The organism is Streptomyces sp. NPDC048269, assembly GCF_040652395.1.
Classification (GTDB): domain Bacteria; phylum Actinomycetota; class Actinomycetes; order Streptomycetales; family Streptomycetaceae; genus Streptomyces.
Genome location: NZ_JBEZLW010000002.1, coordinates 225,255 through 402,961 on the forward strand (window position 1 = coordinate 225,255; position 177,707 = coordinate 402,961).

General features: G+C 72.1%; 160 protein-coding genes, 2 tRNA genes, 3 pseudogenes and 2 riboswitches (1 of these 167 only partly in view). Of the genes and pseudogenes, 59 read left to right on the forward strand and 106 right to left on the reverse strand.

Annotated elements, in window-relative coordinates:
* Nucleotide 1 carries a 1-nt sliver of a nitronate monooxygenase gene (locus AB0D48_RS03160; RefSeq protein ID WP_362390169.1) on the forward strand. It extends 1,073 nt beyond the left edge of the window, so a 1-nt sliver of its 1,074-nt coding sequence is all that appears in the window; its start codon lies beyond the left edge, outside the window; its stop codon straddles the left edge of the window (only 1 of its three bases is visible, at nucleotide 1).
* Nucleotides 2-31: 30 nt separating this feature from the next.
* A complete protein-coding gene (locus AB0D48_RS03165; protein WP_362390171.1) occupies nucleotides 32-979 on the forward strand; it encodes a tyrosine-protein phosphatase in 948 nt (315 codons plus the stop codon).
* Between the two features lie 70 nt (nucleotides 980-1,049).
* On the opposite strand, the gene AB0D48_RS03170 is transcribed toward AB0D48_RS03165, so the two are convergent.
* Together AB0D48_RS03170 and AB0D48_RS03175 are read right to left on the reverse strand one after the other, a co-directional pair.
* A complete protein-coding gene (locus AB0D48_RS03170) occupies nucleotides 1,050-2,723 on the reverse strand; it encodes a DEAD/DEAH box helicase (protein ID WP_362390173.1) in 1,674 nt (557 codons plus the stop codon).
* 100 nt (nucleotides 2,724-2,823) lie between these two features.
* Entirely contained in the window at nucleotides 2,824-3,030 is a 207-nt protein-coding gene (locus tag AB0D48_RS03175; protein ID WP_030707191.1) for a cold-shock protein, read from the reverse strand.
* Between the two features lie 304 nt (nucleotides 3,031-3,334).
* Here AB0D48_RS03175 and AB0D48_RS03180 point away from each other — a divergent pair, with 304 nt between their 5' ends.
* Nucleotides 3,335-3,976 (forward strand): SIMPL domain-containing protein, encoded by a 642-nt coding sequence (locus tag AB0D48_RS03180; RefSeq protein ID WP_362390175.1) that lies wholly within the window; start codon nucleotides 3,335-3,337, stop codon nucleotides 3,974-3,976.
* A gap of 83 nt (nucleotides 3,977-4,059) precedes the next feature.
* On the opposite strand, the gene AB0D48_RS03185 is transcribed toward AB0D48_RS03180, so the two are convergent.
* Genes AB0D48_RS03185 through AB0D48_RS03195 form a run of 3 tightly spaced genes read right to left on the reverse strand, consistent with a single transcriptional unit; the run spans nucleotide 4,060 to nucleotide 6,698 of the window.
* Nucleotides 4,060-5,217, reverse strand: coding sequence for an acetyl-CoA C-acetyltransferase (locus tag AB0D48_RS03185; protein ID WP_362390177.1), 1,158 nt, complete (start codon nucleotides 5,215-5,217; stop codon nucleotides 4,060-4,062).
* 20 nt (nucleotides 5,218-5,237) lie between these two features.
* On the reverse strand, nucleotides 5,238-5,900 hold the full coding sequence (locus AB0D48_RS03190) for a TetR family transcriptional regulator (RefSeq protein WP_362390179.1): 663 nt from the start codon (nucleotides 5,898-5,900) through the stop codon (nucleotides 5,238-5,240).
* A gap of 15 nt (nucleotides 5,901-5,915) precedes the next feature.
* Entirely contained in the window at nucleotides 5,916-6,698 is a 783-nt protein-coding gene (locus tag AB0D48_RS03195) for an SDR family oxidoreductase (RefSeq protein ID WP_362390181.1), read from the reverse strand.
* An 86-nt stretch (nucleotides 6,699-6,784) separates the two neighbouring features.
* On the opposite strand from AB0D48_RS03195, the gene AB0D48_RS03200 reads away from it, so the two are divergent.
* A complete protein-coding gene (locus AB0D48_RS03200) occupies nucleotides 6,785-7,930 on the forward strand; it encodes an acyl-CoA dehydrogenase family protein (protein ID WP_362390183.1) in 1,146 nt (381 codons plus the stop codon).
* Nucleotides 7,930-8,919, forward strand: coding sequence for an acyl-CoA dehydrogenase family protein (locus AB0D48_RS03205; RefSeq protein WP_362390185.1), 990 nt, complete (start codon nucleotides 7,930-7,932; stop codon nucleotides 8,917-8,919). Before AB0D48_RS03200 ends, AB0D48_RS03205 begins: the two co-directional genes overlap by 1 nt.
* A gap of 71 nt (nucleotides 8,920-8,990) precedes the next feature.
* Here the strand turns inward: AB0D48_RS03205 and AB0D48_RS03210 are convergent, their stop codons facing one another.
* Nucleotides 8,991-9,779 carry a class I SAM-dependent methyltransferase gene (locus AB0D48_RS03210; protein ID WP_362390187.1) on the reverse strand — a complete coding sequence of 263 codons (789 nt, stop codon included), beginning with the start codon at nucleotides 9,777-9,779 and terminating at the stop codon, nucleotides 8,991-8,993.
* A 149-nt stretch (nucleotides 9,780-9,928) separates the two neighbouring features.
* Between AB0D48_RS03210 and AB0D48_RS03215 the strand changes: the two genes are divergently transcribed.
* On the forward strand, nucleotides 9,929-10,378 hold the full coding sequence (locus AB0D48_RS03215) for a hypothetical protein (RefSeq protein ID WP_362390189.1): 450 nt from the start codon (nucleotides 9,929-9,931) through the stop codon (nucleotides 10,376-10,378).
* Here AB0D48_RS03215 and AB0D48_RS03220 read toward each other — a convergent pair.
* Complete coding sequence (locus AB0D48_RS03220; protein WP_362390191.1) at nucleotides 10,371-10,718, reverse strand: hypothetical protein; 348 nt, start codon at nucleotides 10,716-10,718, stop codon at nucleotides 10,371-10,373. The two genes, AB0D48_RS03215 and AB0D48_RS03220, sit on opposite strands and share 8 nt — an antisense overlap.
* A 43-nt stretch (nucleotides 10,719-10,761) precedes the next feature.
* Entirely contained in the window at nucleotides 10,762-11,310 is a 549-nt protein-coding gene (locus AB0D48_RS03225; protein WP_362390193.1) for a hypothetical protein, read from the reverse strand.
* 44 nt (nucleotides 11,311-11,354) lie between these two features.
* Between AB0D48_RS03225 and AB0D48_RS03230 the strand changes: the two genes are divergently transcribed.
* Nucleotides 11,355-11,425, forward strand: a tRNA-Ser gene (locus AB0D48_RS03230).
* Between the two features lie 37 nt (nucleotides 11,426-11,462).
* On the opposite strand, the gene AB0D48_RS03235 is transcribed toward AB0D48_RS03230, so the two are convergent.
* A complete protein-coding gene (locus AB0D48_RS03235; RefSeq protein ID WP_362390195.1) occupies nucleotides 11,463-12,194 on the reverse strand; it encodes a glucose 1-dehydrogenase in 732 nt (243 codons plus the stop codon).
* A 99-nt stretch (nucleotides 12,195-12,293) separates the two neighbouring features.
* On the opposite strand from AB0D48_RS03235, the gene AB0D48_RS03240 reads away from it, so the two are divergent.
* Genes AB0D48_RS03240 through AB0D48_RS03250 form a run of 3 tightly spaced genes read left to right on the forward strand, consistent with a single transcriptional unit; the run spans nucleotide 12,294 to nucleotide 14,264 of the window.
* Complete coding sequence (locus AB0D48_RS03240; protein ID WP_362390197.1) at nucleotides 12,294-12,932, forward strand: PadR family transcriptional regulator; 639 nt, start codon at nucleotides 12,294-12,296, stop codon at nucleotides 12,930-12,932.
* Between the two features lie 33 nt (nucleotides 12,933-12,965).
* Nucleotides 12,966-13,694, forward strand: a complete 729-nt coding sequence (locus AB0D48_RS03245; protein ID WP_362390199.1) for a VWA domain-containing protein — start codon at nucleotides 12,966-12,968, stop codon at nucleotides 13,692-13,694.
* Between the two features lie 36 nt (nucleotides 13,695-13,730).
* Nucleotides 13,731-14,264, forward strand: coding sequence for a pyridoxamine 5'-phosphate oxidase family protein (locus tag AB0D48_RS03250; RefSeq protein WP_362390201.1), 534 nt, complete (start codon nucleotides 13,731-13,733; stop codon nucleotides 14,262-14,264).
* Here AB0D48_RS03250 and AB0D48_RS03255 read toward each other — a convergent pair.
* Nucleotides 14,257-15,573, reverse strand: a complete 1,317-nt coding sequence (locus AB0D48_RS03255) for a DUF1906 domain-containing protein (RefSeq protein WP_362390203.1) — start codon at nucleotides 15,571-15,573, stop codon at nucleotides 14,257-14,259. The genes AB0D48_RS03250 and AB0D48_RS03255 overlap by 8 nt on opposite strands.
* Nucleotides 15,574-15,652: 79 nt before the next feature.
* Complete coding sequence (locus AB0D48_RS03260; protein WP_362390205.1) at nucleotides 15,653-16,447, reverse strand: hypothetical protein; 795 nt, start codon at nucleotides 16,445-16,447, stop codon at nucleotides 15,653-15,655.
* A gap of 67 nt (nucleotides 16,448-16,514) precedes the next feature.
* Here AB0D48_RS03260 and AB0D48_RS03265 point away from each other — a divergent pair.
* A pseudogene (locus tag AB0D48_RS03265) lies at nucleotides 16,515-16,870 on the forward strand (helix-turn-helix domain-containing protein); the annotation flags it as partial.
* On the opposite strand, the gene AB0D48_RS03270 reads toward AB0D48_RS03265, so the two are convergent.
* Nucleotides 16,825-17,265 (reverse strand): GNAT family N-acetyltransferase, encoded by a 441-nt coding sequence (locus AB0D48_RS03270; protein WP_362390207.1) that lies wholly within the window; start codon nucleotides 17,263-17,265, stop codon nucleotides 16,825-16,827. The pseudogene AB0D48_RS03265 and the gene AB0D48_RS03270 overlap by 46 nt on opposite strands.
* A gap of 40 nt (nucleotides 17,266-17,305) precedes the next feature.
* On the reverse strand, nucleotides 17,306-17,461 hold the full coding sequence (locus AB0D48_RS03275; RefSeq protein WP_362390503.1) for a hypothetical protein: 156 nt from the start codon (nucleotides 17,459-17,461) through the stop codon (nucleotides 17,306-17,308).
* 351 nt (nucleotides 17,462-17,812) lie between these two features.
* Here AB0D48_RS03275 and AB0D48_RS03280 point away from each other — a divergent pair.
* Nucleotides 17,813-17,932: pseudogene (locus tag AB0D48_RS03280) on the forward strand (GntR family transcriptional regulator); the annotation flags it as partial.
* 171 nt (nucleotides 17,933-18,103) lie between these two features.
* Here the strand turns inward: AB0D48_RS03280 and AB0D48_RS03285 are convergent.
* From AB0D48_RS03285 to AB0D48_RS03295, 3 genes are all read right to left on the reverse strand, one after another.
* A complete protein-coding gene (locus tag AB0D48_RS03285) occupies nucleotides 18,104-19,564 on the reverse strand; it encodes a glutamate synthase subunit beta (protein ID WP_362390209.1) in 1,461 nt (486 codons plus the stop codon).
* Nucleotides 19,557-24,098 carry a glutamate synthase large subunit gene (gene gltB / locus AB0D48_RS03290; RefSeq protein WP_362390465.1) on the reverse strand — a complete coding sequence of 1,514 codons (4,542 nt, stop codon included), beginning with the start codon at nucleotides 24,096-24,098 and terminating at the stop codon, nucleotides 19,557-19,559. Before gltB ends, AB0D48_RS03285 begins: the two co-directional genes overlap by 8 nt.
* Nucleotides 24,099-24,484: 386 nt before the next feature.
* The gene (locus AB0D48_RS03295) at nucleotides 24,485-25,216 is read right to left on the reverse strand and encodes a VIT1/CCC1 transporter family protein (protein ID WP_362390211.1); all 732 of its coding nucleotides are present in this window, start codon (nucleotides 25,214-25,216) and stop codon (nucleotides 24,485-24,487) included.
* Between the two features lie 246 nt (nucleotides 25,217-25,462).
* Between AB0D48_RS03295 and AB0D48_RS03300 the strand changes: the two genes are divergently transcribed.
* The 7 genes from AB0D48_RS03300 (at nucleotide 25,463) to AB0D48_RS03330 (ending at nucleotide 35,736) form a co-directional block, all read left to right on the forward strand.
* Nucleotides 25,463-26,449: an ADP-ribosylglycohydrolase family protein gene (locus AB0D48_RS03300; RefSeq protein ID WP_362390213.1), complete on the forward strand. Its 987-nt coding sequence runs from the start codon at nucleotides 25,463-25,465 to the stop codon at nucleotides 26,447-26,449.
* A gap of 1,061 nt (nucleotides 26,450-27,510) precedes the next feature.
* Nucleotides 27,511-28,944 carry an ADP-ribosylglycohydrolase family protein gene (locus AB0D48_RS03305; RefSeq protein ID WP_362390215.1) on the forward strand — a complete coding sequence of 478 codons (1,434 nt, stop codon included), beginning with the start codon at nucleotides 27,511-27,513 and terminating at the stop codon, nucleotides 28,942-28,944.
* A gap of 7 nt (nucleotides 28,945-28,951) precedes the next feature.
* A complete protein-coding gene (locus AB0D48_RS03310) occupies nucleotides 28,952-30,103 on the forward strand; it encodes an ADP-ribosylglycohydrolase family protein (protein WP_362390217.1) in 1,152 nt (383 codons plus the stop codon).
* A 989-nt stretch (nucleotides 30,104-31,092) separates the two neighbouring features.
* Nucleotides 31,093-32,778: an ADP-ribosylglycohydrolase family protein gene (locus tag AB0D48_RS03315; RefSeq protein ID WP_362390467.1), complete on the forward strand. Its 1,686-nt coding sequence runs from the start codon at nucleotides 31,093-31,095 to the stop codon at nucleotides 32,776-32,778.
* Complete coding sequence (gene rbsK, locus AB0D48_RS03320) at nucleotides 32,775-33,734, forward strand: ribokinase (RefSeq protein WP_362390219.1); 960 nt, start codon at nucleotides 32,775-32,777, stop codon at nucleotides 33,732-33,734. The genes AB0D48_RS03315 and rbsK overlap by 4 nt, the downstream gene beginning before the upstream one ends.
* Nucleotides 33,731-34,924, forward strand: coding sequence for a CoA transferase (locus AB0D48_RS03325; protein ID WP_362390221.1), 1,194 nt, complete (start codon nucleotides 33,731-33,733; stop codon nucleotides 34,922-34,924). The genes rbsK and AB0D48_RS03325 overlap by 4 nt, the downstream gene beginning before the upstream one ends.
* Nucleotides 34,921-35,736: a CoA ester lyase gene (locus AB0D48_RS03330; RefSeq protein ID WP_362390223.1), complete on the forward strand. Its 816-nt coding sequence runs from the start codon at nucleotides 34,921-34,923 to the stop codon at nucleotides 35,734-35,736. Before AB0D48_RS03325 ends, AB0D48_RS03330 begins: the two co-directional genes overlap by 4 nt.
* 668 nt (nucleotides 35,737-36,404) lie before the next feature.
* Here AB0D48_RS03330 and lgt read toward each other — a convergent pair.
* From lgt to hisI, 11 genes are all read right to left on the reverse strand, one after another.
* Complete coding sequence (gene lgt, locus AB0D48_RS03335) at nucleotides 36,405-37,505, reverse strand: prolipoprotein diacylglyceryl transferase (protein ID WP_362390225.1); 1,101 nt, start codon at nucleotides 37,503-37,505, stop codon at nucleotides 36,405-36,407.
* 88 nt (nucleotides 37,506-37,593) lie between these two features.
* Nucleotides 37,594-38,574: a thioredoxin domain-containing protein gene (locus tag AB0D48_RS03340; protein WP_362390227.1), complete on the reverse strand. Its 981-nt coding sequence runs from the start codon at nucleotides 38,572-38,574 to the stop codon at nucleotides 37,594-37,596.
* 111 nt (nucleotides 38,575-38,685) lie between these two features.
* The gene (gene trpA, locus AB0D48_RS03345) at nucleotides 38,686-39,501 is read right to left on the reverse strand and encodes a tryptophan synthase subunit alpha (protein ID WP_362390229.1); all 816 of its coding nucleotides are present in this window, start codon (nucleotides 39,499-39,501) and stop codon (nucleotides 38,686-38,688) included.
* The gene (gene trpB, locus AB0D48_RS03350) at nucleotides 39,498-40,742 is read right to left on the reverse strand and encodes a tryptophan synthase subunit beta (RefSeq protein ID WP_362390231.1); all 1,245 of its coding nucleotides are present in this window, start codon (nucleotides 40,740-40,742) and stop codon (nucleotides 39,498-39,500) included. Before trpB ends, trpA begins: the two co-directional genes overlap by 4 nt.
* Nucleotides 40,743-40,950: 208 nt before the next feature.
* Nucleotides 40,951-41,163, reverse strand: coding sequence for a tryptophan synthase subunit(beta) (locus tag AB0D48_RS03355; RefSeq protein WP_362390233.1), 213 nt, complete (start codon nucleotides 41,161-41,163; stop codon nucleotides 40,951-40,953).
* An 8-nt stretch (nucleotides 41,164-41,171) separates the two neighbouring features.
* The gene (gene trpC, locus AB0D48_RS03360; RefSeq protein ID WP_214932893.1) at nucleotides 41,172-41,981 is read right to left on the reverse strand and encodes an indole-3-glycerol phosphate synthase TrpC; all 810 of its coding nucleotides are present in this window, start codon (nucleotides 41,979-41,981) and stop codon (nucleotides 41,172-41,174) included.
* 173 nt (nucleotides 41,982-42,154) lie between these two features.
* Nucleotides 42,155-42,682 (reverse strand): DUF2752 domain-containing protein, encoded by a 528-nt coding sequence (locus AB0D48_RS03365; RefSeq protein ID WP_362390236.1) that lies wholly within the window; start codon nucleotides 42,680-42,682, stop codon nucleotides 42,155-42,157.
* Nucleotides 42,683-42,787: 105 nt separating this feature from the next.
* Nucleotides 42,788-43,039 carry an HGxxPAAW family protein gene (locus AB0D48_RS03370; protein WP_362390238.1) on the reverse strand — a complete coding sequence of 84 codons (252 nt, stop codon included), beginning with the start codon at nucleotides 43,037-43,039 and terminating at the stop codon, nucleotides 42,788-42,790.
* 123 nt (nucleotides 43,040-43,162) lie between these two features.
* The gene (locus AB0D48_RS03375; protein WP_362390240.1) at nucleotides 43,163-43,807 is read right to left on the reverse strand and encodes a TIGR02234 family membrane protein; all 645 of its coding nucleotides are present in this window, start codon (nucleotides 43,805-43,807) and stop codon (nucleotides 43,163-43,165) included.
* 14 nt (nucleotides 43,808-43,821) lie between these two features.
* Entirely contained in the window at nucleotides 43,822-45,312 is a 1,491-nt protein-coding gene (locus AB0D48_RS03380) for an anthranilate synthase component I (RefSeq protein ID WP_362390242.1), read from the reverse strand.
* A 15-nt stretch (nucleotides 45,313-45,327) separates the two neighbouring features.
* Entirely contained in the window at nucleotides 45,328-45,696 is a 369-nt protein-coding gene (hisI, locus tag AB0D48_RS03385) for a phosphoribosyl-AMP cyclohydrolase (RefSeq protein WP_362390244.1), read from the reverse strand.
* A gap of 91 nt (nucleotides 45,697-45,787) precedes the next feature.
* Here hisI and AB0D48_RS03390 point away from each other — a divergent pair, with 91 nt between their 5' ends.
* Entirely contained in the window at nucleotides 45,788-46,420 is a 633-nt protein-coding gene (locus AB0D48_RS03390) for a TIGR03085 family metal-binding protein (RefSeq protein ID WP_362390246.1), read from the forward strand.
* Between the two features lie 180 nt (nucleotides 46,421-46,600).
* On the opposite strand, the gene hisF is transcribed toward AB0D48_RS03390, so the two are convergent.
* Genes hisF through hisD form a run of 8 tightly spaced genes read right to left on the reverse strand, consistent with a single transcriptional unit; the run spans nucleotide 46,601 to nucleotide 52,302 of the window.
* Entirely contained in the window at nucleotides 46,601-47,356 is a 756-nt protein-coding gene (gene hisF, locus AB0D48_RS03395) for an imidazole glycerol phosphate synthase subunit HisF (protein WP_362390248.1), read from the reverse strand.
* A complete protein-coding gene (locus AB0D48_RS03400; RefSeq protein ID WP_362048244.1) occupies nucleotides 47,353-47,736 on the reverse strand; it encodes a RidA family protein in 384 nt (127 codons plus the stop codon). Before AB0D48_RS03400 ends, hisF begins: the two co-directional genes overlap by 4 nt.
* Nucleotides 47,733-48,461: a bifunctional 1-(5-phosphoribosyl)-5-((5-phosphoribosylamino)methylideneamino)imidazole-4-carboxamide isomerase/phosphoribosylanthranilate isomerase PriA gene (gene priA, locus AB0D48_RS03405; protein ID WP_362390250.1), complete on the reverse strand. Its 729-nt coding sequence runs from the start codon at nucleotides 48,459-48,461 to the stop codon at nucleotides 47,733-47,735. The genes AB0D48_RS03400 and priA overlap by 4 nt, the downstream gene beginning before the upstream one ends.
* A complete protein-coding gene (gene hisH, locus AB0D48_RS03410) occupies nucleotides 48,461-49,120 on the reverse strand; it encodes an imidazole glycerol phosphate synthase subunit HisH (RefSeq protein ID WP_362390253.1) in 660 nt (219 codons plus the stop codon). Before hisH ends, priA begins: the two co-directional genes overlap by 1 nt.
* Entirely contained in the window at nucleotides 49,117-49,284 is a 168-nt protein-coding gene (locus AB0D48_RS03415; RefSeq protein WP_030028108.1) for a hypothetical protein, read from the reverse strand. Before AB0D48_RS03415 ends, hisH begins: the two co-directional genes overlap by 4 nt.
* Nucleotides 49,285-49,286: 2 nt before the next feature.
* Complete coding sequence (gene hisB, locus AB0D48_RS03420; RefSeq protein ID WP_326591415.1) at nucleotides 49,287-49,880, reverse strand: imidazoleglycerol-phosphate dehydratase HisB; 594 nt, start codon at nucleotides 49,878-49,880, stop codon at nucleotides 49,287-49,289.
* Complete coding sequence (locus tag AB0D48_RS03425) at nucleotides 49,877-50,983, reverse strand: histidinol-phosphate transaminase (RefSeq protein ID WP_362390255.1); 1,107 nt, start codon at nucleotides 50,981-50,983, stop codon at nucleotides 49,877-49,879. The genes hisB and AB0D48_RS03425 overlap by 4 nt, the downstream gene beginning before the upstream one ends.
* A complete protein-coding gene (gene hisD / locus AB0D48_RS03430) occupies nucleotides 50,980-52,302 on the reverse strand; it encodes a histidinol dehydrogenase (protein ID WP_362390257.1) in 1,323 nt (440 codons plus the stop codon). Before hisD ends, AB0D48_RS03425 begins: the two co-directional genes overlap by 4 nt.
* A gap of 124 nt (nucleotides 52,303-52,426) precedes the next feature.
* Here hisD and AB0D48_RS03435 point away from each other — a divergent pair, with 124 nt between their 5' ends.
* Genes AB0D48_RS03435 through ybaK form a run of 3 tightly spaced genes read left to right on the forward strand, consistent with a single transcriptional unit; the run spans nucleotide 52,427 to nucleotide 55,312 of the window.
* Complete coding sequence (locus AB0D48_RS03435) at nucleotides 52,427-54,040, forward strand: oxidoreductase (RefSeq protein ID WP_362390259.1); 1,614 nt, start codon at nucleotides 52,427-52,429, stop codon at nucleotides 54,038-54,040.
* A gap of 43 nt (nucleotides 54,041-54,083) precedes the next feature.
* Entirely contained in the window at nucleotides 54,084-54,821 is a 738-nt protein-coding gene (locus AB0D48_RS03440; protein WP_362390261.1) for an LON peptidase substrate-binding domain-containing protein, read from the forward strand.
* Nucleotides 54,821-55,312, forward strand: coding sequence for a Cys-tRNA(Pro) deacylase (ybaK, locus tag AB0D48_RS03445; RefSeq protein WP_362390263.1), 492 nt, complete (start codon nucleotides 54,821-54,823; stop codon nucleotides 55,310-55,312). The genes AB0D48_RS03440 and ybaK overlap by 1 nt, the downstream gene beginning before the upstream one ends.
* A 340-nt stretch (nucleotides 55,313-55,652) precedes the next feature.
* Here the strand turns inward: ybaK and AB0D48_RS03450 are convergent, their stop codons facing one another.
* The 4 genes from AB0D48_RS03450 to AB0D48_RS03465 form a co-directional block, all read right to left on the reverse strand.
* Entirely contained in the window at nucleotides 55,653-56,300 is a 648-nt protein-coding gene (locus AB0D48_RS03450; protein ID WP_362390265.1) for a hypothetical protein, read from the reverse strand.
* Nucleotides 56,301-56,334: 34 nt separating this feature from the next.
* Nucleotides 56,335-57,135: an ABC transporter permease gene (locus tag AB0D48_RS03455; RefSeq protein ID WP_362390469.1), complete on the reverse strand. Its 801-nt coding sequence runs from the start codon at nucleotides 57,133-57,135 to the stop codon at nucleotides 56,335-56,337.
* Nucleotides 57,136-57,146: 11 nt separating this feature from the next.
* Nucleotides 57,147-58,121 (reverse strand): ABC transporter ATP-binding protein, encoded by a 975-nt coding sequence (locus AB0D48_RS03460; RefSeq protein WP_362390471.1) that lies wholly within the window; start codon nucleotides 58,119-58,121, stop codon nucleotides 57,147-57,149.
* Nucleotides 58,122-58,224: 103 nt separating this feature from the next.
* Nucleotides 58,225-59,526, reverse strand: a complete 1,302-nt coding sequence (locus tag AB0D48_RS03465; protein WP_362390267.1) for an NYN domain-containing protein — start codon at nucleotides 59,524-59,526, stop codon at nucleotides 58,225-58,227.
* 213 nt (nucleotides 59,527-59,739) lie between these two features.
* Here AB0D48_RS03465 and AB0D48_RS03470 point away from each other — a divergent pair, with 213 nt between their 5' ends.
* Complete coding sequence (locus AB0D48_RS03470) at nucleotides 59,740-59,904, forward strand: hypothetical protein (RefSeq protein WP_362390269.1); 165 nt, start codon at nucleotides 59,740-59,742, stop codon at nucleotides 59,902-59,904.
* 72 nt (nucleotides 59,905-59,976) lie between these two features.
* Here the strand turns inward: AB0D48_RS03470 and dnaE are convergent, their stop codons facing one another.
* Complete coding sequence (dnaE, locus tag AB0D48_RS03475) at nucleotides 59,977-63,519, reverse strand: DNA polymerase III subunit alpha (protein ID WP_362390271.1); 3,543 nt, start codon at nucleotides 63,517-63,519, stop codon at nucleotides 59,977-59,979.
* A 159-nt stretch (nucleotides 63,520-63,678) separates the two neighbouring features.
* Here dnaE and AB0D48_RS03480 point away from each other — a divergent pair, with 159 nt between their 5' ends.
* The 5 genes from AB0D48_RS03480 (at nucleotide 63,679) to AB0D48_RS03500 (ending at nucleotide 69,587) form a co-directional block, all read left to right on the forward strand.
* Complete coding sequence (locus AB0D48_RS03480) at nucleotides 63,679-65,031, forward strand: DUF2252 domain-containing protein (protein ID WP_362390273.1); 1,353 nt, start codon at nucleotides 63,679-63,681, stop codon at nucleotides 65,029-65,031.
* A 59-nt stretch (nucleotides 65,032-65,090) separates the two neighbouring features.
* The gene (locus tag AB0D48_RS03485) at nucleotides 65,091-65,780 is read left to right on the forward strand and encodes a hypothetical protein (protein ID WP_362390275.1); all 690 of its coding nucleotides are present in this window, start codon (nucleotides 65,091-65,093) and stop codon (nucleotides 65,778-65,780) included.
* 45 nt (nucleotides 65,781-65,825) lie between these two features.
* A complete protein-coding gene (locus AB0D48_RS03490) occupies nucleotides 65,826-66,620 on the forward strand; it encodes a DsbA family protein (RefSeq protein WP_362390277.1) in 795 nt (264 codons plus the stop codon).
* Nucleotides 66,621-66,749: 129 nt separating this feature from the next.
* Nucleotides 66,750-68,411, forward strand: a complete 1,662-nt coding sequence (locus AB0D48_RS03495) for an alkaline phosphatase D family protein (protein WP_362390279.1) — start codon at nucleotides 66,750-66,752, stop codon at nucleotides 68,409-68,411.
* Between the two features lie 222 nt (nucleotides 68,412-68,633).
* On the forward strand, nucleotides 68,634-69,587 hold the full coding sequence (locus AB0D48_RS03500; protein ID WP_362390473.1) for a zinc metalloprotease: 954 nt from the start codon (nucleotides 68,634-68,636) through the stop codon (nucleotides 69,585-69,587).
* Between the two features lie 231 nt (nucleotides 69,588-69,818).
* On the opposite strand, the gene AB0D48_RS03505 is transcribed toward AB0D48_RS03500, so the two are convergent.
* Nucleotides 69,819-70,397 (reverse strand): dienelactone hydrolase family protein, encoded by a 579-nt coding sequence (locus tag AB0D48_RS03505; RefSeq protein WP_362390281.1) that lies wholly within the window; start codon nucleotides 70,395-70,397, stop codon nucleotides 69,819-69,821.
* Between the two features lie 48 nt (nucleotides 70,398-70,445).
* On the opposite strand from AB0D48_RS03505, the gene AB0D48_RS03510 reads away from it, so the two are divergent.
* Nucleotides 70,446-71,489, forward strand: a complete 1,044-nt coding sequence (locus AB0D48_RS03510; RefSeq protein WP_362390477.1) for a mechanosensitive ion channel domain-containing protein — start codon at nucleotides 70,446-70,448, stop codon at nucleotides 71,487-71,489.
* A 40-nt stretch (nucleotides 71,490-71,529) separates the two neighbouring features.
* On the opposite strand, the gene AB0D48_RS03515 is transcribed toward AB0D48_RS03510, so the two are convergent.
* The 5 genes from AB0D48_RS03515 to AB0D48_RS03535 all read right to left on the reverse strand — a co-directional run bounded on the left by AB0D48_RS03515 (nucleotide 71,530) and on the right by AB0D48_RS03535 (nucleotide 76,724).
* Nucleotides 71,530-73,122: a Na+/H+ antiporter gene (locus AB0D48_RS03515; RefSeq protein ID WP_362390284.1), complete on the reverse strand. Its 1,593-nt coding sequence runs from the start codon at nucleotides 73,120-73,122 to the stop codon at nucleotides 71,530-71,532.
* A 524-nt stretch (nucleotides 73,123-73,646) separates the two neighbouring features.
* Nucleotides 73,647-74,069, reverse strand: coding sequence for a GNAT family N-acetyltransferase (locus AB0D48_RS03520; RefSeq protein ID WP_362390480.1), 423 nt, complete (start codon nucleotides 74,067-74,069; stop codon nucleotides 73,647-73,649).
* 44 nt (nucleotides 74,070-74,113) lie between these two features.
* Nucleotides 74,114-75,055, reverse strand: coding sequence for an RluA family pseudouridine synthase (locus AB0D48_RS03525; protein ID WP_362390286.1), 942 nt, complete (start codon nucleotides 75,053-75,055; stop codon nucleotides 74,114-74,116).
* A gap of 41 nt (nucleotides 75,056-75,096) precedes the next feature.
* The gene (gene lspA / locus AB0D48_RS03530) at nucleotides 75,097-75,657 is read right to left on the reverse strand and encodes a signal peptidase II (RefSeq protein WP_362390288.1); all 561 of its coding nucleotides are present in this window, start codon (nucleotides 75,655-75,657) and stop codon (nucleotides 75,097-75,099) included.
* A gap of 92 nt (nucleotides 75,658-75,749) precedes the next feature.
* Entirely contained in the window at nucleotides 75,750-76,724 is a 975-nt protein-coding gene (locus tag AB0D48_RS03535) for a TraR/DksA C4-type zinc finger protein (RefSeq protein ID WP_362390290.1), read from the reverse strand.
* A gap of 606 nt (nucleotides 76,725-77,330) precedes the next feature.
* On the opposite strand from AB0D48_RS03535, the gene ileS reads away from it, so the two are divergent.
* Nucleotides 77,331-80,477, forward strand: a complete 3,147-nt coding sequence (ileS, locus tag AB0D48_RS03540; protein WP_362390292.1) for an isoleucine--tRNA ligase — start codon at nucleotides 77,331-77,333, stop codon at nucleotides 80,475-80,477.
* 57 nt (nucleotides 80,478-80,534) lie between these two features.
* On the opposite strand, the gene AB0D48_RS03545 is transcribed toward ileS, so the two are convergent.
* The 17 genes from AB0D48_RS03545 to rsmH all read right to left on the reverse strand — a co-directional run bounded on the left by AB0D48_RS03545 (nucleotide 80,535) and on the right by rsmH (nucleotide 99,121).
* Nucleotides 80,535-80,608: transfer RNA gene (locus AB0D48_RS03545), tRNA-OTHER, on the reverse strand.
* Between the two features lie 338 nt (nucleotides 80,609-80,946).
* Nucleotides 80,947-82,125, reverse strand: a complete 1,179-nt coding sequence (locus AB0D48_RS03550) for a DivIVA domain-containing protein (RefSeq protein ID WP_362390294.1) — start codon at nucleotides 82,123-82,125, stop codon at nucleotides 80,947-80,949.
* Nucleotides 82,126-82,207: 82 nt separating this feature from the next.
* Nucleotides 82,208-82,504, reverse strand: a complete 297-nt coding sequence (locus tag AB0D48_RS03555) for a YggT family protein (RefSeq protein ID WP_053689581.1) — start codon at nucleotides 82,502-82,504, stop codon at nucleotides 82,208-82,210.
* Between the two features lie 59 nt (nucleotides 82,505-82,563).
* Complete coding sequence (gene sepF / locus AB0D48_RS03560) at nucleotides 82,564-83,178, reverse strand: cell division protein SepF (RefSeq protein WP_362390297.1); 615 nt, start codon at nucleotides 83,176-83,178, stop codon at nucleotides 82,564-82,566.
* Between the two features lie 149 nt (nucleotides 83,179-83,327).
* The gene (locus AB0D48_RS03565; protein ID WP_362390299.1) at nucleotides 83,328-84,047 is read right to left on the reverse strand and encodes a YggS family pyridoxal phosphate-dependent enzyme; all 720 of its coding nucleotides are present in this window, start codon (nucleotides 84,045-84,047) and stop codon (nucleotides 83,328-83,330) included.
* A 3-nt stretch (nucleotides 84,048-84,050) separates the two neighbouring features.
* A complete protein-coding gene (gene pgeF / locus AB0D48_RS03570; RefSeq protein WP_362390482.1) occupies nucleotides 84,051-84,761 on the reverse strand; it encodes a peptidoglycan editing factor PgeF in 711 nt (236 codons plus the stop codon).
* 17 nt (nucleotides 84,762-84,778) lie between these two features.
* Entirely contained in the window at nucleotides 84,779-85,981 is a 1,203-nt protein-coding gene (gene ftsZ, locus AB0D48_RS03575) for a cell division protein FtsZ (RefSeq protein WP_362390301.1), read from the reverse strand.
* A 277-nt stretch (nucleotides 85,982-86,258) separates the two neighbouring features.
* The gene (locus tag AB0D48_RS03580; protein WP_362390484.1) at nucleotides 86,259-86,960 is read right to left on the reverse strand and encodes an FtsQ-type POTRA domain-containing protein; all 702 of its coding nucleotides are present in this window, start codon (nucleotides 86,958-86,960) and stop codon (nucleotides 86,259-86,261) included.
* A 167-nt stretch (nucleotides 86,961-87,127) separates the two neighbouring features.
* The gene (murG, locus tag AB0D48_RS03585; protein WP_362390303.1) at nucleotides 87,128-88,222 is read right to left on the reverse strand and encodes an undecaprenyldiphospho-muramoylpentapeptide beta-N-acetylglucosaminyltransferase; all 1,095 of its coding nucleotides are present in this window, start codon (nucleotides 88,220-88,222) and stop codon (nucleotides 87,128-87,130) included.
* 6 nt (nucleotides 88,223-88,228) lie between these two features.
* On the reverse strand, nucleotides 88,229-89,590 hold the full coding sequence (gene ftsW, locus AB0D48_RS03590) for a putative lipid II flippase FtsW (protein WP_362390305.1): 1,362 nt from the start codon (nucleotides 89,588-89,590) through the stop codon (nucleotides 88,229-88,231).
* Nucleotides 89,591-89,658: 68 nt separating this feature from the next.
* Nucleotides 89,659-91,092, reverse strand: a complete 1,434-nt coding sequence (gene murD, locus AB0D48_RS03595) for a UDP-N-acetylmuramoyl-L-alanine--D-glutamate ligase (RefSeq protein ID WP_362390308.1) — start codon at nucleotides 91,090-91,092, stop codon at nucleotides 89,659-89,661.
* Nucleotides 91,074-92,144 (reverse strand): phospho-N-acetylmuramoyl-pentapeptide-transferase, encoded by a 1,071-nt coding sequence (gene mraY / locus AB0D48_RS03600; RefSeq protein WP_362390310.1) that lies wholly within the window; start codon nucleotides 92,142-92,144, stop codon nucleotides 91,074-91,076. The genes murD and mraY overlap by 19 nt, the downstream gene beginning before the upstream one ends.
* Nucleotides 92,141-93,565 (reverse strand): UDP-N-acetylmuramoyl-tripeptide--D-alanyl-D-alanine ligase, encoded by a 1,425-nt coding sequence (gene murF / locus AB0D48_RS03605; RefSeq protein ID WP_362390312.1) that lies wholly within the window; start codon nucleotides 93,563-93,565, stop codon nucleotides 92,141-92,143. Before murF ends, mraY begins: the two co-directional genes overlap by 4 nt.
* Entirely contained in the window at nucleotides 93,562-95,256 is a 1,695-nt protein-coding gene (locus AB0D48_RS03610) for a UDP-N-acetylmuramoyl-L-alanyl-D-glutamate--2,6-diaminopimelate ligase (protein ID WP_362390314.1), read from the reverse strand. Before AB0D48_RS03610 ends, murF begins: the two co-directional genes overlap by 4 nt.
* 44 nt (nucleotides 95,257-95,300) lie before the next feature.
* A complete protein-coding gene (locus tag AB0D48_RS03615; protein WP_362390316.1) occupies nucleotides 95,301-97,334 on the reverse strand; it encodes a penicillin-binding protein 2 in 2,034 nt (677 codons plus the stop codon).
* 306 nt (nucleotides 97,335-97,640) lie between these two features.
* Complete coding sequence (locus AB0D48_RS03620; protein ID WP_362390318.1) at nucleotides 97,641-98,165, reverse strand: hypothetical protein; 525 nt, start codon at nucleotides 98,163-98,165, stop codon at nucleotides 97,641-97,643.
* Entirely contained in the window at nucleotides 98,162-99,121 is a 960-nt protein-coding gene (rsmH, locus tag AB0D48_RS03625; RefSeq protein ID WP_362390320.1) for a 16S rRNA (cytosine(1402)-N(4))-methyltransferase RsmH, read from the reverse strand. The genes AB0D48_RS03620 and rsmH overlap by 4 nt, the downstream gene beginning before the upstream one ends.
* Nucleotides 99,122-99,432: 311 nt before the next feature.
* Here rsmH and AB0D48_RS03630 point away from each other — a divergent pair, with 311 nt between their 5' ends.
* The 4 genes from AB0D48_RS03630 to AB0D48_RS03645 all read left to right on the forward strand — a co-directional run bounded on the left by AB0D48_RS03630 (nucleotide 99,433) and on the right by AB0D48_RS03645 (nucleotide 104,907).
* Entirely contained in the window at nucleotides 99,433-99,984 is a 552-nt protein-coding gene (locus AB0D48_RS03630) for a carbonic anhydrase (protein ID WP_362390322.1), read from the forward strand.
* 137 nt (nucleotides 99,985-100,121) lie between these two features.
* Complete coding sequence (locus AB0D48_RS03635) at nucleotides 100,122-101,132, forward strand: MoxR family ATPase (protein WP_362390324.1); 1,011 nt, start codon at nucleotides 100,122-100,124, stop codon at nucleotides 101,130-101,132.
* Nucleotides 101,132-102,493 (forward strand): DUF58 domain-containing protein, encoded by a 1,362-nt coding sequence (locus AB0D48_RS03640; RefSeq protein WP_362390326.1) that lies wholly within the window; start codon nucleotides 101,132-101,134, stop codon nucleotides 102,491-102,493. The genes AB0D48_RS03635 and AB0D48_RS03640 overlap by 1 nt, the downstream gene beginning before the upstream one ends.
* Nucleotides 102,490-104,907, forward strand: a complete 2,418-nt coding sequence (locus AB0D48_RS03645) for a transglutaminaseTgpA domain-containing protein (protein ID WP_362390328.1) — start codon at nucleotides 102,490-102,492, stop codon at nucleotides 104,905-104,907. Before AB0D48_RS03640 ends, AB0D48_RS03645 begins: the two co-directional genes overlap by 4 nt.
* 762 nt (nucleotides 104,908-105,669) lie before the next feature.
* Here the strand turns inward: AB0D48_RS03645 and AB0D48_RS03650 are convergent.
* From AB0D48_RS03650 to AB0D48_RS03660, 3 genes are read right to left on the reverse strand one after another with little or no spacing between them, the layout of a single operon-like run.
* Nucleotides 105,670-106,305: a TetR/AcrR family transcriptional regulator gene (locus AB0D48_RS03650; RefSeq protein ID WP_362390330.1), complete on the reverse strand. Its 636-nt coding sequence runs from the start codon at nucleotides 106,303-106,305 to the stop codon at nucleotides 105,670-105,672.
* 29 nt (nucleotides 106,306-106,334) lie between these two features.
* On the reverse strand, nucleotides 106,335-108,428 hold the full coding sequence (locus AB0D48_RS03655) for a YhgE/Pip domain-containing protein (protein WP_362390332.1): 2,094 nt from the start codon (nucleotides 108,426-108,428) through the stop codon (nucleotides 106,335-106,337).
* Nucleotides 108,400-109,275 (reverse strand): ATP-binding cassette domain-containing protein, encoded by an 876-nt coding sequence (locus tag AB0D48_RS03660; protein ID WP_362390334.1) that lies wholly within the window; start codon nucleotides 109,273-109,275, stop codon nucleotides 108,400-108,402. Before AB0D48_RS03660 ends, AB0D48_RS03655 begins: the two co-directional genes overlap by 29 nt.
* Nucleotides 109,276-109,447: 172 nt before the next feature.
* Between AB0D48_RS03660 and AB0D48_RS03665 the strand changes: the two genes are divergently transcribed.
* The 5 genes from AB0D48_RS03665 (at nucleotide 109,448) to AB0D48_RS03685 (ending at nucleotide 113,699) form a co-directional block, all read left to right on the forward strand.
* The gene (locus tag AB0D48_RS03665; protein ID WP_362390337.1) at nucleotides 109,448-109,942 is read left to right on the forward strand and encodes an SAV_6107 family HEPN domain-containing protein; all 495 of its coding nucleotides are present in this window, start codon (nucleotides 109,448-109,450) and stop codon (nucleotides 109,940-109,942) included.
* A gap of 88 nt (nucleotides 109,943-110,030) precedes the next feature.
* Nucleotides 110,031-110,789 carry a methyltransferase gene (locus AB0D48_RS03670; protein WP_362390339.1) on the forward strand — a complete coding sequence of 253 codons (759 nt, stop codon included), beginning with the start codon at nucleotides 110,031-110,033 and terminating at the stop codon, nucleotides 110,787-110,789.
* A 261-nt stretch (nucleotides 110,790-111,050) separates the two neighbouring features.
* The gene (locus AB0D48_RS03675; RefSeq protein WP_362390341.1) at nucleotides 111,051-111,452 is read left to right on the forward strand and encodes a DUF3040 domain-containing protein; all 402 of its coding nucleotides are present in this window, start codon (nucleotides 111,051-111,053) and stop codon (nucleotides 111,450-111,452) included.
* Between the two features lie 100 nt (nucleotides 111,453-111,552).
* Nucleotides 111,553-112,179: a DUF4126 domain-containing protein gene (locus AB0D48_RS03680; RefSeq protein ID WP_362390342.1), complete on the forward strand. Its 627-nt coding sequence runs from the start codon at nucleotides 111,553-111,555 to the stop codon at nucleotides 112,177-112,179.
* A 104-nt stretch (nucleotides 112,180-112,283) separates the two neighbouring features.
* Complete coding sequence (locus tag AB0D48_RS03685) at nucleotides 112,284-113,699, forward strand: NAD(P)/FAD-dependent oxidoreductase (RefSeq protein WP_362390344.1); 1,416 nt, start codon at nucleotides 112,284-112,286, stop codon at nucleotides 113,697-113,699.
* 13 nt (nucleotides 113,700-113,712) lie between these two features.
* Here the strand turns inward: AB0D48_RS03685 and AB0D48_RS03690 are convergent, their stop codons facing one another.
* From AB0D48_RS03690 to AB0D48_RS03710, 5 genes are all read right to left on the reverse strand, one after another.
* A complete protein-coding gene (locus AB0D48_RS03690; protein WP_362390346.1) occupies nucleotides 113,713-114,594 on the reverse strand; it encodes a hypothetical protein in 882 nt (293 codons plus the stop codon).
* A 51-nt stretch (nucleotides 114,595-114,645) separates the two neighbouring features.
* Entirely contained in the window at nucleotides 114,646-115,560 is a 915-nt protein-coding gene (metF, locus tag AB0D48_RS03695) for a methylenetetrahydrofolate reductase [NAD(P)H] (protein ID WP_362390348.1), read from the reverse strand.
* A gap of 117 nt (nucleotides 115,561-115,677) precedes the next feature.
* Nucleotides 115,678-116,346 (reverse strand): thiamine phosphate synthase, encoded by a 669-nt coding sequence (gene thiE / locus AB0D48_RS03700; protein WP_362390350.1) that lies wholly within the window; start codon nucleotides 116,344-116,346, stop codon nucleotides 115,678-115,680.
* A 77-nt stretch (nucleotides 116,347-116,423) separates the two neighbouring features.
* Nucleotides 116,424-116,789 carry an Rv2175c family DNA-binding protein gene (locus AB0D48_RS03705; RefSeq protein WP_362390352.1) on the reverse strand — a complete coding sequence of 122 codons (366 nt, stop codon included), beginning with the start codon at nucleotides 116,787-116,789 and terminating at the stop codon, nucleotides 116,424-116,426.
* 67 nt (nucleotides 116,790-116,856) lie between these two features.
* A complete protein-coding gene (locus tag AB0D48_RS03710) occupies nucleotides 116,857-118,077 on the reverse strand; it encodes an FAD-dependent oxidoreductase (RefSeq protein WP_362390354.1) in 1,221 nt (406 codons plus the stop codon).
* A gap of 81 nt (nucleotides 118,078-118,158) precedes the next feature.
* Nucleotides 118,159-118,271: riboswitch (TPP riboswitch) on the forward strand.
* Here AB0D48_RS03710 and thiO point away from each other — a divergent pair.
* From thiO to AB0D48_RS03740, 6 genes are all read left to right on the forward strand, one after another.
* Nucleotides 118,269-119,438, forward strand: a complete 1,170-nt coding sequence (thiO, locus tag AB0D48_RS03715) for a glycine oxidase ThiO (RefSeq protein ID WP_362390356.1) — start codon at nucleotides 118,269-118,271, stop codon at nucleotides 119,436-119,438. Its footprint overlaps the riboswitch before it by 3 nt.
* Nucleotides 119,435-119,653, forward strand: a complete 219-nt coding sequence (thiS, locus tag AB0D48_RS03720) for a sulfur carrier protein ThiS (protein WP_362390358.1) — start codon at nucleotides 119,435-119,437, stop codon at nucleotides 119,651-119,653. Before thiO ends, thiS begins: the two co-directional genes overlap by 4 nt.
* 5 nt (nucleotides 119,654-119,658) lie before the next feature.
* Nucleotides 119,659-120,453 (forward strand): thiazole synthase, encoded by a 795-nt coding sequence (locus AB0D48_RS03725; protein WP_362390360.1) that lies wholly within the window; start codon nucleotides 119,659-119,661, stop codon nucleotides 120,451-120,453.
* Nucleotides 120,454-120,795: 342 nt separating this feature from the next.
* On the forward strand, nucleotides 120,796-122,712 hold the full coding sequence (gene pknB, locus AB0D48_RS03730; RefSeq protein ID WP_362390362.1) for a Stk1 family PASTA domain-containing Ser/Thr kinase: 1,917 nt from the start codon (nucleotides 120,796-120,798) through the stop codon (nucleotides 122,710-122,712).
* A gap of 60 nt (nucleotides 122,713-122,772) precedes the next feature.
* Nucleotides 122,773-123,624: a deoxyribonuclease IV gene (locus AB0D48_RS03735; RefSeq protein WP_362390487.1), complete on the forward strand. Its 852-nt coding sequence runs from the start codon at nucleotides 122,773-122,775 to the stop codon at nucleotides 123,622-123,624.
* Nucleotides 123,625-123,702: 78 nt separating this feature from the next.
* On the forward strand, nucleotides 123,703-124,236 hold the full coding sequence (locus AB0D48_RS03740; RefSeq protein ID WP_362390364.1) for a DUF4396 domain-containing protein: 534 nt from the start codon (nucleotides 123,703-123,705) through the stop codon (nucleotides 124,234-124,236).
* A gap of 16 nt (nucleotides 124,237-124,252) precedes the next feature.
* On the opposite strand, the gene AB0D48_RS03745 is transcribed toward AB0D48_RS03740, so the two are convergent.
* Entirely contained in the window at nucleotides 124,253-124,885 is a 633-nt protein-coding gene (locus tag AB0D48_RS03745) for a sulfite oxidase-like oxidoreductase (protein WP_362390366.1), read from the reverse strand.
* Between the two features lie 173 nt (nucleotides 124,886-125,058).
* Here AB0D48_RS03745 and bfr point away from each other — a divergent pair, with 173 nt between their 5' ends.
* The gene (gene bfr, locus AB0D48_RS03750) at nucleotides 125,059-125,538 is read left to right on the forward strand and encodes a bacterioferritin (RefSeq protein WP_362390368.1); all 480 of its coding nucleotides are present in this window, start codon (nucleotides 125,059-125,061) and stop codon (nucleotides 125,536-125,538) included.
* Here bfr and AB0D48_RS03755 read toward each other — a convergent pair.
* Entirely contained in the window at nucleotides 125,535-125,792 is a 258-nt protein-coding gene (locus AB0D48_RS03755; RefSeq protein ID WP_362390489.1) for a (2Fe-2S)-binding protein, read from the reverse strand. The genes bfr and AB0D48_RS03755 overlap by 4 nt on opposite strands.
* A 181-nt stretch (nucleotides 125,793-125,973) precedes the next feature.
* Nucleotides 125,974-127,329: a class II 3-deoxy-7-phosphoheptulonate synthase gene (locus AB0D48_RS03760; protein WP_362390370.1), complete on the reverse strand. Its 1,356-nt coding sequence runs from the start codon at nucleotides 127,327-127,329 to the stop codon at nucleotides 125,974-125,976.
* 341 nt (nucleotides 127,330-127,670) lie between these two features.
* On the opposite strand from AB0D48_RS03760, the gene AB0D48_RS03765 reads away from it, so the two are divergent.
* Complete coding sequence (locus tag AB0D48_RS03765; RefSeq protein WP_362390372.1) at nucleotides 127,671-129,551, forward strand: chorismate-binding protein; 1,881 nt, start codon at nucleotides 127,671-127,673, stop codon at nucleotides 129,549-129,551.
* Nucleotides 129,552-129,772: 221 nt separating this feature from the next.
* On the opposite strand, the gene AB0D48_RS03770 is transcribed toward AB0D48_RS03765, so the two are convergent.
* From AB0D48_RS03770 to AB0D48_RS03785, 4 genes are all read right to left on the reverse strand, one after another.
* Entirely contained in the window at nucleotides 129,773-130,801 is a 1,029-nt protein-coding gene (locus tag AB0D48_RS03770; protein ID WP_362390491.1) for a 6-phosphofructokinase, read from the reverse strand.
* Between the two features lie 155 nt (nucleotides 130,802-130,956).
* Nucleotides 130,957-131,601: a response regulator transcription factor gene (locus tag AB0D48_RS03775; RefSeq protein WP_362390493.1), complete on the reverse strand. Its 645-nt coding sequence runs from the start codon at nucleotides 131,599-131,601 to the stop codon at nucleotides 130,957-130,959.
* Between the two features lie 23 nt (nucleotides 131,602-131,624).
* Entirely contained in the window at nucleotides 131,625-132,836 is a 1,212-nt protein-coding gene (locus tag AB0D48_RS03780) for a DUF5931 domain-containing protein (RefSeq protein ID WP_362390374.1), read from the reverse strand.
* 32 nt (nucleotides 132,837-132,868) lie between these two features.
* Nucleotides 132,869-133,636 carry a lysophospholipid acyltransferase family protein gene (locus tag AB0D48_RS03785; RefSeq protein ID WP_362390495.1) on the reverse strand — a complete coding sequence of 256 codons (768 nt, stop codon included), beginning with the start codon at nucleotides 133,634-133,636 and terminating at the stop codon, nucleotides 132,869-132,871.
* A gap of 170 nt (nucleotides 133,637-133,806) precedes the next feature.
* Between AB0D48_RS03785 and AB0D48_RS03790 the strand changes: the two genes are divergently transcribed.
* Together AB0D48_RS03790 and AB0D48_RS03795 are read left to right on the forward strand one after the other, a co-directional pair.
* A complete protein-coding gene (locus tag AB0D48_RS03790; RefSeq protein ID WP_362390376.1) occupies nucleotides 133,807-134,586 on the forward strand; it encodes an alpha/beta fold hydrolase in 780 nt (259 codons plus the stop codon).
* Nucleotides 134,579-135,154, forward strand: a complete 576-nt coding sequence (locus AB0D48_RS03795) for a hypothetical protein (RefSeq protein ID WP_362390378.1) — start codon at nucleotides 134,579-134,581, stop codon at nucleotides 135,152-135,154. The genes AB0D48_RS03790 and AB0D48_RS03795 overlap by 8 nt, the downstream gene beginning before the upstream one ends.
* Nucleotides 135,155-135,504: 350 nt before the next feature.
* On the opposite strand, the gene AB0D48_RS03800 is transcribed toward AB0D48_RS03795, so the two are convergent.
* The 6 genes from AB0D48_RS03800 to AB0D48_RS03825 form a co-directional block, all read right to left on the reverse strand.
* Nucleotides 135,505-136,266: an endonuclease/exonuclease/phosphatase family protein gene (locus AB0D48_RS03800; RefSeq protein WP_362390380.1), complete on the reverse strand. Its 762-nt coding sequence runs from the start codon at nucleotides 136,264-136,266 to the stop codon at nucleotides 135,505-135,507.
* A 70-nt stretch (nucleotides 136,267-136,336) separates the two neighbouring features.
* A complete protein-coding gene (locus AB0D48_RS03805) occupies nucleotides 136,337-137,278 on the reverse strand; it encodes an ROK family glucokinase (RefSeq protein ID WP_362390382.1) in 942 nt (313 codons plus the stop codon).
* Nucleotides 137,279-137,339: 61 nt separating this feature from the next.
* Nucleotides 137,340-137,798 carry a DUF5304 domain-containing protein gene (locus AB0D48_RS03810; protein ID WP_362390384.1) on the reverse strand — a complete coding sequence of 153 codons (459 nt, stop codon included), beginning with the start codon at nucleotides 137,796-137,798 and terminating at the stop codon, nucleotides 137,340-137,342.
* 107 nt (nucleotides 137,799-137,905) lie between these two features.
* Nucleotides 137,906-139,108, reverse strand: a complete 1,203-nt coding sequence (locus AB0D48_RS03815) for an ArsA-related P-loop ATPase (protein ID WP_362390386.1) — start codon at nucleotides 139,106-139,108, stop codon at nucleotides 137,906-137,908.
* A gap of 5 nt (nucleotides 139,109-139,113) precedes the next feature.
* Nucleotides 139,114-139,557 carry an SRPBCC family protein gene (locus AB0D48_RS03820; RefSeq protein ID WP_362390388.1) on the reverse strand — a complete coding sequence of 148 codons (444 nt, stop codon included), beginning with the start codon at nucleotides 139,555-139,557 and terminating at the stop codon, nucleotides 139,114-139,116.
* A gap of 79 nt (nucleotides 139,558-139,636) precedes the next feature.
* Nucleotides 139,637-140,440, reverse strand: coding sequence for a metallophosphoesterase (locus tag AB0D48_RS03825; RefSeq protein ID WP_362390497.1), 804 nt, complete (start codon nucleotides 140,438-140,440; stop codon nucleotides 139,637-139,639).
* A gap of 242 nt (nucleotides 140,441-140,682) precedes the next feature.
* Here AB0D48_RS03825 and AB0D48_RS03830 point away from each other — a divergent pair, with 242 nt between their 5' ends.
* Nucleotides 140,683-142,479 (forward strand): AMP-dependent synthetase/ligase, encoded by a 1,797-nt coding sequence (locus AB0D48_RS03830; RefSeq protein WP_362390390.1) that lies wholly within the window; start codon nucleotides 140,683-140,685, stop codon nucleotides 142,477-142,479.
* 6 nt (nucleotides 142,480-142,485) lie between these two features.
* Here the strand turns inward: AB0D48_RS03830 and AB0D48_RS03835 are convergent, their stop codons facing one another.
* The 7 genes from AB0D48_RS03835 to AB0D48_RS03865 all read right to left on the reverse strand — a co-directional run bounded on the left by AB0D48_RS03835 (nucleotide 142,486) and on the right by AB0D48_RS03865 (nucleotide 150,923).
* On the reverse strand, nucleotides 142,486-144,126 hold the full coding sequence (locus AB0D48_RS03835; protein ID WP_362390392.1) for a GMC oxidoreductase: 1,641 nt from the start codon (nucleotides 144,124-144,126) through the stop codon (nucleotides 142,486-142,488).
* A gap of 310 nt (nucleotides 144,127-144,436) precedes the next feature.
* Nucleotides 144,437-145,579, reverse strand: a complete 1,143-nt coding sequence (locus tag AB0D48_RS03840; RefSeq protein ID WP_362390394.1) for a glycosyltransferase family 4 protein — start codon at nucleotides 145,577-145,579, stop codon at nucleotides 144,437-144,439.
* Between the two features lie 24 nt (nucleotides 145,580-145,603).
* On the reverse strand, nucleotides 145,604-146,710 hold the full coding sequence (locus AB0D48_RS03845) for a hypothetical protein (RefSeq protein WP_362390396.1): 1,107 nt from the start codon (nucleotides 146,708-146,710) through the stop codon (nucleotides 145,604-145,606).
* 25 nt (nucleotides 146,711-146,735) lie between these two features.
* Nucleotides 146,736-147,776: an NlpC/P60 family protein gene (locus AB0D48_RS03850; protein WP_362390398.1), complete on the reverse strand. Its 1,041-nt coding sequence runs from the start codon at nucleotides 147,774-147,776 to the stop codon at nucleotides 146,736-146,738.
* Between the two features lie 221 nt (nucleotides 147,777-147,997).
* Complete coding sequence (locus AB0D48_RS03855; protein ID WP_362390400.1) at nucleotides 147,998-149,026, reverse strand: NlpC/P60 family protein; 1,029 nt, start codon at nucleotides 149,024-149,026, stop codon at nucleotides 147,998-148,000.
* 252 nt (nucleotides 149,027-149,278) lie between these two features.
* Nucleotides 149,279-150,643: an NYN domain-containing protein gene (locus AB0D48_RS03860; RefSeq protein WP_362390499.1), complete on the reverse strand. Its 1,365-nt coding sequence runs from the start codon at nucleotides 150,641-150,643 to the stop codon at nucleotides 149,279-149,281.
* A gap of 40 nt (nucleotides 150,644-150,683) precedes the next feature.
* Nucleotides 150,684-150,923 (reverse strand): hypothetical protein, encoded by a 240-nt coding sequence (locus tag AB0D48_RS03865; RefSeq protein WP_008738811.1) that lies wholly within the window; start codon nucleotides 150,921-150,923, stop codon nucleotides 150,684-150,686.
* A 134-nt stretch (nucleotides 150,924-151,057) separates the two neighbouring features.
* Here AB0D48_RS03865 and AB0D48_RS03870 point away from each other — a divergent pair, with 134 nt between their 5' ends.
* Together AB0D48_RS03870 and AB0D48_RS03875 are read left to right on the forward strand one after the other, a co-directional pair.
* Nucleotides 151,058-151,792 (forward strand): rhomboid family intramembrane serine protease, encoded by a 735-nt coding sequence (locus AB0D48_RS03870; RefSeq protein WP_362390402.1) that lies wholly within the window; start codon nucleotides 151,058-151,060, stop codon nucleotides 151,790-151,792.
* Entirely contained in the window at nucleotides 151,789-152,070 is a 282-nt protein-coding gene (locus AB0D48_RS03875; protein WP_008738815.1) for an Lrp/AsnC ligand binding domain-containing protein, read from the forward strand. The genes AB0D48_RS03870 and AB0D48_RS03875 overlap by 4 nt, the downstream gene beginning before the upstream one ends.
* A gap of 320 nt (nucleotides 152,071-152,390) precedes the next feature.
* Here AB0D48_RS03875 and AB0D48_RS03880 read toward each other — a convergent pair whose 3' ends face one another.
* From AB0D48_RS03880 to AB0D48_RS03905, 6 genes are all read right to left on the reverse strand, one after another.
* Nucleotides 152,391-153,707, reverse strand: coding sequence for an aminotransferase class V-fold PLP-dependent enzyme (locus AB0D48_RS03880; RefSeq protein ID WP_362390501.1), 1,317 nt, complete (start codon nucleotides 153,705-153,707; stop codon nucleotides 152,391-152,393).
* Between the two features lie 314 nt (nucleotides 153,708-154,021).
* Nucleotides 154,022-154,138: riboswitch (SAM riboswitch) on the reverse strand.
* A 98-nt stretch (nucleotides 154,139-154,236) separates the two neighbouring features.
* Nucleotides 154,237-155,301 carry an anthranilate phosphoribosyltransferase gene (gene trpD, locus AB0D48_RS03885; RefSeq protein WP_362390404.1) on the reverse strand — a complete coding sequence of 355 codons (1,065 nt, stop codon included), beginning with the start codon at nucleotides 155,299-155,301 and terminating at the stop codon, nucleotides 154,237-154,239.
* Nucleotides 155,302-155,466: 165 nt separating this feature from the next.
* On the reverse strand, nucleotides 155,467-157,098 hold the full coding sequence (locus tag AB0D48_RS03890) for a cytochrome bc complex cytochrome b subunit (protein WP_362390406.1): 1,632 nt from the start codon (nucleotides 157,096-157,098) through the stop codon (nucleotides 155,467-155,469).
* Nucleotides 157,095-158,153, reverse strand: coding sequence for a Rieske 2Fe-2S domain-containing protein (locus tag AB0D48_RS03895; protein WP_362390408.1), 1,059 nt, complete (start codon nucleotides 158,151-158,153; stop codon nucleotides 157,095-157,097). The genes AB0D48_RS03890 and AB0D48_RS03895 overlap by 4 nt, the downstream gene beginning before the upstream one ends.
* Entirely contained in the window at nucleotides 158,150-158,959 is an 810-nt protein-coding gene (locus AB0D48_RS03900) for a c-type cytochrome (protein WP_362390410.1), read from the reverse strand. Before AB0D48_RS03900 ends, AB0D48_RS03895 begins: the two co-directional genes overlap by 4 nt.
* A gap of 76 nt (nucleotides 158,960-159,035) precedes the next feature.
* On the reverse strand, nucleotides 159,036-159,656 hold the full coding sequence (locus AB0D48_RS03905; protein WP_362390412.1) for a heme-copper oxidase subunit III: 621 nt from the start codon (nucleotides 159,654-159,656) through the stop codon (nucleotides 159,036-159,038).
* 199 nt (nucleotides 159,657-159,855) lie between these two features.
* Here AB0D48_RS03905 and AB0D48_RS03910 point away from each other — a divergent pair, with 199 nt between their 5' ends.
* Nucleotides 159,856-160,260 (forward strand): hypothetical protein, encoded by a 405-nt coding sequence (locus AB0D48_RS03910; protein ID WP_215140598.1) that lies wholly within the window; start codon nucleotides 159,856-159,858, stop codon nucleotides 160,258-160,260.
* 96 nt (nucleotides 160,261-160,356) lie between these two features.
* Here the strand turns inward: AB0D48_RS03910 and AB0D48_RS03915 are convergent, their stop codons facing one another.
* The 4 genes from AB0D48_RS03915 to coxB all read right to left on the reverse strand — a co-directional run bounded on the left by AB0D48_RS03915 (nucleotide 160,357) and on the right by coxB (nucleotide 164,811).
* The gene (locus AB0D48_RS03915; RefSeq protein WP_362390414.1) at nucleotides 160,357-161,601 is read right to left on the reverse strand and encodes an Ig-like domain-containing protein; all 1,245 of its coding nucleotides are present in this window, start codon (nucleotides 161,599-161,601) and stop codon (nucleotides 160,357-160,359) included.
* Nucleotides 161,602-161,714: 113 nt separating this feature from the next.
* The gene (locus AB0D48_RS03920) at nucleotides 161,715-162,113 is read right to left on the reverse strand and encodes a cytochrome c oxidase subunit 4 (protein ID WP_266629969.1); all 399 of its coding nucleotides are present in this window, start codon (nucleotides 162,111-162,113) and stop codon (nucleotides 161,715-161,717) included.
* Complete coding sequence (gene ctaD / locus AB0D48_RS03925) at nucleotides 162,110-163,843, reverse strand: cytochrome c oxidase subunit I (RefSeq protein ID WP_362390416.1); 1,734 nt, start codon at nucleotides 163,841-163,843, stop codon at nucleotides 162,110-162,112. The genes AB0D48_RS03920 and ctaD overlap by 4 nt, the downstream gene beginning before the upstream one ends.
* The gene (coxB, locus tag AB0D48_RS03930; RefSeq protein WP_362390418.1) at nucleotides 163,840-164,811 is read right to left on the reverse strand and encodes a cytochrome c oxidase subunit II; all 972 of its coding nucleotides are present in this window, start codon (nucleotides 164,809-164,811) and stop codon (nucleotides 163,840-163,842) included. Before coxB ends, ctaD begins: the two co-directional genes overlap by 4 nt.
* 283 nt (nucleotides 164,812-165,094) lie before the next feature.
* On the opposite strand from coxB, the gene AB0D48_RS03935 reads away from it, so the two are divergent.
* Nucleotides 165,095-166,477 (forward strand): aminotransferase class V-fold PLP-dependent enzyme, encoded by a 1,383-nt coding sequence (locus tag AB0D48_RS03935; protein WP_362390420.1) that lies wholly within the window; start codon nucleotides 165,095-165,097, stop codon nucleotides 166,475-166,477.
* 467 nt (nucleotides 166,478-166,944) lie between these two features.
* Here AB0D48_RS03935 and AB0D48_RS03940 read toward each other — a convergent pair whose 3' ends face one another.
* Nucleotides 166,945-167,922 (reverse strand): carbohydrate kinase family protein, encoded by a 978-nt coding sequence (locus AB0D48_RS03940; RefSeq protein WP_362390422.1) that lies wholly within the window; start codon nucleotides 167,920-167,922, stop codon nucleotides 166,945-166,947.
* Nucleotides 167,923-168,054: 132 nt separating this feature from the next.
* Between AB0D48_RS03940 and AB0D48_RS03945 the strand changes: the two genes are divergently transcribed.
* A complete protein-coding gene (locus tag AB0D48_RS03945) occupies nucleotides 168,055-168,291 on the forward strand; it encodes a hypothetical protein (RefSeq protein ID WP_362390424.1) in 237 nt (78 codons plus the stop codon).
* Between the two features lie 78 nt (nucleotides 168,292-168,369).
* On the forward strand, nucleotides 168,370-169,815 hold the full coding sequence (locus AB0D48_RS03950; protein ID WP_362390426.1) for a hypothetical protein: 1,446 nt from the start codon (nucleotides 168,370-168,372) through the stop codon (nucleotides 169,813-169,815).
* 86 nt (nucleotides 169,816-169,901) lie between these two features.
* Here AB0D48_RS03950 and erpA read toward each other — a convergent pair whose 3' ends face one another.
* Complete coding sequence (gene erpA, locus AB0D48_RS03955; protein WP_030010511.1) at nucleotides 169,902-170,258, reverse strand: iron-sulfur cluster insertion protein ErpA; 357 nt, start codon at nucleotides 170,256-170,258, stop codon at nucleotides 169,902-169,904.
* A gap of 301 nt (nucleotides 170,259-170,559) precedes the next feature.
* On the opposite strand from erpA, the gene nadA reads away from it, so the two are divergent.
* Nucleotides 170,560-171,747, forward strand: coding sequence for a quinolinate synthase NadA (nadA, locus tag AB0D48_RS03960; RefSeq protein ID WP_362390428.1), 1,188 nt, complete (start codon nucleotides 170,560-170,562; stop codon nucleotides 171,745-171,747).
* 202 nt (nucleotides 171,748-171,949) lie between these two features.
* Here nadA and AB0D48_RS03965 read toward each other — a convergent pair whose 3' ends face one another.
* The 3 genes from AB0D48_RS03965 to AB0D48_RS03975 all read right to left on the reverse strand — a co-directional run bounded on the left by AB0D48_RS03965 (nucleotide 171,950) and on the right by AB0D48_RS03975 (nucleotide 176,836).
* Complete coding sequence (locus AB0D48_RS03965; protein WP_362390430.1) at nucleotides 171,950-175,093, reverse strand: efflux RND transporter permease subunit; 3,144 nt, start codon at nucleotides 175,091-175,093, stop codon at nucleotides 171,950-171,952.
* Between the two features lie 146 nt (nucleotides 175,094-175,239).
* Nucleotides 175,240-175,977 (reverse strand): response regulator transcription factor, encoded by a 738-nt coding sequence (locus AB0D48_RS03970; protein ID WP_362390432.1) that lies wholly within the window; start codon nucleotides 175,975-175,977, stop codon nucleotides 175,240-175,242.
* Nucleotides 175,978-176,014: 37 nt separating this feature from the next.
* Nucleotides 176,015-176,836, reverse strand: coding sequence for an adenosylcobinamide-GDP ribazoletransferase (locus AB0D48_RS03975; protein WP_362390434.1), 822 nt, complete (start codon nucleotides 176,834-176,836; stop codon nucleotides 176,015-176,017).
* 70 nt (nucleotides 176,837-176,906) lie between these two features.
* Here AB0D48_RS03975 and AB0D48_RS03980 point away from each other — a divergent pair.
* Nucleotides 176,907-177,614 (forward strand): annotated as a pseudogene (locus AB0D48_RS03980) (hypothetical protein); the annotation flags it as partial.
* Between the last annotated feature and the right edge of the window lie 93 nt (nucleotides 177,615-177,707).

A 177,707-nucleotide genomic window follows, 5' to 3' on the forward strand; every position in this document is an offset into this window, starting at 1 on the left:
ATCCCCCTTCTCCGTCACAGGAGTCGCCTCCATGAGCCGTGCCCGCATCCGCCTGGCGACCGCGGTCCTCGCCTCCGCCCTCGCCATCGGGACCCTGCCCGCATCCGCGTACGCGGATGCGGCGCCCGGAGCCGGGGCCAGTGCCCGGCAGCTCCACCTCCAGCACCCCTGGCACCTCCAGGCGGAAACGATCCGCCAGATCCCCCTCAAGGGCGCCGTCAACGTCCGCGACCTGGGCGGCTACCGCACGTACACCGGCGGCCAGGTCCGCCAGGGGCTGGTCTACCGCTCCGACGCACTGAGCAAGCTGACCGAGGCCGACGTCACCACCGTCTCCGGTCTCGGCCTCACGAAGGTCGTCGATTTCCGCATCCCCATGGAGCTCCAGTACGACGGCGCCGACAGGCTGCCCGCGGGGCTCGCCGCCACCTCCCGCCCGGTCAGCGACCTCGGCCTGTACGGGACCCTCGTCGGCGCGATCTCCAGCGGTGACCCCGTCAAGCAGGAGCAGATGCTCGGCGGCGGCCGCGCCGAGGCCTACATGCGCGACATCTACCGCACCTTCGTGACCAGCCCCGAGAACCGGGCGCAGTTCGCGGCGACCGTGCGGGAGATCGCGGACGGCGGTCAGGGGCCGCTGCTGTTCCACTGCTCGTCCGGCAAGGACCGCACCGGCTGGATGAGCTACGTACTGCTGCGGGCGCTGGCCGTCCCCGAGGACGCCGCCGCGCGTGACTACCTGGCGTCGAACACCTTCCGCGCCGCGTACGACGCCCAGGTGCGGGCCGGTCTCAAGCAGTCGGGCCGGATGCAGAACCCCGACCTGCTGATCCCGCTCCAGGAGGTCCGCCAGGACTACCTGGACTCCGCAACGGCGCAGCTGGAGGCCGACTACGGAAGCTTCTACGGCTATCTGACGGACGGCCTCGGCCTGGACCTGCGGACGCTGGCGAGGCTCCAGAACAAGATGGTCCGCTAGCGGACAGCACGACGCCGGACAGTGCGGGAAGCACTGCCCGGCGTCGTGGTACGTCTCGTCCCTGCGGGTGTCAGACGGCCCGGCGGCGGCCCTGGCCGCCGCTGCCGACCCGGCTCCGCGCGGAAGCGGCGGCCGCGCCACCGGAGGCGCCGCCCCCGGTACGCCGTCCCTGGCCGGCCGAGCCGGTGGCGGCGCCGCCGCCCTGGCCGCGGCGCGCCTGGCCCGACCCGGAGGCCGCCGGGGCCTGCCCGGACGCGCCGCCACCGGAGCGGCGGCCACGGCTGCCGGCCGCCGGAGCGCCACCCGTGGCGGAGCCGGTACGGGGTCCGCCGGACCGGCGGCGCGCACCGGAGCCCGAGCCGGAGCCGCTGCGCGGCTTCGGCGCGGCGGCCTGGGGTACCTCCAGCACCACCGGGATGCCCGAGGGCTCCTTGGCGCCGGTCAGCCGGGAGAGTTCCTCATCGGAGGACTTGATCTGCGCGGTGCGCGGGGAGATCCCGGCGTCCGACATCAGGCGGGTCATGTCCCGCTTCTGGTCGGGCAGCACCAGGGTGACCACGCTGCCGGACTCGCCCGCCCGGGCGGTACGGCCGCCGCGGTGCAGGTAGTCCTTGTGGTCGGTGGGCGGGTCCACGTTGACGACGAGGTCGAGGTCGTCGATGTGGATGCCGCGCGCCGCGACGTTGGTCGCCACCAGCGCGGTGACCTCGCCCGTCTTGAACCAGTCGAGGGTCCGGTTGCGCTGCGGCTGCGAGCGTCCGCCGTGCAGGCCGGAGGCGCGGACGCCGTCCGCGAGGAGCTTCTTGACCATGCGGTCGACCCCGCGCTTGGTGTCCACGAACATGATCACGCGCCCGTCGCGAGCGGCTATGCGCGTCGCCACGGCCTTCTTGTCGGTCTCGTCCATGACGTACAGGACGTGGTGCTCCATGGTGGTGACCGCACCGGCCGACGGGTCGACGGAGTGGCCGACCGGGTCGTGCAGGAACATCTTGACGAGCTTGTCGATGTTCTTGTCCAGCGTCGCCGAGAACAGCATGGTCTGGCCCTCGGGCTCGACCTGCTTGAGCAGCGCGGTGACCTGCGGCATGAAGCCCATGTCGGTCATCTGGTCGGCCTCGTCGAGGACGGTGATCGCGACCTGCGACAGGTCGGCGTCACCGCGGTCGATGAGGTCCTTCAGGCGGCCGGGGGTGGCCACGAGCACTTCGGCGCCGCGGCGCAGGGCGCCCGACTGCCGGTTGATCGACATGCCGCCGACGACGGTGGCGATGCGCAGGTTGACGGCGGTGGCGTACGGGGCCAGGGCGTCGGTCACCTGCTGTGCGAGCTCACGGGTCGGTACGAGGACCAGCGCGAGCGGCTGCTTGGGCTGCGCGCGGCGGCCGGCGGTGCGGGACAGCAGCGCCAGGCCGAAGGCCAGCGTCTTGCCGGAGCCCGTGCGGCCGCGGCCGAGGAGGTCACGGCCGACGAGGGAGTTCGGAAGCGTCGCGGCCTGGATCGGGAACGGCTCGGTCACGCCCTGGGCGGCGAGCGTCTTCAGCAGCGCCTCGGGCATGTCCATGTCCTCGAACGCGGCGACCGGCGGGAGCGCGGGGGTCAGCGGTTCGGGCATGGTGAATTCTTGGGGCCGGGCAACGGGGGCGGACTTCTGCCGTCCCGCGCCAGCCTTCGGACGTCCCTGGGCCGCACCTCGGCCCCGGGTGGGGCGGCGGCTGGGTCGTGCGGAGCTGGAGCTGGTCATGCGGAAATGCCCTCCTGAAACCGGCAGGTACAACAAGGTCGAAACAGCAGACAAGCCGGGGTCCGCACCTCACGGTGCGGACCCCGGCAAGCTGAAATACTTAGTTGGCGGGGAGGATGTTCTCCGCCTGGGGGCCCTTCTGGCCCTGGGTGACGTCGAAGGACACGCGCTGGCCCTCCTGGAGCTCACGGAAGCCCTGGGTGGCGATGTTCGAGTAGTGGGCGAAGACGTCCGGGCCGCCACCGTCCTGCTCGATGAAGCCGAAGCCCTTTTCCGAGTTGAACCACTTCACGGTGCCAAGTGCCATTTTGAATCTCCTGAATAGGCGGCAAAGGGCCCCATCCGGAGATTCCGGCAAAACAATAAAAGCGCCTGAGGATCATTCCCGTCAGGCGCACATAAAGTTCATGGGTACCACAACTGCAACGAGCTCTAAGCTAGCACACCTCTGCCCGGGGGTGTGCCCACGGGAGTGTGACCTCCGCCCTCCGTGGTATCCGCGCGCCCTCTGTCACCCCCTCGGCGGAGCTGCTGCGGGCCCGTCCGCCCGGGCGCCGGTGCCGGGGGCGAAGCCCCTGGCGGCCGCCGCCCGCGGCTGATTGGATCACCGGATGGCAGCGATCAAAGAGCCCTGGGGGCTCAGTGTGCTCGGGGCGGGCAACGTGTCCGCGGAACCCCGTCTCGCCCACGTGGACCTGGCGGTCGACCTCCTCGCCCCGACGCCGAAGGAGGCCTTCGCCGAGGCGGGCGCGGCCGTGGCCCGGCTGCGTGCCGTCCTGCGGGAGCACGGCATACCGGACTCCGACGTGTCGGGCTCACGGCTGCAGCTGACCTCGCAGTTCAAGGGCTACGGCGCGGAGCGGGCCTTCGTCGGCTACGCCTGCGAGGCCACGTACACCGTACAGACGGCGGCGCTCGACCGGCTGGAGCTCTTGATCGAGGACGCCGTCACGGCGGGCGCGAACCGCGTGGACGCCGTGCGCTTCGAGGTCGAGGACAAGCCCGCGATGCGTGACGAGGCCCGCCGCCGGGCGGTGGCGGCCGCACGGCGCAAGGCCGAGGTCTACGCGGAGGCGTGCGGGGTGCGGCTGGGACCGGTGATCCACATCGAGGACGCGGACCCGGAGTCGGTGGGCGGCCACAGCCACGGCCGCCGCACGGGCGGGGACCCCGAATCCGACGGCTCCCTCTCCCCGGGCTCGGTCCGCGTGGAGGCCGCCGTCCTCCTCGGCTTCGGCCTGATCTCCTCCTGAACGATCCCGCACCCCGCCCGGCTCCCGGGCCCGCCCGTCCGGGCCGAGGGAGCCGGGCCGGTCGGCAACGGGGCCGCGGCGGGCTACAGCCGCTCGATGATCGTCACGTTGGCCTGGCCGCCGCCCTCGCACATCGTCTGGAGGCCGAAGCGGCCGCCCGTGCGCTCCAGCTCGTGCAGGAGCGTGGTCATCAGCTTCACGCCCGTCGCGCCCAGCGGATGGCCCAGGGCGATCGCCCCGCCGTTGACGTTGACCTTCCCGGGGTCGGCGCCGGTCTCCTTCAGCCAGGCCAGCACCACCGGGGCGAACGCCTCGTTGATCTCCACCAGGTCGATGTCGGCCAGCGACATGCCCGTCTTCTTCAGCGCGTACGCCGTGGCCGGGATCGGCGCCGACAGCATGCGGATCGGGTCCTCGCCGCGCACCGACAGGTGGTGGATGCGGGCCCGCGGCCGCAGGCCGTGTTCGCGTACCGCCCGCTCGGAGGCGATCAGCATCGCCGCCGCGCCGTCGGAGACCTGGGAGGAGACCGCCGCCGTGATGGTGCCGCCCTCCACCACCGGCTTGAGGCCGGCCATCTTCTCCAGCGACGTGTCCCGGCGCGGGCCCTCGTCAACCGTCACGTCCCCGTAGGCCACCGTCTCCCGCGCGAACCGCCCCTCGTCGATCGCGCGCAGCGCGCGCTGGTGGGACCGGAGTGCGAACTCCTCCATGTCCCGCCGCGAGATGCCCCACTTCTCGGCGATCAGCTGCGCGCCGTGGAACTGGTTCACGGGGGCGTCGCCGTACCGGGCCCGCCAGCCGGCCGATCCTGCGTACGGGCCCTCGGTGAGGCCGAGCGGCTCCGCCGCCTGCCGCGAGGCGAAGGCGATCGGGATCATCGACATGTTCTGGGTGCCGCCGGCGACCACCAGGTCCTGGGTGCCGGAGAGTACGCCCTGTGCCGCGAAGTGCACGGCCTGCTGCGAGGATCCGCACTGGCGGTCGACGGTGACCCCGGGCACCTCCTCGGGCAGGCCGGCCGCGAGCCACGCGGTCCGCGCGATGTCCCCCGCCTGCGGCCCCACCGTGTCGAGGCAGCCGAAGACCACGTCCTCCACGGCGGCCGGGTCCACCCCGGACCGCTCGACCAGCGCCTTGAGGACGTGCGCGCCGAGGTCCGCCGGGTGGACCCCGGCCAGCCCTCCCTTGCGCCGGCCGACGGGCGTGCGGACCGCTTCGACGATGTATGCCTCGGGCATCGGAACTCCTCGGGTCGGGGTCAGGTGCGTACGGCGATCCCGTCCAGAACCATCGACAGGTACTGGCGGGCGATCTCCTCGGGGCTGTGCTGGCCGCCCGGCCGGTACCAGGACGCCGCCACCCACACCGTGTCGCGCACGAAGCGGTAGGTGAGGCGGACGTCGAGGTCGGCGCGGAAGACCTTGGCGGCGACCCCCCGCTCCAGCGTCCCGAGCCAGGCCTTCTCGAACTTCACTTGGGAGGCGGAGAGGTAGTGGAAGCGGGGCTGGGCGGAGAGGGTGCGGGATTCCTTCTGGTAGATCGCGACGGCGGCCCGGTGCCGGTCGATCTCCCGGAAGGACTCGGTGACGAGGGCCTCGATGGTCTCCCTGGGGCCGAGACCCGCCGCGAGGACGGTGTCGTACCCGTCCCACAGTTCGGTGAGGAAGGCGGAGAGGATCTCGTCGAGCATCGATTCCTTGGAATCGAAGTGGTAGTAGAGGCTGCCGGCGAGCATCCCGGCGGCGTCGGCGATCTTGCGGACGGTGGTGGCGTTGTAGCCCTGTGCGGCGAAGACCTCGGCGGCGGTGTCGAGGAGTTCACGGCGCCGCTCGGGCGAGGCCGTCACCTGCGGCTTCTTCTTGGCTGACGGCTGGTTCGCCGGCTTGTCGGTCGGCTTGTTCGCTGGCTTGTTGGTTGGCACGCGCCCATTGTGGTCCTAGGCGTGCTGGCTGCTGACCGACACGGTCTCGCCCGTCATGTACGACGAGTAGCCGCTGGCCAGGAAGACGATGACGTTGGCCACCTCCCAGGGCTCGGCGTACCGGCCGAAGGCCTCGCGGGCGGTGAGTTCGGTGAGCAGCGCCTGGCTCGTGACCTTCACCAGGTGCGGGTGCATGGCCAGGCTCGGCGCGACCGCGTTGACCCGCACGCCGAACCCGGCCGCTTCCAGCGCCGCGCAGCGGGTCAGTGCCATCACCCCGGCCTTGGCAGCGGCGTAGTGGGCCTGGCCGGTCTGGGCGCGCCAGCCCACGACGGAGGCGTTGTTGACGACGACTCCGCCGGTGCCGGACGCCTTGAGCGAGCGCAGCGCGGCGCGGGTGCAGCGGAAGGTGCCGTTCAGGGTGACGTCGAGGACGCGGGACCACTGTTCGTCGGTCATGTCGACGAGGGCGGCGGTGCCGCCGAGTCCGGCGTTGTTGACGACGATGTCGAGGCCGCCGTGGGTCTGTTCGGCGAGCGCGAAGAGGGCCCGTACCTGGTCCTCGTCGGTGACGTCGCAGGGCAGGGAGGTGATGCGGGCCGCGCCGAACTCGGCGGCGAGCGCGTCCTCGGTCTCCTTGAGGCGGCGGGCGTGCGCGTCGCCGATGACGATGCGGGCGCCCTCCTCCAGGAAACGGCGGGCGGTGGCTCCGCCGATGCCCGCGCCGGCGGCTGCGGTGATGACGGCGGTGCGGTCCTTCAGCAGGTGGTGACCGGCGGTGTACCGGGGCTCGTTCATGCGAACTCCTCGACGCTGCTCATGGCCGTACGTTAACCTACCAAACACTTGTTAGGGAAGCTGCTGGTGGAGGAGGCGGACACCTGATGGACCTGACCCAGACGGCGGAGGTGGAGGCCTTCCGGGCGGAAGCCCGGGCATGGCTGGCCGCCCACGTGCCCGCCGAGCCCCCGGCCTCCCTGGAGACGGAGGAGGGTTTCGCCGCGCACCGGGAGTGGGAGGCGCTCCTGCACGCGGACCGCTGGTCGGTGGTGTCCTGGCCCGAGGAGTACGGGGGCCGGGGCGCGGACATCGTGAAGTGGCTGGTGTTCGAGGAGGAGTACTGGGCGGCGGGCGCACCCGGCCGGGTCTCGCAGAACGGCATCAGCCTCCTCGCCCCGACCCTCTTCGACCACGCGACGCACGAGCAGCGGGCGCGGGTGCTGCCCTCCATGGCGAGCGGCGAGGTGATCTGGGCCCAGGCATGGTCGGAGCCGGAGTCGGGCTCCGACCTGGCCTCGCTGACGTCACGGGCGGTCCGCACGGGCGGCGGCTGGCTGCTGTCCGGGCAGAAGACGTGGTCCTCGCGTGCGGCGTTCGCGGACCGCGCCTTCGGCATCTTCCGGACGGACCCGGACGCGCCGAAACCGCACCAGGGGCTCACGTACCTGATGTTCGACCTGCGGGCGCGCGGGGTGACCGTGCGGCCCATCGGCCGCCTGGACGGCAAGCCGGCCTTCGCGGAGCTCTTCCTCGACCAGGTCTTCGTACCGGACGAGGACGTGATCGGGGAGCCGGGGCAGGGCTGGCGGATCGCGATGTCCACCACCGGCAACGAGCGGGGGCTCACCCTGCGCTCCCCCGGCCGGTTCCTGGCGGCGGCGGACCGGCTCGCCGCCCTGTGGCGGGAGCGGGGCCATCCGTCCGACACCGCGCTGCGGGACCGGGTGGCGGACGCGGTGGTCGGGGCGCGCGCCTACGAGCTGTTCACCTGGGCGGGCGCCTCGCGCTTCGCCGCGGGAGGGACGATCGGCGCCGAGTCCAGCCTGAACAAGGTGTTCTGGTCCCAGTACGACATCGCCCTGCACGAGACGGCGCTGGACCTGCTGGGGCCGGACGCGGAGCTCGCCGGGGGAGAGTGGGCCGAGCCGTGGGTCTTCTCGCTCGCGGGGCCCATCTACGCGGGGACCAACGAGATCCAGCGCGACATCATCGCCGAGCGGCTGCTCGGCCTTCCGAAGGGCCGCCGCTGATGCGCTTCCTGCCGACCGACGAACAGTCGGACTTCGCCCGTACGCTGCGCTCCCTGCTGGGCTCGGCGGACGTCCCGGTGGCGGTACGGGCCTGGGCGGGCGGCGGGCACGGGCCGGGGCGGGCGATCTGGGCCAGGCTCGCAGGGACGGGCCTGTTCGCGCTGGCCGTGCCGGAGCCGTACGACGGCGCGGGGCCGCTCCCGCTGGAACTGGCCCTCGGCTTCGTGGAACTGGGCCGGGCCGGGGTGCCGGGGCCGGTGGTGGAGACGGCGGCCGCGTCGGTGCTCCTGTCCGAGCTGGGTGACGAGGGGCCGGCGAAACGCTTCCTCCCGGGGCTGGTCACGGGCGAGGCCTCGGCCACGCTGACGCTGCCTGACGGGAGTCCGTACGCCCTGGACGCGGATGCGGCGACGTACTGCTTCACGGTGTCGCGGGCGGGTGAGCTCCGCCTGGCGGACTCGGCGGCGGGCGAGCCGCTGGCCTCGCTGGACCCGGCCCGCAGGCTCTCGGTCCCGTCGGGGGGCGGGGAACTGCTGGCGGCGGGCCCGGCCGTTGCGGCGGCGGCGCGGACGGCCGGGCGCTGGGCCCGGCTGCTGACAGCGGCCCAGTGCCTGGGCGTGGGCGAGGCGATGCTGGCCCGGACGGTGGAGTACGCGAAGCAGCGCACGCAGTTCGGGACGCCGATCGGCTCCTTCCAGGCGGTCAAGCACCGCCTGGCGGACACCCTGCTGGGTCTGGAGTTCGCCCGGCCGCTGCTCTGGGCGGCGGCGCTGACCCTGACCCCGGGCGACGTGGCGGCGGCGAAGCTGAGCACGGGCGAGGCCTCGTACGCCGCGGCGCGCACGGCCCTCCAACTGCACGGCGCGGTCGGTTACACGGAGGAGCTGGACCTCTCCCTGTGGCTGCGCAAGGCCCGCCCGCTGCGCGACGCGTGGGGCACACCCTCGGCGTGCCGGGCGGAGGTCGCGCGGTCCTTCGGCCGGTCCTGAGCCCCGGTCCTGGAGCCGTTCTCACCCAGCCCTTCAGCCGCGAGAGCGGTGATGCGTGACGAGAGCGGTGTTCACATCCGGGCGACGCTGAGGCTCACGACGTAGCGCTCCTCGACGGACCCGTCGGGGAAGAGCGCGAGCAGCCGGGCCCGCTCGGCGTCCGTGAACTCCCGGGTTCCGGACTCGCCGAGGAGCAGGAAGGCGGAATGGCTGGCCAGGTTGGCGAGGTGGTCGTCCAGCGGGATGCGCCGGGACCACCGCACGGAGCGGGTGGCGAAGCCGCCGAGGCCGCGCGGCAGGGTACGGAAGGTGTTCGTGTCGCCCCCGTCGGCCCCGTCGGCCCCGTCGGCCCCCTCGGCCCCCTCGGCCCCCTCGGCCCCCTCGGCCCCGAAGAAGACGCGGAGCCGCTCGCCCTGCCCCGCGATCCACGGGACTTCGGCGTCCAAGTCGTTCCACCAGATCGCGAGCGCGCCGCCGGGGCGCAGGACGCGGCGGGCCTCGGGGACGGAGCGTGCCGGGTCGGTCCAGTGCCAGGCCTGGGCATAGGTGAGCAGGTCGAACGCCCCGTCGGCCAGCGGCAGCCGGTCGCCGTCCCCGCGTACGAGCGGGATCCCGGGGTTCGCCCGCCGGAACTCGGCGGCCATGCCGTCCCCCGGCTCCACGGCGACGACCTCGGCCCCGCGCGCGTGCAGCAGCGCGGTGGCGATCCCGGTCCCCGCCCCCACGTCGGCCACCCGCGCCCCGGCGAGCGGCCGGCCGGCGAGCTCCTCGACGGCGTCGAAGAGCTCTGCCGGGTACCCGGGGCGGTGCGCCTGGTAGAGCACGGCTGCGGAATCGAAGGACCGGGCGCGTTTCGTCATGCGGCCATTGTTTCGATCACGCCCTACGGCGCCAAGATGAGGGCCCCGTACGGGATGTGATGGGATCTTCGTGTTCGAACGAACGACGACGAACCACGAACGACGAACGACGAGCGACGGACGACGGACGAAGAACGAGGTACAGGACCATGCGCAGGACGATGACGGGGATGACGCTGTGTGCCGCGGCGGTGGCGCTGCTCACCGGCTGCGGGAGCGACACCCCGAAGGGCGCCGTGGACAACGGGAAGCCCGCGGCGTCCCGGAGCCCCGCGTCGCCCTCCCCGGCGGCCAAGACCGGCGGCGCGACGCACGAGGTGACCCTGGAGGTCGGCGGTACGGGAAGGACGGCGGTCATGTACAGCGGCGTCGACAGCGGCTTCGAGCAGCAGACCCTGCCGTGGACGAAGACGGGCACCGTCGAACTCACCGCCGCGGAGCAGAAGGTGGGCTACCTCGTGAACGTCGTTCCGGGCACGATCACGGGCCCCGACGGCAAGCTCCAGCAGGCCCCCTGCGTCATCAAGGTCGACGGCAAGCAGGTCGCGGAGAGCGACGGCGTCAAGAACACCAAGGGCTGCTCGTACACGATCAAGTAGGGCGGTACTCGCGCACGACCTCGATGCGGCCGACGATGTGCGCGTTGAACTCGTCGAGGTCCTCCGCCGGGACCCAGAGCTCCAGGATGGTCTCGCCGCCGGCCTGCCGGACCGGGTAGCGCGCGAGGAAGGCCGAGTCGACCTCGAACCGGGTCACGAAGCCCGCCCCGTCGTGCTTGACGTTCCAGTCCCGGGCGATGCGGATCGCGTAGTCCTCGTTCAGGACCGGGTAGAAGATCGGCTGCTCGGGCAGGCGCGGCGGCCAGGCACGCCAGTCGAGGGCGCGGACCAGGTCGAGCTCGACGGGGCCCGTGGGGCGCCAGAGAGTGGTCGTGGACATGCCGCGACCTTAGAGGTCCGGCCAAGGCGTTGACCAGCGGTTTTCAGGCCCGGGGGCGGCGCAGGGAGAACCACCCGAGGGTGGCCGTCTGGAGCAGGAGCAGGGCTCCGGTGCCGGTCGCCTGCCACAGCGGCCGGTCCGGGCGGCCGCCCACGGACCACCCCGGGCCGTCGGGGTCCGCCGTCACCGTGAGGCGGGCGCCGACCGCGAGGTCCATGGAGACCGGGCCGGGCAGCTCGCGGCCCGCCGCCGTACGCAGGCGCAGCGACGGGGAGTGGCCCGAGCCGTCCTCCACCATCGTGCGCGAGGCGACCACCGCCACCTCTTCGCCCCGGTCGTGGAGGGTGTACCGGTCCCAGGTGATCCCGCCGAGCACCGCGACCCCGACCGCGGTGAGCGCGACGGCGGTACGCGCCATGAACTCGGCGTCCGTGCCGTGCGGTACGGCGGCGCCGACGACGAAGACGGCCAGCAGGACCGGGATCCAGGCACCTCCGGGGCCCCGGAGCAGCCAGACGGCGCCGAACTCCGCTGTCAGGAGAAGGCAGTTGCGGAGCAACGCCCCCGGCAGCCTCCGTGTCAGTTCGACCATGAACACATCATGCCTGGGGCCCGGCTGGGATCCGAGGCACGGGCGGGGGCGTAGCACAGAGGCAGTGCGCCTGCTCCACTACAGGAGGACGCCGGTTCGCATCCGGCCGCCCCGCCCGCCCGCTCCGGCCGCTGCCGCCCGCGGCACCGCCGTCAGGCGGTCGTCATTCCGCCGTCCACGGTGAACTCCGCGCCCGTCACGTACGAGGACGCGTCCGAGCAGAGGAAGAGGACCAGCTCCCCGACCTCTTCCGGCCGTCCCATCCGCCCCAGCGGTACGTGCGACCAGTCCCGGCCCGCGACCGCCCCGGCCACCATCGGCGTGTCGATGGCCCCCGGATGTACGGAGTTGACCCGGATCCGGTCCCCGGCCAGGTCCAGCGCCGCCGACCGGGTCAGCCCGCGCAGCCCGAACTTGGTGGACCCGTACGCCGCGTGACCCGGTATCCCGACCAGGCCGGCCGTCGAGGAGATGTTGACGACGGAGCCGCCCCCGCCCGCCCGCAGTACGGGCGCCACCGCCTGGATCCCGAGGAACGGCCCCAGGAGGTTGACCCGCAGCAGCGCCTCGAAGTCGTCGAGCCGCTGCTGCTCGACGTGCGCCGTGCGCCACAGGGCCGCGTTGTTGACCAGCGCCGAGATCGTGCCGAAGGCCGAGACGGCCGCGCGCACGACCCCCGCCCAGCTCGCCGCGTCGGCCACGTCGTGCCGGACGTAGAGCCCCTGGTCGCCCAGCGAGGCGGCCACCGCCCGGCCCTCGTCCTCCCGTACGTCCGTGACCACGACCCGTGCTCCCGCCTCCGCGCACAGCAGGGCCTCGGCCGCGCCCTGCCCGCGCCCGGCGCCGGTGATGACGACGACCTTCCCGTCGAGGGAAACACCCACGGCCCAGCCTCCCTTGGTCATTACTAATAGGAATACTTCTAGCAGTCATATCGAGAGGGAGGAAGGGTGCCGACGAAGACCGGTCGTAGACTGCGCCGCGTGGCAGACGAGCGCAGAAACGAGACCGCCGACCGGACGGGCACGGCGGGCGGGCGCGCGCTCCCCGCGACCAGCTGGGCGGTGCTCGGCCTGCTCTCCTTCGGAGAGGAACTCTCCGGCTACGACCTGAAGAAGCGGTCGGACCGGTCACTGCGCTTCTTCTACTGGAGCCCGTCCTTCAGCCAGATGTACAGCGAGCTCAAGCGGCTGGAGAAAGCCGGCTACGCCACCTCGCGGAAGGTCGCCCAGGAGAGCGGCGCCCGCGACAAGCGGGTGTACCGGATCACCGACGACGGCATGGCGGCCGTCCGGGAGTGGGTCCGCGAGGCCCCGGTCGACCCGCCCGTCCTCAAGCACGGGCCGATGCTGCGGCTGTGGCTGGGCCATCTGCTGGAGCCGGAGCAGATGCGCGAAGTCCTCGTACAGCAGCAGGAGTTCGCCGAGGAGATGCGACGCCGCGCGGTGGCCGACGCCGAGCGCGCGGAGGACGGCGCCGAGCGCGCTGAGGACGTGCCCCCGGTCGGGGCCCGGGCGTACCCGACGCTCACCCTCAGGTGGGCCGAGCGGTACTACGCCTCCGAACGCGATCTGGCCGCCGCCATGCTCGACGACATCGAGGAGCTCGGCACGCGCCGGTAGGCGCGCCGACGGGCCTCCCGTAACCTCGGCCGCATGACGGGCAGTGCGATCAGCCTCCGCAAGGTGGAGGAAACGGCTCCGGCGCTCGTGAGCCTCTACAAGAGCGCCGGGGTCTCCCTGCGCAAGTACGGCCTGGAGGGCGGGCGCGCGGCCGTCTACCTGGTGCTGGACTACTCAGGTTCGATGCGCCCGTACTACGAGGACGGCAGCGTGCAGGCCTTCGCCGACCGGGTGCTGGGCCTCTCCGCGCACCTGGACGACGACGGACGGGTGCCGGTGGTCTTCTTCTCCACGGAGGTCGACGCGGTGGAGGAGATCACTCTCGCCGGGCACGAAGGGAAGGTCACCGAGATCGCCTCCCGGCTCGGCCACATGGGCAAGACGGCCTACCACGCGGCGATGGACGCGGTGATCGACCACTACCTGGACGCGGGGTCCACGCAACCGGCCCTCGTGGTCTTCCAGACCGACGGCGGGCCGATCAACAAGCTCGCCGCCGAGAAGTACCTGTGCAAGGCGGCCCGCCTGCCGCTGTTCTGGCAGTTCGTCGGTTTCGGCAACACGCGCAGCACGCAGTTCGACTTCCTGCGCCGCCTGGACGAACTGCCCGTCCCGTCCCGGCGCGTGGTGGACAACGCGGGCTACTTCCACGCGGGGCCGCAGCCGCGCGCCGTCCCCGACCCGGAGCTCTACGACCGCCTCGTCGGCGAGTACCCGGCCTGGCTGGCGGCGGCGCGCGGGGCGGGCGTCGTGCGCGCCTGAGCGGCTGCCGGCGGAGCCGCACGCTTTGATGGACGTATGACGACGAACAACTGGGCAGCGTTCGAGAAGGCGGAGCCGGAGTTCGCAGCGGCCGTCCGGGCCCGCTTCGCGCAGTACCCGCACCATGTGCTGGCCACGCTCCGCAAGGACGGCTCCCCCCGGGTGGCCGGACTGAATGTCGACATCCGCGGCGGGGAGCTGTGGCTCGGCATGATGCCCGGCTCGATGAAGGCCCGCGACCTCCAGCGTGACCCGCGCTTCGCCCTGCACACCAATCCGGGCGCGGGCGAGGAGATGCCGGACGGGGACGTACGGATCTCCGGGCGCGCGGTGGAGCTGGTGGACCCGCCCGAGCTGCACCGGTACGCGGAGGAGACGGAGACCCCGCACCCCTTCCACCTCTTCCACGCCGACCTGACGGAGGTGCTCCACGTCGGCGTGGAAGGTGATGACCTGGTGCTGCGGTCGTGGACCCCGGCGGGCGGCCTGCACACGGTCCGCCGGGGCGATGACGACGAGCCGCCGCGGGAGGATCCGGCGCCGGGCGTCGCAGGTGAGGGGCCTAGCTGAGCGGGAAGGCGCCGACGGTCCCGATCGTGGAGGGATCGACGTCGACCCAGTTGCGGTCGATGTTGATGGTGACCCCGCCGTAGGTCGCGTCGTGGTCGCCGCGGAACTGGTGGGCACGGCGCGGGCCGTACCACTGGGTCGTGCCCTCGGGCAGGCCCATGTCGGCGTCGGTGACGGAGGCCTCGCCGTTCCAGCGGGCGACCCACAGCACGTCCGGCATGGCCTCGGGGGCCTGGTCGTGGTGGGCGCTCAGCGCCTGGGCCCCGGAGCTCGCCGAGACGTAGGCGGCGGAGCGGTAGCCGAGCTCGTGCAGCCGGACCGTCCAGCCGGTCAGGTAGGCGACGACGGGGGCGTCCCAGGTGTCCCGGTCGGTGTAGTTCTCCAGGTCGTTGTAGAGCACCGTGCCCGCGGCGAGGCCCAGCGACCCGGCCGCGTCCGCCGCTCCTTCGGCGGCGGACCGGCCCTGCTCGTCGGCCTCGGAGGGGTCGGTGGACAGGCCGGTGCTGGAACTGTTCCAGGGTTGGCGGCCCACCCAGATCGGCATGAGGTGCCAGCCCGCCTCGGCCTGCCGGCGTACCCAGGCGGCCGTGAGCTGCGGCTGGGCGCAGGCCCGGGCGCGGCCGCCGATGTAGATGCCGACGGCGCCGAAGGGGGAATCGGCCCGCCACGTGTCCATGGACGTCTGGGTCGGGGCGGTACAGGCGTCGAAGCCCTGGCCGGTGAAGGGCTCCTGGGCGTTGCGGGGTCCTGGGCCGCCTGTGGCCAGCGCGGGCTCGGCGGGCGGCGTGGGGGTGGCGACCGCGTCGGGTGCTCCCGGGGCGCCGGCGGGCAGGGCGCGGGCGCGCGCCAGGACCCTGCGTACGGCGTCGGGCGCGTCCCCGTAGGAGACGGTGGCCATGACCCCGGACCGGAGCAGGGCGTACCGCAGTTCGTTGCTGTCGGCCTTGGTCGGGTCCTCGGGCAGGGCGCTGCCGGAGTCCACGGTGACGGTCGGGATGTCGGCGCGCGGCGGGGCCGTGTCCAGGGGTTCGAGGTGCAGGGTGTCGGCACGGCCGGCGACGGCCCGGCCGGTGCATTCGGCCTGGGTGCCGGCGTGGCCGAGGTAGAGGGTGGGCAGGTCGAGGCGCAGGCACGCGCCGGGCTCGCGGTCGAGGTCGACGATCCGCCAGTCGGCGGGGACGGCGAGGCGCAGCCCGTGGTAATCGACGGTCCGCGCGTCGGCGGCGGTGGCGGCGGTGGCGGCCGGGAGGACGGGGATCAGCAGGGCGGCGCCGAGGAGGCCGCTGAGCAGCGTTCGGGTGGGGGCCATGATCCGGATAGTTACCAGACGGCGGGCGCGGCCGGGCTCCCCAACTTCGCCGAGGGGTCCCGCAGATGGTCCGTACGGCCTACGGCTGCGACTGGTCCTGGAAGGCGGGCAGGTCAAAGATCCGCTGCATGCCCTCCTCCGGCATGAGCTCGACGAGCGGCAGCACCAGCTCCCACAGGTCCTGCTCGGCTACCTCCCGGGCCAGCGCGTCCAGCTCGGTGTCACCCATTCCGGCGGCGGCGTCCGCCACCACCTGGCGGGCCTCCGCGGGCAGTACGCCGGCCAGCGGCAGGAACTCGCCCCACAGCCCTGCCGCCACGACGGCCCGGAGCACCGCGGCCAGTACGTCCGGATCCCGCAGGACTTCCAGCCGGGCCACGGCGAGCCGGTCCTCCTCGTCGAGCAGGGCGACGAGGGGCAGCAGGGCCTCCCAGAGCCCGGCTTCGTGTGCCACCCGCACGAGTGAGGCGAGCGCGGCCCCGTCGAGGCGGGCGGTGAGCCGGGCGATGCGCAGCCGCTGTTCCCCGTCGACCGCGGCGGCGACGGCGAGGGCCTCCTCCCAGAGCCCGGCGGCCGCGGCGGCGCGTACCACCGAGGCGGGCCGCTCGTCGCCCATGAGCTCCAGGATCCGCGGGAGCCGTTCGGGCAGGTCGACGTAGACCCGGGCGCGCAGCACGTCCGTGTCGTCGACCTGTTCCAGGATCTGCGAGAGCACCTGGTCCCGCAGGTGCCCGACGAACCGCCCCATGGTGAGGTGGTCGCGGTTCTCGGCGGGGACGACGGCTATCCGTACGACGAGCGCCTCGTCGGGGCGGTCCACGATCGCGGGGTCCTGCGCGGTCGAGGTGGGCGCACGACTCGCGGTGAAGGACACGGGCAGCTTGGCGATGATGCCGGCGGCCCTTCCCGCTTCCAGCCACCCGGCGACGGCGGCCGCGAGCCCGGGCCCGAGCGCGGCACCTCCCTCGCCGCCACCCGCGCCTGGGCGCTGGCCCGCCTGCACGAACCGACGACCCTGGCCGAGCTGGCCCGGCACGCGGGCACGAGCACCCGCACGCTGACCCGCCGCTTCCGCGCCGAGACGGGCCTCAGCCCCCTCCAGTGGCTGCTGCACCAGCGCCTGCACCGGGCCCGCGAGATCCTGGAGACCACCACCCTCCCGATGGACCAGGTGGCCGCCCGCAGCGGCCTCGGCACGGCGGACTCCCTGCGCACCCACCTCCACCGCCGCACGGGCCTCACCCCGAGCGCCTACCGCGCCGCCGCCCGCGCCATGAAGACGTCCACCGCGTCCTGAGCCTCCACCACGAACCCGTACCGCTCGTACAGCGCCTGCGCGGCGCTCCCCCGCAGCACGTTGAGCCGTACGGTCATCCCCTGCGCGTCCGCCCGCGCCAGCACCCCGCGCAGCACGCGGGACCCGATCCCCCGCCCCTGGTGCTCGGCCGCCAGGTAGAAGTGCTCCAGCAGCAACCCGCCCCCGTCGGGCCGCACGGTGAAGCACCCGACCACCTGCCCGCGGGCCACGAGGACGAACGAATGCTCGACGGAGAACGTTTCCCGCAGCCGCTGCCGCACCCGCTGGTCGTCGTACCGACCGAGCCGCTCCAGGTCCGCCCGCATGACATCGGCCCGCAACTCGGCCACCACCTCGACATCCCCGTCCCGCGGGGCCCTGACCTCTATGTCCATGCCCGAAGCATCCCAGCCACTTCGACGGTGTCCGCTCAGCTCATCCTCCTCTCACCCACCGCGCGAACTCGTCGGCCGGCCCGGCCGGATTGGCGAGCTCCGTCCGTCGCGCGACCGCCTCGAAATACTCCAGCTCATGCAGGATCACCGGAATCGGCCGGCCGAAGACCTTCTCGATCAGGCCGCGCCCGTGCATCTCGCAGGCGACATGCCGGCACACAGCGTCGTGCGCGGCCTCGAGCCCGCCGGCCAGCCGCGCGACCTCCTTCCCAGCCCTGCGGCCAGTCCTCCGGCTCCTCGTACCGGAGCCCGAGTTCCTCGACCCATTCCCTGGGCGCCGCCACTACATCGAGCTCGTTCTGCAGCCAGAAGGCATGGTTCCACCGCGCCTCCCCCGCATCCGAGGCACGCCCCAGACTCTTCCTCACCTGCGCCTCGGTGTGGTAACCGATGGTCACGACGGGCCGCCGGTGGTCCTCCCCCTCGTTCCAGACCAGGAAGGACAGCGCGTACACCTCCGCCGCCACCGACGCCGGCACGTTCCCCACGGCTGCCCGGAGACCTGCCGGTCCTGCGGACCCTCCGCACGGTGTACGGAGCAGACGAACGCCCCATCGAGGTCACCGTCATGGTGAAGGCCGGGCACCTGTACGCGCTCCAGTACTAGTTCACCCCCGAGTAGACGCCCCCGCACGCCACAGCGCCCGCCATCCCTGGTCGGAGACTTGGCGGGCGCTGTGTCGGAGTTCCGCACGTCATTGTGCGGACCGTATGAGGGGTCCTCCCGGGGGAGGGGTACTGCCGGTGGGTCCTCCCCGAAGGGAGGGGTACCGAGGGGTTACACCATCAGGGAGCGGTCCGTCGGCTTGACCGGGTACGGGAGGGCGCTCGTGCCCGTCAGGAAGCGGTCCACGCCGCGGGCGGCCGAACGGCCTTCCGCGATGGCCCACACGATGAGCGACTGGCCGCGGCCCGCGTCGCCGGCGACGAAGACGCCGTCCACGTTGGTCGCGTACGAGGAGTCGCGGACGATGTTGCCCCGGCCGTCCAGCTCCAGGCCGAACTGGTCCACCAGGCCGTTGGCCTGGTCGGTGCCCGTGAAGCCCATCGCCAGGGTGACCAGCTGCGCGGGGAGGACGCGCTCGGTGCCGGGCTTCTGGACGAGCTTGCCGTCGACGAACTCCACCTCGGCGAGGTGCAGCGCCTGGACGTTGCCGTCCTCGTCGCCCTCGAAGTGGGTGGTGGAGACGGAGTAGACCCGCTCGCCGCCCTCCTCGTGCGCCGAGGTGACCTTGTACAGCATGGGGAACGTCGGCCACGGCTGGTTGGCGTTACGGTCCTCGCCGGGCTTCGGCATGATCTCCAGCTGCGTGACCGAGGCCGCGCCCTGGCGGTGGGCGGTGCCGACGCAGTCCGCGCCGGTGTCGCCGCCGCCGATGACGACCACGTGCTTGCCCTCGGCCGTGATGGGGGGCGCCATGAAGTCGCCCTCCTGGACCTTGTTCGCGAGCGGCAGGTATTCCATCGCGAAGTGGATGCCGTTCAGCTCGCGCCCCGGGACCGGCAGGTCGCGGGAGACCGTGGCGCCGGCCGCGATGACGACCGCGTCGTACCGCTTGCGCAGCTGTACGGCGTCCAGGTCGCGGCCGATCTCCACGCCCGTGCGGAACTTGGTGCCCTCCGCGCGCATCTGCTCGATGCGGCGGTTGATGTGCACCTTCTCCATCTTGAACTCGGGGATGCCGTAGCGCAGCAGACCACCGATGCGGTCCGCGCGCTCGTACACCGCCACCGTGTGGCCGGCCCGCGTCAGCTGCTGGGCGGCGGCCAGGCCCGCCGGGCCCGAGCCGATGACCGCGACGGTCTTGCCGGACAGCCGCTCCGGCGCCTGCGGGGTGACGTCGCCGTTGTCCCAGGCCTTGTCGATGATCGAGACTTCGACGTTCTTGATGGTCACGGCGGGCTGGTTGATGCCCAGCACGCACGCCGACTCGCACGGAGCCGGGCACAGGCGGCCGGTGAACTCCGGGAAGTTGTTCGTCGCGTGCAGGCGCTCCGAGGCCGCGGCCCAGTCCTCGCGGTACGCGAAGTCGTTCCACTCCGGGATCAGGTTCCCCAGCGGGCACCCGTTGTGGCAGAACGGGATGCCGCAGTCCATGCAGCGGCCGGCCTGCTTGCTGATGATCGGGAGCAGCGAGCCCTTGACGTAGACCTCGTTCCAGTCCTTCAGGCGGTCGGCCACGGGACGGGAACAGGCGGTCTCGCGCGGGGTGGTGAGGAAGCCCTTCGGGTCAGCCATTGGTCGCCGCCTCCATCATCTTCTCGGTGGTCTCGGACTCCGAGAGTCCGGCCAGCTCAGCGGCGTCCTTGGCGGCGAGCACTGCCTTGTACGTGGTCGGGATGATCTTGCTGAAGCGGTCCACCGCGACGGACCAGTCAGCCAGGAGCTTCGCGGCCACGGTCGAGCCGGTCTCCTCCTCGTGGCGGCGCACCACATCGTGCAGCCACTGCTTGTCCGTGTCGGACAGGACGGTCTCGACGGCGCCGGCGTTGCCGACGTTGACGTTGTCCGGGTCGAGGTCGATGACGTACGCGACGCCGCCCGACATGCCGGCCGCGAAGTTGCGGCCCGTCTCGCCCAGGACGACCGCGTGACCGCCGGTCATGTACTCGCAGCCGTGGTCGCCCACGCCCTCCGAGACGACCAGCGCGCCGGAGTTGCGGACGCAGAAGCGCTCGCCGGTGCGGCCGCGCAGGAACATCTCGCCGCCGGTGGCTCCGTAGCCGATGGTGTTGCCGGCGATGGTCGAGTACTCGGCCAGGTGGTCGGCGCCCCGGTCGGGACGGACGATCACGCGGCCGCCGGAGAGGCCCTTGCCGACGTAGTCGTTGGCGTCGCCCTCCAGGCGCAGCGTGATGCCGCTCGGCAGGAAGGCGCCGAAGGACTGGCCGGCCGAACCGGTGAAGGTCAGGTCGATGGTGTCGGCGGGCAGGCCCGCGCCACCGAACTTCTTGGTGACCTGGTGGCCGAGCATGGTGCCGACGGTCCGGTTGATGTTGCGGATCGCGACCTGGGCGCGGACCGGCTGGGCGCTCTCTGCGGAGTCGGCGTTCAGCGCGTCGGCCGCGAGCTCGATCAGCTCGTTGTCGAGGGCCTTCTCCAGCCCGTGGTCCTGCTCGATAAGGGCGTGGCGGACCGCGCCCTCGGGCAGCTCGGGCACGTAGAAGAGCGGCTCCAGGTCGAGGCCCTGCGCCTTCCAGTGCGTGACGGCCTTGCTGGTGTCGAGCAGCTCGGCGTGACCGACGGCTTCCTCGATGGAGCGGAAGCCCAGCTCGGCGAGGAGCTCGCGCACCTCCTCCGCGATGAACTCGAAGAAGTTGACGACGAACTCGGGCTTGCCGGAGAAGCGCTCGCGCAGGACCGGGTTCTGCGTGGCGATGCCGACCGGGCAGGTGTCCAGGTGGCAGACGCGCATCATGACGCAGCCGGAGACGACGAGCGGCGCGGTCGCGAAACCGAACTCCTCGGCGCCGAGCAGCGCGGCGATGACGACGTCGCGGCCGGTCTTGAGCTGGCCGTCCGTCTGGACCACGATGCGGTCGCGCAGCCCGTTGAGCAGCAGGGTCTGCTGGGTCTCGGCGAGGCCGAGCTCCCAGGGACCGCCGGCGTGCTTCAGCGAGGTGAGCGGCGACGCGCCCGTACCGCCGTCGTGGCCGGAGATGAGGACGACGTCCGCGTGCGCCTTGGAGACACCCGCGGCGACCGTGCCCACGCCGACCTCGGAGACCAGCTTCACGTGGATGCGGGCGGCCGGGTTGGCGTTCTTGAGGTCGTGGATCAGCTGAGCCAGGTCCTCGATGGAGTAGATGTCGTGGTGCGGCGGCGGGGAGATCAGGCCGACGCCCGGGGTGGAGTGCCGGGTCTTGGCGACCCACGGGTAGACCTTGTGGCCGGGCAGCTGGCCGCCCTCGCCGGGCTTGGCACCCTGCGCCATCTTGATCTGGATGTCGTCCGCGTTGACCAGGTACTCGCTGGTGACACCGAAGCGGCCGGAGGCGACCTGCTTGATGGAGGAGCGGCGCGCCGGGTCGTACAGGCGGTCCGGGTCCTCGCCGCCCTCGCCGGTGTTGGACTTGCCGCCCAGCTGGTTCATGGCGATGGCGAGGGTCTCGTGCGCCTCCTTGGAGATGGAGCCGTACGACATGGCGCCGGTGGAGAAGCGCTTGACGATGTCGGCGACCGACTCGACCTCGTCGAGGGAGATCGAAGGGCGGTCGCTCTTGAAGCCGAACAGGCCGCGGAGCGTCATCAGGCGTTCGGACTGCTCGTTCACACGGTCCGTGTACTGCCGGAAGATGTCGTACCGGCGGTTGCGGGTGGCGTGCTGGAGGCGGAAGACCGTCTCCGGGTCGAACAGGTGCGGCTCGCCCTCGCGGCGCCACTGGTACTCGCCGCCGATCTCCAGCGCGCGGTGCGTGGCCGCGATGCCGGAGGCCGGGTACGCCTTGGCGTGGCGCGCGGCCACCTCCTTGGCGATGACGTCCAGGCCGGCGCCGCCGATCTTGGTGGCGGTGCCCTGGAAGTACGCGCCGACGAACTCCTCGTTCAGGCCGACGGCCTCGAAGACCTGGGCGCCGCGGTAGGAGGCGACGGTGGAGATGCCCATCTTGGACATGACCTTCAGGACGCCCTTGCCGAGCGCGTAGATCAGGTTCTTGATGGCCTGCTCCGGCTCCAGGCCGGACAGGAACGTTCCGGCGCGCAGCAGGTCCTCGACGGACTCCATGGCGAGGTACGGGTTCACGGCGGCGGCGCCGTAGCCGATGAGCAGCGCGACGTGGTGGACCTCGCGGACGTCACCGGCCTCGACCAGCAGACCCACCTGGGTGCGCTGCTTGGTGGCGATGAGGTGGTGGTGCACGGCGGAGGTGAGCAGCAGCGACGGGATCGGCGCGTGCTCGGCGTCCGAGTGGCGGTCCGACAGGACGATCAGGCGGGCGCCGGCCTCGATGGCGGCGTCGGCCTCGGTGCGGATCTCCGCGATCCGCGCGGCCAGCGCCTCGGCACCGCCGGAGACCCGGTAGAGGCCCGAGAGGGTGGCGGCCTTCATGCCCGGCATGTCGCCGTCGGCGTTGACGTGGATGAGCTTGGCCAGCTCGTCGTTGTCGATCACCGGGAAGGGCAGGGTGACGCTGCGGCAGGACGCGGCGGTCGGCTCCAGCAGGTTGCCCTGCGGGCCCAGCGAGGACAGCAGCGAGGTGACGAGCTCCTCGCGGATGGCGTCCAGCGGCGGGTTGGTGACCTGCGCGAACAGCTGGGTGAAGTAGTCGAAGAGCAGCCGGGGGCGCTCGGACAGGGCCGCGATCGGGGAGTCCGTGCCCATGGAGCCGAGCGGCTCGCCGCCGGTACGGGCCATCGGCGCGAGGATGACGCGCAGCTCTTCCTCGGTGTAGCCGAAGGTCTGCTGGCGGCGGGTGACCGAGGCGTGGGTGTGCACGATGTGCTCACGCTCGGGCAGGTCCGTCAGCTCGATCTCGCCGGTTTCCAGCCATTCGGCGTACGGAGCGGCGCCGGCCAGCTCGGCCTTGATCTCGTCGTCCTCGATGATCCGCTTCTGGGCGGTGTCGACGAGGAACATCTTGCCGGGCTGGAGGCGGCCCTTGCGGACGACCTTGGCCGGGTCGATGTCGAGCACGCCGACCTCGGAGCCGAGGACGACGAGGCCGTCGTCGGTGACCCAGTAGCGGCCGGGGCGCAGACCGTTGCGGTCGAGGACCGCGCCGACCTGGGTGCCGTCGGTGAAGGTGACGCAGGCCGGGCCGTCCCAGGGCTCCATCATCGTGGAGTGGTACTGGTAGAACGCGCGGCGTGCCGGGTCCATGGAGGTGTGGTTCTCCCACGCCTCCGGGATCATCATCAGCACGCTGTGCGGCAGCGACCGGCCGCCGAGGTGGAGCAGCTCCAGGACCTCGTCGAAGGAGGCCGAGTCGGAGGCGTCCGGGGTGCAGATCGGGAAGATCCGGTCCAGCGCGCCGTCGCCGAAGACGTCGGAGACGAGCTGGGACTCGCGGGCCTCCATCCAGTTGCGGTTGCCCTTGACCGTGTTGATCTCGCCGTTGTGCGCGACGAAGCGGTACGGGTGGGCGAGCGGCCAGGACGGGAAGGTGTTCGTCGAGAACCGCGAGTGGACCAGGGCCAGCGTCGACGCGAAGCGTCGGTCGGAGAGGTCCGGGAAGAAGGGCTCCAGCTGGCCGGTGGTCAGCATGCCCTTGTAGACGATGGTGCGGGCGGAGAGCGACGGGAAGTAGACCCCGGCCTCGCGCTCGGCGCGCTTGCGCAGCACGAAGGCCTTGCGGTCGAGCTCGATGCCCGTGCTGCCGTTGCTCACGAACAGCTGCGAGAACGCCGGCATGGTGGCGCGGGCGCCGTTGCCGAGCAGGTCCGGGCTGACCGGGACCTCGCGCCAGCCGAGGACCGTCAGGTTCTCCTCGGCGGCGATGGCCTCGATCTGCTCCACGGCGACGGCCTGTGCGGTGCCGTCGGCGGGGAGGAAGGCGATGCCGACGGCGTACGCGCCGGCCTCGGGGAGATCGAAACCGGCCACCTCGCGCAGGAAGGCGTCCGGCACCTGGGACAGGATGCCGGCGCCGTCGCCGGAGTCCGGCTCGGAGCCGGTCGCGCCGCGGTGCTCGAGGTTCCGCAATACGGTCAGCGCCTGCTCAACGAGGGTGTGGGTCGCCTCGCCGGTGAGGTTCGCCACGAAACCGACGCCACAGGCGTCCTTCTCGTTGCGCGGGTCGTACATGCCCTGCTGGGCGGGGCGACCGTCCATGGGCGACCAGGCAGTGGTGCTGGGGCCGGTCGCGGAGTGCGTGGATGCGGAACGCATCGGCTCTCCCGTCGTCGTCGTGGCATATGTGCATAGCCGAGGGACGACGTTGGCCCTCTGCGAAATTTCGTGCAGATTACATGATGACGACAATCCCGCGAAGTGGATATGGCGTTCCAGCATGCGGACACCGCACGAGGCAGATAAGAGGGGACCTTCGGGGACGTTTCACAACGTTTCGCAACGCTTCACGGGAACGAAGGGCCCGACGCGAGGTGGGCATCATTGCCCAGGCGCCCTGGTGTGATGCCCGGCGGACACGGGATCGAAACCGCCGGGTAACGGAGTACTTATGTTGCGTTCCGCATAGTGTCCCACTCCCTGCGCGGTCAGCCTACGGCTCCGCCGATCCAGGTTCCCAGGACGTACGTCACACCGGCGGCCGCGCCACCCAGTGCGAGCTGACGCAGACCGCTGTACCACCAGGACCGGGCCGTCACCCGGGAGACGATCGCGCCGCAGGCGAAGAGCCCGGCCAGCGCCAGCAGCACCGCCGGCCACAGGGACGTGGCGCCGAGCAGGTACGGCAGTACGGGGAGCAGCGCGCCCAGCGCGAACGAGCCGAAGGACGAGACGGCGGCGACGAGCGGCGAGGGCAGGTCGTCGGGGTCGATCCCGAGCTCCTCGCGGGCGTGTATCTCCAGGGCCTGCTCGGGATCGCGGGACAGCTGCACGGCGACCTCGCGGGCGAGCGCGGGCTCGACACCGCGGGAGACGTAGAGCTCGGCCAGCTCTTCCATCTCGTCGACGGGATGCTTGCGCAACTGCTGGCGCTCCACATCCAGTTCGGCGAGGACCAGCTCGCGCTGCGAGGCGACGGAGGTGTACTCGCCGGCCGCCATGGAGAAGGCGCCGGCGGCGAGGCCCGCGAGGCCGGTGATCACGATGGTGTGCGGGGCGACGGCGCCGCCGGCCACACCGGTCATCAGCGCGAGGTTGGAGACGAGCCCGTCCATGGCACCGAAGACGGCCGGCCGCAGCCATCCACCGTTGACGTCGCGGTGGGTGTGGTTGTCGCGGTGGGCGGTGTGCAGCGGTGCTTCGATGTCGATGATGGACATACGGATATCTCCCCATTTGTGCGAACGGGCGCCGCGAGACACCCCGCTCCCCCTGAACACCTCGAAACTACGCACGATTTCTGCTGCCCGCCAGCAAGGAAGGCCGTACTTACCTGGGCTTTTGGGGGTCGGCGACCGGGTGACGGGGATGTTCGCGGGGTGTTTCGCGGCGAGCGACAAACCTCATGTCATGGCACAAATCCCCCAAGGGCTCAATATGAGTCCCATCAAGTGGAGAGGCGCGCCATGGAGCTGATTGCATGCAATCCGCAGGTCCTCCTCGAACGGGCCAGGGGCGCTCTTCTGGGCCTCGCGGTGGGCGACGCGCTGGGCGCCCCCGCGGAGAACATGAAGCCGTCGGAGATCCGGGCGAAGTGGGGCCGCATCGAGGGATTCGTCTCGGAGGACCCGGCGGGCACGGACGACACCGAGTACGCGATCTTCTCGGGCCTGCTGCTGGCCCGGCACGGCTCGGCGCTGACCGTCTCCCACGTGGAGCGGGCCTGGCACCACTGGATCGCCGACCTGGACGAGGGCCCGTTCCGCGGCGCGGGATTCTCGGAGCGCGGCACCCTTGAGAACCTCCGCCGGGGCCTGGCGGCCCCCATCTCGGCGCAGCACCGGCACGCGTGGTCGGACGGCCTGGCGATGCGGGCGGCCCCTTTCGGGGTGTTCGCCGCCGGCCGCCCGGCGGAGGCGGCGCGGCTCGTCGCCATCGACGGCTGCGTCAGCCACGACGGCGAGGGCATCTACGGGGGCCAGGCGGTGGCGGCGGGCGTGGCCGTGGCCATGGCGGGCGGCAGCCCCGCGTCGGTGGTCTCGGCGGCGCTGTCCGTCATCCCCTCGGACTCCTGGACGGCCCGGTCCCTGCGCCGGGCGGTGACCGCCGCGCCGCGCGGGGAACGGGCGGTGCGCTCGGCGGTGGTCATCGGCGGCTACCCCTGGACCGACCTGGCCCCTGAGGCGGTCGGCCTGGCCTTCGGCGCGTTCGCGGCGTGCCAGGGCGACTTCCCGTCCTCGGTCCTGACCGCGGTCAACATGGGCCGCGACGCGGACACCACGGCGGCGGTGGCGGGCGCCCTGGCCGGCGCGATGTCGGGCGCGGGGGCCGTCCCCCTGGCCTGGTCCTCGGCCATCGGCCCGGTCCGGGGCAGCTGCCTCCCCTCGATGCGGGGCTACCACGTCCTGGACATCGCGGACCTCCTCACCCCCGAATCCGAGGGCCCCCGATGACCCCACCCCCCTTCACCCCGACCCCGCCCCGCACCCCACCACCCCCACCCACGACCCACGACTCCACGCCGCCCTCCCCACCCCACTCCGGCCGGGACGCCACCCCGGCAAGCCCGCCGGAAACCCCGCGGGGCCCGGGTGCCCCGGCGGGCCCGGCGGGCCCCGGTGTGCCGGCGGACCCGGCGGCTCCGGGTGGCCCAGGCGTCCCGGCGGGCCCGGCAGTTCCGGATGTGCCAGCGGGCGCGGCGGCTCCGGGTGCCCCAGGCGTCCCGGCGGGCCTGGCGGGCCTGGCGGGCCTGGCGGGCCCGGGTGTGCCGGCGGGCCCGGCGGCGCTGGGTGGCCCAGGCGTCCCGGCGGGCCTGGCGGCCCTGGGTGCCCCGGCGGGCCTGGCGGTTCCGGGTGTGCCGGCGGGCCCGGCGGTTCCGGGCGTCCCGGCGGGCCTGGCGGTTCCGGGCGTCCCGGCTCGCCAGGCGGCGCCCGAGACCCGTACCGCCCCGGCCAACCCGGCGGACGCACCACCCAGCCCCGCCCACCGGCCAGATCCGGGCCTCCCGCCGGGGGCGGGTGGTCCAGGCCACGCCGGTCTCCCCACCGGTCCGGCGCGCCCGCCGGCACCGGCCGACCCAGCCACCCCACCGGGTCCGGCGCATGCCCCGCCCGGTCCGGCCGAGCCACCGTGTCCGGGCGCCCCAACGGACCCGGCGGCGCCCGAGACCCGTACCGCCCCAGCCAACCCGGCGGACGCACCACCCAGCCCCGCCCACCGGCCAGATCCGGGCCTCCCGCCGGGGCCGGGTCTCCCACCGGGACCGGGTGGCCCAGGCGACGCCGGTGTCCCCACCGGTCCGGCGCGCCCGGTGACACCGGCCGACCCAGCCACCCCACCGGGTCCGGCGCATGCCCCGCCCGGCCCGGCCCACCGGCCAGATCCGGGCCTCCCACCGGGGCTGGGTCTCCCACCGGGGGCGGGTCTCCCACCGGGACCGGGCGGCCCCGGTGCCCCCACCGGTCCGGCGCGCCCGCCGGGACCCGCCGACCCGGCCACCCGACCGTGTCCGGGTGTGCCGGCTGTCTCCGCCTGGACGGCGGAGACAGGGGCCCCGCCGGGCGGGGGGCCCGGGGGCCTGCCCCTGGTTTCGGGAAGGGGCGGGCTGGGGGAAGCCTCCGCCCCCGCCGGGGGAACCCGGACCGGCGGCCCGGAGCCGCGGACCTGGATCCGGATCACCGACCACCCCGCCGGGACCCGTACCCGCGAAGCCGGGCGCCGCCCAGAGGCCCGCACCACCACCACCGAGCCCCACCCAGACACCCGCACCACCACCACCCAGCCCCACCCAGACACCCGCACCACCACCACCCAGCCCCCCGCAGGGGACGGGCCCCGCCGGATCGAGGGGCTGCTCCTCGGGCTCGCCGCAGGCGACGCGGCCGGGTGGCCCGCCGCCCGGCACCGCGCCAGCCGGATGCCCGAGTGGACCCGCCGCCTCACCCGCGAGCTCGACACCTTCGCCGAGCAGAACGCCACCACCACCCTCCCCGTCCCCATCGCTCTCAACCAGCCCCCCGAACCCCTGCGCCTCGGCCCCTCCGACGACGCCGAGTGGGCCGCCTTCGTCGCCGAATCCGTGCTCACCGCCGCCGGCGTCCTGCTCAGCGACCTCTCCCGGTCCCGCCGCATGCGCGCCGCCATCGACCTCGCGTGGAACGCCCTGGCCTCCGAGGTCGCCGCGGCAGCGGAACGCGCGCCCGAGGTCGAGTCCGCCGTCCTTCCCCTCCGCGCCCGGATCTCCGTCCGCGCCGGCCTCGGCAACCTCGCCACCGGCCTGCGCCCGCCAGCCACCGGCCACGACAACCCGCATTACTTCGACGACGCCGCCTGCGTCCGCGCCTGCGTCCTCGCCGTCGTCCACCCCGGGGACCCGCACGCGGCAGCCGACCTCGCCGAGTTCGACGCCCGCTACACCCAGGACGGCGACGGCGTCCACGGCGCCCGTGCCATGGCCGCCGCCGTCGCGACCGCCCTCGTCGGCGCGGACGTCGACGCCGCCGTCGACGCCGCCCTCGCGCAGCTCCCCGAGGCCACCGAGATCGGCCGCAACGCCCGCCACGCCGTCAAGCTCGCCCGTACCCACCCCGGCGGCGGCGCCTTCTCCATCGTCCCCACCCTCGAACACGAGATCGTGGACCACGTCTACAGCTACGGGATCGCCGCCGCCGAGACCGTCCCCGTGGCGCTCGCCCTCGCGACCGCCGCCCGCGGTCGGACGGCGGAGGCCGTCCCGGCCGCCGCCTGCCTTTCCCGCGTCGCGGACTCCGCCCCCGCCCTCGCCGGCGCGCTCACCGGCGCGCTCGGCGGCGGCGACTCGATCCCCGCCGCTTGGCGGGAGGCTTGCCGCACCCTGTCCGGCTGCACCCTGCCCCGCCTCGCCGGCACCGATCTCGTCGAACTCGCCGCGCTCCTCGCTCGCACGGAACTCACCTCACCCAAGGGATGATTCGGACATGACGCTCACGCTCACGCTGGAGGACCGGGCCTGCGGCGCTCTCGTCGGAGCCGCCGTCGGCGACGCGCTCGGCGGCCCGGTGGAGGGCTGGACCCCGGACCAGATCCTGGAACGGCACGGCGGCCGGGTACACGGCATCGTCGGCCCGTGGTACGAGGACTGGCGCACGGCCCGGCCGATCGCCCCGTACCACAAGGGAGATGGCCACGTCACCGATGACACCCTCATGACGCACGCCCTGGTACGGGTCTACGAGACGGTACGGGACCACCTGGACGCGTACGGGGTCGCGGACCACCTGGTGCCGGACCTGATGACCAACCCTCGGTGGATCCCCGAGCTGGAGGCGGAAGCCCTCCCGCTCCAGCGGATCTTCCTCGCCGAGAAGTGGATCGTGGCACGGCTGCACTACGCGCACGTCGACCCGCGCGAGGCCGGCAGCGGCAACATCGTCAACTGTGGTGCGGCGATGTACATGGCGCCGGTGGGCATCGTCAACGCGGGCAACCCGGCGGGCGCGTACGCGGAGGCGGTGGACGTCTCCGGCGCGCACCAGTCCTCGTACGGGCGGGAGGCGGCGGGCGTGTTCGCGGCGGCGGTGGCGGCGGCGTGCGTCCCCGGCGCCACCGCCGCCTCCGTGGTGGACACCGCGCTGTCCCTCGCGAAGGACGGCACGCGCGAGGCCATCGTGGCGGTCTGTGCAGTGGCCCGCCGGCACCGGGACTTCGAGTCGGCGCTGTCCCCCCTCCGCGCGGCGGTGGCCCCGTACGACTCGGTGGGCCCGGACTACCGGAAGCCCTCCCTGGGCGCCCGCCGCCCCTCCCGGCTCCACTCCATCGAGGAACTCCCGATCGCCCTCGGCATGCTGCTGATCGCGGACGGGGGGTACGAGACCGCCGTGCTCGGAGCGGTCAACTACGGCCGGGACTGCGACTCCATCGCCACGATGGCGGGGGCGATCGCCGGGGCCCTGGGCGGCGAAGCCGCGATCCCGGCCGCCTGGGCCAAACAGGTCGCCGAGGCCAGCCGCCTCGACCTCCACGCCCCGGCCCGGTCCCTGGCCGCCGTTGCCCGCGAGGTCTTCGCCCAGGACCGCTCCCGCCGCCGCACCCACGAGTCGGCCTTCACCCAGATCACAAGCCCCCGATGACCCCCCGGCCCGACCACCCGCCCGCCGCGCCCGGGCGCCGCGAGCCGTCCGGAGCGGACCCGGTCGGCCCGCCGCCGGCCCCGCCGCCCGGCGCCGGAACCCGTCGGCCGGCACCAGGCAGCACGCCGCCCCGCCACCACACGGCCCAACCCGGCAGCCCACCCCCACCCGCCTCCGACACCACGACCCCCGCCCACCCACCTGCCCGCGCCGCCACCCCGGCCACCGCCAGGCCCCAGTGCCACCAGGCGCCCCAGAACGACCCGCTCAACCCGGAGGCGACCCCGCCGAACGACCACGGGCCGTCCACAGCCGGACCCCTACGGCTCACCTGGACCCATCCCGAAGACCCCGCCAGGCACAAGCAGCACCAGGCGGGCCAGGACGGCCGGGTCCGCCCGGACGGCCGCGAACCCCGTCGGCGGGCACCCGGAAGCAGCCCGGCCCCGCACCGCACGGCCCAACCCGGCGACACGCGCCCGGCCCCGCCCTCCGAGGCCGCCGGCCCCCTCCCGGCGACCACCCCGAGGGTTTCCGGCGGCCCGGGACCGGCCACCACCCCCGCAGCCGCCGACGCCCCGGCCACCGCCAGGCCCCAGTGCCACCAGGCGCCCCAGAACGACCCGCTCAACCCGGAGGCGACCCCGCCGAACGACCACGGGCCGTCCACAGCCGGACCCCTACGGCTCACCTGGACCCATCCCGAAGACCCCGCCAGGCACAAGCAGCACCAGGCGGGCCAGGACGGCCCGATCAACCCGGTCAACCCGGAGGCGGCCCCGCCGAGCGACCGCGACCCGTCCGCGGCCAGGCCCGTACGACTCACATGGACCCAGCCCGAAGACCTCGTCGGGCACGAGTTCCGCCAGGCGGCCGAGGACGGCCGGGATGCCGGCCCCGTGCTGCGGGTCTGGCTGGCGGCCGGTGGCCAGCCGGCCCCGGCCCGGGCCGGGGCCTCCCCCGCCCCCGCACCACCGGCGCTCCGCGCCCTGGCCTGCCGGCTCCTGGACGAGCTCGCCGCCCTCCCGTCCACGACGTCCGCCGCCGAGCCACAGTCCTGGAACGCCATCCGGGCCACCTGGCCCCCGGGCCCGGGGGAATCTGCCCGGACCGGGCCCGCCGCTCCACCCCCGGCAAGCCGTGCCGCCGGCCCTGAGCACCCGGGCCCGGGATCCGCCCGCGCCGGCGGCAGCCCCACCGCGGAGCGGGCGACCGCCGACCCGGCCCTCCCCGCGGAACCACAGCCCCACGACCTGGGCCCCACCCGGCAGGAACCCCGCTCCCGGAAGGCCGACCCGACCAACCGCCCCCAGCGCACCGGCTCCCGCCCAGGCACCCGGGACCAGGACCCGGCCCGCGCCGCGGAACCACAGCCCCGCCACCCCGGCCGCACCCCCGAGCCGGAGCCGAGCCCAGGCAGCCGGAACCCGGAGCGGGACCGGAACCCGGACCGGGAGCAGGGCCCGGACCGGGAGCAGGGCCCGGGCCGGGAGCAGGGCCCGGGCCGGGACCCCGACCCGGAGCCGCAACCAGGGCGGCCTCACCTCTGCCTGCGGGCCCGGCTGGAAGCCGCCTGGCTGGGGCGGGCCGTCGGATGTCTGCTCGGCAAGCCCGTCGAGAAGCTGCCCCTGGAGGGGATCCGGGCCCTGGCCCGGGCGGCCGGGAACTGGCCGCTGAACGACTGGTTCAGCGAACGCGGCGTCCCGCCCGAGCTCCTGGCCGCGTACCCGTGGAACCGCCGCTCCGCCCCCACCTCCCTCGCCGAGAACATCGACGGCATGCCCGAGGACGACGACCTCAACTACCCCCTCCTCGGCCTGCTCCTCCTCCAGCGCCACGGCAAGGGCTTCACCACCGCCGACGTCGCCCGCCTCTGGCTCGACGAACTGCCCGCCGGGCGGACCTTCACCGCCGAGCGCGTCGCCTACCGGAATCTGCTGCAAGGGCTGGAGCCCCCGCTCACCGCCACCCACCACAACCCCTTCCGCGAGTGGATCGGCGCCCTCATCCGCGCCGACGTCCACGGCTGGACCAACCCCGGCGACCCGGCCGCCGCCGCGGCCCAGGCGTACCGCGACGCCGCGTTGACCCACACCGGCAACGGCGTCTACGCCGCCCTCTTCATCGCCGCCGCCACCGCGGAGGCCGCCACCGGCCGGGCCGACGTCCACAGCGCCCTCCAGGCGGGGCTGGCCGTCGTACCGCCGCGCTCACGCCTCGCCGAGGCCGTCCGCTCCGGGATCGGGGCGGCCGCCGCCGAGCCCGACTTCGACCGCGTCGTCGACCGCCTGCACGCCCGCTACGGCCACTACCACTGGGTGCACGCCGTCCCCAACACCGCCCTGATCGCCGCCGCCCTCACCCACGCCGACGGCGATTTCACCCGCTCCGTCTGCCGCGCCGTCTCCGGCGGCTGGGACACCGACTCCAACGGCGCCACCGCCGGCGCCCTCGCCGGGATCCTGGCCGGGTCGCCCGAGAACATCCCGCACCGCTGGACCGCACCCCTCAAGAACCGCCTCGCCACCAGCGTTCCCGGCTTCGACGGCATCGGCTTCGACACCCTCGCCCGCCTCACCCACCAGCTCACCCCGCACCAGCCCACCGTTTACCAGTTCACCGCCCCCCAGTTCACCCCGCACCAGCTCACCGCACAGGAGGCAGCACGCTCATGACGGCCATCGCCGTGCTCGGCAGTACGAACATGGACCTCGTCGCCTACGTCACCAAGGCCCCCCGCCTCGGGGAGACCGTCACCGGCCGCGCCTTCCGCACCGTCCCCGGCGGCAAGGGCGCCAACCAGGCCGTCGCCGCCGCCCGCTGCGGCGGAAAGGTGGTGATGATCGGCGCGGTCGGGGCCGACGAGTTCGGCGTGCGGCTGCGCTCCGCGCTCACCGCCGACGGCATCGAGACCGCGGCCCTGCGCACTGTCGAGGGCGCCAGCGGCACCGCCCACATCACCGTGGACGACGAGGGCGGCAACAGCATCATCGTCATCCCCGGCGCCAACGCCCACGTCACCGGCCTGGAGGCGGGCGACGACGCCCGGATCGCCACCGCCGACGCCCTCCTCCTCCAGCTCGAACTCCCCCTGCAGGCCGTCCTCGCCGGCGCCCGCTCCGCCCGTGCCCACGGCGTCCGTACGGTCCTCACCCCGGCCCCGGCCCAGCCGTTGCCCGCCGAGCTCCTCGCCGCCACCGACCTCCTGGTCCCCAACGAGCACGAGGCCGCCGCCCTCACCGGCCTCACCGACCCCCGCCAGGCCGCCGAGGCCCTGCTGGGCGACGTACCCGAGGTGGTGATCACCCTCGGCGCGGCCGGAGTCCTGTACGCCGCGCGCGGCCGGGAGCCGTTGACCGTGCCCGCGCCCCGGGTGCGGGCCGTGGACACCACCGCCGCCGGGGACACCTTCGTCGGCGCCCTCGCCGTGGCCCTGGGCGAGGACCGGCCCATGGCCGGGGCACTGCGCTGGGCCTGCGCGGCGGCCGCGCTCTCCGTCCAGCGGCCCGGCGCCCAGGACTCGATGCCGACCCGCGCCGAGACCGACGCCTTCGCCGGAACCCAGCCCGGAACCCGGCAAGGAAGCCAGCCAGGAAGCCACTCCGGAGCCCGGCCGGGAGCCACCTCGTGACGACCGCCGGGCCCCTGGAAGGGCTCCGCGTCCTCGACCTCGCCACCCTCTTCGCCGGTCCGCTGGCCGCCACCCTGCTCGGTGACTTCGGCGCCGAGGTCGTCAAGGTCGAGCACCCCGGCCGCCCCGATCCCTCCCGCGGCCACGGCCCCGCCAAGGACGGCGTCGGCCTGTGGTGGAAGCTGCTCGGCCGGAACAAGCGGACGATGACCCTCGATCTGTCCACTCCCGGCGGCCGGGACACCTTGCTGCGGCTCGCCGCGACCGCCGACGTGGTCATCGAGAACTTCCGCCCCGGCACCCTGGAGAAGTGGGGCCTGGGCTGGCCCGAGCTGTCCGCCGCCAACCCCCGCCTGGTCCTGACCCGCGTCACGGCCTTCGGCCAGCAGGGCCCGTACGCCCGCCGCCCCGGCTTCGGCACCCTCGCCGAGGCAATGAGCGGCTTCGCCTCGATCACCGGGGAACCGGACGGGCCGCCGACCCTGCCGCCGTTCGGGCTCGCGGACTCGATCGCCGCGCTGACCACTGCGTACGCCGTGATGACCGCGCTCGCGGGGCGCGACCGCACCGGACACGGGCAGGTCGTCGACCTGGCCATCATCGAGCCGATCCTCACGGTGCTGGGCCCGCACCCGCTCTGGTACGACCAGCTCGGCTACGTCCAGCCGCGCACCGGCAACCGGTCCGCGAACAACGCCCCCCGCAACACCTACCGCAGCGCGGACGGCCGCTGGCTGGCGGTTTCCACCTCCGCCCAGTCCGTCGCGGAGCGCGTGATGCGGCTGGTCGGGCGGCCCGAGCTGATCGCCGAGCCCTGGTTCGCGACCGGCTCCGGGCGGGCCGGCCACGCGCACGTCCTGGACGGGGCGGTCGGCGGCTGGATCGCCCGCCACAAGGCCGAAGAGGTCGTCGCCGCCTTCGAGGAGGCCGAGGCCGCCGTCGCCCCGGTCTACGACGTCCGGGACGTGATGGCCGACCCCCAGTTCGCGGCCCTGGACACGGTCACGGAGGTCGAGGACCCCGAACTCGGGCCGATCCGGATGCAGAACATCCTCTTCCGGCTCTCCGAGACCCCCGGCGGGATCCGCTGGGCCGGCCGCCCGCACGGCGCGGACACCGACGAGGTCCTGACCGAGCTCGGCCTGACCGAGGACGAGATCACCGCGCTGCGGACCGAGGGGGCACTGTGATCCTGACCTGGCTGTACGCGCCGGGGGACCGCCCGGAGGTGGTGGGCAAAGCCATCCGCAGCGGGGCGGACGCCGTCATCGTGGACCTGGAGGACGCGGTGCCGGCCTCCCGCAAGGAGTACGCCCGCGCGGCGACCGCCGAACTGCTCGCCGGGCGACCCCCGGTCCCCGTCCACGTCCGCGTCAACGCGATCGACTCCCCGTGGGGAGGAGCCGACCTCACCGCCCTCGCCGGGCTGCACGGGCTGGCGGGACTGCGGCTGCCCAAGATCAGCGCCCCCGAGCAGGTCGTCGCCGCCGCCGTGCGCACCGGTGGGGTGAGCCTGCACGCCCTGCTCGAATCGGCGGTGGGCGTGGAGCGGGCGTACGAGATCGCCCGCGCGCACCCCGCCCTGCGCGGGCTGTCCCTCGGCGAGGCGGACCTGCGGGCCGACCTGGCCGTCAGCGCGGAGACGGGCCTGGACTGGTGCCGCTCCCGGGTGGTGGTGGCGGCCCGCGCGGCGGGGCTCGCGCCGCCGGCCCAATCCGTGTTCCCGGACATCCGGAACCTGGAGGCGCTGGCCGTCTCCTGCGCGCGGGGGCGGTCGCTCGGCTTCTTCGGCCGGGCGGCGATCCACCCGCGGCAGCTGCCGGTGATCGAACGGGCCTATCTTCCGGCGCCGGACGAGGTGACGGCCGCGGAGGAGGTCCTGAGCGCGGCTCGGGCCACCCCGGGGGCGCTGGCCCTGCCCGACGGCCGGTTCGTGGATCCGGCGGTCGTGGCGGCGGCCCACCGCACCCTTGCGCTCGCCGCGCGGATGGCCACGCGGTGACCGCCCGCCGCGGCTGGGTGCGGCACCGCTTCCCGGGGCTCCGCCCCAGACCCCGCCGGCGCTCACCACCCGCCCACGGCCGGGTGCGGCACCGCTTCCCAGGGCTCCGCCCCGGACCCCGCGCCTCAAACGCCGGCGAGGCTGACATGGCCTCCGACCACGCTCACCCGCCCGCCCACAGCCAGGTGCCACACCGCTCCCCGGGGCTTCGCCCCAGACCCCACCGGCGCTCACCACCCGCCCACAGCCAGGTGCCACACCGCTTCCCAGGGCTCCGCCCCAGACCCCACCGGCGCTCACCACCCGCCCACAGCCAGGTGCCGCACCGCTTCCCAGGGCTCCGCCCCGGACCCCGCGCCTCAAACGCCGGCGAGGCTGACATGGCCGCCCGCCCCCGGCCAGGTGCCACGCCGCTTCCCGGGCTCCGCCCCGGACCTCCGGCGCGGCTGGCATGGCCACCCGCGGGTCACCCCCGAGCCCGGCCGGATGCGGCACTGGTACCGGGGCTCCGCCCCTAGGCGTCGGCGCGGCCGTACGGGGGTGGGGCCGCGGCTCGCGTCGGGCTGGGCGGGGGGGAGAGTCCTGCGTGTGTCTGCGCTCGCCTCGTCGTGCGGCAGCACGAAGGGGGTGTCGCGTCGTGCGCGGCACCCCCTTGTCGACCGTTGCGGTCAGAGCTTTCCGGCCTCCGGGGCCTCGGCCTCGGCCGGCTCCGCCTTGCGGAGGTCGGCCTTGGCCGCGCCCTGCGGCCCGGCGGGCGCGTCGGCCTTCACCGACGGCTCGGCGTCGGCGGGAGCCGGAACGGAACCTTGCACGGCGTCCCCCGGCTCCGCACCGGCAGGGGCAGCCGCGGTGTCCGAGGTCTTGGCCTCGGCATCGCCCTCCCCGGCGGGGGAATCGGCCTCGGCCGTAGCCGCGGCGTCCCCGTCCTTGCCGCCAGAGGCATCGGCCTCGGCCCCGCGGTCCGGTTCGACGATCTCCTCACGGCCCGGGCGCAGCTTCGCCGACAGGATCAGGTAGACCACCGCGAGTACGAAGACGACGATCGAGGTCCAGACGTTCAGCCGCAGGCCCAGGATGTGGTGCGCCTCGTCGACCCGCATGTACTCGATCCAGCCGCGGCCCACGCAGTACGCGGCCACGTACAGGGCGAACGCCCGCCCGTGCCCGAGCCTGAAGCGGCGGTCGGCCCAGATCACCAGCAAGGCGACGCCGACGCACCACAGCGACTCGTACAGGAAGGTCGGGTGGTAGGTACCCGCGACCCGGTTCGGGCCCTCGCTGATCTCCACCGCCCACGGCAGGTCGGTGGCCCTGCCGTACAGCTCCTGGTTGAACCAGTTGCCCCAGCGGCCGCAGGCCTGGGCCAGCGCGATACCGGGGGCCAGGGCGTCCGCCCAGGCCGGCAGCGGGATGCCGCGCAGCCGGCAGCCGATCCAGGCACCCACCGCGCCGAGCGCGATCGCCCCCCAGATGCCGAGGCCGCCCTCCCAGATCTTGAAGGCGTCGACCCAGTTGCGGCCCTCGCCGAAGTACAGCTGGTAGTCGGTGATCACGTGGTAGAGGCGACCGCCGACAAGGCCGAACGGCACCGCCCACACGGCGATGTCCGCGACCGTGCCCGGCTTTCCGCCGCGGGCGATCCACCGCTTGTTGCCGAGCCAGACAGCGACGAAGACGCCGATGATGATGCAGAACGCGTAGCCGCGGAGCGGGATCGGTCCGAGATGGATCACGCCGGTCGACGGACTGGGGATGTAAGCAATGTCCATGGCAGACCCGACGCTACCCTGCCGGGCGGGCACCACCGCAACCCGCCCGGCAAGCCGAAACCAAATCCACACACACCCCAGCTGTCGCTCAGCCCTCCGGGGAGCTGTCCGGGCCGCCCTTCGCGGGGGTCCTCGACCCGCCCACCGAGGACGCGGCCGACGAGGCCTTCGCATGGGGCGTCGCCCCGGGAGTCGCTCCGGGCGTGGCCCCGGAGGCCGTGCCGGCCGACGGCGAGGCCTTCCCCGCCCCCTTCCGCGCGTCGGCGCCGGAGGCTCCCTGGGCCGCGGCCTCCACCTGCTCCTTCAGCTTCTGCGGGGTCACCGGATGGGCCTGGTCGGCGAAGATGTCCTTGCCGTCCAGCAGCACGCTCGGCGTGCCGCGGAACTTCCCGGCGGCGAAGGCCTCGTGCGATTTACCCACCCACGAGTTGTGCGTGCCGTCCTCGACGCACTTGCGGAACTCGGGGGTGTCCAGCCCGTCCACCTTGCCGGCCAGTTCCAGCAGCTTGGCGTTCTTGCCGTAGGCGTCGTCGACCTCCTGCGGCTGGTTCTGGAAGAGGACGTCGTGGTACGCCGGGAACTTGCCGGCGTCCTGCGCGCAGGCCGCCGCGTTGGCGCCCTTCAGCGATCCGCTGCCGCCCATGTTGCCGTCGATGAGCGTCACCAGGTGGTAATCGACCTTGAGGAGCCCCTTGGCCTCCAGCTCGTGGATGGTGGCCCGGTAGTTGTCCTCGAAGGACTTGCAGGCGGGGCAGCGGAAGTCCTCCCACACGGTCAGGGTGGACTTGGCCTCGTCCTTGCCCGTGCGGATGGCCAGCGCGTCCTTGCCGGTGGCGCCGGAGGGGGCGACCACCGGCCCCGCCTTGCCGGCGTCGCCGTCCTTGCCGGTGTTGGCTGCGATCAGGCCGACGACGGCGGCCAGGCCGAGCACGCCGACCACCGCCGCCGTCACGACGAGGGTTCGCCGGCGCTTGTCCCGGGCCTTCTGCCGCTCGCGCTCCACGAGGAGTCGCTCCCGGGCCGATCGTTTCGTCGCATCGCGGTTCGCACCGTCGTTCTTCTCGCTCACGTTCCGCCAAACGAAGCGGGGAGGCACTCGCGTGCCTCCCCGCCCTCACTTCCACCCGATCGGGCTACAGAACCCGCTCAGGCGTGCGCGCTTTCTGATCGAACACGCACGTCAGCTCCTGCGTACGCCTTCCGCGAGCTCGCCCGCCAGCGACCGGACGGCGGCCAGCCCGGCCGGCAGGTCCGGCGCGTCCAGCAGCAGCTTGACGAAGGCCGAGCCGACGATCACGCCGTCGGCGAAGGCCGCGACCTCCTTGGCCTGGACGGCGTTGGAAACGCCCAGGCCGACGCAGACCGGGAGCTCGGTCGTGGCGCGGGTGCGCCGCACCAGGGCCTGGGCCTCGTTGCCGACCGACTCGCGGGTGCCGGTGACACCCATGAGGGAGGCCGCGTACACGAAGCCGGAGCCGGCCGCCGTGATGGTGGCCAGGCGGGCGTCCTTGCTGCTGGGGGCCACGACGAAGACGGTCGCCAGACCGTGCTTCTCCGCGTGCTCACGCCACAGCGCGGACTCCTGGACCGGCAGGTCGGGCAGGATGCACCCGGCGCCGCCCGCCGCCGCGAGCTCGGCGGTGAACCGCTCGACGCCGTAGCGGTCGATGGGGTTCCAGTACGTCATCACCAGGACCGGGGCCCCGGTCGCCTCGTGCGCCTCGCGCACGGTGCGGATCACGTCGGCGATCTTGACGCCGCCGCGCAGGGCGATGTCGTCGGCGGTCTGGATGATCGCGCCGTCCAGGACCGGGTCGCTGTGCGGGAGGCCGACCTCGACCACGTCCGCACCGCCCGCGATGACGGCCTTGACCGCCTCGATGGCGCCGTCGACGGTCGGGAAGCCCGCCGGGAGGTAGGCGACGAGGGCGGCGCGGTCCTCGGACTTCGCCTTGGCGAGCGTGTCGCTCAGCAGCTGGATGTTGCCCTTGCTCACTTCGACTCCCCCTCGGCGTCGTACAGCCCGAAGTAGCGGGCCGCCGTGTCCATGTCCTTGTCACCGCGGCCGGACAGGTTGACGACCAGCAGGCCGTCCTTGCCCAGCTCCTTGCCGAGGTCGAGCGCGCCCGCGAGGGCGTGCGCCGACTCGATCGCCGGGATGATCCCCTCCGTACGGGAGAGCAGGCGCAGGGCCTGCATCGCCGCGTCGTCGGTGACCGCGCGGTACTCGCCACGGCCCGTGTCCTTCAGGTACGAGTGCTCCGGGCCGATGCCCGGGTAGTCCAGACCGGCCGAGATGGAGTACGGCTCGGTGATCTGGCCCTCCTCGTCCTGCAGGACGTAGGAGCGGGAGCCGTGCAGGATCCCCGGCTCGCCCGCGGTCAGCGTGGCCGCGTGCTCGCCGGTCTCGACGCCGTGCCCGGCGGGCTCGAAGCCGACCAGGCGGACGTCCGCGTCCGGGATGAAGGCGTGGAAGAGGCCGATGGCGTTGGAGCCGCCGCCCACGCAGGCCGCGACCGCGTCGGGCAGCCGGCCCGCGCGCTCGATGATCTGGCGGCGGGCCTCGACGCCGATGACCCGGTGGAAGTCGCGGACCATGGCCGGGAAGGGGTGCGGGCCGGCGACCGTGCCGAAGAGGTAGTGGGTCCGGTCCACATTGGCGACCCAGTCGCGGAACGCCTCGTTGATGGCGTCCTTAAGGGTCCGGGAGCCGGACTTCACCGCGATGACCTCTGCGCCCAGCATGCGCATCCGGGCCACGTTCAGCGCCTGGCGCTGGGTGTCGACCTCGCCCATGTAGATGGTGCAGTCGAGGCCGAAGAGGGCGCAGGCGGTGGCGGTCGCCACGCCGTGCTGGCCGGCACCGGTCTCGGCGATGACCCGGGTCTTGCCCATGCGCTTGGTGAGCAGCGCCTGGCCCAGCACGTTGTTGATCTTGTGCGAGCCGGTGTGGTTGAGGTCCTCGCGCTTGAGGAAGATCCGCGCCCCGCCGGCGTGCTCGGCGAACCGGGGCACCTCGGTGAGGGCGCTCGGGCGGCCGGTGTAGTTGACCATCAGGTCGTTGAGCTCGGCCGCGAAGGCGGGGTCGTCCTTGGCCTTCTCGTACTCGACGGCGACCTCGTCCACGGCGGCGACGAGCGCCTCCGGGATGAACTTGCCACCGAAGTCACCGAAGTAACCCTCGGCGTTCGGAACGTGACCCTCCGGGTCCGGGATGAAGAATTGGCTGCTGGACATGCCAGTGCTCCTACGGGAACGGAATGCGACGAGTGGTTTTCACCGTATTGCGCCGTCCGCCCGCGACACGCACGCCACCCCAGCGAGAGGTGGCCGGTGCTGCCTGCGGGAAGGAGGACCCGCGCCCGGAGCCGGTCAGCCCGGGCGGTGGGCCGTACGGGACCCTATGGCGGGACGGTACGTCTCGTACCGTCGGCCGGGGTCCTCGTTACAGCGCGCCTCCGGGACGCCATCGCATGCCGTTGACCTGACCGGGCTCGGAGCCGATCACGTACCGGACCCGCCGCCCGTGCACACGCCGGGCCGGGGCGCGGCAGCCGCGAGGGCGGCAGCCGCGCGCCAGGGGCGCGTGCGCCGTCGGCACGCCGACCGGGCCGCGGCGGCCGGGTCGGGTGCTGACGGAGGGGCGGTCGTGGGCCATGGGAGCGGTCAGCTCCGCCCGTGGCGCAGGGCGGGGTGGGCGCCGGCGGCGACGAGGTCGGCCACGGCCGCCTTCGGGTCGCGGCCGGTCACCAGGGACTCCCCGACGAGGACGGCGTCGGCACCTTCGTTGGCGTAGGCGATCAGGTCGTGCGGCCCGCGGATGCCGGACTCGGCGACCTTGACGATGTGGGCCGGGATCTCGCCGACGACGCGCTCGAAGGTGGAGCGGTCGACCTTGAGGTCCTTGAGGTTGCGGGCGTTGACACCGATGATCTTGGCGCCGGCCGCAACCGCACGCTCGACCTCTTCCTCGTCGTGGACCTCGACGAGCGGGGTGAGACCGATGGACTCGGCCCGCTCGATGAGGGAGACGAGGGCCTCCTGCTCCAGGGCCGCGACGATCAGCAGGGCGAGGTCGGCGCCGTAGGCGCGGGCCTCCCAGAGCTGGTACGCCGTGACGATGAAGTCCTTGCGCAGGATCGGGATGTCCACGCGGGCGCGGACGGCCTCCAGGTCGGCCAGCGAGCCACCGAAGCGGCGCTGTTCGGTGAGGACGGAGATGACCGCCGCACCACCCGCTTCGTAGTCGGCGGCGAGCCCGGCCGGATCGGCGATCGCGGCCAGCGCGCCCTTCGACGGGCTGGAACGCTTGACTTCGCAGATCACCTTGACGCTGTCGCCGCGCAGGGCAGCGACGCCGTCCTTGGCCTGGGGCGCCTTGGCGGCACGCTCCTTGAGCTCGTCGAGGCTCACGCGGGCCTGCCGTTCGGCAAGGTCTTCGCGGACCCCTTCGATGATCTCGTCGAGCACACTCACGCGAGCGGCCCCCTTCCGGGTCGATGACGGTCGGCCGCCTTGCAGACACGAACAACTGCAAGGTCAGCAATTCAAATGGTATCCGCAGGAGGCGTGGCACTCCGCACGCGGTTGACGGCGTCCCAGTAACTGGACATTCGGAATCCGGGCTTCATCCCGGCCCCGCAAAGGGCTCAGGGCGCCAGTGCGGAGCCGAAAGAAAGATTTCGGACAACAGCGAAGGCCAGACCCACCACGCCGATGGCCCACCAGTGCAGAGGCCGCAAGGTGAGATGGGGAACGGGGCCGCCACGACAGGCGCGAACCAGCCACAGGGCCATGAACCCCGCGAAGACGAAGTAGCCGACGACAGCCAGGGCATTTGCCCCGAAAGCTGTGATCAGATCGCCGTGGGCGAACGCGTGCGCGCTGCGCAGACCGCCGCATCCGGGGCACAGGATTCCCGTCAGCCGCAGCAGCGGGCAGACCGGGTAATGGCCCGGCTCGTTGGGATCCACGGTGCCCACATACGCAAAGGCCGCGGCGGCCGCGGCCAGGGTGAGCGCCGGAGTCGCGAGCCGCCGGGCCCGGGAGACGCGTACGGCGGGCGCCGCGTACGGCGGGGGCGGCGACGGGGGCGCCGGCGGCGGCCCGGCATCGGGGGTACGGGAGGCGTCCACCCGCCGATTCTCGCCGATCATGGCCAGGGGCGCAGCATGCATGGCCAGGGGCGCAGCATGACGGAGCAGCCAGGGGCGCAGCATGACCGGGCAGGATGACAAAAGGCGCAGCCCGACCGGGCCGCGCCTTTCGGAACCTGAACCGCCTCAGACCTTGGCGGGGACCTTGCGGGCGGCGATGACCTCGGCGAGGTCCGTGTGGGCGGCCTTCGGCGCGCCCATGCCCGCGGCCTTCATCGCCATGCCGACGACACCGCCGAGCACGACGACGACGAGACCGGCCCAGAAGCCCAGCGGGTTCGCGATCACCATGAAGGCGCCGGAGATGCAGAAACCGATGAAGGCGATGATGACACCGGTCCAGGCGGCCGGGGTGTGTCCGTGGCTAGTGCCCGCCATGAGTTGCTCCTCGTTGCTCTGTCGCGCAGTGCTTATCGAACGCGCGGTCTGTGTCGAACGCTCGGTGCCCATTGTCCCGCACAGGGCCGGGTCGCCGTTCACGGGGGTCCGTCAGCGGGTCCGTCAGCGGGTCGGGTCCTCGCCCCGGTCCAGAGCCTTCCACAGATCCTCCGGGCGGTCCGGATCCACCGCCGCGGGCTTGCGCGTACGGGGGCTTCCGTCCCGCTCGTAGCGGCCGCCCATCGCGGGCCAACCGCGGCCGAAGCGCAGGGCCAGCAGCCCGGCGGCCAGGATCAGGGCCGCCCCGGCGGCCGTGACGACCGGCCACGCCGTCTGGGTGAGCCCCACCGCCTGAGCCGCGGTGTCCGCGGTCGTACGGGCGGCCTCCGCGTCCAGGGCCCGGCGGCCGTCGGCGCCGAAGACCGCCACCAGGCCCGCGCCCAGGCCGCTGAGCGCCAGCAGCGCCGACACCAGCAGCCGCCCCTTGCCGCGTACGGCGAAGACGGCGACCAGGGCGGCGAGCCCGACGATGGCCAGGGCCGCGGGGAGCCCGGTGACGGCCCGCCCGTCCGCGGTCAGCGCGAGCGAGTCGCCGCCCATCGCGGTGGTGCCCCGGGCCCAGACCCGGCCGGAGGCGAGCAGGACGACGGTGGAGCCGAGCGTGCCGAGCAGCAGGGCGACGGCCACGCTGCGGCGGCCGCCCCTGGTCTCGGGGGCCTCGGCATCGGTATCGGTTCGGGGCGGGGGTACGGCGCTCACGTACCCCACTATCCCCTACGCCCTCAGGAGCCGTGGAGGCGGTTCGCCGCTCCCACCGCGCGCAGCACGGCGGCCGCCTTGTTGCGGCACTCCTGGTCCTCCAGCTCGGGCACCGAGTCGGCCACGACCCCGGCGCCCGCCTGCACGTACGCCGTGCCGTCGCGCAGCAGCGCGGTGCGGATGGCGATGGCCGTGTCGGAGTCCCCCGCGAAGTCCAGATAGCCCACGCAGCCGCCGTACAGGCCGCGACGGGTGGGCTCCAGCTCCTCGATGATCTGCATGGCGCGCGGCTTGGGCGCCCCGGAGAGGGTGCCCGCGGGGAAGCAGGCGGTGAGCACGTCGAAGGCGGTCCTGCCCTCGGCGACCCGCCCGGTGACGGTGGACACGATGTGCATGACGTGCGAGTACCGCTCGATGCTCATGAAGTCGACGACCTCGACGGAGCCCGGCTCGCAGACCCGGCCGAGGTCGTTGCGGCCCAGATCGACGAGCATCAGGTGCTCGGCGCGCTCCTTGGGGTCGGCCAGCAGCTCCTCGGCGAGGTCGTGGTCCTGCTGCGGGGTGGCCCCGCGGTGCCGGGTGCCGGCGATGGGGTGGACCATGGCCCGGCCGTCCTCGACCTTGACCAGCGCCTCGGGGCTGGACCCGACCACGTCGAAGCCGTTCTCGAAGCGGAAGAGGTACATGTACGGGGACGGGTTGGTGGCCCGGAGCACCCGGTAGACGTCCAGCGCGGAGGCCTTGCAGGGGGTCTCGAACCGCTGCGAGGGAACCACCTGGAAGGCCTCGCCCGCGCGGATCCGCTCCTTCACGTCCTCGACGGCGGCCTGGTACTTCTCGCCGCCCCACAGCGCGGAGAACTCGGGCAGCTCGGAGGCGGGCAGCGGGGCCGGGACGTACGGGGCGGGCCGCGCGAGGTCGGCCTCCATGGCGTCGAGGCGGGCCACGGCGTCCTGGTACGCCTCGTCCACGCCCGAGTCGAGGTCGTTGTGGTTGATGGCGTTGGCGATGAGCAGGACCGTGCCGTCCCAGTGGTCCATGACCGCCAGGTCGGAGGTGAGCAGCATCGTCAGCTCGGGCAGCTCCAGGTCGTCGGCGGCGTGCTCCCCGATGCGCTCCAGGCGGCGCACGATGTCGTAGCCGAGGTAGCCGACCATGCCGCCGGTGAAGGGGGGCATGCCGCCCGCCAGGTCGCGGGGGGTGTGCAGGGCCTCGACGGTGGCGCGCAGCGCTTCGAGGGGGTCCCCGGCGGTGGGGACGCCCACGGGCGGGGTGCCGATCCAGTGCGCCTGGCCGTCCCGGACGGTCAGCGTGGCGTCGCTGCGCACGCCGACGAACGAGTACCGCGACCAGGAGCGGCCGTTCTCGGCGGACTCCAGGAGGAAGGTGCCGGGGCGTTCGGCGGCCAGCTTGCGGTAGAGCCCGACGGGGGTGTCCCCGTCGGCCAGCAGCTTGCGGCTCACGGGGATGACGCGGCGGTCGGCCGCGAGCTTGCGGAACGAATCGAGATCCATGTGCGTGGGGCCTGTCTAATCGGCGTCGCGGAGGAGGACATCGTCGTCGAAGCAGGTGCGGGCGCCGGTGTGGCAGGCCGCTCCGACCTGGTCGACCTTGACGAGCACGGTGTCGGCATCACAGTCGAGGGCGACGGACTTCACGTGCTGGAAGTGGCCGGAAGTATCCCCCTTCACCCAGTACTCCTGGCGGCTGCGGGACCAGTAGGTACAGCGGCCGGTGGTCAGGGTGCGGTGCAGGGCCTCGTCGTCCATCCACCCGAGCATGAGCACCTCACCGGTGTCGTACTGCTGGGCGATGGCCGGTACCAGGCCGTCGGCGGAACGCTTCAGGCGGGCCGCGATGGCGGGATCGAGGTTGCCGGGGCGGGGGGACGTACTCATGCGCCCATTGTGCCGGGCCGGAATGCCGGAAAAGGATCTCTGTCCGCCTGATGGGCAGGCGCGCGGCTGTATCCGGCCGTAGGCTGGCCGCATGTCTACCCATGCGAAGCGCGAACGACTGCTGCTGGCCGACCTGTTGGAGGCAGCCGGGCCCGAGGCGCCGACGCTGTGCGACGGCTGGAGCTGCCGGGAGCTGGCGGCGCACGTGGTCGTCCGCGAGCGCCGGCCGGACGCGGCGGGGGGCCTGCTGCTGAACGTGCTGAAGGCGCGGCTGGACAAGGCGATGGCGGAGTACATGGCCAAGCCGTACGAGGAGCTCATCCAGTTGATCCGCACCGGGCCGCCGAGGCTGTCGGTGTACGCCCTGAAGCAGATCGACGAGGCGGCGAACGCGGTGGAGTTCTTCGTCCACGCGGAGGACGTGCGGCGGGCGCAGCCGGACTGGTCGCCGCGGACGCTGGACCCGGTGTTCTCGGACGCGCTGTGGTCCCGGCTGGAGAAGCTGGCCCGGCTGACGGGCCGGCGCTCGCCGGTGGGTCTGGTCCTGCGGCGGCCCGACGGCCGCACGGCGGTGGCGCACAAGGGCGTCCCGGTGGTGACGGTGACCGGCGAGCCGGGCGAGCTGACGCTGTTCTGCTTCGGCCGCCAGGACGCCGCCGCGGTGACGTTGGACGGCGACAAGGAAGACGTCGCCCAGCTGACGGCGGCCGCGCTGGGCATCTGACTCCGCCGTTCCCCCGGCTGCGGCCCGGTGGCCGCGCCCGGGAGACCCGGCCCACGGGGCCGGACCCCCGCCGGGGGGGCCGACGGGTCGGAGCCCCGCCCCGGGGACGATCCGGCCCCGCCGGCGTTGAGGCGCGGCCACCGGCCGCAGCCGGAGGGAACGGGCAGCCCCCGGGAGGGATCAGCGGACCGGGTGGCCCGCCGCCCGGAGCGTGTCCTTGACCTGGGAGATCCGCAGGTCGCCGAAGTGGAACACCGAGGCCGCGAGCACCGCGTCGGCGCCCGCCTCGATCGCCGGCGGGAAGTGATCCAGCTTGCCGGCACCGCCGGAGGCGATCACCGGGACCGTGACGTGCCCCCGCACCGCCGCGATCATCTCGGTGTCGTACCCGTCCTTGGTGCCGTCGGCGTCCATCGAGTTCAGCAGGATTTCCCCGGCACCCAGTTCGGCCGCCCGGTGCGCCCACTCGACGGCGTCGATGCCGGTGCCCCGGCGGCCGCCGTGGGTGGTGACCTCGAAGGAGCCCGATCCGGTCCTGCGGGCGTCGACCGACAGGACGAGGACCTGACGGCCGAAGCGCTCGGCGATCTCCTGGATGAGCTCGGGACGGGCGATGGCGGCGGTGTTCACGCCCACCTTGTCCGCGCCCGCCCGCAGGAGTTTGTCCACGTCGTCGGCGGTGCGGACGCCGCCGCCCACGGTCAGCGGGATGAAGACCTGCTCGGCGGTGCGGCGCACCACGTCGTACGTGGTCTCGCGGTTCCCCGAGGACGCGGTGATGTCGAGGAAGGTCAGCTCGTCGGCGCCCTCGGCGTCGTACAGCTTGGCCATCTCCACCGGGTCGCCGGCGTCGCGCAGGTTCTGGAAGTTGACGCCCTTGACCACCCGGCCGTTGTCCACGTCCAGGCAGGGGATCACTCGTACGGCGAGGCTCATGCCGCACCTCCGTACGCTTCGACCTCGACCTCGACGACCATGCTGGGGTCGACGAAGCCGGAGACGATGATCATGGATGCGGCGGGGCGGACCGCGTCGAACAGCTCCTTGTGGGCACGGCCCACCTCGTCCACGTCCCGGGCGTGGGTGAGGTACATCCGGGTGCGGACCACGTGCTCGGGGCCGAGACCGGCCTGGGCGAGGGCCTTGAAGGCGACGCCGAAGGCGCCGACGGCCTGGTCGTACGGGCCGTTGGCGTCGGCCGCGGTGCAGCCGGAGACCAGGACGAGGCCGTTCGGGAGCTGGACGGCGCGGGAGTAGCCGATGACGTCCTCGTAGGCGCCGCCGGACGAGATGCGGCGTACTTCGTCGGAACTCATGCGGAGACCACCTTCAGGGCTTCTTCCAGGGTGAAGGCCTTGGCGTACAGGGCCTTGCCGACGATCGCGCCCTCGACGCCCTGCGGGACCAGCTCGGCCAGCGCCCGCAGGTCGTCCAGCGAGGAGATGCCGCCGGAGGCCACGACGGGCCGGTCGGTGGCGGCGCAGACGTTCCTCAGCAGCTCCAGGTTGGGGCCGGTCAGCGTGCCGTCCCGGCCGATGTCGGTGACGACGTACCGGGCGCAGCCCTCGGAGTCCAGGCGGGCGAGGGTCTCGTACAGGTCGCCGCCCTCGCTGGTCCAGCCGCGGCCCTTGAGGGTGGTGCCGCGCACGTCGAGGCCGATCGCGATCTTGTCGCCGTGCTCGGCGATGGCCTTGGCGGCCCACTCGGGGGTCTCCAGGGCGGCGGTGCCGAGGTTCACGCGGGTGCAGCCGGTGGCCAGGGCCGCCGCGAGCGAGGCGTCGTCGCGGATGCCGCCGGACAGCTCGACCTTGATGTCCATGGCGGCGGTGATCCCGGCGACCAGGGCGCGGTTGTCGCCGGTGCCGAAGGCGGCGTCCAGGTCGACCAGGTGCAGCCACTCGGCGCCGGAGCGCTGCCAGGCGAGGGCCGCCTCCAGCGGGGAGCCGTAGGAGGTCTCGCTGCCGGACACCCCGTGCACGAGGCGGACGGCCTGTCCGTCGCGGACGTCGACCGCGGGGAGGAGCTCAAGCGTCTTCTGCATCAGAGGGTCTCGATCCAGTTGGTGAGGAGCTGGGCTCCGGCGTCGCCGGACTTCTCGGGGTGGAACTGGGTCGCCCACAGGGCGCCGTTCTCCACCGCCGCGACGAAGCGCTCGCCGTGGGTGGCCCAGGTGACCTTGGGGGCGCGGATCACCGGGTTGGTGACCTCCAGGTTCCAGTCGTGCGCCGCGTAGGAGTGCACGAAGTAGAACCGGGCGTCGGCGTCCAGGCCGGCGAACGCCTGGCTGTCGGCGGGGGCGTCGACGGTGTTCCAGCCCATGTGGGGGACGATCGGGGCCTTGAGCGGGCCGACCGTGCCGGGCCACTCGTCGAGGCCCTCGGTCTCGACGCCGTGCTCGATGCCGCGCTCGAAGAGGATCTGCATGCCGACGCAGATGCCCATGACCGGGCGGCCGCCGGAGAGCCGGCGGCCGATGATCCAGTCGCCGCGGACGTCCTTGAGGCCCTGCATGCAGGCGGAGAAGGCGCCGACGCCGGGTACGAGGAGTCCGTCGGCGTCCATGGCCTTGTCGTAGTCGCGCGTGATCTCGACGTCGGCACCGACGCGCGCGAGGGCGCGCTCGGCGGAGCGGACGTTGCCGAAGCCGTAGTCGAAGACGACGACCTTCTTGGAGGGACGGGTGGTGGCGGCAGTGCTCATTCCCAGATTCCTTGGATTCGCAGGACCCCGGCGGCCAGACACATCGCGGAGGCGATGGCGAGCAGGACGACGACCGATTTGGGCATCTGCTGCTTCTGGAAGGAGTAGACGCCCCCGGCCAGGAACAGGCCGAGGACGATCAGGATCGTGTTGAGCCCGTTCACGGCTAGAGGGCGCCCTTCGTGGAGGGCAGGATGCCGGCCGCGCGCGGGTCGAACTCGGCCGCGTACCGCAGGGCGCGCGCGAGCGCCTTGAACTGGCACTCCACGATGTGGTGGGCGTTGCGCCCGTACGGGACGTGGATGTGCAGGGCGATCTGGGCCTGCGCGACGAAGGACTCGAAGATGTGCCGGGTCATCGTCGTGTCGTAGGTGCCGATCATCGGCGCCATGTTCTCGGGCTCGGTGTGCACGAGGTAGGGGCGGCCGGACAGGTCGACGGTCACCTGGGCGAGGGACTCGTCGAGCGGCACGGTGCAGTTGCCGAAGCGGTAGATGCCCACCTTGTCGCCGAGGGCCTGCTTGAAGGCGGCGCCGAGCGCGAGGGCGGTGTCCTCGATGGTGTGGTGGGTGTCGATGTGCAGGTCGCCGTCCGTCTTGACGGTGAGGTCGAAGAGGCCGTGGCGGCCGAGCTGGTCGAGCATGTGGTCGTAGAAGCCCACGCCCGTCGAGACGTCGACCTGGCCGGTGCCGTCGAGGTTTATCTCGACGACGACCGAGGTCTCCTTCGTGGTCCGTTCGACCCGTCCGATGCGGCTCATGCGTGCTGCTCCTTCTTCAGTGCGCGAACCGCTTCCAGGAACGCGTCGTTCTCGGCCGGGGTGCCGGCGGTGACCCGCAGCCAGCCCGGTACGCCGTTGTCCCGGACCAGGACACCCTGGTCGAGGATCTTCTGCCAGGCGGTGTGGGAGTCCTCGAACTTCCCGAACTGGATGAAGTTCGCGTCGGATTCGGTGACCTCGTAGCCGATGGCCCGCAGTTCGACGACCAGGCGGTCCCGCTCGGCCTTGAGCTGCTCGACGTAGCCGAGCAGGGTGTCGGTGTGCTCCAGGGCGGCCAGCGCGGTCGCCTGGGTGACGGCCGACAGGTGGTACGGCAGGCGCACCAGCTGGACGGCGTCGACGACGGCGGGGTGCGCTGCCAGGTAGCCCAGGCGCAGTCCGGCGGCGCCGAAGGCCTTGGACATGGTCCGGGAGACCACCATGTTCGGCCGGCCCTCGATGAGGGGCAGCAGCGAGTCGCGGTGGCTGAACTCCACGTACGCCTCGTCCACGATGACCAGGGACGGCTTGGCCGCCTGGGCGGCCTCGTACAGGGCGAGGACCGTCTCGGCGTCGACCGCGGTACCCGTGGGGTTGTTGGGCGAGGTGATGAAGACGACGTCGGGGGCGTTCTCGGCGATCGCCTGCTCCGCCGCCTCCACGTCGATGGTGAAGTCGTCCCTGCGGGGGCCGGAGATCCAGCCGGTGCCGGTGCCGCGGGAGATCAGCGCGTGCATCGAGTACGAGGGCTCGAAGCCCATCGCGGTGCGGCCGGGCCCGCCGAAGGTCTGCAGCAGCTGCTGGATGACCTCGTTGGAGCCGTTGGCGGCCCATACGTTCTCCCGCGTGACCGGGTGCTCGGCCGTACGGGTGAGGTAGGCGGCCAGCTCGGTGCGCAGCTCGACGGCGTCCCGGTCGGGGTAGCGGTTGAGGGTGCGGGCGGCGTCGGCGACGCGCTCGGCGATGCGCCGTACGAGCGGCTCGGGGAGCTCGTACGGGTTCTCGTTGGTGTTCAGCTGGACGGGCACGTCGAGCTGCGGGGCGCCGTACGGGGTCTTGCCGCGCAGCTCATCGCGGATGGGGAGGTCGTCGATCCCGGTCACTGGTTCGGAACCTTCCATCCGAAGCGCGCCTTGAGGGCGGCGCCGTGCGCGGGCAGGTCCTCGGCCTCGGCCAGCGTGACCACGTGGTGGGTGACCTCGGCGAGGGCGTCGCGCGTGTAGTCGACGATGTGGATGCCGCGCAGGAAGGACTGCACGGACAGGCCGGAGGAGTGGCAGGCGCAGCCGCCGGTGGGCAGCACGTGGTTCGACCCGGCGCAGTAGTCGCCGAGGGAGACCGGGGCCCACGGGCCGACGAAGATCGCGCCGGCGTTGCGCACCCGGGCGGCCCAGGCCGCGGCGTCGGCGGTCTGGATCTCCAGGTGCTCGGCGCCGTACGCGTCGACGACCTTGAGGCCGTCCTCCAGGCTGTCGACCAGCACGATCGCGGACTGCTTGCCCGCGAGGGCCGGCTTGATCCGGTCGTGGATGTGCTTGGAGGCCGCGACCTGCGGCTCCAGCTCGCGCTCGACTGCCTCCGCGAGCTCGGCGGAGTCCGTGACGAGGACGGCGGCGGCCAGCGGGTCGTGCTCGGCCTGGCTGATCAGGTCGGCGGCCACGTGCACCGGGTCGGCGGTGGAGTCGGCGAGGACCGCGATCTCGGTCGGGCCGGCCTCGGTGTCGATGCCGATCTTCCCGGTGAAGTAGCGCTTGGCGGCGGCGACCCAGATGTTGCCGGGGCCGGTCACCATGTTCACGGGCAGGCAGTCCTCCGTGCCGTACGCGAACATCGCGACGGCCACGGCGCCACCCGCCGCGTACACCTCGTCCACGCCGAGCAGCGCGCACGCGGCGAGGATCGTCGGGTGCGGCAGGCCCCCGAACTCCTTCTGCGGCGGGGACGCGAGCGCGATGGACTCGACGCCCGCCTCCTGCGCCGGTACGACGTTCATCACGACGGAGGAGGGGTACACCGAGCGGCCGCCCGGGGCGTACAGCCCCACGCGCTCCACCGGAACCCACTTCTCGGTCACGGTGCCGCCGGGGACCACCTGGGTGGTGTGCTCGGTGCGGCGCTGGTTCCGGTGCACGATCCGGGCGCGCCGGATCGACTCCTCCAGGGCGGCGCGGACGGTGGGGTCGAGCTCGTCGAGGGCGGTCTTGAGCGCCTCGGCGGGCACCCTGACCTGCTCCAGCGTCACCCCGTCGAACTTCTGCGCGTACTCGATCAGCGCCGCCGTGCCACGATGATGGACGTCCTCGCAGATGGGCCGCACCTTGTCCAGGGCGGCTTCCACGTCGAACTCGGCACGGGGCAGCAGGTCGCGCAGGGCGCCGCCCTCGGGGAGGGCGTCACCGCGCAGGTCGATACGAGAGATCACCCCCCAATTCTCTCAGACCGCCTCGTGCCACCGTTCGCCCGTATCACTGGCTGATACACGCCCCGGACGTCACAGGCGCCCGTTAGCGTTCCCGTACACGTACCTGGAGCGGAGGGGGGCCGCCATGACCGAGGCACACACGGGCACCGAGGCACGCGCGGGCGAGGAGCCGGCCGATCTCTCCGCCTCCGAGCGCCGCATGTGGAGCGCGTACCGCACGGGCGTCGTCTGCGACCTGAGCGTGCGCGCCGGCGACCGGGACGATCCGCACGGCCGGCACGTCTGGGGCCCCGAGCGCAGCGTCCGCGCCCAGGTGGTGGCCCTGCTGCTGCTCCACGGGCCGCCACCGGTACCGGGCCGGGTGGCCTCGCTCAAGCTGCGCGGCGTACGGATCACCGGGCGGCTCGACCTGTCCGGGGGCACGGTGGGCCCGTACGTGGAGCTGCAGTCCTGCCGCTTCGACAGCGAGATCCAGCTGTCCGAGACCCGCATCGGCACCCTGCGCCTGGTGAACTGCGCGATCCCCCGGCTGGAGGCGGCCCGGCTGCACACCGAGGGCGATCTGCACCTGCCGCGGTGCCGGGTGGCCCGGGGCATCCGGCTGACCGACGCGCAGATCGGCACCGACCTGCTGATCAGCCAGGCGGTGGTGCAGAAGGACAGCAAGGGCCGGGCGATCGCCGCCGACGGGATGTCGGTGGCGCAGGACTTCCAGGGCGAGCTGCTGGAGACGTACGGGGAGGTGAGCCTGCGCGGCGCGAAGGTCGGCGTGTCGATGAACATGCGCGGGGCCCGTCTGCGCAACCCGAACGGGCGGTACGCGCTGAACGCGCCGCAGCTGACCGTCGAGCGGACCTTGTACCTGACGTCGATCTCCCTGGACTACGTCCCGGGATCGAACTCCTCCACTCCCCCGTACGGACTGGGGCTGACGCCGGCGCGCGGTCAGCCCTCGCAGCGCTTCGAGTGCCGGGGCGGGCTGCGGATGGACGACGGCCGCTTCGGTGACGCCGTCGACTTCTACGGGGCGCGCTTCGTGCTCACCGACGAGCAGGAGATCTCCCTGCGCCGGATCCAGACCCCCGAGTTCCGCTTCGTCGGCGAGCGGCCGGAGCGCGGGCGGGTCGTGGTGTCCGGGGCCAAGGTGGTCAAGCTCGTGGACGCCTCCACCAGTTGGCCGGGGCCCGGAGGGGTGTCGATCGAGGGCTTCGTCTACGAGAACCTCGCGCCCCGGGGCCACTTCCCGCTCTCGCGCCGGCTGGCGTGGGTGGAAGCGGCCACGCCCGAGTACTCGCCGGAGCCGTACGAGCGGCTGGCCGCCGTACTTCGGGCCAGCGGTGAGGACGCGGACGCCCGCGAGGTGCTGCTGGCCAAGCAGCGGCGGCGGCGGGCGACGCTGCCGCCGGCGGCGAAGGCCTGGGGCTACGTCCAGGACTGGACGGTGGTCTACGGGTACCGGCCGGGCCGTGCCGCGCTGTGGATGGCCGTCCTGTGGGCGGCGGGCGCACTGCTGTTCTCCCAGCACCGGCCGCCCCCCATCAAGGAGGACGAGCACCCGACGTGGGATGCCGCCCTGTACGCCCTGGACCTCCTGCTGCCCGTGATCGACCTCGGCCAGCAGGGACAGTGGAAGGTGGACGGCGGCTGGCAGTGGGGAGCGGCGGCGCTGGTGATGCTGGGGTGGATCCTCGCCACGACGGTGGCGGCGGGCGCGTCGCGGCTGCTGCGGCGGGGGTGACGGGGATAGGGCGGGTCGGCCCCCGGCCATTACCCTGTGCCTCGTGACCACCGTTCGCCTGCCCCTCTTCCCCCTCAACTCGGTGCTGTTCCCGGGACTCGTCCTCCCGCTGAACATCTTCGAGGAGCGTTATCGCGCCATGATGCGCGAGCTGTTGAAGACGGGCGAGGACGAGCCGCGCCGTTTCGCGGTCGTCGCCATCCGCGACGGCCGCGAGGTCGCCCCGACCGCGCCCGGCCTGCCCGACCAGACGGCCCTGCCCGAACGCGGCCCCGCCGCGGGCTTCGGCCCGGATCCGGTCCAGGCCTTCCACCGGGTGGGCTGCATCGCGGACGCCGCGACGATCCGGGAGCGGGAGGACGGCAGCTTCGAGGTCCTCGCGACGGGCACGTCGCGGGTCCGGCTGATCTCGGTCGACGCCTCGGGCCCCTTCCTCACGGCGGAGCTGGAGGAGCTCCCGGAGGACTCGGGCGAGGGCGCGGGGGCGCTGGCCGAGGGGGTGCTGCGGGCCTTCCGCAACTACCAGAAGCGGCTGGCCGGGGCCCGCGAGCGGTCCCTGACCGGCGCGGAACTCCCCGACGAGCCGTCGGTGGTCTCGTACCTGGTGGCAGCGGCGGCGGTGCTGGACATCCCGGCGAAGCAGCGGCTGCTCCAGGCCCCGGACACGGCGACCCGCCTCGCGGAGGAACTGAAGCTGCTCCGCACGGAGACGGCGGTGATCCGTCACCTCCCCTCACTGCCGGCGGTGGACCTGACGCGTACTCCGACGAGCCCGAACTGATGGCGAAGAAGAAGGCACCCGCAGGGACCCCGGCGATCGTGGCCCTCACGGCGGCGGGCGCCGAGTTCACCACGCACGCGTACGCACACGACCCGGCGCATCCCTCGTACGGCGAGGAGGCCTCGGAAGCGCTCGGCATCCCGTCCGACCGGGTGTTCAAGACCCTGGTCGCGGAGGTGGACGGGGTCCTGACGGTGGCGGTGGTGCCGGTCTCGGGCTCGCTGGACCTGAAGGCCCTCGCCTCGGCGGTGGGCGGGAAGCGGGCGGTGATGGCCGATCCCGCGCTGGCGGAGCGTACGACGGGGTACGTCCTGGGCGGCATCTCCCCGCTCGGCCAGCGCAAACGTCTGCGCACGGTGATCGACGCCTCTGCCTCCGGCCACCCGACCGTGTGCTGCTCGGCGGGCCGCCGCGGCCTGGAGGTCGAGCTCTCCCCGTCGACCCTGACCGCGTTGACGGGCGCCACGCTGGCACCGATCGCCCGCCCGTAGCCGTCTGCGGAGCCAACGTCAGGGGCTGCGCCCCCGAACCCCCGCGCCTCGAACGCCGACGGGGCTGGATGTGGCTGATGCCGTCCGCCTGGCGGACGCGCGAGGGCGCTCCGCGCGCTTCCGGGCTGCCGCCCGGCAGATCCAGCCCCGCCGAGCGCTTGAGGCGCGGAGCCCGACCTTCAGCCCCGCCGACGCTTGAGACGCGGGGCGCGCGGGGCGGAGCCCCGATCTTTCAGCCTCGCCGGCGCTTGAGGCGCGGGGTCCGGGGCGGAGCCCCGACCTCCAGCCCCGCCGGCGTTTGAGGCGCGGGGTTCGGGGCGGAGTCCTGGGAGACGGCGGGTCAGGGGCGCGGAGGCTGCGGGGCCGGCGGGTCGGCGTGGACGTGGGGCGGGGGGTAGACGGCCCAGGCGGGGCCGGGATCCGGGTCACGCGGGGACCAGATGGCCATAAGGCCCAGGTGGACCAGGACGGCCGTCATCGGCCAGACCAGCAGCACCCCGTGCGCCAGCATCTGCAGCGGCGCGTCGAACGGAACGCCCTTCCCCGCCTTCGCCGCGACGGACGGCAGGTCCGACGACGGCCCCAGCCACAGCCCGAGCCGCCACCCCACCAGCGCGGCGAAGAGCGACCCGACCCCGAGCCCGATCACCAGCGGCACACCCCCGCGCCGGCGCCACAGGAAGGCGCCGACGGCACTCAGCGCGCCCAGCCCCGCCGACAGCAGGAAGAAGGTGCCGTCGGCCCCGATCCGCGCCTCGCTCTCGCTGTTGCGCAGGAACACAGCCTCACCGTTGGAGACGTACTGCACCCGCGGCGCCAGCCACACCCACAGCAGGGCGAGGAGCACTCCGGCCACCGCGACCACGAGGGCGACGGCGGCCCCGTCCCGGATGTCCCGCGGGGTGATGGCCGCGTCGTCGGCCCCTGGCTTCTGGGGCGGGAGCGACGGCGGGTGGAAAGGAGACGGCGGGGTCACGGCTTCGGTCACCCCCACATCGTGCCAGGTGCGTTCGCCGCCGGCGTCAGCGGACCGCCGCCCGCCGGTACGCCCAGGTCGCGACGGCCAGCGACAGGACTCCGACCGCCCCGCACACGCCGAGGTCGAAGGCGACCGCGGCCCAGTCCGGATCCGGTGCGAAGGTCCGCGCGAACGCCTCCACCCCGTACGTGGAGGGCAGCAGGTCCCGCGCCCACACGATCACGTCCGGCATCCGCTCGGGCGGCAGCACCCCCAGCAGCAGCGCCGCCGACATGCCGAGCTGCCCGGCCAGCGTGGCCAGCTCCTGCCGCGGCGCCAGCAGCCCCAGCGCCGCGCCGAGCCCGGCCAGCGCCGCCCCGGCCAGCGGCACCACCGCGGCCAGGATCCACAGCCCGCCCATCGGCAGCCCGAAGAGCACGCACCCGAAGACGGCGGTGACGAGGGTCCCGGGCAGCGTGAAGGAGGCGTACGCGCCGGCCGCGCCCAGCACCACCGACGCGGGCGGCACCGGCAGTGTGGCGTAGTGGTCGAGGCCGCCGCCCGCCCGCAGCTGCCCGAAGTACTGCGCGAGCAGGTTCAGCGCGACGAAGGCCACGACGAGGACGGAGGAGCCGGCCACGACGGCCCGGGCCTCCGAGCCCCCGTCCACCACGCCCCGCATCAGGATCATGATCCCGACGGACTGGAAGGTGGCCACGAACAGCAGCGGGATCCGCGCCACCCGGGCCCGGGACAGCTGCGCCCGGTACACGGCGGCGAGCGCGGGGAAGAACCGCGCCTTCGGAGCCAGCGCGGCGGGAGCGCACGCGGCGTCCACGGCATCCACGGCGCCCGCGGTGCCCACGGCAGCGGTAGTCACGACTTGACCAGACCCTTCATCCGCCCGCCCAGTGCCAGGTAGACGTCCTCCAGGCTCGGCGTCGTCAGCGTGAAATCGTCGAGGGCGGCGAAGGCCGGCCCCCCGGTGACGGCGGCCACCGCGGCCCGCGCCTCCTCGGCCGGCAGCCGCAGCACCCAGTGGCGGCCGGCCTCGGCGGCCAGCGGGGCGAGCGCCGCGACCTCCGCCACTTCCAGCGGCGGGGCGGACCGCCACACCAGCTCCAGCCGGACCGCGCCCGAGACCCGCGCCTTCAGTCCGGCCGGGGTGTCGCATGCGATGACCTTGCCCTGGTCGATGACCGCGACTCGGTCGAGGACCGTCTCGGCCTCGATGACGTTGTGGGTGACGAGCAGGACGGTGGCGCCGTGCCGCTCGCGCCGCCGGTCCACGGCGGACCACACCGCGCGGCGGGCCACGGGGTCCATGCCGGTGGTCGGTTCGTCGAGGACGAGTACCGGCCGCTCCCCCACCAGGGCGGCGGCGAAGCAGGCCAGGCGCCGCTGCCCGCCGGAAAGCTTCTTCAGGGGCCGCCCGGCGATGGCCGTCAGTCCGAGCTCCTCCAGTACGTCGTCCCGCGCGGCCCGCGCCGCCCGCGCGTCGAGCCCGCGCAGCCGGCCGGTGGTCTCGGCGGCCAGCGACACGGTGAGCTCGTCCAGCGCGGTGGACTCCTGCCCCAGGTAGGCGAGCAGCCGCGCCGCCCGCCCCGGGTGGCGTACGAGGTCGTGGCCGAGCAGGGTCACGGTGCCCGCGTCGGGGCGCATCAGCCCGGTGAGCTGGCGGACCAGGGTGGACTTGCCGGCGCCGTTGGGGCCGAGCAGGCCGAAGACCTCGCCGCGCCGTACGTCCAGGGACACGCCGTCGCTGGCACGGGTCTCGGGCAGGGCGGGGGCCCCGCGCCGGCCCCGTACGGCGGGATACGTCTTGACCAGGTCACGCACGGCGCAGACCACGTCGGAGGCCGCTGCCGCGGTGGCTGCCGTGTCCGGCGTCCCGCGGGGTCCTGCCTGTGCTGTGCCCGTACTCACGAGGGAGCAGCCTACGCGGCTTCCACCCCTAGTCCGCCGCCGGGGTGGGCGGGGCCGTCGCGCCCAGGGGCGGGGATCCCGGGGCCGCGGCCGGTACGGCGGCCACGTGTTCGGCGGCCGCCCGGACGTCGATCTCCCGCCAGAACCCGGCCCGGATGGCGTACCTGTCGTGCTCGTCGATCTGGTCGTCCTTGTGCGCGAGCAGCCCGAACCGGGCGGCGTAGCGCAGCAGCTCCCCGTCGATCCGGTGCGGGATGCGCGGGTACATCGTGGCCAGCTTCTGCAGGTGGACGGTCTCGGGGAGCCGCTCCATCCAGCGCCGGGCGAACACCTGTCCCACCTCGAACGGGTCGCCGCCGACGGTGGTGATGTCCTCCTCCCGGTCGGCCCAGCGCTGCTCGGCGCTGGTGAGCTGGGCGAGGGTGGGCAGCGAGGCGGTCTCGGCGGGTTCGCCGAGCGGTCCGGCGCGGTCGATCCAGCCCTTGTCGGAGGACCAGCGCAGGGCGCTGCCGGCGGGCGGCTGGCTCCCGTTCTGCGCGGGCGTGTTCTGTCCGGGCGCGCGCAGCGACCCGGCGAGGTCCTTGGGCGTGGGCACGGCCCGGCCCCCGGGGGTGGCGGGAGCGGGTACGGGGGCTCCGTCGGCGGCGTCCTCCCGGCCGTCGGCGGAGCCGTTGCGGGCGGCCTCGGCGAGCGCGGCCTCGGGCAGCGGGGCGGAGAGGATGGCGGCGATGTCGGGGCGCGGGGCGGGCGGCGGGGAGCACAGCCCGGTGAGGTCCTTGGCGCGGACGGCCCGGGTGATCCAGGCCCGGTCGAGGACGCGGCGTTCGTCGGCTTCCGCGACGAGGTCCTCGGACTGGTTGTAGTCCCCGTCGGCGGCCTGTACGGCCCACAGGTGGACGGCGACCCCGTGTTCCTTGGCGGACATCAGGCCGGGCAGCAGATCGCCGTCGCCGGTCACCAGGACCACGTCGGAGCAGGCGCGGTTGCGGGCCAGCTCGGTGAGTTCCGCGTGCATGGCGGCGTCGACGCCCTTCTGCGCCCAGCGGCCGTCGCTGCGGGTCAGGGCGCCGAGCCGGACGGTGACGCGGGGCATGACGCGCAGTCGGCGGTGCTCGGGCTGCGGCACCCGGTCGGGTGCGCCGTCGAACCAGTAGATGCGCAGCAGGGGCTGCTCGGTATCCGCTTCGGCGCGCTCGCGCAGGCCCTGGATGAGGGCGGCATGGTCGACGGTGATCCGGGAACGGGAGGGCTCCCCTGCGAGAAGGCTCGCGGCGGCGCCCAGCAGATAGCCGGCGTCCACCAGGACGACGCAGCGGTCCACGCGTACCACCCTCTTCCCTGGGGGTCCTCGATAGGTTTTCCCCGAGTCTGCCCGACCGCAAGGGTGTTGACGGCCGGAACTCGATCATCGGCGTGGCGGATCTCACGAGGGGGAAGGAGATGGGCTCCGACTACGCGCGGTAATGATCCAAAATGCGCGGTTTCTTGCGCTGTGTGAGTGTGAAGGCGGTCCTGGCCCCTAGACCCTCACGGAGGCTCCACCATGGCCAAGAACAAGCAGCAGAAGCAGCCGAAGCAGCAGGCGCGCTCGTCCGCGCAGGACCCGTCGAGGAGCTCGGCGCAGTCCTCGCCCGAGTCGACCTCGCAGGCGCCGAGTCCGATGGATCTGGCCCACAAGAGCAAGACGAAGAAGTTCGGCCACAACTGACGCCCCGCGTCCAGTGGCGGGAAAGGGCCTGCCCGGCGATGCCGGGCAGGCCCTTCGCGTGCCGGTTGCCCACTACCCGGCCAGGCAGGACGGGCCGAGCAGCACCTTGAGGTCGCCGAAGAGGGCCGGGTCGGGCTGGACGCGATGCTTGTCGAGGCGGAGCACGGTCGTGGTCCGCGGCCCCTGGAGCTTGATCCGTACCTCGGTGTTGCCCTTGTGGTGGCGCAGGATCTCCCCCAGACGGGTCACCATCGGCGGCGTGACCTTGACGGTGGGGATGGTCAGGACCACCGGGGCGTTGGTGCCGGCCGACGAGAGGTCGGGGACCATCATCTCCATGGCGACCAGGCGGGGTACGTCTTCGCGCTTGTCGAGGCGGCCCTTGACGAAGACGACGGTGTCCTCGACCAGCTGGGTGGAGACGAGCTGGTAGGTCGCGGGGAAGAACATGCACTCGATGGAGCCGGCCAGGTCCTCGACGGTGGCGATGGCCCAGGCGTTGCCCTGCTTGGTCATCTTGCGCTGGAGGCCCGAGATGATGCCGCCGATGGTGACGACGGCGCCGTCGGAGTGCTCGCCGCCGGTCAGCTGGGAGATGCCGGCGTCCGTCTTGTCGGACAGCACGTGCTCCAGGCCGAAGAGCGGGTGGTCGGAGACGTAGAGGCCGAGCATCTCGCGCTCCTGGGCGAGCAGGTAGGACTTCTCCCACTCGACGTCGGAGAACTCGACGTCGAGCCCGAAGCCCGGCTCGTCGCTCGCGCCCTCGTCGCCCATTCCGCCGAAGAGGTCGAACTGGCCCTCGGCCTCCTTGCGCTTCACGGCGACCACGTTGTCGATCATGGACTCGTGGTGGGCGACCAGGCCCTTGCGGGTGTGGCCCATCTCGTCGAAGGCCCCGGCCTTGATCAGCGACTCGACGGTCCGCTTGTTGCAGACGACGGCCTCGACCTTGTCCAGGAAGTCGGGGAAGGAGGAGAACTTCCCCTTGGCCTTCCTGGTCTTGATGATCGACTCGACGACGTTCTGGCCGACGTTGCGCACCGCGGTGAGGCCGAAGAGGATCACGTCGTCGCCCTGGGCGGCGAAGTTCGGCTCGGACTCGTTCACGTTCGGCGGGAGCACCTTGATGCCCATGCGCCGGCACTCGTTCAGGTAGATCGCGGACTTGTCCTTGTCGTCCTTGACCGAGGTGAGCAGGCCGGCCATGTACTCGGCCGGGAAGTTCGCCTTGAGGTAGGCGGTCCAGTAGGAGACCAGGCCGTACGCGGCCGAGTGGGCCTTGTTGAACGCGTAGCCGGCGAAGGGGACCAGGACGTCCCACAGGGCCTGGATGGCCTTGTCGCTGTAGCCGTTCTTCTTCGCGCCCTCCTGGAAGATGACGAAGTTCTTCGCCAGTTCCTCGGGCTTCTTCTTGCCCATCACGCGGCGCAGGATGTCGGCCTCGCCGAGCGAGTACCCGGCGATGATCTGGGCGGCCTTCTGCACCTGCTCCTGGTAGACGATCAGGCCGTAGGTGACCGCGAGCACCTCTTCGAGGGGCCCCTCCAGCTCCGGGTGGATCGGGGTGATCTCCTGCTGCTTGTTCTTGCGCAGGGCGTAGTTCGTGTGCGAGTTCATGCCCATCGGGCCCGGCCGGTACAGGGCCGAGACGGCGGAGATGTCCTCGAAGTTGTCGGGCTTCATCAGGCGCAGCAGCGAGCGCATGGGGCCGCCGTCGAACTGGAAGACGCCGAGGGTGTCACCGCGGCCGAGCAGCTCGAAGGTCTTGGGGTCGTCGAGCGGCAGGGCCAGGAGATCGATGTCGATCCCCTTGTTGGCCTTCACCATCTTGACGGCGTCGTCCATGATCGTGAGGTTGCGCAGGCCCAGGAAGTCCATCTTCAGCAGGCCGAGCGACTCGCAGCTCGGGTAGTCCCACTGGGTGATGGTGACGCCGTCGGTGTGCCGCACCCAGACGGGTACGTGGTCGGTGATCGTCTCGCTGGACATGATCACGCCGGCGGCGTGCACGCCCATCTGGCGGACCAGGCCCTCCACACCGCGGGCGGTGTCGATGACCTTCTTCACGTCCGGCTCGTTCTCGTACATCCCGCGGATCTCGCCGGCCTCGCCGTAGCGGGGGTGCGTGGGGTCGAGGATGCCGGAGAGCGGGATGCCCTTGCCGAGGACGTCGGCGGGCATGGCCTTGGTGAGCCGGTCGCCCATGGCGTACGGGTAGCCCAGGACGCGCGCGGAGTCCTTGATCGCGTTCTTGGCCTTGATCGTGCCGTACGTGCCGATCATGGCGACCTTGTCGGCGCCGTACTTCTCGGTCACGTACCGGATCACCTCGACGCGCCGGCGCTCGTCGAAGTCGATGTCGACGTCGGGCATGGAGACGCGCTCGGGGTTCAGGAAGCGCTCGAAGATCAGACCGTGGGTGAGCGGGTCGAGGTCGGTGATGCCCATGGCGTACGCGACGATCGAGCCGGCCGCGGAGCCTCGGCCGGGGCCCACCGCGATGCCCTGGTTCTTGGCCCACATGATGAAGTCGGCGACGACGAGGAAGTAGCCGGGGAAGCCCATCGAGATGATCGTGTCCATCTCGTACTCGGCCTGCTTCATCCGGTCGTCCGGGATGCCCCCGGGGTAGCGGCGGTGCATGCCGCGCATGGTCTCCTCGCGGAACCAGGTGACCTCGGTGTAGCCGTCCGGGATGTCGAACTTCGGCATCAGGTTCCGGAACTTGAACATGCCCTCGGTGTCGATCTGGTCGGCGACCAGCCGCGTGTTGGCGCAGCCCTCCTGCCAGGCGTCCGAGGAGTCGATGGCGTACATCTCGTCCGTGGACTTCAGGTAGTAGCCGGTGCCGTCGAAGCGGAAGCGGTCCGGGTCCGAGAGGTTCTTGCCGGTCTGGATGCACAGCAGGGCGTCGTGGGCGCCGGCCTCGCTCGCGTAGGTGTAGTGCGAGTCGTTCGTGACCAGCGGCGGGATGCCGAGCTTCTTGCCGATCTCCAGCAGCCCGTCGCGGACCCGGCGCTCGATCTCGATGCCGTGGTCCATCAGCTCCAGGAAGTACCGGTCCTTGCCGAAGATGTCCTGGTACTCGGAGGCGGCCTTCAGGGCCTCGTCGAACTGGCCGAGACGCAGCCGGGTCTGGAGTTCGCCGGAGGGGCAGCCGGTGGAGGCGATCAAGCCCTCCGACCACTTGGAGATGGTCTCCTTGTCCATGCGCGGCCACTTGGTGAGCCAGCCCTCGGCGTACGCGTCGGAGGACAGCCGGAAGAGGTTGTGCAGGCCGGTGGAGTTCGCCGCCCAGATCGTCTTGTGGGTGTAACCACCGGAGCCGGAGACGTCGTCGCGCTTCTGGTGCGGCTGGCCCCACTGGATGCGGCGCTTGTTGCGCCGGGACTCGGGGGCGACGTACGCCTCGATGCCGATGATCGGCGTGATGCCGGCCTTCTTCGCGGTGTGGAAGAAGTCATAGGCCCCGTGGAGGTTGCCGTGGTCGGACATGGCGATGTGCGTCATGCCCATCTCGTTGCACGCGTTGAACATGTCCTTCAGCCGCGCGGCACCGTCCAGCAGCGAGTACTGGGTGTGGACGTGCAGGTGCGTGAACGGCGGCTTGGTCACGGTGGGAGTCCTCCGGCGGGGAGAGAGGGGCGGCAGCTCTGAATCCTACGTCGGCCGGGTGACAGATCACGGGCACCGACGGGTACCTTCATCCGTTGCAGGGCCAAGGACGACTGTCCGAAAACCGATCCACCCCCGCGTCACCAGGAGGCATCCGCCATGGCGGTTCCCGAGACGACCGACGAGCAGCGCGCCGAGCAGATACTCGACGTCTTCGACACCGCGTTCGGTGAGCTGCTCGCCGCCGACCCCGCTGCCTTCCAGGTCAAATTCCGGAAGATGGCGGCCTCCGCCTTCGCCTTCTACCGGGGCACGGCGTGCCTCTTCTACGCGGACCTGGAGCGCGACCGCCACGGCGGCCCGTACCTGGACGAGCGGACGGGCCGGGTGTGGATCCACGGCGATCTCCACGCGGAGAACTTCGGCACGTACATGGACTCCAACGGCCGGCTGATTTTCAACGTCAACGACTTCGACGAGGCCTACGTCGGCCCCTTCACCTGGGACCTGAAGCGGTTCGCCGCCTCCGTCGCGCTGATCGGCTACACGAAGGCGCTCAGCGACGACCAGATCAGCGAGCTGGTACGGGTCTACGCGGGCGCCTACCGCGAGCGGATCCACGCCCTGGCCACCGGGGCCAAGAACGAAGACGTGCCCTCCTTCACCCTGGACACCGCAGAGGGCCCGCTGCTGGACGCGCTGCGCTCGGCCCGCTCCCGCACCCGCTTCTCCCTCCTGGACTCGATGACGGAGATCCGCGACTTCGAGCGCCGCTTCACCCCCGGCCCGGGCACCATCGAGCTGGACGCGGCCACCCGCTACAAGGTGCTGGCCGCTTTCGACGGGTACCTGGAGACCCTGCCCGACGAGTCCCTCGTCCGGCCCGACTCCTACCGCGTCAAGGACGTGGTGGGCCGCCGCGGCGTCGGCATCGGCTCGGCCGGCCTGCCCTCGTACAACATCCTGCTGGAGGGGCACAGCGACGCCCTGGAGAACGACGTCGTGATCTACCTCAAGCAGGCGCAGACCCCCGCGGTCTCCCGGCACATCACCGACCGGGCGGTACGGGAGTACTTCCACCACGAGGGCCACCGCACGGTGATCTCCCAGCGGGCGCTCCAGGCGCACGCCGACCCGTGGCTGGGCTGGACCGAGCTGGACGGCTCGGGACAGCTGGTGGCCGAGGTCTCCCCGTACGCGGTGGACCTGGACTGGTCCGACCTGGACGACCCGGAGGAGATCGCCGCCGTCGTCGCGGACCTGGGCCGGGCCACGGCGACCATGCACGGCGCGGCGGACGCGGACGAGAGCGGCCAGACGCTGGTCCCCTTCTCGACCGAGCGGGCCATCGACGCGGCCATCGCGGCCGACGAGGAGGGCTTCGCCCGCCTGCTCGTGGACTTCGCCCACGCGTACGGTGCCCGGGCGCGCGCCGACCACCAGATATTCGTGGACCTCTTCCGCAACGGCCGTCTCACTCCCCCGGCCACCGCCGGGAGGCACCCCCGGTAGTCGGGCGGGAAGCAGACCTGCGGACCCCTTTCACAGGGACCCGTGGCAGACTCGCGGCGATGGACATATCAGGGGTGGGGCTTCGAGGGCTGCGGGCCGCGCTGTTCAGCGCGCTCGTCGTGCTGCTCTCGGCCGGCTCGCACGTCCTCATGTCCCGGGTACCACTGCCTCCCGCGCTGGTCGGCGGAGCCTTCGCCGGCGTGTTCACGCTCTCCTACGCGCTGGCGGGCCGCGAGCGGGGCTTCGGCCCGATCGCCGCACTCCTCGTCCCGCTGGAGCTGGCCGCCGACACCGTCTTCACCGCCGGGCAGCACGTCTGCTACGGCCCCGCGGGCGGCCCGGTGTCGGGCCCGCTGCACGCACTGGGCCTGGACGAGCTGTGCGGCGGGACGCCGGTGGGCGGGCCGCTGGCCGAGGTGACCGGACCGGCGGCCGATCCGGCCGCGCTGCTGTCCTCCCCCGGGCCGTGGGCGCCGTGGCTGCTGCTCGCCGCCCACGTCTCGATCGGGCTGCTGGCCTCCGGATGGCTCCGCCACGGCGAACGGGCGCTGGCCCGGCTGCTGCGCGCGGTGGCCGCGTTCGCGTTCCGGCCACTGCAGCTGACGGGGGCCGGGGCGCCGGTGGCCGCGGGTCCCGCGCGGCGGACACCGCGGCCGGCCCGGCCGGGCGCGGGGGCCCGTACGCGCTTCCCCGCGCACTCCGTGGGACGGCGGGGACCTCCCGTGCCCGGCGCGTTCGCAAGCGCCTGACGCACGCACGGCATCCCTGACACGTCACACCCCACGGAGATCACGATGAGTTCACGCAACAGCCAGGCCAACAAGGCGGCGGCCCGCGAGCGGCTGCGCGCCGAGCGCGAGGCACAGGCCAAGAAGGACAAGATACGCCGCCAGGTGGTCGTGGCCGGGGCGGTCCTCGCCGTACTGGCCCTGGCCGGCGGCGTCGGCTACGCGGTCGTGCAGGCCAACCAGCCCGGCTACTGGGAGAAGGCCGCCAAGGCCGAGCTGGTCAAGCCCAAGAACACCGAGGGCGAGGACGGCACCACGGTCGTCATCGGCAAGGCCGAGGCGAAGAAGACCCTGGAACTCTACGAGGACTCGCGCTGCCCCGCCTGCGCCCAGTTCGAGCAGGCGGCGGGCGAGCAGGTCAAGAAGGACGTCGACGCGGGCAAGTACAAGCTCCAGTACTTCGGTGCCACCTTCATCGACAACATGGCCAAGGGCGAGGGCTCGAAGAACGCGCTGAGCGCGCTCGGCGCCGCGCTGAACGTCAGCCCGCAGGCCTTCCTCGACTACAAGGCCGCGCTCTACTCCAAGGACCTGCACCCCGAGGAGACCGTCGACAGCTTCGCCAAGGACGACTACCTGCTGAAGGTCGCGGACACGGTGCCGGCGCTCAAGGACAACACCGAGTTCGAGAAGGCCGTCGAGGGCGGTACCTACGACCGGTGGGCGCTGGAGATGGCCAAGGCCTTCAACAACTCCAGCGTGAAGGGCACGCCCACGCTGAAGATGGACGGCAAGAAGATCGACACCCCGCAGACGGCGGAGGCGTTCACGGCTGCGATCGACAAGGCCCTGCAGGGCTGAGCCCCGGCCATTCCGAGGTCGCTTTCCGGACTGGCCGGGCCAACGGGCGGGCGGACTCCCAGAGTTCGCCCGCCCGTTGCGTGTCCAGACCTGTTCCCGCGCCCATACCCGCCAGTAATATGATCATCCGTGACCAGTCATCTCTCTTCCCCCGCTGCCGCGGCAACTCCTCGCCGCCGCACGGTCGTCCTCGCCGCCGCGGCCACGGCCGCGCTGGCCCCCCTCACCTCACTGGGCGCCCCGGCCGCCCATGCCGCCGGCAGCGCGCCGGCCTTCCTGCACGGCGTCGCCTCGGGCGATCCGCTGCCCGACGGGATCCTGCTGTGGACCCGCGTGACCCCCACCGCCGAGGCGGTGCCCGGCTCCGGCCTCGGCCCGGCCGTCCAGGTGGGCTGGGAGGTGGCCTCGGACAAGGCCTTCTCCCGGGTCGTCGCGAGCGGCACCGTCACCGCGGGCGCCGCCACCGACCACACGGTCAAGGTGGACGTGCGCGGGCTGCAGCCACAGACCCCGTACTGGTACCGGTTCACCGCCGGCGCCACCGTCTCCCCCGTCGGGCGCACCCTGACCACCGCGGGCAACGACGTGACCACCGCCGGAGTTCGCTTCGGCGTCGTCTCCTGCGCCAACTGGGAGGCCGGCTACTTCTCCGCCTACCGGCACCTGGCCGCCCGTACCGACCTCGACGCGATCCTGCACCTCGGCGACTACATCTACGAGTACCAGACCGGTGGGTACCCGGAGGCGAAGTACGTCGTACGCCAGCACGAGCCGAAGAACGAGATCGTCACGCTGGCCGACTACCGCGTCCGGCACGGCAAGTACAAGACGGACGCCGACCTCCAGGCCCTGCACCACGCGCACCCGGTCATCGCCATCTGGGACGACCACGAGTTCGCCGACGACACCTGGGCGGGCGGCGCCGCGAACCACACCCCGGGCACCGAGGGCGAGTGGGCGGCCCGCGCGGCCGCCGCCAAGCAGGCCTACTTCGAGTGGATGCCCGTACGCACCTCCGTCTCGGGCACCGTCTACCGGCGACTGCGTTTCGGCACCCTCGCCGACCTGCACCTCCTCGACCTGCGCTCCTTCCGCTCGCAGCAGGTCAAGGTGGCCGACGGATCGGTGGACGACCCGGAGCGCACCATCACCGGGCGCGCCCAGCTGGACTGGCTCAAGTCGGGCCTGGCGAACTCGAACGCGACCTGGAAGCTGGTCGGCACCTCGGTGATGATCTCGCCGGTGGCCTTCGCCTCGCTGCCCGCGCACCTGCTGGCGCCGCTCGCGAAGCTGCTCGGACTGCCCGAAGGCGGCATAGCGGTCAACGTGGACCAGTGGGACGGGTACACGGACGACCGCAAGGAGCTGCTCGGCCACCTGAAGGACCGGAACATCAAGAACACGGTGTTCCTGACCGGTGACATCCACATGGCGTGGGCGAACGAGGTACCCGTGAACATGGCGACGTACCCCGGTTCGGGGACGGCGGCGACCGAGTTCGTGGTCACCTCGGTGACCTCCGACAACATCGACGACATCCTGCACGTGCCGGAGAACACCGCCTCGCTGGTCGCCGAGTCTGCCGTGAAGGCCGCCAACTGGCACGTGAAGTGGCTGGACATGGACGCGCACGGCTACGGCGTGCTCGACGTGACGGCGGAGCGCTCGCAGATGGACTACTACGTGGTCTCCGACAAGCGCCGCCAGGACGCCACCTCCGCGTGGTCCCGCTCGTACCGCACGCTGAACGGCACTCAGAAGGTGGAACGGGCCGACCGACCGGTTCGCTGATTGTCCGTCAAATCTGCTGTTGCAAGGGGCCCCTGGTGCAGACCAGGGGCCCCTTGTGCATCAGAAGCAACAAATCTTTTACGTAAGAGTCTTGACCGCCTCATGTCATGGACACATAAGCTTCGCGCCAGCCGGAGAGATCCTTCGGCCGAAACCCCCCCACCGCGAGGAGCACACGTGCGCGCTGTTGCCCGCATATCCCCCCTTCTCCGCCGCCGCCTGATGGGCACGGCGGTCCTGGCCGGAACCCTGGCGTTCACCCCGCTCGCCGCCCCCACGACGATCGCCGCCGCCAAGACCCCCGCCGAGGTGTGCGCCGAACAGGGTCCGACCGGGGCGGCCGCCAACGCCCGCGTCGCGCGCCCCGAGAACCAGCACGCCGCCGAGCCCAACGAGGTCACCGAGTCCCAGGCCAAGGCCATGGACGCCGACCTCAAGGCGAAGCTGGACAAGGCCCTCAAGAACCAGCCGCAGCGTGGCATGGCCGCCGCCGAGGCCGTCACGACGATCCCGGTGTACTTCCACGTCGTCCACTCCGGCACCACCGGAAAGCTGACGTCCACCCAGATCAACAGCCAGCTGGCGGTCCTCAACGCTGCCTACGGCGGCCAGGGCACCGGCAACGTGAACACCAGCTACCAGTTCACCCTCGCCGCGACCGACTACACGGACAACGCCACCTGGTACAACCTGGCTTCCGGCTCCCAGGCCGAGAAGGACATGAAGAACACCCTGCGCAAGGGCGGCGCCGGCGCGCTGAACTTCTACACCGCCAACCTCTCGGGCGGCCTGCTCGGCTGGGCGACCTTCCCGTCCTCGTACACCTCCAGCCCCAAGATGGACGGCGTGGTCGTGCTCGACACCTCCCTGCCGGGCGGCTCGGCGGCCAACTACAACGAGGGCGACACCGCGACCCACGAGGTCGGCCACTGGATGGGCCTGTACCACACCTTCCAGGGCGGCTGTACCGGCAACGGCGACTACGTCTCCGACACCCCGGCCGAGAAGAGCGCCGCGTACGAGTGCCCGACCGGCCGCGACTCCTGCGCCAGCAAGGCCGGCGCGGACCCGATCCACAACTTCATGGACTACACGTACGACTCCTGCATGTACCAGTTCACGGCCGGCCAGGTTGCCCGTATGAAGAGCAGCTGGACCGCCTACCGCGCAGCCTGACCCTCAGGTCCTGACTGCTCTGCCCCGGCGCCATGAGCGCCGGGGGACATGATCGAAGGACGGTCCGAGCTGGTTGTGACGCTCGGAGCGGAGGTACGGGCACGGTCCGGCGGACGCCGGACCGTGCCCTGCCCCGTGATGTGGCCGGCAACGAGGTCCGTCCGGCCGCCCGTCGGCCACGAACCCGGCGGGGCCGCGCGGCTGTCGCGCGCACGCGTGCTGCGCGAGGTCCTACAGGGTGTCGAGGAACCCGATCGCGACCTTCCAGGCCTGCTCGGCGGCCTCGGCGTCGTAGTCCTCCAGCCCAGGGTCGGTGAACAGGTGCCCGGCACCCGGGTAGCTGTGGACCTCCACATCGGCCCCGGCCCGCTGCATCCGCAGGTACCAGGCCGTCAGCCAGTCGTGCGGCTCGAAGGGGTCCGGGTCCGCGATGTGCAGCTGCACGGGCAGTTCGTCCGCCGAGGCGTCGTCCGCGACATCGGCCGTCCCGTGCAGGAGCAGCAGCCCGCGCGCCTTGTCGTCGGCCAGCGCCAGGTGCTGCGCGACGGAGCCGCCGAAGGAGAAGCCGGCGTAGACCAGGCCCTGGTCGGAGTAGGGGGCGGAGGCCAGAACCGCGCGCTTGAGCAGTTCGTCACGGCCGATCCCGTCCCGGTGGGCCATGCCCTCCTCGACGGTCTCGAAGGTGCGTCCCTCGAAGAGATCCGGTACCTGGACCTGGTGCCCGGCCGCGCGCAGCCGGTCGGCCGCCGCGTGCACCGCGGGCCGCAACCCGTACGTCGAATGGAAAAGCATGATGTTCATGCCTCCCATCGTGCCAGTTTGCGCGGATCGCTTCCGGTTACCTTCCTAGCCATGGATATGGAGACCGTCCTGCGTCCCGTCACGGTCGTCGGCGGCACGCTCGTCGTCACCCTGATCGCCGGGTGGCTGCTGGACCTGCTGCTGCGCCGGGCCGACGCCCGGCACCCCGAGACCCCCCTGTGGGGCCTGCTGCGCCGCTGCCGCCTGCCGTTCCAGGTCGTCCTCTGCACCTCGCTGCTCAGAGCGTCCTACCGCAGGGCCGGAATCCTGCCCGACCACGCCTTCGGCGTCGGCCGGGTCCTCACCCTGGTGCTGATCGCCTCCGTGGCCTGGCTGGCGGTGCGCATCGCGACCGCCGCCGTCGACTCCACGTACGCGCGCTACGCCGCGGTCACCCAGGACGAGGCCCGGGTCCGCCGGGTCCGTACCCAGGTCACGCTGATCCAGCGGGTGGTCACCGCGGTGGTGGTCGTGGTCGCGGCGGCGGCCATGCTCCTGACCTTCCCGCCGATGCGCACGTTCGGCGCCTCGATGCTGGCCTCCGCGGGTGTGCTCGGCATCGTCGCGGGCATCGCCGCCCAGTCCTCGCTGAGCAACCTCTTCGCCGGCCTCCAGATCGCCTTCGGCGACACCGTCCGCATCGGCGACACGGTGGTGGTCGACGAGGAGTGGGGCAAGGTGGAGGAGATCACGCTGACCTTCCTGACCGTCCGCACCTGGGACGAGCGGCGCATCACGATGCCTGTGTCGTACTTCACGAGCAAACCGTACGAAAACTGGTCGCGCGGCGGCGCGCAGATGACGGGCACGGTCTTCTGGCATCTGGACCACAGCGCCCCCGTCGGGCTGATGCGGGAGCAGCTCCAGGTCATCCTCCAGGACATCCCGGAGTGGGACGGCCGTGGGTCCGGCCTCGTGGTGACGGACACCACACCCCACACGATCCAGGTCCGGGCGGTGGCCACGGCCAAGGACGCGGACGATCTGTGGACGGTCCGCTGCGCGGTCCGCGAACGCCTGATCGCCTGGCTGCTGACCCACCACCCGTACGCCTTGCCCCGCGTCGTCACGTCGGAGGCCACCCCCCGCCCGGCGCCCTGACCCCCGACCGCGCCCACCGCTGCGCGGGCTCCGTCCCGGTCTACGGACTCCGCAGGCTCCGCACGTCCAGGTGCCGTAGCACCCGGTCCACGATCTCGGGATCGGATCCGGGTTCGCTGCGGGCGGCCAGCACCTCGTGGCGGGCGGCCGACATCATCTCGCGCTGGATCCGCTGGATGTCCCGGATCCGCTCCACCCGCTGCGCGTACGCTTCCCTGCGCTCCTCGTCGACCATGTCGGGGCTGATACGGGCTCCCACGTCGTACGCGCGCCGGTACAGCGTCTCCACCAGGTCCTCCGGCAGCTCCTCCTTCTCCTCGATCTCCTTCAGCCGCCGCTTCGCGGCCTTCGCGGCGCGGATCGCCAGCTGCCGCTCGGTCTCCCGGTCCGCGTCCGTGTCGGCCTCGACCCCCAGCCGCCGTACCAGCCACGGCAGGGTCAGCCCTTGGAGCACCAGCGTGGCCATGATCACGGCGAAGGCGATGAAGATGATCTGGTCCCGCGCGGGGAAGGGCTCGCCCGCGTCCGTCCGGAGGGGAACGGCGAGGGCCAGCGCCACCGAGGCCACCCCGCGCATCCCGGCCCACCACATGACCACGCTCTCCCGCCAGCTCAGCGGGATCTCCTCGTCGTAGTCGCGCCGCGTGTGCAGCCTCTGCGCGAGCCAGCCCGCCGGCAGCAGCCACACCAGCCGTACGCCGACCACGACCGCGACCACGACCGCCGCCCACCCGGCCATCTCCCACTCGCGTCCGCGCGCCGTGCCGAACACGTTGTGCAGCTCCAGCCCGATCAGCCCGAACGCCACCCCCGTGACCAGCATGTCGACGACTTCCCAGAAGGTGTGCCCGGCGAGCCGGCCCAGCACGTCGTCGGCGTCGCTGGCGTACTCGGCGAGGAACAGGGCGGTCGTCAGGACGGCCAGCACCCCCGACCCCTGGAGTTCCTCGGCCACCACGTACGCCACGAACGGCACCAGCAGTGTCAGCCCGATCTGGAGCGTGGCGTCGCCGAGCCGCCCCATGAACCGGTTGGCCGCCCAGCCGAGGGCCAGTCCCACCACCACGGCGACGACGGCGGACAGCACGAACTCCCCCAGCGCGTCGGGCCAGGAGAAGCTGCCGCTGACGGCGGCGCCGATGGCCACGTGATAGAGGACGATCGCCGTCACGTCGTTGAAGAGCCCCTCCCCCTCCAGGATCGACACCATCCGACGGGGCAGCCCGAGCGAACCGGCGACGGCGGTGGCGGCGACCGGGTCGGGCGGGGCGACGAGCGCGCCGAGCGCGACGGCGGCGGCGATCGGCAGCCCGGGCACCACGGCGTGCGCGACGGCCGCGACCGCGGCGGTCGTGACGAACACCAGGGCCACGGCGAGCAGCAGGATCGGCCGGACGTTGGCGGCGAACTGCCGCCAGGAGGTGCGCTGCGCGGAGGCGTACAGCAGCGGCGGCAGCACCAGCGGAAGGATGTACTCGGGCGGGACGTCGACGTTGGGCACGACCGGCACGAGGGCGAGGACCACCCCGCCGACGGTCATGAGCACGGGCGCGGGCAGTCCGAGCCGGTCCCCGAGCGGCACGGTGACCACGGCCCCGAGCAAGAGCACGAACAGCAGAGCAAGCTGATCCACTCCCCCACCCTGCCAGTCCGCTGCGCTCGGCGGTGCCCGGGTACCCCCCGTCGCCCCCGTGTCGGGACTCCGCCCGGCACCCTTACGACGCTCCGCGCCCCGGCGGGTTCGGCCGCCCACACCTCTGCGGCGCCGTACCGGGGCTCCGCCCCGCACCCCCTACGGCGCTCCGCGCCCATACCTCTGCGGCGCCGTACCGGGGCTCCGCCCCGCACCCCCTACGGCGCTCCGCGCCCGCGCCTCAAACGCCGGCGGGGCTGGAATTGCCCTACCGGCAATCCAGCCCCAGCCCCGCCGACACCGGAGGCGCGAGGCCCGGGGCGGAGCCCAGGGAATTGAGCCCCGCCGGCGATTGAGGCGCGGGGTCCGGGGCGGAGCCCCGATCTTGAACCTCGACAAGCACACCCAGCCCAGGCACCCCCAGCCCCGCCGGCGATTGAGGCGCGGGGGCGGGGCGGAGCCACGGGCTGGGCTGCAGGGGCAGGGGCAGGGGCAGCGGCAGCGGCGGTGCGCACCGGCCAGGGCTACGGCAAGCGGCGCCGCATCGCGCGGTGCGCGATGCCCGCGTCCTGGAACTCGGGGCCGTAGGCCACGTACCCGAGCCGCTCGTAGAAGCCGAGGGCATGGGTCTGCGCGCCCAGATCCACCGCCGCGAGCCCGAGCCGCCCCGCCTCCGCCTCGATCGCGCGCACCAGGGCGACCCCCACGCCCAGCCCGCGCGCGGACTTCCGTACGGCCAGCCGGCCCAGCGAGCCGACGTCCTCGGAGCCGGTCTTGGCCAGCACCGCGACCCCGTGCAGCAGCCGCCCCGTACCCAGCGGCACCCCGTCCGGCCCCACGGCCAGTACGTGCACCGCGTCCGCGTCGTACGCGTCGTACTCGATCGACTCCGGCACGGACTGCTCGACCACGAACACCTCGGTCCGGACCTCGAAGCAGGCCGCCATGTCGGCCTCGCCGACGGCCACGCGCACCTCGAACGGGGGCGTGGTCACTCGCTCTCCGCCCGGATCACGTCCAGGGCGTGCTGGAGGTCGGCCGGGTAGTGGCTCTCGAACTCGACCCACTGACCGTCCGACGGGTGCTCGAAGCCGAGCCGCACCGCGTGCAGCCACTGCCGGGTCAGCCCCAGCCGCTTGGCGACGGTCGGGTCGGCGCCGTAGGTCAGGTCGCCGACACACGGGTGCCGGTGCGCGGACATGTGCACGCGGATCTGGTGCGTACGGCCGGTCTCCAGCTTGATGTCCAGCAGCGAGGCGGCGCGGAAGGCCTCGATCAGGTCGTAGTGCGTGACGGAGGCCTTGCCCTCCTGGATCACGGCCCACTTGTAGTCCGCGCTCGGGTGCCGGCCGATCGGCGCGTCGATCGTGCCGCTCATCGGGTCCGGGTGCCCTTGGACCAGCGCGTGGTAGCGCTTGTCGACGATCCGCTCGCGGAACTGGTTCTTCAGCGAGGTGTAGGCACGCTCCGACTTCGCGACGGCCATCAGGCCGGACGTACCGACGTCGAGGCGGTGCACGATGCCCTGACGCTCGGCCGCGCCCGAGGTGGAGATCCGGTAGCCGGCCGCGGCGAGGCCGCCGATGACGGTGGTGCCGGTCCAGCCGGGGCTCGGGTGGGCGGCGACGCCGACCGGCTTCATGATGACGACGATGTCGTCGTCGTCATGGACGATCTCCATGCCCGGGACGGGCTCCGCGACGAGCTCGACCGGCCGCGGCGGCGCGGGCATCTCGACTTCGAGCCACGCGCCACCGTGCACACGCTCGGACTTCCCGACGACACTGCCGTCGACCGACACCTTCCCCGCGGCCGCGAGTTCGGCCGCCTTCGTCCGGGAAAATCCGAACATACGGGCGATGGCGGCGTCGACGCGCTCGCCCTCCAGGCCATCGGGAACGGGCAGGGTGCGGACCTCGGGAATCGTACTCACCTGTCGAGTATGCAGGACTCGGCAGAAGAGCATTCCCGCGATCAGTCCTTGTGGACGGTCCCGTCCGGGTCCAGACCCTTGAACGACAGCAGGACGATCAGGATGCCGCCGCACACGATCGCCGAGTCGGCGAGGTTGAAGACGGCGAAGTGGGCCGGCGCGATGAAGTCGACGACCGCGCCCTGGAACACGCCGGGCGAGCGGAAGATCCGGTCGGTGAGATTGCCCAGCGCGCCGCCCAGCAGCAGGCCCAGTGCGATCGCCCAGGGCAGGCTGTAGAGCTTGCGCGCCAGCCGCACGATCACCACGATCACGGTGGCCGCGATACAGGTGAAGATGATCGTGAAGGCCTCACCGAAGCCGAAGGCGGCGCCGGGGTTGCGGATCGCCTCGAACCTCAGCAGATCGCCGATGAGCTCGATCGGCGGCTGGTGCTCCAGCTTCGCCACGACCAGCATCTTGCTGCCGAGGTCCAGCAGGTACGCGAGCAGCGCCACGACGAGCAGCGCCACGATCCGCCGGCGCCCCCTGGGCTCGGCGGAGTTGGGCTCGGCGTCGTCCCCGACCTCCGGCGTACCGATGATGCGCTCCGCCTCTGCCACGTGAGTCCCTCGAACTAGCTCGAACCAGGTTGAGACACGAGGGTACGTCAGGGCACCCGGCCGAGGCCCCCCGGCGGCCCCCCGGAAACCGCCTAGTGCCGCCGCTCCTGCTTCTGCTTGCAGTCCACGCACAGCGTGGCCCGCGGGAAGGCCTGCATCCTGGCCTTGCCGATGGGCTGCCCGCAGTTCTCGCAGAGGCCGTACGTGCCCGCCTCCAGCCGCTCCAGGGCCCGCTCGGTCTGCTCCAGCATCGAGGTGGCGTTCGCCGCGAGGGCCAGCTCGGACTCCCGGGTGATGTTCTTGGTGCCCGTGTCGGCCTGGTCGTCGCCCGCGCCGTCGCCCGAGTCCCGCATGAGGCCGGAGATGGCCACCTCCGAGGCGTCGAGCTCGGCGCGCAGCCTCAGCACCTCGCTCATCAGCTCGCTGCGTGCCTCCTCGACCTCCGCGGGCGTCCAGGGTTCCTCCCCGGGCCGTACGGCGAGCTCACCGGGCGCGGTGACCGCCGTGACCCTCGCCTTGGGCAGCCCGCTGGTCGCGGCCGCAGCCGTCTTCCTCGCCGTACCGGTGCTCTTCTTGGCAACCACGTTCCGGACTCCCGTCTTCTTCGCGGCATGCGCCGCCCCCTCGGCCCCGGCCGGCTTGGCCGTGGCCTGCCGCTTCGCGACGGCAGTCGACTTCTCCTCGGCGGTCGCCTCCACGGCGTCCGTCGCCTTCTTCGCGGTCGCCTTCACGGCGTCCGCGGCTTTCTTCGCCGTCGCCTTCCTGGCGGTCACCGTGGCCTTGTCGGCGGTCACTTTCGTCGCGGTCGTCTTCGTCGCGGTCGTTTTCGTCGCGGTCACCTTCTCGGCGGTCGCCTTGGTCGAGTTCGCTTTCGTGGAGTTCGCCTTCGTCGCGTTCGCTTTCGTCGTGGTCGCCTTCTTCGCCACTGTCTTCTTCGCTGTCGCCTTCTTGCCCGGTTCCGCATCGGCGGTCACCTCGACGGCTCCCGCTCTCCTGGCCGGCGCCTTCTTCGCCGGTGCCTCGGCCAGCGCCTTCCCGGCAGTACCGGCGATCTTCTTCGCCACCATGGCCGCGGCCCCTTCACATACTGTGATCATTGCTCGCGAATCGTGCCGGAACGATAAATCGGCACCGGCCCCGCGGCAACGGGGCACGCATCCGGCGAGGCCAACCTGCATCCGTTGTGCCCATCCGGAGGCCCCGTAACCCGCCCCACCCGCCCCACAGGAGTCCGTACCGGCGCGTCGGCCCATTCGGGTCACACGAGCGGCCCTCCCGCACCCCCGCCACGCCGTGCCGCCGACCCCCGCGCGGGCCCCCGTAAACCGGTCTGCCGAGCACCCCCCGGCCCCGTACACTGGGCCCAGCGAGAGGCATGGATGGGGACGAGTAGCGTCGGACGCAGCCAGGAGCGACCCGGGGACGGTGAGAGCCCGGGGGCGAGCGCGATGTGAAGGATCACCCCGGAGCCGCCGGAAGAAAGCGCGCACGGATGCCCGCGAGGGTCCCGTACGGCGAGTAGAACCGGCTTCGCACCCCAATGAGGGGGCCGCCGGACCCGTCCGGAGGCCAAGGAGGGTGGTACCGCGGGAGCAGCACGTCCCTGAAATCAGGGAGTGCCTCTCGTCCCTCCGGACGGAAGTGACACCCCGCCGGAGGAAGAGTTCAGCCTCATGACCACACCGCCGCAGTACCGCCCGGTCCCCGCCCAGGTCGACCTGCCTGCCCTCGAGCACGCCGTCCTCGACTTCTGGCGCGAGAGCAAGACCTTCGCCAAGACCCTGGAGCAGTCCGAGGGCCGCCCCGAGTGGGTCTTCTACGAGGGCCCGCCGACCGCGAACGGCATGCCTGGCGCGCACCACATCGAGGCCCGCGTCTTCAAGGACGTCTTCCCCCGGTTCCGCACCATGCGCGGCTACCACGTGGCCCGCAAGGCCGGCTGGGACTGCCACGGCCTGCCCGTCGAGCTCGCCGTCGAGAAGGAGCTCGGCTTCAACGGCAAGCAGGACATCGAGGCCTACGGCATCGCCGAGTTCAACGCCAAGTGCCGCGAGTCCGTGACCCGCCACACCGACGCGTTCGCCGAGCTCACGACCCGGATGGGCTACTGGGTCGACCTGGACGACGCCTACCGGACCATGGACCCCGAGTACGTCGAGTCCGTGTGGTGGTCGCTGAAGGAGATCTTCAACAAGGGCCTGCTCACCCAGGACCACCGCGTCGCCCCCTGGTGCCCCCGCTGCGGCACCGGCCTCTCCGACCACGAGCTGGCCCAGGGCTACGAGACGGTCGTCGACCCCTCGGTCTTCGTCCGCTTCCCGCTGACCTCCGGCCCGCTCGCGGGCGAGGCGGCACTCCTCGTCTGGACCACGACCCCCTGGACCCTGGTCTCGAACACCGCCGTCGCCGCGCACCCCGACGTCACCTACGTCGTCGCGACCAACGGCGACGAGAACCTCGTGGTCGCCCAGCCGCTGCTGGAGAAGGCCCTCGGCGAGGGCTGGGAGGCCACCGGCCGGACCTTCACCGGCAAGGAGATGGAGCGCTGGACGTACGAGCGCCCGTTCTCCCTCGTCGAATTCCCGGCCCCCGCGCACTACGTCGTGAACGCCGAGTACGTCACGACCGAGGACGGCACCGGTCTGGTCCACCAGTCCCCCGCCTTCGGCGCCGACGACCTCGCGGTCTGCCGCGCGTACGGCCTGCCGGTCGTGAACCCGGTCCGCCCCGACGGCACCTTCGAGGAGGAGGTCCCGCTCGTCGGCGGCGTCTTCTTCAAGAAGGCCGACGAGAAGCTGACCGCCGACCTGGACGCGCGCGGCCTGCTCTTCAAGCACATCGCCTACGAGCACAGCTACCCGCACTGCTGGCGCTGCCACACGGCCCTGCTCTACTACGCGCAGCCGTCCTGGTACATCCGCACCACCGCCGTCAAGGACGCGATGCTGCGGGAGAACGAGAAGACCAACTGGTTCCCGGACTCGGTCAAGCAGGGCCGCTTCGGCGACTGGCTGAACAACAACATCGACTGGGCGCTCTCCCGCAACCGCTACTGGGGCACGCCGCTGCCGATCTGGCGCTGTGAGGAGAACCACCTCACCTGCGTCGGCTCGCGCGCGGAGCTGAGCGAGCTGTCCGGGCAGGACCAGTCCGCCCTGGACCCGCACCGCCCGTACATCGACGACGTGACCTTCACCTGCACGCACGAGGGCTGCTCGCTCGATGCCGTCCGCGTGCCCGAGGTCATCGACGCCTGGTACGACTCGGGCTCGATGCCGTTCGCGCAGTGGGGCTACCCGTACAAGAACAAGGAGGTCTTCGAGAAGCGCTACCCGGCGCAGTTCATCTCGGAGGCCATCGACCAGACCCGCGGCTGGTTCTACACGCTGATGGCCGTCGGCACCCTGGTGTTCGACAAGTCCTCGTACGAGAACGTGGTCTGCCTGGGCCACATCCTCGCCGAGGACGGCCGCAAGATGTCCAAGCACCTCGGCAACATCCTCCAGCCCATCCCGCTCATGGACCAGCACGGCGCCGACGCGGTCCGCTGGTTCATGGCGGCCGGCGGCTCCCCGTGGGCGGCCCGCCGCGTGGGCCACGGCACGATCCAGGAGGTCGTCCGCAAGACCCTCCTCACGTACTGGAACACGGTCGCCTTCCAGGCCCTGTACGCCCGTACGTCGAACTGGGCCCCCTCCGCGGCCGACCCGGCCCCGGCGGACCGCACGGTCCTCGACCGCTGGCTGCTCTCCGAGCTCCACACCCTCGTGGCCGAGGTCACGGAGGCGATGGAGGCCTACGACACCCAGCGCGCGGGCAAGCTGCTCTCCTCCTTCGTGGACGACCTCTCCAACTGGTACGTCCGCCGCTCGCGCCGCCGCTTCTGGCAGGGCGACGCCGCCGCGCTCCGCACCCTGCACGACGTGGTCGAGACGGTCACCCGCCTCATGGCCCCGCTGACGCCGTTCATCACGGAGCGGGTCTGGCAGGACATGATCGTCCCGGTCACGCCCGGGGCCCCGGAGTCCGTGCACCTGTCGTCGTGGCCGGAGGCGGACGCGTCCCAGGTCGACCGGACCCTGTCCCAGCAGATGCTGCTGGTCCGCCGCCTGGTCGAGCTGGGCCGGGCGACGCGCGCCGAGTCGGGCGTGAAGACCCGCCAGCCGCTGTCGCGTGCGCTGGTGGCCGTCTCGGGCTTCGAGTCGCTCTCGCCGGAGCTCCACTCCCAGATCACGGAGGAGCTGAACGTCTCCTCCCTGGCCTCGCTGTCCGAGGTCGGCGGGTCGTTGGTGGACACCACGGCGAAGGCCAATTTCCGGGCGCTGGGCAAGCGCTTCGGCAAGGGCGTGCAGGACGTGGCCAAGGCGGTGGCGGCGGCGGACGCGGCAGCCCTGTCCCTGGCACTCCGCTCCGGCGAGGCCACGGTCGTCGTCGACGGCTCCCCGGTCACCCTCACCCCGGAGGAGGTCATCATCACGGAGACCCCCCGCGAGGGCTGGTCGGTGGCCTCCGACTCGGGCGCGACGGTGGCCCTGGACCTGGAGATCACCCCGGAGCTGCGGCTGGCGGGCCTGGCGCGTGACGCGATCCGCCTGATCCAGGAGGCCCGGAAGAACTCCGGCCTCGACGTGGCCGACCGCATCGCCCTCCGCTGGACCTCCGAGTCCCCGGAGGTGGTCACCGCCCTGACGGACCACGCGACCTTGATCGCGGACGAGGTGCTGGCCACGGACTTCGCCTCCGGCGAGGCCGACGCCACGTACGGCGAAGCCTTCACGGACGAACCCCTCGGCCTGACGTTCCGCCTCCGCAAGGCGTAACGGCCACCACGAGAACGGCGCCCCCCTCGGGGGGCGCCGTTTGTCATTGCGACACAGCAGGCCGGACCGGATTCGAACCGGCGTCTTCCCTCCTGCGGAGAATGGCGCGACGACCTCTGCGCTACCGACCCGCTGCGCGTCGGCCACTGTACCGGCCACGGCCTGCGCTTCCCCGCCCCGCCCTCTCACCGTTCCCGGGCTCGGCCCGGACCCCCGCGCCTCCATCGCCGGGCACCACCCCAGCCCCGCCGGCGTTCGAGGCGCGGGATCCGGGGCAGAGCCCCGATCTTTCAGCCGCTCCGGGCACACCCAGCCTCGCCGGGCACATCCAGCCCCGCCGACGATCGAGGCTCGGGGCGGAGACCCCGCAGCGGCGCCGCAGGCGGGTACGGGAACGGGCCGGGCCCGGTGCCCCCGAAGGGGAACCGGGCCCGGCCCGTGAAGCGACTGCCGACAGGAACGGCGGCGCCTAGTTGTCGTCCTCGTCGATCAGGAAGCCCCGCATGGGAGACGGCGCCTGCTGCATCGGCTGCGGCGCAGCCGGCCGCACCGGAGCCATCGGCTGGGTCATCGCCGGGGACATCTGCTGCTGGCCGCCGTACGACGGGCCGCCCATCGGGGAGGGACCGCCCATGGGGGACGGGCCACCCATCGAGGGACCGCCCATGGAGTGGCCCATCGCACCGGCCGGAGCCATCGACGGCGACGGCGACGGCGGCAGCGCGGGACCGGCCGGGCTGCGCGGCGGCGCCAGGGAGTCGTCGGCCTGGGTCTCCAGCTGACGCAGCTGCGACTCCAGGTAGGACTTCAGGCGCGTACGGTACTCACGCTCGAAGCCCCGCAGGTCCTCGACCTTGCGCTCCAGCGTGGCGCGGGCGGACTCCAGGGAGCCCATCGCGACGCGGTGCTTCTCCTGCGCGTCCCGCTCCAGCGCGTCGGCCTTGGCGCGGGCGTCCCGCTCCAGACCCTCGGCGCGCGAACGGGCCTCGCCGACGATCTTGTTGGCCTCGGAACGGGCCTCCGCGATCGCCTGGTCGGCGGTCTGCTGCGCCAGCGACAGGACGCGGGCGGCGCTGTCGCCACCGGGGCCCTGCTGCGGAAGCTGCTGCGGCTGCTGCTGGTGCATCTGCTGCCCCATGGGCTGCATCTGCTGGCCCATCGGCTGCATCTGCTGGCCCATGGGCTGCATCTGCTGGCCGAGCGGGTTCTGGCCGCCCATGGACTGCTGGCCCATGCCCTGCGGGCCACCCATCGGGTGCTGCTGCATGGGGCCGCCCATGGGGCCCGGACCCTGCGGTCCGTGTCCACCGGGGCCGGCGGGCAGCTGCGGCTGGCCGCCCGGCAGCTGCGGCGGGCCCATCTGCTGCTGCTGCTGCGGCGGGCCGGATATGGCCGCGGGCACGGGGGCACCGGGGCCGCGCTGGTCCTGGGGCTCCGGCTTGCGCATGCCTTGCTGCTGCTGGTTCTGCGCGGCGGCACGCGTGGCGGCGGCCAGCTTTGCGCGCAGGTCCTCGTTCTCGCGCAGCAGGCGCGTCAGCTCGGACTCGACCTCGTCGAGGAAGGCATCGACCTCGTCCTCGTCATAGCCTTCTCGCAGGCGGACGGTCGTGAACTGCTTGTTCCGCACGTCCTCGGGAGTCAGCGGCATGTCTTCTTCACCTCTACGTAGTCGTCGGCAGTCGGCAAGACCGTATCGGGACTGTCCCCGCGCCTGCGGGGAAGCACATCGTTCACACGCTTCTCGCAGCGGTGCTCACGAAACTGATGAGGATGTAAACGATGATCATCAGAACGAAGAAGGACAGGTCGAGTGCCACGCCCCCGAGACGCAACGGCGGAATGAAACGCCGGAGAAGCTTGAGCGGTGGATCGGTGACAGTGTAGGTGGCCTCCAGAACGACCACCATCGCCTTGCCGGGTGTCCATGAACGTGCGAACTGGAACACGTAGTCCATGACCAGTCGGAAGATCAGCACGATCAGGAAGCACATCAGCACGATGTAGACCACTTGCAGTGCGACGCCCATCCCGCGCTTCCCTCTCCCCGTTCTCGCTCTGTTCCCGGTCCCGTATCTGACGGATCGGTCTAGCTTTGGTTGAAGAACCCGCCCTCCGCGATGCGGGCCTTGTCCTCCGCCGTGACATCGACGTTAGCAGGCGACAGCAGGAACACCTTCTGTGTCACGCGTTCAATACTGCCGTGCAGACCGAACACGAGTCCGGCGGCGAAGTCCACGAGACGCTTCGCGTCCGTGTCGTCCATCTCCGTGAGATTCATGATCACCGGAGTGCCCTCACGGAAGTGTTCCCCGATGGTACGGGCCTCGTTGTAGGTCCGGGGGTGCAGCGTCGTGATGCGGTACGGCTCCCGCTCGGAGACGACCTTGGGCATGATCACGGGGGCGTTCTTCTCCAGGTTTGTGCGGTCAGGTGTGATGGATGCCACGGGGGCAATTCGGGCAGGGCGTCCGTTTTCTACCGGGATTGGGACGGGTTCCCGCTGCGCCGGAGGCTGTACGACTCGTACCGGTTCGTCCGTTACGGGCGTTTGGTGCACGGGCTGTCGACGGTCCCGCTCCCGGGCCCGCTCCGGTTCCGGCTCGGGCTCGAACTCGTCGTCGGGGTCGTACCCAGGGTTGTCGTACCGGTCGTCCTCCACGAGGCCGAGGTAGACCGCCATCTTGCGCATCGCGCCGGCCATTCTCCGAGTCCTCCGCTCTGTGGTGGATCGCCCTGTCGCAGGTGCCGCTGTGTCACGAATGTCACCAACTGCCCGCGATCCACGTGGTCTGCCCGCCCATCAGCGGTAATGACCATATTTTCTGCTGTGGTCCGACTTTCTTGGCGACGTTACCCGAGCCGGGGTCTCGCGCCGAGTACCGCAGTGCCGACGCGTACATGTGTCGCACCGGCCGCAACGGCCTGTTCCAGATCCGCGCTCATCCCGGCCGACACCATCGTGGCAGCCGGATGGTCCGCGCGCAGGCGGGATGACAATTCCATCAGCCGCTCGAAAGCGGCCTGTTCGCGTCCCGCGTACGGACCGGACAGCGGGGCGACGGTCATGAGGCCGTCGATCCGCAGTGCGGGCTCCGCCGCGACGAGGTCCGCCAACTCCGCGAGCTGCTCCGGCGCCGCGCCGCCGCGGGCCCCGCGCTCGCCCGACTCGGCGTCGAGGGCGATCTGCACGAGGCAGCCGAGTTCCCGGCCGGCGTTCGAGGCTGCCGCAGAGAGGGCGGACACGAGCTTCGGACGGTCGACGGACTGCACCACATGCGCGTATCCCGCCACGGAACGGACTTTGTTCGTCTGCAACTGACCGACGAAGTGCCAGCTGAGCGGCAGATCCACACAAGCCGCCGCCTTGGGGGCGGCATCCTGGTCGCGATTCTCAGCAACATGACGGACGCCCAGCTCCGCCAGCAGTCGTACGTCGCTCGCGGGATAGGTCTTGGTGACCACGATGAGCGTCACCTCTTCCCGCTCGCGCCCCGCGGCCGTGCAGGCGGACGAGATACGTTCCTCCACCCGCGCCAGGTTCTCCGCGAGTTCCGACTTACGGTCCGTCATTTCCTATTCCAACCAGACATATCCGGCAAGCCGCCCGGTCACCCGGTCGCGGCGGTACGAGAAGTGGTCCCGCGACTCCAGTGTGCAGACCGCCGACCGGAGACCGTCGGCCACCCCCGCCTCCGCGAGCTGGGCGTGCACCCCGGCGACCACGTCGACGGCCGGTGTCCCCCAGCTCGTCTCGGCCCTGGCGGCCGGGACCACTTCGGATACCGCGTCCCGCATCTCGGCGGGCACCTCGTAGCAGCGCCCGCAGACCGCCGGTCCGGTACGGGCGACGATCCGCCCGGGCTCGGCTCCGAGGGCGACCATCGCCTCGACCGCGGCGGGGACCACCCCCGCGACCAGGCCGGGCCGGCCCGCGTGGGCGGCGCCCGCCACCCCGGCGACGGGGTCGGCCAGCAGGACCGGGGTGCAGTCGGCGGTGAGCACTGCGAGGGCGAGGCCCCGACGGGCGGTCACCACCGCGTCCACCGGCGGGATCACCGCATCCGCGTCCCACGGACCGTCGACCACCGCAACGTCCCGGCCGTGCACCTGGTTCATCCAGACCACCAGGTCCGGGTCGAGTCCCAGGGACTTCGCCGCGAGCGCCCGGTTCGCGCGAACGGCGGCCGGGTCGTCTCCGACCGCGCCGCCGAGGTTGAGCTCTTCGTACGGAACGGCGCTCACCCCGCCCCACCGGTCGGTGAAGGCGAAGTGGGCGCCGCCCACGTGGTGCTGCTCCGGTGTCACTTCAAGAAGTCCGGGACATCCAGTTCCTCGGCCGGGCTGTCCTGGTACGGCCGGGCCGTCGGGACCTGCGGCGCCGGGGCCTGGGCCTCGACCGGGACCTCGACCGGAGCCGGGGGGTCCTCGCGCGGGGTGACCGTGCCGAGTCCGCCGAAGGCCGGCCGGGCCGGCTCGGCCGCGCGGACCGGCGCCGGGGCCGGCTCCTCGCGCTTGGTGGACGCCGCGCCGATGACGTTGTCCCGGCGGGCCGGGGGCTGTCCGCCGTCGAAGCCGGCGGCGATGACGGTGACCCGCACCTCGTCGCCGAGCGCGTCGTCGATGACGGCGCCGAAGATGATGTTCGCCTCGGGGTGCGCGGCCTCGCTCACCAGCTGCGCGGCCTCGTTGATCTCGAAGAGACCGAGGTCCGAGCCGCCGGAGATGGAGAGCAGCACGCCGCGGGCGCCGTCGATGGACGCCTCCAGCAGCGGCGAGGAGATCGCCATCTCGGCAGCGGCCACCGCGCGGTCGTCGCCACGGGCCGAGCCGATGCCCATCAGGGCCGAGCCGGCCTCGGACATCACGGACTTGACGTCCGCGAAGTCGAGGTTGATCAGACCCGGGGTGGTGATGAGGTCAGTGATGCCCTGGACGCCGGAGAGCAGGACCTGGTCGGCCGACTTGAACGCGTCGAGCACGCTGACCTGGCGGTCCGAGATGGACAGCAGCCGGTCGTTGGGGATGACGATGAGGGTGTCGACCTCTTCGCGGAGCTCGGCGATGCCGTCCTCCGCCTGGTTCGCGCGGCGCCGGCCCTCGAAGGTGAACGGCCGGGTGACCACACCGATCGTCAGGGCGCCGAGCGAGCGCGCGATGTTGGCGACGACGGGTGCGCCGCCGGTGCCGGTGCCGCCGCCCTCGCCGGCGGTGACGAAGACCATGTCGGCCCCCTTGAGGACCTCCTCGATCTCCTCGCGGTGGTCCTCTGCCGCCTTGCGACCGACGGCCGGATTGGCGCCGGCGCCGAGGCCCCGGGTGAGTTCACGGCCGACGTCGAGCTTGACGTCGGCGTCGCTCATCAACAGCGCCTGGGCGTCCGTGTTGATGGCGATGAACTCGACGCCCTTGAGACCGACCTCGATCATTCGGTTGATGGCATTGACACCACCGCCGCCGACACCGATGACCTTGATGACTGCGAGGTAGTTCTGCGGTGCTGCCACGTCGAAGGCCTCTCGCCTCGATTACGTGTCGTCGCCTCGCGGCCTGCGTTGCGACGACTGATGCCGAAATGGGGACGGTCCGAACGCGCCGACCCGAACCCTCACCCTGAAGTTTAGGGTTAGGGGTATGTCTGTTCCTTGGACTCTTCCGAACAGGACACTAAGTCGACAAGTAGCGCGTGTTCAACGAACACGCCGAACCTCCCGTTTTTCTTTTCACCCTATGTGATCACCCGTATCGCTGGCCAACCAGGGTGCTCCGCTGTTGGACCGGGCGTCAACTCCCGGACGCCGCAGGGGCGGTGGGGACGCTCACGTCGAAGTGACCGGCCTTCGGCGCGGCTTTCAGCAAAGCGGTCAGCGCCCGCCCCTTCGCGTCGCTGTGTTCGCCGCTCCCCCACGCCACGGTCCGGCCCCGGGTCAGCTCCAGCACCACCGAATCGTACGAACCCACCTTGACCTGCAGGGTCTCCTTCGCGACCGGCTCCGGGAGGGAGCCGGCGACGAGTACGGCCTCGTGCAGCAGCCGTTCCTCGTCGAAGCGGCGGGCGCTCGGGGACTGCTTCGCGTTCAATTCGAGGACCGGAACGCCCACGGGTGCTTTCGGAACCGTGTCGAATCGCACACCCGAAGCGTCCACTTCTACGAAGTTGGCGTCCTTTTTGATGAGCAGGACGGGTTTGCGTTCCGTCACTTTCAGCCCGATCCCGTGCGGCCAGGCCCGCACCACATCGACCGAATCGATGCGGGGCAGGCGGCCGCGGACGCGGTCCTCGATCTCGTCGGTGTCGACGCTCACCAGGGGGGCGCCGACCGGAACGGCCGCCGCGGCCAGCACCTGGTCCGGGGTGAGCACCTCCGTGCCGGTCGCGGTGACCTTTTCGACGCGGAGCCAGGAGGAGCCGTAGAGCGCCCAGGTTCCGCCCGCGATGAGGACTGCCGCGGCGGCCAGGCAGGCGAGCACAGGACCCCGGCGCAGGCGCCTGCCGGGGCCCTGAGGGCTGGATCCCCTCGACGACTTCGGCGCTTCGGGCGGCTTGGGAGAGCCGCCGCCCTTGCCGGCGGACCGGCCGGAGCCCTCGTTCCCACGCTGTGCGGTCGTCGCTCCGGCCACTCCTGTGCCTCCTGCGTCTGTGCGTGCCCGCCTCAGCGGGCCCGGTGGGCCGCGATCGCCTCGTACACCATGCCGACCAGCAGCTCGTCGGCGTCCCGGCGGCCGAACTCACCGGCGGCGCGGGACATCTCGTACAGGCGGTGCGGGTCGGACAGCACCGGGAGGACCTGGCTGAGCACCCACTCGGGCGTCAGTTCCGCGTCGTCCACGAGCAGGCCGCCGCCGGCCTTGACCACCGGCTGGGCGTTGAGCCGCTGTTCGCCGTTGCCGATCGGCAGCGGGACGTAGGCGGCGGGCAGCCCGACGGCGGACAGTTCGGCGACGGTCATGGCGCCCGCGCGGCACAGCATCATGTCGGCGGCGGCGTACGCGAGATCCATCCGGTCCACGTACGGTACCGGCACATACGGCGGCATCCCGGGCATGTTGTCGACACGCGGCAGTTCGTTCTTCGGCCCGACGGCGTGCAGGATCTGGATCCCGGAGCGCTGGAGGGTCGGAGCGACCTGCTGGATGGTCTCGTTGAGGCGGCGGGCGCCCTGCGAGCCGCCGGAGACCAGCAGTGTCGGCAGGTTGGGGTCCAGCCCGAATGCGGCGCGCGCCTCCGGGCGGACCGCGGCCCGGTCGAGGGTGGAGATGGAGCGGCGCAGCGGGATGCCCACGTAGCGGGCGCCGCGCAGCTTGCTGTCGGGGGTGGAGACCGCGACGGCGTGCGCGTACCGGGAGCCGATCTTGTTGGCCAGTCCCGGCCGGGCGTTGGCCTCGTGGACGATGATCGGCACCCCGAGCCGCTTGGCCGCGAGGTAGCCGGGCAGGGCCACGTAACCGCCGAAGCCGACGACGCAGTCGGCCTTGGTGCGCAGGAGGATCTCCTCGGCGGCCTTGATCGTGCCGCGCAGCCGCCCGGGGACGGTGATCAGCTCCGGAGTGGGCTTGCGGGGCAGCGGTACGGCGGGGATCAGACCCAGCTCGTAACCGCGTTCCGGCACGAGGCGGGTCTCAAGTCCGCGCTCGGTGCCGAGGGCGGTGATGCCCACTGAAGGGTCCTGCCTGCGCAGGGCGTCCGCGAGGGCGAGCGCCGGCTCGATGTGGCCGGCGGTCCCCCCACCGGCGAGTACGACATGCACCGAAATTCACCGCTCTCCGGACGGACGCTTCTTGACGCGCCGTCTCATCGACTTCCATCTCACCCCGGTCCGCATCCAGCCGGTCTTCGGCTGCCGCATCGCGAGGGCCGCGCGCGCCGCCGGCTCCTCCCGCGCGAAGGCGATGAGCAGTCCGACAGCGAACATGGTCGGCAGCAGGGCCGACCCTCCGTAGGAGAACAGCGGGAGCGGGACCCCGGCGATCGGCAGCAGGCCGAGCACCGCACCGATGTTGATCACGGCCTGGGCCGTGATCCAGGTGGTCACGCCTCCCGCGGCAAACCGTACGAAGGAGTCCTCCGTGCGTCCGGCCACGCGGATACCCGCATAGCCTAGAGCCGCGAACAGGGCGAGCACCGACAGCGTCCCCGCCAGACCCAGTTCCTCCCCGGTGATGGCGAAGATGAAGTCCGTGTGGGCTTCGGGTAGTTGCCCCCATTTTTCCACACTGGCACCCAAACCGGAACCGAACCATCCGCCTGAGGCGAGTGCGTAGATTCCGTGGACCGCCTGCCAGCAGAGGTCGTTCCTGCCCGGATCCGTCGCGCCGAGGCACTCCAGCCGGTCCATCCGGTGCGGGCTCGTCTTGATGAGCAGTGCGACGATCACACCAGCGAAGGCCAGCACCCCGACGAACAGCCGGGTAGGGGCGCCCGCCAGCCAGAGCAGGCCGAACAGGACGGCACCGAGGATCATCGCGGTGCCCATGTCCCCGCCCAGCATGATGAGCCCGAGCAGCAGGAAGGCCACCGGCACCAGCGGCACCAGCAGGTGCTTCCACTGGCTGAGCAGCCCCTTGTCGCCCTTGCGCGCCAACAGGTCGGCGCCCCACAGGATCAGGGCCAGTTTGCCGAACTCGCTGGGCTGCAACATGAACGGACCGCCAAGGGAAATCCAATTCTGGTTGCCGTTGATCGAGACCCCTATCCCGGGGACCTGGACCAGGACCATCAGGAACAGCGTGCCGGCGAGCACCGGATAGGACAGCGCCCGGTGCAGTTTGACCGGCATCCGGGAGGCGATCAGCAGCAGTCCGGTGCCGATCAGGGCAGCCAGGAACTGCTTCTTGAAGAAGTACGCGTCACCCAGGCCGAGCTGGAGCGCCTTGATCATGGAGGCCGAGTAGACCATCACCAGGCCGAGCACGGTGATGAGCAACGAACTGCCGAAGATCAGGTAATACGCCGTGAGCGGGCGGTCCCAGGCCCTGCGCAACTGCTGCTGCGTACGCCGCAGCCCGGCCAGCGGCCCGCGCCCGCCGGGCCGCCGCACACTCACCCCGGGGCGCTTGCGGCCCTGCGCCTTGACGGCGGACGGCCGCCGTCCCGGCAGCATCTGCTTGGCCGGCATCTGTGATCTTCCCCTCCACTCGTACGAGGCGAGCAGCCGGCCGGAGAGACCCGTTCCAGGAGCCCTGCCTAGGCGCTCTCGGCGGCCAGTTCGCGTACCGCGTCGGCGAACGCGTCCCCACGCTTGTTGTAGTTCGCGAACATGTCCATCGAGGCGCAGGCGGGTGCCAGCAGGACCGTGTCGCCGGGCTCGGCGAGCCGGGCCGCTTCCCGGACCGCTGCGAGCATCGCCCCAGTGTCGTTCCGGTCGAGGTCGACGACCGGGACCTCGGGGGCGTGTCGCGCCAGCGCGTCGGCGATCAGCGCCCGGTCGGCGCCGATCAGCACCACACCGCGCAGCCGCTCCGCGGCTTTCTGTACGAGCTCGTCGAAGGTGGCGCCCTTTGCGAGACCGCCGGCGATCCAGACGACCGGCTCGAAGGCGGCAAGGGAGGCCTCGGCCGCGTGCGTGTTGGTGGCCTTGGAGTCGTCGATGTACGTGACCTCGCCGACCTCGTCCACGTACGCGACCCGGTGGGCGTCCGGGCGGAAGTCGCGCAGCCCGTCGCGGACCGCGCGCGGCTCGACGCCGAAGGCGCGGGCCAGGGCCGCCGCGGCGAGCGCGTTGGCGATGTTGTGCGGGGCGGGCGGGTTGACGTCGTCGACGTGCGCGAGCTCCTGGGCGTTCTTCTGCCGGTTCTCCACGAAGGCGCGGTCGACGAGGATGCCGTCCACGACGCCGAGCATGGAGGGGCCGGGGGCGCCGAGGGTGAAGCCGATCGCCCGGCAGCCCTCTTCGACGTCGGCGTTCTCGACCAGCTTCTCCGTGGCCGGGTCGGCGACGTTGTAGACGCAGGCCACGGTGTTGCCCTCGTAGATGCGGCCCTTGTCGGCGGCGTACGCCTCCATGGAGCCGTGCCAGTCGAGGTGGTCCGGGGCCAGGTTGAGCACGGCCGCCGAGTGGGCGCGCAGCGAGGGCGCCCAGTGCAGCTGGTAGCTGGAGAGTTCGACGGCCAGGACGTCGTACGTCTCCTCGCCGAGCACCACGTCCAGCAGCGAGACCCCGATGTTCCCGACGGCGGCCGTGCGCAGCCCGGCCGCCTTGAGGATCGAGGCGAGCATCTGCACGGTGGTGGTCTTGCCGTTGGTGCCGGTGACCGCGAGCCAGGGCGCCGCGTCGGGTCCGCGCAGGCGCCACGCCAGTTCGACGTCGCCCCAGACCTCGACACCGGCCGCCGCGGCGGCCGCGAAGAGCGGCTTGTCGGGCTTCCAGCCGGGCGCCGTGACGATCAGCTCGGTGCCCTCCGGCAGGGTGGCCCCGTCGCCCAGGCGGACGGTGATCCCCTCCGCCTCCAACTGCGCCGCCTGCGCCCGCGCCCGGTCGTCGTCGCCGTCGTTGACGACCGTGACGACCGCACCCAGGCCGTGCAGGACGCGCGCCGCGGGAATCCCGCTCACGCCCAGACCCGCGACGGTGACGCGCTTGCCCTGCCAGTCCCGCGTACTCACTTGTCGGCTGCCCATCCCGCGTAGAAGAGACCGAGGCCCACGATCACGCACATGCCCTGGATGATCCAGAAGCGGACCACCACGAGGACTTCGGACCACCCCTTGAGTTCGAAGTGGTGCTGGAGCGGGGCCATCCGGAAGACGCGCTTGCCGGTCATCTTGAAGGAGCCGACCTGGATGACGACCGACATGGTGATGAGGACGAAGAGGCCGCCGAGCAGGGCGATCAGGAACTCCGTGCGGGAGCAGATGGCGAGACCGGCGAGTGCGCCGCCCAGCGCCAGCGAACCGGTGTCACCCATGAAGATCTTGGCGGGCGAGGTGTTCCACCACAGGAAGCCGAAGCAGGCGCCCATCAGGGCGGAGGCGACGACCGCGAGGTCCAGCGGGTCGCGCACCTCGAAGCAGGCGCCCGGGTTGGTCAGGTCCTGGGCGTTCACGCAGGACTCCTGGTACTGCCACACGCCGATGAAGGTGTAGGCGCCGAAGACCATCACCGCGGCGCCGGTGGCCAGGCCGTCCAGACCGTCGGTCAGGTTCACGCCGTTGGACATCGCCAGGATCATGAACAGCGCCCAGACGACGAACAGCACCGGGCCGATCGACCAGCCGAAGTCCGTGACGAACGACAGCCTGGTGGAGGCCGGGGTCAGCCCGCGCGAGTCGGAGAACTGGAGCGCGAGCACCGCGAAGGCGATGCCGACGATCAGCTGGCCGGCCATCTTGGCCTTCGCCCGCAGACCCAGCGAGCGCCGCTTGACGATCTTGATGTAGTCGTCCAGGTAGCCGACCAGACCCATGCCCGCCATCAGGAAGAGGACGAGCAGACCCGAGAACGTGGGCTCGCTGGAGGTGATCACCTTCGTCAGCGCGTACGCGATGAGCGTGGCCAGGATGAAGGAGATGCCGCCCATGGTGGGCGTGCCCTTCTTCCCGGCGTGGCCGCGGGGGCCGTCGTCACGGATGAACTGGCCGTATCCCTTGCGGGCCAGCAGCTTGATCAGCAGCGGCGTCCCGACCACGGTCAGGAACATGCCGATGACACCGGCGAACAGGATCTGCCTCATCGGTCGGCGACCTCGCCCTCGCGCTCGAGGAGCGCCAGCGCGACCCGCTCCAGGCCGATAGACCTGGAAGCCTTCACCAGCACGACGTCCCCCGGGCGCAGTTCACTGCGCAACAGGTCCACCGCCGCCTGCGCGTCGGACACGACCACCGACTCCTCACCCCACGAACCCTCGTTATATGCGCCCAGTTGCAGCCAGGACGCTTCCCGGCCCCCGACTGCCACGAGCTTGCTCACGTTGAGCCGGACGGCAAGCCGTCCCACCGCGTCGTGCTCGGCCAGTGATGCGTCACCGAGTTCGGCCATGGGGCCGAGCACCGCCCACGTGCGCCCCCCGTTCGCCCTGGCGGCGCCGCCCATCGCGGCTAGCGCGCGCAGAGCGGCCCGCATGGACTCGGGATTCGCGTTGTAGGCGTCGTTGACGATCGTCACGCCGTCGGCCCGCTCGGTGACCTCCATCCGCCACCGGGACAAGGTGCCCGCTCCGGAGAGCGCGGTGGCGATCTCCGAGGTGGACATGCCCAGTACATGGGCCACGGCGGCCGCGGCGAGCGCGTTCGACACGTGGTGCTCACCGTACAGGCGCAAGGTCACATCACTGCACCCGGTCGGTGTGTGGAGTGTGAAGGCGGGCATTCCCCCGGGGGTCATCCGTACGTCGGTGGCCCGGACGTCGGCGTCGTCGGCCTCGCCGAAGAGGACCGTACGGGCCTTCGTACGGGCCGACATGGCGCGCACCAGCGGGTCGTCGGCGTTGAGGACCGCGACTCCGCCCTCGTTCTCCGCCGGCAGTGCCTCGACCAATTCCCCCTTGGCCTGGGCGATCTGCTCACGGCCGCCGAACTCGCCGATGTGGGCGGTCCCGACGTTGAGGACGAGCCCGATGCGCGGCGGGGTCAGGCCTGTGAGGTACGCGATGTGGCCGATCCCCCGGGCCCCCATCTCCAGTACCAGGTGCCGGGTTTCGGCGGTGGCCTTCAGCGCGGTGAGCGGCAGGCCGATCTCGTTGTTGAGGGAGCCCGGGGTCCACACGGTGGGAGCGTGGGCCTGGAGCACCTGCGCGATGAGGTCCTTGGTGGAGGTCTTGCCGGCGGAGCCGGTCAGGGCCACCACGTCGGTGCCGAGCCGCTCGACGACGGCCCGCGCGAGGGCGCCGAGCGCCTTCTCCACATCGGGGACGACGATGGCGGGTACGCCGACCGGACGGGCCGCGAGGACGGCCGCGGCACCCGCCTCGACCGCGCGCCCGGCGTAGTCGTGGCCGTCGACGTGCTCGCCGTCGAAGGCGGCGAAGAGGCTGCCGGCCTCCACCTGGCGGGAGTCGATCACGACGGGACCGCTGATCCGCACGGACGGATCCGGTATGTCGTGGGGCCGCCCGCCGGTGATGTCGGCGATCTCGGCGAGGGAGAGGGCGATCACTGGTTCACCTCGGCCTGTCGGGCATTGCGCTGCTGTGTCTCGATGGCCGCGCGGAGTACCTCGCGGTCGTCGAAGGGGCGTACGACGCCCGCGGTGTCCTGGCCCTGCTCGTGGCCCTTGCCGGCAACCAGCACGGTGTCGCCGGGCCGGGCGCGCGCGAGGGCGGCGGCGATGGCAGCGGCCCGGTCGGCGTCGACGAGGACGGTGCCCCGCTCGGCGGGCGGCACGGACACCGCGCCTTCGAACATCGCGGCGAGGATCGCGAGGGGGTCCTCGGAGCGCGGGTTGTCGGAGGTCAGGACGGCCACGTCGGCGAAGCGGGCGGCCGCGGCGCCCATCGGGGCGCGCTTGGTGATGTCGCGGTCGCCGCCGCAGCCGAGCACGATGTGCAGCTTGCCCTCGGTGACCTCGCGCAGGGCGCGCAGGACGGATTCGACGGCGTCCGTCTTGTGCGCGTAGTCGACGACGGCCAGGTACGGCTGTCCCGCGTCGACCCGCTCCAGCCGGCCGGGGACCCCGGGGACCGCGGCGACGCCGTCGGCGGCGGTCTGCGGGTCGAGGCCGGCGGCGGCGAGGGTGACGATCGCGGCGACGGTGTTGGCGACGTTGAACGGGCCGGGCAGCGGCGCGGTCGCCCGTACGCGCTGTCCCTCGGGGCCGACCAGGGTCAGGGTGGAGCTCGCCGGTCCGAACACGACGTCCTCGGCGCGCCAGTCGGCGGCCGGGTCGCCCGCGGCCGAGAAGGAGACGACCGGGACCGTCGCCTCCTCGGCCAGGCGCCGGCCGTACTCGTCGTCGAGGTTGACCACGCCCAGGCGGGCCCGGCGTTCGGTGAAGAGCCCCGCCTTCGCCTGGAAGTAGTCCTCCATGCCCGTGTGGAACTCCATGTGCTCCGGGCTCAGGTTGTTGAAGACGGCGACGTCGAAGACGCAGCCGTCGACGCGGCCGAGCACCAGGGCGTGGCTGGAGACCTCCATGGCGACGGCCTCGACCCCGCGCTCGCGCATGACCGCGAAGAGGGCTTGGAGGTCGGTCGCCTCGGGGGTGGTCCGCTCGGACTTGATGCGCTCGTCGCCGATGCGCATCTCGACGGTGCCGACGAGGCCGGTGCTGCGGCCCGCCGCGCGCAGTCCGCCTTCGACGAGGTACGCCGTGGTGGTCTTGCCGGAGGTGCCGGTGATGCCGATCTGGAGCAGTTGCTCGCCGGGGCGGCCGTAGATCGTGGCGGCGAGTTCGCCCATCCGGCCGCGCGGGTCGGCGACGGTGAGGACGGGCAGGCCGGTGGCGGCGGCGCGCTCCGACCCGGCGGGGTCGGTCAGCACGGCGGCGGCGCCGAGGCCGGCCGCCTGGGCGGCGAAGTCGGCGCCGTGCGTCCTGGCTCCCGGCAGGGCGGCGTACAGGTCTCCGGGGCGGACCGCACGGGAGTCGTGCGTGATGCCGGTGATCTGCGCCGCGGCTGGCGCCGGGACGCCCAGCAGGGTGGCCAGCTCGCCCAGGGGGGTCGGGCGGGCGGACACGGGCCGGGGCGCTCCCGGCGGCGCTGCCGGGGCGTCTTTCTGGGTGGTTCTGGGCTGATCAGCGTGAGGCACGGCGGTGAGCGTACCGGGCGCGGCGGGCCCCCCGCGAAGTGAGGGCCCGGCCTCGGCGCCGGTGGCCGACTGGTTCCCGGGTTTCGGGGTGATCGTTGTCACTGATGGTGCCTCACGCGTTTCTGGCGGGCCGGCCGGGCGGTGGATCACTGACCGGGCTGCGGACTGGGCTGCGAACTCGACTGCGTACTCGGCTGCGGCGCGGCCTGCTGGGCGGCCTGGGGGCCGGGTTCGTAGGTCACCGGGAGCCCGGCGGGGGCGGTGCCGGTGGGGGCGATCTGGAGGGTCTTCAGCGCGAACTCCATGACCTTCTTGTAGATCGGCCCGCAGATCTGGCCGCCGAAGTAGCTGCCCTTCGTGGGGTTCTGGATGGCGCAGTAGACGGTGATGCGCGGGTCGTCGGCGGGCGCGAACCCGGCGAAGGAGGCGGTGTAGCCCTTGTAGCGGCCGGTGGCCGGATCCACTCGGTTGGAGGTGCCGGTCTTGCCGCCGACCCGGTAGCCGGGGATGCGGGCCTTGGTGCCGGTGCCCTCCTGGTCGTCGACCACGGACTCCAGCATCTCGGCGAGGGTCTTGGCGGTTTCCTGGCTGACCACGCGCCTGCGGTCGGGTGCCGGGGCCGGGGTGAAGCGGCCGTCGGGGCCCTTGCTGCCGCGGACCAGGGTCGGTTCGACGCGGACGCCGCCGTTGGCGATCGTCGAGTACACGGAGGCCGCCTGCATGGCGTTGAGGGACAGGCCCTGGCCGAAAGGGATCGTGTACTGCTGCGAGGTGGACCAGGCCTCGGGCCTGGCGAGGATGCCGCGGGACTCGCCCGGGTAGTTCAGGCCGGTGGGCTGTCCGATGCCGAACTTCGTCAGGTAGGAGTGCAGGACCTTGTTGGCCTCGGGTTGGGTGGGCCCGAGCTGGCCGGTGGCCAGGATGGTGCCGATGTTGGAGGACTTGGCGAGGACCCCGTTGAGGGTCAGGTACCAGGTCGGGTGGTCGATGTCGTCCTTGAACAGCCGGTCGCCGCGGTGCAGCCGGTTGGGGACCTCGACGTGGGTGTCGGGGGCGGCCTTCTTCTCCTCCAGCACGGCGGCCATCGACATCACCTTGGCGGTGGAGCCGGGCTCGTACACGTCCTGGAGTGCGGCGTTGCCCATGGCGGCGGAGCGGGCCCGGGTCAGGTCGTTGGGGTCGAAGCCGGGGGCGTTGGCCATGGCCAGCACCTCGCCGGTGCGGGTGTCCTGGACGATGACGTAGCCGCGGTCGGCCTCGGACTTCTGGACCTGCTCGGTGATGGCGCTCTGCGCCGCCCACTGGATGTCGCGGTCGATGGTCAGCTCGATGTCCTCGCCGGGCACGGCGGGCTTCTCGCTGGACCCCGCGGTGGGGACCCGCCGGCCGCCGGACTGGGCGTAGGTGACCTCGCCGTCCTTGCCGGACAGCTTCTTGTCGAGGGAGGACTCCAAACCGCCGGCGCCCTTGCCCTCGGCGTTCACGTAGCCCAGTATCCCGGCGGCCAGGTCACCGCCCGGGTACACGCGCTTGCTGCTGTCCTCGTTGAACACGCCGGCGAGGACGTTGGCGCCGGGGCCGTTGTTCTTCTTGTCGGCCGCCGCCTTCTCCGCGAAGACCCGCTGTAGGTCCCTGATCTGGTTCCAGACCTGGGGCGTCTGGCGGCGGGCGAGCACGACGTACCGGGTGTTCTTGGTCTTCAGCCGCTCGGTGAGCTCCTTGGTGTCCTTGCCGAGGATGGGCGCGAGGAGGGCCGCGGCCTGCTCGGGGGCGTCCGGGGCCTTGCTCTCCTGCGGGGTGAACATCTTCGGGTCGGCGGTGATGTCGTACGCGTCGACGCTGGTGGCCAGGGCCACGCCCTTGCGGTCGGTGATCTCCCCGCGTTCGGCAGCCAGCCTGACGCTGGTGTAGCGGTTCTTGGAGGCCTCGGCGGAGAAGGCGGAGGCGTCGACGGCCTGCACCTGGAGCAGCCGGACGACGAACGCGAGCATGACGAGGGTCAGGCCGACGCTGACGAGGCGCAGCCGGGGACGGGGGCTGCCGAGCCGGATGGTGTGGGGCCTGCGCTGTGCCGCGGGCCGCCGGGTCGCCGGGCGGGCCGTGGCCCGGGCCCGGTCGCGCTCCCCGGGCCTCGGCCGCCCGGGCCCGGGCACCCGCCGCCGCGGCTCCTGCGGGCTCATGCCGCCCCCGCCTCGACCAGGGCCGCGCCCGGCCACCTGGGGGTCCGCCCCAGACCCCGCGCCCCGAACGCCGGCGGGGCCGGATTCGGCTGATGCCGTCCGCCTGGCGCGGCTGGGTGCCCGCAGGGCGATGCCGGCCCGGCGGGGCGCAACCCGGCCCCGCCGGCGTTTGAGGCGCGGCGGTCCGGGGGCGGAGCCCCCGCCGGGTCCGGGGCGGAGCCCCGCGAGGGGGAGCTGGGGGCGCAGCCCCCGGTTTCGGGAAGGGGCGGGGTGGGGGAAAGCCCCGCAGGGGTCCGCTTCACGACGTCACCTTCCAGGGGTCTGGCTGGGCTGCGGGCTACCGCCGCTGGGAACGGGCTGGGCCGACTGGGCCGGGGCCGACGACGCCGCCGCCGGGGACGGCGAAAGCGGCGGCTCCGCCACCACCGCGGTGCCGGTCACCTTGCCGTCCGGGCCGATGAAGACCGGGCTGCCACCGGGGACCAGCCCCAGCTCCTGCGCCCGCCGCTGCAGCGCGTCAGGGGCCGAGTACCCGTCCACGTCACGCTGCAGCGCCTGCTCCTCGTCCGTGAGCGCGGTGGTCTCCTTCTTCAGCCTGCTCAGCTGGAAGGAGCCCTCGTTCAGTGCCGAGTTCAGCAGCAGCAGGCTGATCAGGCCGCCGCCGAGCAGCGCCACGACCAGCAGGACGAACGGCATCCGCGCCGCCTGCCCACCGGAACCGGAACCAGGACGGGCGGGCCGGGCCGGGCGGGCCGTCCGGCCGCCGAGCGCCCGGCCGAGGCGGGCCGCGTGCCCGCGGGTCAGCGTGGCGACCTTCCCGGCCTTGGTCACAGTCGCGCCTCCCGGATGCGTTCGACCCCGCGGAACCTCGCCGGGGCGGCCCGCCGGTTCTCGGCGATCTCCTCCTCGGTGGGCAGCTCCGCGCCGCGCGTCAGCAGCTTCAGCTTCGGCTGGTACTTCTCCGGGACCACCGGCAGCCCGGGCGGAGCGGTGGAGGCAGCGCCCGCCGCGAAGACCTGCTTCACGAGGCGGTCCTCCAGCGAGTGGTACGAGAGCACCGCGATCCGGCCGCCGACCGCGATCCGGTCCACCGCCGCCGGAATGGCCTTCTCCAGCCCCGACAGCTCGCCGTTGACCTCGATCCGCAGCGCCTGGAAGGTCCGCTTCGCGGGGTTGCCGCCGGTCCGCTTGGCGGCCTGCGGCAGGGCGTCGCGGATCAGTTCGACCAGCCGGGAACTGTTGGTGAAGGGCTCCTTCTCCCGCTCCCGGACGATCGCGGACACGATCCGCTTGGCCTGCTTCTCCTCGCCGTACTGGCGCAGGATGCGGACGAGCTCGCCCGGCGCGTAGGTGTTGAGCACCTCGGCGGCGCTGATGCCCGTCGTCTGGTCCATCCGCATGTCCAGCGGCGCGTCCTGCGCGTACGCGAACCCGCGGTCGGCCTCGTCCAGCTGCATGGAGGAGACGCCGAGGTCGAAGAGGATGCCCTGGACGGCCGGGATCCGCAGCCCGTCGAGGACCTCGGCGAGGTCGGCGTAGATCGCGTGGACGAGGGTGGCCCGGTCACCGAAGGGCGCGAGGCGCTCGCCGGAGAGCCGCAGGGCCTCCTTGTCGCGGTCGAGGCCGATCAGGTGGACCTCGGGGAACCGGGTCAGCAGGGCCTCGCTGTGGCCGCCGAGGCCGAGGGTGCAGTCGACGACGACCGCCCCGGGCCTCTCCAGCGCCGGGGCCAACAGGTCCAGGCACCGCTGGAGCATCACCGGGACATGTCGGGACTCGCTAGTCAAAGCGCCCTCTCAGATAACGGCGCGGCAGGCATACGCCGCGCCGCGCACGCGGAGTGTTACCAAGGGGCCGGGCGGCCGGTCAGGGCCGGGCTCCGGCCGGTTCGCGCCACTTTAGTGCAACGGTCGCCGGGGTCAACGAACCGCCTCGCGCGCCGTGCACGTCTCTCCCACCGAACCGGCAAAAGCCGCGAATCACCCGGTCGGCCGCGCCCTCCCCACCCCTGTGGGTTAGCTCACAACATGACGCGTTGACCTTCTTTGTCCACCCTCACTCGCTGCCTTTGCGAGCGGTGAGCACTAACGTCGTACTCATGACGACTTCCGCATCCCTGCCCGCCGACTCCGCCCCCCTGGAAGCCGGCGACGGCTCTGTCACCGACCGGCTGGTCGCGGCGAACCGTCGGTACGCCGCGGAATTCACCGATCCCGGCATGGACGCCCGGCCCGTCCTCCACGTGGCCGTCGTGGCCTGTATGGACGCCCGCCTCGACCTCCACAAGGCCCTCGGCCTCGAACTCGGCGACTGCCACACCATCCGCAACGCGGGCGGCGTGGTCACCGACGACACCATCCGCTCGCTCACCATCAGCCAGCGGGCGCTGGGCACCCGTGCGGTGATACTCATCCACCACACCGGCTGCGGTCTCGAATCCCTGACGGAGGACTTCCGGCACGAGCTGGAGGACGAGGTCGGCCAGCGCCCCGCCTGGGCCGTGGAGGCCTTCCGGGACGTGGATCAGGACGTCCGGCAGTCCATGCAGCGGGTCCGGACCAACCCCTTCCTGCCCCACCGGGACGATGTGCGAGGCTTCGTCTTCGATGTGCACACCGGCCTCCTGCGGGAGATCGATCCCAGCTCTTGAGTGACACAAGGCCTTGACGCCGTCAACAATGCGGGGAGGCACCGCCCGGGAACCCTCCGGGTCCGGTGTCCGTGTTTCGGGGTGGGCCGGTCATGCGCCAAGGGCGTCGGCCCTGGAATTGGGCCGAGGAGAACCAGGTGACGACGTATGACGACCGAGCGAGCCTCGCGGATCTGACCAGCACGGCGGAGCGGGTGCGCCAGTCGGTCGAGAGCGTGATCGAGGGCAAGCCCGAGGTCGTACGCCTCGCGCTGACCGTGCTGCTCGCCGAGGGGCACCTGCTGATCGAGGACGTCCCCGGCGTCGGCAAGACCATGCTCGCCAAGACACTGGCGAAGTCCATCGACTGTTCGGTGCAGCGCATCCAGTTCACGCCGGACCTGCTGCCCTCCGACATCACGGGCGTCAGCATCTACGACCAGCAGCGCCGCGAGTTCGAGTTCAAGCCGGGCGCGATCTTCGCGCAGATCGTCATCGGCGACGAGATCAACCGCGCCTCGCCGAAGACGCAGTCGGCGCTGCTGGAGTCGATGGAGGAGCGCCAGGTCACCATCGACGGCACGACGTACGCGCTGCCGAGCCCCTTCATGGTCGTCGCCACCCAGAACCCGGTGGAGATGGAGGGCACCTACCCACTGCCCGAGGCCCAGCGCGACCGCTTCATGGCCCGGGTCTCCGTCGGCTACCCCAGCCCCGAGGCCGAGCTCCAGATGCTCGACGTGCACGGCGGGCTCTCCCCGCTGGACGACCTGACGTCCGTCGCGCACGCCCACGAGATCGTCAAGCTCATCGAGGCCGTCCGCGAGGTGTATGTGGCAGACCCGGTCCGGCGCTACGTCGTCGACCTGGTCTCCGCCACCCGCAGCCACCCGGACCTGCGCCTGGGCGCCTCGCCCCGGGCCACCCTGCACCTGCTGCGCGCCGTGAAGGCCTCCGCCGCGCTCGCCGGCCGGGACTACGTGCTGCCCGACGACGTCCAGGCACTGGCCGGGCCGGTCCTCGCGCACCGGCTGCTGCCCACCGCCCAGGCCCAGCTGAACCGGCGCACCGCCGAACAGGTCGTCGGCGAGATCCTGCAGCGCACCCCGGTCCCGGCCGCACACGCCCGCGGCGAGATGCCGCCCGGCGCGGGCATCCGGGGCTTCTGATGAGCGCCGGTGCCCCGCGCGGCGCCGGCGGCGGACTGCGCACGTCGCTGTCCGGCCTGACCACCCGCGGCCGCTCCTTCCTGGCCGCCGGGATCGCCGCCGCCGTGTGCGCGTACGTCCTGGGACAGGGCGAACTGCTCCGGGTCGGCCTGCTGCTCGCCGTACTGCCACTGATCTGCGTCTACGCCCTGCACCGCACCCGCCACCGGGTCTCCGGGAGCCGTCGGCTGACCCCGGGTCGGGTGCCCGCGGGCGCCGAGGCGCGGGTGCAGCTGCGCATGGACAACGTCTCCCGGCTGCCCACCGGTCTCCTGATGCTCCAGGACCGCGTGCCGTACGTCCTCGGCCCGCGCCCGCGCTTCGTCCTGGACCGGGTCGAGCCCGGCGGCCGCCGCGAGGTGTCCTACCGGGTCCGCTCCGACCTGCGCGGCCGCTACCCGCTGGGCCCGCTCCAGCTGCGACTGACCGACCCCTTCGGACTGGTCGAGCTGACCCGCTCCTTCAGCACCTACGACACCCTCACCGTCATACCGCGCACCGAGCCGCTGCCGCCGGTGCACCTCACCGGCGAGTCCTCCGGCTACGGCGACGGCAGCCGCCGTTCACTGGCCCTGGCCGGCGACGACGACGTCATCCCGCGCACCTACCGGCGCGGTGACGACCTGCGCCGGGTGCACTGGCGCTCCACGGCCCGCTACGGCGAGCTGATGGTCCGCCGCGAGGAGCAGCCGCAGCGCAGCCGGGCCACCGTCCTGCTGGACACCCGGCAGGTCGCCTTCGACGGCGCCGGTCCCGACTCCGCCTTCGAGTGGGCCGTCTCCGGGGCCGCCTCGACCCTGGTGCACCTCCTGGAGCAGGGCTTCTCGGTCCGGCTGCTCACCGACACCGGCGACGCGGTGCCCGGCGAGGGCGGCGGTGGCTTCTCCTCCGGCAGGCACGAGTCCGCGGAGGCCGCCGGGCTGATGATGGACACCCTCGCGGTGGTCGGGCACTCGGACGGCGCCGGGCTCTCCCGGGCCTACGACGCGGTGCGCGGCGGCGGGGGCGGCGGTTTCGGCGCGGCCGGCGGTGACGGGCTCCTCGTCGCCTTCTTCGGCGACCTGGACGACGTACAGACAGAACTGGCGGCCAAGATGCGCCAGCGCACCTCGGGTGCGGTGGCCTTCGTCCTGGACAGCGCGACCTGGGGCGGGCTGCCCGCGCCGGGGCAGGCCGTGCCCCCGCTGGAGGACCGGCTGCGCAGGCTGCGCGACGCGGGCTGGACGGCGCTGGCCGCCCCGCCCGGCGTGGCCTTCGCCGAGCTGTGGCGGCACGCCGGGACCACCGCTTTCACCACGGGAACCTCCGGAGGCCGGGCATGAGCGGACGCGCGAGAATCACGCTGTTCGCGGCACTGGCGACGCTGCTCACCTCCTGGTCGCTGGTCCCGCTGGTCGAATCGACCACCTGGCTGCCCCAGGCGGCACTGCTGCTGGGCGTGCAGTGCGCCGTGGGGGCAGGGGCCCGGCGGGTGCCGCTGGCGCGGGCACTCACCGTGGCGGCGCAGCTGCTGGTGTCCCTGCTGCTGCTCGTCATCCTCTTCGGCGGCAAGGGCGGCTCCACCGGGACCGGGCCGATGGCGTACCTGGTCACGGACTTCGGCGCGCTGTTCCGGCAGGGCGTGCAGGACGTGAGCACGTTCGCGATCCCGGCCCCGCTGACGGACGGCATCCGGCTGTTGCTGGTGACCGGGGTGCTCCTCATCGGGCTGCTGGTGGACCTGCTGGCGGTGACCGCGCGGACGGCCGCCGCGGCGGGACTGCCGCTGCTCGCGCTGTACTCGGTGGCCGCGGGCCTGTCGGGCGGCGGGGACGCCTCCTGGATCTCCTTCCTGCTGGCGGGCTGCGGGTACCTGATGATGCTGCTGGCCGAGGGCCGGGACCGGCTCGCCCAGTGGGGCCGGGTCTTCGGCGGGGGCCCCCGCGAGGGGGCCTCGTCCACCTCCGGCCTGGGTCCGGTGGGCCAGGTGACGGCCCCGGTGCGGACCGGCCGGCGGATCGGCGCGGTGGCCCTGGGCCTGGCGCTGGTCGTGCCGGCGGCGCTGCCCGCGCTGGGCGGCGGGCTGCTGGGTCCGGGGGGCGAGGGCGAGGGGTCCGGCAGCGGGGCGGGCGGGACGATCTCCGCGGTGAACCCGCTGGTCTCCCTGCAGAGCAACCTGAACGCGCAGGACAACCGGGTGGTGCTGAAGTACCGCACGGACAACCCGCAGCGGGGCGACCAGTACCTGCGGATCCTGGCCCTGGACGAGTTCAACGGGGTCAAGTGGGAGGCCTCCGGGCGGGCCCTGACCGATGTGCCGGAGCGGATGCCCAGTCCGCCCGGGCTCGGCGGCCCGGTGCTCCAGTCCGCGACCGAGGTGCGCACCAGCGTCTCGGCGGCGGACACCTACACCCAGCGCTACCTGCCCATGCCTTACCCGGCGACCTCAGTAGAAATCGGCGGGAAGTGGCGGTTCGAGCCGGCCGGCCGGACCCTGGTCGGGGACCAGCTGGGCAAGGACAGGTTCCAGAACGTCCAGGGCGCGATGTACACGGTCCACAGCCTGCTGCTGAAGCCGACGGCGCAGCAGTTGCAGAAGGCTCCGGCGCCGGACCCGGCCATCAGGGCCGAGTACACGAAGCTGCCGGACAATCTGCCGCCGGTGGTCGGCGACACGGCCCGCTCGGTGACGCAGGGCGCGAAGGACGACTACACGCGGGCGGTGAAGCTCCAGGACTTCTTCGCCGTGAACGGTGGTTTCCGCTACAACACGAAGACGGCCTCGGGCACGGGCCCGCAGGCGGTCGCCCGCTTCCTGGCCGACAAGGAGGGCTTCTGCATCCACTTCGCCTTCTCGATGGCGGCCATGTCCCGGTCGCTGGGCATCCCGGCGCGGGTGGCGGTGGGCTTCACCCCGGGTGACGCGCAGTCGGACGGCAGCATCAACGTGTCGATGCGGGACGCGCACGCCTGGCCGGAGCTGTACTTCGAGGGGGTGGGGTGGACGCGGTTCGAGCCGACCCCCCGGTCGGGCATCACGGTGCCGGACTACTCCCGGCCGCAGGTGCCGACGGCCCAGCCGTCCGCGCCGGCGCCGCTGCCGTCGCAGAGTGCGGTGCAGCCGTCGGCCGCGCCGTCGAAGTCGGACGACTGCCCGCCGGAGGCGAAGAAGCTCGGCGAGTGCGGGGCGGCCGCGCCGCAGCAGAACGCGTCCGGTGGGGGCGGGCCGTCGGTGACGGCGGTACTCGGCTGGACGGCGGGTGTGGCTGCGCTGTTGGGCCTGCCGCTGCTTCCGCTGCTGTGGCGGAGCCGGCTGCGGGCCCGACGGCTGGGGACCGGGGAGGTGGCGGCGGCCTGGCGGGAGCTGGGTGACGCGGCGTGGGACGTGGACGTGGTCCCGGACGATGCCCTGTCGCCACGGCGGGCTGCGGCTCGGCTCGTGGAGCTCGGCCGTCTGGAGCCGCAGGCCGCGGGTGCGGTGCACCGGGTCGCGGGTGCGCTGGAACGGGCCCTGTACGCGCCGCCGGGCGCGGAGGTCTCGTACCCGGGGCTGGCGGACGACGTCCTGCTGGTCCGTGCGGGCCTGCTGGCCGGCGTCGGCCGGCGCGCCCGTCTCCGTGCCCTGCTCCTGCCGCGCTCGGCAGCCCGCCTGTCCTGGGCCCTGACCCGGCGCTGGTCGGCCCTGACCTCGTCGGTCGCCACCCGCGTGCAGACCCTGCGGCTGCGGCTGCGCCTGCCGCTGCGAGGCCGAGGCTGAGCGGGCGGGGTGGGGCGGTCCTCGCGGCCCCTTCCCCCCCGCCCCTCGGTACGGACGGCTCCGCACGTGCGGGCGCGGCCCGAACCCGCGCCTCGATCGCCGGCGCGTCTCAAAGATCCGGGGCTCCGCCCCGCACCCCGCGCCTCAAACGCCGGCGGGGCTGGATTTCGGCTGATGCCGCCTGCTCGGCGCACGCACGTTCCTCCCGCGGGGGCACTACCTGGCCCCGCCGATGACTGAGGCGCAGGGTCCGGGAGGGAACCCGATCTTTCAAGCCGCCGGCATGTGAGGCGCGGGGTCCGGGGCCGAGCTCCGATCTTCAGCCCCGCCGGCGCCGGTGGCGCGGGGTCCGGGGCCGAGCCCCGACCTTTCAGCCCCGCCGGCGCTTGAGCCGCAGGATCCGGGGCCGAGCCCCGGCAACGGCGCGGCAGAGGCACCGGAGCGGCGGCCGACCCCGCCGGAGGCGGCCGGCATCCGCGGACGCGCGAACGCGGCGAGGCTCGATCCCCCCGAGCCCCGCCGCGCCGCGTACCGCGTCACGGAGGAGGTACCCGGTCCGCTCCGCAGCCCCGTGTCGGCGGTGCGGACCGGGTCTCCTGTCCGTTGCCCCCAGTCTGGCGTCCACGCAGGTGGGGGCCCATCCGCGCACGTACTCATTTCCGTGCCTAGGTACGGATACTCAGTCGGCGCGGCAGGCCCCACCAGTTGTACGGGCTGCACAGCCCCTGCGGCACCGCCGACTGGGGGTCGGGCGGCCCTGCTTCAGCGGTTCCCGCTGACGCGGCCCCGCAGCAGCAGCGACAGCGCCGAGTGCACGTCGTCGAGGGACCGCTCGCTCTGGAAGGACTGCCAGTCCAGGGCCGCCACCAGCACCATCCCGACCATCGCGGCGGCGGTCAGCGGCACGTCGATCTCGGCGCTCAGCTCCCCCCGCTCGACGCCCTCCCGCAGCACCGTCTCCACCACGGCCACCGCCTCCTGCCGGACGACCATCAGCGTGGACTGCCACGCCCGGTTGGTCCGCCACAGCTCGGCGACGTAGAGCTGGGTGAAGGCCGGGTACCGGTCGATGAAGACGAGACCGGCGCGGATCATCGCGTCGAGCGCCTCGACGCGGCTGCCGCCGCGCGCCTCCGTCTCCTCCGCCGCCGTCCGCAGCGAGGCGGTCAGCAGCCCGACCCCGTGCCGCAGCAGCTCCTCGAAGAGGTCGTTCTTGCTCGCGAAGTTGTAGTAGACGGTGCCCTTCGCGACGCCCGCGCGCTCGGCGATCTCCTCGACCGTGGTCGCGGAGAACCCCTGCTCGGCGATGAGGGTCACGGCCGCCTCGTAGAGCTTCTGGCGGGTGGCCTGGCGGCGGCCGCCGCCGGCGGCCGTGCCCGTCCCGGTGCTGCTTTCCATGGCGCTGATTCTCACAGGTCAACGGCTCCTTACAGACTCAGTTCCGGGTGGAGCCGGTCCATGGTCCACACCTGCTTGCCGCGGGCGGCGAGCGCGGTGAGGGCGAGGGCGCCCGCGGTGAAGGCCGCCAGGACCGCGCAGCCCTGCCAGACGGAGGTCAGGTCGCCGCCGGTGATGAGGTGGCGCAGGCTCTCGACGACGTACGACATCGGCAGGTACGGGTGGATGTCGTTGAAGAAGTCCGGGCTGGTCTGTACGGGGTAGGTGCCGCCCGCCGAGGTGAGCTGGAGCATCAGGACGGCGAGGACCAGGATCCGCCCGGCGGCGCCGAACTTGGCGTTGAGCCACTGGACGATCGCCGCGAAACAGCCGGTGACCAGCATCAGGAAGCCGATGGTGAGGGCCGGGTGGGCCATCTGCAGGCCGAGGTCCGGGGCCCAGTGGAGTACGGACATCAGCAGGGCGACCTGTGCGGCGCCGATCCCCACGACGGGCAGCCAGCCCGCGAGGGCGATCCGCCAGGGCGAGGCACCCGCGGCCAGGGCGCGCCGGTTGAGCGGGGCGATGAGCATGTAGGCGACCATCGCGCCGACCCAGAGGGAGAGCGGGATGAAGTACGGGGCGAAGCCGGTGCCGTAGTTGGGCGCCTTGTGCAGGGACTGGTTGGCCAGCCGGACCGGGTCGGCCATGACCTCGGTGCGGGCGTCGCGCTGCTGCTGGTCGTAGTCGGGGATCTGGCCGGCGCCCTTGTGGAGGCCGTCGGCGAGGTCGCGGTTGCCGTCGACCAGCTTGTACATGCCGCCGTCGAGGGTGTGGGCGCCGTCGCCGAGCTTGCCGACGCCCTCGGTGAGGGCGCCGGAGCCGGTGGTGGCGGAGCCGAGGCCGGTGTGCAGCTGGGCCATGCCGGCGGCGACCTTGTGGGCGCCGGCGTTGAGGGCGTTGACCTTGGCGACGGCCGCTTCGAGGTCGCCCGCGAGCTGGGGGGCCTTGTCGACGAGTTCGCGGGCCTTCTTCTCCAGGTCGGTCAGCTGGGTGCGGAGCTTGGTGACGTCGCCGTTCGCGTTCTTGACCAGGGTGCTGACGTCCCCGGTGAGTTCGGCGGCCTCGGCGGCGTCGTCCTTGATCTTCTTCAGGTCGGGGCAGGAGGCCAGGTGGGGTTCGAGGCCCGGGGTGAGGCAGTGCTTGGTGTAGTACGCGTCCGCGCCGGCGGAGGCCTTCTTGGCGGCCGCGGCCGCTGCGGGGGCCTTCTCGGCGAACGTGTCGAGGTGGTTGTTCACCACCTTCGCGGAGTCGGCGACCAGTTCGGCGGTGTCCGCCAGGTTCTTGGGGTCCTTGACGAAGGGGCGGGCCTTGTCTGCGGCCCCGTTGACCTTGTCGGCGAGGGTCTGGGTGCCGTCCGCGACGTCCTTCGAGCCGGTCTCCAGCTTGGCCGCGCCCGAGTTGAGCTTCTTCAGGCCGCTGTTGAGCTCGCCGGTCTTCTCCTCGGCCGTGTCGAGGCCGTCGGCGAGTTCCTTCGCACCCTGCTGGGCCTTGCCCGCCCCGTCCTTGAGCTTGTCGGCGCCGTCGGCGGCCTCGGCGGTCTTGTCGTGCAGGTCGGAGAAGTTGACGAATATCTTGTCCAGGAACCCGCGGGAGGCGTTGGTGGACGCCGCAGAGCGGACCTCGGAGAAGACGGTGCGCGAGATCGAGCCGACGATGTAGTTGTTGGCGTCGTTGGTGCGCACCTGGAGGGCCCCGGTGGTGGGGTCCTCGCCGGAGCTGGAGGCGATCTTCGCGCTGAAGTCGGCCGGCATGGTGAGCGTCAGGTAGTACGTCCCGTTCTCCAGCCCCTTCGCGGCCTCCTCGGCGCTGACGTCGCGCCAGTCGAAGGTCTTGCTGTCGTGGAGCTTCTGCGTGATCGCGTCGCCCGCGTCGAGGCGCTTGCCGTCGACGGTCGTGCCCGTGTCGGCATTGACGAGGGCGACGGGCACCTTGTCGAGGCGGCTGTACGGGTCCCAGAAGGACCAGAGGTACAGGGCTCCGTAGAGCAGCGGGAGCAGGAGCAGCGCGACGAGAGCGGCCCGGGGCAGCTTCCCCCGCCCGAACCGCTTCAGCTCAAGCGCGGCCAGCTTCGGCGAGCGCATCGTCCGCCCCCTTCGTTTCTTCGGTGTCGTTCTCGGTGTCGGTGCCGGTGTCGGGGTCGCTGTCCGCTTCGGTGCCGGTGTCGGTCTCGGCATCCTCGGCGGCGGCCGCGTCCGCTGCCGGGGCTGCGTCTGCGGTCGGCGCGGCCGGTTCCTGGGGGCCGGTCCGCACGACGACGGCGTCGTCGGGGGCCTCGCTGCACACCGCGAGGACGGTGGTCCCGCCGGCCGCGATCGAGCGGAGCAGGACCCAGGCCTCGGTGCGCTCGGCGTCCGAGAGCTTCAGGTCGAGGTCGTCCAGGGCCAGCAGCCGCGGCGAGCCCAGCAGGGCGATGGCCACGGACAGCCGTACGGACTCCAGGCGTTCCAGGTCCCGTACGGAGGTGCGCGGCCCCTTGGGCAGCGCGGCGAGGTCCAGCCCCGCGGCGTCCAGAGCGGCGTCGATCCGGGCCCGGGCGTCCGCCCGCCGCTCGGCCGGAGGGCGCAGCAGGGCGCGGACCGGGCCGTCGTAGTGGCGGTGGAGCAGGGCGCCCTCGCGCAGTTGTTCGGCGACGGTCAGGGCCTGGTCGAGGTCGGTGACCCCGGAGACCGGGCCGAGGGCGGCGATCCGGCGGACGGCCGACATGTGCTTCGGCAGCCGGTGGCCGCCGACCTCGGCGTGGCCCGCGGTGGGTTTCATCCGTCCGGTGAGGGCAAGGAGCAGACAGGTCCGGCCGGTGCCGGAAGGGCCTTCGACCGCGATGAGCGAGCCGGGAGCCGCGTCGATGCCGACCCCCCGGAAGGCCCAGCCGCGCGGTCCCCTGAGTCCGAAGTCCTCGGCTTTGACGGCCGCGCCGTGCGGGCTGTCCACGCCGTCCCCCCTTCTTTTGAACTGACCGGTCAGTTCAAAAACTACCACCTTCCGGCGCAGCAAGTGCGCAACGAGGGGCAATTGCCCCGGGATTGACCGCGAAGCCGCAGGTCAGAGCGATTGTCAGTGGGGCCCGTCACGATGGTTGGAACGCATCGACAGGAGGTTCGTCATGGCCACACCGTCCCCGTCCCCTGTCCACCCCGTCCTGCGGCGGTCGGCAGCGCCCCCGGCCGCCCTCGACCTGCTCGCCAAGGCCCGCGCCGGCCTGGCCGAGGCCGCCCGGCTGACCCGGCCCAACGAGCGGTACGCCACCGCCCACCTCGCCGCGCTGCGCACCGCCGCGGCCGTGCTCGCGGCGCGCGGACGCCCCGAGCCGGTCGCCCCGCGGCGCCGGCCGCGGATCCGGAGCGCGTGGGAGGTGCTGCCGGAGATAGCGCCGGAGCTGACCGAGTGGAGCGCGCTCTTCGCCTCCGGCGCCGCTCGCCGGGCCCGGGCCGAGGCGGGCATAGCGGACGCGGCGACCGGGCGGGACGCGGACGATCTGGTGCGTGCCGTCGAGATGTTCCTGCGCCTGGTGGAACGGATGCTCGCGATCCAGCCACCGCAGCAGACGCTGCCGCAGGGCGTGCCGCAGCCGCGCCCGGAGCGTCCGGACGCGGGATGAGCTGACCGGCCGCGTAAGGCAATAGGGTGGGGCGGGGCGGGGCACTGACCGCTCCCCCCTTCCCCACCGCGCCGAGGAGCCATCAGCCGTGTCGGACACTTCCCGCCCCCGCGCCTCCCTTCGCACCGCCGTGGTGTGGGAGGTCCTCAAGGAGGCGCTCGACCGCCGGGTGAAGGCGACCGGGCGGGACGTGCTGGACGTGCTGGACACCGGTGGCGGCACCGGCAAGTTCGCCGTGCCGGTGGCCCGCCTGGGCCACCGGGTCACCGTGGTCGACCCCAGCCCGAACGCGCTGTTCGGACTGGAGCGCCGGGTGGCCGAGGCCGGCGTCGCCGACCTGGTCCGCGGAGTGCAGGGCGACGCCCAGGGCCTGTTGGACGTCGTCGAGCGCGACGCCTACGACGTGGTGCTCTGCCACGGCGTTCTGGAGTACGTGGACGACCCGGCCGAGGGCGTGGCCAACGCGGTGGCGGCCCTGCGCGCGGGCGGCACGCTCAGCCTGCTGGCCGCCGGCCTCGGCGGGGCCGTGCTCGCGCGCGCCCTGGCCGGACACTTCACCGAGGCGCGTACCGCCCTCACCGACCCGGCCGGCCGCTGGGGATCCGGCGACCCGGTGCCGCGCCGCTTCACCGCCGAGCAGCTCTCCGAGCTGGTCGGCGGGGCCGGGCTGGCGGTCGGCGGCGTGCACGGCGTGCGGATCTTCGCCGACCTCGTTCCGGGAGTCCTGGTGGACACCGAACCGGGCGCCGTGGAGGCGCTGCTGCGTCTGGAGGAGGCCGCCGCGGAGCTGCCCGCCTTCCACGCCGTGGCCACGCAACTGCACGTGCTGGGCGAGAAGCGGGCCTGATCTGCGATCTTCCGCGCATGGAGTCCGCCACACACCCTCCGAACCGGCGGTCGGCCCCGTATGATCGGGGCAGTGACCGGCATGGTGGACGGACCATTGGGGAATGAACGCCTCAGGGACCGCTCCCGCGGCGGTACGGGTTTCAAGGGCTGTGTGAACAGCCTGGCGTAGAGGGCGGGTATCACGGGGGCGATTCCCCGCCTATCCTGAAGGGGACCCCTGGTCGCTCCCCCCCGCGACCGACGGATGAGGAGGACTCCCGTGCCGCTCTCGGAGCACGAGCAGCGAATGCTCGAGCAGATGGAGCGAGCGCTGTACGCCGAAGATCCCAAGTTCGCGACAGCGCTTGAGGGCAGCGGACTGCGCACGTACACCCGGCGACGGGTCTACCAGGCAGTCGTAGGCATTCTGGTGGGCATCGCGCTCCTCATGACCGGTGTGATCGTGCCGAACGTACTGTGGATCAGCGTGGTGGGTTTCCTCGTCATGCTGGGCTGTACGGTCCTCGTGGTCACCGGTTGGCGCAAGGCACCCAAGCCTGGCGAACAGCCCGTCTCCGGAAGTGCAGGCGGTTCGGCCCGTGGCCAGAACCGGCAGCGTCGGTCGATGATGACCCGCATCGAGGAACGGTGGCAGCGCCGCCGTGACGAACAGGGGCAGTAGCCCCGGACATCGTGGGTGAGGGGACGGCCGCCGTGCGGCCGTCCCCTCACCGTTATGCGTTGTGCCCGTCAGCGCACCCTTTCTGCGGCATGATGATCGAATGAGTGTGCTCCCCCTGGTCTTCACCAGCGGCTGGGCCAGTGGGATCAACGCGTACGCCGTGGTCCTCCTGCTCGGCATCTTCGGCGCGACCGGCCTGTCCGACGAGGTCCCCGCGTCGCTGCAACGCACCGACGTGCTGATCGTCGCCGCGGTGCTGTTCCTCTGCGAGGCGGTCGCCGACAAGATCCCGTACGTGGACACGGCCTGGGACTCCGTCCACACCGTGATCCGCCCGGTGGCCGGGGGCGTCGTCGGCGCGCTGCTGGCCGGCCAGAGCGGTTCGCTCTCCGACATCACCGCCGGCGTCGTCGGTGGCTCCACCGCGCTGGCCAGCCATTTCGTCAAGGCCGGCACCCGGATGGCGATCAACACCTCGCCCGAGCCGCTCAGCAACGTCGCGATGAGCATGGCCGAGGACCTCGGCGTGGCCGCGATCATAACTTTCGCGATGTTCCACCCCGTGGCCGCTGCGACCATCGCGGCCGTCCTGCTGGCCGCCGGGCTGGCCATACTGATCTTCCTCTGGACCCGGATCCGCCGCTTCCTGCGCCGCCGTGCCCAGCGCCGCGAGGAAAAGCGGCTGGCCGCCGAGGCGCGCGAGGCCACGGGCGCCCCGCCCCGCTGACCACCCGCCCCGGCCAACCCTGACGAGTCGCCCCGGCCAACCAGCCGACCAGCCGCCCGACCACCCCGCCGATCACCGCCCACGGCCTCGATAGGCTCAGCCGCATGGCACGAATTGCGGTGATCGGCGCCGGGATGGGCGCGATGGCGACGGCGGCCCGGCTGGCCGTGGCAGGGCACCAGGTGACGGTGTACGAGCGCGCGGAGACCTACGGCGGCGCGGTCGGCCGGTACGAGCGCGAGGGCTTCGCCTACGACACCGGGCCGGGCCTGCTGCACCTGCCCGCCGTCTACCGCGACCTCTTCGTGAAGACCGGCAAGCGGCCCCTGGAAACCTGCGTCGACATGGTCCAGGCCGACCCGGCCGTCCGGCACGTCCTCCCCCGCCACGGCGTCGACGTCACCCTCCCCGGCGCCTCGCACGGCGGTGTGGCCGCAGCTCTCGACGAGGCCTTCGGCGCGGGCGCCGGCGAGCGCTGGAACGCCGTTCTCGGCCGCGCCCGGGACGCCTGGGACGCCACCCGCCGCCCGCTGCTGGAAGAGCCGCTGCGCGCCGACCGGCGGGCGCTGTCCGACGACCCGTACCCCGCGCTGCGCCGGAGCGGCCTGCTGCGCCGCCGCCCGCCGACCCTCGCCGAGGTGGCCGACCGGGAGCTGGGCGGCGGCCTCGGCGAGCTGCTGACCGGCCTGGTGCGCGCGTACGGGATCGATCCCGGCCGGGCGCCCGGCTCGGCCGCCGTGCTGCCGTACATGGAGCAGACCTTCGGCAGCTGGTACGTCCGCGGCGGGATGCGGGCGCTGGCCACCGCCGTCCACGAGCGCTGCCGGGAGCGGAACGTGGAGTTCGTCTTCGAGGCGGAGGTCCGGGAGGTCCTCGCGCCCCTGGGCCGGGCGGCCGGTCTGCGGCTGGCCGACGGCGGCGAGGTGACCGCCGACTCCGTCGTCTGCGGGATCGACCCGCGGCTGCTGCCGGCCGCCTCCCTGCCCTGGCCGCCGGAGGCGGTCCCCGCCCGCGGGGAGGGTCTGTCCAGCCGCCTCACGCTCTTCCTCGCGCTGCGCGGTGCCCGCCCCTCCGACGCCGTCCACCGCACCCTGGTGCACTCCCCCGGTCTGGACGTCACCGTCCTGCGCCCCGACGACCCCGCCACGCGCCCCGACGCGGACCACGAGGCGGTCACGGTCAGCGCCGTGTGCGGGCCCGGGGGCGCGGGGCCGGAGGAACTGCTGGAGCTCGCCGGGAAGGCCGTACCGGGGCTGCGGGAGCGGCTGCTGTGGCACGAGGTGCGTACCGCGGCCGACGTGGAGGCGGCGACGGGGGCGGTGGGCGGCGCGGTGCCCGCGCCCGCCCTCGCCGGGGCCGGGGGCCGGCTGCTGTACCCCGCCAACACCACGGCCCTGCCGGGGCTGTACCTGGCGGGCGGCTGGGCGCACCCCGGCGGCGGGCTGGCGCACGCCGGGATGACCGGGGCCCTGGTGGCCGGGCTGATCGTGGAGGGCGCGGGATTCCGCGGCTCCCAGTGACCCGCCGGCCCGCTCAGTAGCGGTACTGCTCGTACTCGCCCTGCTGGGGGTACGGGTACTGCTGTGGCTGCTCGGCCTGCTCCTCCGCCGGATAGGGCTGGCCGCCCGCGTCGGTGGACCGCTGCTGCGGGACCCAGACCCCGCCGGGCGGCGTGTCCATGGCGTACTGCTGCTGCCCGTAGTCGGGGTACTGGGTGTAGGCCGAGTAGTCGTAGGCCGCGGGCGGGCCGACACCGCCGCCGGTGCCGATGTAGGGGTCCGAGTAGGCGGCGTAGACCTGCTGCTGATCGCCCGTCGGATAGCCGGCGGAGTAGTCGTACCCGCCGCCCTGGTTCTGCTGGTCGTAGAAGGCCGCGTACTGGTGGGCGTCCTGCTCCGCCGTGGTGAACGGAGAGCCGAACGCCGCCGTCTGGCCCGCGTCGGGAGCGGGCGCGAAGCTCTGTATCCCGTAGGAACCGGTGTCCTCGGGCATCGGCTGCGGGTTGTAGACCTCTTCGGCCTCGGCCTCGGCTCCGGCCTGGAACTGCCGCTGCTCCCCGGCCCCGTCCGCGTCCTCGTACTCCAGCGCGGTGACTTCGAGCGCCGGTTGCGGGCGCGGGCCGCCGGAGCGGCGCCGCCGCGACTGCCGTACGGGTTCCCCACCGCGGCGCAGCGCCCAGCCGGCCACGAAGCCCTTGCGGAAGGAGAGCGTCACCAGGGTCTGGCCCAGGGCGAACGCGGCCGCGCCGGCGCCGATGACCAGCACCGACGGCAATATCACCCCGGCGACCACGCCGAGGAAGCCGGCGAAGGCGAGCAGGCGCCAGCGGAGCCGGGCCTTGTACTGCATCAAGACCTCGGCAAGCAGCCACAGCGCGACGAAGCCGAACGCGATGTAGAGGACCGTCATACCCATGCATGGCCCCTCTCGGTACAGCCGACCGCGTGGGAAACGGGGGCCAGCCGGTCAGGCCCGCTGGTGCAGGCCCAGGTTCTCGTAGATCTCGAGAGTCGCCGTGGAATTGTTCAGCGTGATGAAGTGCAGCCCTGGGACACCCTCGGACAGCAGCCGCGCGCAGAACTCCGTGGCGAACTCGATGCCAATGGAGCGTACAGCGGCCGGATCGTCCTTGACCGCGAGCATGCGCTCTTTCACGTCCGCGGGGAAGACCGCGTTGCTGAGTTGGGGCAGCCGGTCGAGCTGCTTGATCGCCACAACAGGCATGACCTCGGGGATGATCGGAGTCTCGCAGCCCGCCTTTTCGACGCTGTCGCGCAGCCGCAGATAATTCTCCGGATCGAAGAACATCTGTGTGATCGCATAGTCCGCTCCGGCGCGGCACTTGTCCACGAAGTGCTGGATGTCCGTGTCCCAATCCATCGAACGCGGGTGCATCTCGGGGAAGGCCGCGACGCCGACGCAGAAGTCGCCGGACTCCTTGACGAGCCGGACCAGATCGGCCGCGTAGTGCACGCCCTCGGGGTGTGCCACCCACTCGCCCATCGGGTCGCCCGGCGGGTCTCCGCGCACGACGAGCATGTTCCGGATCCCGGCGTCTGCGAACTGCCCGATGACATTGCGCAGCTCAGCGACCGAATGGTCCACGGCGGTGAGGTGTGCGACGGGGGTCAGCGTGGTGTCCGCGGCGATCTGCTGGGTGGCCCGGACGGTGCCGCCGCGGGTGGAGCCGCCGGCTCCGTAGGTCACGGAGACGAAGCTGGGGGATACCGCCTCGACCCGGCGCAGGGCGTTCCAGAGGTTGCGTTCGCCCTTCTCCGTCTTCGGGGCCCAGAACTCGAACGAGTACGAGCGCCCGGACACGAGGAGGTCGCGGACCGTGTGCGCACGATCCGACCAGGTGGAAGCGGTACCAGAGGCCATACGGGCAGGTTAGACGCGGCCCGGCGGACACCGAAGTACTGTCCGCCCTTTGGACACGTTTTTGGACACCTGGTCGCGCGGCACCACCCGGGCGATTTCCGAATCCGCAAGGGCGCGCTACGGCTGTTGGGGTGTTCCGGGTGGCCGGGACTCAGCCGTCCGGGCCCGGACGCGCTTGGCCAGCTCCGCCGCGGCCGCACCCGGGTCGGTGGCCTCGGTGAGGGCGCGGACGACCACGACGCGGGTGGCTCCGGCGTCCAGCACCTCGTCCAGATTCGTGCTGTCGATGCCGCCGATGGCGAACCAGGGCCGGACCTGCTCCAGGGAGGCCGCGTACCGGACGAGCCCGAGGCCGGGGGCGAAACGGCCGGGCTTGGTGGGGGTGGGCCAGCAGGGGCCGGTGCAGAAGTAGTCCACGCCGGGCTCGGCGACGGCCGCGTCGACCTCGGTCTCGGCGTGGCAGGAGCGGCCGAACAGCACCTGGTCGCCCAGGATGGCGCGGGCAGCGGGGACGGGGATGTCGCCCTGGCCGAGGTGCAGGACGTCGGAGCCGATCGCGTGCGCGACGTCGGCGCGGTCGTTCACGGCGAGGAGCTTGCCGTGGCGCCGTGCGGCCTCGGCGAAGACCTGGAGGTGTTCGAGCTCCTCCCCGGCCTCCATGCCCTTGTCCCGGAGCTGGACGATGTCCACGCCGCCGGCCAGCACGGCGTCCAGGAACTCGGGGAGGTCACCCTGGCGCTTGCGGGCGTCCGTGCAGAGGTAGAGCCGGGCGTCGGACAGCTGCATGGGTGTACCCCCGGGGACGGAAGCGGTGTACGAGCCCTGCGGGCCCGTACACCGCGGTGGAGCGGATGCGGATCAGGTCAGAGGGCGAGCGCCTGAGCGCGGCGCTTCACCTCCGTGCCGCGATTCTCGCTCAGCGCCTGCACGGGGGTGCCGGGCAGGGTCGGGTCCTCGGTGAAGAGCCACTCCAGGATCTCCTCCTCGGTGAAGCGGTCGTCGCGCAGCACGGTCAGCAGGCCGACCAGGCCCTTGACGACCTTGTCGCCGTCGATGAAGGGGGCCGGCACTTGCAGGGAGCGGTTCTCGCCCCGGCGTACGGCGATCAGCTGCCCTTCCTTGACCATCTGGCGGACCCGGGTCACCTCGACGTTCAGCATCTCCGCGATGTCGGGGAGGTACAGCCACGAGGGGACAAGGGCATCGATCTTTGCGTCAATCTCGGTCACGGGTACAAGCCTGCCATCTCGGACCGGCGCCCGGTACCGGAGCCGCCCGTCCGTGGCCGGGCCCGGACTACAGGGGGGCCGACTTCAGGGGAACCGCCGGGTCGGCGACCTTGGCCGGGTCCACCCGGGCCCCCGTCTCGATGAGCTTGCGGCCCTGCGCCAGGTCGCGGGGGCGGCCCACGGCCAGGACCGCGACCAGCACGCCGTCGCGCAGCCAGCACACCGACCAGGTGGGGCCGGCCGGGTCGCCGCGCCGGAGCAGGGTGTCGGCCGCGGCGTGGTGGCCTGCGTACTGGACGAAGCGCCCGAACTGCTCCGACCAGAAGTACGGCACCGGGTCGTAGACCTGGACCGGTTCCCCGGCCAGGATGTTCGCCGCGACCGCCCGGGGGCCCTGGAGCGCGTTGTCCCAGTGGTGCACGAGCAGCCGCGTCCCGTAGCGGGCCGACGGGAAGGAGGCGCAGTCGCCGACCGCGTACACCCCGGGCAGGGAGGTACGCAGGTACGCGTCGGCGGTGACCGAGCCGTCCGGGCCCAGTTCCACGCCGGTCCCGGCCAGCCACCCGGTGGCGGGGCGGGCTCCGATGCCCACCACCACCGCGCCGGCCGGCAGGGCGCGCCCGTCCGCGAGCAGCACCCGGCCCTCCTCGGTCCCGGCGACCTTCGCGCCGGTGATCAGCTCGGCGCCCGCCTCCTCGTACCAGCGCGCCATCGGGGCGGCGACCTCCGCCGGCAGCGCCCCCGCCAGGACCCGGTCCGCCGCCTCGACCACGGTCACCTCGCAGCCCGCCTCCCGGGCCGCGGTGGCGAATTCCGCGCCGATCCAGCCCGCGCCGACGACCACCGTCCGGGGCGCCTCCGCCAGGACCGGGCGCAGCCGCGCCGCGTCGTCCAGCGTCCGCAGCAGGTGCACGCCGGGGACGCCCTCCGTGCCGGGCAGGGTCAGCGGCACGGCGCCGGTGGCCAGTACGAGGACCTCGTAAGGGACCGGTCCCGCCTCGGTGTCCAGCTCGCGCTCGGCGGCCCGCAGCCCGGTGACCTCCGTGCCGAGCCTGAGCCCGATGCCGAGTCCTTCGAAGTCCACGTCGAAAGCGGAGTCCTCGGCCTTGCCGAGCAGCACCGCCTTAGACAGCGGTGGCCGGTCGTAGGGCTGGTGGGGCTCGGCTCCCAGCAGGGTCACGGGGCCGGTGAAGCCCTGCTCCCGCAGGGCTACCGCGGTCTGCACGCCGGCCATTCCGGCGCCCACGATCACGACGCCGCTCGGGTTCTGCTCCGTCTGCTCACTCACCCGGCCACCCTAATCACCTGACGGGCCGCCAGGAATAGGTGCCGCCTTACCCACTGTCCGCACCGGGGTTAGTCTGGCCACCGTACCTATCGCGGGAGTCCGGGCGCACCGGGCTGAGAGGGAGGCTGGCCGGCCTCCGACCGTACGAACCTGATCCGGGTCATGCCGGCGAAGGGAGGGGCTGGACGCCCATGCATTCTTCTCTGAAGGGATCCGACGTCCTCGTCATCGGGGGCGGGATCATCGGACTCGTCACCGCCTGGCGGGCGGCCCGGCGGGGCCTCGGCACCGTACTGGCCGACCCGGCCCCCGGCGGCGGCGCCGCCCAGGTCGCGGCCGGGATGCTCGCGCCCGTGACCGAGCTGCACTACGGCGAGGAGGCCCTGCTGGGCCTGGGTCTCGCCTCCGCGGCGCGCTATCCGGAATTCGCCGCCGAGCTGGCCGAGGCGAGCGGCGGCCTGGACATCGGCTACCGGGCCTGCGGCACCCTCGCCGTCGCCCTCGACGCCGACGACCGGCTCCACCTGCGGGAGCTGCACGCCCTGCAGCGCCGCTGCGGCCTGGAGTCCGAGTGGCTCACCGGCCGTGAGTGCCGCCGGCTGGAGCCGATGCTGGCCCCGGGGGTCCGGGGCGGCCTGCGGGTGGACGGCGACCACCAGGTCGACCCGCGGCGGCTCTCGGCCGCCCTGCTGGCCGCCTGCGAGGGGGCCGGCGTGACCGTCCACCGGGCGGCGGCGGAGCGGCTGCTGGTCACCGCCGACCGGGCGGCCGGGGCCCTGCTCGGCGACGGTACGGAGGTGCGCGCGGACCAGGTGGTGCTGGCGGCGGGCTCGCTCAGCGGCCGGCTGGCGGGCGTACCGCCGGAGGTGGTGGCCCCCGTACGGCCGGTGAAGGGCCAGGTGCTGAGGCTCTCGGTGCCTTCCGCCCGCGCGCCGTTCCTGTCGCGGACGGTACGGGCGGTCGTGCGCGGCAGCCACGTGTACCTGGTCCCGCGCGAGAACGGTGAACTCGTCGTGGGCGCCACCAGCGAGGAGCTCGGCTGGGACACCACGGTCACCGCGGGCGGGGTCTACGAGCTCCTGCGCGACGCCCATGAGCTGGTGCCCGGCATCACCGAACTCCCGCTCACCGAGACCCGCGCGGGACTGCGGCCGGGCTCCCCCGACAACGCCCCGCTGCTCGGCCCGACCGACCTGCCCGGCCTGCACCTGGCCACCGGGCACTACCGCAACGGGGTGCTGCTGACCCCGCTCACCGGCGACGTACTGGCGGAGCTGCTGACCACCGGCGAACTGCCGCCGATCGCACGCCCCTTCACCCCCCGCCGTTTCTCCGCCGCACGACAGGAGTCGTACGCATGACCCTCCCCGTCTCCGTCTCCGTGTCCGTCAACGGCGAGCCGCGCGAGGTCGCGGCCGGCACCACGCTCGACGCGGTGGTCGCCACCCTGACCGCGGCGCCCTCCGGCGTCGCGGCCGCGCTCAACGAGACCGTGGTCCCGCGCGGGCGGTGGCCGCTCACGCCGGTGGGCGAGGGGGACCGGGTCGAGATCCTCACCGCGGTCCAGGGAGGCTGACGGCCATGGCAGACGACCTCTTCGTCCTCGGCGGCCGGACCTTCTCCTCCCGCCTGATCATGGGTACGGGCGGCGCCCCGAGCCTTGACGTCCTCGAACGCGCCCTGGTCGCGTCCGGCACCGAACTCACCACGGTGGCCATGCGACGGCTGGACCCGACGGTCCAGGGATCCGTCCTCTCCGTCCTGTCGAAGCTGGACATCGCGGTCCTGCCGAACACGGCGGGCTGTTTCACGGCGGGCGAGGCCGTGCTCACGGCGCGGCTCGCGCGGGAGGCGCTGGGCACCGACTGGATCAAGCTGGAGGTGGTCGCGGACGAGCGGACCCTCCTGCCCGACGGCGTCGAGCTGCTGGACGCCGCCGAGGTCCTGGTGGACGAGGGCTTCACGGTCCTCCCGTACACGAACGACGATCCGGTGCTCGCGCGGAAGCTGGAGGACGTGGGCTGCGCGGCGATCATGCCGCTCGGGTCCCCCATCGGGTCGGGGATGGGCATCCGCAATCCGCACAACTTCGAGCTGATCACGGAACGGGCGTCCGTCCCCGTCATCCTGGACGCGGGGGCCGGCACGGCCTCGGACGTGGCGCTGGCGATGGAACTCGGCTGCGCGGCGGTGATGCTGGCGTCGGCCGTGACGCGGGCGCAGGATCCGGTGCTGATGGCTGCGGCCATGCGGGACGCGGTGTCGGCGGGCCGTCTCGCCCATCGCGCGGGGCGCATCCCGCAACGCCGGTTCGCCGAGGCCTCGTCTCCTGCGGAGGGCCGCGCCGCCCTCGACCCGGAACGCCCGGCGTTCTGACCTGCGCCGGGGCTCCGCCCCACCCCCCGACAGCGCTCCGCGCCCGCGCCTCACACGCCGGCGGGGCTGAAATCGCCCTACGGCCAGTCCGGCCCCGCCGAGCACAACCCGCCCCGTACGGGGACAACCCAGCCGGTTCAGGCGCAAGTCAACCTGTTCGGGCACAACCCAGCCGGTGCGGGCACAAGTCGGCCCGTGCGGGCACAAGGCAGCCCCGCCGGCGTTGGAGGCGTGGGGCGCGGGGCGGAGCCCCGGTCCTTGAGCCGACGGTCACGTCACAGGTGCGCTGCAAGGCACCGGGCGGCGGGTCCGGCCCGCACGCACCCCTCGTAGAATCGCCGGGTGGATACGACCCTGGATGACCCCCTCGTCGGGCGCGTGCTCGACGGCCGCTACCGCATCGACGCCCGCATCGCGGCCGGCGGCATGGCCACGGTCTACCGGGCCGTCGACACCCGCCTGGACCGTGTCCTGGCCCTGAAGGTCATGCACCCGGCCCTCGCCGCGGACGCCGCCTTCGTCGACCGGTTCATCCGGGAGGCGAAGTCCGTGGCCCGGCTCGCCCACCCCAATGTCGTCGCCGTCTTCGATCAGGGCACCGACGGGCCCTACGTCTACCTGGCCATGGAGTACGTCTCCGGCTGCACCCTGCGCGACGTGCTCCGCGAGCGCGGCGCGCTCCAGCCCCGGGCCGCCCTCGACATCCTGGAGCCCGTGCTCGCCGCCCTCGGCGCCGCCCACCGGGCGGGCTTCGTGCACCGTGACATGAAGCCCGAGAACGTCCTGATCGGCGACGACGGCCGGGTGAAGGTGGCCGACTTCGGGCTGGTCCGGTCGGTGGACTCGGTCACGAACACCACCGGCTCCGTCCTCGGCACCGTCTCGTACCTGGCCCCCGAGCAGATCGAGAACGGCGTCACCGACACCCGTGTGGACGTCTACGCCTGCGGTGTCGTGTTCTACGAAATGCTCACCGGGGCCAAGCCCCACACCGGCGGCTCCCCCGCCCAGGTGCTCTTCCAGCACCTCCACGAGGACGTGCCGCCGCCGTCGGCCGCCGTCCCCGGGCTGCCCGTCGGTCTCGACGAACTCGTCGCGCACGCCACCGCGCGCAATCCGGAGCTGCGGCCCTCCGACGCCGCCGCCCTGCTCGGCCTGGCCCGCGAGGCCCGGCTCCAGCTCAGCGACGCCGAGCTGGACGCCGTGCCGCCGCAGGCCCGCGCCGGGGAGCGGTCGTCCGCCGAGGACCGCACCGGTGTGATCCCGCGCCCCGTGGCCGCGCACCAGCCCGTGCACCACACCTCCCGGCTGGAGATGCCGCCCCCGCCGCCGCCCGTCCCGGCGGACCCGGACGCGGCCCCGGCCCGCCGGCCGCGCCGCGGCACGCTCCTCGTCGTCGCCGGCGTCCTGCTGGCCCTCGGCCTCGGCACGGGTGTCTGGTACATCAACTCCGGCCAGTTCACCAAGGTCCCCAACCTCCTCGGCAAGACCGAGGAACAGGCCAAGTCCCAGCTGTCCGCGGCCGGACTCGGCGTGAAGCGGGTCGACCGGAAGTTCAGTGACGCCTTCGACCGCGGGACGGTGATGAACACCGATCCCCCCGGCGGCCGCCGGATCCGCGGCAACGGCGCGGTGACGCTCACCATCTCCCGCGGCCCCGAGGTCGTGGCCGTGCCCAACCTGAAGGGCCGGCCCCTGGAAGAGGCCAGGGCCGAACTGACGAAGGCCGGGCTGGCCCCCGGCAAGGTCACGCAGGCCTTCAGCCAGGACGTCGCCCAGGGCTCGGTGATCGGCTCCGACCCGGTGGGCGGCGAGAAGCGGGCCCCCGACACGGCGGTCGCCCTGGTCGTCAGCAAGGGCCGCCCGGTCCCCGTACCCAGCGTGGCCGGGATTCCGTTCGAGCAGGCACGCGCCACCCTGGAGGGCCTCGGCCTCAAGGTGGCGACCGCCCCCGAGCAGGTCAACGCGCCCTCGCCGGCGGGTACGGTCGCGAACCAGTCGGTCGGCGCCGGAACGCAGGCCGCGGCGGGCGACACCGTCACGCTGACCCTCTCCAAGGGCCCCCGCCAGCTCCCGGTCCCGGACGTGACCGGTCAGGAGGTGGACGCGGCGCGCAAGGCGCTGGAGGTCGCGGGCTTCAAGGTGAAGGCGGAGCGGCCGTTCCTCTCCTTCAGCAAGACCGTGGAGTCCCAGTCGGTGCCCGGCGGGCAGAACGCCCCCGAGGGCAGCACGATCATCATCCGGACCAAGGGACTGTAGGGGTACGTGGAGCACGTGGAGTACGTGGAGCACGCTGAGCGGGAGCGCTCGGCGCGGGCCGTGCGCAATCCCGTGGGCGGGCACGTCCCCGTCGCGGGCGGGCTCGCCTCGGTCGGGCTGACGTACGCCCGTGAGATGGGCGCGGAGGCGGTCCAGGTCTTCGTGGCCAATCCGCGTGGTTGGGCCACCCCGGTGGGCAATCCGGCGCAGGACGAGCTCTTCCGCGCCGAGTGCGCGGCCGCGTCCCTGCCGGCCTACGTACATGCCCCGTACCTGATCAACTTCGGCTCGCACACCGAGGGGACCGTCGAGAAGTCGGTGGAGTCCCTGCGCCACTCACTGCGCCGGGGCCGGGAGATCGGCGCGCTCGGGGTGGTCGTGCACACCGGCTCGGCCACCGGAGGCCGCCCGCGCGAGGACGCGTACGCTCAGGTCAGGCAGTACATGCTGCCGCTGCTGGAAGAGCTGACGCACGACGACGACCCCCTCCTGCTGCTGGAGTCCACTGCCGGCCAGGGCTCCTCGCTGTGCTCTCGGGCAGAGGACTTCGGGCCGTACTTCGACGCGCTCGACCACCACCCGAAGCTGGGGATCTGCCTGGACACCTGCCACATCTTCGCGGCCGGGCACGATCTGGCGGAGCCGGGCGGGACGAAGCTGACGCTGGACCTGCTGGTGGACACGGTGGGCGAGGGCCGGCTGAAGCTGGTCCACGCGAACGACTCCAAGGAGGGCGTCGGCGCCCACAAGGACCGGCACGCCAACATCGGTCAGGGCCACATCGGCCAGGAGGCCTTCACCGAGCTGTTCACGCATCCGGCGATGGCGGACGTACCGCTGATCATCGAGACGCCCGGCGGCAAGGAAGGACATGCGGCGGACGTGGCGCTGCTGAAGCGGCTGCGTCCTTGAGGGAATACCCCCCGGGGGTATACGGTTCTGTCATGTCGACGGAACCGCTACTCGGCATTTCCCACTCAGGGGGTCGTCATGGGGCACGCACGCGCACACCACGAACACCCGCACGACGAGCATGGCGAGCACCACGGGCAGCACGGGCAGCACGACCACCACGGGCATCAGCACGGGAACGTCAGCTGGGCCATGGCCGCCAAGGCCACCCTCCACTGCCTCACCGGCTGCGCCATCGGCGAGGTGCTCGGCATGGTCATCGGCACCGCGCTGGGCTGGGGGAACATCGCAACGATGATCACGGCGATCGTCCTGGCCTTCTTCTTCGGCTACGCGCTCACCCTGCGCGGGATCCTCGCGGCCGGCGTCGGCCTGCGTGCCGCCATCCGGGTGGCGCTCGCCGCGGACACCCTGTCGATCGCCGTCATGGAACTGATCGACAACGGCGTGATCGCCTTCTGGCCGGGCGCGATGGACGCCCACCTGTCGGAGCCGCTGTTCTGGATCGTCCTGGCGATCTCGCTGGCGGCCGCCTTCGTGGTCACGACCCCGGTCAACAAGTGGATGATCGGCCGCGGCAAGGGTCACGCGGTCGTCCACCAATACCACTGAGGCACCCTGTCCGGCTCTAGAGCTCGGGGCCTTCCCCCGGCTCCTCCTGGTACGAGAAGCGCTGCTCGCGCCAGGGGTCGCCGATGTTGTGGTAGCCCCGTTCCTCCCAGAAGCCCCGGCGGTCGGCTGTCATGTACTCGACGCCACGGACCCACTTGGGGCCCTTCCAGGCGTAGAGGTGCGGGACCACGAGGCGCAGCGGGAAACCGTGCTCGGCGGTGAGCAGTTCACCGCCCTGGTGGGTGGCGAAGACGGTCCGCTCGGAGGCGAAGTCGGCCAGTCGCATGTTGGAGCTGAAGCCGTACTCGGCCCACACCATCACATGCGTGACCTGCGGCGACGGCGGCGCCAGGGCGAGGATCGTACGGGCGAGCACACCGCCCCATTCGGCGCCCGTCATGCTGAATTTCGTGACGCAGTGCAGGTCCGCCACGACCGACTCGAACGGCAGGGCCGCGAACTCCTCGTGGTTCCAGCAGTGCTTCTCACCGTCGGCCGTCGCGCCGAAGACGCGGAACTCCCAGCGGTCCGGCTTGAACTTGGGCACGGGACCGTAGTGGGTGACCGGCCAGCCCCGCTGCAACCGCTGCCCCGGTGGAAGCTCCAGCTGCTCTGCTCCCGGAGATTCCCGGCTTTCCGGCTGACCCATGACTCCATGGTGACAGACGTCGCGGGGTGGTCATGACCAGCTCCGAGCCGATTCGGGCAAGTCACTGTAACTCCCACTAAGGAGGCACTTACTGGACTGCCCCCGACGGCGGTGCAAGGATGCGCCCACCTACCCCGTCACGTAGCTGACATTGCCTGGAAGGAGCCTCTGCGATGCAGGGCGACCCCGAGGTCCTTGAGTTTCTGAACGAGCAGCTGACCGGTGAGCTGACGGCCATCAACCAGTACTGGCTGCATTACCGCATCCAGGACAACAAGGGCTGGACCAAGCTCGCCAAGTACACGCGTGAAGAGTCCATCGACGAGATGAAGCACGCGGACAAGATCACTGAGCGCATCCTGATGCTCGACGGTCTGCCGAACTACCAGCGCCTCTTCCACGTGCGCGTCGGCCAGACGATCACGGAGATGTTCCAGGCGGACCGGCAGGTCGAGGTCGAGGCGATCGACCGGCTCAAGCGCGGCATCGAGGTCATGCGCGGCAAGGGCGACATCACCTCGGCCCGGCTCTTCGAGGAGATCCTGGAGGACGAGGAGCACCACATCGACTACCTCGACACCCAGCTGGAGCTGATCGAGAGCATCGGGGAGCCGCTCTACATCGCGCAGCTGATCGAGCAGCCGGAGGGCTAGGCCGCTTCGGCCAGCGCGGGCTCGGGGACGAGCTGCGGGTCGGCGGCGAGCACGGCCGCCGCACTGCCCTTCTCCAGCAGTTCCCGGCGCGGGCAGGCCCCGCGGCCGAGCAGGCCCTGGATGGCGCGCACACAGGAACCGCACTCGGTGCCGGCCTTGGTGGCCGAGGCGATCTGGCGGGGGGTGCAGGCCCCGGCGGCCGCGTGTTCCTTGACCTGCTGGTCCGTGATGCCGAAGCAAGAGCAGACGTACACGCGGTTCACCTCCCTGAGCGGAATGGTTCTGCAGCCATCCCCTGTGCGGTGAGGCTTACCTAACCGTACCCAAAGTTAGGGTGACCTAAAAGACCCGGATACGACAGTGGGGCGCGGATCACATGGATCCGCGCCCCACTGTCATACGTTCCTACTTACTGATCGCGGTACATCTCGCTACTTACTGATCGCGGTACATCTCGGCGACCAGGAAGGCCAGGTCCAGGGACTGGCTGCGGTTGAGCCGCGGGTCGCAGGCCGTCTCGTAGCGCTGGTGCAGGTCGTCGACGAAGATCTCGTCGCCGCCGCCCACGCACTCGGTGACGTCGTCACCGGTGAGCTCGACGTGGATGCCGCCCGGGTGGGTGCCGAGGCCCTTGTGGACCTCGAAGAAGCCCTTGACCTCGTCGAGCACGTCGTCGAAGCGGCGCGTCTTGTGGCCGGAGGCCGCCTCGAAGGTGTTGCCGTGCATCGGGTCGGTGACCCAGGCGACGGTCGCGCCGGAGGCGGTGACCTTCTCGACGAGCTCGGGGAGCTTGTCGCGGACCTTGTCGGCGCCCATGCGGACGACGAAGGTCAGCCGGCCCGGCTCGCGCTCGGGGTCGAGGCGGTCGACGTACGTCAGCGCCTCGTCCACCGTGGTGGTGGGGCCGAGCTTGATGCCGAGCGGGTTGGCGATCTGCGAGCAGAACTCGATGTGCGCGTGGTCCAGCTGGCGGGTGCGCTCGCCGATCCAGACCATGTGGCCCGAGGTGTCGTACAGCTTGCCGGTCCGCGAGTCGGTGCGGGTCAGCGCGCCCTCGTAGTCGAGCAGCAGCGCCTCGTGGGAGGCGTAGAACTCGACGGCCTTGAACTCGGCCGGGTCGGTGCCACAGGCCTTCATGAAGTTCAGCGCGTTGTCGATCTCCCGCGCGAGCTGCTCGTAGCGCTGCCCGGACGGGGAGGACTTCACGAAGTCCTGGTTCCAGGCGTGCACCTGGCGCAGGTCGGCGTAACCACCGGTGGTGAAGGCGCGCACCAGGTTCAGCGTCGAGGCCGACGCGTGGTACATGCGCTTCAGCCGCTCGGGGTCCGGGATCCGGGCCTCTTCGGTGAAGGCGAAGCCGTTGACGGAGTCGCCGCGGTAGGTCGGCAGGGTGATGCCGTCGCGGGTCTCGGTGTCCTTGGAGCGCGGCTTGGAGTACTGGCCCGCGATACGGCCGACCTTGACGACCGGCACGGAGGCCGCGTACGTCAGGACGGCACTCATCTGGAGCAGCGTCTTCAGCTTGGCGCGGATGTGGTCGGCGGACACGGCGTCGAAGGCCTCGGCACAGTCGCCGCCCTGCAGCAGGAACGCCTCGCCCTTGGCGACGGCTCCCAGGCGGGCGCGCAGCTGGTCGCACTCGCCCGCGAAGACGAGCGGAGGATACGACTCGAGGTCCGCGACGACAGCGCGCAGAGCCTCGGCATCGGGGTACGAAGGCTGCTGCGCCGCGGGAAGGTCTCGCCAGGTCGCCTTGACGGCGGGGGCTTGGGTTTCAGCGTTCACGGTCACCTCGTACACATTACGGCGTCACGCGCCTCGTCCAGCCAGACGCCCACAACGTGAGACAGATATCTCTCGTACCGGCCGCCAGCGGCTGGAATCGCCAATTCCGGACATGCCCGGAAGGCGGATCCTTCGCGTCCGCCGAGAGGGTGGGCTAGGGTCGCCCCCATGTACGCGTCGCAGTCGAACCAGAACTGGTGGTGGCCCGCTCCCGGCGGCCCACTCCTCGCGCGTACCTGAAAAGACACGACCGACGCGAAGGCCGCCCCGAGGGGCGGCCTTCCGCATGCGGTGCACGACACCGTCCGGCGCGGGCCGCCCCTTCCACCGGAAGGACGCCCCTGCAAATGAACCTCAGCCGACTGACCGAAGACTCCTGCCCGCCGTTCGCCCTGCTGCGCCGGCGGACCCCCGGCCGCGACCACGACACCGTCGAGGTGCTGATCGGCGCGGTCCACGAGGCCGAGCACCTGGCCGACCTGCCCGTCGGGCAGCTGCCGACCCTGGCGCTCGTCCCCTTCCGGCAGATCCGGGAGCGCGGGTTCGACGTACGCGACGACGGCACCCCGCTGAGCGTGCTCGTCTCCGAGGAGGCGTACGAGATCCCGCTCGCCGAGGCGCTCGCGGCGCTTCCCGCGCACGGGGTGCGGGTCGAGGGCGGCGGCTTCGACGTCGCCGACACCGAGTACGCGGCCACCGTGGAGCGCGTCATCCGGGACGAGATCGGGCGCGGGGAGGGCGCGAACTTCGTCATCCGGCGCACCTACGAGGGCCGCATCGACGGCTTCGGCCGGGCCGACGCCCTCGCGCTGTTCCGGCGGCTGCTGCTGGGCGAGCGGGGCGCGTACTGGACGTACGTGGTCCACACCGGGGAACGCGCGCTGGTCGGGGCCAGCCCCGAGGTCCACGTACGGATGTCCGGCGGCACGGTCGTGATGAACCCGATCAGCGGGACCTACCGCTATCCGGCCGGGGGGCCGACGGCGGAGTCGCTCCTGGCCTTCCTCGGTGACCGCAAGGAGACCGAGGAGCTGTCGATGGTGGTCGACGAGGAGCTCAAGATGATGTGCACCGTCGGCGACATGGGCGGGGTCGTGGTCGGACCCCGGCTGAAGGAGATGTCCCACCTCGCGCACACCGAGTACGAGCTGCGCGGCCGCTCCTCGCTGGACGTGCGGGAGGTACTGCGGGAGACGATGTTCGCGGCGACGGTCACCGGCTCCCCGGTGCAGAACGCCTGCCGGGTGATCGAGCGGTACGAGAGCGGGGGCCGCGGCTACTACGCGGGCGCGCTTGCCCTGCTGGGCAGGGACGGCTCCGGGGCGCAGACCCTGGACTCCCCCATCCTGATCCGCACCGCCGACATCTCGGCGGACGGCGTGCTGCGGGTGCCGGTCGGCGCCACCCTGGTCCGGCACTCCGATCCCGCGGGCGAGGTGGCGGAGACCCACGCGAAGGCGGCTGGGGTACTGGCGGCGCTCGGGGTCCGGGCGGCGGCGCCGCTGCCCGCCTTCGAGGGGGTGCGGCTGACGGACGACCCCCGGGTGCAGGCGGCCCTGGCGGCCCGGCGGGCGGACCTGGCCCCCTTCTGGCTGCGGATGCAGGAGCAGCCCTCCTCCCTGACCGGGCACGCGCTGGTGGTGGACGGCGAGGACACCTTCACGGCGATGCTGGCCCACCTGCTGCGGGTGGCCGGGCTGGAGGTGACCGTGCGCCGCTACGACGACCCGGGGCTGCGGGCGGCGGCCCTGGCCTGGGAAGGGCCGGTCGTGCTGGGACCCGGGCCGGGGAACCCGGCGGAGTCCTCGGACCCCAAGATGCGGATGCTGCGCGGGCTGGCCGCGGATCTTCTGGCCGGACACCGGCACGGGCTGGTCGGGGTCTGCCTGGGGCACGAACTGCTGGCGGCCGAGCTGGGGCTTGCGCTGATCCGCAAGGCGGAGCCGGCGCAGGGGGCGCAGACGCGGATCGACCTGTTCGGGGCGGAGGAGGTCGTCGGCTTCTACAACACGTACACCGCGCACTGCTCCGACGAGCGGGTGGCGGAGCTGGCCTCGCGGGGGGTCGAGGTGTCCCGGGACCCGGGGACGGGCGAGGTCCACGCCGTGCGTTCCGCGTCGGGCGGGTTCGCGGGGGTCCAGTTCCACCCCGAGTCGGTCCTCACCCTCCGCGGCGCCGAGCTCCTGCGCGACCTCCTGACGGGCGTCACGACCGCCGCCCCGGCGTAGCCGCCGCTCCCGCTGCGCGGATCCTCCCCGCCCTCCGCTCCCGGGGCTCCGCCCCGGACCCCGTACGGCGCTCCGCCCCCGCGCCTCGAACGCCGGCGGGGCTGGAATTGCCCTCCGGGCGATCCAGCCCCGCCACGTCCTTCGAGGCGCGGGTCCGGGGTCTTTGAGGCGCGGGGCCTGGGGGTCCGGGCGCCTCGGGGTCTTGGGGCCTGGGCCGCCGCTCAGCCGAAGAAGACCCCTACCTCCTCGTAGAGCGCCGGGTCCACCGTCTTCAGCTTCACCGTGGCCTCGGCGATCGGTACCCGGACGATGTCCGTCCCCTTGAGCGCGACCATCTTGCCGAAGTCCCCGTCTCGCACCGCGTCGATCGCGTGCAGCCCGAACCGGGTCGCCAGCCACCGGTCGAAGGCGCTCGGCGTGCCGCCCCGCTGGATGTGCCCGAGCACCGTCGTACGGGCCTCCTTCCCGGTCCGCGCCTCGATCTCCTTCGCCAGCCACTCGCCCACGCCCGACAGCCGGACATGGCCGAAGGAGTCCTTGGTGGCGTCCTTGAGCACCATGTCCCCGTCCTTGGGCATGGCCCCCTCCGCCACCACCACGATCGGCGCGTAGCTCGCCTTGAACCGGGAGGTCACCCAGGCGCAGACCTGGTCCACGTCGAAGCGCTGCTCCGGGATGAGGATGACGTTGGCGCCGCCCGCGAGCCCCGAGTGCAGGGCGATCCAGCCGGCGTGCCGGCCCATGACCTCGACGACCAGGACCCGCATGTGCGACTCGGCCGTGGTGTGGAGCCGGTCGATGGCCTCGGTCGCGATGCCGACGGCGGTGTCGAAGCCGAAGGTGTAGTCGGTCGCGGACAGGTCGTTGTCGATGGTCTTCGGCACGCCGACGCAGGGGATGCCGTACTCCGCGTACAGCTTGGCCGCCACCCCGAGGGTGTCCTCGCCGCCGATCGCGATGAGCGCGTCCACCTCGTACTTGGCGAGGTTGTCCTTGATGTCGCGCACGCCGTTCTCCGTCTTGAACGGGTTGGTGCGCGAGGAGCCGAGGATGGTGCCGCCGCGGGGCAGGATCCCGCGGACGGCGGGGATGCCGAGCGGAACCGTGGCTCCCTGGACGGCGCCCCGCCAGCCGTCCTTGAATCCGATGAACCCGTATCCGTACTCCTGCTCGCCCTTGCGGACGACGGCCCTGATCACCGCGTTCAGCCCGGGGCAGTCGCCGCCGCCGGTCAGCACTCCGACCTTCATGGAATCTCCCTTCGCCATGACGGCCACGCTAGTGGTGACCCAGGTCACAGCAAGGGCCCTGGAGGGGTCAATTCCGGTGGAATCGCGAGGCGTTGCGTACGCCCGTTCACTCGTACGAGGACGTAAGTACGATCGACGGCGCCGGGACCGGCTGTCTACGCGTCGTCGAGGCCCCGCTCTATGGCGTACCGGACGAGCTCCACCCGGTTGTGCAACTGGAGTTTGCCCAAGGTGTTCTGCACGTGGTTCTGCACCGTGCGGTGGGAGATGACCAGCCGCTCCGCGATCTGCTTGTACGAGAGTCCCTTGGCCACCAGCCGCAGCACCTCGGTCTCCCGGTCGGTCAGCTGCGGCGCCTTCGGCTCGTCGGAGGCGGCCGGCGCCGGGTCGGTGGCCAGCCGGCGGTACTCGCCGAGCACCAGCCCGGCCAGGCCCGGGGTGAACACCGGGTCGCCGGCTGCCGTGCGGGCCACCGCGTCGATCAGCTCCTGGGCGCCCGCGGACTTCAGCAGGTAGCCGGTCGCCCCCGACTTCACGGCCTCCAGGACGTCGGCGTGCTCACCGCTCGCCGACAGGACCAGGACCCGCAACGCCGGGTGGGCGCCGACGAGTTCCTTGCAGACCTGCACCCCCGGCATGCCGGGCAGGTTGAGGTCGAGGACCAGGACGTGGGGCGTGACGGCGCGGGCCCGGCGGACGGCTTCCGGGCCGTCGCCGGCGGTGGCCACCACGTCGAAGCCGGCGGCGGCCAGGTCACGGGCGACCGCGTCCCGCCACATCGGATGGTCGTCGACGACCATCACCTTGATCTCGTGCGGCTCGCTCACTGGGTCCTCCCCCTCGGTACTTTCAGTTCCACTTCGGTGCCCTGTCCGGGGACGGACACCAGCTCGGCGCTGCCGCCGAGGTCACGCAGACGGCCGCGGATCGACAGGGCCACGCCCATCCGGCCCTCGCCCTCCGCCTGGTCGAGCCGGCCCGCCGGGATGCCCGGGCCGTCGTCCCGGACGGTGACGATCACCTCGTCGCCCCAGTCCTCGACCAGAATCCAGGCGCTGGCCCCCTCGCCGGCGTGCTTGCGCACGTTGTCGAGGGCGGCGCCGACCGCGGCGGCCAGCTCCCTCGCCGCGGGCACCGGCAGCGGCACCGGGGTGCCCGGCTCGGCGAAGCTCACCCTGCACCCGGCGTGCGGGGCGAGGAGCGTCCGCAGATCCAGCTCACCGTCCTCGTCTCGGCCGTCCTCCACCTCGTACGCGTCCACCAGCGCGCCGCGCGACTCGTCGCGGGAGATCCGGGAGGGGTGCACCAGCCCGCTGGAGACCAGGGTGCGCAGTGCCACCTCCTGCTCGCCCGCCATCCGGCCCAGCTCCGCGGCCTCGCCGCCCAGTTCGGTACCGCGCCGCTGGACCATCGCGAGGACCTGGAGGACCCCGTCGTGGATGTCCCGGGCGAGGCGCTCGCGCTCGCGGGTGGCGGCCTCGATCTCCAGGGCCCGGGCGAGGGTGGCCTCACTGGCCCGGGCCACCTCGACGACGTACCCGATGGCGATGGAGGCGACCCAGACCAGCAGGACGTTGTGCAGGGTGTCCCGAGTGGGATTGCCGCCGTGCACGACGATGTTGGCCGCGGCCACGAAGGTGGAGGCGAAACCGGCCCAGCGCCAGCCGCCCTTGATGGCGAAGGCGAGGACCGAGCCGGCGGTCCAGATGCTGGGGAGGGTGGGGCCGCCGGCGGCGATCCGCCCGGCGGTGTCGGCGAGCGGCGTGAGCAGGATCCCGACGAGGGCGACGGTGAGGTCGGCTCCGAGGAAACGCTTGGTGCAACTGGCCGCGTTCGCCACCTTCCGGTGGGTGGCGAGGGTCCAGACCGCCAGTGCGGCGAGGTAGCCGGCCGCGATCCAGGGGCGGTCGAACCTCTTGCACGCGGAGGCGAACAGCCCCACCGCGTAGAGCATGGTCAGCAGCCGGTAGCCGGTCAGGGCACGCCACAGCGGCTGCTCGACCGACATGCGCACGACGCGTTCGCGTTTCGCCATCTCCCCCACCCCCGCGGGCGGTACGCCCGTCGCTACTCCGCCGTGCCCCCGGCCTTCTCGGCATCGGCCTTCTCCGCCGCTGCCTTCTCGGCCTTTTCGGCCGCGGCCTTCTCCGCCTTCTCGGCCTTCTCGGCATCGGCGATCTGGCGCTTGGCGGCCGTCGCGTAGATGTCGACGTACTCCTGGCCGGACAGCTTCATGATCTCGTACATGACCTCGTCGGTCACCGAGCGGAGGATGAAGCGGTCGCTGTCCATGCCGTGGTAACGGCTGAAGTCCAGCGGCTTGCCGATCCGGATGCCCGGGCGCATCAGCTTGGGGACCACCTTGCCGGGCGGCTGGATCTTCTCCGTGTCGATCATCGCCACGGGGATCACGGGTGCGCCGGTGGCCAGCGCCACGCGGGCCAGGCCGCCGGGCTTGCCACGGTAGAGGCGCCCGTCGGGTGAACGCGTGCCCTCGGGGTAGATACCGAACAGCTCGCCGCGCTCGATGACCTCGATGCCGCTCTTGATCGCGGCCTCACCGGCCCCGCGTGCACCGGAACGGTCCACCGGGAGCTGGCCGACGCCCTTGAAGAAGGCGGCGGTCAGCTTGCCCTTGATCCCGGGGGAGGTGAAGTACTCCGCCTTCGCGATGAAGGTGACCTTCCGGTCCAGCACCGCCGGCAGGAAGAAGGAGTCGGAGAAGGACAGGTGGTTGCTCGCGAGGATCGCCGGCCCCTCCGCGGGAATGTTCTCGAGGCCCTCCACCCACGGCCTGAAGGCGAGCTTCAGTGAACCGCCGATGGAGAACTTCATTGCGCCGTAGATCAACTCGAAAGCCTTCCTGTGTCTGTCGAACAGACCTTAACGCCTGGCCGCACCGGCAGCGGCCCTACGGCCCTGGTCGGTGTCACCCCTGTCGCGTACGGTGAAGTCACACAGAGCAACGCACCCACCCGGCGTACATCATGATCAAGGAGACCCTGGTGCCCGTCCTCCCTGGAGCCGAGCCGTTCCGCCACGAGGGTGGAGAGGTCGGCGTCCTCCTCTGCCACGGCTTCACCGGTTCCCCGCAGTCGCTGCGTCCCTGGGCCGAGTATCTCGCCGCGCGGGGGCTCACGGTGTCGCTGCCGCTGCTGCCCGGGCACGGCACGCGCTGGCAGGACATGCAGCTCACGGGCTGGCAGGACTGGTACGCCGAGGTGGACCGCGCGCTGCGCGAGCTGCTGGACCGCTGCGAGCAGGTGTTCGTCTTCGGTCTGTCGATGGGGGGCGCGCTGACCCTGCGGCTGGCGGCCAAGCACGGGGACGCCATCAGCGGCATCGTGCTGGTCAACCCCGCCAACAAGGTCCACGACCCGCTGGCCTTCGCCCTCCCGGTGGCCAAGCACTTCATCCGGTCCACGGCGGGCATCGCCAGCGACATCGCCAAGCCGGGCTCGGAGGAGGTCGGCTACGACCGGGTCCCGACCCGGGCCGCGCACTCGCTGCGCAAGTTCTTCCAGCTGGTGGACACCGAGCTGCCGCAGGTGACGCAGCCCGTGCTGCTGCTGCACAGCCCGCAGGACCATGTCGTCCCGCCGGTCGACTCGGCGCGGGTCCTCGCCCGGATCTCGTCCACCGATGTCACCGAGACCCTGCTGGAACAGAGTTACCACGTCGCGACGTTGGACCATGACGCGGAGCGGATCTTCGCGGACAGCTATGCGTTCATCGGCCGACTGGTGGAGAGCGTGGGCAGGGAGGGGGCGCAGGCGGGTGGCTGAGCACGAGGAGCAGTCGGGCGGGGTTCCGCCGCTGGACGAGGAAGCGGCGTGGGCGGCGATCGTCGCCGGGTACGGGCAGGAGCCGCCGGACCCGCCGGGGTCGCGGCCGTTCAAGCCGATCGAGAACCTCCTGCTGCCGGAGGAGGACGTCAAACCGCTGCCTCCGGAGCCGGAACCGAAGCCGGAGCCCGGGCCGGAGCCGCCTGCCGCGCTGGGCAGCTCGGTGGTCTTCGCCCCGGGCGTGGGCCTCTCGGGCCCGCGCGACCACTCGCTCGCGGAGCCGCAGGACGACGACCTGACCCCGGCAGACCGGGCCGACGAGGGCCATTTCGTCCCCCCGGAGCCGGAGCTTCCGTCGGCGGACACGACGGCGAAGTTCGCGTGGCTGGCGGTGGTCGGCGGGCCGGTGCTGTTGCTTCTGGCGGTTCTCCTGCAATGGGAGATGACGTGGTGGCTGACGACGCTGGGCATCGGCGGCTTCCTGGGCGGCTTCGCGACGCTGGTCGCGCGGATGGCTCCGCACGACGACGATGACGACGACTACCCGGGCCGCGGCGCGGTGGTCTGACCGCCCCCGGCCCCGCCTTACGCCGGGCTGCGCCCGAACCCGCCTCAACGCCGGCCCGGCTCGAAGACCGGGGCTCCGCCCCGCACCCGCGCCTCAAACGCCGGCTGGGCTGGGTTGTCTCGCTTCAAACGCCGGCGGGGCTGCATGGTCCGCCTCAAACGCCCGCGGGCTGGGTGGTGCGCCTCGAACACCGGCGGGGCTGGGTTCGGCTGATGCCCGGGGCACCCATCCGGCCCCGCCGGCGTGTGAGGCGCGGGGTCCGGGGCGGAGCCCAGCCAATGGCGCCGCACCCGAGCGGGGCGACCCTGCTGAGTCAGGCGGCAGCGGCGGGCCTCAGCCGGAAGGGTGGGCTAAGGCGTGGCCGGGAGGTGGAGGGCCGCCAGGACCGGGAGGTGGTCCGTCGCCGACCGGAGGTCGGTGGGTGAGACGCCCTCCAGCCCCGCAGGGACACCGCAGCCCAGCACCCGCACACCCCCGGTCGCGAACACCGCGTCGATCCGCCGGTCCGGGGCCCCGGCCGGGAAAGTCGACCCCGCACCCCACGGCGCCACCGCCCGGCAGTCCTGAAGCTCGGCGGCCAGCCGCGCGAAGGCAGGGCCCTCCGGCCCCTCGTTGACGTCGAGCGCCGCGATCCCGTACGGCACGTCCAGCCCGGCCAGCCGCTCCAGGAGCATCCCGGCCTGGGCCCGGCGCTCCTCCCGCTGGAGCGACAGGTGCGCGGAGATCAGGCCCACCCGCGCACCGCCGATCCGGACCACCGCCGTGGCAAAGCCCCTGCGGTGCAGGCCCGGCGTGCGCGGCAACAGCACGTCCTGCGTCCGCTCCACGAAGACCCGTAGCGAGCACATCAGCAGCGGACCGGCCGCCGTCGCGCCCCCGCCCAGCACCACGAGGTCGGATTTCGCGGCCAGCCTGGCCGCGTGCTTGCGCCACCGGAAGAACCGCGGCGCCTCCTGCACGAACACGAGGTCCGGCGCACACGCCCGGATGACCCGTGCCAGCGCCTCCTCGTCGTCGCGCAGCGAGCGGATGTTGTAGCTGAGCACCCGGATCACGGCCGAACCGTCGGGCTCCGTACGAGACTTCGGCAGCGAAGGCAGCAACTGGTCCATGCCCGCAACATACGCAGCTGCCCGCCGCTCCCCCAAGGGGCGCGGCGGGCAGCAACGGCAAAAGAGGGGCTCAGCCCTGGCGGGCCAGGTCCGCCGCGCCCACGAGCCCGGCCTTCCCGCCCAGCTGGGCGGCGAGGACCTGCGCGTGCGGACGCCAGGCGCCGCCGATCAGCCAGCGCTTGAAGGACTTGCGGATCGGGTCGAGGACCAGGTCGCCCTCGTCCGAGACCCCGCCGCCGACGATGAACGCCGACGGGTCGAACAGCGAGGCCAGGTCGGCCAGGCCGGCGCCGGCCCAGCGGGCCAGCTCGCGGAAGGAGTCGATGGCCACCAGGTCGCCGGCCCGGGCGGCCGCACTGATGTGCTTGCCCTCGATGCCCTCGGGCGTGCCGTCGCCGAGGGAGAGGAGGATCGCCGCGTTCTCGGGAGTGGCCTTCGCGCGCTGCTTCGCGTACCGGACGAGCGCGCGCCCGGAGGCGTACTGCTCCCAGCAGCCCTGGCTGCCGCACCCGCACAGCAGCCCGTCCGGGACGACCCGGATGTGGCCGAATTCGGCGGCGACGCCGAAGCGTCCGCGGCGCAGCTTGTTGCCGATGATGATGCCGCCGCCCAGGCCGGTGCCGAGCGTGATGCAGATGACGTCCTCGTGGCCCTGGCCGGCGCCGAAGCGGTACTCGCCCCAGGCCGCGCAGTTCGCGTCGTTCTCGACGACGACGGGCAGGCCGATGCGCTGCTCGACCTTGTCCTTCAGCGGCTCGTGTCGCCAGTTGATGTTCGGCGCGAAGAGCACGGTGGCGCGCTTGTCGTCCACGTAGCCCGCGGCGCCGATGCCGACGGCCTCGATGGTGTGGTTGCTGCTGACTGCGGAGACGGCGGTACAGATCGCGTCCGTCACTCCGTCCGCGGTCGGCGGGGTGGGCACCTTGTACGTCTCAAGGATGGTGCCCTCTTCGTCGACCACGCCGGCCGCGATCTTCGTGCCGCCGATGTCGACGCCGATGGTGAGTCCCATTAGTCCCTCGGTTTCCGGTCAAACCCCGCCACGGCCAACGGTACCCGAGGGCGGCCGGGGTTCAGTCGAGATCGATCCGCTCGGTGGGGCCGTCACCGGGGCCTTCGTCGCGGGGGCCGCGGTCCTGGGACCGGCGGGGGGCCGGGGGCTCGTCGCGCGTCCAGCGGCGCTCGTGGCCCTCGACGGCCGAGCGGTAGGCGGCGAGCAGCTCGGAGCCCGCGGCCGCGAGGTGGTCGAAGACCTCGGGGTTGCGCTCGATGACGGGCTTGGCGGCGCTCTTGGCCTGGTTGACGAACTGGCGTACGGCGCCCTGGGCGGCGCCGCCCAGGAGCGGGTTGTTCATCCCGGCGACCTTGTCCGCGACGGCCTCGAAGAGCTTGAACAGCTCCTCGGCGGCGGTCCCGGTGGCCGCGCCGTCCGCCCCTCCCTGCCCGCGCAGGCGCTCCTTCTCGGCGGCGAGGTCCTCCGCGCAGGCCTTGGCCCAGGCGTCGTCGGTGGGGCGGTCGGTGGCCTCGCTCATGGCGGACTCTCCTGCGGCGGCTGCTGTGCGTGCGGTACGGGCTACCTTCGACGGTACCCGAACGGCGGTACGCGGATCAGGGCGTGCGGGTCGGGGCGTGCGGATGTTCAGTGCGTACGGGGCCACAGGCCCGGGTCCGGGGTGAAGCGGATGCGGAGCACGTCCTCGGTCAGGGAGGCGCCGGAGACGGTGCAGCGGCGCAGCGCCGCCGGCAGGGGGACGATCCTGCGGTACGGGCCCGCCGTGAGCAGGAGCTCGTCGCTGCGGCGGATCAGGTCGAGGTCGCGCTTGCGGGCGCCGGGCAGCGGTACCACCCAGACGAGTACCCCGTCCTCGGCGAGCCGGTCCTCGACCGCCCATGCCCGGCGGGGCGCGGGCCGCTCCGGGACGAGGCCGTCGGCGGAGGCGAGCAGTTCCAGGTCCTGCGGGCCGCGCGGGTCCCGGCCGAGGTGGGCGAGCCGGGTCACCGGGACCTCCCCGGCCCAGGCGGCGGTGCACTTCTCCTGCTGGGCGGCGAGCCCGGCGAACCAGGGGTCGGCGGAGCCCTGCGGGAGGAGTCGGTTGGCGACCACGGCGGATACCGGCAGCTGCTGGAGGGCGAGCCCGAGCCGCCCCAGCCGCATCGCGTCGGCGGCTGCCGGTCCCGGCTCGGCGACCAGACGCAGCTCGGTGGTGTCGGCCTCGATGACGTCCTGGACCGCGGCGAGCTCCTCGTCCCAGCGGGCGGCGGCCTCGTACAGCCACTGCGCGGGCATGGGCACACCGGCCAGCTGGGCCAGTACGGGCCGCAGGGCGCGGGCGGCCTGCCGCTCCGCGGGGAGCAGCCGGGCGAGGTAGCGGCGCAGCTGGGCGGGGAGCGCGAGGGTGGCCACGGCCTGGTGGAGCGGCGGCATGTCGACGACGACGAGGTCGGACCCCGGCGCCGCGGCGGCCCGCCGCAGGGCGCGCAACAGCGCGAACTGCTCGGCGCCGGGCAGCTCGGTGAGCTCCTCGGCCCCCAGCGGCCTGGCCCCGACCATGCCGAGGAGGGCGGAGCCGCGCTCCTGGAGGGCGACGAGTTCGTCGCGGAACTCCTCGCCGGAGTCCACCCGTGCCACACGGATCCCGCCGGCCGCCGGGGCGGCCCGCAGGCCGGGCACGACCTCGGCGGGCTCCCCCACCGGTTCCCCGGTCAGGGCGGAGAGCGGGTCTCCGACGTCTCCGGACAGCAGCAGCACCCGGCGGCCCTGCCGGGCCGCCGCGAGGGCGGTGGCCGCGGCCACCGTGGTCCGCCCGGCACCGCCGGGGCCGGTGATCAACAGGGTGTGCACGGTGTTCAGCCGGTCGATTCGACGCGCTTCTTCAGGCCCGCGAGCGCGCGGTCGATGATGACCTTCTCGGCCTTGCGCTTGATCATGCCGAGCATGGGGATCTTGACGTCCACGGTCAGCTGGTAGGTGACCTCGGTGCGCTTGCCGCCGTCCACCGGGGCCAGCAGGTACGAGCCGTCGAGCTGGCGCAGCATCTGCGACTTGTCCAGGGTCCAGCTGACCTCGTCCGCGCCCTTCCAGGTGTAGGCGAGGGTGTGGTCGTCCTTGATCGCGCCCGCGTCGAGCAGCAGCCGGACCTTCTCGGCCCGGCCTTCGGCGTCGGTGGCCAGCACCTCGGCCTCCTTCACCTCGCCGGTCCACTCGGGGTAGCGGGCGAAGTCGGCGATCACGGCCATCACATCGGCCGGCGAGGCGTCGATCGTGATGCTTGAGCTGGTGTGTTCCGCCATCGCGGTGGCTCCTCCGGGGAGTATTCGAGGAAGTGTGCGGCCTCCGGCCGCCGCTCGAAGGCTACCGTGCGTGCGGAGCTCACCACTCCAGGGCCCAGGGCCTCCCGGTGGCCGCGAAGTGCCCGACGTTCACGCACTCCGTGCTCCCGATCCGCATCCGCCGCGCGAGCGGCTGGTGGACGTGTCCGAAGAGGGCGTACCGGGGGCGGGTGCGCCTGATGGCGGCGAGCAGGGCATCGCTGCCCCGTTCGAACCGGCGCGCGACCGTGTCGTAGCAGAGCTCCGGCACCTCCGGCGGGATGTGCGAGCACAGTACGTCCACCTCGCCGAGCGCCTCCACCTTGGCGGCGTACTCCTCGACGTCGACCTCGTACGGGGTCCGCATCGGCGAGGGCAGCCCGCCTCCCACGAAGCCGAAGACCCGGCCGCCGATCTCCACCCGCTGCCCGTCGAGCACGGTGACTCCGGGGCGGGCGGCGTACTCGGGCCACAGGGCCGGGATGTCGACATTGCCGTAGGTGGCGTACGTCGGGGTGGGGAACGCGGCGAACATCTGCTCGTACTGGCGGCGCACCGCGCCCTCGATCAGCCGGTCCCGGTCCAGCCCGGCCCACAGCTGCCGCCCGAAGGCGTGCGCCTCGGCGAAGCGGCGCGCGGTGCGCAGATGCACGATCCGGTCGGCGTTCTCGACGCCGAACAGGTCGGGGAAGATTCCGCGCGAGTGGTCGGCGTAGTCGAGGAAGAGGACGAGGTCACCGAGGCATATCAGCGCGTCGGCGCCGTCCCCCGCCCGGGCGAGGGCCTCGGCGTTGCCGTGCACATCGCTCACGACGTGGACGCGAGTTCGGCTCGAACCGCTCGTGTCCGTCTTCGCGCTCCGCATGCTGCCACCCATGCGGCAACCCTAGGGCGGGCGGGCGACGGCGGGTAGACAGGGGTGCCAGAGGGGGCCGGACCTGCGGTTACTTCCGGGTCTCGGACGGGGTCGACTAGTGTCGCCGTATTAGTGCCGCGTTTTGTGACGCACGGAACATCTGGCCGGTTCCCTCTATCGGGAACCCACTACCGGTGGGTAACGTCCGGTCGGTCCACACGGTGGCGATGGCGCCCAGAGGAGCAGCAGTCTTGCGCGAGTTCAGCCTTCCGGCCCTGTACGAGGTCCCGTCGGACGGGAACCTGACGGATCTCATCCGCCGCAACGCCGCTCAGCATCCCGACACGGCCGTCATGAGCCGCAAGGTCGACGGCCAGTGGCAGGACGTGACCGCGACCGAGTTCCTGGCCGAGGTCCGGGCCGCCGCCAAGGGTCTGATCGCGGCCGGCATCCGTCCGGGCGACCGGGTCGCCCTGATTTCCCGTACCCGCTACGAGTGGGTGCTGATCGACTTCGCGATCTGGAGCGCGGGCGGCGTCACCGTCCCCGTGTACGAGACCAGCTCCCCCGAGCAGATCCAGTGGATCCTCGGCGACTCCGGCGCCGTCGCCGCCGTGGTGGAGAGCCCCGGGCACAGCGCGGCCGTGGCCTCGCTGCGCGACCGGCTGCCGGAGCTGCGAGAGGTCTGGGAGATCGAGCAGGGCGCCCTCGCGGCGCTGAAGAGCGCAGGCGCCGGGATCACCGACGAGGAGGTCGACGAGCGCAGCAGCCTCGCGGGCGCCGACGACCCGGCCACCATCGTCTACACCTCGGGCACCACCGGCCGCCCCAAGGGCTGCGTGCTCAGCCACCGCAACTTCTTCGCGGAGTGCGGCAACGTCGTCGAGCGGCTGGGTCCGCTCTTCCGCACGGGCGAGTGCTCGGTGCTGCTCTTCCTGCCGGCGGCGCACGTCTTCGGGCGCCTGGTGGAGGTGGCGGCGGTTCTGGCGCCGATCCGGCTGGGCTGCGTACCGGACATCAAGAACCTGACCGACGAGCTGCAGTCTTTCCGGCCCACGCTGATCCTGGGCGTGCCCCGGGTCTTCGAGAAGGTCTACAACTCGGCGCGCGCCAAGGCGCAGGCCGAGGGCAAGGGCAAGATCTTCGACGCCGCAGCCGAGACCGCGATCGCCTACAGCCGGGCGCTGGACACCCCCCGCGGCCCGTCCTTCGGCCTGAAGCTCAAGCACAAGGTCTTCACCAAGCTCGTCTACAGCAAGCTGCACGCGGTGCTGGGCGGGCGCGGCGAGTACGCGATCTCCGGCGGCGCACCGCTCGGCGAGCGCCTGGGCCACTTCTTCCGCGGCATCGGTTTCACGGTCCTGGAGGGCTACGGTCTGACGGAGTCGTGCGCGGCCACGGCCTTCAACCCGTGGGACCGGCCGAAGATCGGTACGGTCGGCCAGCCGCTGCCGGGCTCCGTGGTGCGCATCGCGGACGACGGCGAGGTGCTGCTCCACGGCGAGCACGTCTTCAGCGGCTACTGGAAGAACGAGACGGCGACCGCCGAGGCACTGACCGACGGCTGGTTCCACACCGGTGACGTCGGCACCCTCGACCAGGACGGCTACCTCGCGATCACCGGGCGCAAGAAGGAGCTCATCGTCACCGCGGGCGGCAAGAACGTCGCTCCCGCCGTGATCGAGGACCGGATCCGGGCGCACGCGCTGGTCGCGGAGTGCATGGTCGTCGGCGACGGGCGGCCGTTCGTGGCCGCGCTGGTCACCATCGACGAGGAGTTCCTCGGCCGGTGGGCCGCCGAGAACGGCAAGCCGGCCGGTGTGACGGCGGCGGAACTGCGCGAGGACGCGGAGCTCAACGCCGCCGTCCAGAAGGCCGTCGACGACGGCAATGCGGCGGTTTCCAAGGCGGAATCGGTGCGGAAATTCCGCATTCTGCCCTCCCAGTTCACGGAGGAGTCGGGTCACATCACGCCGTCGCTGAAGCTGAAGCGCAATGTGGTGGCGAAGGACTTCGCGGACGAGATCGAGGCCCTGTACCGGGGTTAGCCGGAGCTAGCGCGGGTCCGTGGCAAGGATCCGCGCCATGTTCCGCTCGGCGAGGGCCGTGATCGTCACGAACGGGTTCACACCGAGCGAGCCGGGGATCAGGGAGCTGTCGACCACGTACAGCCCCCGGTAGCCCTTGGCCCGGCCGTAGAGGTCGGTCGCGCCGCCGAGGACGCAGCCGCCGAGCGGGTGGTACGTGAAGTTGTCGGCGAAGGCCCTGTTGTCGCCGAAGGCCCTGTTGTCGCCGAAGAGGTCGTACCGGTAGATGGTGACGTTCCGCCGGTTGATGCGGTCGAAGAGGTTCTTCGCCGCGGCGACCGAGGGCGTGTTCTGGTCCCGCCGCCAGTTGAGCCGGGCCGAGTCGGTGGCCGCGTCGTACGTGAAGTGCCCGCGCTCGGGGTTCTTGGTGATGGCCAGGTACATCGAGATCCAGTGCTCGAATCCCATGGGGAGCGGGGCGATCTCGGCGAAGACCGGGTTCGAGGCGTTGTCCCAGTCGTCGATGCCCAGGGCGGGCATGGTGGCCTGGTTGCAGCCGACCGTGTCCCAGAGGTGGTTGGCGCGGGCGGTCATGACGTTGCCGTTGTGGCCCCAGCCGAGCCCGACCTCGTCGCTGAGCTCGGGCAGCGTCCCGGTCTCACGGGCCCGCAGCAGGATCTCGGTGGTCCCCAGACTCCCCGCCCCCAGGAACAGCTGCCTGCAGCCGAGTTCCCGGGTCTGGGTGACCCGCCCGGTGAGGTCGCTGGTCCGCACGGTCAGCACGTATCCCCCGGCCGGGTCCTGGCGTACGCCGACCACGCGCTGCATGGTCTCGATGGTGACGTTGCCGGTGCCGAGGGCGGCCGCGAGGTAGGTCTTGTCGACGCTCTTCTTGCCGTGGTTGTTGCCGTAGATGACCTCGCCCGCGAGCGCGGAGCGGGTGGCGGTGCCGGCCGCCTCGCGCTGCATGTAGCCGAAGTCGTAGACGTTGGGGACGAAGACGGTCTTCAGGCCGGTGTTCTGGGCGTGCTTGCGGGAGATCCGGGCGAAGCGGTACCACTCGGTGGACTCGAACCAGCCGGGGTCGATGTCGTTCACGCCGAGCATGGCGCGGGCCCGGGGGTAGTAGGTGCCGTACATCTCGTCGGCGTCGACCCCGGGCAGCACCTCGGTGAAGTACGAGCGCCAGGGGGTGGGCGCCATGCCGCCGTTCACGAGGGATCCGCCGCCCACACCCCGCCCCACGTACACGGACATGTCGCCGTAGTTCACGCGGTCCAGGACACCCGGGTACGGGCTGATGTCGCGGTTGACCACGTCGAGCCAGAGGAACTGGGCGAGCGGGGCCTCGGTGCGGGTGCGGAACCACATGGACCGCTGGTCGGGGGCGGAGGTGGAGGGGAAGACCTTGCCGTCGGGCCCGGGGGTGTCCCAGAGCCTGCCCATTTCGAGGACGACGGTCCGTACGCCTGCCTGCCCCAGCCGCAGGGCGGCGACGGCGGCGCCGTAGCCGGAGCCGACGACGATGGCGGGTGCGTACTGGGCCGCTGGCGGCTCGGCCGGGGCAGCGGCGGCGGAGGACAGCCCGATCCGCGTGAACCCGAGCGCGGCGGCGGTCTGGAGAGCGCCGAGCCCCAGCAGGTGACGGCGCGTCAGATTTGGTGTCATGGCCGCATGATGGGCGGAATCCGGCCCTCCGGCCATACGCCGTCTTGACAGGCATCTGAGAGACAGTCACACGTGGCTGCGGCGTCCGCACCCGGCCGCCAGGCGCTTGAGAGCGCAGCCGCCGCACCCCTTCAGCCCCGCCGGTGTTTGAGGCGCGGGGTCTGGGAGCCCCAGCAGCGGCGCCGCACGCTTCGAACCCCGCCGGCGTGGGCGCCGCACCCACCTGAGCCCCGCCGGAGGCGCTAGGGAGTGTCGTCAAAGTAGCGTCGGCCGCCCGGAGGCCAGCCAGACGGGACTTTGACGGCACGACCTAGAGCAGGGCCCGGAGGCGGTCCGCCAGGAGGTCCCAGCGCCACTTCTCCTCGACCCACGCACGGCCCGCCGCGCCCATCCGCGCCCGCAGGGCGGGGTCCAGCAACAGCGCGGCGACCCGGTCCGCCGCCTCGTCCGGGGCGCCGCCCCGGACGACCCAGCCCGTCTCCCCGTCCAGCACCGCGTCGGGGGCCCCGCCGGAGTCGCCCGCGACCACCGGCAGGCCCGTCGCCGAAGCCTCCAGGTAGACGATCCCGAGCCCCTCCACGTCCAGCCCGCCCCGCCGGGTCCGGCACGGCATCGCGAAGACGTCCCCGGCCCCGAAGTGCGCGGGCAGTTCGGACCACGGGACCGCGCCCGTGAAGACCACCGAGTCCGCGACCCCCACCGACACCGCCAGCGCCCGCAGGTCCGCCTCGTAGGGCCCGCCGCCCACGATCAGCAGCACCGCGTCCGGCACCGCCGCCAGGATCCGCGGCATCGCCTCGATCAGCGTGTCCTGCCCCTTCCGCGGCACCAGCCGGGAGACGCAGACGACCACCGGCCGGTCGGTCAGTCCCAGCCGGGCCCTGACCTCCGCGCCGCCCGACTCCGGGTGGAAGGTCTTCTCGTCCACCCCCGGCGGGAGTTGCACCATCCTGGCCGCCGCCCGGTCCGTCACCGCCGAAGCGATCCGCGAGCGCGTGTACTCCCCCAGGTAGGTCAGCGTGTCCGTGCCCTCGCCGATCCGCCGCAGCAGCTGCCGCGCGCCCGGCAGCTGGGCCCAGCCCGCCTCGTGGCCGTGCGTGGTCGCCACGATCCGCCGGGCCCCGGCCCGCCGCAGCGCCGGGCCCATCAGACCGAGCGGGGCCGCCGCCCCGAACCACACCGACTCGCAGCCGTGTTCGCGCAGCAAGCCCACCGCCCGCCGCGTCACGCGCGGTGTCGGCAGCAGCATCGTCGTGCGGTCGCGCACGACCTGGAACGGCTGCTCGGCGTCGAAGGCAGCGGTGGCCTCACGGCCCTCCGCGCTGTGCTTCCACGTGGAGGCGTAGACGACGATCCGGTCGGGATCCAGCCGTAGCGCCATGTTGTGCAGGAAAGCCTGGATGCCGCCGGGTCGCGGCGGGAAGTCGTTGGTCACGATCAGCGTCTTGTGCATCGCCTGCCAACGTACCGGACGCCCTCAGCGCAGCTGCTCCCGCAGTGCCTCCTGCCAGGCCCGGGTCAGCCCGGCCGGGTCCACGCCCAGTGCCCCCTCCAGCGCCACCGGCAGCGGTTCGCGTCCCGCCCGCTCGTAGAGCCGGACCAGCGCCGCCTCCCCCCACCGGTCCGCGATCAGCCGGCAGGCCAGCCACGCGCCCTCGTACGCGCGGGCCACCGCGTCCGGGTCGCCGCCGAAGGCGAAGGCCTCCGCCGGGGGCAGCGCACCGGGCACCTCGCCCCGCCGCACGGCCCGGCCGAGGGCGGGGGCGCCCTGCGCCGGCGTGGTGGAGCCGCCCCGGTACGCCGCCCAGTCCGCGAAGCCCTCGGAGAGCCACAGCGGGGTCGTGGCGGTGGTCGCCGCCCGGGTGGCCACGTGGGTGACCTCGTGGGCCAGTACGACCCGCCGGCCCGCCCCGCCCAGCTCGGCCCATCCCTCGGGGTTGACCACGACCCGGTCCGCGGGGGCGGGTCCCGCGCCGACCCGGCCGGTGGTGACGGCGCCCAGCCCCCGGTAGGCGTCGGGCGTCCCGCCCAGCAGCTCCGCCATCCGCTCGAGGGATCCGGGGACCAGCACCACCACCCGCCCCGCCCAGGGCTGCGGCCACGCGGAGCTCGCCGCGGGCACCGCCCGGTCGGCCTCGGCGGCGATCCCGGCCAGGTCGGGGGCGCCCGGGCCGCCCAGGACCAGGGAGTGCCGGCCCCGGACCACCGAGACGGGCCCCTGGTCCCACAGCTGCGGCAGCGCGCCGGGAGCGGGCCGGTCCGCGCGGACCCGCCAGCTCCCGCCGTCCATGACCAGTTCGAGCTCGCGCGCCGAGCCGGCCGGGGCCGCGTCGTAACCGGCCAGCCGGTAGCGCAGCTCCGCCCGTACGAGGGCCCGTGCGCCGTCCCGCCGTACGAAGGCGACCTCGTACACCCGGTCCTCGACGGGGATCCCGGAGAGCTCCGCCGGCACGGCCCGCGACCATGCGGCCACGGCCCGGCGGACGTCCCGCTCGTCCGTGCCGGCCGGCCGTACCGCGCACCCGGCCAGCAGCACGCTCAGCAGGAGCGGCAGTACGCGGACGAGACGGCGACCCGGGAGCATCAGCCGATCGTACGCACGGCCCGGGTCAGGGGCGCGTCACCGAGGCCACCGGCATCATCCCGACCGGGTCATAGCGGACCCGGGCGCCGGGATATGGGGCGTGCACCACCTGGCCGTTGCCGACGTACATGCCCACGTGGCTGGCGTCCGAGCGGTAGGTCACCAGGTCGCCGGGGCGGGCCTGCGACAGCGGGACCTGGCGGCCTGCGTACCGCTGGGCCTGCGAGGTGCGCGGCAGGGAGACGCCCGCCTGGCGGTAGGACCAGACCATCAGCCCGGAGCAGTCGAAGCCGGAGGGGCCCGTGGAGCCCCACACGTACGGACGGCCGACCGCCGACCGGGCGGCCATCACGGCGGCCGAGGCGCGGCCGGAGGAGGGTCCCAGGGAGAACAGGTCGGGCAGCGCGTCGGGGCGGCCGCCCCCGCGCGAGGCGCGCTCGAAGGCGGCTCGTTCCGCGGAGGGCATGGCGGCCAGCAGCCGTCGGGCGGCCGCGAGCTTCGCCGTGACGGAGCGTTTGTGCCGGGCCACGTCGGCGCGCAGGGCGTCGAGTTCGGCGAGTTTGCGGGAGGCCTCCCGCCGCTCCTGGCCGAGTCGGCGCTGCTCCTCGTGGAGTTCGTCCAGCTGGCGGGCCTGGCGGCCGGTCAGCCGGTCCAGGGCGGCGGCCTGCTCCAGGTAGGCGTCGGGGTCCTCGGACAGGATCAGGCCCACGGTGGGGTCGATGCCTCCGCTGCGGTACTGGGCCCCGGCGAAGGTGCCGAGGATGCCCCGCATGGTGTTGATGCGCTCCTGGCCGCGGGCGACGGTGTCCTGGGCCCGGCTGATCTCGGCGCGGAGCCTGTCGGCCTTCTCGCCCGCCTCGTTGAAGTGCTCGGTGGCCTGCTCGGCCTCCTCGAAGAGCCGGTCGACCTGGGCGCGCACCCCGCCCGAGGGCTCCTGGGGCAGGCCCGGGGCCGCGCCCGCGGGTGCGCCCGTCATGACGGCCGCGGCGCCGGCCGCGGCGGCGGTGAGGACGGTGACCTTCGTGTTCCGGTCGAGGCCGAGCCCGGGCCGGCGATGGGATGCCACGTGAAACCGCTCCCTTCCGCTGTGCGGGGCCCGGGTCCGCCCCCCGTGGACGGCCGTGTGCCGGGTTCCGCGCTGGCAGACAGTAGCGGCGCCACCGGGCGCCGACCAACGACCGCCCTCGGGCACACACAGTGACGCCCCGCCGGAGACGCAGGTCACCGGCGGGGCGTGTGGTCAGAGCGGGTCCGCGCAATTCGCCCGGATGGGCGGTGTACGGCGCGTCAGGAGACGCGGACGCCGAACTGGAAGGGCATGTTGTCCATCGACTCGTACTTGATGCCGCCGCGCGGGTTGGAGGCGTGCAGCGTCATGTTGTTGCCGGCGTAGAGACCGACGTGGTGCAGGTCGCCGTAGAAGAAGACCAGGTCCCCGGGCTGGAGCTGGCTGCGGCTGATGCGCGTGCCGTCATTGGCCTGGGTGTAGGTGGTGCGGGTGATGGACACGCCGGCCTGCTTGTACGCCCACTGCGTCAGCCCCGAGCAGTCGAAGGCGCTCGGGCCGGTGGCGCCGGAGACGTACGCGCCGCCCAGCTTGGTCTTGGCGGCCGCCAGGGCGGCTCCGGCGCGGCCGGAGGCGCTCACGTTGCCGAGGTCGACGCGCTGGCTCTCGCTGCGACTGGCGCGGGACTCCTCGTCCTTGAGCGCCGCGCGCTCCTGCGAGGTCAGGGTGTTGAGGAGGGCCTGGGCCTCGGCGAGCTTGTCCTGCGAGACCTTCTTCTTCTCGCCGAGCTCCTTGCGGGTGGCGTCGAGGTCGGCGAGCTTGCCGGCGGCCTCCTGACGCTGCTGCGCGAGGGTGCGCTGCTTGGCCTGGATCTTCTGGACCGCCTCGACCTGCTTGCCGCTCAGGTGCTCCAGGGTGGAGGCCTTGTCGAGGTAGCTGTCGGGGTCCTCGGAGAGGAGGAGCGCGAGCGACGGGTCGATGCCGCCGTTGCGGTACTGGGCGCTCGCCATCGAACCGAGCGTGCTGCGCAGCTCGTTGAGGTCGCCCTGGCCGCGTGCGACCTGGTCCTGGAGCTGCCCGATCTCCTTTTCGAGCTTCTCCTGGCGTTCCTTGGCCCCGTTGAACTTCTCGGTGGCCTGCTCCGCCTCTTCGTAGAGCGCGTCGACCTGGGACTTGACCTCGTCCTTGCTCGGCTTCGCCGGAGCGGCGGAGGCCCCCTGGGAGGAGAGCACGACGGCCGCGGCCGCTGTCGCGGTCAGCACGGTCACACGAGCGCGGGTCGGCTGCTTGGGTCGACGGTGGGACGCCACGAAGGCGAGCTCCTTCTTCCTAGAGCCGCCGAAGAACGCAACTCGGCAGCACCTCCGCCGCCACCCCGAATGAGTGATCTACCGCACGAAGGTTTGAGCAGACCCTAGTGACCCATCTGTGATCAGTTCAAATCCTGTCGGCAAAAAACTCGCTCGCCGACCAGCTTCTTTACCTACAGCGCACGCTCTGTGCAGGGCAGTTGACGGTACGTTCCCCGAAGGCCCTGCCAATTCCGGCATTAGGGCCAGGAGTTACGAAACGCGCGAAAGCCGCTTCAGCAACAAAGCGGACGTCACGGGCCGCGCGCCCGCCGCGGCCACCCCGTCGGCGACCTCCCGGTCCGTGGAAACCACGACCACCGGCCGGCCGGGCGGCTCCGCGCGCACCAGCTGGCGGATCAGCTCGTCCGCCGTCACCCCGGCCTTGGAGAACAGCACCCGTACCCCGCGCGGCGGCGCGAGCAGCACCGGGGCCGCCAGTTCCGCCCCGTCGAAGACACAGGTCATCTCCGCGCCCGTCTGCGCGGCCAGCATCGACAGCCCGCCCAGCAGCCGCAGCCGCTGCTTCTCCAGCGGCATCGTCGGATAGCCCGTCTTGGTCACGTTGTAGCCGTCGACCACCAGATGGGCCTGCGGCAGCGCCAACAGCTGGTCCAGCAGCGCCGGATCGGTCTCCGACAGGGCGCGCGCCGCGATGTCCTTCGGCGTCATCCTGCCCGGCTCCACCGCTTCCACGGTGTCCGCCGGGCGGGTGGACACCGGCGGCAGCGCCAGCTCGCGGCGCAGCCCCGCCGCCGCGTCCAGCACGGTGTCCAGCAGCAGCCGCAGCCGCATGTCCTCGATGCTGCGTCCCTCGCGGGTGGCCCGGCGCGAGGTCTCCAGCGCCGTTTCCACCTCCGCCAGCCGGGACTTCAGCCGCCGGGTCTCGCTGTCGGCGGCGGCCACCCGCGCGGCCGCCTCGCCGCGGATCCCGTCGATCTCCGCGTTCACCTTGCGCAGGGCCGCCTCGCCCCGCTTGACGTCGCTGAGCGCGCTGCGCAGCTTGCGCTGAAGCGATTCCGCTTCCTTGCGGGCCTCGTCCAGCTCGGCCCGCACCTGTTCCCCGCCGGTGCGCTGCAGTTCCCGTACCTGGGCCAGCTCCTCGCGGAGCCGGTCCAGCTCGCGCCGGGTCTCCTCACCGACCCGCTCGGCGTCGGCGCGCTGCGCCTCCTCGCCCGCGGCGGCCACCAGCTTGACCCAGCCGACGGGCCGCAGGACGTACGCGGCGGCCGCCACGTCCAGCGGATCGGCGGCGGCGGGCGGGGCGCCGGACTCCAGCGCGGCGGCCATGTCGGCCTGCGCCTCGCGCAGCTTCTCGGCCACCCGGCCGCGGAAGACGGGGTCGGTCTCGACCGCCGCGGCCATGGCGTTGCCCGCGAACTTGGCGCGCCGGGTCGGGGTGAACCGGGCGTACTGGCGCAGCTGCGCCGGGAGGTCCGCGACCGTCAGTCCGCCGAAGGCGTCCGAGACGAGCGCGACGACCCGGCGCCGCACGCCTTCCGGCAGCGGGCGGTCGAGGACCTCGGCGGCGTCGCCGGCCGCATCGGCCGGCTCAGCGCCGCTTGCTGGCTCCACAATCCGTCACCCCTACCGTGATCTACCTGTGGGCACGGCTCCCTCAGGAGTCCGCGCCCGGCCTGTCCACGAGCTCGATCTGGTCCACCGCGTTGCACCAGCGGCAGCGGACCGACTCGATGGTCTCATTGACCACCTCGCGCTCCTCGACCTTCGGCTCCCCGGCGAGGTCCAGGTGGACGTACTCGACGACCTTCGACGAGCGGGTGACGTCGAAACGCGTGAGGTTGCCGCACAGGGTGCAGCGCCACCGGGTGGTGTCGGTCGGCAGGGGAACCGTCATCAGGCCGCTCACTCCTTCGTAGGTGTTGTAGCTGATTCAATTAAAGCCGTCTGCTGAGCCGTCTGCGCCGTTCGGGCAGACCGCAGCTCGTAACCCTACGGCCTGCCACCGCTTCAGGTGGGCCTGGTTGCGTCATGCTCTGTCACATGATCGTAAGGTGGCAGGCCGTTCGCGAGGCCGCCCGGGGACCGGTGGTCACCCATGCGCTGATCGCGGGCTGCGCGGTGGTGTTCGTACTGAGCCCGGCCTCGGGGCTGAACCCGGTCTACGGGACGGGCGACGGGCTGCTGGCCGCCGGGACGGACTACTTCCGGCGCTGGGGCGTGGTCCCGGACGAGTTCTTCACGGGCACCCCGCGGGCCTGGCTGACCCCGCTGACCGCACTGTTCGTGCACGGCAGTTGGCTGCACCTGCTGGGGAACATGCTCTTCCTCCACGTCTTCGGCGCGATGACGGAGGAGCGGATGGGCCGCCCGGCGTTCCTCCTCTTCTACGTCTGTACGGGGTACGTGGCCCTGGCGGCGTACGCGGCGGCCAACGCGGGGTCCTCGCAGACGCTGGTCGGGGCGTCGGGGGCCATCTCGGCGGTGCTGGGTGCCTTCCTGTACCTGCTGCCGCGGGCCAGGGTGACGAGCCTGTTCCCCTTCCTGTTCTTCCTGCCGCTGCGGTTCCCGGCGTGGATCGTGCTGCTGTTCTGGTTCGCGCTCCAGGGGGTGGCGGCGCACCGGGCGGGCAGCGGGCCGGGGGTCGCCTATCTGGCCCATCTGGTGGGCTTCTCGGTCGGCTTCCTGTACGCGTGGGCGCGCTACCGGCGTACGACTAGAGTGAGGCGACCAGCGACGGCCACCGAGGGAGACAGCCAGCCGTGATCACCGCGATCGTGCTCATCAAGACCAGCGTGGACCGCATCCCCGAGATCGCCGAGTCCATCGCCGCGCTGGACAGCGTCAGCGAGGTCTACTCCGTCACGGGGACGTACGACCTGATCGCGCTCGTCCGCGTGGCCCGCCACGAGAACCTGGCGGACATCATCCCGGGCCGCATCAGCAAGATCCCGGGCGTCGAGGCCACGGACACCCACGTGGCGTTCCGCACGTACTCCCAGCACGACCTCGAGGCCGCCTTCGCGATCGGCCTCGACGCGTAGCACCTCCGGCGTGGCCTGCGGGTACGACCCGGGCTTCGCCCCTGCCCCCTCCGCTGCGCGGCCCTGGCTCCGGTGCGCCTCAAGCGCCGGCGGGGCGGGGTTCGCCCCCCCGGGCGGGGTCTTGACCTTCGGCCCGGTCCGCGGGGTCCCTCCGGGACGTCTCCTCGGCTCGCGCACCAAGCCTTGTCACGGCGTTCAGCTTCGGTTGCGCGCTCGTCCTGCGGGGACGCCCCTGCGCGCCCCCGCTCCCCCCAGCCCCGCTCCGGTCCCGCCCGGGGGCACCACCCCAGCCCGTCGGCGTTTGAGGCGAACAGCAACCCTCAGACGGCGGGGACGCAGCGGCCTTCCTCCGTGCGGTACTGCCACTTCGCGCCGTCCGCGACGAGCTCCTTCACGGCGCGGACGAACCGTTCGACGTGCTCGTCGGGGGTTCCCGCGCCGAAGCTGACGCGGATGGCGTTGAGGGAGCGCTCGCCCGGGGCGGCTTCCGGGGCTCCGCATTCACCCTGGGCCTGGGGCTCGCTGCCCAGCAGGGTGCGGACCAGCGGGTGGGCGCAGAAGAGGCCGTCGCGCACGCCGATCCCGTACTCGGCGGAGAGCGCCGCCGCGAAGTGGGAGCTGTTCCAGCCGTCCACCACGAAGGAGATGACGCCGACGCGCGGCGCGTCGTCCCCGAAGAGGGACAGGACGCGGACCGCCGGGACATCGGCCAGGCCCTCGCGGACCTTGGCGATGAGGTGGCGCTCCCGGGCCACGAGGCCGTCGAAGCCGGCCTCGGTCAGGGCCTTGCAGGCGGAGGCGATGGAGTAGACGCCGATGACGTTCGGGGAGCCGGCCTCGTGGCGGGCGGCGGTGGTGTGCCACTCGACGTCCACTCCGCCGTCCTCGCGCCGGGCCACCTTCCGGGAGGCGCCGCCGCCCGCGAGGTACGGCTCGGCCTCCTGCAGCCAGTCCGCCCGGCCGGCGAGGACGCCCGAGCCGAAGGGGGCGTAGAGCTTGTGCCCGGAGAAGGCGACCCAGTCCACGTCCAGGTCCTGCACGGAGACCGGGTGGTGCGGCGCGAGCTGGGCGGCGTCCAGGACGATCCGCGCGCCGTGGGCGTGCGCGGCCGCCGCGAGCTCCTTCACCGGCCACAGCTCGCCGGTGACGTTGGAGGCGCCGGTGACGCAGACCAGGGCCGGGCCGTACGGGTCGCGGTCGGCCAGTGCCCGCTCCAGGGTGGCGACGGCCGCGTCCGGGGTGCGGGCGGCGTTGAGGTAGGTGACGCGCGCGTTCGTCCAGGGCAGCAGCGAGGCATGGTGCTCGGTCTCGAAGACGAAGACCTGGCAGTCGGCCGGAAGCACGGCGGCGAGCAGGTTCAGGGAGTCGGTGGTGGACCGGGTGAAGATCACCTGGTCGGAGGGGCGGCAGTCGAGGAACTCCGCGACCGTGACGCGGCTCTGCTCGAAGAGGTCGGTGGAGAGCTGCGAGAGGTAGCCGGCGCCGCGGTGCACGCTGCCGTAGTACGGGGCGTACGCGGCCACGTCGTCCCAGACCCGCTGGAGCGCAGGCGCGCTGGCCGCGTAGTCGAGGGCCGCGTAGGTGACCTCGCCACCGGTGACGAGCGGGACGGTGACGTCCCGGCCGAGGACCGGCAGCGGCTCGGCACAGGCGGGGTCGACGGCGGTGGCGGTGGCGGTTGCGGTTGCGGTTGCAGCGGTGGCGGCGGCGGCGTTCAGGGATGCGGACACGGCGGAATCTCCCGGCAGGCAGGGGTGAATGGCTTCGGTGTGCCCGTACGCGACGCGGGTACGGCTCGGCGGCCGGCCGGGGTACGGGAAGTCCTCGGACCGAAGACGGGTACACGGAAGTGACCCTGATCCGAGGGTTGAAGAAGGGGCGGAGTCGCCCTATCGCATTCGCTTGCTCACGGAAAACGCTCCTCGAGAGACCAGGACCCCTGGTGTCGAGGGATCCGCGCTTGCCGTAGACCTTTCTGCCTACGGCCTGGTCATCACCCGGGGCACCCCGCCACGGAAGGAGGGTTGCCGGACAGCAAGCCGGGGCCTAAACGCTGTCACTCGTGACCTGTCCAGCATCCTGCCACATGATCCCCCGTGCGCAAGACCCCGGTCCGAATGGCGGACCGGGGTCTTGGCCGGAAACGATCAATCGGAATCAGGCGCGTTACGCGTTGCTGGCCGTCACCCACCGCTCCAGCGCGGCCCGGGCCGCGCCCGAGTCGATCGACTCCGCCGCGCGGGTGATGCCCGCGGCGAGCTGCTCCTCCAGGGTCCCCGTGCCCGGGTCCAGCGCGACCAGGGCCGCCGCCGAGTTCAGCAGCACCGCGTCGCGGACCGGGCCCGTCTCGCCGGAGAGGAGGCGGCGGGCGACGTCGGCGTTGTACGAGGCGTCCGCGCCGCGCAGCTCCGACACGTCGACCAGGGCGATGCCGACGTCCCTCGGGTCGAAGGCCTGCTCCGAGACCTTGCCGTCCCGGACCCACCACACCCGCGAGGTCGCGGTCGTGGTCAGCTCGTCCATGCCGTCGTCGCCCCGGAAGACCAGCGCGGAGGAGCCCCGCTCGGCGAGCACGCCCGCCACGATCGGGGCCATCCTGGCGTCGGCCACGCCCGTCGCCTGGGACCGTACCTTCGCCGGGTTGGTCAGCGGGCCGAGGACGTTGAAGGTGGTCCTGATGCCCAGTTCCTTGCGCGCCCCCGCCACGTGCCGCAGCGCCGGGTGGAACTTGACCGCGAAGCAGAAGGTGATGCCGGCCTCCTCGGCGACCTCGACGACCCGCGCGGGCGTGAGGTCGAGGTTGACGCCGAGCTTCTCCAGGACGTCCGAGGCCCCGCTCGCGGAGGACGCGGCCCGGTTGCCGTGCTTGACGACCTTGGCGCCGGTACCGGCGACCACGATCGCCGACATGGTCGAGATGTTCACCGTCTTGGCCCCGTCGCCGCCGGTGCCGACGATGTCCACGGTCCGGCCCGAGACCTCGATCAGGTTGGCGTGCTCGTACATGGACCGTACGAGGCCGTTGATCTCCGCGACCGTCTCCCCCTTGGCCCGCAGCGCGACCGTGAAGCCGGCGATCTGGGCGTCGGTGGCCTCCCCGCGCATGATCTTGTCCATGGCCCAGGCGGTGTCATCGGCACTCAGGTCCTGGCCGGTCAGCAGGGCCTCGAGAACGCCCGGCCAGCCACGGGCCGCCACGCTGTCGCCGCCTGCCGGGGTCACAACGTTCATGGTCCGCTCCTGCTGCTCGTCTGGGGTTCCATCGTCGAATGGGAAGGGCTTCAGCCTATCCAGCCACGGAGACGGCAAAGAGCCCCGTCCCAGACACTGGACGGGGCTCTCGCCGTGGCGACACCAGGACTGACCGAAATCAGTCCCTCATGCGATCAAGCGGGATCAGTGGTGGCCGTGGCCGCTCTGGATCTCCTTGTACTCCTCCACCGTGGGCTTCGGAATCTGGTTGCCCTCGGCGTAGAAGCCCTTGCTGAGCTTCGCGCGCAGCTTCTCGCCGAGCTTCACCTTGCGCTCGACACCGTTCTCGTCGACCGTCGGGCCGATCTCGACCGGCTCGTACGTGACGTACGAGGTGAGCGTGTGCAGCTTGTCCTGCGAGAGCGGCTCGTGGACCTCGACGAACTCACCGTGCGGCAGGCGCTTGATGATGCCGGTCTCGCGACCGTGCAGCACCTTGTCCCGGTCCCGGCGCTGGAGGCCGAGGCAGATCCGCTTGGTGACGATGAAGGCGAGGACCGGGACGACGAAGAAGCCGATCCGGACGAACCAGGTGATCGAGTTGATCGAGAGGTGGAAGTACTGCGCGAACATGTCGTTTCCACCGCCGATCAGGAGCACGATGTACTCCGCGATCCAGGCGACACCGAAAGCCGTACGGGTCGGGACGTTGCGCGGGCGGTCCAGGATGTGGTGCTCGCGCTTGTCCCCGGTGACCCAGGACTCGATGAACGGCCAGACGGCGATCGCGCCCAGCACCAGCGGGAAGAGCAGCAGCGGGATGAACACGCCCAGGACGAGCGTGTGGCCCCACAGGTTGATCTCCCAGCCGGGCATGGCTCGGATCAGGCCTTCCGGCATACCCATGTACCAGTCGGGCTGCGCACCGGTGGACACGTGGTCCGGGCGGTACGGGCCGAGCGCCCAGATCGGGTTGATCGAGGCGAGCGCGGCGATGGCCGCGATGACACCGAAGACCAGGAAGAAGAAGCCTCCGGCCTTGGCCATGTAGACCGGCAGCAGCGGCATGCCGACGACGTTGTTGTTCGTCTTGCCGGGACCCGCGAACTGGGTGTGCTTGTGGTAGAAGACCAGGATCAGGTGGGCCACCAGCAGGCCCATCATGATGCCGGGCAGCAGCAGGATGTGGATCGAGTAGAACCGCGCGACGAAGTCGCCGCCCGGGAACTCTCCGCCGAAGAGGAAGAACGACAGGTACGTGCCGATGACGGGCACGGACAGGATCGCGCCCTCCATGAAGCGGACACCGGTACCCGACAGCAGGTCGTCCGGCAGCGAGTAACCGGTGAACCCGGTGAACATGCCGAGGACCAGCAGCAGGAAGCCGAAGATCCAGTTGACCTCACGCGGCTTGCGGAACGCGCCGGTGAAGAAGACGCGCATCATGTGCACGACCATGCCCGCGACGAAGATCAGCGCGGCCCAGTGGTGGATCTGCCGGATGAGCAGACCACCGCGGACGTCGAAGCTGATGTCCAGCGTCGAGGCGAAGGCCTCGGACATCAGGACGCCCTGCATCGGCACGTACGAGCCGTGGTACACGACCTCGTTCATGCTCGGGTGGAAGAACAGCGTCAGGTACACACCCGTGAGGATGATGATGATGAAGCTGTAGAGGCAGATCTCACCCAGCATGAAGGACCAGTGGTCCGGGAAGATCTTGCGCATGTTGGACTTGGCCAGGCTGTAGATGCCCAGGCGGCCGTCCGCCCAGTCCGCTACGCGCTCGCCGGCGGGCGCTTTGCGCGCCGTCTTGGACTCAGTGGCAGTGCTCATCCGCGCTCCCAGAAGGCAGGACCGACGGGCTCTTCGAAGTCGCCGAGCGCTTCGAGGAAGCCTTCGTCATTCACGCCGATCCGCAGCTGCGGAAGCGCGTGACCGGCCGGGCCGAAGATGACACGGGCGCCGTCGGAGAGGTCGAAGGTGGACTGGTGGCACGGGCAGAGCACGTGGTGCGTCTGCTGCTCGTACAGGCTGATCGGGCAGCCGACGTGGGTGCAGATCTTGGAGTAGGCCACGATCCCGTCGTGGGACCACTCCAGCTCCTGCTTGTCCTTGATGTCCTCCGGCTTGATGCGGACGACCATCAGGGCGGCCTTGCCGATCTGGACCTGGAAGTCGTGCTGCTCCTCCTCCAGGCCTTCCGGCATGGCGAAGGTGAGCGAACCGACGAGCACGTCCTCGGGACGCAGCGGCTCCATCGTGTTCTGGTTGATGAGCAGCTTGCCCTTGGCCCACAGGGTCGTGCGGAGCGACTTCTCGGGCAGCGGGCCGGTGTCGCGCAGGATCATGACGGCGGACAGCGGCAGCATGGCCAGGGCGCCCAGCATCGTGTTGCGGATCAGCGGACGCCGGCCGATGGCGGACTCGTTCGCGCCGTCGGCGAAGTCCTGCATGACCTTCGCCTTGACCTCCGGCGGAGCGGCGATCGGGTGGCGCTCGTCGGCGACCTCGACGTCGGACATCAGGGTGCGGGCCCAGTGGACCGCGCCCGCGCCGATGCAGAAGAGGGCCGTGCCCAGGGTCATGCCCAAGGCGAAGTTGAGCGCGCTCACCTTCCCGATGGGGAAGATGTACACGATCTTGCTGACCGGGATGGCCACGTAGGACGCGATGAAGGCGACCGTGGCCAGCATCGACAGCGTGAACAGCATCGCGACGGTGCGCTCGGAACGCTTCGCCGCCCGCTCGTCGATGTCCTGGATACGCGGCTTGTGGACCGGAAGGCCCGGGTCGGCGAACGGGTCGTCCGCGACCGCTACGGCACCGTGGTGCGCGTCGCCCTGCTCACTCGGCAGGTGCTTCTCTTCGGGAATCTCTTGGCTACTCATGACTTCTTGGCCTTAGCGGTGTGGGCCGCGACCCAGACGGCGACAGCGATCAGCGCACCCAGACCGAAGATCCAGCCGAACAGACCCTCGGAGACGGGGCCGAGGCCACCGAGCTTCAGGCCGCCAGGGCTGACCGACTTCTCGCCGTTCACGTTCTGGATGTACGCGATGATGTCCTTCTTCTGCTTCTCCGGCATGGTGCTGTCCGGGAAGGAGGGCATGTTCTGCGGGCCGGTGAGCATGGCCTCGTAGACGTGCTTCGGCTCGACGCCCTCAAGGTTGGGGGCGTACTTGCCGTTCGTCAGCGCGCCGCCCTCGCCGGTGAAGTTGTGGCACTGCGCGCAGTTGTTGCGGAACAGCTCACCACCCTTGGCGATGTCGGCACCAGCCGGGTCGTACTGCTTCTCGGTGGGCACGACCGGGCCGGCACCGAGGGACGCGATGTACGCGGCCAGCTGGTCGATCTGCGCCTGGTTGTAGACGACCGGCTTCTTCGGCACCTGGGCGCCGGGCTGCTGGGCGGGCATGCGGCCCGTGCTCACCTGGAAGTCGACGGCCGCGGAGCCGACGCCGACCAGGCTGGGGCCGTCAGTGGAACCCTGACCGCCGGTTCCGTGGCAGCTTGCGCAACCCACGGCGTAGAGCTTCTTGCCCTCCTCGATGGCGAGGGACTGGGCGGTTTCATCGGCCTGCGCCTTGCCCGCGGGGGCGAAGGCGGCGTACAGCCCCCCAGTGGCCGCCAGCGCGAGGAGTAGAACGACGACCGCCGCCAGCGGATGGCGTCGTCGTGCGGAGAGCTTTTTCACGGATTACCCCGGTGTCAGGATCTTCTGCGTCGGTGTGTCTGGATGGAGTGCCGGGTCGGGCCCGGTGACGTGTTCGCTACTTGATCAGGTAGATCGTGGCGAAGAGGCCGATCCAGACGACATCGACGAAGTGCCAGTAGTAGGACACGACGATGGCCGACGTGGCCTGTTCGTGGGTGAACCTCTTGGCCGCGTACGTCCGGCCGAGGACCAGCAGGAAGGCGATGAGGCCGCCCGTCACGTGCAGACCGTGGAAGCCGGTGGTCAGGTAGAACACCGAGCCGTACGGACCGGACGAGAGGCTCAGGCCCTCGTGCTTGACCAGCTCGGTGTACTCGAACACCTGGCCGCCAATGAAGATCGCACCCATGACGAACGTGATGATGAACCACGTCCGGAGCTTCTTCACATCACCGCGCTCGGCTGCGAAAACGCCGAGCTGGCAGGTGAGCGAGGAGAGCACCAGGATCGTCGTGTTCGTCGCCGAGAAGGGCAGATTCAGGAAATCAGCCTGTTCTGTCCAGTACTCGGTGCCTGTCACGGATCGCAGGGTGAAGTACATCGCGAAGAGGGCCGCGAAGAACATCAGCTCGGAACTCAACCAGATGATGGTTCCGACGCTGACGAGGTTCGGCCGGTTGACCGTCGGGTGCGTGTGCCCGGTATCTACTGTCGTTGCTGTCGCCACGACCGACATTATGTCGGTCGCTTATCCCGCCCTCACCCCGGGGGGTGCCGTTCGGAGTGTCCGGGGCGTGTGCAAGGCCCGAACGGCCCATCAGATGTCCCCATGAGCGTCTCGTACGAGGCTGTGCGAACCGATGTTGACAGCGCGTTGGGAGGAGTAGCATCCCGCGCAACATCAACGTGATTCACGTGACACGTGGAGGAACGAAATGCGGGCGACTGCGCGGGTTCTGGTCTACAGCGACGACGCGGGCACCCGGGAGCAGGTGCGGCTGGCGGCCGGGCGCAGGCCGGCCGCGGACCTGCCGCCGGTGGAGTTCCTGGAGTGCGCGACATTGCCGGCGGTCCTCACGGAACTGGACGCGGGCGGCATCGACGTGTGCGTGCTGGACGGCGAGGCGGTTCCGGCCGGGGGCATGGGCGTGTGCCGCCAGATCAAGGACGAGATCTTCCGGTGTCCCCCGGTGCTGCTGCTGATGGGGCGCCCCCAGGACGCCTGGCTGGCCACCTGGAGCCGCGCGGACGCCGCCGTGACCCTTCCGGTGGACCCGGTGGAGTTCGCGGACGCCCTGGCGGCCCTGCTGCGCTCCCGCCTGTCGTCCTCGGCCGCCTGACAGCCGCTGACAGCCGCTGACAGCCGCCTGACGGGGTGCTCACGGGCCCACGGGTTTCCGTGGGCCCGCACGGGGCCCGGGCTCGGACGGTGAACCTCAGACGGTGGGCCGCAGGCGGGCCTGGTCGACGGGGCTGCGGCCTTCCTGGGTGCCCTTGAGGAGGGCGCTGCCCTCGCGCCACTCCTTCCAGTCCATGTTCCAGTCGCCGTAGCCGTTGCCGAAGGTGTCCATGTCGTCGCCGATGCTGTTGATCACCTTGACGATGTCGCCCTCGGTGATGTTCTCGTAGAACCAGGCGGCGTTGCCGGTGCTCATGCCGGTGCAGCCGTGGCTGACGTTCTCGTAGCCCTGGGAGCCGACGGACCACGGTGCGGCGTGCACGTATTCACCACTCCAGGTGACGCGAGTGGCGTAGTACACGGGCAGGTTGTAGTACTCGCTGCCGCCGATGCCGACGGTGTCGCCGCGCATCTGGACGAAGTACTGCTTGCCGAGCACCACCTTGACCCCGTTGCGGGTGGAGAAGCCGGGCTTTCCGGTGGTCACCGGAATGGTGTTGATCACTTCTCCGTTACGCTTGAACGTGAGGTAGTGCGAGGAGGCGTCCGTGGTGACCTCGACGCGGTCGCCGATCTCCAGCTTCAGCGGCTTGGCCGCTGCCCCGTAGAGGTGGTCGGAGATCCTGACGCCCTCCAGGTTGCTGCGTACGGAGACCTCGCTGTTGGCGGGCCAGTAGTCCTTCGGCCGGTAGTGGAGCTTCTTGTCGTCGACCCAGTACCAGGCGCCCTCGACGCCGGCGGGGGCGGAGACGAGCAGGCCCCGCTCGACGATCGCGCGGGCGGCCTTGTCCTTGACGGGTTCGCTGAGTTCCGCCGTGAGGGGCTGTCCGACGCCGTACTTGCCCGCGTCCGGGCCGAATTCGACCTGCAGGACACCCTTGGCCGGGGTGGTGTCGAAGGAGATCGTGCGCTGCCCTGGAGCGCCCTTTCCGTTCTCGGTGCTGACGGTGACCGTGTAGCGGACGCCTGCGGCCATCGGAACCGTGTTGTGCCACCGGTCTCCCTTGGCGGAGAGTTCGCCCGCCAGGCGGCGGCCGTGGGTGTCCACGACCGTGACGTCGGTGATGCGTGCCTCACCCCCCTTCGTGGTGACTTCGAGGGGCTTGTCGGGGTCCACCGGGCGACCGCCGGCGGCCTGGTTGAAGGCGAGTTGATCGCCCGCGTCGTACGGGCGGGCTGACAGCGGGTTGTCGCCGGACCCGCATGCGGTGGCGCCGGCCCCGAGGGACGCGACCAGCAGGGAGCAGCTGAGTACCGTCCAAAGACGCGGTGAGTGGTTCATGGGACCAACGCTATGAAGATATGACTATTACTGCGCGCGGGGTGACTGCAAACGAGGGGCCCGGACTCCTCCGAAGAGGTGTCCGGGCCCCAGGCCAAGCGGTCCTGCCGGTGCTACTGGTTCTGGTTCTCACCGCGGTAGTACTCGTACACCCAGCCCCACAGGCCGATCACGATGATCGGGGCCGAGAAGTACATGAGCCACCAGCCGAAGATGACGCCCATGAACGCGAGCGCACCGCCGATGCCCAGCGAGAGCGGCTGCCAGCTGTGCGGGGCGAAGAACCCCAGCTCGCCCGCCTCGTCGGCGACGTCGGCCTCCAGGTTGTCCTGGGCCATCTCGTCCACGCGCTTGGCCGTGAAGGCCAGGTAGTAGCCGATCATGACGCTCAGGCCGAAGGCCAGGAAGAGCGCGGTGGTTCCGACGGGCTCCTTCGACCACACGCCGTACACGACGGCCATGATCAGGATGAAGAAGGAGAGCCAGAGGAACATCTTGCCCTGGATCTTCACTTGCCGGCCTCCTTGTCACCGGTGAGCGCCTTGGTGCCGCCGGCGGTGTGGTCCTCAAGGTGGTCGAGGGCCGCGATCTCAGGGTGGTGCAGGTCGAACGCCGGGGATTCCGAGCGGATGCGCGGCAGCGTGAGGAAGTTGTGCCGCGGCGGCGGGCAGGACGTCGCCCACTCGAGCGAACGGCCGTAGCCCCACGGGTCGTCGACCTCGACCTTCTTGCCGTACTTCGCCGTCTTCCAGACGTTGTACATGAACGGCAGCATCGACATGCCCAGCAGGAACGAGCTGATCGTCGAGATGGTGTTCAGGGCGGTGAAGCCGTCGGCCGCGAGGTAGTCCGCGTAACGACGCGGCATGCCCTCGGCACCCAGCCAGTGCTGCACCAGGAAGGTGCCGTGGAAGCCGATGAACAGCGTCCAGAAGGTGATCTTGCCGAGGCGCTCGTCCAGCATCTTGCCCGTGAACTTCGGCCACCAGAAGTGGAAGCCGGCGAACATCGCGAACACCACGGTGCCGAAGACGACGTAGTGGAAGTGCGCGACGACGAAGTACGAGTCGGAGACGTGGAAGTCCATCGGCGGCGAGGCCAGGATGACGCCGGTCAGACCACCGAAGGTGAAGGTGACCAGGAAGCCGATCGTCCAGAGCATCGGAGTCTCGAAGGACAGCGAGCCCTTCCACATGGTGCCGATCCAGTTGAAGAACTTCACACCGGTCGGTACCGCGATCAGGAAGGTCATGAAGGAGAAGAACGGCAGCAGCACACCGCCCGTGACGTACATGTGGTGCGCCCACACGGTCACGGAGAGGCCGGCGATCGCGATCGTCGCGGCGATCAGACCGATGTAGCCGAACATCGGCTTGCGGCTGAAGACCGGGATGACCTCGGAGACGATGCCGAAGAACGGCAGCGCGATGATGTACACCTCTGGGTGTCCGAAGAACCAGAAGAGGTGTTGCCACAGCAGGGCGCCACCGTTCGACGCGTCGAACACATGCGCACCGAACTTGCGGTCGGCCTCCAGCGCGAAGAGCGCGGCGGCCAGCACCGGGAAGGCGAGCAGGACCAGGACACCGGTCAGCAGCACGTTCCAGGTGAAGATCGGCATGCGGAACATCGTCATGCCGGGCGCGCGCATGCAGATGATCGTGGTGATGAAGTTGACCGAGCCGAGGATCGTACCGAAGCCGGAGAAGGCCAGACCCATGATCCACATGTCGGCGCCGATGCCCGGCGAGCGGACCGCGTCCGACAGCGGGGAGTAGGCGAACCAGCCGAAGTCGGCGGCGCCGTTCGGCGTCACGAAGCCGGCCACCGCGATGGTCGAGCCGAAGAGGTACAGCCAGTACGCGAACATGTTCAGCCGCGGGAACGCCACGTCGGGCGCGCCGATCTGCAGCGGCATGATCCAGTTCGCGAATCCGGCGAACAGCGGCGTCGCGAACATCAGCAGCATGATCGTGCCGTGCATCGTGAACGCCTGGTTGAACTGCTCGTTCGACATGATCTGCGTGCCCGGACGGGCCAGCTCGGCGCGCATGAAGAGCGCCAGGACACCGCCGATGAGGAAGAACACGAACGACGTGACCAGGTACATCGTGCCGATGGTCTTGTGGTCGGTAGTGGTCATCCACTTCACGACGACATTGCCCGGCTGCTTGCGCCGCACCGGCAGCTCGTTCTCATACGAGTCGGCGGCGGCACCCTGAGATTCGTTGAGGATGCTCACAGTTTGTTCGTCTCCGCATTCCGGGCCGGGTCGGTCTGCTTGATGCCCGCCGGCAGGAAGCCGGTCTGCCCCTTCTCGGCCAGTTCCTTGAGGTGCGCCCGGTAGGCCTCGGGCGAGACGACCTTGACGTTGAACAGCATCCGGGAGTGGTCGACGCCGCAGAGCTCGGCGCACTTGCCCACGAAGGTGCCCTCCTGGGACGGGGTGACCTCGAAGACGTTGGTGTGGCCCGGGATGACGTCCTGCTTGAACAGGAAGGGGACCACCCAGAAGGAGTGGATGACGTCGTTGGACGACAGGATGAAGCGGACCTTCTCACCCTTGGGCAGGAAGAGCGTCGGCCCCGGGTTGCCCGTCTGGGGGTTCCGGTTGCCCGGGACGCCCTTCTCGTAGACGCCTTCGGCGCCCGCGGGGAAGTCCTTGGTGAAGCGGTCCGGAATGTTGGCAAGCTCCTTGGGAACCTCGCCCGCCTTCGGGGTCGCCGCGTCGCCGTCGACGTTCTCGACGTAATTGAAGCCCCAGCTCCACTGGAAGCCGACCACGTTGATCGTGTGCGCCGGCTTGGAGAGCGCGAGCAGCTTCGACTCGTCACGCGCGGTGAAGTAGAACAACACCGAGACGATGATGAGCGGGACCACGGTGTACAGCGCCTCGATGGGCATGTTGTACCGGGTCTGCGGGGGGACCTCCACCTTCGTCCGGCTGCGCCGGTGGAAGATGACGCTCCAGATGATCAGGCCCCAGACCAGGATGCCCGTGACGAGCGCGGCCGCCCAGGATCCCTGCCACAGGGAGAGGATGCGCGGCGCCTCCTCGGTTACCGGAGTCGGCATTCCGAGGCGGGGGAAGTCTTTCCATGTATACGAGCAACCAGTGGCGGTCGCCAGGACCACGCCCGCAGTCAGCGCCTGCAGCAGCTTCCGCCGCATCGGGCGCCGCGGCGAGCGGTCGGAGCCGTAGGGACTCACGTAGCGCCTTCCCGAGAGTCTCGGCCCGCGCGGCCGGCCGCGGCCGTGTTCGGGTCGGTCGCCGGCCCTGACGCAGGCAGGGGTTTGGATGTTTATGCGGACCAAACCCTACTGGACGCTATTTGGGGTCGCGCGGGGAGGGTGCCCAACGCGCCGCTACTGCCCCCGAAGGGATGGATCCGCCGTACGGGGGACGGCGCGAATGGCCCTGAATGGTGGGCTCCGGGACACATCTGACGCCCCCTGACCTCGAACATCAGCGGGCTGCGGCTAGCGTGAACGGATGCCGTACTTCGACAGCGCGTCCGCCGCTCCCCTGCACCCCGTGGCCCGGCAGGCGCTGCAGGCCTCCCTGGACGAGGGCTGGGCCGATCCGGCCCGGCTGTACCGGGAGGGCCGTCGGGCCCGGCTGCTGCTGGACGCGGCGCGGGAGGCGGCCGCGGAGGCGGTGGGATGCCGCGCCGACGAGCTCGTCTTCACTCCTTCGGGGACGCACGCGGTTCACACGGGGGTGGCGGGGGTCCTCGCGGGGCGCCGACGGGTCGGCGGTCATCTGGTCGTATCAGCGGTCGAACACAGTTCTGTACTCCACGCGGCGGAGGCGCACGAGGCGCGCGGCGGGACGGTGACCGAGGTCCCGGTGGACCGTACGGGCGCGGTGTCGGCTGCGGGTTACCGCGACGCGGTGGGGGCGTCCACCGCCCTGGCCTGCCTCCAGTCCGCCAACCACGAGGTGGGCACGGTCCAGCCGGTGGCGGAGGTCGCCGAGGTCTGCGCCGAGGCGGGGGTGCCGCTGCTGGTGGACGCGGCGCAGTCGCTGGGCTGGGGGCCGGTGGAGGGCGCCTGGTCCGTGCTGGCCGGGAGCGCGCACAAGTGGGGCGGCCCGCCGGGGGTCGGCCTGCTGGCGGTGCGCAAGGGGGTCCGGTTCTCGCCCCAAGGCCCCACGGACGAGCGGGAGTCGGGCCGCTCGCCCGGCTTCGCGAACCTGCCCGCGATCGTGGCGGCCGCGGCGTCCTTGCGTGCCGTACGGGCCGAAGCCGACGCGGAGGCGGCGCGGCTGCGGATCCTGGTGGACCGGATCCGGCGCCGGGTGGTCCGGCTGGTCCCTGACGTGGAGGTGGTCGGCGATCCGGACCGCAGGCTTCCACACCTGGTCACCTTCTCCTGCCTGTACGTCGACGGGGAGACGTTGCTGCACGAACTGGACCGGGCGGGCTTCTCGGTCAATTCGGGCTCGTCCTGCACCAGCTCCACGCTGACCCCGAGTCATGTCCTCCGGGCGATGGGGGTGCTGTCGGAGGGGAACGTACGGGTCTCCCTGCCGCCGGGTACGTCGGCGGAGGAGGTGAACGCGTTCCTGGAGGTGCTGCCGGGGACGGTCTCCGGCGTACGGGAACGCCTCGGCGTGGTCGACCCGGGCCCGGCCGTGCCGCCGGTGGCGGACTCGCTGGAGCTCGACGCGCTCGGGCTGCGCTGCCCCCAGCCGGTGATCGAACTGGCCCGGGCCATCGTCCGGGTCCCGGTGGGCGGCACGGTCACGGTCGTCTCCGACGACGAGGTGGCCCGCCTGGACATCCCGGCGTGGTGCGCCATGCGGGGCCACGAGTACCTGGGCGAAGCCGAACGCCCCGTCGGCGTCGCGTACACGGTCCGCCGCCTGCTCTGACTCCGCCCCCCGGCCCCGCCGACACCCCGCGGCCTGCGGCCTGCGGACACCCTGGGCTCCGCCCCGAACCCGGCGCCTCCGGCCCGGGCGCGCCCTCGAACGCCGGGCGGGCTGAAATGCCCTACGGGCAACCAGCCCCGCCGGTGCGAGGCGCGGACCGAAGCCCCGACCCCCAACCTCACCGGGCCCAACCCGTCCCCGCCGACATCGAGGCGCGCGGAGCCCGGACCCCCGCCCTGGCCCGGCACAAACCAGCCCCGCCGGCGTTTGAGGCGCGGGGGTCCGGGGGCTGGTCCCCGACAGCGGCGCCGCACACTTCGAGCCCTGCCCGGGAGCACCGTCAGCGCAAGCTGCGCGGGGTCCGGGGCGGAGCACCGGCAGCCGCAGCCCGGGCCGGGGCGGGAGCCCGGGGTGCGGCGGCTGAGCGGCAGCGCAGCGGCAGCGCAGCGGCAGCGCAACGGCAGCGGCTACGCCGACAGGTGGGCGCGGACCTCCGCCGCGGCCTCGTCCCCGTACGCCTTCGTGAAACGCTCCATGAAGTGGGCCCGGGCCAGGGTGTACTCCTGGGTGCCGAGCGTCTCGATGACCAGCGTCGCGAGCATGCAGCCCAGCTGCGCGGCACGCTCCAGGCCGACGCCCCAGCTCAGCCCGGTCAGGAAGCCGGCGCGGAACGCGTCCCCGACACCCGTCGGGTCGACCTTCGCGGTCTCCTCGGGGCAGCCGACGACGATCGGCTCCTCGCCGGCCCGCTCGATCCGCACGCCCTGCGAGCCCAGCGTGGTCACCCGCGTGCCGACCTTCGCGAGGATCTCCGCGTCCGTCCAACCCGACTTCGACTCGATGAGGCCCTTCTCGTACTCGTTCGAGAAGAGGTACGTCGCGCCCTCCATCAGGGTGCGGATGTTGTCGCCGTCCATCCGGGCGATCTGCTGCGAGAAGTCGGCGGCGAAGGGGATCCCCCGCGTCCGGCACTCCTCCGTGTGGCGCAGCATCGCCTCGGGGTCGTCCGCGCCGATCAGGACGAGGTCCAGCCCGCCCACCCGGTCGGCCACGGACTTCAGCTCGATCAGGCGGGCTTCGCTCATCGCGCCCGTGTAGAAGGAGCCGATCTGGTTGTGGTCGGCGTCCGTGGTGCACACGAAGCGGGCGGTGTGCAGGACCTCGGAGATCCGGACGGACTCGGTGTCGACGCCGTGCCGGTCCAGCCAGGCGCGGTACTCGTCGAAGTCGGAACCGGCGGCTCCGACCAGGACCGGGCGGCTGCCGAGCTGCCCCATGCCGAAGCAGATGTTCGGGCCGACACCGCCCCGCCGGACGTCGAGGTTGTCGACGAGGAAGGAAAGGGAGACCGTGTGCAGCTGGTCCGCGACCAGCTGGTCGGCGAATCGGCCGGGGAAGGTCATGAGGTGGTCGGTGGCGATGGAGCCGGTGACTGCGATGCGCACGGCGTGGACGCTCCTGCGGAGGACGGCAAGGGGACAGTCAAAACTACCCGGTCGAGCGCCCCGGGCCGAACGGCCGAAACTACCCCGTAGTAGGTCTTTCTTCACGTGAGGCGCGGTGCCTACGGTGCCACCATGACCTTTACCGACGGCTTCGGCTACTCCGAGTACACCTCCGACGCGCGCGTCGCGGAAGGCGCGGGGCGGCCCGGCTTCGCACGGCTGCTCGGCGACTGCGCCCGGATGGCCCCGCACTGGGCGGTCCCCGCGGGCCCCCGCCCGGCCCGCGTGGCACCCTCGCAGATCCACGGGATCAGCGTCCCGCCGGCCTCGGCGCGGCTGATCGCCTCCACCGCGGCCTACGGCGACTGAGCGGACAAGGGAACCGGTTGCGCGTCTGTTCCGTCACACCCGCATCAGGCAGGACGGAACAGGTGAAGGAGCGATGCGGTGACCAGCGAAGAACCCGACACATCACGCGGCACACGACGGCGGCCGTCCTGGGCCATCGGCTCGATCGCGGCCGCCGTCCTGCTGGCCGGCGGCGGTACCGCGTACTGGGCGTCCACGGCCCACGGCGACGCGTCGGGCAGCCGTACGGAGAGCAGCACGGCCTCGGCGCCCCGTGACGCGGGCAGTCCCACGGCGCCCGGCATCGCGCCCGGGGAGCCGGACCCGTCAGGTGGCGGCGTGGTCTACCGGGCAGACGTCCCGCTGCCGGAGGCTCCGGCGTCCGCGCCCGGCTTCAGCGCGTCGGGGGAGGTCACCTCGGCGGAGGTGGCCCGCCTCGCGGCGGCCCTGGGGATCTCGGGCGCGCCACGGCTGAACGGGGACGTCTGGGTGGCCGGGGAGGCCGCCGACGGCTCCGGGCCGCGGCTCACGGTGACCCGTACGGCCCCGGGGACGTGGAACTTCAGCCGCTTCCAGGCGTCGGGCAACGGCGCCGGGGACGACTGCGTGCGCGGCAAGGACACCTGCGGCCCCGCCACCCTGCCCCAGGACGCGGGGAACGGCGGCTCCGGCACGTCCGCCGCCTCCGGCACGCCGGTGTCCGAGGAGGCCGCCAAGGCGGCCGCGCGCCCGGTGCTGGCCGCCGTGGGCCAGGAGCAGGCCAAGCTCGACGCCCGGCTCGTCCAGGGCGCGGTGCGGGTGGTGACCGCGGACCCGGTGATCGGCGGGCTCCCCACGCAGGGCTGGACCACCAAGGTGAGCGTGGCCGCCGACGGATCGGTGGTGGCGGGCAGCGGTGAGCTGAAGGCCCCGGTGAAGGCGGCCGACCAGCAGGTGGTCGGCGCCGTGGAGGCGCTGGCCCGGCTGAACGCGAAGTCGGGCGGCTCCGACGGCACCGGTACCGGTCCCAGTGGCTGCGCGACCTCGGTCCCGCTGGACCCGGACAACCCGCCGGGGCCCACGGACACGCCGCCGTGCAACCCGGAGCCGCGGCCCATGAAGCCGCCGCGTACGGAGACGGTCAAGGGCGCCGCGCTCGGCCTGGTCCCCGGGACGGTGGACGGGAAGCGCGGTCTGGTCCCGGCCTGGCTCTTCGAGGTGGCGGGCCAGGGCGGCGCCCCCGGCCACACGGTGGCCCAGCCGGCCGCCGCGCAGGAGACCACCCCCGGCCCGAAGAACGGTCGTACGGTGCCCGGATTCTCGTACGCGCAGGCCGACCGGAAGCTGACGGTGAACTTCTGGGGCAGCGTGTGCAGCACCTACGCGCTGGAGGCCCGTGAGGAGGCCGCGTCGGTCCTGGTGAAGATCACGGACACCCCGAACCAGCCCGGTCAGGCCTGCATCATGGTCGCCCAGGAGATGTCCCTGACGGCGACGCTCAAGGAGCCGCTCGGCGACCGGAAGGTGGTCGACGCGACCACGGGCAAGCCGCTCCCCCGGCAGTGATCCCGCGGACAGCGGACATGTGACGAGGGCCCGCCTCCGGTCGATCAGACCGGAGGCGGGCCCTCGTCGTGCAGCCTTGAGCCGGCTTAGCTGAACGAGTCGCCGCAGGCGCAGGAGCCCGTGGCGTTCGGGTTGTCGATCGTGAAGCCCTGCTTCTCGATGGTGTCGACGAAGTCGATCGAGGCGCCGTGCAGGTACGGGGAGCTCATCCGGTCGGTGACGACCTTCACACCGTCGAAGTCCTTCACGACATCGCCGTCGAGGGAGCGCTCGTCGAAGAAGAGCTGGTAGCGCAGGCCGGAGCAGCCGCCGGGCTGGACGGCGACGCGCAGCGCCAGGTCGTCGCGGCCTTCCTGCTCCAGCAGGGTCCTGACCTTCTCGGCGGCGGCGTCGGACAGGAGGATGCCGTCGCTCACAGTGGTCTTGTCGTCCTGTACGGACATCTGCATTCACTCCCGAAGTGGGCGGCTCCCCGCCGGAGGCAGGGAAACGTCGGACTCTTGCCGTCGGTGGCAACGAGCGGGACCGCGGATTCATTCCGGGACCCGACGCTTGTTTCAGACATTCATGCTCGCACACCGCGGGACGGGCGGACCGGTGGACCGACGGGCTGATGCGTCACATTGACACTATCGGCATCGTCAAAGTGACGTGAAGAGGTTATGATAGATAACGTCAAATAGACGAGAAGTCGAAGCGATAGCTCCAGAAGTCCCCAGAAGTCCTTGTCGCAGAACAGAAAGGGTGCGTGTCGTGACCACCGCCCAGCCTTTGGACGTCCAGCCGACGCCCCTTGCCCTGCTGCTGCTCGGCCGTGAGGCCGACCCCAAGAGCGAGCGCGGGGTGGAGTGCCCCGGCGACCTGCCCTCGCCGTCGGACCCGGACCTCGTGGCGCGTGCCCGCGCGGCGAAGGAGAAGCTCGGGGACAAGGTCTTCATCCTCGGCCACCACTACCAGCGCGACGAGGTCATCGAGTTCGCCGACGTCACCGGCGACTCCTTCAAGCTGGCCAAGGACGCGGCCGCCAAGCCGGGGGCCGAGTACATCGTCTTCTGCGGCGTGCACTTCATGGCCGAGTCCGCGGACATCCTGACCTCGGACGACCAGAAGGTGGTCCTGCCGGACCTGGCCGCCGGCTGCTCGATGGCAGACATGGCCACCGCCGAGCAGGTCGCGGAGTGCTGGGACGTGCTGACCGAGGCCGGTGTCGCCGGTGCGACCGTCCCCGTCTCGTACATGAACTCCTCCGCCGACATCAAGGCCTTCACCGGCAAGCACGGCGGCACGATCTGCACCTCGTCCAACGCGAAGAAGGCCCTGGAGTGGGCCTTCGAGCAGGGCGAGAAGGTGCTCTTCCTCCCGGACCAGCACCTGGGCCGCAACACCGCCGTCCGCGACATGGGCATGTCCCTGGACGACTGCGTGCTCTACAACCCGCACAAGCCGAACGGCGGCCTGACCGCCGAGCAGCTGCGGAACGCCAAGATGATCCTGTGGCGCGGGCACTGCTCGGTCCACGGCCGGTTCTCGGTCGACTCGGTCAACGACGTCCGCGCCCGCATCCCCGGCGTGAACGTCCTGGTGCACCCCGAGTGCAAGCACGAGGTCGTCGCGGCCGCGGACTACGTCGGCTCGACGGAGTACATCATCAAGGCGCTGGAAGCGGCCCCGGCCGGCTCCAAGTGGGCCATCGGCACCGAGCTGAACCTGGTCCGCCGCCTGGCGAACCGTTTCGCCGCGGAGGACAAGGAGGTCGTCTTCCTCGACAAGACGGTCTGCTTCTGCTCGACGATGAACCGCATCGACCTCCCCCACCTGGTGTGGACCCTGGAGTCCCTGGCCGAGGGCAACCTCGTCAACCAGATCCAGGTCGACAAGGAGACGGAGAGCTTCGCGAAGCTCGCCCTGGAGCGGATGCTCGCACTGCCGTAGCCACGGCACCGATCAGTGGAAGGGGCACCCCGACGGGTGCCCCTTTCGTTTGACCTCCCCGGCACGAAGGGGGAGTTGATTTTCACGGGACGGCACCGGAGGAGGACGAGGTGGGCGCCCACCTGTCGCTGGTCCAGGACGAAGCCGAAAGGGCGCCCCGCCGTTGCGGGACGCCCCTTCACCGTGCTTGCCGCCGGTCGGGTCAGACCGTGGCCGGGGTCTCGCCGTCCTGGGCGGACGACGGGGCCGGGACCACCGTCAGGCGGGCCTCGCTCTTGGCCGAGCGCTTGGCCCGGCGGCGCTCCTTGCGGAGTTCCACCATCGTGTAGAGGGTCGGCACCAGGAGCAGGGTCAGCAGGGTCGAGCTGACCAGGCCGCCGATCACCACGACCGCGAGCGGCCGGGAGATGAAGCCGCCCTCCCCGGTGACGCCCAGCGCCATCGGGAGCAGCGCGAAGATCGTCGCCAGGGCCGTCATGAGGATCGGGCGCAGGCGGTGCCGGCCGCCCTCGATGACCGCCTCGACGACGCCGAGGCCCTGGGCGCGGTACTGGTTGACCAGGTCGATCAGGACGATCGCGTTGGTCACGACGATGCCGATGAGCATCAGCATGCCGATCATCGCCGGGACGCCCATCGGGGTGCCGGTGGCGATCAGCAGGCCGAGCGCGCCGGTGGCCGCGAACGGGATGGAGACCAGCAGGATCAACGGCTGGACCAGCGAGCGGAACGTCGCGACCAGCAGCATGAACACGATCGCGATGGCCGCGAGCATGGCCAGGGCGAGCGAGCCGAAGGCCTCGTCCTGGTCCTCCGAGACGCCGCCGATGGAGGCCGTGGCGCCCTCCGGCAGGTCCAGGGCCTTGAGCTTGGTCTGGAGCTCGGCGCTGACCGCGCCCGTGTTGTCGCCCACCGGCTTCGCGGTGACGGTGGCGGCGCGGGCGCCGTCGATCCGGGTCATCGCGACCGGACCGGGGACCACCTTGACCTCGGCGATGTCACCGAGCTTGAGCGGGCCGACCGGCAGGGCCTGCAGCTGCGCCAGGGTGGTGGCCGGCTGCGCGGACTTGATGACGATGTCCCGTTCGGTGTTGTCCAGTACGGCCTTGCCCGCCGGGTTGCCCCGTACGGCCTGCGCGACGAGTCCGCCGAGCGCGGCCTGGTTCAGGCCCGCGTCCGCCGCCTTGGGGGTGGCGGTCACCGAGATCCGGGGCACGGACTGGGACAGGTCGCTCTGGACGTCGGTGACGTTCTTCAGCGTGGCCACCTCGGCCCGCACCTGCTCGGCGGCCTTGGCGAGGACCTCGCCGTCACCGGCCTTGACGACCACGCTGAGGTTCTGGCTGCCGAAGCCGTCGCCCGCCGCGATGCGGGTCTCGCCGATGCCGTCGAGCGCGGCCAGCTTGCCCTCGATCTGCTTCCTGACGCTCTCCGCCTTGCCGGAGTCCTTCAGGGTGACCTGGTACGAGGCCTGGTTGGAGCCCGTACCGCCGCCGAAGGCCGCGAGGAAGCCGGAGGAACCGACGGTGACCTGGTAGCTCTTGACGCCGTCGACCTGGGCCAGCGCACCCTCGACCTTGCGGCTCGCCTCGTCGGAGGTGGCCAGTGAGGTGCCGGGGGCCAGCTCCTGCTTGATGGTCAGGACGTCCTGCTCGCCCTGGTCGAAGAAATTGGTCTTCAGCAGCGGGGTCATCCCGAAGGTGCCGACGAGGACGACGACCGCGATCGCCACGCTCGTCAGGCGGCGCCGGGTGGCGAAGCCCAGGACACGGACGTACAGCTTCTGGAGGCGGCTGCGCGACTCCTTCTCCTCGGCCTCGCGGCGCGCCTTGGCGGCGCTCGCGGCGTCCCCGGCCGTCAGGCCCTTCGGGGCGCTCATGAACCAGTAGGAGAGCACCGGTACGACGGTGAGCGAGACGAGCAGCGAGGCCAGCAGGGAGGCGGTGACGGTCAGCGAGAAGGAGCCGAAGAGCTCGCCGATCATGCCGCCGACGAGGCCGATCGGCAGGAAGACGGCGACGGTCGTGAGCGTGGAGGAGGTGACGGCGCCGGCCACCTCCTTGACGGCGGTGAGGATGGCCTGTTCGCGCTCCTCGCCGTAACCGAGGTGGCGCTTGATGTTCTCCAGGACCACGATCGAGTCGTCCACGACGCGGCCGATGGCGATGGTGAGCGCGCCCAGCGTCAGCATGTTGAGCGACAGGTCGCGGGTCCAGAGCACGATGAGCGCGAGGACGACGGACAGCGGGATGGAGACCGCGGTGACCAGCGTCGAGCGCAGCGAGCCCAGGAAGACCAGGATCACGATCACCGCGAAGAGCAGACCGAGCAGGCCCTCGGTGGTGAGGCTGGAGATGGACTTGGCGACGGCCGGGCCCTGGTCGCTGACGACGGTCAGGTCGGCGCCGGAGCCGAGCGTGGAACGCAGCTCGGGGAGCTTGTCCTTGACGGCGCCGGAGATGGCGACGGCGCTGCCGTCCTTGTCCATGGTGAGGACGAGGGCGAGGCTGGGCTTGCCGTTGGTGCGGGTGAGGGAGACGGCCTTGGCGGCCTCCTGCTTCACCGTGGCCACGTCGCCGAGCCGGACGGCAGGCTTGCCCGGGCCGGGGCTCAGGCGCAGGTCCTCCACCTGGGCGAGCGAGGTGTAGCCGGCGCCGACGCGGACGGTCCGGTTCTTGCCCTCCTCGTCGAAGGAGCCGGCGGGCACGGTCGCACCGCCCGCCTGGAGCCCCTGGGCGAGGGCGGCGCCGTCGAGGCCGGCGGCCGCGAGCCCGGCGTTGTCGGGGGTGACGGTGACCTGCAGGTCCTGGACGCCGTCGACGGTGACCTGGCCGACGCCCTCGATGTCCGAGAGGACGGGGACGACGGAACGTTCCAGCTGGTCGGCGAGGGCCTGCTGGTCCTTGTCGGAGGTGACGGCGAGGATGACGGTCGGGATGTCGTCGGTGGAACCGGCCACCACCTGCGGATCCACCTCGGCGGGCAGCCGGACGCGGGCCCGGTTGACTGCCTGCTGGACGTCGGCGACGAGCTGCTTGGTCCCGCTGTCGCCGTAGTCGAAGGTGGCCATGATGAGGGCGTTGCCCTCGCTGGCGGTGGAGGTGATGCCGGTGATGCCGTCGACGCCCTTGAGCGTGGCCTCGATCGGTTCGACGACCTGCTTCTCCACCACGTCGGGCGAGGCGCCCTGGTACGGCGCGAGCACGGACACCATCGGCAGTTCGATGGACGGCAGCAGCTGCTGCTTGAGCTGCGGGATGGCTATGGCGCCGAAGAGGAGCGCGACGATCGACACGAGGCCGATCAACGCCCTTTGGGCAAGGCTGAAGCGGGACAGCCAGGACATGGGTATGAGATCTCTCTGCAGTGGCGAACGCGAGGGCCTTTTCAGCCTTTCGTACGCCGCGGCGCCGTTGCGTCGCTCGCAGGTCCCGTCCTTATCTGCGCCATACCGCGTCCGCAGTACGCCGCACTACTGCGTACTGCCGCGCGCTACTCCGCGCGCGGCCGGACCAGTCCCGATTCGTAGGCAATGACCACCAATTGGGCGCGGTCGCGGGCACCGAGCTTGGCCATCGCCCGGTTCACGTGGGTCTTGACGGTGAGCGGGCTGACCTCCAGCCGTCCCGCGATGCCGTCGTTGGACAGCCCCGCCGCCACGTGTACGAGGACCTCGCGCTCCCGGACGGTCAGCGCGGCGAGCCGCTGCGCGTGCGATCCGGCGCCGGCCGCGGCGGCGGCCGGGTCCGCGCCGCCGCCCTGCGCGAGGAAGGTGGCGATGAGCCCCTTGGTGGCTGCCGGCGAGAGCAGGGCCTCGCCGGCGTGTGCGACACGGATGGCGTTGAGGAGGTCCTCGGGCTCGGCGCCCTTGCCGAGGAAGCCGGAGGCGCCGGCCCGCAGGGCGGCGGCGACGTACTCGTCGACCTCGAAGGTCGTCAGCATCACCACACGCACGGCGGCGAGTTCCGGATCGCCGCTGATCATGCGGGTGGCGGCGAGGCCGTCGGTCCCGGGCATCCGGATGTCCATGAGTACGACGTCGGCGCGCGTCTGCCGGGCCAGCGCGTAGGCCTGCGCCCCGTCCGAGGCCTCCCCGACGACCTCCATGTCGGCTTCGGAGTCCACGAGCACCTTGAACGCGCTGCGCAGCAGGGCCTGGTCGTCGGCGAGCAGGACCCTGATCGGCGCGCCGGGCGCGGCAGTGGTCGGGTCCGTCGGAGTGTGGTCCACGGGGTGAGGGTACGCGGGCCCTTGGCGCCGGGCCGGGTCAGCCCAGGGCGAGGACGATCAGGGCGGTGGTCGCGGAGACCTCGGCCACGGCTCCGAAGACGTCACCGGTGACCCCGTCGAAGCGCCGGACGCAGCGGCGCAGCAGCAGTTCCGCGGCGAGCAGGGCGGCCAGGACCGCGGCCGCGTGCCGGCCGGCGGCCGGGAGGCCCAGCGGGAGGGCGGCAGCCGCGGCCACCGCCGCGGTCAGCGCCGCGACGGCGGCGGCCGCGGCGCGCGGGACCACCCCGGCGACCGCCGCGCCGAGCCCTTCGGGGCGGGCCGGCGGAACACCTTGGCGGGAGGCCAGGGTCATGGCCAGGCGGGCGGTCACGGCGGCGGTCACGGCGGCGAGGGCGCCGCGGATCCAGCTGTCGGCGTAGACGTCTGACAGGGCGGCCACCTGCACCATCATCATGATCACCAGGGTCACGACGCCGAAGGGACCGATGTCGGACTGCTTCATGATGCGCAGCGCGTCCTCGGCCGGTTTGGCGCTGCCCAGGCCGTCTGCCGTGTCCGCGAGCCCGTCCAGGTGCAGGCCGCGGGTCAGCGCTGCCGGCACCGCGACGGTGACGGCCGCGGCGAGCAGCGGTCCCCCGCCGAGCACCAGCAGGAGCACCCCGGGCACGGTGGCGAGCAGGCCGACGACCAGCCCGGCGAGCGGGGCGCAGGCCATGCCGGTACGGGCGGCGGGGCGGTCCCAGCGGGTGATGCGGGCGGGCAGCACGGTCAGCGTGCCGAACGCGAAGCGGACGCCGTCGAGGAACGAGGCGCGTTCCGGGGGCGGCGTCAGGAGCGGATCGTCGAACGAATCTTTCATCGGCGCGAACGCTACCGGCTCACCGCGGGCGGTAAATTACCCCATACGTTCCAAACAGGGAGTCAGTGGGATGGGTCACTGGTGGTATCGGAACATCCTCGAACCGGGGAAGCTGCCCTTGCTGCTCGCCCTGCTCTCGTTCGTGACCTCGTTCCTGGTCACTCGCGTGATCACCCGGATGATCCGGGCGGGGCGGGGGCCCTTCAAGAACGTCACCCCCGGCGGCGTGCACATCCACCACGTGGTGCCCGGGGTGATCCTCGTGATCATCGGCGGGTTCGGGGCGGTCGGCAGCGGCCGGTACAGCTTCGGCGCCCTGCTCTCGGCCGTCCTCTTCGGGCTGGGCGCGGGCCTGGTGCTGGACGAGTTCGCGCTGATCCTGCACCTCGACGACGTGTACTGGAGCGAGCAGGGGCGCAAGAGCGTGGAGATCGTGGTCCTGACGGCCGCGCTGGTGGCCCTGGTGCTCGGCGGGTTCCTGCCCTTCGGGGTCAACGAGCTGACCGCCGAGGAGCAGCAGAGCCGCGGGCTGGTCGTCATGAACACCGCCGGCAACTTCTTCCTGGCCCTGATCGCCCTGTGGAAGGGCAAACCCCGCACGGCGATCTTCGGGACGGTCATCCCCTTCGTGGCGCTCATCGGCGCGATCCGCCTGGCCAGGCCCGGGTCCCCGTTCGCGAAGAGGTTCTACGCCAAACGCCCGCGCGCCCGGGCCAAGGCCGGACTGCGGGCCTTCCACCACGACCGGCGCTGGGCGCGGCCTCGCCGCAAGTTCGAGCGTCTTCTTCGACGAGATGGAGTCCCTCTTCCGCACCCGCGGATCCGGCGTCAGCTCGGACGTGGAGAACACCATCGTCCCGCAGCTGCTCGC

Coding starts and splice junctions, on each gene's coding strand:
- AB0D48_RS03210 (WP_362390187.1), bottom strand. CDS start 9,779: ATGACGAAACGCGCCCGGTCCTTCGATTCCGCAGCCGTGCTCTACCAG.
- AB0D48_RS03820 (WP_362390388.1), bottom strand. CDS start 139,557: ATGGCGGAACACACCAGCTCAAGCATCACGATCGACGCCTCGCCGGCC.
- AB0D48_RS03845 (WP_362390396.1), bottom strand. CDS start 146,710: ATGCTCCCGGGTCGCCGTCTCGTCCGCGTACTGCCGCTCCTGCTGAGC.
- AB0D48_RS03220 (WP_362390191.1), bottom strand. CDS start 10,718: ATGTCCACGACCACTCTCTGGCGCCCCACGGGCCCCGTCGAGCTCGAC.
- AB0D48_RS03975 (WP_362390434.1), bottom strand. CDS start 176,836: ATGAAAGATTCGTTCGACGATCCGCTCCTGACGCCGCCCCCGGAACGC.
- AB0D48_RS03555 (WP_053689581.1), bottom strand. CDS start 82,504: ATGGGCGTCGCACTGCAAGTGGTCTACATCGTGCTGATGTGCTTCCTG.
- AB0D48_RS03510 (WP_362390477.1), top strand. CDS start 70,446: ATGGAGACCGTCCTGCGTCCCGTCACGGTCGTCGGCGGCACGCTCGTC.
- AB0D48_RS03180 (WP_362390175.1), top strand. CDS start 3,335: ATGGCAGCGATCAAAGAGCCCTGGGGGCTCAGTGTGCTCGGGGCGGGC.
- erpA (WP_030010511.1), bottom strand. CDS start 170,258: ATGTCCGTACAGGACGACAAGACCACTGTGAGCGACGGCATCCTCCTG.
- AB0D48_RS03470 (WP_362390269.1), top strand. CDS start 59,740: ATGGCCAAGAACAAGCAGCAGAAGCAGCCGAAGCAGCAGGCGCGCTCG.
- AB0D48_RS03765 (WP_362390372.1), top strand. CDS start 127,671: ATGAACCTCAGCCGACTGACCGAAGACTCCTGCCCGCCGTTCGCCCTG.
- rbsK (WP_362390219.1), top strand. CDS start 32,775: ATGACGGCCATCGCCGTGCTCGGCAGTACGAACATGGACCTCGTCGCC.
- AB0D48_RS03835 (WP_362390392.1), bottom strand. CDS start 144,126: ATGACACCAAATCTGACGCGCCGTCACCTGCTGGGGCTCGGCGCTCTC.
- AB0D48_RS03810 (WP_362390384.1), bottom strand. CDS start 137,798: ATGAGCGAGGCCACCGACCGCCCCACCGACGACGCCTGGGCCAAGGCC.
- AB0D48_RS03770 (WP_362390491.1), bottom strand. CDS start 130,801: ATGAAGGTCGGAGTGCTGACCGGCGGCGGCGACTGCCCCGGGCTGAAC.
- priA (WP_362390250.1), bottom strand. CDS start 48,461: ATGCAGAAGACGCTTGAGCTCCTCCCCGCGGTCGACGTCCGCGACGGA.
- AB0D48_RS03655 (WP_362390332.1), bottom strand. CDS start 108,428: ATGCGCTCGCCGAAGCTGGCCGCGCTTGAGCTGAAGCGGTTCGGGCGG.
- AB0D48_RS03170 (WP_362390173.1), bottom strand. CDS start 2,723: ATGACCAGCTCCAGCTCCGCACGACCCAGCCGCCGCCCCACCCGGGGC.
- AB0D48_RS03175 (WP_030707191.1), bottom strand. CDS start 3,030: ATGGCACTTGGCACCGTGAAGTGGTTCAACTCGGAAAAGGGCTTCGGC.
- AB0D48_RS03295 (WP_362390211.1), bottom strand. CDS start 25,216: ATGTCCATCATCGACATCGAAGCACCGCTGCACACCGCCCACCGCGAC.
- metF (WP_362390348.1), bottom strand. CDS start 115,560: ATGGCCTCTGGTACCGCTTCCACCTGGTCGGATCGTGCGCACACGGTC.
- AB0D48_RS03225 (WP_362390193.1), bottom strand. CDS start 11,310: ATGGTCGAACTGACACGGAGGCTGCCGGGGGCGTTGCTCCGCAACTGC.
- AB0D48_RS03550 (WP_362390294.1), bottom strand. CDS start 82,125: ATGCCGCTGACTCCCGAGGACGTGCGGAACAAGCAGTTCACGACCGTC.
- bfr (WP_362390368.1), top strand. CDS start 125,059: ATGCAGGGCGACCCCGAGGTCCTTGAGTTTCTGAACGAGCAGCTGACC.
- AB0D48_RS03520 (WP_362390480.1), bottom strand. CDS start 74,069: ATGGCGGCCTGCTTCGAGGTCCGGACCGAGGTGTTCGTGGTCGAGCAG.
- hisI (WP_362390244.1), bottom strand. CDS start 45,696: ATGAGTACGTCCCCCCGCCCCGGCAACCTCGATCCCGCCATCGCGGCC.
- AB0D48_RS03480 (WP_362390273.1), top strand. CDS start 63,679: ATGGCGGTTCCCGAGACGACCGACGAGCAGCGCGCCGAGCAGATACTC.
- mraY (WP_362390310.1), bottom strand. CDS start 92,144: ATGAGGCAGATCCTGTTCGCCGGTGTCATCGGCATGTTCCTGACCGTG.
- AB0D48_RS03300 (WP_362390213.1), top strand. CDS start 25,463: ATGGAGCTGATTGCATGCAATCCGCAGGTCCTCCTCGAACGGGCCAGG.
- AB0D48_RS03775 (WP_362390493.1), bottom strand. CDS start 131,601: ATGGTCGTCGACGACCATCCGATGTGGCGGGACGCGGTCGCCCGTGAC.
- ftsW (WP_362390305.1), bottom strand. CDS start 89,590: ATGCCGGCCAAGCAGATGCTGCCGGGACGGCGGCCGTCCGCCGTCAAG.
- thiE (WP_362390350.1), bottom strand. CDS start 116,346: ATGCAGCTGTCCGACGCCCGGCTCTACCTCTGCACGGACGCCCGCAAG.
- AB0D48_RS03275 (WP_362390503.1), bottom strand. CDS start 17,461: ATGCACGGGCGCGGCCTGATCGAGAAGGTCTTCGGCCGGCCGATTCCG.
- hisB (WP_326591415.1), bottom strand. CDS start 49,880: ATGAGCCGCATCGGACGGGTCGAACGGACCACGAAGGAGACCTCGGTC.
- AB0D48_RS03380 (WP_362390242.1), bottom strand. CDS start 45,312: ATGGATCTCGATTCGTTCCGCAAGCTCGCGGCCGACCGCCGCGTCATC.
- AB0D48_RS03505 (WP_362390281.1), bottom strand. CDS start 70,397: ATGGGAGGCATGAACATCATGCTTTTCCATTCGACGTACGGGTTGCGG.
- AB0D48_RS03615 (WP_362390316.1), bottom strand. CDS start 97,334: ATGAGCCCGCAGGAGCCGCGGCGGCGGGTGCCCGGGCCCGGGCGGCCG.
- AB0D48_RS03725 (WP_362390360.1), top strand. CDS start 119,659: ATGGCAGACGACCTCTTCGTCCTCGGCGGCCGGACCTTCTCCTCCCGC.
- AB0D48_RS03805 (WP_362390382.1), bottom strand. CDS start 137,278: ATGGGACTCACCATCGGCGTCGACATCGGCGGCACGAAGATCGCGGCC.
- AB0D48_RS03745 (WP_362390366.1), bottom strand. CDS start 124,885: ATGGGTCAGCCGGAAAGCCGGGAATCTCCGGGAGCAGAGCAGCTGGAG.
- AB0D48_RS03890 (WP_362390406.1), bottom strand. CDS start 157,098: ATGAGCACTGCCACTGAGTCCAAGACGGCGCGCAAAGCGCCCGCCGGC.
- AB0D48_RS03945 (WP_362390424.1), top strand. CDS start 168,055: ATGACCTTTACCGACGGCTTCGGCTACTCCGAGTACACCTCCGACGCG.
- AB0D48_RS03665 (WP_362390337.1), top strand. CDS start 109,448: ATGGCCACACCGTCCCCGTCCCCTGTCCACCCCGTCCTGCGGCGGTCG.
- AB0D48_RS03535 (WP_362390290.1), bottom strand. CDS start 76,724: ATGGTGGCGAAGAAGATCGCCGGTACTGCCGGGAAGGCGCTGGCCGAG.
- AB0D48_RS03490 (WP_362390277.1), top strand. CDS start 65,826: ATGAGTTCACGCAACAGCCAGGCCAACAAGGCGGCGGCCCGCGAGCGG.
- hisH (WP_362390253.1), bottom strand. CDS start 49,120: ATGAGCACTGCCGCCACCACCCGTCCCTCCAAGAAGGTCGTCGTCTTC.
- AB0D48_RS03785 (WP_362390495.1), bottom strand. CDS start 133,636: ATGAAGTTCTCCATCGGCGGTTCACTGAAGCTCGCCTTCAGGCCGTGG.
- AB0D48_RS03915 (WP_362390414.1), bottom strand. CDS start 161,601: ATGAACCACTCACCGCGTCTTTGGACGGTACTCAGCTGCTCCCTGCTG.
- gltB (WP_362390465.1), bottom strand. CDS start 24,098: ATGGACGGTCGCCCCGCCCAGCAGGGCATGTACGACCCGCGCAACGAG.
- AB0D48_RS03690 (WP_362390346.1), bottom strand. CDS start 114,594: ATGGGTATGACGGTCCTCTACATCGCGTTCGGCTTCGTCGCGCTGTGG.
- AB0D48_RS03250 (WP_362390201.1), top strand. CDS start 13,731: ATGACGACGAACAACTGGGCAGCGTTCGAGAAGGCGGAGCCGGAGTTC.
- AB0D48_RS03200 (WP_362390183.1), top strand. CDS start 6,785: ATGGACCTGACCCAGACGGCGGAGGTGGAGGCCTTCCGGGCGGAAGCC.
- AB0D48_RS03895 (WP_362390408.1), bottom strand. CDS start 158,153: ATGAGTAGCCAAGAGATTCCCGAAGAGAAGCACCTGCCGAGTGAGCAG.
- AB0D48_RS03935 (WP_362390420.1), top strand. CDS start 165,095: ATGCCGTACTTCGACAGCGCGTCCGCCGCTCCCCTGCACCCCGTGGCC.
- AB0D48_RS03310 (WP_362390217.1), top strand. CDS start 28,952: ATGACGCTCACGCTCACGCTGGAGGACCGGGCCTGCGGCGCTCTCGTC.
- trpB (WP_362390231.1), bottom strand. CDS start 40,742: ATGTCCAGCAGCCAATTCTTCATCCCGGACCCGGAGGGTCACGTTCCG.
- hisF (WP_362390248.1), bottom strand. CDS start 47,356: ATGAGCCTCGCCGTACGAGTGATCCCCTGCCTGGACGTGGACAACGGC.
- AB0D48_RS03355 (WP_362390233.1), bottom strand. CDS start 41,163: ATGGCCCACGACCGCCCCTCCGTCAGCACCCGACCCGGCCGCCGCGGC.
- AB0D48_RS03910 (WP_215140598.1), top strand. CDS start 159,856: ATGCGGGCGACTGCGCGGGTTCTGGTCTACAGCGACGACGCGGGCACC.
- AB0D48_RS03215 (WP_362390189.1), top strand. CDS start 9,929: ATGCGCAGGACGATGACGGGGATGACGCTGTGTGCCGCGGCGGTGGCG.
- AB0D48_RS03965 (WP_362390430.1), bottom strand. CDS start 175,093: ATGTCCTGGCTGTCCCGCTTCAGCCTTGCCCAAAGGGCGTTGATCGGC.
- AB0D48_RS03565 (WP_362390299.1), bottom strand. CDS start 84,047: ATGACGGACCGTAAGTCGGAACTCGCGGAGAACCTGGCGCGGGTGGAG.
- AB0D48_RS03195 (WP_362390181.1), bottom strand. CDS start 6,698: ATGAACGAGCCCCGGTACACCGCCGGTCACCACCTGCTGAAGGACCGC.
- AB0D48_RS03650 (WP_362390330.1), bottom strand. CDS start 106,305: ATGGAAAGCAGCACCGGGACGGGCACGGCCGCCGGCGGCGGCCGCCGC.
- AB0D48_RS03500 (WP_362390473.1), top strand. CDS start 68,634: ATGGGCACGGCGGTCCTGGCCGGAACCCTGGCGTTCACCCCGCTCGCC.
- AB0D48_RS03245 (WP_362390199.1), top strand. CDS start 12,966: ATGACGGGCAGTGCGATCAGCCTCCGCAAGGTGGAGGAAACGGCTCCG.
- AB0D48_RS03905 (WP_362390412.1), bottom strand. CDS start 159,656: ATGTCGGTCGTGGCGACAGCAACGACAGTAGATACCGGGCACACGCAC.
- trpD (WP_362390404.1), bottom strand. CDS start 155,301: ATGAACGTTGTGACCCCGGCAGGCGGCGACAGCGTGGCGGCCCGTGGC.
- AB0D48_RS03365 (WP_362390236.1), bottom strand. CDS start 42,682: ATGCATGCTGCGCCCCTGGCCATGATCGGCGAGAATCGGCGGGTGGAC.
- AB0D48_RS03685 (WP_362390344.1), top strand. CDS start 112,284: ATGGCACGAATTGCGGTGATCGGCGCCGGGATGGGCGCGATGGCGACG.
- AB0D48_RS03800 (WP_362390380.1), bottom strand. CDS start 136,266: ATGGACCAGTTGCTGCCTTCGCTGCCGAAGTCTCGTACGGAGCCCGAC.
- thiS (WP_362390358.1), top strand. CDS start 119,435: ATGACCCTCCCCGTCTCCGTCTCCGTGTCCGTCAACGGCGAGCCGCGC.
- AB0D48_RS03485 (WP_362390275.1), top strand. CDS start 65,091: ATGGACATATCAGGGGTGGGGCTTCGAGGGCTGCGGGCCGCGCTGTTC.
- lgt (WP_362390225.1), bottom strand. CDS start 37,505: ATGGACATTGCTTACATCCCCAGTCCGTCGACCGGCGTGATCCATCTC.
- AB0D48_RS03630 (WP_362390322.1), top strand. CDS start 99,433: ATGACGACTTCCGCATCCCTGCCCGCCGACTCCGCCCCCCTGGAAGCC.
- AB0D48_RS03435 (WP_362390259.1), top strand. CDS start 52,427: ATGACCGAGGCACACACGGGCACCGAGGCACGCGCGGGCGAGGAGCCG.
- AB0D48_RS03645 (WP_362390328.1), top strand. CDS start 102,490: ATGAGCGGACGCGCGAGAATCACGCTGTTCGCGGCACTGGCGACGCTG.
- AB0D48_RS03865 (WP_008738811.1), bottom strand. CDS start 150,923: ATGACGGTTCCCCTGCCGACCGACACCACCCGGTGGCGCTGCACCCTG.
- murD (WP_362390308.1), bottom strand. CDS start 91,092: ATGGGCAGCCGACAAGTGAGTACGCGGGACTGGCAGGGCAAGCGCGTC.
- sepF (WP_362390297.1), bottom strand. CDS start 83,178: ATGGCCGGCGCGATGCGCAAGATGGCGGTCTACCTCGGCCTCGTGGAG.
- ileS (WP_362390292.1), top strand. CDS start 77,331: ATGACCACACCGCCGCAGTACCGCCCGGTCCCCGCCCAGGTCGACCTG.
- AB0D48_RS03680 (WP_362390342.1), top strand. CDS start 111,553: ATGAGTGTGCTCCCCCTGGTCTTCACCAGCGGCTGGGCCAGTGGGATC.
- AB0D48_RS03740 (WP_362390364.1), top strand. CDS start 123,703: ATGGGGCACGCACGCGCACACCACGAACACCCGCACGACGAGCATGGC.
- AB0D48_RS03390 (WP_362390246.1), top strand. CDS start 45,788: ATGTCTACCCATGCGAAGCGCGAACGACTGCTGCTGGCCGACCTGTTG.
- AB0D48_RS03825 (WP_362390497.1), bottom strand. CDS start 140,440: ATGCGGAGCGCGAAGACGGACACGAGCGGTTCGAGCCGAACTCGCGTC.
- AB0D48_RS03640 (WP_362390326.1), top strand. CDS start 101,132: ATGAGCGCCGGTGCCCCGCGCGGCGCCGGCGGCGGACTGCGCACGTCG.
- AB0D48_RS03370 (WP_362390238.1), bottom strand. CDS start 43,039: ATGGCGGGCACTAGCCACGGACACACCCCGGCCGCCTGGACCGGTGTC.
- AB0D48_RS03780 (WP_362390374.1), bottom strand. CDS start 132,836: ATGGCGAAACGCGAACGCGTCGTGCGCATGTCGGTCGAGCAGCCGCTG.
- AB0D48_RS03270 (WP_362390207.1), bottom strand. CDS start 17,265: ATGGACATAGAGGTCAGGGCCCCGCGGGACGGGGATGTCGAGGTGGTG.
- AB0D48_RS03870 (WP_362390402.1), top strand. CDS start 151,058: ATGCTCTGTCACATGATCGTAAGGTGGCAGGCCGTTCGCGAGGCCGCC.
- ybaK (WP_362390263.1), top strand. CDS start 54,821: ATGGCGAAGAAGAAGGCACCCGCAGGGACCCCGGCGATCGTGGCCCTC.
- AB0D48_RS03185 (WP_362390177.1), bottom strand. CDS start 5,217: ATGCCCGAGGCATACATCGTCGAAGCGGTCCGCACGCCCGTCGGCCGG.
- thiO (WP_362390356.1), top strand. CDS start 118,269: ATGCATTCTTCTCTGAAGGGATCCGACGTCCTCGTCATCGGGGGCGGG.
- AB0D48_RS03165 (WP_362390171.1), top strand. CDS start 32: ATGAGCCGTGCCCGCATCCGCCTGGCGACCGCGGTCCTCGCCTCCGCC.
- AB0D48_RS03205 (WP_362390185.1), top strand. CDS start 7,930: ATGCGCTTCCTGCCGACCGACGAACAGTCGGACTTCGCCCGTACGCTG.
- AB0D48_RS03840 (WP_362390394.1), bottom strand. CDS start 145,579: ATGCACAAGACGCTGATCGTGACCAACGACTTCCCGCCGCGACCCGGC.
- AB0D48_RS03255 (WP_362390203.1), bottom strand. CDS start 15,573: ATGGCCCCCACCCGAACGCTGCTCAGCGGCCTCCTCGGCGCCGCCCTG.
- AB0D48_RS03285 (WP_362390209.1), bottom strand. CDS start 19,564: ATGGCTGACCCGAAGGGCTTCCTCACCACCCCGCGCGAGACCGCCTGT.
- AB0D48_RS03400 (WP_362048244.1), bottom strand. CDS start 47,736: ATGAGTTCCGACGAAGTACGCCGCATCTCGTCCGGCGGCGCCTACGAG.